This window comes from Dysgonomonas sp. PF1-14 (assembly GCF_029892965.1).
Lineage (GTDB): Bacteria > Bacteroidota > Bacteroidia > Bacteroidales > Dysgonomonadaceae > Dysgonomonas.
Genome location: NZ_JARXWN010000001.1, coordinates 173,014 through 403,699, shown reverse-complemented (window position 1 = coordinate 403,699; position 230,686 = coordinate 173,014). Strand labels below are relative to the sequence as shown.

At 40.2% G+C, this 230,686-nt stretch carries 221 protein-coding genes, 5 tRNA genes and 1 pseudogene (2 of these 227 running past the window's edge); 93 read left to right on the top strand and 134 right to left on the bottom strand.

Annotated features, from left to right (window positions below):
* The 11 genes from murC to hisS form a co-directional block, all read right to left on the bottom strand.
* On the bottom strand, positions 1 to 1,111 hold the 5' portion of the coding sequence (gene murC / locus M2448_RS01850; RefSeq protein WP_280644570.1) for a UDP-N-acetylmuramate--L-alanine ligase. 263 nt of this gene lie to the left of the window's left edge; 1,111 of the gene's 1,374 nt are visible here — the first part of the coding sequence; the start codon lies at positions 1,109 to 1,111; its stop codon lies beyond the left edge, outside the window.
* Positions 1,112 to 2,221, bottom strand: a complete 1,110-nt coding sequence (gene murG / locus M2448_RS01845) for an undecaprenyldiphospho-muramoylpentapeptide beta-N-acetylglucosaminyltransferase (RefSeq protein WP_280644569.1) — start codon at positions 2,219 to 2,221, stop codon at positions 1,112 to 1,114.
* A complete protein-coding gene (locus M2448_RS01840) occupies positions 2,208 to 3,464 on the bottom strand; it encodes an FtsW/RodA/SpoVE family cell cycle protein (protein WP_280644568.1) in 1,257 nt (418 codons plus the stop codon). The genes murG and M2448_RS01840 overlap by 14 nt, the downstream gene beginning before the upstream one ends.
* Before the next feature lie 66 nt (positions 3,465 to 3,530).
* On the bottom strand, positions 3,531 to 4,865 hold the full coding sequence (gene murD, locus M2448_RS01835; RefSeq protein ID WP_280644662.1) for a UDP-N-acetylmuramoyl-L-alanine--D-glutamate ligase: 1,335 nt from the start codon (positions 4,863 to 4,865) through the stop codon (positions 3,531 to 3,533).
* 122 nt (positions 4,866 to 4,987) lie between these two features.
* Entirely contained in the window at positions 4,988 to 6,250 is a 1,263-nt protein-coding gene (gene mraY, locus M2448_RS01830) for a phospho-N-acetylmuramoyl-pentapeptide-transferase (RefSeq protein ID WP_280644567.1), read from the bottom strand.
* A 19-nt stretch (positions 6,251 to 6,269) separates the two neighbouring features.
* Positions 6,270 to 7,721, bottom strand: coding sequence for a UDP-N-acetylmuramoyl-L-alanyl-D-glutamate--2,6-diaminopimelate ligase (locus M2448_RS01825; RefSeq protein ID WP_280644566.1), 1,452 nt, complete (start codon positions 7,719 to 7,721; stop codon positions 6,270 to 6,272).
* Positions 7,722 to 7,734: 13 nt separating this feature from the next.
* Entirely contained in the window at positions 7,735 to 9,942 is a 2,208-nt protein-coding gene (locus M2448_RS01820) for a penicillin-binding protein (protein ID WP_280644565.1), read from the bottom strand.
* 22 nt (positions 9,943 to 9,964) lie between these two features.
* On the bottom strand, positions 9,965 to 10,291 hold the full coding sequence (locus tag M2448_RS01815; protein ID WP_280644564.1) for an FtsL-like putative cell division protein: 327 nt from the start codon (positions 10,289 to 10,291) through the stop codon (positions 9,965 to 9,967).
* A 27-nt stretch (positions 10,292 to 10,318) separates the two neighbouring features.
* On the bottom strand, positions 10,319 to 11,230 hold the full coding sequence (rsmH, locus tag M2448_RS01810; protein ID WP_280644563.1) for a 16S rRNA (cytosine(1402)-N(4))-methyltransferase RsmH: 912 nt from the start codon (positions 11,228 to 11,230) through the stop codon (positions 10,319 to 10,321).
* 5 nt (positions 11,231 to 11,235) lie between these two features.
* Positions 11,236 to 11,697: a division/cell wall cluster transcriptional repressor MraZ gene (locus tag M2448_RS01805; protein WP_280644562.1), complete on the bottom strand. Its 462-nt coding sequence runs from the start codon at positions 11,695 to 11,697 to the stop codon at positions 11,236 to 11,238.
* Positions 11,698 to 11,944: 247 nt separating this feature from the next.
* Positions 11,945 to 13,309: a histidine--tRNA ligase gene (gene hisS / locus M2448_RS01800; RefSeq protein ID WP_280644561.1), complete on the bottom strand. Its 1,365-nt coding sequence runs from the start codon at positions 13,307 to 13,309 to the stop codon at positions 11,945 to 11,947.
* 490 nt (positions 13,310 to 13,799) lie between these two features.
* On the opposite strand from hisS, the gene M2448_RS01795 reads away from it, so the two are divergent.
* Positions 13,800 to 14,237: a GNAT family N-acetyltransferase gene (locus M2448_RS01795; RefSeq protein ID WP_280644560.1), complete on the top strand. Its 438-nt coding sequence runs from the start codon at positions 13,800 to 13,802 to the stop codon at positions 14,235 to 14,237.
* A 33-nt stretch (positions 14,238 to 14,270) separates the two neighbouring features.
* Entirely contained in the window at positions 14,271 to 15,083 is an 813-nt protein-coding gene (locus tag M2448_RS01790) for a hypothetical protein (protein WP_280644559.1), read from the top strand.
* On the opposite strand, the gene M2448_RS01785 is transcribed toward M2448_RS01790, so the two are convergent.
* From M2448_RS01785 to rplS, 5 genes are all read right to left on the bottom strand, one after another.
* Positions 15,084 to 15,773: a ComF family protein gene (locus tag M2448_RS01785; protein ID WP_280644558.1), complete on the bottom strand. Its 690-nt coding sequence runs from the start codon at positions 15,771 to 15,773 to the stop codon at positions 15,084 to 15,086. It lies immediately after the preceding gene.
* Positions 15,754 to 16,299 (bottom strand): regulatory protein RecX, encoded by a 546-nt coding sequence (locus M2448_RS01780; RefSeq protein ID WP_280644557.1) that lies wholly within the window; start codon positions 16,297 to 16,299, stop codon positions 15,754 to 15,756. The genes M2448_RS01785 and M2448_RS01780 overlap by 20 nt, the downstream gene beginning before the upstream one ends.
* 9 nt (positions 16,300 to 16,308) lie before the next feature.
* The gene (gene prmC / locus M2448_RS01775; protein ID WP_280644556.1) at positions 16,309 to 17,166 is read right to left on the bottom strand and encodes a peptide chain release factor N(5)-glutamine methyltransferase; all 858 of its coding nucleotides are present in this window, start codon (positions 17,164 to 17,166) and stop codon (positions 16,309 to 16,311) included.
* Positions 17,167 to 17,173: 7 nt separating this feature from the next.
* Positions 17,174 to 18,394, bottom strand: a complete 1,221-nt coding sequence (gene hflX, locus M2448_RS01770; protein ID WP_280644555.1) for a GTPase HflX — start codon at positions 18,392 to 18,394, stop codon at positions 17,174 to 17,176.
* Between the two features lie 255 nt (positions 18,395 to 18,649).
* Entirely contained in the window at positions 18,650 to 19,015 is a 366-nt protein-coding gene (gene rplS, locus M2448_RS01765) for a 50S ribosomal protein L19 (protein ID WP_280644554.1), read from the bottom strand.
* 312 nt (positions 19,016 to 19,327) lie between these two features.
* Between rplS and M2448_RS01760 the strand changes: the two genes are divergently transcribed.
* Both M2448_RS01760 and M2448_RS01755 read left to right on the top strand, forming a co-directional pair.
* Complete coding sequence (locus M2448_RS01760) at positions 19,328 to 22,381, top strand: glycoside hydrolase family 3 N-terminal domain-containing protein (protein ID WP_280644553.1); 3,054 nt, start codon at positions 19,328 to 19,330, stop codon at positions 22,379 to 22,381.
* Entirely contained in the window at positions 22,356 to 23,207 is an 852-nt protein-coding gene (locus M2448_RS01755) for a hypothetical protein (protein WP_280644552.1), read from the top strand. Before M2448_RS01760 ends, M2448_RS01755 begins: the two co-directional genes overlap by 26 nt.
* A 13-nt stretch (positions 23,208 to 23,220) precedes the next feature.
* Here M2448_RS01755 and M2448_RS01750 read toward each other — a convergent pair whose 3' ends face one another.
* The 8 genes from M2448_RS01750 to M2448_RS01715 all read right to left on the bottom strand — a co-directional run bounded on the left by M2448_RS01750 (position 23,221) and on the right by M2448_RS01715 (position 32,271).
* Positions 23,221 to 23,883: a hypothetical protein gene (locus tag M2448_RS01750; RefSeq protein WP_280644551.1), complete on the bottom strand. Its 663-nt coding sequence runs from the start codon at positions 23,881 to 23,883 to the stop codon at positions 23,221 to 23,223.
* 49 nt (positions 23,884 to 23,932) lie between these two features.
* The gene (locus tag M2448_RS01745) at positions 23,933 to 24,505 is read right to left on the bottom strand and encodes a hypothetical protein (RefSeq protein ID WP_280644550.1); all 573 of its coding nucleotides are present in this window, start codon (positions 24,503 to 24,505) and stop codon (positions 23,933 to 23,935) included.
* Between the two features lies 1 nt (position 24,506).
* Positions 24,507 to 25,151 (bottom strand): polymorphic toxin type 23 domain-containing protein, encoded by a 645-nt coding sequence (locus tag M2448_RS01740; RefSeq protein WP_280644549.1) that lies wholly within the window; start codon positions 25,149 to 25,151, stop codon positions 24,507 to 24,509.
* A gap of 192 nt (positions 25,152 to 25,343) precedes the next feature.
* Positions 25,344 to 26,447, bottom strand: coding sequence for a CapA family protein (locus M2448_RS01735; protein ID WP_280644548.1), 1,104 nt, complete (start codon positions 26,445 to 26,447; stop codon positions 25,344 to 25,346).
* Between the two features lie 16 nt (positions 26,448 to 26,463).
* Complete coding sequence (locus tag M2448_RS01730; protein WP_280644547.1) at positions 26,464 to 27,921, bottom strand: TrkH family potassium uptake protein; 1,458 nt, start codon at positions 27,919 to 27,921, stop codon at positions 26,464 to 26,466.
* A gap of 31 nt (positions 27,922 to 27,952) precedes the next feature.
* Positions 27,953 to 29,290 (bottom strand): Trk system potassium transporter TrkA, encoded by a 1,338-nt coding sequence (gene trkA, locus M2448_RS01725; RefSeq protein WP_280644546.1) that lies wholly within the window; start codon positions 29,288 to 29,290, stop codon positions 27,953 to 27,955.
* Between the two features lie 10 nt (positions 29,291 to 29,300).
* Entirely contained in the window at positions 29,301 to 31,244 is a 1,944-nt protein-coding gene (dxs, locus tag M2448_RS01720) for a 1-deoxy-D-xylulose-5-phosphate synthase (protein WP_280644545.1), read from the bottom strand.
* 199 nt (positions 31,245 to 31,443) lie between these two features.
* On the bottom strand, positions 31,444 to 32,271 hold the full coding sequence (locus tag M2448_RS01715; RefSeq protein WP_280644544.1) for an energy transducer TonB: 828 nt from the start codon (positions 32,269 to 32,271) through the stop codon (positions 31,444 to 31,446).
* Positions 32,272 to 33,259: 988 nt separating this feature from the next.
* Between M2448_RS01715 and M2448_RS01710 the strand changes: the two genes are divergently transcribed.
* Positions 33,260 to 33,523 (top strand): hypothetical protein, encoded by a 264-nt coding sequence (locus M2448_RS01710; protein WP_280644543.1) that lies wholly within the window; start codon positions 33,260 to 33,262, stop codon positions 33,521 to 33,523.
* A 286-nt stretch (positions 33,524 to 33,809) separates the two neighbouring features.
* Here M2448_RS01710 and M2448_RS01705 read toward each other — a convergent pair whose 3' ends face one another.
* On the bottom strand, positions 33,810 to 35,618 hold the full coding sequence (locus M2448_RS01705; protein ID WP_280644542.1) for a DEAD/DEAH box helicase: 1,809 nt from the start codon (positions 35,616 to 35,618) through the stop codon (positions 33,810 to 33,812).
* A 266-nt stretch (positions 35,619 to 35,884) separates the two neighbouring features.
* Between M2448_RS01705 and M2448_RS01700 the strand changes: the two genes are divergently transcribed.
* A complete protein-coding gene (locus tag M2448_RS01700) occupies positions 35,885 to 36,886 on the top strand; it encodes an FKBP-type peptidyl-prolyl cis-trans isomerase (RefSeq protein ID WP_280644541.1) in 1,002 nt (333 codons plus the stop codon).
* A gap of 69 nt (positions 36,887 to 36,955) precedes the next feature.
* Here the strand turns inward: M2448_RS01700 and M2448_RS01695 are convergent, their stop codons facing one another.
* The 3 genes from M2448_RS01695 to M2448_RS01685 form a co-directional block, all read right to left on the bottom strand.
* Positions 36,956 to 37,183 (bottom strand): winged helix-turn-helix domain-containing protein, encoded by a 228-nt coding sequence (locus tag M2448_RS01695; RefSeq protein WP_280644540.1) that lies wholly within the window; start codon positions 37,181 to 37,183, stop codon positions 36,956 to 36,958.
* A 302-nt stretch (positions 37,184 to 37,485) separates the two neighbouring features.
* On the bottom strand, positions 37,486 to 38,202 hold the full coding sequence (locus M2448_RS01690) for a hypothetical protein (RefSeq protein WP_280644539.1): 717 nt from the start codon (positions 38,200 to 38,202) through the stop codon (positions 37,486 to 37,488).
* 17 nt (positions 38,203 to 38,219) lie between these two features.
* Complete coding sequence (locus M2448_RS01685; protein WP_280644538.1) at positions 38,220 to 38,906, bottom strand: M15 family metallopeptidase; 687 nt, start codon at positions 38,904 to 38,906, stop codon at positions 38,220 to 38,222.
* A 452-nt stretch (positions 38,907 to 39,358) separates the two neighbouring features.
* On the opposite strand from M2448_RS01685, the gene M2448_RS01680 reads away from it, so the two are divergent.
* From M2448_RS01680 to M2448_RS01650, 7 genes are all read left to right on the top strand, one after another.
* On the top strand, positions 39,359 to 40,468 hold the full coding sequence (locus tag M2448_RS01680; protein WP_280644537.1) for a PepSY-associated TM helix domain-containing protein: 1,110 nt from the start codon (positions 39,359 to 39,361) through the stop codon (positions 40,466 to 40,468).
* Between the two features lie 293 nt (positions 40,469 to 40,761).
* Positions 40,762 to 41,592: a patatin-like phospholipase family protein gene (locus M2448_RS01675; protein ID WP_280644536.1), complete on the top strand. Its 831-nt coding sequence runs from the start codon at positions 40,762 to 40,764 to the stop codon at positions 41,590 to 41,592.
* 10 nt (positions 41,593 to 41,602) lie between these two features.
* A complete protein-coding gene (locus M2448_RS01670) occupies positions 41,603 to 43,294 on the top strand; it encodes an alpha-amylase family protein (RefSeq protein ID WP_280644535.1) in 1,692 nt (563 codons plus the stop codon).
* A gap of 84 nt (positions 43,295 to 43,378) precedes the next feature.
* Positions 43,379 to 44,317 carry a ribose-phosphate pyrophosphokinase gene (locus M2448_RS01665; RefSeq protein ID WP_280644534.1) on the top strand — a complete coding sequence of 313 codons (939 nt, stop codon included), beginning with the start codon at positions 43,379 to 43,381 and terminating at the stop codon, positions 44,315 to 44,317.
* A gap of 165 nt (positions 44,318 to 44,482) precedes the next feature.
* Positions 44,483 to 45,148 carry a phosphatidylserine decarboxylase family protein gene (locus M2448_RS01660; RefSeq protein ID WP_280644533.1) on the top strand — a complete coding sequence of 222 codons (666 nt, stop codon included), beginning with the start codon at positions 44,483 to 44,485 and terminating at the stop codon, positions 45,146 to 45,148.
* Between the two features lie 6 nt (positions 45,149 to 45,154).
* Complete coding sequence (pssA, locus tag M2448_RS01655) at positions 45,155 to 45,871, top strand: CDP-diacylglycerol--serine O-phosphatidyltransferase (protein ID WP_280644532.1); 717 nt, start codon at positions 45,155 to 45,157, stop codon at positions 45,869 to 45,871.
* A 104-nt stretch (positions 45,872 to 45,975) separates the two neighbouring features.
* A tRNA-Ile gene (locus M2448_RS01650) sits at positions 45,976 to 46,049 on the top strand.
* A gap of 195 nt (positions 46,050 to 46,244) precedes the next feature.
* Here M2448_RS01650 and M2448_RS01645 read toward each other — a convergent pair.
* The 3 genes from M2448_RS01645 to M2448_RS01635 form a co-directional block, all read right to left on the bottom strand.
* On the bottom strand, positions 46,245 to 48,221 hold the full coding sequence (locus M2448_RS01645; RefSeq protein WP_280644531.1) for a PriCT-2 domain-containing protein: 1,977 nt from the start codon (positions 48,219 to 48,221) through the stop codon (positions 46,245 to 46,247).
* On the bottom strand, positions 48,206 to 48,841 hold the full coding sequence (locus M2448_RS01640; protein WP_280644530.1) for a hypothetical protein: 636 nt from the start codon (positions 48,839 to 48,841) through the stop codon (positions 48,206 to 48,208). The genes M2448_RS01645 and M2448_RS01640 overlap by 16 nt, the downstream gene beginning before the upstream one ends.
* Positions 48,842 to 48,976: 135 nt before the next feature.
* A complete protein-coding gene (locus tag M2448_RS01635) occupies positions 48,977 to 49,099 on the bottom strand; it encodes a hypothetical protein (RefSeq protein ID WP_280644529.1) in 123 nt (40 codons plus the stop codon).
* 617 nt (positions 49,100 to 49,716) lie between these two features.
* Between M2448_RS01635 and M2448_RS01630 the strand changes: the two genes are divergently transcribed.
* On the top strand, positions 49,717 to 50,052 hold the full coding sequence (locus M2448_RS01630; protein WP_280644528.1) for a hypothetical protein: 336 nt from the start codon (positions 49,717 to 49,719) through the stop codon (positions 50,050 to 50,052).
* Between the two features lie 95 nt (positions 50,053 to 50,147).
* Entirely contained in the window at positions 50,148 to 50,693 is a 546-nt protein-coding gene (locus tag M2448_RS01625) for a hypothetical protein (protein ID WP_280644527.1), read from the top strand.
* Positions 50,694 to 50,740: 47 nt separating this feature from the next.
* Here the strand turns inward: M2448_RS01625 and M2448_RS01620 are convergent, their stop codons facing one another.
* The 14 genes from M2448_RS01620 to M2448_RS01555 form a co-directional block, all read right to left on the bottom strand.
* The gene (locus tag M2448_RS01620; protein WP_280644526.1) at positions 50,741 to 51,961 is read right to left on the bottom strand and encodes a WG repeat-containing protein; all 1,221 of its coding nucleotides are present in this window, start codon (positions 51,959 to 51,961) and stop codon (positions 50,741 to 50,743) included.
* A 184-nt stretch (positions 51,962 to 52,145) separates the two neighbouring features.
* Complete coding sequence (locus tag M2448_RS01615) at positions 52,146 to 52,946, bottom strand: hypothetical protein (RefSeq protein ID WP_280644525.1); 801 nt, start codon at positions 52,944 to 52,946, stop codon at positions 52,146 to 52,148.
* A complete protein-coding gene (locus M2448_RS01610; protein ID WP_280644524.1) occupies positions 52,943 to 53,479 on the bottom strand; it encodes a L,D-transpeptidase in 537 nt (178 codons plus the stop codon). Before M2448_RS01610 ends, M2448_RS01615 begins: the two co-directional genes overlap by 4 nt.
* On the bottom strand, positions 53,476 to 54,408 hold the full coding sequence (locus M2448_RS01605) for an SH3 domain-containing protein (protein WP_280644523.1): 933 nt from the start codon (positions 54,406 to 54,408) through the stop codon (positions 53,476 to 53,478). Before M2448_RS01605 ends, M2448_RS01610 begins: the two co-directional genes overlap by 4 nt.
* Positions 54,409 to 54,462: 54 nt before the next feature.
* A complete protein-coding gene (locus M2448_RS01600; protein WP_280644522.1) occupies positions 54,463 to 55,209 on the bottom strand; it encodes a hypothetical protein in 747 nt (248 codons plus the stop codon).
* Positions 55,210 to 55,229: 20 nt separating this feature from the next.
* A complete protein-coding gene (locus tag M2448_RS01595) occupies positions 55,230 to 55,721 on the bottom strand; it encodes a hypothetical protein (RefSeq protein ID WP_280644521.1) in 492 nt (163 codons plus the stop codon).
* Between the two features lie 20 nt (positions 55,722 to 55,741).
* The gene (locus M2448_RS01590; RefSeq protein WP_280644520.1) at positions 55,742 to 56,245 is read right to left on the bottom strand and encodes a hypothetical protein; all 504 of its coding nucleotides are present in this window, start codon (positions 56,243 to 56,245) and stop codon (positions 55,742 to 55,744) included.
* An 18-nt stretch (positions 56,246 to 56,263) separates the two neighbouring features.
* Positions 56,264 to 56,620, bottom strand: coding sequence for a hypothetical protein (locus M2448_RS01585; RefSeq protein ID WP_280644519.1), 357 nt, complete (start codon positions 56,618 to 56,620; stop codon positions 56,264 to 56,266).
* A 6-nt stretch (positions 56,621 to 56,626) separates the two neighbouring features.
* Positions 56,627 to 56,965, bottom strand: coding sequence for a hypothetical protein (locus M2448_RS01580; RefSeq protein WP_280644518.1), 339 nt, complete (start codon positions 56,963 to 56,965; stop codon positions 56,627 to 56,629).
* Positions 56,966 to 56,969: 4 nt separating this feature from the next.
* Positions 56,970 to 58,124 (bottom strand): SPFH domain-containing protein, encoded by a 1,155-nt coding sequence (locus M2448_RS01575; protein WP_280644517.1) that lies wholly within the window; start codon positions 58,122 to 58,124, stop codon positions 56,970 to 56,972.
* Between the two features lie 49 nt (positions 58,125 to 58,173).
* Complete coding sequence (locus tag M2448_RS01570) at positions 58,174 to 58,605, bottom strand: hypothetical protein (RefSeq protein WP_280644516.1); 432 nt, start codon at positions 58,603 to 58,605, stop codon at positions 58,174 to 58,176.
* A gap of 218 nt (positions 58,606 to 58,823) precedes the next feature.
* Entirely contained in the window at positions 58,824 to 59,075 is a 252-nt protein-coding gene (locus M2448_RS01565) for a hypothetical protein (protein ID WP_280644514.1), read from the bottom strand.
* Between the two features lie 22 nt (positions 59,076 to 59,097).
* A complete protein-coding gene (locus M2448_RS01560) occupies positions 59,098 to 59,457 on the bottom strand; it encodes a hypothetical protein (RefSeq protein WP_280644513.1) in 360 nt (119 codons plus the stop codon).
* Positions 59,458 to 59,778: 321 nt separating this feature from the next.
* Positions 59,779 to 60,174, bottom strand: a complete 396-nt coding sequence (locus M2448_RS01555) for a hypothetical protein (protein ID WP_280644512.1) — start codon at positions 60,172 to 60,174, stop codon at positions 59,779 to 59,781.
* A gap of 154 nt (positions 60,175 to 60,328) precedes the next feature.
* Between M2448_RS01555 and M2448_RS01550 the strand changes: the two genes are divergently transcribed.
* The 3 genes from M2448_RS01550 (at position 60,329) to M2448_RS01540 (ending at position 64,116) form a co-directional block, all read left to right on the top strand.
* Positions 60,329 to 60,877, top strand: a complete 549-nt coding sequence (locus tag M2448_RS01550) for a hypothetical protein (RefSeq protein ID WP_280644511.1) — start codon at positions 60,329 to 60,331, stop codon at positions 60,875 to 60,877.
* Positions 60,878 to 60,910: 33 nt separating this feature from the next.
* A complete protein-coding gene (locus M2448_RS01545; protein WP_280644510.1) occupies positions 60,911 to 62,581 on the top strand; it encodes a serine/threonine-protein kinase in 1,671 nt (556 codons plus the stop codon).
* A gap of 62 nt (positions 62,582 to 62,643) precedes the next feature.
* Positions 62,644 to 64,116 carry a DNA cytosine methyltransferase gene (locus tag M2448_RS01540; RefSeq protein WP_280644509.1) on the top strand — a complete coding sequence of 491 codons (1,473 nt, stop codon included), beginning with the start codon at positions 62,644 to 62,646 and terminating at the stop codon, positions 64,114 to 64,116.
* Positions 64,117 to 64,119: 3 nt separating this feature from the next.
* Here M2448_RS01540 and M2448_RS01535 read toward each other — a convergent pair whose 3' ends face one another.
* Entirely contained in the window at positions 64,120 to 64,362 is a 243-nt protein-coding gene (locus M2448_RS01535; protein WP_280644508.1) for a hypothetical protein, read from the bottom strand.
* A gap of 292 nt (positions 64,363 to 64,654) precedes the next feature.
* Between M2448_RS01535 and M2448_RS01530 the strand changes: the two genes are divergently transcribed.
* Together M2448_RS01530 and M2448_RS01525 are read left to right on the top strand one after the other, a co-directional pair.
* Complete coding sequence (locus M2448_RS01530) at positions 64,655 to 64,984, top strand: SH3 beta-barrel fold-containing protein (protein ID WP_280644507.1); 330 nt, start codon at positions 64,655 to 64,657, stop codon at positions 64,982 to 64,984.
* A 137-nt stretch (positions 64,985 to 65,121) separates the two neighbouring features.
* A complete protein-coding gene (locus tag M2448_RS01525) occupies positions 65,122 to 65,709 on the top strand; it encodes a tyrosine-type recombinase/integrase (protein ID WP_280644506.1) in 588 nt (195 codons plus the stop codon).
* 844 nt (positions 65,710 to 66,553) lie between these two features.
* On the opposite strand, the gene M2448_RS01520 is transcribed toward M2448_RS01525, so the two are convergent.
* The 4 genes from M2448_RS01520 to M2448_RS01505 form a co-directional block, all read right to left on the bottom strand.
* The gene (locus tag M2448_RS01520; protein WP_280644505.1) at positions 66,554 to 67,336 is read right to left on the bottom strand and encodes a hypothetical protein; all 783 of its coding nucleotides are present in this window, start codon (positions 67,334 to 67,336) and stop codon (positions 66,554 to 66,556) included.
* The gene (locus tag M2448_RS01515; protein ID WP_280644504.1) at positions 67,333 to 68,715 is read right to left on the bottom strand and encodes a phage integrase SAM-like domain-containing protein; all 1,383 of its coding nucleotides are present in this window, start codon (positions 68,713 to 68,715) and stop codon (positions 67,333 to 67,335) included. The genes M2448_RS01520 and M2448_RS01515 overlap by 4 nt, the downstream gene beginning before the upstream one ends.
* Positions 68,716 to 69,013: 298 nt before the next feature.
* Complete coding sequence (locus M2448_RS01510; RefSeq protein ID WP_280644503.1) at positions 69,014 to 69,241, bottom strand: (4Fe-4S)-binding protein; 228 nt, start codon at positions 69,239 to 69,241, stop codon at positions 69,014 to 69,016.
* A 42-nt stretch (positions 69,242 to 69,283) separates the two neighbouring features.
* Positions 69,284 to 69,586 carry a GNAT family N-acetyltransferase gene (locus M2448_RS01505; protein ID WP_280644502.1) on the bottom strand — a complete coding sequence of 101 codons (303 nt, stop codon included), beginning with the start codon at positions 69,584 to 69,586 and terminating at the stop codon, positions 69,284 to 69,286.
* A gap of 606 nt (positions 69,587 to 70,192) precedes the next feature.
* On the opposite strand from M2448_RS01505, the gene M2448_RS01500 reads away from it, so the two are divergent.
* From M2448_RS01500 to M2448_RS01445, 12 genes are all read left to right on the top strand, one after another.
* A complete protein-coding gene (locus M2448_RS01500; protein ID WP_280644501.1) occupies positions 70,193 to 72,958 on the top strand; it encodes a TonB-dependent receptor in 2,766 nt (921 codons plus the stop codon).
* A gap of 224 nt (positions 72,959 to 73,182) precedes the next feature.
* Entirely contained in the window at positions 73,183 to 75,567 is a 2,385-nt protein-coding gene (locus M2448_RS01495; protein WP_280644500.1) for a TonB-dependent receptor, read from the top strand.
* Positions 75,568 to 75,867: 300 nt separating this feature from the next.
* Positions 75,868 to 77,262, top strand: coding sequence for a S8 family serine peptidase (locus M2448_RS01490; RefSeq protein ID WP_280644499.1), 1,395 nt, complete (start codon positions 75,868 to 75,870; stop codon positions 77,260 to 77,262).
* Positions 77,263 to 78,630, top strand: a complete 1,368-nt coding sequence (gene xseA, locus M2448_RS01485; RefSeq protein ID WP_280644498.1) for an exodeoxyribonuclease VII large subunit — start codon at positions 77,263 to 77,265, stop codon at positions 78,628 to 78,630.
* 7 nt (positions 78,631 to 78,637) lie between these two features.
* Positions 78,638 to 79,699, top strand: coding sequence for a WG repeat-containing protein (locus M2448_RS01480; RefSeq protein WP_280644497.1), 1,062 nt, complete (start codon positions 78,638 to 78,640; stop codon positions 79,697 to 79,699).
* A gap of 16 nt (positions 79,700 to 79,715) precedes the next feature.
* Positions 79,716 to 79,913 (top strand): exodeoxyribonuclease VII small subunit, encoded by a 198-nt coding sequence (xseB, locus tag M2448_RS01475; protein ID WP_280644496.1) that lies wholly within the window; start codon positions 79,716 to 79,718, stop codon positions 79,911 to 79,913.
* Positions 79,910 to 80,569 (top strand): 2-C-methyl-D-erythritol 4-phosphate cytidylyltransferase, encoded by a 660-nt coding sequence (locus tag M2448_RS01470; RefSeq protein WP_280644495.1) that lies wholly within the window; start codon positions 79,910 to 79,912, stop codon positions 80,567 to 80,569. Before xseB ends, M2448_RS01470 begins: the two co-directional genes overlap by 4 nt.
* Before the next feature lie 47 nt (positions 80,570 to 80,616).
* The gene (locus M2448_RS01465; RefSeq protein WP_280644494.1) at positions 80,617 to 82,341 is read left to right on the top strand and encodes an ABC transporter ATP-binding protein; all 1,725 of its coding nucleotides are present in this window, start codon (positions 80,617 to 80,619) and stop codon (positions 82,339 to 82,341) included.
* Positions 82,342 to 82,344: 3 nt separating this feature from the next.
* The gene (locus M2448_RS01460; RefSeq protein ID WP_280644493.1) at positions 82,345 to 84,117 is read left to right on the top strand and encodes an ABC transporter ATP-binding protein; all 1,773 of its coding nucleotides are present in this window, start codon (positions 82,345 to 82,347) and stop codon (positions 84,115 to 84,117) included.
* Positions 84,117 to 84,743, top strand: a complete 627-nt coding sequence (locus M2448_RS01455) for a hypothetical protein (protein ID WP_280644492.1) — start codon at positions 84,117 to 84,119, stop codon at positions 84,741 to 84,743. Before M2448_RS01460 ends, M2448_RS01455 begins: the two co-directional genes overlap by 1 nt.
* Positions 84,744 to 84,940: 197 nt before the next feature.
* On the top strand, positions 84,941 to 85,213 hold the full coding sequence (locus M2448_RS01450) for a hypothetical protein (RefSeq protein ID WP_280644491.1): 273 nt from the start codon (positions 84,941 to 84,943) through the stop codon (positions 85,211 to 85,213).
* A gap of 90 nt (positions 85,214 to 85,303) precedes the next feature.
* Entirely contained in the window at positions 85,304 to 87,292 is a 1,989-nt protein-coding gene (locus M2448_RS01445) for a KUP/HAK/KT family potassium transporter (protein ID WP_280644490.1), read from the top strand.
* On the opposite strand, the gene M2448_RS01440 is transcribed toward M2448_RS01445, so the two are convergent.
* Positions 87,269 to 88,336: a M20 family metallo-hydrolase gene (locus M2448_RS01440; protein WP_280644489.1), complete on the bottom strand. Its 1,068-nt coding sequence runs from the start codon at positions 88,334 to 88,336 to the stop codon at positions 87,269 to 87,271. The two genes, M2448_RS01445 and M2448_RS01440, sit on opposite strands and share 24 nt — an antisense overlap.
* Before the next feature lie 102 nt (positions 88,337 to 88,438).
* A complete protein-coding gene (locus tag M2448_RS01435) occupies positions 88,439 to 89,053 on the bottom strand; it encodes a hypothetical protein (RefSeq protein ID WP_280644488.1) in 615 nt (204 codons plus the stop codon).
* Between the two features lie 436 nt (positions 89,054 to 89,489).
* On the opposite strand from M2448_RS01435, the gene M2448_RS01430 reads away from it, so the two are divergent.
* The 4 genes from M2448_RS01430 (at position 89,490) to M2448_RS01415 (ending at position 92,954) form a co-directional block, all read left to right on the top strand.
* A complete protein-coding gene (locus M2448_RS01430) occupies positions 89,490 to 89,996 on the top strand; it encodes a ferritin (RefSeq protein WP_280644487.1) in 507 nt (168 codons plus the stop codon).
* An 86-nt stretch (positions 89,997 to 90,082) separates the two neighbouring features.
* Positions 90,083 to 90,775 carry an ATP-binding cassette domain-containing protein gene (locus M2448_RS01425; protein ID WP_280644486.1) on the top strand — a complete coding sequence of 231 codons (693 nt, stop codon included), beginning with the start codon at positions 90,083 to 90,085 and terminating at the stop codon, positions 90,773 to 90,775.
* Positions 90,759 to 91,868, top strand: a complete 1,110-nt coding sequence (gene pdxB, locus M2448_RS01420) for a 4-phosphoerythronate dehydrogenase PdxB (RefSeq protein ID WP_280644485.1) — start codon at positions 90,759 to 90,761, stop codon at positions 91,866 to 91,868. The genes M2448_RS01425 and pdxB overlap by 17 nt, the downstream gene beginning before the upstream one ends.
* An 18-nt stretch (positions 91,869 to 91,886) precedes the next feature.
* The gene (locus M2448_RS01415) at positions 91,887 to 92,954 is read left to right on the top strand and encodes a hypothetical protein (protein WP_280644484.1); all 1,068 of its coding nucleotides are present in this window, start codon (positions 91,887 to 91,889) and stop codon (positions 92,952 to 92,954) included.
* Between the two features lie 306 nt (positions 92,955 to 93,260).
* Here the strand turns inward: M2448_RS01415 and M2448_RS01410 are convergent, their stop codons facing one another.
* From M2448_RS01410 to M2448_RS01305, 22 genes are all read right to left on the bottom strand, one after another.
* Positions 93,261 to 94,880: a RagB/SusD family nutrient uptake outer membrane protein gene (locus tag M2448_RS01410; RefSeq protein WP_280644483.1), complete on the bottom strand. Its 1,620-nt coding sequence runs from the start codon at positions 94,878 to 94,880 to the stop codon at positions 93,261 to 93,263.
* Between the two features lie 24 nt (positions 94,881 to 94,904).
* Positions 94,905 to 97,994: a TonB-dependent receptor gene (locus M2448_RS01405; protein WP_280644482.1), complete on the bottom strand. Its 3,090-nt coding sequence runs from the start codon at positions 97,992 to 97,994 to the stop codon at positions 94,905 to 94,907.
* Between the two features lie 361 nt (positions 97,995 to 98,355).
* A complete protein-coding gene (gene rpoC / locus M2448_RS01400; protein WP_280644481.1) occupies positions 98,356 to 102,639 on the bottom strand; it encodes a DNA-directed RNA polymerase subunit beta' in 4,284 nt (1,427 codons plus the stop codon).
* Positions 102,640 to 102,756: 117 nt separating this feature from the next.
* Positions 102,757 to 106,569 (bottom strand): DNA-directed RNA polymerase subunit beta, encoded by a 3,813-nt coding sequence (rpoB, locus tag M2448_RS01395; RefSeq protein ID WP_280644480.1) that lies wholly within the window; start codon positions 106,567 to 106,569, stop codon positions 102,757 to 102,759.
* A gap of 102 nt (positions 106,570 to 106,671) precedes the next feature.
* Complete coding sequence (rplL, locus tag M2448_RS01390; RefSeq protein ID WP_280644479.1) at positions 106,672 to 107,052, bottom strand: 50S ribosomal protein L7/L12; 381 nt, start codon at positions 107,050 to 107,052, stop codon at positions 106,672 to 106,674.
* Positions 107,053 to 107,099: 47 nt separating this feature from the next.
* Entirely contained in the window at positions 107,100 to 107,612 is a 513-nt protein-coding gene (rplJ, locus tag M2448_RS01385) for a 50S ribosomal protein L10 (protein WP_280644478.1), read from the bottom strand.
* A gap of 22 nt (positions 107,613 to 107,634) precedes the next feature.
* Entirely contained in the window at positions 107,635 to 108,330 is a 696-nt protein-coding gene (gene rplA, locus M2448_RS01380) for a 50S ribosomal protein L1 (RefSeq protein WP_280644477.1), read from the bottom strand.
* Between the two features lie 17 nt (positions 108,331 to 108,347).
* Entirely contained in the window at positions 108,348 to 108,791 is a 444-nt protein-coding gene (rplK, locus tag M2448_RS01375; protein WP_280644476.1) for a 50S ribosomal protein L11, read from the bottom strand.
* A 67-nt stretch (positions 108,792 to 108,858) separates the two neighbouring features.
* Complete coding sequence (gene nusG / locus M2448_RS01370; RefSeq protein ID WP_280644475.1) at positions 108,859 to 109,404, bottom strand: transcription termination/antitermination protein NusG; 546 nt, start codon at positions 109,402 to 109,404, stop codon at positions 108,859 to 108,861.
* A gap of 15 nt (positions 109,405 to 109,419) precedes the next feature.
* Positions 109,420 to 109,611 (bottom strand): preprotein translocase subunit SecE, encoded by a 192-nt coding sequence (gene secE / locus M2448_RS01365; RefSeq protein WP_280644474.1) that lies wholly within the window; start codon positions 109,609 to 109,611, stop codon positions 109,420 to 109,422.
* A 21-nt stretch (positions 109,612 to 109,632) separates the two neighbouring features.
* Positions 109,633 to 109,704, bottom strand: a tRNA-Trp gene (locus M2448_RS01360).
* 53 nt (positions 109,705 to 109,757) lie between these two features.
* A complete protein-coding gene (tuf, locus tag M2448_RS01355; RefSeq protein WP_280644473.1) occupies positions 109,758 to 110,945 on the bottom strand; it encodes an elongation factor Tu in 1,188 nt (395 codons plus the stop codon).
* An 83-nt stretch (positions 110,946 to 111,028) separates the two neighbouring features.
* A tRNA-Thr gene (locus M2448_RS01350) sits at positions 111,029 to 111,100 on the bottom strand.
* 138 nt (positions 111,101 to 111,238) lie between these two features.
* Positions 111,239 to 111,312 (bottom strand) — tRNA-Thr (locus M2448_RS01345).
* 165 nt (positions 111,313 to 111,477) lie between these two features.
* The gene (raiA, locus tag M2448_RS01340; protein ID WP_280644472.1) at positions 111,478 to 111,777 is read right to left on the bottom strand and encodes a ribosome-associated translation inhibitor RaiA; all 300 of its coding nucleotides are present in this window, start codon (positions 111,775 to 111,777) and stop codon (positions 111,478 to 111,480) included.
* 21 nt (positions 111,778 to 111,798) lie between these two features.
* Positions 111,799 to 112,680 carry a tyrosine recombinase XerC gene (locus M2448_RS01335; RefSeq protein ID WP_280644661.1) on the bottom strand — a complete coding sequence of 294 codons (882 nt, stop codon included), beginning with the start codon at positions 112,678 to 112,680 and terminating at the stop codon, positions 111,799 to 111,801.
* A gap of 70 nt (positions 112,681 to 112,750) precedes the next feature.
* Complete coding sequence (gene rpsU, locus M2448_RS01330; protein ID WP_006800211.1) at positions 112,751 to 112,942, bottom strand: 30S ribosomal protein S21; 192 nt, start codon at positions 112,940 to 112,942, stop codon at positions 112,751 to 112,753.
* Positions 112,943 to 113,175: 233 nt separating this feature from the next.
* Positions 113,176 to 113,628, bottom strand: coding sequence for a GNAT family N-acetyltransferase (locus M2448_RS01325; protein WP_280644471.1), 453 nt, complete (start codon positions 113,626 to 113,628; stop codon positions 113,176 to 113,178).
* A gap of 144 nt (positions 113,629 to 113,772) precedes the next feature.
* The gene (locus M2448_RS01320) at positions 113,773 to 114,855 is read right to left on the bottom strand and encodes a membrane dipeptidase (RefSeq protein WP_280644470.1); all 1,083 of its coding nucleotides are present in this window, start codon (positions 114,853 to 114,855) and stop codon (positions 113,773 to 113,775) included.
* A 42-nt stretch (positions 114,856 to 114,897) separates the two neighbouring features.
* The gene (locus M2448_RS01315) at positions 114,898 to 116,001 is read right to left on the bottom strand and encodes a D-TA family PLP-dependent enzyme (RefSeq protein WP_280644469.1); all 1,104 of its coding nucleotides are present in this window, start codon (positions 115,999 to 116,001) and stop codon (positions 114,898 to 114,900) included.
* A gap of 15 nt (positions 116,002 to 116,016) precedes the next feature.
* The gene (locus tag M2448_RS01310; RefSeq protein ID WP_280644468.1) at positions 116,017 to 116,487 is read right to left on the bottom strand and encodes a RidA family protein; all 471 of its coding nucleotides are present in this window, start codon (positions 116,485 to 116,487) and stop codon (positions 116,017 to 116,019) included.
* 27 nt (positions 116,488 to 116,514) lie between these two features.
* The gene (locus M2448_RS01305; protein ID WP_280644467.1) at positions 116,515 to 117,837 is read right to left on the bottom strand and encodes a gluconate:H+ symporter; all 1,323 of its coding nucleotides are present in this window, start codon (positions 117,835 to 117,837) and stop codon (positions 116,515 to 116,517) included.
* Between the two features lie 251 nt (positions 117,838 to 118,088).
* On the opposite strand from M2448_RS01305, the gene prfB reads away from it, so the two are divergent.
* The 3 genes from prfB to M2448_RS01290 all read left to right on the top strand — a co-directional run bounded on the left by prfB (position 118,089) and on the right by M2448_RS01290 (position 123,699).
* Positions 118,089 to 119,202 (top strand): peptide chain release factor 2 gene (gene prfB, locus M2448_RS01300; protein WP_280644466.1). Its coding sequence is split into 2 segments (ribosomal slippage): positions 118,089 to 118,151 and positions 118,153 to 119,202, totalling 1,113 coding nucleotides; the frame shifts between segments, so codons are not numbered across the junction.
* Between the two features lie 25 nt (positions 119,203 to 119,227).
* Complete coding sequence (locus tag M2448_RS01295; RefSeq protein ID WP_280644465.1) at positions 119,228 to 122,002, top strand: prolyl oligopeptidase family serine peptidase; 2,775 nt, start codon at positions 119,228 to 119,230, stop codon at positions 122,000 to 122,002.
* Between the two features lie 218 nt (positions 122,003 to 122,220).
* Positions 122,221 to 123,699: an FISUMP domain-containing protein gene (locus M2448_RS01290; protein ID WP_280644464.1), complete on the top strand. Its 1,479-nt coding sequence runs from the start codon at positions 122,221 to 122,223 to the stop codon at positions 123,697 to 123,699.
* Between the two features lie 26 nt (positions 123,700 to 123,725).
* Here the strand turns inward: M2448_RS01290 and M2448_RS01285 are convergent, their stop codons facing one another.
* Both M2448_RS01285 and M2448_RS01280 read right to left on the bottom strand, forming a co-directional pair.
* Positions 123,726 to 125,378 (bottom strand): AMP-binding protein, encoded by a 1,653-nt coding sequence (locus tag M2448_RS01285; protein WP_280644463.1) that lies wholly within the window; start codon positions 125,376 to 125,378, stop codon positions 123,726 to 123,728.
* 37 nt (positions 125,379 to 125,415) lie between these two features.
* Positions 125,416 to 125,994 (bottom strand): cupin domain-containing protein, encoded by a 579-nt coding sequence (locus M2448_RS01280; RefSeq protein WP_280644462.1) that lies wholly within the window; start codon positions 125,992 to 125,994, stop codon positions 125,416 to 125,418.
* Between the two features lie 975 nt (positions 125,995 to 126,969).
* Here M2448_RS01280 and M2448_RS01275 point away from each other — a divergent pair.
* The 3 genes from M2448_RS01275 (at position 126,970) to trxB (ending at position 131,331) form a co-directional block, all read left to right on the top strand.
* On the top strand, positions 126,970 to 129,462 hold the full coding sequence (locus M2448_RS01275) for a DNA translocase FtsK (RefSeq protein ID WP_280644461.1): 2,493 nt from the start codon (positions 126,970 to 126,972) through the stop codon (positions 129,460 to 129,462).
* 177 nt (positions 129,463 to 129,639) lie between these two features.
* A complete protein-coding gene (locus M2448_RS01270) occupies positions 129,640 to 130,278 on the top strand; it encodes a LolA-like putative outer membrane lipoprotein chaperone (protein WP_280644460.1) in 639 nt (212 codons plus the stop codon).
* A 111-nt stretch (positions 130,279 to 130,389) separates the two neighbouring features.
* Complete coding sequence (trxB, locus tag M2448_RS01265) at positions 130,390 to 131,331, top strand: thioredoxin-disulfide reductase (protein ID WP_280644459.1); 942 nt, start codon at positions 130,390 to 130,392, stop codon at positions 131,329 to 131,331.
* Positions 131,332 to 131,391: 60 nt separating this feature from the next.
* On the opposite strand, the gene M2448_RS01260 is transcribed toward trxB, so the two are convergent.
* The gene (locus tag M2448_RS01260; RefSeq protein ID WP_280644458.1) at positions 131,392 to 133,326 is read right to left on the bottom strand and encodes a PQQ-binding-like beta-propeller repeat protein; all 1,935 of its coding nucleotides are present in this window, start codon (positions 133,324 to 133,326) and stop codon (positions 131,392 to 131,394) included.
* A 108-nt stretch (positions 133,327 to 133,434) separates the two neighbouring features.
* On the opposite strand from M2448_RS01260, the gene M2448_RS01255 reads away from it, so the two are divergent.
* Positions 133,435 to 134,109: a helix-hairpin-helix domain-containing protein gene (locus M2448_RS01255; protein WP_280644457.1), complete on the top strand. Its 675-nt coding sequence runs from the start codon at positions 133,435 to 133,437 to the stop codon at positions 134,107 to 134,109.
* Here M2448_RS01255 and M2448_RS01250 read toward each other — a convergent pair.
* The 3 genes from M2448_RS01250 to M2448_RS01240 form a co-directional block, all read right to left on the bottom strand.
* A complete protein-coding gene (locus tag M2448_RS01250) occupies positions 134,106 to 134,756 on the bottom strand; it encodes a response regulator transcription factor (protein WP_280644456.1) in 651 nt (216 codons plus the stop codon). The genes M2448_RS01255 and M2448_RS01250 overlap by 4 nt on opposite strands.
* Positions 134,757 to 134,796: 40 nt before the next feature.
* The gene (locus tag M2448_RS01245; RefSeq protein WP_280644455.1) at positions 134,797 to 135,618 is read right to left on the bottom strand and encodes an alpha/beta hydrolase family protein; all 822 of its coding nucleotides are present in this window, start codon (positions 135,616 to 135,618) and stop codon (positions 134,797 to 134,799) included.
* Between the two features lie 457 nt (positions 135,619 to 136,075).
* The gene (locus M2448_RS01240) at positions 136,076 to 137,101 is read right to left on the bottom strand and encodes a lysylphosphatidylglycerol synthase transmembrane domain-containing protein (protein ID WP_280644454.1); all 1,026 of its coding nucleotides are present in this window, start codon (positions 137,099 to 137,101) and stop codon (positions 136,076 to 136,078) included.
* Between the two features lie 291 nt (positions 137,102 to 137,392).
* Here M2448_RS01240 and M2448_RS01235 point away from each other — a divergent pair, with 291 nt between their 5' ends.
* From M2448_RS01235 to pbpC, 4 genes are all read left to right on the top strand, one after another.
* Positions 137,393 to 138,298, top strand: a complete 906-nt coding sequence (locus M2448_RS01235; RefSeq protein ID WP_280644453.1) for a hypothetical protein — start codon at positions 137,393 to 137,395, stop codon at positions 138,296 to 138,298.
* Positions 138,291 to 138,806: a GNAT family N-acetyltransferase gene (locus M2448_RS01230; RefSeq protein ID WP_280644452.1), complete on the top strand. Its 516-nt coding sequence runs from the start codon at positions 138,291 to 138,293 to the stop codon at positions 138,804 to 138,806. Before M2448_RS01235 ends, M2448_RS01230 begins: the two co-directional genes overlap by 8 nt.
* A 9-nt stretch (positions 138,807 to 138,815) precedes the next feature.
* On the top strand, positions 138,816 to 139,322 hold the full coding sequence (locus tag M2448_RS01225; RefSeq protein ID WP_280644450.1) for a hypothetical protein: 507 nt from the start codon (positions 138,816 to 138,818) through the stop codon (positions 139,320 to 139,322).
* Positions 139,323 to 139,394: 72 nt separating this feature from the next.
* Positions 139,395 to 141,788, top strand: coding sequence for a penicillin-binding protein 1C (gene pbpC, locus M2448_RS01220; RefSeq protein WP_280644449.1), 2,394 nt, complete (start codon positions 139,395 to 139,397; stop codon positions 141,786 to 141,788).
* Between the two features lie 606 nt (positions 141,789 to 142,394).
* Here the strand turns inward: pbpC and rplQ are convergent.
* The 34 genes and pseudogenes from rplQ to M2448_RS01050 all read right to left on the bottom strand — a co-directional run.
* Positions 142,395 to 142,880 (bottom strand): annotated as a pseudogene (gene rplQ / locus M2448_RS01215) (50S ribosomal protein L17); the annotation flags it as partial.
* A gap of 8 nt (positions 142,881 to 142,888) precedes the next feature.
* Positions 142,889 to 143,881 carry a DNA-directed RNA polymerase subunit alpha gene (locus M2448_RS01210; protein ID WP_280644447.1) on the bottom strand — a complete coding sequence of 331 codons (993 nt, stop codon included), beginning with the start codon at positions 143,879 to 143,881 and terminating at the stop codon, positions 142,889 to 142,891.
* A gap of 8 nt (positions 143,882 to 143,889) precedes the next feature.
* Positions 143,890 to 144,498 carry a 30S ribosomal protein S4 gene (gene rpsD / locus M2448_RS01205; protein ID WP_280644445.1) on the bottom strand — a complete coding sequence of 203 codons (609 nt, stop codon included), beginning with the start codon at positions 144,496 to 144,498 and terminating at the stop codon, positions 143,890 to 143,892.
* 108 nt (positions 144,499 to 144,606) lie between these two features.
* On the bottom strand, positions 144,607 to 144,996 hold the full coding sequence (gene rpsK, locus M2448_RS01200; RefSeq protein ID WP_163307543.1) for a 30S ribosomal protein S11: 390 nt from the start codon (positions 144,994 to 144,996) through the stop codon (positions 144,607 to 144,609).
* A gap of 10 nt (positions 144,997 to 145,006) precedes the next feature.
* Complete coding sequence (gene rpsM / locus M2448_RS01195) at positions 145,007 to 145,387, bottom strand: 30S ribosomal protein S13 (protein ID WP_280644444.1); 381 nt, start codon at positions 145,385 to 145,387, stop codon at positions 145,007 to 145,009.
* A gap of 35 nt (positions 145,388 to 145,422) precedes the next feature.
* Positions 145,423 to 145,539, bottom strand: coding sequence for a type B 50S ribosomal protein L36 (ykgO, locus tag M2448_RS01190; protein WP_009433293.1), 117 nt, complete (start codon positions 145,537 to 145,539; stop codon positions 145,423 to 145,425).
* A gap of 15 nt (positions 145,540 to 145,554) precedes the next feature.
* Complete coding sequence (gene infA, locus M2448_RS01185; RefSeq protein ID WP_280644441.1) at positions 145,555 to 145,773, bottom strand: translation initiation factor IF-1; 219 nt, start codon at positions 145,771 to 145,773, stop codon at positions 145,555 to 145,557.
* A gap of 17 nt (positions 145,774 to 145,790) precedes the next feature.
* On the bottom strand, positions 145,791 to 146,573 hold the full coding sequence (gene map, locus M2448_RS01180) for a type I methionyl aminopeptidase (RefSeq protein WP_280644439.1): 783 nt from the start codon (positions 146,571 to 146,573) through the stop codon (positions 145,791 to 145,793).
* Between the two features lie 11 nt (positions 146,574 to 146,584).
* Positions 146,585 to 147,901 (bottom strand): preprotein translocase subunit SecY, encoded by a 1,317-nt coding sequence (gene secY, locus M2448_RS01175; protein ID WP_280644438.1) that lies wholly within the window; start codon positions 147,899 to 147,901, stop codon positions 146,585 to 146,587.
* A gap of 1 nt (position 147,902) precedes the next feature.
* A complete protein-coding gene (gene rplO / locus M2448_RS01170; protein ID WP_280644437.1) occupies positions 147,903 to 148,352 on the bottom strand; it encodes a 50S ribosomal protein L15 in 450 nt (149 codons plus the stop codon).
* Between the two features lie 32 nt (positions 148,353 to 148,384).
* Positions 148,385 to 148,561 carry a 50S ribosomal protein L30 gene (gene rpmD / locus M2448_RS01165; RefSeq protein ID WP_280644435.1) on the bottom strand — a complete coding sequence of 59 codons (177 nt, stop codon included), beginning with the start codon at positions 148,559 to 148,561 and terminating at the stop codon, positions 148,385 to 148,387.
* A 20-nt stretch (positions 148,562 to 148,581) separates the two neighbouring features.
* A complete protein-coding gene (rpsE, locus tag M2448_RS01160) occupies positions 148,582 to 149,100 on the bottom strand; it encodes a 30S ribosomal protein S5 (RefSeq protein ID WP_280644434.1) in 519 nt (172 codons plus the stop codon).
* Positions 149,101 to 149,105: 5 nt separating this feature from the next.
* On the bottom strand, positions 149,106 to 149,450 hold the full coding sequence (gene rplR / locus M2448_RS01155) for a 50S ribosomal protein L18 (protein WP_280644433.1): 345 nt from the start codon (positions 149,448 to 149,450) through the stop codon (positions 149,106 to 149,108).
* A 19-nt stretch (positions 149,451 to 149,469) separates the two neighbouring features.
* Complete coding sequence (gene rplF / locus M2448_RS01150; RefSeq protein ID WP_280644432.1) at positions 149,470 to 150,024, bottom strand: 50S ribosomal protein L6; 555 nt, start codon at positions 150,022 to 150,024, stop codon at positions 149,470 to 149,472.
* A 22-nt stretch (positions 150,025 to 150,046) separates the two neighbouring features.
* Positions 150,047 to 150,442, bottom strand: coding sequence for a 30S ribosomal protein S8 (gene rpsH, locus M2448_RS01145; RefSeq protein ID WP_280644431.1), 396 nt, complete (start codon positions 150,440 to 150,442; stop codon positions 150,047 to 150,049).
* A gap of 144 nt (positions 150,443 to 150,586) precedes the next feature.
* On the bottom strand, positions 150,587 to 150,865 hold the full coding sequence (gene rpsN / locus M2448_RS01140) for a 30S ribosomal protein S14 (protein WP_280644429.1): 279 nt from the start codon (positions 150,863 to 150,865) through the stop codon (positions 150,587 to 150,589).
* A gap of 6 nt (positions 150,866 to 150,871) precedes the next feature.
* Positions 150,872 to 151,429 carry a 50S ribosomal protein L5 gene (rplE, locus tag M2448_RS01135; protein WP_280644428.1) on the bottom strand — a complete coding sequence of 186 codons (558 nt, stop codon included), beginning with the start codon at positions 151,427 to 151,429 and terminating at the stop codon, positions 150,872 to 150,874.
* The gene (rplX, locus tag M2448_RS01130) at positions 151,429 to 151,746 is read right to left on the bottom strand and encodes a 50S ribosomal protein L24 (RefSeq protein ID WP_280644427.1); all 318 of its coding nucleotides are present in this window, start codon (positions 151,744 to 151,746) and stop codon (positions 151,429 to 151,431) included. The genes rplE and rplX overlap by 1 nt, the downstream gene beginning before the upstream one ends.
* A gap of 19 nt (positions 151,747 to 151,765) precedes the next feature.
* Positions 151,766 to 152,131: a 50S ribosomal protein L14 gene (gene rplN, locus M2448_RS01125; protein WP_280644426.1), complete on the bottom strand. Its 366-nt coding sequence runs from the start codon at positions 152,129 to 152,131 to the stop codon at positions 151,766 to 151,768.
* A gap of 2 nt (positions 152,132 to 152,133) precedes the next feature.
* Positions 152,134 to 152,391, bottom strand: a complete 258-nt coding sequence (rpsQ, locus tag M2448_RS01120) for a 30S ribosomal protein S17 (protein ID WP_280644425.1) — start codon at positions 152,389 to 152,391, stop codon at positions 152,134 to 152,136.
* A gap of 6 nt (positions 152,392 to 152,397) precedes the next feature.
* The gene (gene rpmC / locus M2448_RS01115; RefSeq protein ID WP_280644424.1) at positions 152,398 to 152,595 is read right to left on the bottom strand and encodes a 50S ribosomal protein L29; all 198 of its coding nucleotides are present in this window, start codon (positions 152,593 to 152,595) and stop codon (positions 152,398 to 152,400) included.
* 5 nt (positions 152,596 to 152,600) lie between these two features.
* The gene (gene rplP / locus M2448_RS01110) at positions 152,601 to 153,032 is read right to left on the bottom strand and encodes a 50S ribosomal protein L16 (protein WP_108821556.1); all 432 of its coding nucleotides are present in this window, start codon (positions 153,030 to 153,032) and stop codon (positions 152,601 to 152,603) included.
* 19 nt (positions 153,033 to 153,051) lie between these two features.
* Complete coding sequence (rpsC, locus tag M2448_RS01105) at positions 153,052 to 153,819, bottom strand: 30S ribosomal protein S3 (RefSeq protein ID WP_280644423.1); 768 nt, start codon at positions 153,817 to 153,819, stop codon at positions 153,052 to 153,054.
* Between the two features lie 7 nt (positions 153,820 to 153,826).
* On the bottom strand, positions 153,827 to 154,234 hold the full coding sequence (rplV, locus tag M2448_RS01100; protein ID WP_280644421.1) for a 50S ribosomal protein L22: 408 nt from the start codon (positions 154,232 to 154,234) through the stop codon (positions 153,827 to 153,829).
* 41 nt (positions 154,235 to 154,275) lie between these two features.
* Positions 154,276 to 154,545, bottom strand: coding sequence for a 30S ribosomal protein S19 (gene rpsS / locus M2448_RS01095; protein WP_050702002.1), 270 nt, complete (start codon positions 154,543 to 154,545; stop codon positions 154,276 to 154,278).
* A gap of 25 nt (positions 154,546 to 154,570) precedes the next feature.
* The gene (gene rplB / locus M2448_RS01090) at positions 154,571 to 155,395 is read right to left on the bottom strand and encodes a 50S ribosomal protein L2 (protein WP_280644419.1); all 825 of its coding nucleotides are present in this window, start codon (positions 155,393 to 155,395) and stop codon (positions 154,571 to 154,573) included.
* A gap of 8 nt (positions 155,396 to 155,403) precedes the next feature.
* Positions 155,404 to 155,697, bottom strand: coding sequence for a 50S ribosomal protein L23 (gene rplW / locus M2448_RS01085; protein WP_280644418.1), 294 nt, complete (start codon positions 155,695 to 155,697; stop codon positions 155,404 to 155,406).
* A gap of 10 nt (positions 155,698 to 155,707) precedes the next feature.
* Complete coding sequence (gene rplD, locus M2448_RS01080) at positions 155,708 to 156,337, bottom strand: 50S ribosomal protein L4 (protein ID WP_280644417.1); 630 nt, start codon at positions 156,335 to 156,337, stop codon at positions 155,708 to 155,710.
* The gene (rplC, locus tag M2448_RS01075; RefSeq protein WP_280644416.1) at positions 156,337 to 156,957 is read right to left on the bottom strand and encodes a 50S ribosomal protein L3; all 621 of its coding nucleotides are present in this window, start codon (positions 156,955 to 156,957) and stop codon (positions 156,337 to 156,339) included. Before rplC ends, rplD begins: the two co-directional genes overlap by 1 nt.
* Positions 156,958 to 156,995: 38 nt before the next feature.
* Complete coding sequence (rpsJ, locus tag M2448_RS01070) at positions 156,996 to 157,301, bottom strand: 30S ribosomal protein S10 (RefSeq protein ID WP_006841785.1); 306 nt, start codon at positions 157,299 to 157,301, stop codon at positions 156,996 to 156,998.
* A gap of 76 nt (positions 157,302 to 157,377) precedes the next feature.
* Positions 157,378 to 159,504 (bottom strand): elongation factor G, encoded by a 2,127-nt coding sequence (gene fusA, locus M2448_RS01065; RefSeq protein ID WP_280644415.1) that lies wholly within the window; start codon positions 159,502 to 159,504, stop codon positions 157,378 to 157,380.
* A 24-nt stretch (positions 159,505 to 159,528) separates the two neighbouring features.
* The gene (gene rpsG / locus M2448_RS01060) at positions 159,529 to 160,005 is read right to left on the bottom strand and encodes a 30S ribosomal protein S7 (protein WP_280644414.1); all 477 of its coding nucleotides are present in this window, start codon (positions 160,003 to 160,005) and stop codon (positions 159,529 to 159,531) included.
* 162 nt (positions 160,006 to 160,167) lie between these two features.
* On the bottom strand, positions 160,168 to 160,575 hold the full coding sequence (rpsL, locus tag M2448_RS01055; RefSeq protein ID WP_280644413.1) for a 30S ribosomal protein S12: 408 nt from the start codon (positions 160,573 to 160,575) through the stop codon (positions 160,168 to 160,170).
* Between the two features lie 267 nt (positions 160,576 to 160,842).
* Positions 160,843 to 162,273: an aromatic hydrocarbon degradation protein gene (locus M2448_RS01050; protein ID WP_280644412.1), complete on the bottom strand. Its 1,431-nt coding sequence runs from the start codon at positions 162,271 to 162,273 to the stop codon at positions 160,843 to 160,845.
* Positions 162,274 to 162,685: 412 nt separating this feature from the next.
* On the opposite strand from M2448_RS01050, the gene M2448_RS01045 reads away from it, so the two are divergent.
* Positions 162,686 to 163,921 carry an MFS transporter gene (locus tag M2448_RS01045; protein WP_280644410.1) on the top strand — a complete coding sequence of 412 codons (1,236 nt, stop codon included), beginning with the start codon at positions 162,686 to 162,688 and terminating at the stop codon, positions 163,919 to 163,921.
* A gap of 38 nt (positions 163,922 to 163,959) precedes the next feature.
* Here M2448_RS01045 and M2448_RS01040 read toward each other — a convergent pair whose 3' ends face one another.
* The 3 genes from M2448_RS01040 to M2448_RS01030 form a co-directional block, all read right to left on the bottom strand.
* The gene (locus M2448_RS01040) at positions 163,960 to 164,721 is read right to left on the bottom strand and encodes a hypothetical protein (protein WP_280644408.1); all 762 of its coding nucleotides are present in this window, start codon (positions 164,719 to 164,721) and stop codon (positions 163,960 to 163,962) included.
* 45 nt (positions 164,722 to 164,766) lie between these two features.
* Positions 164,767 to 166,707, bottom strand: coding sequence for an NAD(+) synthase (locus tag M2448_RS01035; protein WP_280644407.1), 1,941 nt, complete (start codon positions 166,705 to 166,707; stop codon positions 164,767 to 164,769).
* A gap of 131 nt (positions 166,708 to 166,838) precedes the next feature.
* Complete coding sequence (locus M2448_RS01030) at positions 166,839 to 167,540, bottom strand: hypothetical protein (protein ID WP_280644406.1); 702 nt, start codon at positions 167,538 to 167,540, stop codon at positions 166,839 to 166,841.
* Between the two features lie 281 nt (positions 167,541 to 167,821).
* Between M2448_RS01030 and M2448_RS01025 the strand changes: the two genes are divergently transcribed.
* Positions 167,822 to 168,424, top strand: coding sequence for a MarC family protein (locus tag M2448_RS01025; RefSeq protein WP_280644405.1), 603 nt, complete (start codon positions 167,822 to 167,824; stop codon positions 168,422 to 168,424).
* A gap of 76 nt (positions 168,425 to 168,500) precedes the next feature.
* Here M2448_RS01025 and M2448_RS01020 read toward each other — a convergent pair whose 3' ends face one another.
* Together M2448_RS01020 and M2448_RS01015 are read right to left on the bottom strand one after the other, a co-directional pair.
* A complete protein-coding gene (locus M2448_RS01020; protein WP_280644404.1) occupies positions 168,501 to 169,058 on the bottom strand; it encodes an FKBP-type peptidyl-prolyl cis-trans isomerase in 558 nt (185 codons plus the stop codon).
* 66 nt (positions 169,059 to 169,124) lie between these two features.
* Positions 169,125 to 170,666 carry a glycine--tRNA ligase gene (locus M2448_RS01015; protein ID WP_280644660.1) on the bottom strand — a complete coding sequence of 514 codons (1,542 nt, stop codon included), beginning with the start codon at positions 170,664 to 170,666 and terminating at the stop codon, positions 169,125 to 169,127.
* Between the two features lie 352 nt (positions 170,667 to 171,018).
* Between M2448_RS01015 and M2448_RS01010 the strand changes: the two genes are divergently transcribed.
* Entirely contained in the window at positions 171,019 to 173,730 is a 2,712-nt protein-coding gene (locus M2448_RS01010) for a TonB-dependent receptor (RefSeq protein WP_280644403.1), read from the top strand.
* 179 nt (positions 173,731 to 173,909) lie between these two features.
* The gene (locus M2448_RS01005; RefSeq protein WP_280644402.1) at positions 173,910 to 175,370 is read left to right on the top strand and encodes a tryptophanase; all 1,461 of its coding nucleotides are present in this window, start codon (positions 173,910 to 173,912) and stop codon (positions 175,368 to 175,370) included.
* A gap of 102 nt (positions 175,371 to 175,472) precedes the next feature.
* Here the strand turns inward: M2448_RS01005 and M2448_RS01000 are convergent, their stop codons facing one another.
* On the bottom strand, positions 175,473 to 175,862 hold the full coding sequence (locus M2448_RS01000) for a pyridoxamine 5'-phosphate oxidase family protein (protein ID WP_280644401.1): 390 nt from the start codon (positions 175,860 to 175,862) through the stop codon (positions 175,473 to 175,475).
* A gap of 86 nt (positions 175,863 to 175,948) precedes the next feature.
* Complete coding sequence (locus M2448_RS00995) at positions 175,949 to 176,524, bottom strand: Crp/Fnr family transcriptional regulator (RefSeq protein ID WP_280644400.1); 576 nt, start codon at positions 176,522 to 176,524, stop codon at positions 175,949 to 175,951.
* Positions 176,525 to 176,739: 215 nt separating this feature from the next.
* Between M2448_RS00995 and M2448_RS00990 the strand changes: the two genes are divergently transcribed.
* From M2448_RS00990 to M2448_RS00980, 3 genes are all read left to right on the top strand, one after another.
* Entirely contained in the window at positions 176,740 to 179,250 is a 2,511-nt protein-coding gene (locus M2448_RS00990) for a zinc-dependent metalloprotease (RefSeq protein WP_280644399.1), read from the top strand.
* Between the two features lie 8 nt (positions 179,251 to 179,258).
* Complete coding sequence (locus M2448_RS00985) at positions 179,259 to 180,386, top strand: glycoside hydrolase family 18 protein (protein WP_280644398.1); 1,128 nt, start codon at positions 179,259 to 179,261, stop codon at positions 180,384 to 180,386.
* A 128-nt stretch (positions 180,387 to 180,514) separates the two neighbouring features.
* On the top strand, positions 180,515 to 182,059 hold the full coding sequence (locus M2448_RS00980; protein WP_280644396.1) for a bifunctional response regulator/alkaline phosphatase family protein: 1,545 nt from the start codon (positions 180,515 to 180,517) through the stop codon (positions 182,057 to 182,059).
* Between the two features lie 9 nt (positions 182,060 to 182,068).
* Here M2448_RS00980 and M2448_RS00975 read toward each other — a convergent pair whose 3' ends face one another.
* From M2448_RS00975 to M2448_RS00960, 4 genes are all read right to left on the bottom strand, one after another.
* Complete coding sequence (locus M2448_RS00975) at positions 182,069 to 183,457, bottom strand: transporter substrate-binding domain-containing protein (RefSeq protein ID WP_280644395.1); 1,389 nt, start codon at positions 183,455 to 183,457, stop codon at positions 182,069 to 182,071.
* 6 nt (positions 183,458 to 183,463) lie between these two features.
* Positions 183,464 to 184,417, bottom strand: a complete 954-nt coding sequence (locus M2448_RS00970) for a nitronate monooxygenase (RefSeq protein WP_280644394.1) — start codon at positions 184,415 to 184,417, stop codon at positions 183,464 to 183,466.
* A 16-nt stretch (positions 184,418 to 184,433) separates the two neighbouring features.
* Positions 184,434 to 185,456, bottom strand: a complete 1,023-nt coding sequence (locus M2448_RS00965) for a hypothetical protein (RefSeq protein WP_280644393.1) — start codon at positions 185,454 to 185,456, stop codon at positions 184,434 to 184,436.
* A gap of 106 nt (positions 185,457 to 185,562) precedes the next feature.
* Entirely contained in the window at positions 185,563 to 186,690 is a 1,128-nt protein-coding gene (locus M2448_RS00960; protein ID WP_280644392.1) for a zinc ribbon domain-containing protein, read from the bottom strand.
* 201 nt (positions 186,691 to 186,891) lie between these two features.
* Between M2448_RS00960 and M2448_RS00955 the strand changes: the two genes are divergently transcribed.
* From M2448_RS00955 to M2448_RS00945, 3 genes are all read left to right on the top strand, one after another.
* The gene (locus M2448_RS00955) at positions 186,892 to 187,428 is read left to right on the top strand and encodes an HD domain-containing protein (RefSeq protein ID WP_280644391.1); all 537 of its coding nucleotides are present in this window, start codon (positions 186,892 to 186,894) and stop codon (positions 187,426 to 187,428) included.
* 95 nt (positions 187,429 to 187,523) lie between these two features.
* Positions 187,524 to 188,051, top strand: a complete 528-nt coding sequence (locus M2448_RS00950; protein WP_280644390.1) for an outer membrane beta-barrel protein — start codon at positions 187,524 to 187,526, stop codon at positions 188,049 to 188,051.
* Positions 188,052 to 188,162: 111 nt separating this feature from the next.
* Positions 188,163 to 188,750 carry a hypothetical protein gene (locus M2448_RS00945; RefSeq protein ID WP_280644388.1) on the top strand — a complete coding sequence of 196 codons (588 nt, stop codon included), beginning with the start codon at positions 188,163 to 188,165 and terminating at the stop codon, positions 188,748 to 188,750.
* Positions 188,751 to 188,759: 9 nt separating this feature from the next.
* On the opposite strand, the gene M2448_RS00940 is transcribed toward M2448_RS00945, so the two are convergent.
* The gene (locus M2448_RS00940) at positions 188,760 to 189,716 is read right to left on the bottom strand and encodes a hypothetical protein (protein WP_280644387.1); all 957 of its coding nucleotides are present in this window, start codon (positions 189,714 to 189,716) and stop codon (positions 188,760 to 188,762) included.
* A gap of 233 nt (positions 189,717 to 189,949) precedes the next feature.
* Positions 189,950 to 190,579 (bottom strand): biopolymer transporter ExbD, encoded by a 630-nt coding sequence (locus tag M2448_RS00935; RefSeq protein WP_280644385.1) that lies wholly within the window; start codon positions 190,577 to 190,579, stop codon positions 189,950 to 189,952.
* Positions 190,580 to 190,717: 138 nt separating this feature from the next.
* On the opposite strand from M2448_RS00935, the gene M2448_RS00930 reads away from it, so the two are divergent.
* Complete coding sequence (locus M2448_RS00930; RefSeq protein ID WP_280644384.1) at positions 190,718 to 192,538, top strand: alkaline phosphatase family protein; 1,821 nt, start codon at positions 190,718 to 190,720, stop codon at positions 192,536 to 192,538.
* A gap of 177 nt (positions 192,539 to 192,715) precedes the next feature.
* Here M2448_RS00930 and M2448_RS00925 read toward each other — a convergent pair whose 3' ends face one another.
* Together M2448_RS00925 and M2448_RS00920 are read right to left on the bottom strand one after the other, a co-directional pair.
* Positions 192,716 to 193,468, bottom strand: coding sequence for a LytTR family DNA-binding domain-containing protein (locus M2448_RS00925; RefSeq protein ID WP_280644382.1), 753 nt, complete (start codon positions 193,466 to 193,468; stop codon positions 192,716 to 192,718).
* Position 193,469: 1 nt separating this feature from the next.
* Complete coding sequence (locus M2448_RS00920; RefSeq protein ID WP_280644381.1) at positions 193,470 to 194,495, bottom strand: histidine kinase; 1,026 nt, start codon at positions 194,493 to 194,495, stop codon at positions 193,470 to 193,472.
* Between the two features lie 158 nt (positions 194,496 to 194,653).
* On the opposite strand from M2448_RS00920, the gene M2448_RS00915 reads away from it, so the two are divergent.
* A complete protein-coding gene (locus M2448_RS00915) occupies positions 194,654 to 195,298 on the top strand; it encodes a porin family protein (protein ID WP_280644380.1) in 645 nt (214 codons plus the stop codon).
* Positions 195,299 to 195,799: 501 nt separating this feature from the next.
* Here M2448_RS00915 and dacB read toward each other — a convergent pair.
* A complete protein-coding gene (dacB, locus tag M2448_RS00910; RefSeq protein ID WP_280644379.1) occupies positions 195,800 to 197,242 on the bottom strand; it encodes a D-alanyl-D-alanine carboxypeptidase/D-alanyl-D-alanine-endopeptidase in 1,443 nt (480 codons plus the stop codon).
* 84 nt (positions 197,243 to 197,326) lie between these two features.
* Here dacB and M2448_RS00905 point away from each other — a divergent pair, with 84 nt between their 5' ends.
* From M2448_RS00905 to purE, 12 genes are all read left to right on the top strand, one after another.
* Positions 197,327 to 198,466 (top strand): AI-2E family transporter, encoded by a 1,140-nt coding sequence (locus tag M2448_RS00905; RefSeq protein WP_280644378.1) that lies wholly within the window; start codon positions 197,327 to 197,329, stop codon positions 198,464 to 198,466.
* 173 nt (positions 198,467 to 198,639) lie between these two features.
* Positions 198,640 to 199,242, top strand: a complete 603-nt coding sequence (locus M2448_RS00900) for a DUF4923 family protein (protein ID WP_280644377.1) — start codon at positions 198,640 to 198,642, stop codon at positions 199,240 to 199,242.
* Between the two features lie 176 nt (positions 199,243 to 199,418).
* Entirely contained in the window at positions 199,419 to 199,787 is a 369-nt protein-coding gene (locus M2448_RS00895; protein ID WP_280644376.1) for a DUF3127 domain-containing protein, read from the top strand.
* 86 nt (positions 199,788 to 199,873) lie between these two features.
* Positions 199,874 to 200,143, top strand: coding sequence for a 30S ribosomal protein S15 (rpsO, locus tag M2448_RS00890; protein ID WP_280644375.1), 270 nt, complete (start codon positions 199,874 to 199,876; stop codon positions 200,141 to 200,143).
* An 86-nt stretch (positions 200,144 to 200,229) separates the two neighbouring features.
* The gene (gene argB / locus M2448_RS00885; RefSeq protein ID WP_280644374.1) at positions 200,230 to 201,000 is read left to right on the top strand and encodes an acetylglutamate kinase; all 771 of its coding nucleotides are present in this window, start codon (positions 200,230 to 200,232) and stop codon (positions 200,998 to 201,000) included.
* 169 nt (positions 201,001 to 201,169) lie between these two features.
* A complete protein-coding gene (locus M2448_RS00880; RefSeq protein ID WP_280644372.1) occupies positions 201,170 to 201,706 on the top strand; it encodes a hypothetical protein in 537 nt (178 codons plus the stop codon).
* Between the two features lie 144 nt (positions 201,707 to 201,850).
* Positions 201,851 to 202,567: a porin family protein gene (locus tag M2448_RS00875; RefSeq protein WP_280644371.1), complete on the top strand. Its 717-nt coding sequence runs from the start codon at positions 201,851 to 201,853 to the stop codon at positions 202,565 to 202,567.
* Positions 202,568 to 202,674: 107 nt separating this feature from the next.
* Positions 202,675 to 203,337, top strand: a complete 663-nt coding sequence (locus M2448_RS00870) for a porin family protein (protein WP_280644370.1) — start codon at positions 202,675 to 202,677, stop codon at positions 203,335 to 203,337.
* A 165-nt stretch (positions 203,338 to 203,502) separates the two neighbouring features.
* Positions 203,503 to 204,963: an RNA polymerase factor sigma-54 gene (rpoN, locus tag M2448_RS00865; RefSeq protein WP_280644368.1), complete on the top strand. Its 1,461-nt coding sequence runs from the start codon at positions 203,503 to 203,505 to the stop codon at positions 204,961 to 204,963.
* Positions 204,960 to 205,691 carry a phosphatase PAP2 family protein gene (locus M2448_RS00860; RefSeq protein ID WP_280644367.1) on the top strand — a complete coding sequence of 244 codons (732 nt, stop codon included), beginning with the start codon at positions 204,960 to 204,962 and terminating at the stop codon, positions 205,689 to 205,691. Before rpoN ends, M2448_RS00860 begins: the two co-directional genes overlap by 4 nt.
* Positions 205,692 to 205,717: 26 nt before the next feature.
* The gene (gene gcvH, locus M2448_RS00855) at positions 205,718 to 206,098 is read left to right on the top strand and encodes a glycine cleavage system protein GcvH (protein WP_280644366.1); all 381 of its coding nucleotides are present in this window, start codon (positions 205,718 to 205,720) and stop codon (positions 206,096 to 206,098) included.
* A gap of 9 nt (positions 206,099 to 206,107) precedes the next feature.
* Positions 206,108 to 206,614: a 5-(carboxyamino)imidazole ribonucleotide mutase gene (purE, locus tag M2448_RS00850; protein ID WP_280644365.1), complete on the top strand. Its 507-nt coding sequence runs from the start codon at positions 206,108 to 206,110 to the stop codon at positions 206,612 to 206,614.
* A 74-nt stretch (positions 206,615 to 206,688) separates the two neighbouring features.
* Here the strand turns inward: purE and M2448_RS00845 are convergent, their stop codons facing one another.
* Positions 206,689 to 207,525: a hypothetical protein gene (locus M2448_RS00845; protein ID WP_280644364.1), complete on the bottom strand. Its 837-nt coding sequence runs from the start codon at positions 207,523 to 207,525 to the stop codon at positions 206,689 to 206,691.
* Positions 207,526 to 208,052: 527 nt separating this feature from the next.
* Here M2448_RS00845 and M2448_RS00840 point away from each other — a divergent pair.
* Complete coding sequence (locus tag M2448_RS00840; RefSeq protein ID WP_280644362.1) at positions 208,053 to 208,658, top strand: SIS domain-containing protein; 606 nt, start codon at positions 208,053 to 208,055, stop codon at positions 208,656 to 208,658.
* Positions 208,659 to 208,762: 104 nt separating this feature from the next.
* Positions 208,763 to 210,058 carry a threonine synthase gene (gene thrC, locus M2448_RS00835; RefSeq protein ID WP_280644361.1) on the top strand — a complete coding sequence of 432 codons (1,296 nt, stop codon included), beginning with the start codon at positions 208,763 to 208,765 and terminating at the stop codon, positions 210,056 to 210,058.
* Here thrC and M2448_RS00830 read toward each other — a convergent pair.
* The 3 genes from M2448_RS00830 to M2448_RS00820 are packed head-to-tail and all read right to left on the bottom strand — an operon-like array spanning position 210,039 to position 213,713.
* Positions 210,039 to 210,539, bottom strand: coding sequence for a DNA-deoxyinosine glycosylase (locus M2448_RS00830; protein WP_280644360.1), 501 nt, complete (start codon positions 210,537 to 210,539; stop codon positions 210,039 to 210,041). The genes thrC and M2448_RS00830 overlap by 20 nt on opposite strands.
* Before the next feature lie 3 nt (positions 210,540 to 210,542).
* Complete coding sequence (locus M2448_RS00825) at positions 210,543 to 212,294, bottom strand: peptide MFS transporter (RefSeq protein ID WP_280644359.1); 1,752 nt, start codon at positions 212,292 to 212,294, stop codon at positions 210,543 to 210,545.
* A gap of 39 nt (positions 212,295 to 212,333) precedes the next feature.
* Positions 212,334 to 213,713: an MFS transporter gene (locus M2448_RS00820; protein WP_280644358.1), complete on the bottom strand. Its 1,380-nt coding sequence runs from the start codon at positions 213,711 to 213,713 to the stop codon at positions 212,334 to 212,336.
* 444 nt (positions 213,714 to 214,157) lie between these two features.
* Between M2448_RS00820 and M2448_RS00815 the strand changes: the two genes are divergently transcribed.
* From M2448_RS00815 to M2448_RS00720, 20 genes are all read left to right on the top strand, one after another.
* Positions 214,158 to 214,229 (top strand) — tRNA-Arg (locus M2448_RS00815).
* Positions 214,230 to 214,755: 526 nt separating this feature from the next.
* On the top strand, positions 214,756 to 215,172 hold the full coding sequence (locus tag M2448_RS00810) for a T9SS type A sorting domain-containing protein (protein ID WP_280644357.1): 417 nt from the start codon (positions 214,756 to 214,758) through the stop codon (positions 215,170 to 215,172).
* A gap of 24 nt (positions 215,173 to 215,196) precedes the next feature.
* A complete protein-coding gene (locus M2448_RS00805; RefSeq protein ID WP_280644356.1) occupies positions 215,197 to 221,397 on the top strand; it encodes an RHS repeat-associated core domain-containing protein in 6,201 nt (2,066 codons plus the stop codon).
* A 4-nt stretch (positions 221,398 to 221,401) separates the two neighbouring features.
* Positions 221,402 to 221,833 carry a hypothetical protein gene (locus M2448_RS00800; RefSeq protein ID WP_280644355.1) on the top strand — a complete coding sequence of 144 codons (432 nt, stop codon included), beginning with the start codon at positions 221,402 to 221,404 and terminating at the stop codon, positions 221,831 to 221,833.
* Positions 221,834 to 221,891: 58 nt separating this feature from the next.
* Entirely contained in the window at positions 221,892 to 222,311 is a 420-nt protein-coding gene (locus M2448_RS00795) for a hypothetical protein (RefSeq protein WP_280644354.1), read from the top strand.
* Between the two features lie 54 nt (positions 222,312 to 222,365).
* On the top strand, positions 222,366 to 223,052 hold the full coding sequence (locus tag M2448_RS00790; RefSeq protein WP_280648066.1) for a hypothetical protein: 687 nt from the start codon (positions 222,366 to 222,368) through the stop codon (positions 223,050 to 223,052).
* 22 nt (positions 223,053 to 223,074) lie between these two features.
* Positions 223,075 to 223,482: a hypothetical protein gene (locus tag M2448_RS00785; protein WP_280644352.1), complete on the top strand. Its 408-nt coding sequence runs from the start codon at positions 223,075 to 223,077 to the stop codon at positions 223,480 to 223,482.
* Positions 223,483 to 223,517: 35 nt separating this feature from the next.
* Complete coding sequence (locus M2448_RS00780; protein WP_280644351.1) at positions 223,518 to 224,126, top strand: hypothetical protein; 609 nt, start codon at positions 223,518 to 223,520, stop codon at positions 224,124 to 224,126.
* 32 nt (positions 224,127 to 224,158) lie between these two features.
* Positions 224,159 to 224,548 carry a hypothetical protein gene (locus M2448_RS00775; RefSeq protein WP_280644350.1) on the top strand — a complete coding sequence of 130 codons (390 nt, stop codon included), beginning with the start codon at positions 224,159 to 224,161 and terminating at the stop codon, positions 224,546 to 224,548.
* 53 nt (positions 224,549 to 224,601) lie between these two features.
* Positions 224,602 to 225,393 carry a hypothetical protein gene (locus M2448_RS00770; RefSeq protein WP_280644349.1) on the top strand — a complete coding sequence of 264 codons (792 nt, stop codon included), beginning with the start codon at positions 224,602 to 224,604 and terminating at the stop codon, positions 225,391 to 225,393.
* A gap of 147 nt (positions 225,394 to 225,540) precedes the next feature.
* Positions 225,541 to 225,825 carry a hypothetical protein gene (locus M2448_RS00765; protein ID WP_280644348.1) on the top strand — a complete coding sequence of 95 codons (285 nt, stop codon included), beginning with the start codon at positions 225,541 to 225,543 and terminating at the stop codon, positions 225,823 to 225,825.
* Between the two features lie 58 nt (positions 225,826 to 225,883).
* Positions 225,884 to 226,303, top strand: coding sequence for a hypothetical protein (locus tag M2448_RS00760; protein ID WP_280644347.1), 420 nt, complete (start codon positions 225,884 to 225,886; stop codon positions 226,301 to 226,303).
* 54 nt (positions 226,304 to 226,357) lie between these two features.
* Positions 226,358 to 227,041, top strand: a complete 684-nt coding sequence (locus tag M2448_RS00755; RefSeq protein ID WP_280697032.1) for a hypothetical protein — start codon at positions 226,358 to 226,360, stop codon at positions 227,039 to 227,041.
* Positions 227,042 to 227,067: 26 nt separating this feature from the next.
* Entirely contained in the window at positions 227,068 to 227,484 is a 417-nt protein-coding gene (locus M2448_RS00750) for a hypothetical protein (protein ID WP_280644345.1), read from the top strand.
* Between the two features lie 35 nt (positions 227,485 to 227,519).
* Complete coding sequence (locus M2448_RS00745; RefSeq protein WP_280644344.1) at positions 227,520 to 228,128, top strand: hypothetical protein; 609 nt, start codon at positions 227,520 to 227,522, stop codon at positions 228,126 to 228,128.
* Positions 228,129 to 228,164: 36 nt separating this feature from the next.
* A complete protein-coding gene (locus M2448_RS00740; RefSeq protein WP_280644343.1) occupies positions 228,165 to 228,575 on the top strand; it encodes a hypothetical protein in 411 nt (136 codons plus the stop codon).
* A 174-nt stretch (positions 228,576 to 228,749) separates the two neighbouring features.
* Positions 228,750 to 229,136, top strand: a complete 387-nt coding sequence (locus M2448_RS00735) for a hypothetical protein (RefSeq protein WP_280644342.1) — start codon at positions 228,750 to 228,752, stop codon at positions 229,134 to 229,136.
* A gap of 53 nt (positions 229,137 to 229,189) precedes the next feature.
* Positions 229,190 to 229,873 carry a hypothetical protein gene (locus tag M2448_RS00730; protein ID WP_280644340.1) on the top strand — a complete coding sequence of 228 codons (684 nt, stop codon included), beginning with the start codon at positions 229,190 to 229,192 and terminating at the stop codon, positions 229,871 to 229,873.
* Between the two features lie 22 nt (positions 229,874 to 229,895).
* A complete protein-coding gene (locus tag M2448_RS00725; RefSeq protein ID WP_280644338.1) occupies positions 229,896 to 230,312 on the top strand; it encodes a hypothetical protein in 417 nt (138 codons plus the stop codon).
* A 140-nt stretch (positions 230,313 to 230,452) separates the two neighbouring features.
* Positions 230,453 to 230,686 carry the 5' portion of a hypothetical protein gene (locus tag M2448_RS00720; RefSeq protein ID WP_280644337.1) on the top strand. It continues 198 nt past the right edge of the window, so 234 of the gene's 432 nt are visible here — the first part of the coding sequence; its start codon is at positions 230,453 to 230,455; its stop codon lies off the right edge, out of view.

Genomic DNA, 230,686 nt, shown 5'->3' with positions numbered 1-230,686 from the left:
GAGCGAAGTCTCTTGTCCTTGTATATAGGTGAGGCTGAAATATTCCCGTCACTTTCCGGTCAGGGTACAATTCTTTTACCGATGTAATGCTAGCTGCCAGTTCTTCGGGATGATGGGCATAGTCGTCTATCATCACTATCTTGTCCGTTTTCAACAGAAAATCGAATCTGCGCTTTGCTCCCTGAAAGGTAGCCATCCCATGACGCAGTTCATCGGCTGTAGCTCCATTGAGCCATGCCAGTGCCATAGAGCCAATTCCGTTCTCTATATTGATTTTTACAGGTACACCGAGTTGGATATTATCTATTTTTCCGGTCGGAGTAATAAAATCGAAACGGATTTCGCCATTACCTATTTTTATATTTTCGGCATGGAAATCGCCCTTGTCCATAGAGTAGGTATATACCCGCACGTCTTTGCCTGTTTTGGGCGAAAGCTTTGTATTGTGCTTCATTACCAACGCGCCGCCGGATTGAATGAGGGATGTAAAATGTTCGAAGCTTTTCAGGTATTCCTCTTCTGTGCCATAAATGTCCAGATGGTCGGGATCGACAGAGGTGATCAATGCCATGTATGGATGCAACCAATGGAACGAACGGTCATACTCGTCAGCTTCAATAACTGTAAACTCACTCTTGTCAGATAGCAGCAGATTGCTACTGTAATTCTTTAGTATGCCGCCGAGAAAAGCATTACAATCGAGATGCGACTGTTTCAGTATATGAGCCAGCATGCTCGATGTCGTGGTTTTTCCATGTGTGCCGGCACAGCAGAGGGCTTTACTCGATTTGGTGATTGTTCCTAATACCTGCGCCCGTTTCTGCATGGGAAAGCCATTTTCCCTGAAATACTTTACTTCCTCATTTTCGGACGGAACGGCGGGAGTATATACAATCAATGTACTGTTTTTATCTTTACAATAATCGGGGATAAGGCTCACATCGTCTGTGTAATGAATGTCTGCTCCTTCCTTAACGAGTTCTTTTGTTAATAGCGTTTCGGTACGGTCATAGCCGGCTACTTTCTTGCCTTTCGACATGAAGTAACGGGCAAGGTTACTCATACCTATACCACCTATTCCCAAAAAGTATATCGATTGTATATTGTCCATTTATTTTTCTTTTATCAGTTTTAGTGCTTCATCTACAATCCGGTTTGCCGAATCGGGGAGAGCCATTTTAGATATATTTTCCGACAGTGCTTGCAATTTGCTGTCATCATGGATTACTTCCAAAGCTGTAGTTACCAGATTGTCGGCTGCATCATCGTCCCTGATAAGGATAGCTGCATCTTTTTTCACAAGAGCCATTGCGTTCTTTGTCTGGTGGTCTTCCGATACATTCGGCGAAGGTACCAGTATAGTCGGCTTAGCCAGCAGGCTCAGTTCAGAGATAGAACTGGCTCCGGCTCTGGAAATTACCAGATCGGCAGCTTTGTATGCCAGATCCATGCGGGCAATGAACTCATGGACATGGATGTTATCAGGATTGCCTTTGCTCGCCATATCCATATTCAGTTCGAACGAATATATTTTGCCACATTGCCAGATCAGTTGTATATCGGATGATGCAATGGCGTCGATGGAGGTGAAAATGCTCTTATTCAATGTTCGTGAGCCCAGACTGCCTCCAATGAGCAAGATTGTTTTCTTATTCGGGTCGAGACTGAACTCCTTGTATGCTTCTTCCTTTGTTATGGTCGGCGAAAATAATTCTTGCCGAACCGGATTCCCCGTTAGTACGATTTTATCTTTCGGAAAAAATTTCTCCATGCCTTCGTATGCCACGCATATAGAGGCAGCTTTCTTCGACAGGAATTTATTTGTAATACCGGCATAAGAATTCTGCTCCTGAATAAGTGTAGGTATGCGCATACGGCTGGCCTGATAAAGTGTAGGGCCACTGGCATATCCTCCTACTCCGATCACTATATCGGGATTAAATTCCTTTATTATCCGTTTCACCTTTACTAGAGCTTTATTGAATTTCCATACTGTAGAAAAATTTTTGAACGGATTTTTTCTGTTGAGCCCTGAAATGTCGAGTCCGATAATCTCATAGCCGGCAGCAGGTACTTTGTCCATTTCCATACGACCTTCTGCTCCTACAAAAAGTATTTGAGAATCGGGATAACGCTCTTTTATTGTGTTTGCTATCGCTATAGCAGGAAACACATGACCACCGGTTCCGCCTCCACTTATTATTACCTTAAGCTGTTTCATTCTCTGTTGTATTATCGAACGTTTCAAAATCTACATTTGCAATACTCTCATCCACATCTTCATGGTCGGAGTCGTTTAGTTTTGAAGAACAAGCCAGAATTATACCAAAATAGGCGCACGTAATAATGGTGGATGTCCCTCCGCGGCTAACCAGAGGCAACGGCTGACCTGTAACCGGTATCAGATTTACGGCTACAGCCATATTCGCAAGAGCTTGTATAGTGAGTATAAGGCCTGCTCCCAGAATCAGGTAGCGCGGAAACTTCTTTTCGCACTTGGATGCAAGTGTTCCGCACCGGATCATAAGAACAACGTATAGCATGAGAGTAAACAGGCCTCCTAAGAGTCCCATTTCTTCGAGAATAATAGCAAAAATAAAGTCGGAATAGGCCTGTGGAAGAAAGTCGCGCTCAGTCCCGCTACCGGGCAGGCCGATAACGCCTCCGTTGGCGATGGCTATCTTGGCATGCGATACCTGATAGTTTTCATCTGTTATTTTGTAAGCAATAGAGCCATCTTCGTTGACATCGTTAATTGATATTTTTCCTTCTCCCGAATGCCTTTCTATACGGTTTTTCCAAGTGGCAAGGCGTCCGGGCAGATACTTGTCGGCAATGTCGTCGGGCAGCATGGTAAGACTACCGAGTAGAAGAACGATGGCGGCAATACCGGCTAATGCTACTGTTCCCAGTTTTTTGATGCTGACCTGTCCGATAAACATCATCAGAAAACATACACCGAACAACAGGCAGGCTGTCGACAGGTTTTCGGGGGCAATGAGCAGGCAAAGTACGGCTACACCTATGATAAGAGTTTTAAATATCCAACTTTCATTATCCGGCTTCATTTTACTGAGGAAGAAGGCGACAAAACCGATGGCTGATATTTTAGCAAATTCGGACGGTTGTATAGTGAATGCTCCTATGCCAAGCCAACGCTGAGCCCCATTTACGTCTTCGCCCATAAACATGGTGATGACCAGTAATATGGCCGATATGGGTAGTCCCAGTAATAATATGGAGAAGAAGCGGCTTGGTATGCGTTGCAGGAACATGACTACAGCAAATCCGATGAGCAGAAATGCCGAGTGCCTCAGGATGGGAGCCCAATGGTTCTGTTGGCGGTATGCAATTGTACTGGTGGCGCTGAAGACTTCGAGCAATGAGATGATACACAGTGCAATGAAAATGCACCATATCACCTTATCCCCCTTAAATGCTCGTCCTAAAAAATTGAATTCCATAATAGTATATAGTTACAAGTTCAAAGAATTTCATTCATAACTTATAATTTATAACTCATAATTCATTTATAACTTTCTTACACACTCTTTAAACTGAGTTCCCCTGTCCTCATAATTCCTGAACAGGTCGAAACTCGCACAGCATGGCGACAGTAAGACTGTATCGCCTTCTTCGGCAAGTGCATATGCTTTTTTTACGGCATCTTCCATAGAAGCGGTATCTTCTATTTTCTCTATTTTGCCATCGAAAAACTTATGCAACTTACTATTATCTACACCGAGAAATACCAGTGCGCGCACTTTCTCTTTAACGAGCTGTTCTATCTCGGTATAATCATTTCCCTTATCGGTTCCACCCAGTATCAACACTACTTTGGTTTTCATGCTTTGCAGGGCATACCAGCAAGAGTTTACGTTTGTGGCCTTCGAGTCGTTTATAAACTGTATGCCTCTTACTCTGGCCACTTTCTCTAAGCGGTGTTCTACTCCCTGAAAATCACTGAGCGACTGACGGAGATTATCATCTGTTATATCCAATAGCTTGGCTGCAATGCCCGAAGCCAGTGAGTTGTACAGATTGTGAGTTCCTTCTAATGCTAATAAATCCTGTTCCATACTAAACACAGATTTAGGAGTATTAATAATTATTTTATTGTTTTCCAGATACGCGATTGCGTTCCCTGTCTTGTATTCGGCAAAGCTGTATTGCTTTCCTTTCGATACGAGTTTCTTTATTTCTTTGCTCACTACCGGGTCTTCTTCCCAAAAGATAAATGCGTCTTTTTCTGTCTGATTCTGTACGATACGCATTTTGGCATCGATATACTTCTGCATATCATGGTCGTATCTGTCCAGATGGTCGGGCGTTATATTCAGCAATATAGCTATATCAGCCTTGAATGAATACATATTTTCAAGTTGGAAGCTGCTCAGTTCCAGTACATAATAGTCAAAGTTGTCTTCGGCTACCTGACGGGCAAAGCTTCGCCCTATATTTCCGCCTAATCCTACATTTAGTCCTGCCGATTTCAGTATATGATAGATAAGGCTGGTAGTGGTGGTTTTTCCGTTGCTGCCTGTTATACAAATCATCTTTGCAGATGTATAGCGCTTGGCAAATTCCATTTCCGACAGCACAGGAATACCTTTGTCTGTCGCTTTCTGAACAAGAGGCGCATAGTTGGGGATGCCGGGACTTTTTATAATCTCGGTGGCTGCCAGTACAAGATCTTCGGTATGGCCTTTTTCTTCGTAAGGAATGCCATATTGATCAAGTTCGGCTTTATACTTGTCCTGCAAAGCACCGTTGTCGGACAAAAAGACGTCAAACCCCTTTGCCTGTGCAAGTATAGCAGAACCAACTCCGCTTTCGCCTCCTCCAAGTATGATGATCTTATTCATAAAAAGCCCCTCCAACCTCCCCATAAGGGAGGCTATTTTTATAAATGATATTTATATGTTTATAATTCATATTTTTTTACCCCCTTTCATTCCTCCCCTTTGGGGAGGTTAGGTGGGGCCTTTTATCGCATTTTTAGTGTTGCCAGCGTTATTACAGCCAGAATAATTCCCACGAGCCAGAATCGTACCACAATCTTCGATTCGGGAATAGGAGCAATTGGCTTCTGTATCTTAGCCAGTATCCCTGCATTTCCTGCTTTCTGGAAATGGTGGTGCAGAGGCGTCATTTTAAATATACGGCGCCCTTCTCCGTATTTCTTTTTGGTATATTTGAAATAAAATACCTGCATCATTACCGATATGCTTTCTACAAAGAAGATACCGCAAAGTATAGGCAGTAAGAGTTCTTTGTGAATGACAACTGCAAATACACCGATGATGCCTCCCAGTGTAAGGCTTCCCGTATCACCCATAAATACCTGTGCGGGGAAAGCATTATACCAAAGGAATCCGACTGTTGCCCCTATGAAAGCAGAAGCAAATATCACCAGTTCCTGACTGCCGGGTATAAACATAATGTTGAGGTATGAGGCAAAGCCGATGTGCCCCGATACATACGCCAATATTCCGAGCGTGACGCCTATGATGGCGGAACTGCCCGCCGCCAACCCATCGAGCCCGTCGGTGAGGTTTGCTCCGTTAGATACGGCCGTTACAATGAAAATGACAAGGATGACGAACAATACCCATGCGGCAGGTTCGGCATAGTCGCCCATAAATGATACCAGACTTTCGTAATCAAGATTATTGTTCTTTACGAAAGGAATGGTAGTCTGGGTAGATTTTACCCCTTCTTCTATATAGCTGACGCGTTCTATTTCATTGTTCTGATTGCGATACTCTATATTCTCCCTGATAATAACATCGGGACTGAGGTATAATGTTAATCCTACAATCAGTCCCAGTCCGACCTGAGCAATGATTTTGAATTTACCATGCAGCCCTTCTTTGTCTTTCTTGAAAACCTTTATGTAGTCGTCCAAGAATCCGAGTGTGCCGAGCCATACGGTTGTAATGAGCATGAGTATGATGTATATATTATCTAGTCGAGCTAAGAGCAAAACCGGAACGAGTATGGCAAGGATGATGATAATACCCCCCATCGTTGGCGTTCCTTTTTTAGTCAACTGTCCTTCCAGTCCCAGATTGCGGACAATTTCGCCTATTTGTAGTTTTTGCAGTTTGTCGATAATGCGGCGTCCGAAGATAGTCGATATCAACAATGAAAGAATGAGGGCAAATGCCGAACGGAAAGATACGTATTTGAACATACCTGCTCCGGGAAAGTCTAACTGGTCTAAATAGTCGAAAAGATAATACAACATTATTTATATCATTTATTTTTTAGCTATTGAATATATTTCTTACTACTTCGCGGTCATCGAAGTGGTGCTTCACACCTTTTACGTCCTGATAATCTTCGTGTCCTTTTCCGGCAATGAGTATTACATCACCTTCTTTAGCCAGAGTGCAGGCTGTTTTTATTGCCTGCTCGCGTTCTACTATCAGTAGAGTCTTTTTCAGTTGCTGGCTGTTCAGACCATCGGCCATGTCGTTGATAATGGCTTGTGGTTCTTCCCAACGCGGATTGTCGGATGTAAGAATTACCTGATCGCTCAGACGGACGGCTTCGCGTGCCATAATCGGGCGTTTGGTCTTATCCCTGTTTCCTCCGCAACCAACTACTGTAATAACGCGGCCGTTACCATCCAATACCTCGTGTATAGCCTCTAGTACATTCGTCAGTGCATCGGGAGTGTGCGCATAATCTACAATAGCTGTATAATTTTCGGATGAGCGTATTGTTTCGAATCGTCCCGAAACCGGCTTGAGTGTACTCAGGGTGAGCAGTGCCTGATCGGAATCCTGTCCGAGCAGTACGGTAGCACCGTAGACTGCCAGCAGGTTATATACATTAAACACTCCTACAAATTGCACCTGCATCTCTTTCCCATTGATATCTATAGCTGTTCCGTCAAAATGCTTTTCGATGATTCTTGCTTTGAAGTCGGCAAGTGAATGGACGGAATAGGTATATTGTTTTGCTTTTGTATTCTGCATCATCACCATTCCGTTCTTATCATCGACATTCGTCAGGGCGAAAGCTGTTTCTGGCAGATTATCGAAGAATGCCTTTTTGGCTTTGAGGTATTCAGCCATCGTTCCATGATAGTCGAGGTGATCCTGTGTAAGATTGGTAAATACCCCTCCTTCAAATTTTAGTCCGCTAATGCGTTTTTGGTGGATAGCGTGTGAGCTTACTTCCATAAATGCAAATTCGCATCCGGCATCTACCATTTTAGCCAGCATCTCGTTGAGCGAAATAGGATCAGGAGTAGTGTGCGTAGCGTGGAAAGCCTTTCCGTCTACATAGTTGGCTACGGTAGATAGCAGTCCTGCCTTATATCCCAGCTTACGAAACATTTCGTATAGCAGGGTAGCAGTTGTTGTTTTGCCGTTTGTTCCGGTTACGCCTACCAGTCTGAGTTTCGACGATGGGTCTCCATACCAGTGAGTAGCCATTTTTCCGGCAGCATCGGCACTGTCTTTTACCTTTACATATATTATACCTTCTTTCGAAGTGTCTATCTTTTCCTGATAGATAACGACTTTTGCACCCAGATCGAGTGCATTGTCTATATATTGATGGCCGTCTACCTGTACGCCTTTCAGCGCGATAAATGCCGAGCCCTTAACTGCTTTGCGCGAGTCGGTAAAGATACCTGTTACTTCAGTATTCTCATCTCCCTTTATTTCTACTACGTCTACGCCTTTCAGCAAATCATGTAACTTCATATCCGTATTCTTTTTAGTTTAATTCTATGGTTATTGTAGCTCCCCTTATCAGCTGGCTTCCGGCCTGTATCGACTGTTTTCTGACTTTTCCGGCGCCTATCAGATTGACTTTGAGCCCTTCGTTTTCGAGCAGGTAGATAGCATCGCGTGCTCCCATACCTATAACATTCGGAACAAGTCCTTGTTTTACCGAAGAGTTATTTTCTATACGTATGCCGTTTGTCAGCGAGTCTGTTTTGGCTTTTATCCATTCCATATTTTTACCTGACGAGACAAATGACTGATCCAGTTTTTTTAACACCAGTTCAGTATTTTTTGCAGAACCGTTTTTCACTACCGGAATAAGTGAGTTGACTGTATCTTTCGGTGCTTTTATCGGAGTCGATACCAGATTGCGCGTATAAATTCCTTCTGCAATATTTTTGAATACCTGTCCCGGCATCAGTCCGCCCGAAGGAGATCCCTGTGGCCTGCGTATGCCTACAAAACATGTGTATTGCGGCTTATCGGCAGGGAAATATCCACAAAACGATACATAATATCCTTCGTATCCGCCTCTGGCTGCGATCATGGCAGTACCTGTTTTTCCGGCTATCGGGAATAGTTCCGAATTAACGGCCTTACCTGTTCCATCAGTAACTACTCCGCGCAATATTTCTTGTACTTCGCTGAGTGTTTTTTCGGAACACAGCATTGGGTTTATGATCTCTGTCTCAAATTCCTCCTCAATTTTACCATCTTTCATGAAGGCTTTGGTGAGGTATGGTTTTATCATCTTACCATTGTTGGCTATTCCGTTATAGAACATCAACATATAGATCGGAGGGACCTGTGTTTCGTATCCGAACGACATCCAAGGCAGGGTGGTTTTCGACCAAGGGTTGCCTTTATCGTCAGGAAAACGGATTACCGATGTCCCCTCTTTTCCCTTCAACGGTACATCCCAATCTATCTTTTTGGTTAAGCCCATATCGTGGATGTGTTGCACATATTTTCGCGGATTGTCTTCGTAGCCTTTCAATATCATTTTGGCGGCAACAGTGTTCAGCGATGAGTGCATTCCCTGAGCAACTGATACATAACTTCTGTCCTGTCCTTTGCGCCAGTCGTGGTCGCGCACTGTACGGCCTTTATACTCGAATAAGCCATTTCCCACATAAAACTGATCATCGGGGCGTACAACTCCGTCTTCGAGTGCTACCATCAGGGATACGATCTTGAAAGTTGATCCCGGTTCGGACATATACGAGAATGCGTTAGGATTCCCTTCAGCATACACTCCTTCCGATACTCTGTCGAGGTTGGTAATCGCTTTTATTTCGCCTGTGGATACTTCCATTACAATGGCTACACCCGATTCGGCCTTTGTTTCAGCAAGTTTGCTGTATAATGCTTTCTCGGCTAAGTCTTGTACATCTACGTTCAATGTGGTCTTTATATCCAATCCGTCGGTAGGTTCTTCGAGTACGATGTCTATCCATCTACCCTGTACGCGCTGACGGGTTTTAAGTCCGGGCACACCTTTCAGTATCGAATCGTATTTCAGTTCCAGACCGCTGGTTCCTCCTTCGTTGAAGTCTTTATAGATAGAACCGACCGTTCTTCCAGCCAGGCGTCCGAAAGGTTTCATACGCATTGTCTTTTCTTCGGTAAACAGCCCGCTACGGTTGCTGCGCTGGTTGAAGAAAGGAAAAGTCATCAACTCTTTCAGGTCTATATAGTTGATGTCGGGGCGTATTATGCGTACATAACGGCTGCGTACTTTTACTTTTTTGTTCGAACCGCTTTCTTTATTTCTTTTTATCTCGGCTAGTTCTTTACGGCTGAGATCCCATCCGTCGAGTATTACACGCTTGTATTGTGCGGCATTGCGGTCAGGGAATTTTTTTGCCAGAGCCTGCGACAGGGGAGTGACATACTTCATCAGTGTATCTTTCTTTATCCCTTCTGCCATGAAATCGACATACACTCCGTAAAGAGGTTCGCTTGTTGCCAGTAGTCTTCCGTCGTCGGCATATATATTTCCTCTGTTGGGGCGTATCTCCCTGTCTTTTTTTACAGTTTCGAGTTTTCCCAGTTCGCGCCATTTCGATCCTTCTGCATATTTGATCTTGAAAATGCAGACGATAACGGCAATAAAAATGAAAGATAAAAGAAAGACAATCCACCCGTAACGGCTGACTGCCACATTCTTCATTGCTCCTTCAGATTTTTTCGCCATATCTTGTAATATCCTTTTTCGTTTATTTTTTGATTTTGTATGTCGGGTCTTTGGTAAGTGCGATGTCTACACCGTTTTTCTGCACGAGGTCTTCTACTTTCGATTCGCGGCTCACACCCATCAGTTCGGCCGAAATGGTAAGCGATTCGTACTTGGCATCTTTGAGTTCGCGTTGCAGGGATTCTATTTTCGCCATCTTTTCGATACAGCTGTATCTGTTGCTGATATAGAATACGATAATAATGAAAACAGTAATGATAAAACGTGCATTCTTCCAGAAAAAGTCCTCAGTGAGAACTGTTCCTCCCAGAATGTACATTATTTTCTTTTTTATGTCTTTTGCTTTCATTCCCCGTTCTTATAAAATCAGATACCGTTAAATCTTTTCTGCAATCCTCAGTTTTGCGCTTCGTGAGCGCGGGTTTCTTTCTTCTTCTTCGGTAGAAGGAACGATGACTTTATTGTTTATCAACTTGAAGGGTGTTTCAAAATTTCCGAAGAAATCCTTCTCCACTTTTCCTTCAAAGTTCCCTGTCTTAAAAAAGTTCTTCACCAGTCTGTCTTCCAGTGAATGGTATGTTATAACCACCAGTCGTCCGCCCGGTTTTAATATTTCGAGTGCCTGTTGCAGCATTTCTTTCAACACTTCCATCTCTTCGTTGACTTCGATACGCAATGCCTGAAATGCCTGAGCCAGTATTTTCTTCTCTTTTTCGCCTCTTCCCAGAAATTGAGATAAGGTATTCAGCAGATCGCCTGTTGTTTTATATGGTTTTTCCTTTCTGGTTTTCACAATGGCTGATGCTATGCGTCTCGATTGTTTTAGTTCTCCGTACAGGTAAAACACATCGGCAAGCTGCTCTTCTGTATAGCTATTCAGTATTTGCGCTGCTGTTTTTCCACCTTTGCGGTTCATCCGCATATCGAGCTTGCTGTCTTCGAAACGGAAAGAGAATCCTCTTTCTTCGTCATCGAAATGGTGTGACGAAACGCCCAGATCGGCTAATATCGCATCTACTTTATCTACTTCGTGATATTTGATAAAGTTTTTCAGAAAACGGAAATTGCTGTGGATAAAGGTGAATTTGTCGTCAGGCTGTATGTTGTTAATAGCATCTTCATCCTGATCGAATGCGTACAGATGTCCCCGCCAGCCCAATCTTGCAAGTATCTCTTTAGAATGACCGCCTCCGCCGAACGTAACATCTACGCAAATGCTGTCGGGTCTGATATTCATCCCGTCTACACTTTCGCCCAGTAGTGCCGGTATGTGATATGCCTGATCCATAATGGTTAGTCGTTTTGTGAGTCGTTGTTCATCAGCGCCTGTATGCGGCTGCTGAAATCGTCAGCCGGAATGAGCGTTTGTTCCAAAGAGTCGTTAGTCCAAATTTCGATGGTGTTGTCCACCCCTAAAAACCGCACATCAGATGTGATACCTACCATCTGACAATAACGTTTCGGGATAAGTATGCGCCCGTTGGTATCCATATCCAAACGTTCTGCATCTACTACAAATTGCCTGAACAGTGCCTGTTGTTCTTTATCCCATCTGTTCAACCGCGAACGCAGTCTTGCCACTTCTTCTTCCCATACTTGTATAGGGTAGAGGATAAGGCAGTTCTGGAATATGTCTTTTCTGAGGATCAATGTATTCTGGTCGGAAGATTGTAGAATCTTACGAAAAGCTGCCGGCACAAAAATCCTTGCTTTTGCGTCGATCTTAGCTTCTATATTTCCCAGAAATTGCAACATTAATACTTTGTTTTTTAACACTATACAATTAGCGAGGGTAAAGTTATAAAAATTATACACTTTTCCCCACTTTTCCCCACTTAAAAATGAGTAAAAAGTTATGAACCGGCTGTTGATAAGTTATTAACAGCTGTAAATGACTGATATAGTGTTGCCTATGGAAAGTTATTAACAGCTTGTTAACAGGTAATGAAAAAGAGCCTAGAGGCTCTTTTTCAATCAGTTCACTGTTTTTGTATGATGGTGCTTATTCTTTAGCAAGTTTTTTGATGGATTCTTCCGGAGAAATGAGTACCTGTTCGCCTGTTTCCATGTTTTTGAGGGTGATCTTGTTCTCTTTCATCTCGTTTTCTCCGATGATGGCAACGAAAGGAATTTTATTGGAGTCAGCATATTTCATTTGCTTGTTCAGTTTTGCCGATTCGGGATATATTTCCACTGCAATATTTGCCTGACGCATTTTTGTCGCTATCGGTAAAATATGGGATTCTTCCCGGTCGCCAAAGTTTACAAACAATACCTGTGTGCCTTTTGTCGAATCTTTCGGGTACAGGCCTAGCTGATTGAGTACATCGAAAATGCGGTCGGCTCCGAACGAGATACCGATGCCCGATACATCTTTCAGTCCGAATATTCCGGTAAGGTTATCATACCGTCCTCCGCCTGTGATGCTTCCAATCTGTACATCGAGCGCTTTCACTTCTATGATCGCTCCTGTGTAGTAGCTTAGTCCGCGCGCCAGCGTGAGGTCGAGTTCGAGTTCGCAGCGAACTCCTGTGATCTTGAGTTTATTGAGGATAAATTCGAGTTCTTCAACTCCTTTAATTCCAGTTTCGGAGTCTTTAAGAATCGTTTTTAGTGTATTTAATTTTTCGTCATTCGTGCCTTTCAGCAGGATAATAGGCTGAAGTTGGTCGATTGCTTTTTGAGGGATGCCTTTCGAAGCCAGTTCTTCGTTCACCTTATCTAAGCCGATCTTGTCGAGTTTATCGATGGCAACGGTGATGTCGACTATCTTATCAGCTTCGCCGATTATTTCAGCAATACCCGAAAGTATTTTCCTGTTATTCAGTTTGATGCAGACACGTACACCGAAGCGGTTAAATACTTCATCGGTTATCTGAATGATCTCAACCTCATTCAACAATGAGTCGGAACCTACAATGTCGACGTCGCACTGGAAGAACTCGCGATAACGCCCTTTTTGCGGACGGTCGGCACGCCACACAGGCTGTATCTGGAAACGGCGAAACGGGAATGTGATCTCGTTGCGGTGCATTACTACATAGCGGGCAAAAGGTACGGTAAGGTCGTAACGCAGCCCTTTTTCGCTGATTTTGGTTGCCAGACGATTTACATTTCTTTCTGTTAGTTCTGCATCTGCAATGTCTTTCAGATAGTCTCCCGAGTTCAATATCTTGAAAAGCAGCTTATCACCTTCTTCGCCGTATTTGCCCATCAGGGTAGACAGGTTTTCCATTGCGGGAGTTTCTATCTGACGGAAGCCGTAAAGCTTGAATACTTCGCGGATGGTGTCGAAAATATAGTTGCGTTTCGCCATTTCTTCGGGCGAAAAATCTCTTGTTCCTTTAGGAATTGAAGGTTGTGACATAGCTTTCTTGTTCAAAAATATTATCAGGATGCAAAGGTAAAAATAAGTTGCGAGTTATGGGGTATCGATTATGGCTTTTCGCATATAACCTTTGAAAACGCAAAGAAGAATAAAGAAGTTTATCTATATGTCAGTTAACAGTAATCCGTTAACAACAGAAAGCGGTCTTTGAATTGGTGAACAGGTAATATAAAAAGTAACAGAAACTAAAAACAACAGGAAAACATTACCTTCGTTACTTTTTAGTTAAAAACCGAAGATGATGTAGGGGCAGACCTGTGTGTTTGCCCGAATAGAAAGAGCGGGCGAACACATTGATTCGCTCCTACAGGAAGAAAAGTAACAGATATAAAAAAACAGTGCAAAAACGTTACATTCGTTACTTTTTAGTTAAAATTGTTTTTACTAACTCTGTGTTTTTTTGCTGATAATACCAATAGGGAGGTAAGAATAAATCTCTATTTTTGTTTATTATAAAATTTGTTTGAATATGGATGGAATACGCGATGCGAGGATAAATGATACTCAGGAAATAGCTAATCTGCTGGAGCAACTGGGTTACGCAAAACCGATTGATTTTGTAGAAAAGCAATTGGCTAAAATGTTGTCCGACAATTCATATAAGGTCATTGTGTATGAACAGGATGGAAAAGCTATTGCCTTGATGACCATCCATTTCTATTGGCAGATAGGGTATGAAGGTGAGTTTGCAAACATCGGATTTTTTGTGGTAGATTCATCTGTGCGAAGTAAAGGAATCGGCAGGCTGATGGAAGAATACTGCACTGCTTTGGCTACGGAGAGAGCGTGTGCAATGATAGAATTATACAGTAATGAAAAACGCCTTGATGCACACCGCTTCTATGAAAGGCAGGGGTATAAATCGTATGAGAAATTTTTTGTAAAAGAAATCGATAAAACGGAATAAGTTTATCTATATTTATACATTAACACATTCGTTATGAATAAGCTGCTTCTGATAATATTTTTAGCTATATTACTTTTTTCTTGTAAAGAAAAGAATTCGACACAGATTAACCCTACTGAGGATGATACTGAGATCAACATTGATAGCATTTTTCTTATGAAGGCATTGGAAGATGCGATGAGTAAAATTGCTCTTGTGAAAGATAGAGACTTTTACTTAAACAAGTATAAGGTAAATGTAGAATGTCAAGAGCACATAGCTAGAGATGTGGATGTGGAAGTCGTTTATGGAAATTTGTTTTCGGATAAACATAAACATCTGTATGTGAAACGTATCCCATCGTGGGGGAGTTCATCTATACTTGATATTTATTTAGCTAAAAATGACCGGTTCGAAATGTTGTTCAGTCAAGAATTCGTGTTGGAATATATAGGAGATACAATACGTGATGTAAACGGAGACGGACTGAAAGATCTGGATGTATGGTGGTATCCGTCGTCTGGTTGCTGCCGTCGCAATGTACATGATATATACCTGAGCGATGCGGAAACCGGGCGGCTGTCTGATAAATACGAATTTATAAATCCGACATTTTATCCGAAAGAGAAAATAATACGCGGAGTGGGATATGGATATGAGGGAGTTTTGTACAAGTATAAATGGAATGGAACTGTAGTAGATACTATCGAGTATATATGGCAATATGCAGATTATGAGAAACCCGAATTAAAGCCGCAATATTTCAGAATATCAGCTAAAGGAGATACCGTAAAAATACCGGCTATACCTAAAGAGTATCTGACGGTGGATGATATTGACTGGCTAAGTGCAGTTTTGGAAAAATAATCACCCCGCCGTTCCCACAGCAAAGATGCTGATACTGCTGCCTTCGCTTTTGAGTATTTCTTTTGCCGAAGATTCCAGCGTGGAACCTGTAGTGATAACATCGTCTACCAGCAAGATATGCTTGTTGCGGAAGGCTTCATTATCGGTCAGGGCAAAAATGTCTTCAACATTCTTCCAACGGTCGAAACGTGAGTTTTTGGTCTGCGACTGATTGTTGACTGTACGCACAAGTGTTGTGCTATCTACGGGGACACCAGTGACTTTTGACATCCCTTTGCAAATCTCTAGCGATTGGTTATAGCCACGCTGTTTTTCCCTTTTAGGATGCAGGGGTACAGGCACGATGAGGTCGATAGCCGAAATGAAGTTGCTACCTTTTATGTTTTCGCCGCACAGCTCACCTATAAAGTTACCGATCTCAGGATTACGGTTATATTTCAGTTCGTGGATTATCTGTTGTATGCTGCCGCCTTTTACGAAGTAAGCGTAAGCGGCAATGTGGCGGAAAGGGATGCGTCCGGCAAAGAATTGCTCCAGTCGATTGTCGGGTTGCAGGTGAAAATTGGTTTTGGGCAGAAGCAGCAGGCAATCGGTGCAGATATGCTGTTCGCCTTCCGATAGTTTTTCGTTACACACTACACAAAGGTCGGGAAAGAAGAGGTTGAGGAAGTTACAAAAAAGCGTCTTCATAATCGCCACCCAGTAGTTTGTTTACGCATCGTATCGTCATATCCATCGAAAAGCCTCTGCCAAGAGCAAAGCGGATCAGTTTGGTTTTACGCTCGTATTCGGTTTTTCCTTTTACGCTTTTGGCTTTTACCGAGAGTATGTGTATCAGTTGCTCTTCAAACTGATCACCTGATAGCTCTTCCAGTATGGGACTGTAGATAGAAGCCGATATATTTCGCTTCTTCAGTTCAAAGATGATCTTTGTCTTGCCCCACTTGTTGAACTTCAGCTTATCGTTGACGAAGCTGCGGCAAAAGCGGGCATCATCCAGAAACTTTTCTTGCTTAAGCCGTTCTACGATCCGTTTCACCGCACTATCCTCCAACTCCCATGCAACGAGCTTTTTGCACACGTCTGATTCACACCGTTCGGCTCGCGAACAATATGCTGCAATGCGATTGAGGGCTTGGGGTTCGGAGAGTTTAGCCCCTCCTTGCCTCCCCGTAGGGGAGGAATTGTGTCTGTTATTTCTTTGCTCTTTTGTCATGTATCTATCTTATCCGCCTCCTGTGGAGGGGTTAGGGGAGGCCGCTTTTACCATTCTGTCGTTTTGGCTCAGGTCTTTGTGTAAAGATACGTTTCTGAACCCTTTGCTTTCGAGCATTTCTACAGTCTCATTTCCTTTAGCCTGATTGATCTCGAAATAGAGTTTTCCATTGGCGGAAAGTACCTGCAATGCAATGTCGGCTATACGTTCGTAAAACAGCAAAGGGCTACTGTCGGGTACAAACAGGGCTGAATGAGGCTCGTAGTCCAAAACATTCTTATCCATTGTGCTTTTCTCGTTTTCGAGAATATAAGGTGGATTGCTGACAATGATATCGTACTGCCTGTCTGTAGGGAAATCTTTGAGTACATCCACCAGCCTGAAAGATACATCCACCGAATTTATCTTAGAGTTGAATACAGCGATATCCAACACCTTATGGGAAAAATCCCATGCCGTTACTTCTGTATTCTTCAGGTGTTTGGCTAATGCGATGGCAATGGCGCCACTACCGGTGCCTATATCTAAGACTCTCAAACCGAATTCTTTATTTTCGTTGAGGATTAACTCTACAAGCTCTTCCGTTTCGGGACGGGGAATCAGTACATTCTTGTTGACGAAGAAAGGAAGACCCAAAAACTCGGTATCTTCTGTAATGTGCTGTATTGGCTCGTATGTTCTTAGCCGTTCGAGAATGCTCTCCAACTGTTTCTCCTGTTCGACCGAGAACGGCTTGTTATCAAGTAAATATCGAGTGTATGACTCTTTGGTTATATGTTCTACGATAATACGCGTAAACCCCGAAATTTCACTCTCGGGGTAATGCGCTTTTAATGATTCTTTTATGTGAGCTATTGCCTTTTGCATGATAGCATCACTCAGTTTCTTCGTCGTACTTCTGAAACAGAAAGTCGTTGTATGGATAGCGTTCTATATGGATTGCTTTTACACGCTCGTATAGCATTTCTTTCAGTTCGTCTACATTCGTCTTATTCTTAGCCGAAATGAAGATGCAATCGTTGTGCATTTTGTTCATCCACGATTTCTTCAACTCTTCCAGTGAGATATTCTCTTTAGTAGCCGGAGTCAGGTCGTCTTCTTCTTTCGGCTTATAGGTAAAGGCATCCACTTTGTTGAAGACAAGAATAGTGGGTTTTTCTTCCTTGTCTATGTCCAGCAAGGTGTTTTTCACCACTTCTATCTGTTCTTCAAAGTTAGGGTGTGAGATGTCTACAACATGCAATAACAGATCGGCTTCACGCACTTCGTCGAGTGTCGACTTAAATGATTCTACCAGATGGGTAGGCAATTTGCGGATAAATCCAACAGTGTCGGACAGCAGGAACGGCAGATTGTCGATAATCACCTTGCGGACAGTAGTGTCGAGCGTGGCAAAGAGTTTGTTTTCAGCAAACACTTCCGACTTGCTTAACAGGTTCATCAGCGTAGATTTTCCCACATTAGTATATCCCACAAGAGCTGCACGTACCATCTTACCTCTGTTTTTGCGCTGCGAAGCCATCTGGCGGTCTATATTCTTCAGTTCCTCTTTCAGGAAAGATATCTTGTTGAGGATAATACGACGGTCGGTCTCCAACTGGGTTTCCCCCACACCACGCATCATAACTCCCCCTCCGCGTTGACGGTCGAGGTGAGTCCACATACGTGTCAGTCGCGGAAGCAGATACTGGTATTGCGCCAGTTCCACCTGTGTTTTGGCATAAGCCGTTTGCGCACGCATAGCGAAAATGTCGAGGATAAGACTGGTGCGGTCGAGTATCTTTGTCTGTAATTCCTTTTCGATGTTACGCAATTGCTTGGGTGACAGTTCGTCGTCGAAGATAATAAGCCCGATCTCGTTATCCTCCATATATTGCTTTATCTCTTGTAGCTTACCTGTACCGACAAATGTCACCGGATTGGGCTTGTCGAGCTTCTGGGTAAAATTCCTGTCGGGAATAATGCCGGCTGTTTCGGCAAGGAAAGCCAGTTCGTCAAGGTATTCCTTTACCTGTTCTTCTGTTTGCTCCTGCGTGATAAGTCCCACAAGAACAGCCTGCTCATTTTTTGATTCGGATATTATAAAGTCTTTCATATATTGTTATCGAAATAATATGGATATTGTTGCAACGGGTCGAAAAGTGTCCTGTTACAAAAAATAAAGGTAGAAATAATTTGGTGAAATAACAGGAAATATACTCCCATACTTCCGGTTTTTATGGCAGGTGATTTGTAATTTTCATTGCTTCTTGTGTTTGTTTTTTAACCATCAATCATTTGCTATAAAAAAAGAGCCTGCTTAGGTAGCAGGCTCTTCCGATATCTTTTCGTGTCTAGTCCGGAAAAAGAATTAAGCTTGTTTAGTTGTAACAACTCTTTTTTCTTTGATTCTGGCTTTCTTACCTGTAAGATTACGAAGGTAATACAATTTAGCACGACGAACTTTACCTACTTTGTTTACGGTGATGCTGTCGATAAATGGAGACTCGATCGGGAAGATTCTTTCTACGCCGATATTGTCAGACATTTTACGAACTGTGAAACGTTTTTTGCTTCCATGTCCGCCGATCTTGATAACTACACCGCGATATAGCTGTACACGTTCTTTGTTACCTTCTTTAATACGGTAAGCAACAGTAACCGTGTCACCGCTCTTGAAACTAGGAAACTCTTTTCCTGTAGCGAATGCTTCTTCTGCAACTTTAATTAAGTCCATGATTATATGATGGTTTTGTTGTTAATATACGCAATATACACGAGCCTCTCTCGTCAGAGATTACGCAAAGCGGATGCAAAGATAAAAATATTTCGGAAATATACAAACACTTCTACCTGTTATATTATTGGAAATATAATTATTAGAGTCAATGATAGTTTTTGATTTTCATCTCTATGTTTTTCGTTCCGGCACCTTTCTGATGTTAATCTATGTTTATTAATCCGTTATTCTTTCCCTGCAAAATATATTCCGTTTATTTTTGTACGCGGGTAAATTGTTACCCGAAAATCCTTGACAAGAAATAACAGAATGAAAATAAAATATATAGCGGCAATCGCTGTCCTGTTTACAGCTTCATACCTGCATAGCACAGCCCTTGAAAACAAAAAAGTGATACCTGCCCTCGAAGAATCTGCCGATGAGCAAAAAGTAAGCCATTGGGTAGATTCCGTCTATAACCAACTGACTGTAGAGCAGCGTATCGGGCAGTTGTTCATGCCCGTAATAGCCGGTGATGTAACTGATGCTAACCGCAACAGGATGCTGAGTCTGGTAAATAACCAATATGTAGGCGGCTTACTGTTCTCGAAGGGTACGCCAGCCAATCAGGCAAGCCTGACTAATGCCGCGCAAAAAGCCGCGCAAGTGCCTCTGATGATTTCGCTCGATGGCGAATGGGGCTTATCAATGCGTTTGTCCAATACTACCCGCTTCCCGCGCAATATGATGCTGGGAGCTATACAAAACGATTCTCTTCTGTACTATTACGGCTTGGAGGTTGCACGTCAGTGCCGTTTGATGGGAATACATGTGAATTTTGCTCCTGCGCTGGACGTGAACAGTAATCCTGCCAATCCGGTTATTGGCACTCGTTCGTTCGGAGAAGATCCTGAGCGTGTAGCACGTCAGGGCATCATGTACTCCAAAGGTCTTGAGGCCGGAGGCGTGATGGCTGTCGCAAAACACTTTCCCGGTCATGGCGATACGTCTACCGATTCTCATAAGACATTGCCCGTTATAAATCACAGCAGGGGCAGGCTCGATGATGTAGAGTTAAGACCATTCAACGAATATATAAAAGCAGGATTGTCGGGAATGATGGTAGGACATCTGGATATTCCCGCTCTCGATACGAAAGGACAACCGAGTTCTCTTTCGGAAGCTATTGCGACAGACTTGTTGCAGAATGAGATGGGCTTCTCCGGACTGATATTTACAGATGGCTTGCAAATGAAGGGTGTATCTACCGAAGATAACTATTGTGTGCGGGCATTACTGGCCGGAAATGATATTCTGTTGGGACCGGTGAATCCTGTAAAAGAGTTTGAAGCAGTAAAAAAAGCTGTTGCTGACGGGGTATTGAGTGAATCTCAACTGGAGGCAAAATGCAAGAAGGTACTTACCTATAAATACATACTGGGGGTACACGAAACCAAACCGATAGACATCAAAAATCTTAACCAGAACCTGAATACATCATACGCCGAGTGGATCAACAGGGAACTGCACAAGGATGCAATAACATTGCTGAAAGACGATGAAAAGATAATTCCGCTAAAGGAACTGGACAAGCGCAAGATAGCTGCCATATCTGTCGGTGGGGGAGCAGATAATACATTCCATAACACGTTGAAACAATACGCAGACGTAACCTGCTTCAATGTGGCGGATAGCGATGGCATGATGAGAATCAAGAAGATTCTGGAGAAATACAATACTGTTATTTTTTCGGTACATAATAACCGTTCGAATGTGAATGCGGCGATACAAAGTCTGTCGCAGGGAAAAGAAACCATATTAGCCTTTTTCGTTGTACCTTATCGTATGAGTTCTTATACTGCCGCCATTAAAAAAGCGGATGGAGTAGTCCTTGCCTATGAAAACTCCGATCTGGCGCAGGACTATGCAGCTCAGGCTATCTTTGGCGGATATGCTGTTTCGGGAAAGATTCCGGTTACAGTAGACGATCTTTTTAAGGAAGGAAAGGGACTGAACACAAAAAAAGTACGCCTGAGCTATGAAGTACCCGAAGCTACAGGCATCGAAGCGGGCAGGTTGAATGGAATAGAGAATATAGTGCAGGAAGGAATAAAGGCACAGGCCTTTCCCGGATGTCAGGTATTGATAGCGAAAGACGGTGTAGTTATCTATAACCGTTCGTTCGGCTCATTTGTGTATAACGGTACGCGTAAGGTAAAGAACAGCGATATATACGATATTGCTTCCATGACTAAAGCTACGTCTACACTACCTGCTGTAATGAAGTTATATGACGAATCGAAGCTGAAACTCAGTTCACCACTCAGCACGTATGTTCCTGTGCTGAAAGGAACGGATAAGTCGCAGATTACCATAAGGGAAGCATTGTTGCACGAGACGGGTCTGACCTCTTTCATTCCCTATTATATGAATGCTATAAATAAGGACAGCTATCAGGGGAAGTTGTTTAACCGCACACGTACAGCCCTGTATTCGGCGAAGTTCGACGAAAGTACATGGGCGCGTACCGATTACCGGTATAAGGCAAATATGGTTTCTACTGTCCCTAAAGCTGGGTTTTTACCTTTGGCAGATAAAATGTATGTCAACAGATCGTACAATGATACCATCATAGCCACTATTGCTAAATCTACTTTGAGAAAAAGAAAAAGCTATCTGTACAGTTGTCTCAATTTTATGCTGTTGAAAGAAACTGTTGAGAAAATAGCGAAAGAAGACCTGAATACATTTGTTCAGGATAATTTCTTCAGCCGTCTGGGGTCTGTTACCACTACATACAATCCGTTGACTAAGTTTGATAAAAACAACATTGTGCCTACCGAGAAAGACGATTTTCTCCGCAAGCAACTCGTACAGGGATATGTACATGATGAAGGTGCGGCCTTTATGGGTGGAATATCGGGTAATGCCGGACTATTTTCTAATGCCAACGATCTGGCTAAACTTTACCAGATGTGGCTCAATGAGGGCACGTATGGCGGAGAAGAATATCTATCGGAAAAGACTGTCAAACTGTTTACAAGTACGAAGAGCTCTAGTTCGCGCAGGGGCTTGGGGTTCGACAAACCTGAAATGCGTACGAATAAATCGAGCCCGACTAGTCCGAGTACTCCGGCAAGCACATACGGACATACAGGATTTACGGGGACTTGTTTCTGGATAGACCCCGATAATAATTTAATTTATATATTTTTGTCGAACAGAGTGTATGATAAACGTACACACAAGGCGCTGATGAGTCTGGGAATACGCCAGCGGATACAGGAAGAAATATATAAGGCGATGCGTAAAGCGAAATCGACTGACCAAATAATAACCACTAATACGACAGAGGAAAATGACGAACAAACTGACACTGAATGATGAGCTGAAACCACTATTCGACACAGACGACAAACAACTATGGGAACTGATACTAGAAAACAAAACGGATGAATTGTTATCCTTGTTGCCTCGTGAAGACGGTGATATACTCGACGATATTTTAAAAGAGTTGTTCACCGAAGGAAAAAGCGACACACTCGGTCAATATGACTTCGTTACTCTAAAAGAAGGTAACGCTACACTTTTCAGAAACCTTATCCGTCTGATCTTTGCTTTGGATATAAACGGCAGCCATGAGGCTATTCGCCACCTTGTAACAGATAAGCTGTCGGATATGATTCCCGATATAGTCGAAAACATCCAGCAGGTGACAAAGGGTTACCCGATGCAGAAAGTCAGCGATGTAGTTATAACTGAAACGGCAATGATACGCGCTTCTCTGAATACCTTGTCTTACTATTACCGCCTCAAAGAAGATCTGGAAGCATTACACTTTGCGATTGTGCTGCGTACTAAAATTACGCTTGCCATTATGCGCAATTACAAGAATGTGCTGGGACACGATATGGTAGAGGCTGCAAAGGTAAAAGAGCAGATGGGAGATACCGAAGCTGCTCTCGGATTCTACAATGTGGTAAGAGATAATCTGAAAAACGAATTACACTGGTTTGTAGAAAGTCCCGAAATGGGGCCTAGCGAAGAAGATGTGGTCATGCTGCAATCGCTGAAAGAAGCTTATTCCTCTATCGACAGATTGAGCGCGATGTCACAGTTTGCAGAAACATGTCTGCTGATAGATGAAATTCTGGGCAGGGAGTATGTTGAATACGACTTCGATGCAGAGGATGACGAGGATGAAGATTAAATACTACCATATATCAGGTTGATAGGTCTACGTGATATGAAGGGCTGCCGATGGATAGTTTTATGCCGATGGTAAAGCCCTTTAGCCTTTTATCGTTGATAGATTTGAACCCAAAACTGTAACCTGTGTGTATCTTTATATAGTTTGCAAAGTTAAGTCCTACATACGGATTCACATGATATTGTGATGCTGCGATCCCGAGATCTAACAATCCCGCCCCTCCGGTAGAATAGGTGAGATTAAGTGTGGGGATTGCTTTTGTTTCCCCATTGAAACTGCCAATATAGATTCCCAATCCCAGAATTACCTGATCTACTCTCTTACCCGAATACGGATATTTTTGGTATGGGCTGAATCCCATATCTAATCCGATATAACCTAAAGAGACACGATTGTAGAGGTAGCCTCCGGTGAGGGCAAAACCAAATTCAGGGCTGAAATCGCGATGCTGGCTTTCTTGGGGTGCCATCACATACATAGATGAAGATTCCTGATCTGGTATATAAGAAGGGTATCCGGATGCTATTTTGTAATCAAGATTCGAAAGCATTATCTCTTTTTGTAGAGTCAAGCTAGGGGGGTTCATCCGGCTATGAGTATCTTCTTTTGGTTGGTATTGAGCTGATGAATACAGTGTGATTAAGAGAAAGAATGCGAGTAGTAGCTTTGGTTTCATAGTGTTGTGGTTTGAGAAAGTCAAATATAGTATTTTTTTGGAAAAACGACTATTTTGAAGTAAACCAACTTTTTCCTATAAATGGGCACTCTCTCTTATCGCGCTTTGCATCCATCGGAAAGAATCGGGCTTTTGTTTCACACGAATTATCCTTGAAAGAAGGGTAGTTTTCCATATAGCCCAGATTGATGTATTCAGGCTGCACATAGTCGCTTACGTTTATCAGACTACCATCAGGTAATATCCTGTAATCGCGGAAGATAACAAATCCACCGCCATCGGTGCGTATAGACTGCGTCTTTATCAGGTCGCCTTCTATCTTGTATAAGCCCCATAGTGGATAACGGCATATCTTGGAATTACCACCGTCTTTGAAGCAGGCGATCAGTTCGGGCGATATAGTAGAAGTCGTAGCTATGGTGAACAAGCCATCGGGATAAAACATGTACATGGAGTAGAATGTGCTATCACAACCATGCTGCGAGACATAGTACCCGTTCAGATCAATTCGTCCGGCTAATCCAGTGTCGGTTTGTTTATAACTATATGTGAAGTTCTTAGGTCGTGATGCACAGCCATATAATGTTATAATGATAGATAATGTAAATATGGTTTTCTTCATATCAGTACATTGTATATGGCTTATCTACACCGACTTGCATGAACTGTTCTTTGTATCCGCCGAAGTGAAAATCAGGGGTATTGAAGAAGGCTCTGTGCCATCCGTTCTGTCCGGCGAAGCCTCCCAGACTGCTGTTGAGCCCGTAGCGCAGGATAAGTCCGTTTGTGGCATAACCCACATAAAGGGGACTTGATATCTGTTTGCCTGTGAGGTACACGCCCCTGCTGTTGGAGAACGATAAATCGGTCACCCCATTGATATCGGTCGTATATACATTTGTGCCTATCATAAAGCCTTTGAAGCGGACTTCCAGAGCTGCCGTCCTGTAGCGGTCATAGATATTGAAGCCTGTAAACGGAGTAGCCAATATGTCATCTTCAAAGTTGATACGAAAGTCATCGAGGTGAAGGCTGACGATGCCTGACAGCTGTCTGTCACCTTGGTAGTATTTATTGACATAGTATGAGCCTCCATAACGCCCGTCATCGAAAGTGATGCCGGCAAACGAAGTTCCCATACCGAATTTTTGTCGTGCTTTGTACATATCCGATCCGAGCGAGAAAGTCCAGTTGTCTATGGTCTGAGACAGTGTTACGCCTGCACCCAATCTGAACCCGTTACGGTCGGCCGCTCCTGCCGTGAACATGGCAACAAGCGAAAGAGAAATGCGAAATCCATTCTGTCGCTCAGGGCCAAAAGTGAGGGTGGTTAAATGGTCATTATCATACCTGACCTATATTGAGGATAAGCTTGTGTAGCTATCAGGAATAAGAGCATAAGTAGTACCATAGTCTTTCGAATCCACCCTATATGCCTTATGCCTTTCAACCTCATCCTGTTATTGATTGGCGGTTGGTTGAGGTTCTTTTTTCCAAAGGCTTTCTACGGCGTTCTTGGCATTTTTGGCAAAGGTCTGCATCTTCAGGAACTCAGCTTCTCCGAGCTTTTCTTTTCCCTCCTCATTGTCGAAAGCTGCTACAGGTAACAGTTCAAAGAAGGTAGGAGTATCCTTGTCCTTCATCAGTTTGTTTACCCATACCAGCGAGTAGTTGCAGGAATCTATGGATATGGCACTGTTCTCGTCCTTGCTTATATCTATCTTCACCATCATGCCGCCTCTGGTGTTCACAGGCTTCATATTAGAGATCAGGTTGCCCATCGAATATACAACTATGTTGTTGATACCACAACTGTCTTTTTGTATGTCTATTGGCTGTACTACGTGTGGGTGCCCTCCTATCACAAGGCGTACACCGTTTTTGATGAGGTAGTCGGCTATGTCCTTCTGAGCCTTATTGTGTTTCAACACATACTCCACACCCCAGTGTATGTTGGCTATGATTATGTCCGCTTTCATCTGCTTAGCCATATCTATGTCCGCCTTCATCTGCTTTTTGTCAATGTAGTTCACTACATTGGGAGCTGTAGGTACAAAGTCGTTTGTGCCATATGTATAGTTGAGCATAGCTATGCGGATGCCGTTCTTTATCATCATCAGCGGATAGTAGATGTCCCGCTTCTCCTTATTGATGAAAACACCCGTATGCTTTACTTTCATTGAGTCGAGGATATAAATGGTACGTTCAAGCCCGTCTTTACCTTTATCGAGGATGTGGTTATTTGCTGTGAGGAAGACATCGAAACCGGCATCCTTCAACGCATAGGCATAAGTATCAGGAGAGCCGAAGAAAGGATATCCCGAATATTTCTTTCCGGGTAGGGTAGTTTCCAGATTGACTACGGCAATGTCTGCTTGTTTGATCTCGTCTTCTACATGCTGAAAGTAAGCTGAGTAATCGTAACCGTTCTCTGTTTTGGCTACATCGAGCTGAGCTTTATGCTGCATGGCATCTCCGGCAAAAAGGAAGCTTACCTTTTGCTCCTGAGCGTAGCTGTAGCTTATAACAAATAGGAATGTAAGAAGTGCGACCTGTGTTTTCATTATGTATATCAATGATTTATCTTTTCCAGAATGCCGGCATGAACAGGGATAATACAGTAAATAGCTCCAAGCGGCCTGTCAGCATCAGAAAGCAAAGATACCATTTAGATGCTACAGGTACATCGGAGAAGCTTCCTGTATGCCCTATCTCGGCCAGTCCTCCCCCTACATTGCCCAGACAAGAGATAGCAGCACCCAGTGAGTTTTCGAATCCCATGCCCGATAGGGATAGCAACAGGCAACTTAATATGAGGATAGCCAGATACAGAAATATAAAAGCCAGTACTTTGGTAACAACGTCCATTGAGATCACCCTGTCGTTGAGCCGTATAGCCAAAATCGCATTGGGGTGTACCTGACGCTTAAACTCATTCAGGGAGTTTTTGAACAGGATAATAATCCTTACTATCTTGATACCTCCGGCTGTAGATCCGGCACAGGCTCCACAAAGCATAAAGATGACGACAACAAATTGGTAGAAAGATCCCCAGTTCATAAAGTTATCGGTAGTGAAACACGTAGTCGTTATCATAGATACTACCTGAAACAAGGATGTACGGAATGCTTTCTCTACACCGTTTATCTTCCCTGACGAATAGAGCCCTATAGCAATGATGAGGACGAAGATAAGGATAATAGCTACATACCATTTAAACTCCTCATTCTTCAACAGCTTTTTAGGGCTACCCTGCATGAAGAAGTATATAAGGGTGAAGTTTATACCACCAATGAACATAAACAGGGTAATGACGTATTCTATATAGGCCGAATTCCAATAGGCGATACTATCCTGCTTCGTAGAGAATCCCGCTGTGGATATGGTCGTGAAAGCATGACAAATAGAATCGAACAGCCCCATCGGCCCTACCCATAGTAGCAGAATGAGAATACTTGTAAGAAGTACATATACCATCCAAAGCCGTTTGGCTATCTGGGATATACGCGGGCGAAAACGGTCGTAACCAATACCTGTGACTTCAGCATCGTACATTACAGAAGCATTACCCCCCATCGGCAGGATGGTAGCAACGAACAATACGATACCGAGACCTCCTATCCATTGGGTTATGCTTCTCCAGAAGAGTAATCCTCTCGGCATACTTTCCACATTGGTGAGAATGGTCGCGCCCGTAGCTGTCAGTCCCGAGATAGTTTCAAAGTAAGCATTGCTGATGCTTGGAATGGCATCGCTAAGATAGTATGGGAGCATACCGAATGCCGATAATACAATCCATGAGATAGCCACCATGAAGAAACTTTCGCGTTTGCCTATCGGTTTGGGGAAGTCCTCTGTTCCGGTAAGTCGCACAAATACTCCGGCAAAGAATGTTATGGCAGAACTTATCAGCATTGCATCACCTGCCGTTTCGCGCAGGTAGAAAGAGACAACAGTCGCTCCCATCATGAATAAGGATTCTATGATGAGCAGAAAGCCGATAGTCTTTAGTACAAACCGATAGTTAAAGTTATTCACAGTACGAGTTCTTTTATATATACAGGTCTCTTTAATGGAACAGTTTCTCGGCTTCGCGCAACGAATCTTCGAGACAAAATACAACTACATGGTCATACGGTTCTATAAGCGTATCTCCATCTATCATTATAGGCTCACCGTTCCTGATAAGGCCTCCCAGTGTCACATTTTTAGGGAAGATGATCTTCTTGACTTCCTTTTTGGTGATGCGGGAATTCGGACGGGCTATAATCTCAGCCACATCGGCATTGGCTATGGTCAGGGATTTCACATTCGAAACATCGGCGCTCAACAGGAATCTGTAGATATTGCCAACTGTTATCAGTTTCTTATTGATGATAGACCCTATATCGAGGTTTTCTGCCAATAGCATATAGTCCATATTCTCTACTTCGGCCACCGTTTTACGTACACCAAAACGTTTAGCAGCCATACAGGCCAGAATGTTGGCTTCGGAATTTCCCGTCACAGCCACAAAGGCATCTATTTCGTTTATCCCTTCCTGTAGCAGGAAATCGGCATTGCGCCCGTCATTATGATATACGGTTACATTCTTGGGAAGGCGCTCCAATAACTGGTACGACTTCTCTTTATCCGATTCCAATAGCTTTATATTTACATTATCCGGTAGGTATTGGCAGGTACGTATAGCTATACGACTACCTCCCATTATCATGACGTTCTTCACCTCGAAGCTGGCTTTACCTCCTATTTTGGGAAGCTCTTCCACATTATCTTTTGTTGCGGTGAAGAAGACTATATCTCCGGCCAGCACCTTATCTTTCCCTCCCGGTATGATGGTTATATTGTTTCGCTTGATGGCTACGATATGGAACTTCTTGTCCTCATGCCCCAACTCGTACAGATGTTTATCTACAAGCTCGGAGTTTTCCCTCACTTTCACGCCTACCAGGATAATAGCGCCACCGCATAGTTCTATCCACTGACGAGCCCAAGGGCGTCTGAGTGCCGAAACTATTTCTTTGGCGGCAAGCATTTCGGGATAGACCATAGAGCCAATTCCCAGCTTCTCAAAGAACTCTTTATTCTTAGGCAGAAGGTATTCGTAGTTGTCGATACGGGCAAAGGTCTTTTTTGCTCCCATGTTGGCTGCAAGCATACAGGCTGTGATATTTGTAGATTCGTCGGGAGTAACGGCAATGAAGAAGTCGGCCTCGTCTATATCTACCTCCATCAGGTCTTTCAGGGATGTGCACGATCCGGTCATAGTCATCATTTCCAGACTGGTACCCAGAAGGTTGAACTTCTCCTTATCAGTATCCATCAATACGATGTCCTGATTTTCGGTTGATAATAGTTTTGCTAAATGTGTCCCTACCGCTCCTGCGCCGGCAATAACAATTCTCATTTATATCACTTTAATTTGTTACTTTCTCCTGTTCGGGATGAGGTACATTCGTCTTGTCCAAAACACCTTGTATATGCTGTACTAATCCCGGAACATCAATTCCACAAAGCTTATTCAGTTCCTTAATAGAGCCATGAGTAACGAACTCATCCGGCAACCCTACACGGGTGACTTTTATATCATTATAGTTGTTTTCTGAGAAATATTCGAGGACGGCACTACCCAGACCGCCTTTCAATACACCATTCTCGATAGTCAGCACATTATCGTAATTTTCTGCTACTTCCTTCAATAAAGCTTCGTCTATCGGTTTCAGGAAGATCATATCGTAATGTGCGATGGAGAACCCCTGCTCTTCTACTTTAGAGATGGCATCGCGTGCGGCATTGCCGATAGGTCCTATAGAAAGTACAGCAAGGTCTTTTCCACTTTTCAGTTTGCGGCCTTTCCCTATTTCCAGAACCTTCATTTCACATTCCCAGTCTACAAGGACTCCTTGCCCTCTCGGATAACGAATGACAAATGGGCCTTCCTGTCCGTAAGTCGCTGTGTACATCAGATGACGCAGATAGTGTTCATTGAATGGTGAAGCAACAATAAGGTTCGGTATGCAGCGCATATAGGCCAAGTCGAATGCTCCATGATGTGTGGGTCCGTCTTCTCCGACCAATCCGGCACGGTCGAGACACATGATTACGTGCAGATTTTGCAGGGCCACGTCATGTATCACCTGATCGTAGGCACGCTGCATGAACGAAGAGTAGATATTACAGAACGGTATCAGCCCTTCTTTGGCCAGTCCGGCCGAATAGGTAACTGCATGGGCTTCTGCGATACCTACGTCGAATGCCCTGCCCGGAAACTCCTTCATCATGTACGACATGGATGATCCGGTAGGCATGGCAGGCGTAACACCTACTACGCGAGTGTCTTTTCCGGCCAATTCTACAAGGGTATGTCCAAATACGTCCTGAAACAGTTGAGGTTGGTCTTTCGATTTTGTAACAATCCGCTCTCCGGTCGTTTTGTCAAACTTGCCCGGAGCATGCCATACTGTTGCCGAAACCTCAGCAGGCTTGAATCCTTTTCCTTTTATGGTGTGGATATGCAGCATCTTAGGGCCTTTCATATCCTTGATGTTCTGTAAAATTCGGATAAGGCTGCGCAGGTCGTGCCCGTCTACCGGCCCGAAGTAACGTATATTGAAGCCTTCAAAAAGGTTTTGTTGCTTGGTCAGTAATGACTTGAGGCTATTGTTGAAGCGCAGTATAAAGTTCTTACCTTTGTCCGTAATAAGATTCCCTCTCTTAAATTTCTGATACACATCATTCCTTACACGATTATAAGCCGGAGATGTAGTCATTTTTACGAGGTAGTCGCGCATTCCGCCCACATTGTCGTCTATGGCCATGTCGTTATCATTGAGTATGATAAGCATGTCGTTAGGCTGCGAATTAGCATTGTTAAGCGCTTCGTATGCCAGCCCTCCCGTCATAGAACCGTCTCCGATAACAGCCACCACATGCCTATTTTCTTGTTTCAGTTCGGAGGCAACAGCCATTCCGAGTGCGGCCGATATGGAATTGGAAGCATGTCCTGCGATGAATGCGTCATAGTCGCTTTCGCTTGGATTGGGAAATCCGGCTAATCCTCCAAACTGGCGGTTTGTATGAAATCGGTCTTTTCTTCCTGTGAGGATTTTGTGACTGTAAGCCTGATGCCCGACATCCCATACAATGCGGTCGTAAGGTGTGTCGTAGACATAATGAAGAGCGACAGTAAGTTCCACAGTTCCCAGACTGGAGCCAAAATGCCCCGGATTGTTACTCAGCTGGTCTATAATAAAAGTGCGAAGATCGGTACAAAGTGTCTCCAACTCTTCTATGCTGAGATCTTTCAGGTCTGACGGATAATTTACTTTCTCTAAAATCGATATATTGTGTTGTTCGCTCATAACTTTTCTGTTATAGTAAAGAAAACCGTTACTGCCAAAGCAATAAACAAGCAAATATATAAAACAAAAACCAGTTATAAGGTCTTATAACTCTTAATTTACATGCTACACTTATAATATTAACACACCGATATGCCTCATGGGCTAGATCAGGTTACACTCTATAATATTAAACGGTTTAAGTCACTAAAGAGTTCGTTCACCTTTGTTTTAGCTTATTCGATCTGGAACCGGGTATATCCTGTATCATATCTTTTCTCAATCTGAAAACGATGGGTAAGGTAAAATGAACAGAAACGGGTTTCCCTTCGGTCATTCCGGGTTCCCAGTTTGGCATTCCTTTTACGACTCTTACTGCTTCGGTATTAAGAGAATAATCAATTCCTTTTACGACTTCTATATCTTTTAGTTCTCCTGTTTTATCAACAATAAAACGAACTATAACCCTTCCTTCCGCTTTTCTTTTCAGAGCTTCCTTCGGATACTTCAATTTGTTTGCAATATATAGTTGCATGACTTTCTCCCCACCTACAAACTGAGGTTTCTTATCCTCATATTCCTCCTTGATTTTTATTTTTGGAAAACGTAATCCATGAAAAACAACTGTCGATACATCTTTTTTGTCTTTTTTCCCGGGAACCATCTGAGGCATGGAAGAAATCAGACGAATAGCTTCCGCATCAAATTCCGGAGTCAATCCTTTAGCAACAAGAATATCTTCAGCGTTGCCTCGATCTGTTATTGTATACTTAAGAAAGACAGTTTTGCTTGCAAGAGAATCTGTATTTACTCCATCCGGATATCGCACATTTTCTTCTATGTATTCTTTCATTTTCTTTCCGTTTTCAAATACAGGAGGTTGATCCACCTTTATAACTACATGTCCGGACCGAACCAAAGAATCTAATATCTTATTTGTCTGTATCACATAGATAGTATCCTGAGCCTTTATATTCTCCGAAAAACTGATACAGATAAATATAATTACAAAATATTTAAGTAAAACATAACCGACTAGCCTCTTCATAGTAAATAGTTTGAGTTTTATTTCCTAAAAGCAAAGAAAGGATTAAGTTTTATATAAACAAAATAGCCATACTAATTATTTGTAGTCCCGATAAGAGTGTGTGGCTATTATTTGCCTGCCTTCGCCATTGTACAATTATATCGCGTAGCAATGCACCGCGCAATATAATTATGCGACAGTAGGTGAAGTTATTTTAACTAAAAAGTAACGAAAGTAATAGATTTACGCTATTTTCAATTCTTGTTACTTTTTGCCCTCATATACACTTTATTCCTGCAACTACCACTCTGATCGGAAGGAAGAGTCTCTTAAATCCCTACAGGCTTGCATCTCTTTCCTTTGCGTCTTTGCGAGAAAAATTTTTTAACTAAAATGTAACGAAAGTAACGGATTTGCACCGTTTTTATTTTCATTACTTTTTCTGATTTTCACGAATTAGCTCTGCTGATTTATCAATTAGCTCTGCTGAGTGTTATTTTAAAGATCGCTTTCCATTGTTAACTGATCACTGTTGACTGTTAACTGACATATAGATAAACCTTCTCGATTTTTATGCAGTTGTTATATAAAAAGAAAGCCTGACTATTCTCTAGTCAGGCTGTTTGTATATCAGATGTTTACTTACGGGAATTTCATAGCTATTGTGCGATTGTATAGAAATATCTTATTTTAGTATTAACAACGTTCGATATGTTGAATAACATCATCTTTAAATACTATTTTGATTTAATTTTTGCTTTATTTGTATTTAACAGTTTTTTTAGTTAAAAAAAACATTTCTATCCTTAGAGCATGGGTAAGATTTTTCGTTAGCCCTAAAGCAGCATTGATAGATGCAGCAGCACTACTAAGAGATGGCCTTTCGGGAAAACACTATCATGAAATAGAAAATGATGGAATCTCTGTGAACTCCAACGATTCAGGAATGAAAAACCCTGCGCAAGGACTACGAATTTATCAAAAATTTATACTTTAATAGTACATGAATATGATCGATTTATTAAAGGAGAGTGACTTCTTATTAGAAATAGGAATCGCAATTATAGCCTATATCCCGTTTGTGATTTATGTTATAAACAGGATTTTAAATAATAAAAACATATCTTCTACAAGAAAGAAAGTATATTTAGTTATTGCATGTATAAACCCACTTTTTGCTTTACTATTTTATAGTATAGAGGCAAATAGAAGACTAAAAGAAAAATATTCTTCTAAGTTGAAGGATGAAAATAGGCCTATGGCTGAATTATAACTTAGAGCCTGTTTAAATTTTACCAAAATATTTTATTATAGATTCTTTTTCATTCATTTTTAGGCTCTTTTGGGAATAAAAATCTGAATGAATGAAATTTAAACAGACTCTTAAACGATAGAAGTAAAATGAAAGTGATCCTGAAATAGGGTATTTATTTATATGTATGAACTTAGAAGAGCTCTGATTAATTTTGTGTTTCATATCCTTTCGTTTTAAATATATAGAGGCTATTCCTTTGTAAGAACAGCCCCTATTATTATATATTATCAAAATTCCTTACGAATTACGAAAACTTCGGTTTGCGACCTTTTCTGTGTCCTCCTTTATCAGAAGGTTTCGATGATTTGAAGTCTGAACCTCCTCTTTTTGCACCTCTGTCTCTGAAACCACCACGCTCGCGGTTGTTGCGGTCTCCGCCCGAACGATCCGAGCCTCCGCCACCCTGAGCAACTTCTACTGAAAGACGGCGTCCGTTTTGCTCTTGACGACTCATTGATTTGATCACCTTTTGTGCATCTTTTTCGGGAACTTCAAAGAATGAGAAGTTTTGCATTATGTCGATACGTCCTATATTGACCTTTTCCGGTACAAAGTCGTTTACCAGTCCCATAAGGGTAGCCGGATTCACATTGTCGGTGCGGCCTACATTGATAAACAGGCGTGAATAGCCTCTCTCTGCTGTGCGTCCTCCCGAAGAGCGGTCGTTACGATCGCGATCTTTCCGGCGTGGGTAAGATTTGTCGTCACGTGATGAAGAACGGTCTGATGGTGATTCTATTTCCTGTGCATCGCGGTAATAATCGATCAGGCGGTTGAACTCAAGAGCTACCACACGTTTGATGATATCTTCTTTTTCGAGCCAGTCGAGCTTTCTGTATACAGATGGAAGCAGATTAGATATCTCGTCTTCGTTTACCTTCACCTTTTCGATTCTGTCTACCAGACTGAAAAGTTGCTTCTCACAAATAGCCTCTCCCGATGGGATGGTGCCTTGCTCGAACTTCTTATTAATGATCTTCTCTATCTCTCTGATCTTTCCTTTCTCCTTTACATGGACAATGGCGATGGAAGTACCTGTTTTTCCGGCACGTCCTGTACGTCCGCTACGGTGTGTGTATGATTCTATATCGTCAGGCAAACCGTAATTGATCACATGTGTCAGGCTGTCTACGTCCAGACCTCTGGCAGCAACGTCTGTGGCTACGAGTAATTGTATATTATGTATACGGAATTTCTGCATTACATAGTCACGCTGAGCCTGAGATAGGTCGCCATGCAGAGCATCGGCATTGTAGCCGTCCTGAATCAGTTTGTCTGCTATCTCCTGTGTCTCGCGGCGAGTACGGCAGAAGATGATACCGTAAATGCTGGGATAATAGTCGGCAATGCGTTTCAGTGCCAGATATTTATCTTTTGCATGTACCATGTAGTAGACATGCTTCACATTGTTAGACCCCTCATTCTTACGACCGATCGTGATCTCTTTAGGGCTATTCATGTATTTCTTAGTGATCTTGGCTACCTCTTTTGGCATGGTTGCCGAAAAAAGAAGCATCAATCTGTCTTCTGGCACCCGCGCTAGTATTTCGTCTATACTATCGAGGAATCCCATATTCAGCATCTCGTCAGCTTCATCGAGTACTACGTTCTTTACATTGGCCAGATCCACAGTTTTGCGGTTTATCAGGTCGATCAGACGTCCCGGGGTGGCAACTATAATCTGCACTCCTCTTTTCAGTGATTTAATCTGACTCTCGATACTGGAACCGCCATATACAGGGAGAACACGTAAGTTCTCGATATATTTGGAGTAATCGGCCAAGTCACTTGCAATTTGCAAGCATAGTTCTCTGGTAGGACAAAGAATCAGTGCCTGAGGCACGTTTTCTTTTGTATTGGTCTTCTGTAGAAGTGGTAACCCGAAAGCGGCAGTTTTACCTGTTCCCGTCTGGGCTAATGCTATTACGTCGTTTGTTTCGCCAAGCAGGTATGGAATCACTTCTTCCTGCACAGGCATGGGATTCTCATATCCCATCTCTTCGATCGCCTTACGAATATTCGCGGCAACCCCTAGCTCTTCAAATGTTTTCATTAAAAATTTTCAAATATCTATGTGGTAATTAAAACCTTTATACGGTTAACTCCCACCCCAAAAATCATTCGACATAAGAGAGCTTTCCGATAAAAGCGGCTGCAAAGGTAGTGATTAGTTTTCACGTTTTTACAACATTTCACAATAAGTTTACTCTCCGTATCTAAATTAACAGAATAAAAATGCTATTTTTGCACCTTGAAAGATAAGGAGATACACAATACTTGGAAACTATATAGATTATCAATTATAAAAAGAATATCGAGATGAAGAAATACCTTATTTGCTCTTTGGTTGCCTGTGCTTTGCTCAGCCCATTAGCAGTTTCTGCACAAAAGAAAGTTGTGCAGCCGATACTGAAAACTGCAGAAGATTCCCTTTCTTATGCACTAGGGACAAACCTTGCTCAGAACGGTCTGATACCATACCTCACACAGCTAGGTGCGCTGACAGACACTGTGTCTGTCGCAGCTGAATATGACCAGAAGATAGCAGCTGAACAGGATGCAGCAAAAAAAGATAAGTTGAACAAAGAATTGAAGTTTAAAATCGACTCTATCAACAATGCAAATATTAAGAATATGGATCGGTTCCTTGCCGGATTCGAGCAGACAATCCGTCAGAAGAATGGCGATACGGCATTCAATACGGGTATATCTCTCGGCAGTCAGTTGGGGACGATGACCAAACAATTCTCGACAGATGTACTGGGGGGAGAAGACAAGTTTAATATGGATGCTTTTATCGGAGCCTTTGCAGGTAGCCTGAAAAATGAAACCCCACTGATCGATAATACCGATCAGTTGATACAGTCAGCATCGCAGAAAATGATGGAAGCCAAAGAAGCCAAAGAAGCCGAAGCTCTGAAAGGGCAATATGCTCAACAAATAGCGGAAGGTAATGCGTTTATGGAAAAGAACAAAACGGCAGAAGGTGTGGTTACATTACCTAGCGGACTCCAATATAAAGTTGTGATGCAAGGTTTTGGTGAAACACCGACAGCTTCTGATCGCGTGAAAGTACATTATAAGGGAACATTGCTTGATGGAACTGTATTCGATAACAGCTATGACAGGGGCGAACCTATTACGTTTGGTGTAACGCAGGTTATCAAAGGATGGACAGAAGCATTGCAACTGATGCCTGTAGGCTCGAAATGGATGCTGTATATTCCTTACGACCTGGCATACGGAAGCAGGGATCAGGGAACTATCAAACCGTTTTCAAACCTGATCTTCGAAGTAGAACTGATGGATATCGTTAAATAAGATCGATACAAAATATAATATACGGAAACTCCCGCTGAGCATAATATACTTAGCGGGAGTTTTTTTCTGTTAATAGTAAATCTCACTCAAACAGATATCCTTTGCCTCTACGCATAGCAATCCGTTCTTGTCCATAAAAATGACTTTATCCTCTCTTAGCAACCAGCCTAAGGCTATAAATATTGCTTTGTCCTTGTAGTGGGTGTAGTCTCCTATCTCACGAATAGACATTCTACCTTTGTCTGACAATAGGGTAAGGATGCTCCCTGCATTCATTCCAACATCGCTTTTAATCATGGCTTCACTATTTAAATTATTCAGATCCAGGTCCATTAAATCCGCGCATAACAGCGTCAATAAATAAAAAGAATAAAGTCTTCACAGGCTAAAATGCAAAGACCAAACCATAACCTTACATTGATTCTAAGGGCGTTCATCAATATAATACTCTCACGATGATATTCTTACGAAAATCTGATGTTCAATAATATTATAAAGGCAATATCATGGTCAGATATAAATTAAAGCATATATTACTTTTATTAGAACAACCGATAAGTCGATTTTGTTTAACTAATTTTAAAATATTTTTTTTAAAATCACTTCTCAGCCGGATCGAAGATATACACATTAGCAACACCTCTTGGAGACACAGCCCACAAGGCATTGTAGTAAGCGGCTGTTCCCCCGTTATTTGCAGAGATGTACACAATAGATTTATCGGCATTATAATATACAATCATGTTGTCTATTTCGGGGTCGAGTAAATGTTCATATACCCCTTTCGGGAAAACGATGTTATGTCCTTTTATCGTAACCGATATCGACTGATACTTCAGTTGGGGCGATTGCCCTCTGGCAACACCTTTTGCCGGTTTGTCGTTCACAATATATTCTCCTCTTGCATTCTTTTTTATAGCTGTATCTTTGGTTGTGACGGGCGATACGGCAATATTCACGCGCACGTCATCATTCTTGAACGAAATAGTACCATGCGATGAAAGGCGCTCCACTTCTATTATATCATAATCGTCGATACGCATTAGCTTGCGGTCGCCTATATAGCCACTCTTTGTACTGCGCGAAGGCAGATAGTAGTCTACATAGCGCCATGGCTCTGTTGCCGCGTCGGCAGGAAACATATAAAAAACGGAGTCGTTGGGAACGGTAATACTGTTGTTGAGATCGCCCAAGCGGGGGCAAAAATCAACACTTCCGCGTACCGTGTCCTGTGCTACGATAAACTGAGCCGAAGCTTCGGTGCTATAAAAGCTCAGAGCTAAAACTGTCAGAAAGGTTATGTAAATATGTTTCATTTATAATCTGTTTTTTGTTATTCTATCACTTTGTACTGGCGTCTAGCCTCAGTGAGTGAAACGGCATTGAAGTGCCACCATTCACCCCTTATAGTGAGGAATCCGGCGTGCGTCATCACCTTTCTCAGCAGTTCGCGGTTCTTCACCTGTTGCCGGGTGAGTACACCCTTTTGTACAAGTTCCGCCTCCCTGTTTATTCCGGCGGCAGCACCGAAGAAATCGAAAGGAGTACCCATATCCAACGGCTTACCGGCTGTATCGCAAATAGTAAGGTCTACAGCCATACCGTAATTGTGCAAACCTGTCCGCGACGGATTGGCTACATAGGCAGCATATTTTGTATTTTGCACCACGTTGTACATTTTGCGTTGTACACTGAGCGGGCGCACAGCATCATAGACCAACAGGCTAAGTTCGGGGTGAAGGGCTTTCAGATACTTCTGCGCTTCAATTAATTTGGTGGCAGCTAGTGGATGCAGATATATATTTAACAAGCTGTCGTAAAGAATTGTTTTGGTAAAATTGTCAGTAGTTGCATACTTCAGGTCGTAACAGATCGATTTATCCACTTGGCTGACATTAGTCAGCTTCTGCGTTTGCAAATAAGCTTCAAGCCCGTTTTCTCCTGACTGAGCAGACAATGATAAAGGTATCAGAAACAGGATTGTCAGGATAAAAATAGTAGGGTGTATTTTTATTTTCATAAATGTTTTATTCATATTTTAGAAAAGAACAAAGGTAATACTTTTTACAGTAAACACTTGGGGGGCATTTTCTTTCCTTCAAATACCCATTTCTTGTTATCAGCTTCTCCGAATTTCATTATTTGTTGCGATTGTCGGTAACAAAGATAATAAAGACCTTTGCTCCGATATTTTTTAAACGCCTGTGCATAAATAGGCGGTTGTATCCGGTCTGATAAATACTGAGACATAAAGCATAGATTTATGTCGTTTTGGGGAGGATCACTATTTATTGTTACCGGGAGCGTAAAATATCATTATTTCTTGCGATTGCCGGAGAAAATAATTACATCGATCTTTGTATCGATGATAGTTTAAGAATTACTTAACTTTGATGATAGTTGATTCCCGGTGTTTATGATAACTCATGAAACATCGGGTTTTCTTTTTGTGAGACAATTAAAGAAAAAATTATGCGTGTATTTTTAAAGAAGCTTCATAAGTGGTTATCCATTCCTGTGGGAATCATCATTACAATAGTTTGCCTTACAGGTGCAATACTTGTATTTCAGGACGAAATACTGGAAATATCAAACCCTTCGCATTATTTTATCGAATATGAAACAAGCAATCCACCTATTCTACTCGAAGAACTCATCCCGCTTGTTAATGCACAGCTAGATACCAATGCTGTCGCTTCCGTACAGATTTCGGACGATCCGGCAAGGACATATCGCATGACACTCGAAAAAGGATTTCGCCAGACTGCTTTTGTCAACCAATATACAGGGAGAGTGACTGGTTATTACAAATTTCAGGAAAGTCCGTTCTATACCATAATGAGACTCCACCGCTGGCTGTTGGACGGCACCCGCACATGGGGAAAATATACTGTAGGTATTTCTACGCTACTCTTTGTATTCATCCTCATCAGCGGTTTCATTGTATGGATGCCACGAAGAATGAATAAGAGCCGCTTCAAGATACAGCTTCGCAAAGGCAGGAAGCGATTGTTTTATGATTTACACAATGTATTGGGGGCTTATGCTTGTCTTGTCTTACTGATATGTGCCCTTACGGGGATGATGTGGTCGTTCGACTGGTATCGTAACACTGTTTTCAGGCTGTTCGGGGCTAAAGTAAAGCAAGAACAGGGACAGGAAAGAGGTCAGCGTGGAGACAAAGATAAAGGCGAGCAGAAAGAGGTTAATTATGCCTCATGGCAGACAGTATTCGGCGAATTGAAAACCTCCAATCCCGATTATGAATATATCCGCATACAGGACGGATCGGCTACGGTACACCAGAAGTCGTCCGTCACCTCGCGTGCCGCAGATCAGTATGCTTTCGACAAGAGAAGCGGAGAAATAACAAAAGCCACGCTGTTCAAAGATCAGGAAGGAACAGTGAAGGTATGGGCATGGGTGTACTCACTGCATGTAGGTAATTACTGGGGTGTCTGGTCTAAAATATTCACCTGCTTCTTCTCTTTGGCAGGAGCCAGCCTGCCTATTACAGGCTATTATATATTCTTTGTGAAACGCAAAGAAAGACAAAAGGTAAAAGATCGCAAAACTAAGTAACTGTTTAAATTTGATTGGCAATCTTATTTTGTATTATTTCAAATATATATTTTTCTTTTTACGCAGGTTTAGCGGGCTAAACCAAGAGTGGAAAGTAGAAAATAGAGAAGAAAGAATAAAAACAAGAGCCAAAGAATAATCTGAAACAGTTACATGAAATATTTTCGGCCAAATTTAAATAGTTACTAAATCATAAGATTTTCAGGTGTTTCCGTTTTTTGCATTGCCAACCTCCTCTATAACAAACATTATCATTACCTTTGCACGATAGTTCGTTAGCTCTTAAGAACAGAATGGACACAAATAGGAACATATACAAACTGGGAATAGCTCTCAGCGGAGGAGGAGCCAAAGGATTTGCCCATTTGGGCGTACTACAGGCACTGAACGAAAATGGCCTTTATCCCGAAATCATAGCGGGTACCAGTGCCGGAGCTTTTGCCGGAGTGCTCTATGCCGATGGGCACAGCCCTAAAGAAATACTCACTTTTTTCCAGAAGAAAGTATTCCGCGAATTCGCCGAGTTTACGATTCCGCATGGAGGGTTCTTCAAAAGTGAAGGATTTCAATCCTTTCTGAAAAAACACCTGAGGGCAAAAACATTCGAACACCTGAACATACCGTTACATGTAGTAGCCACAGATATAGAGTACGGAGAAAGCTATACCTTTACATCGGGGCCACTTATCCCTTCGGTTATTGCATCCTGTTCCGTTCCGATTATATTCAGGCCTGTGGAGATCAACAAGCATTACTATGTAGACGGCGGGCTGTTCAAGAACTTTCCGGTATCGACCATTCGACGCGAGTGTATGAAAATTATAGGTGTAAATGTCAGCCCTATTACTACAGCCGAGTTCAGGAGTTCTATAAAATATATTGCCGAGCGTTCATTCCATTATATGTCGGGATCGAATACATTACTCGACCGCAATCTGTGCGATTACCTGATAGAATCGGCATCACTGTCCAAATACTCGATGTTCGACCTCGATCATGTGGATGAAATATATCAGGCAGGATATGATCTTACAATGGACTTCATTAAGGAAAACAAAGAGTCGCTGCTAAAAGACTTTCCGGAAATGCAATTAAAGACAACAAACAACACAATACATCGATAACAAAATTGCGATGAAAGAAAAACTATTCATTTACCAAGTACTTCCCAGACTTTTCGGGAACAGCAAAAGCGTTAATAAAGAAAATGGAACATTGGAGGAGAACGGAACAGGAAAGTTTTCGGACTTTGACAACAAAGCTTTGAAAGAGATAAAAAAGATGGGCTTTACCCATATCTGGTACACAGGTGTGCTCGAGCATGCATCTAAGACCGATTACTCGGCACTGGGCATCCCTAGAGACCACCCCGATGTAGTGAAAGGCAATGCCGGATCGCCATACGCTATACGCGACTATTATGATGTATCGCCTGATTTGGCTAACGCTGTCGAAGACCGTATGAAAGAGTTTGAAGAGCTGGTAGACCGTACGCATAAGAATGGCATGAAGGTGATCATAGACTTTGTACCTAATCATGTTGCCCGTCAATACCATTCCGATGCAAAGCCTAAAAAGGTGAAAGACTTCGGGGAGGATGACAATACTACTGCTTCATTCGAACCGGACAATAATTTCTACTATATCCCGAATCAGCGGCTAGAACTACAGTTCCCTGTTCAGCAAGGAGAAAACGCATATATAGAATATCCGGCGAAAGCAACCGGAAACGATTGTTTTTCTAACAGGCCGTCAGTCAACGACTGGTACGAAACAGTAAAGCTCAATTATGGTGTAGACTATACCAACGGGCGTTCGAGCTGCTTCACCCCTACCCCTGACACATGGCTTAAGATGAAGGATATACTCCTATACTGGACGGCAAAGGGCGTGGATGGTTTTCGCTGCGACATGGCTGAAATGGTGCCTGTAGAATTCTGGAACTGGGTGATACCAAAGGTGAAGATGAAAAACAAATCATTGATCTTTATTGCCGAAGTGTATAATCCGTCTCTGTATCAGAACTATGTACACTGGGGACTCTTCGACTATCTGTACGACAAGGTAGACCTCTATGATACATTACGTGATATTACCTGCGGATATAAGCCGGCATCCGACATTACATTTTGCTGGCAACGTATCGGCGAGCTACAACCCAAGATGCTGAACTTCCTCGAAAACCACGATGAACAACGTATCGCATCCGATTTCTTTGCGGGAGATGCATTCAAAGCTATTCCGGCAATGATTGTTGCTGCTACCATGAACGTCAATCCTGTAATGATATATTTCGGACAGGAACTAGGAGAGAAAGGCATGGATAAAGAAGGTTTCAGCGGGCTCGACGGCCGCACTACCATTTTCGACTATTGGTCTGTAGAGAGTGTGCGCAACTGGCGTAACAATGGTGCATTCGGGAATTCGGCACTGAGTAAAGAACAGGCTGATCTTCGGAAATTCTATATACAACTGATCGCCATTGCCAAAGAGGAAGAAAGCATCAATTCGGGTAAATTCTTCGACCTGATGTACGCCAATTACGAGAATCCTGAATTTGACGCAACGAAACAATACATATTCCTGCGATCGGGCAAGAAAGATTTTACACTGGTGGTTGCCAATTTCGACAATGAGGCGCGCGAAATAGCCGTCCGTATCCCATCTGAAGCGTTCGACTACATGAATATTGATCCTCAGCGTATCAGGAGCGCTAAAGAGCTCTTTTCCAAGAAAAATTTCATACTGAGTTCGCGCTGGGACAAGGTGCTATATATACATATGGAAGCCTGTTCGGGAAAGATCATCAAATTTTCTACGACATAAGCACCCCAAGAGTGATTTGTTTTTTATAATTTTACAGTTTGTTAGAAACAATAACCAAACCTACCTTAAAGATTAATTGACAAAATGGAAAGTAACATTCCTTTCAAGATTTTTTCGGGAACAAAATCCCGGTATTTAGCAGAAAAGATTTGCGCAAGTTTAGGATGCCCTCTGGGGAAAATGAATATCGAGCGTTTTGCCGACGGCGAGTTCTCAGTATCTTATGAAGAATCTATCAGAGGAGCTCAGGTTTTTCTGGTGCAGTCTACGTTCCCGTCTTCCGACAATCTGATGGAATTACTACTGATGGTAGATGCTGCCAAAAGAGCATCGGCACACTCTATCGTGGCTGTGATACCTTACTTCGGATGGGCCAGACAGGACAGAAAAGATAAGCCGCGTGTATCTATCGGTGCGAAATTGATTGCCGACATGCTTAGTGCTGCGGGTATCAGTCGCCTGATCACGATGGACCTGCATGCCGACCAGATACAGGGATTCTTTGATGTTCCGGTAGACCACTTGTATGCTTCCGCCATTTTTGTCGATTATATCAGGTCTCTCGACAGAGACAATCTGGTAATTGCAACACCCGATGTGGGAGGAACAAAACGCGCCAGTTCTTATGCTAAGTATTTCGGCGCACCGATGGTTATTTGTTACAAACTGAGAAAGAAAGCAAACGAAATATCCGAGATGCAGATTATCGGGGATGTTGCCGGTATGGATGTGCTACTGGTAGACGATATTGTAGACACAGCCGGCACTATCACCAAAGCTGCCGACCTGATGATGGCCAGTGGAGCCCGTTCGGTGAGGGCGATAGCCAGCCATGCTGTGATGTCCGATCCGGCTTCGGAGCGCGTAGATCAATCGGGACTTACCGAAATGGTATTTACCGACAGTATCCCATATTCGAAGAAATGCGAGAAGGTTGTGGTACTTTCTGTTGCTGAAGTTTTTGCGAATGCTATACGCAGGGTTCTTTGCAATGAGTCTATCAGTTCGCTCTATGTATTATAAGCAGTATCGTTTTTATATCCGATACAATTAAAAATAAATAAAAAGGGGGATTTTAGTGAAATCTCCCTTTTTGTTTAACTCAAAAATCAGATAGCAAATTTGTATATATCACCAAATAAAGATACTTTTGCAAGTTACAAAGAATATGTTTTTCAAAATAGAATAATGAAAGTTCATCACGAAGGACGCGGCGTTTTAACGACATATCTTATCATTCTGATTCTGTTGAACGGAGCATTGTGGTATTTTTTTCACCATCATATCTTATCCTATACAATAGGAGCTGTTTCTTTGGTACTATTCCTCATAGTGCTTAATTTCTACCGAAGCCCTTACCGTCAATTCAAAGGAGACCCCGACGGAACGGTAGTAGCCTCTGCCGACGGTAAAATAGTTGCTATAGAAGAGGTATATGAAGGTGAATATTTTAAGGATAAACGCATTATAGTTTCCATTTTCATGTCACCATTCAATGTGCATGCCAACTGGTATCCCATAAACGGGAAAGTTCTAATATCACAGCACCACGACGGACGCTTTATGGCAGCATATCTGCCTAAATCGAGCACTGAAAATGAACGGTCGACAGTAGTTATGGAAACCGAAGACGGCAAACACCAACTACTGCTACGGCAGGTTGCCGGAGCCATGGCGCGCCGTATTGTCACTTATGCCCAAGCCGGTGACATAGGCCACATTGATGAACATCTCGGATTTATAAAACTAGGATCGCGGGTTGATGTGTACCTGCCTTTAGGTTCTGAAATATTGGTAGAAATGGATCAGAAGGTTACAGGGAATCAGACTATAATAGCGAAACTCAAATCATAAAAAAGAATGAAAAGACATATACCCAATTTTTTTACTTCCCTTAATCTTTTCTCGGGGTGTATTGCAACAGTAATGGCATTTCATGGAAATTTCTTTATGGTTGTTGTATGGGTTATTATCGCTGCCATATTCGATTTCTCCGACGGGTTCTCAGCACGCCTGTTAAAGGCATATTCGCCGATGGGTAAAGAACTGGATTCATTATCGGACATGGTTAGCTTCGGTGTTGCACCCAGTGTTGCTGTATTCACATTCCTGATAAAAAATCTGCCACTGATTACTCAGAACGAGCTGATACAACAATATCTGCCTTATATGGCATTCCTGTTAGCCATATTTTCGGCATTACGCCTTGCTAAGTTCAATGTAGACAAACGCCAGTCGGAAGCATTCATCGGGCTCAATACTCCGGCAAATGCCTTATTCTGGGTAAGTTTCTGCTACGGGCTTACACACAATGTGCACCTTACTCCCACCCTGATGTATATATTTCTGGTTGCCATTCTCGTATTCTCATCGTTGATGGTCTCCGAGATACCAATGTTTTCTCTCAAGGTAAAGAGTTTCAAACTGAAAGGGAATGAATACCGTTATTTTCTAATTGTAGCAGTCATTGTACTGGTTTCGGTTTTTAAGATACTCGGTATCGCCGCCGGCATATTATTATATATTACTTTAGCAATCATAGATAGCCGTAATCATCAGATACAACAAGCAGACTAAGAGGGTTCTAATATTTTTTTACTTCATTTTTTATCCAAAAGTTTGCTCGTTTCAGTAAAAAGCAGTAATATTGCAACCGATTTCGGAATAACCGCCGAAAATCAGGTCCTATAGCTCAGTTGGTTAGAGCACATGACTCATAATCATGGGGTCCCTGGTTCAAGCCCAGGTGGGACCACATTTTACAACAGAAAACCCATTGATAATTAATGATTTATCAGTGGGTTTTTCTTTTTGGGGTATATTGTGGGGTATATTTTTAATTCTACGTTTCCAATGTTAAAGAATTATTAGTGTCCCCTTTTGATATAGAATAAGGTTGCCCTTTCAGAGCAACCTCCACTTAACACTTAACTAATTGAATTTTAAAAATTCATTCTCTATACATATGATAATAATGATATAGCGTATTAATCGAATACGCCTCATATTCATTATCTACAATCCTGTCGAATTGGTCATCTGTACTGTCCCTGTCATATTTCGGATGCTGTTTGCTAATGCGGTGGTATAGCTCCCTGCCCTTTTCCTCAAATTCACAGTACAGGGCGCAACCAATTTCAAACCATTCCCGATAAGACGGGGCAATGTCTATGCGGTTAGCCTCTATATTAGTTATGAGTTTCTGTAATTCGGGGTCGTCAATATCGGTCTTTTCCATGTGTCGGTCTTTCACCTCTTTTTCTTTGGTGCTTGTGTACGGTATTGCATAAGGGTTGATATATGCGTTCCTGTCATAGCAGTATATACGCAGCCTCGACACATCTATACAGCTTTCATCTATCCGAATGCCCAACTTCATAAAGTCATCCTGCAACGCCCTGAAATGTTCCCTATGTCGGTCGGGCTGTGCAATCGGGATAATACAGGTATAACCTTTCCCGCTCAGGCTATGTCCTAAATAGGCGATATTGTTCATACCCTTCAATAAGGTCGGGACTTGCTGCAATACATCAGGGGAATTCCCTTTCGTGTCATTCTCGTCTTTCTTTTGGTCGATATCAATACAGATTAAGCCTGAATGAATGTAACTGTCGCTCATGCTTCGTTTATTATGAAACTGGGCCGATACAGTGATAGCAGGTAGTTTCTTCTTATCCTCTTTATATGTTGGGCTTGTCCTGATGGCTGCCATATCAATATCTTTCCTTTCAGTCGTCAGGAACTCCAACAGGTTTATATCTTTCGGCTTGGTATTTTCCACATTATCGAACAGGCTGACTGTCTTATCCAATACATTCGGGGTTACGACTGCTTTATGATATTTTACATTACCTCTTTTCAGTTCAGCCTCAAATAGCGTATTAAATTCTGTCGTGTCTGTTTCTGCATCAAACTCTATCATGTCTTTGTAAAAATCAAACTTTTCAGTATTCTCCCTGTCATTCGGATAGGAATTAAATATTTCTATCCTGTGGCTGTTTCTGATGATTTGTTTCATGGTTTCCATATTATCATTGCCTGTTCCTGTTAGCTCATTATTCGTTTTGGTATCAGGCGGGACAGGGCTGTCGTCATCCGTCTCCATATAATTCCCGCTTTTGATGTCATATTTTAGTCTGCAATCACCAATACATCCTAAATTCTTGAATTTCACTTTCTGAACATCTATGATAGTTTCGTTTGCAACAAAGTCTCTGTGAACCGCCAAACAATAGTCAGCTTTATTTGCGAAGTTGGCGGACCCGTTAATATCGTAATAGGTCGGTATCTCCATAACTCCGTCTTTATTCCTGTTCATCTTGCGGGGATGGGCTACCAACTGTATCAGGATATTATGCTGTTTTCCGAAGTTCCCCAACTTATCCAATAATTTACTGATATACTCTGTCTCTGTCAGGCTTGGCGGTCGCTGATGCTCTAAGCGGTTGAAAGGGTCTATAACCAATACTTTTATATCTTCCTTTACAATGTAATCTGTTGCTATACTCAATATATTATCAATCGTGCTGACAGCTTGGTAATCCATAAAGAAGAAGTTTGACACTATCTTATCAAAGACCATATGCAATTCTTCTTCTGATGTACATTTCCTGTTGAATGGTTTATACAATGTTTTTGATGCCAATTTCTCAAAGTGTTGGGAGACGGGATAGTTCTCAGGCGAGAAATATAATGTTCTCCATCCATATAGTTGGTTCAAGCGAAGGCAAACAAAGTCTAAAAATTCGCTTTTACCATAGTTCGGAACGCCTGTTATCACAGACAAGCGTCCTAATTCCCATCGTATCAGGTTATCCACTGAGGATAATCCTATATTGTTACCCTGTGGCAACCCGTTTTGCCATAAATCGAAGACACTGCTGAACAGTTCTTCCCTGCTATATACTTTATTTAAGCTATTTCCCATAATTTCGTTGTTTTATTCCTTGTTATTAATTTATTGCACGCACTCTGTATTTGTTTCTTCAATGGTTGGAATAGTGCGTTATATTCCATCTGTTCTATTTCGCCTTGGTCAAATCGCTTTTGAATTTCATTCAGTTCCCGAACCATCATGACTGATTTCGGAATATCTTTATCTTTGTTAGATTTATTTTTGGATTTTAGTAGGTAATCAGCCCCATTCTTTTTCGATACAGGCACATTGTCATCCCGAACCATAAGTTTACTTATAGCCTCTGTATTGATGAAATAATAGGTTGTATCATATCCTTTACCATTCGGGTTTTTATCCGCATGGCACTCAATAAGTCCTTTGGTTCTAAGGGATTTTAATGTCCTCCCAAGTGTAGAACGAGAGAATGACCTTAGCTCTTTGGTGTAGATTTCCTTCTGATTGTAGTAGTAATGATAGCGACTTATATTGTCTGTGTGATGAATGGTCAGGTCTGCATTAAAGCTATTGAGCTTATTTAGCAGATTGCCGATAACCAATACCTCATTGGTGTCTAAATTGTCGCTTAACTCGTGTACATATGGTGTATATGTGTAATCCGTATTCAAATACGGCTTGAACTGTTGTAACATGTAGTCTCATACCTTTTTTCTTTTATTATTTATCCCATACTCTTTAACAATAACTCTCTTGGACTAATAGAAAGGGAAGGCGGTATGAGATACCTTCCCTTTATCGGTAGCTAACCTATCTCTTAGTTTATTCTATCAATCGAACACTTCCATCGCTTCATCAAGTAATTTCCTGAATGTAGTATATTTTGGATGCCCGATTTCTTTTAAATGTCGTAATATTTCATCGTACATAACTTGTAATTCTTTTTTTGTCATAATCATACCTGTTTATATACAATAAATATCACTACACAAACAAATATCCTAATAATTGTTAAAATAAATAAGTTTAAAATGAACTATTTTGTGAAAGTTCACTATAAATTCAGCAAGTATATGGATAAGATTACCTGTTAAGGTAAAATTAGACATTATACCATAATCTTATTTATATAATCTTATGGTATATTCTTATTTATGGTGTGTCAGGTTGAAACATGGAGGATACTGACCAAGCCCCAAAGTGAGACACAGTTTCCCATATCTATGTATCAAAATGGAACAGGGTTACTCTCCTGAAATGAAAAATTTTTCAAAAAAAAATTATTTTGAAGGGAGAGACGGACAAGATAATCTACCCGTATATAAAAAAACGTTTTTCAAAATTTCTCAAAAGTAGGATACCGCCCTGTGGGTACGGCATAGGGGGTGTGTATAGGCTATATTGCAATATAATATTGGTTTGAGAGAATATTGGCAGAGGTGTCAAAGTGATGCTGAAAATGTATTGAAACAATGTCTTTTTTATAAGAAATAAGGTAATTTCATCTTTTACAATATTAGTTTTACACTAATTTTATATTTCTTTGAATTTTAATTTTACATATAGAATTATGGATGTTTTAGTGGATAAAATAAATGCTGAAATTAAGAAGAAATATCAAAAGGAAATGATACAACGATTAGCAAATAAGCTAAATAGATATGAAGAAATATTTGAATTCGACTGTGCTGATATTGTTATATTTACAGATGAACATAATTATGCTGTTGTTACTTCTATCAAGGTCTCCCGAAATAGCGTAATGGTAAATTACAGAGAAAAAGAAATAGATTTCAAGAAACCAAATATCATCAAGTTGGGTAAAAAAGAACACTCAATCAAATATAGAGACTTAGCACCTTCGTCTATGCTTCTTATATATGAATATGTAATGCTGTCGGATTGATTTTTAGAAAATTACCTAAGTAAAATATATCTTAATTATTAGTATTATTATAATCAGTTTTATTTTTATATTTGATTTTGTTAAATACTCTATACATGGATTGGCTAAAAGCAATAATTGAAAAAACAAAATTACAATACATTCTGATTTCAGTTTTAGTAACTGCAATATATTTTAAATTTATCAATACTGATACAGTGGTATTGATAATTGTATTTTGTGCAACTTACTTAATTGTAAATTCAATTCATCATTTATCAAATAGGTGGAGTGAGAATTCTCGTAAAGCAGCAGTAGAACGGGAAAATATGCAATACAATATGTCCAAATATGAACAACACAAAGAGGATGTTTGGCATATGTTTCTATCTTTAAATGACAGGGATTTACAGCTATTAACATCATTGTATAGAAATGAAAGTGCAGACCCGACAAATAAATATGTTCGGATTATTCCTAATCTTAAATATCATACTTATTCTATGTTAGAAGAAAAATTGCATATCCCGAAAGGTGACCGTAGTTATTATCCTTGCATTTTTTCTCAAAGATATGGAGAAAGTTATGTAATGAGATTTGAGGGTAATTTTTATGAGTTGGTTAAACATTATTGCGAAACGGGAAGAAAGGATAAGCAATAATCATCAAACACGACTTCATTCATACCCCTTCTATATATGCTTTATTCTCAGAAAATACAATTAGGCAACCGCTTCAAATATCTGTTTGCTATTTCCATATCTGCACTTACACCGATGCCATATTTATACGCATTGTAACATGCCGTTATAGCAAGGTCATTACCAAGTTCGGCTGCAAACAAATACCATTTTATAGCATTTCGGATATCTACATCATCTAATACATTTTTGGTACATGGCTGATATTGAGGATAACAAAGGTCGTGATAAAAAGACATACCTATACTAAGTAACACATCAAGGCGTAGTGAATAAACATCAACACAATTGCTGTCAAGCTCTTGACACTCATCCCATTCTATATTTAAGACCTTTTCGAAATTCATTACTTTCTGTGATTTATCACACACAGTTAAATAAATGTCATCAATGATATAGTTTATCCAATCATGGGAGCAAGGAAGAATCAATTTTCCATTAGTACTATACAAACCATATTTTTCTCCTGTTTTTACAATAAACGCTCTTCCATTATCTGCTATTTTCAGATTATCAACAATAATCTCATCATACAGGCATGGTACAATCTGCTTACCATATTCATTTGCAATACCTTTTCTATCATTTTCGTCTTTTAGAATATAATACCACCCTTGATGTGGTTGTATGTGTTGAAACAATTCAATGTCATTGGCGTTTTTTACAGAAGGCTGAATAATCCATTTGCCTTTTTGGGAAATCACACCCCATTTATTATTTGTTTTGACAGAAATACCTCTCTCTATTGTTAGTTCTCTTGTTGATGAATTTAATGGATTGAAGTACCGATAGTTTTGATATATTGTTAAATCAACATCCTGAAAGGGTATGTCTATAATGGGTTCTCCTTTGGTATTAAACAAATAATATCCTTCATTCAATTTACAAACAATGATTTTATAGTAAATTCTCGTATAATCGTATCGATATGGAATAATGCTCGTTCCATCAACACTATCAACACCATATCTACCATTACGAACAATCTCAAATATCTCAACTGTCCGATACTTCAAAGGCTCTTGAACTCCTTCATGAAAAAACAGGTTACCAACTTGATTTCCTTTCCTTACAACTGCAAAGCCTTGATAGATGTGGTAGAAGTCGAAAATGGGTGGAGAGATTTCTTTTTCTGATTTGTTTAGGAAACCAAATCTGCCATCTTCTTCTGTGATGTACAGTTGGTTATCAAAGTTGTATTCTTTGTTATTATATTTTTTTTCAATCATATATAAACCTCTCTAACGCCATTTAAACAAGAGTATAAATTTTCACGCATCTCAGATACTTCTAATGCCCTGATAATCAGAGCTCACGTCTCCAACAATATTATTAATAAGCTAATAAGCTAATAAGCTATATTACAATAGCTCTGTTATAATAGTTTTTGTTCTCACATTCATTTGTTGAAAATTATAATTTAAACTTCAAATAGTATTGAACTTGATAATAACTATTTAATAACCCATTATTATTTGTACTACCGACGTAAATGTAATTATCATTAAAAGATGGTTTATATAAATTCTCCCCTATTTTATAATAGGTATTTGCTTCATAAAGAAAAAGCTCATAATTATTGTTTTGAAGTTCTATTTTGACTTGTTTTGATGTCAAAGGGGGGAATATATTCTGATTTAATATATATTCCTTATTCGTCTTTAAAACCATTTCTTTTGAATTATAAACAATATCCTCAATAATCAAATTTGTATATTCGTCTTTATCAGTGAAAAACTTGATTTTGGCAGCAAATTTTCCATATATATTATGTTCTCCTGCATAAGTGATTCTAAAATTTTTATCTATAACACTATTATTCCTATTTAGAGGTATATACATAGTTTTAACTTTATATGAGAATGTCGGGTCGTTTACGCCTCCATTATCTATTATAACTTCATACTCATTTCTTATAGGTTTATCAAATGTCCACCTTTCACCTTTAACTATATCGCCCATAATTAAGGTAGTTGTACCTGATATTGCATAATTGGGCAGTGTTGTTATGGATTGTTTATCTTTAAATACTGAATCCACCATTTCATGATAACTTCCCACTTTTACATAAGCATAGACCTGTTCAAGTTTCATTGAGAATCCACCCTCAAACAGCTCATCCATATAAGAGTAATTGGGGTCCACATAATTATCTTCATCTTTCTCACATGAAATGAGAAAAGAAATAAATACCAATATAACTAATTTCCTCATTGTATATCTTCTTTTGATGGTATAATAACAACAGGAATACCAACTTTTACATATTCTATTAGTTTTAGGAGGTCGTTATTATTCAGCCTGATACATCCTTCTGTAACTCTTTTGCCAATAGAAGCACTGTCATGAGTGCCATGAATGCCAATCCCTTTGAAATTCGTCCCTAATCGAATGAAATGGCTACCATAAGCGCCATCAATATATCCTTTACCATCACCAAAATCATGCGTCCACTTTGAAGCATCTTGTATATCAACAATGGGAAAGATACCTTCAGGGGTTCTTAAATCGCCAATTTCTTCCTTATTACCTGCATTCTTTCCACATGCAATATTGAATATGCCAAGAGTATCACCATTATCATCGTATATGCTTAAAGTCATGGTATCTTTTGAAATTATAAGGAAGGCTGCCTTTGTTTTCGATATATCTGTGCAATACTTATAAGCAATATAAGAAACAATTAGAAAGTAGGGCAGTAGCAGAACTACCCATAAAAACACAGTCCTTCTTATTTTTACTTTCATTTGTATTCTATTTGGTATGTTGGTCCCAAAGTTCCATAAGGTGAAAATGTTTTTATATTGCTAATATCGCCTACATTTGGAGCTATGGTTTCATATATTAAAGATGGTGTCTCAGAATCGTCAAATGAAAAAATCAGACACCTTCTGCTATGAGATTCTTTGTTAGCAATAAGTATAGCAAAATCATTATATTTTTGATTCGGATTAGACAATTTACAATAATACACAGAATTATATTTTTCTTCTTTTGGCTTGGCAAATACTTGCCAAACATCCCTGTCGAGAATAATCAAATTAAATACATCCTTTGCAACTTTTACATCAATGTCTCCATATAATTTTTTAGACTTGAAATAATTCAGTAAAGCGAGCCTGCATTTTGCTTGCCCTATAACATCTTTACAGTTATTATCACCCCAAATACTATTTAGTCTGAAAAAATCTTGTTTACTGAGAATATATTCGCTTGCTATATAGCCGACTTCTTTATTCCATTTCGCTTTAGCCCATTGTCCTTCCTTCTCATAAATAATCAGTTCCGCCCCGTATGGAACTCGGCCAAGTATATTGTACTCAACTCCAACAACTTGCGAAGACCGAAGAAATGTTGAATTTGCATACGTGTAATATCTTGGAGCATCCCTGTCAATAGCATAAGGCTTATAAAATTGGCTATAAACAAGATACCCACCAAGGCTAAGCACAAGCAACAGTCCCGAAACGAATATCAGCCATGGGAATGGTTTTTTGTATTCTTCTTGTTTTTCCTCTTGGGGTGAACTAAATTCTATGGGTGCTGTTGTTTGTTCAAAGTGAATCGAATCATCTTCTTCTACAATATCAATATGCTGAATTTCAGCACCACATTCAGGGCATATATTTTCATCTCCTTTTAAGAGAAAACCACATGTTTGACAAAATTTACTCATGATTTATTTTATTAATTTTGAATCTAAATATTATTGTAATACTAAAGTCCCATTTTACTGATTAGCATGAATATTATTCAATTTGCCTTTATAATAATCGTCCAAATCTGAAATCCTTGAGAAAATATCTGACCCATGAACCAATATTTGTCTATCTCTATCAATTTGAATCCTATATTCTTTATAAGATGGAGCATCGGGGCAGTCACTATCGAGATAGCCATCAAGCACAATATATTCGCCAAATGTAGTATCTATTCTATATTTTCCTTCATAGCAAAAACACATACCGTCTGTATATATGGCTGTGTTTTCTCCAATATAGAGAGTTACTCCTCCATCAAATAGATAGTTTTTTGTTCCCCATACTCCAATCAACTTGAAATCAGAAGTTGCATCTTTGCTTGAGCTATACTCATCTTCATTATTCATTGTGACATCCTTTAATAATATCCAACCTTCCGATTTTATATTATTGCTGTTTGTGTATATAGCATAACCAAAATCTCCATTAAAAGATGTAAATACACCTTTATCTCCCTCAAGAATGTAAGCCTTTCGGACATCTTTGACATTAGGAGTAGAGTGGAAATATGTTTTCTTCTTCACCTGAAATTTAACGTACTCAGTCATTTGATTATCAGTGATAGGAGTATCAGGGGCTATTTCTACATTTTTGTTTTCAGGTGTATTTTGTAAAAGATTAGTGTGCTGTTTCCAAAAGTACCCGCCAATGGCTACAAATGCTAATACAATAGCTGAAAATGTACCAATTACTATATATAAATGTTTTTGCTGCATAGGTTAGATGTCTAATTATATCAGAAATAGCATTGTACAATATTTTTCTTTATCTCCTCCGACACATTTGGGTCTCTTGCAATGGATAATTTTCGTTCTTCAATAGCCTTGATTATCGACTTACGATTCCATGAGATTAAATCCATACTACCATTTCGAGACTTAATAGTGATTGAACCTAACCAACCTTTTGAATAATCTACAATATCTACTATTCTCAAATATTTTTTAGATAGATTTCCAAAGTTAAATCGATGCGGCTTAAAGAAAATTTCAGACGTTGATACCCATAAATGTCCACCCAAAGAATTTCCCGAATTTTCGATAAAGTTGGCAGCAAATTTAACATTGGGCTTTAGTAGACGAGGTTGAATACTTTCTCTATTTTCTATCTTCAAATAATCACTCACTAAATAGCTTTTACAATATGAACATGCCGAAATGTTTTGCTCAGGGTTAAACTCTATACTTGCTCCACAATTAGGACAATTCAGTGCTTTATAGTATTTCATTATAATAATTTATTGTGTTGTTAATTATCCATTCGTTCTACGTAATACAAGGGGATAACAAGGAGTATTATGTATATAATAATATCAAACCATAAAGGCTCTCCGTTTATCAAAATCGTAAAGATTGTGTCGATTATAGCAATAAGTAAGAATATGTAAATACCTTTCTTCTTCATATTCCAAATCAGGAAGTATGCGTATGCCTGTCCAAAAACAAGAAATCTTAAGTACTTGAACTCACTTGCTGTATATATCTCTACCTCATCAAGAAGGACATAACCAATAAACTCTAAAGCAAATAATATCCATGCTATAACGCATGTAACAGTAAGCACTGTTGGTCTTTCTGTTAGGAAATCGAAAGAATCGTCATGCATCTCCTGCATTACAGGAGTTTCTATAATTGGAATTGAAGGTGTAGGTTCTTCTTTTGTGTTTTGTGTCTTTATGGATGCACCACAAAAACCACAAGTGTACTTATTGCCACCTTCAAATGGTGCACCACAATGGCTACATGAGTTCATGAGTGTTTATTTTTATCATTAGTAAAATAATATCCAAGCTACCACAAAGCCTATAACCCCCGCAAGCATAGCTTGATTCCCCTTTTTATCATAACCATTGGATTTATAGTAAAAGAAAGAGCCAAGACCTGCCAATGGGAAAAGAATACAAAGTATCCACATACCAACGCCAAGAGGGTCATATTCCCTGTAATCGTTTTCTTGTGGTGCTTCTTCTCGCACATATACAACTTCTTTCTGAATAGGCATAGCTTCTTGAACTTCACTTAAAGTCTTTCGCACTCTAACTTTTTCACCACAAAATTCACAAACAAATTCTTCTGTATTGATTGAAGACATTGGAGCACCGCATCGAGGGCAAGATTTTGATTCCATATTTTTTTACTTTTTTGATATACTATAAACCACTACGCCAATAATACCTTGAATAAGAAAAGACAAAGCATATATGATGAATACAATATTATTAGCAAGTTCCTTATTGCAAATGATTGCCAATACTATCTGAATGAGCAAAAGGACAGAGTAGATACTTGTCAGACTTATCTTAAATGCGTTCTGTAATTCTGACGATGCAATCAAATAGCTGAATATTGCATTAATTGCAATAGTGGCTGTAACCAACCACATATTGAATGGCTCGTACTCTGTTAAGACAAGTCCAATGATTACATTGGCTATTATCAGTAATGCGTAGCTTATGACAATAATGTTCTTCATCGTTTTATGGATTATTTGTTGGAAATGGTGGTGGTAATGTATTTAATATTTGATTGAGTTCGGGAACATTGTTTGCTATATCCCATCCTTGCATACCTTGTTTCCATACATACACATTCCTATCCACCTGTTTATCTAAAATCATACTTTGCATATCTGAAATACTATATGGACCCGTTTGCACATTGTTTATATATAAAAAATATTGTACGGTTGATAGTGGCGGTGGTGGAGGCATTTGAGGTGCTTGCGATTGTGTTTGTTGCTGAGTTTGTATTTGTGGATTGGTATTTACCATTTGATTTGACATATTTCCTATTTGATTGCCGACCCCCATGCCAACGCCCATGCCTATGCCTGCACCAATGAAATTACTTGACATGCCTTCATTTTCGGCTGCTTTACCTAAAACGTCAAAACTCTTGTCCATTTGATAATTATCCCTGCCTATAATTTTTATTCTTGCTGCAAAATCTTTCGCTTCTTTCAACTTCTTTACACTACTATCATCCTCTGATGCGTTGATTGACATAAAGAAGAAGTTCACTACATCAATGCCATATTTCTTAAATTCAATAGAAAGTTTTTCTTGACAAAACGCAGACATTGAATCCAAATGTGCGTTAATCTCTAATATTGAGATGTTCTCAGATACTAATTTTTGAGAAACAAGACTTGTTAAGGATGACAATACCTTGCCCTTAAAGTATTCGAGGATTTTATCGGACGAATACGAATCCATATTCCCGACAAGGGTTTCCAAGAATATTTTTGGTCTGCATATTTTTATTCCATACTGCCCATAAGCCCTGACAGGTACTATCACACCATATTTGGGGTCTTCTAATTGTATTGGATTTAATGTACCCCATTTACAATCCAATTTATTAATCAGATTGATAAACCAAACTTCAGCTTTAAATGGAGTTTCACCTCCAAAAGGAATATTTATAACCTTGTTAAGCAGAGGAATATTGTTCGTTTTTAAGGTGTATGTACCAGGTGCAAATTGGTCATATATAACCCCTCCACGAACAAAAAAGGCAGTTTGAGAAGTGTTTACTACTAATTGAGACCCGATGTTGAGATTATCGTATGGGTATCTCCAAGCGAACTCTTTATCACTTCCTTGATACTTTATAACATTAAATATAGCCATTGTGTTATGTTTAAATATGAAATCTATTAACTTTTACAGAAAGCGACTGCTATGATGAGATTTTCTGATTTAGAGCATTTATCTCCACCAACATAGTGTACCTTAAATTATTGGCAATAGCTGCATTTTTTGCATTAAATGCGATTATTTGTAAAATAGAACCTAAGACTATAAATACAACAGCAGTCACCGCAGAAATTATTGTTTTCACTTCTCTATCAATAAACTCCAATTTATATTCATATTTATAACTTTCTTTTTCGATGCTATGAATATTCTTCAAATCATCCTTGTGGTTAAAATAGAAGACTATCGTGAACATTAGATATAGGATAAACATTGTAATAAATAACAATCCAATTCCATTGAATATCAACCCGATAACCTTACATTGCTTTATTCCACTGTCAGACCCATCAATTGTTGCTTTAGATATGTCTATTACTTGTACATTTACGCCTTGTGTTTGTTTTGATTCCATTGTTTATTTAGTTATTTTCTGTTATCGTTTCTTATATTTATTTATTGCAGATACGATTAAAGCTATTCCTACTCCAATTATTACTAAGATTACTATATCCATCTCTTTTTCTTCTATAAATCTACCCATCGGACTATGGGATACCCCTCCATCTGCCGCTTGTAACAGAATGAACCCATTTATGCCAATAAGTAAATAGTTGTTCAGAATCGTCATCTTTATTCAGTTATTATTTCCCATTTATAATTTGAGCCGTCATAGGTGACAAGAACGTCATATACAAAGGTCTCTTCATCTTCTTTTGTTGTCAGAGTTCCATTATAATAGTTCCCTTCCTCATACACTAATTGAAAATCTACTACTCTTATGGTTTTATCCAATTTAGATATTTCAGATACAATTTCTTTTTTTATATGCTCTTTCAGTCCTTCTGTTATCATTGATTGGCAAAAAAGAAATAGAAATATCATTAGTGTAAGATATGCTTTTTCATCATTGTTTTTTGAAAATACTTACAGCAGAAGATATAAGACAAATACCTCCTCCAATTACTAATATTACTCTCCATGTAGATATAGATTTATTTTTATCTGAAAAGAGAATAATGAGACCAAATATGAACATCAATACTCCTCCAATAAGTATGAGCCATGGTTTTATCGCATTGTTCGCTTTCTTTACATTGTCACTCACCTTATTAACAGCATTTTTTGCGCTTTCCGTATCAATCAATTGCACCGTGACCTTTTGTTCAATCACAGTTGGTTTCTCCGTGTTAGCTATAACTGCTCCACAGAACTCACACTTTGTTAAATTGGAAAACGATGCTCCGCAAGATTCACATTCAGGCATATTTAATCATAAAACCTTTCGCAGTACCAAAGAAAGTTTGAATTATAAAAAAAAAGTGCGGTACTGAAACCTAATCGAAGAATACAGGCTCTGACAAAGCCTCCAAGTATCGAAATAAGCAACAGTCCGCACCATATACGAGATATGATGTGGATAATGTTCGCCTATTCTCTACTTGTTATGAACTGTCAGATTCGTATTCTGAGAATTAAGCTACACTTTCCGTGTACAACAAAATATGTATGTGCCGAAGCACACCACAAATATATGAAATTTTGTTAATACACTCAGACTGTTGATATATAATAATGAAGAATACTCCTATTCTATGCGTTTGTATGTGTCCTGATAGTATTTCTCTTCTAAGATATCATAGAGTTCCACGACTAACTTGTCAGAAGTAACTGATACTATTTTTGCTTTCATCTCAATAGGAAATATATCAGCTATTATGCTAATATATCCATCTTTATATTTCCATGTTCCTTTGTTTACCGAATTATCACAATCCAAGTAATACTCATAACTTCCATCAGATTTATACCAAGTCCAACTTTTATAATCACATTCCTCATATAAATCAGGATTAGTAGAAGATATTAGCTGCCATTTCCCTGTAATTTCGGATTCCGAATTATTGGTATCATCATCACTACAAGAGATAAATGCAATGCTTAAAATCAAAGCAAATAGTGTCAATAGTAAATTCTTTTTCATAGATAAATAATTTTAGTTTGTAAAAAATATATCGAATCAAAAGTAATGTGCTTATTTCAAATAAGTTCAATCCAAATAATCCCTTTCATCCAATTCATCCAAAGTGAAAATTGATTATATTTTAGATTATCTTTGTACTCCAAAACCTCATATTATGCTGTCTCCTGTAATAAAGAAATTATTAGAAAATAAGTTGGGTAAGGATATTCGATATTCATCTGATATTGAACATCTTTCTTTCGACATAGAGAAACATACCAACCAACGTATAGGGGTTAATACAATAAAAAGGCTATTGGGACTAATAGAAGGGATTAAAGAACCACGCCTGTACACCCTTGATACAATAGCTCGTTACCTTGATTTTAAAAATTGGGATGAGATGTTAGATAGTCTTGATGAAAGAGGAAACTCAGATTTCTCTACTATTGAAGAAATAGATATACAAGCACTTAAAACAGGAGATAAAATCAGATTCACTTATTCTCCCGACAGAGTTGTAAGCATAGAATATATTGGTAACAATCGATTTATAGTTATTGGAAGTGAGAATAGCAAGCTATTACTCAATGATACTATTGAAGTAAATCATTTTGTTCTCAATTATCCTCTAATCATAACCAATGTGATTAGAAATGATGTATCTATGGGAAAATTCACAGCAGGAAAGATTTCGGGGATAACCTCACTATTCATTCTGTAAAACATTTATATCTTTGCCAAATAATCATTTAGCATGGATAGTTCTTCTTTCGACAATGAGATAAATAATCCTTTTGTGTTCACAGACATAGAGCCTATTCGGTCGAATGGTGCTACAAGTGATACATACAAGGTTCTTATTCATGGGAAATGGCATTTTCTGAAACGCCCGAAGAAAAATTATGCTGACAATCCCCTTTATTTATCAGCCTTTCAGAAGGAATTTGAGATAGGATATACCCTCGACCATCCGAATATTGTTCGCTATATATCTAAAAGTGAAGACCAAGATAGTTTATATATTCTGACTGATTATGTTGATGGTTTTACACTAACAGATTTCATAAAACTTAATCCTAACTATTTTAGCGATAAGAACAACGCTGACAAGCTGATAAAACAACTATTGTCAGCATTGGGTTACTTACACGAAAGGCAGATTTTACACTTAGACCTGAAACCTGATAATATACTTATTACAAGTGTCAATCATGATGTTAAGATTGTCGATTTTGGCTTTTCTTATACTGATTGTTACCAATCATTAAGTATTGGTAAAACTGAGTTATATGCTGCTCCCGAACAGTTAAATAGAGAAAGTCTTGACCAACGAACCGATATATATGGATTTGGAAAAGTTATTGAATATGTCCTCAGAAAGACATCTGACACAAAAATATATTCTCCACATAAAGAATTTATAAATAGATGTTTATCCAAAAACAAAGAAGATAGATTTAAAAGTGTCAGCGAGATACAAAGCTATCTTTCAACAAAGCCAAAATCAAAGAAAGGAATATTTATTCTTTCTCTAATTTCTTTGGTTATATTGGTTGTTAGTATTTATATCTATCAGTCATTTAATAAGATAGATGAAAGGCTAGATGCTACTTCACAGGCAAATGATAGCATATCCCATATTCAGGATACATTGCTACCTTCATCATCACAAAGCACAACCGTCACATATGAATCAAACGACAAACCACTTCAAAGGGATAGTAGTAATCTACTTAGTCGTAGAATATTCAACAATGAAAAGTATTATGGAAAATACTATGACCCAAAAGAATTATTAAGTGACACCATCTCTCAGGTTCTTTTTGAACAATATATAGAAAAATGTAAACAAGAATTTACTGCAACCTATACTGCTAATAGCAATCAGGAATATTCAAGAAATATGAGATTGAAGAAGATGGCTGAATGTGCCAAAATACGCAATAAGTATGGTGAACAAATGAAGTGGTCTCCACAAAGGACAGCCTTTAATCAGATAATAGCTATCGAGCAACGAAAGATTTCAGCAGATTACTGTCAGAAATCTCTTATTTCAGAACTAAACGAATATATTCGTAAAGAGATACCTTCAATCCAAACTAAAGAAAACGCACTTGATAGCATCTACAAGGTGTCAGCTCCCTATTGGTTAGCCTTTTATGAAAAGTATTCAATTATTAAAACTGAAAAAGGATGTGAAGATGCTGAAAAAATCTACCAAAAGGCATATCAAGTTTATATGCGAACTGCATCTGATATATATTCTCAATATCATTCTTTATTTTCCAAAGAGGAAGAATTATATTCAATGATGTTTAACGAAAAAGATTTGATAGGGCTTGGTGTACACGCTAATGATTTACTTTACATATTTAAACGATATAAAGATGTAAAGGGATATAAGTGGATTGATTATGTGGAATAATAAGTTTTGCAAATAGTCTCGTCAAAACATGAACTATACTTCATATTTTTTACATTTGTAAAATGAAGAAAAACATCACATTCGGTAGTGTTTGCTCAGGCATTGAAGTTGCAAGTTTAGCTCTTACTCCTCTTGGTTTTGCTCCTTTGTGGTTCTCCGAAATAGCAAAATTCCCATCAGCATTATTGAAATACCATTATCCCAATATTCCGAATCTTGGAGATATGAATTTATTGCCTCATTTGATTAGAGATAGAAAAATAGATGCCCCATTCTTATTATGCGGTGGCACTCCATGCAACTCATTTTCCACTGTTGGTTATCGTATGGGGCTTGATGATGATAGAGGTAAATTGTCGTTAAGTTTCACTGAAATAATTGATGCTATTGATGAAGTCAGGATTACAGAAGGTAAAGAAAGCTGCATTGCCTTATGGGAAAACGTAGAAGGCGTACTTAGTGACAAAAACAATGCTTTTGGTGTTTTTTTATCCCAATTAATTGGGAGCAATGAAGATATAAAAGTTAATAAATGGACTTCATCAGGTATTGCTGTTGGAGAAAAACGCACTGCTGTATGGCGAGCATTGGATGCTGTGAGTTTTGGGTTGCCACAACAACGAAAACGGCTTTATGTCTTGGCTTCTACTCATCATAATGTAGTAGATATGCTACTTGAAGCTGGAGAATATCAATTGCCTTTTTCTCAAAAACACAAGAAGAACTACAACTCAATCCAACTGACCAAAGATAATGTTACACTTGAAATATTCAACGAAAATAGCAATTGTCTAACAGCTTCTTATGGCGAAAAATGGAATGGAAATTCATCTGCTTACAATGGCTCTCTTTTTGTGGCTGAAAATGGGAAGTTGAGACGACTAACACCAACAGAATGTGAAAAATTAATGGGATTACCTGTTAATTACACAAAGCTGCCAAATATTAAAAGTGATTTACCTCGTTATCAGGTAATAGGTAACGCATGGGCTGCAAATGTTATTCATTGGATTGGAAATAGGATATCAATGTTCCCAAAATCCAATATATGTAAGGAATTGGAAATGCAGGATGTCGGAAATACAAAAATTTGCTTGTTGGGTAGAAATATGAAATTGAAGAATGGTATGTTTCTCAATTGTGGAACTACACCTTATAACAATCAGAAAAACTCAATCTTTGCTTTTCTTGAAACTAATGTTGATGAAAAATATTTTATCTCAACAAGAGCCTGTGAAGGCATTTTGAGACGAAAAGAACAAAGAGGTTTTAAAATAAATAAACGTCTTGAAACCTTGATGAAATCCTATATCAGCATTAAAAATAATTCTCAAAGTACATTAGCTCAGATAGGTGCAAATATTAAGAGGAGTAGAAAGCTAAACCGTATGACGCAAAAGGATTTAGCTCAAAGAACTAATCTTACATGTAAATATCTTATTGAATTAGAAAAAGGAAATCAAAATATATCTATACTGAATTTAGAAAAAATTGCGTTGGCATTGGGACTACATATAAAGGATTTGATTAGCTGAAGGCTATTCTGTCTTTCGTCCTCTATTTGTCGATTTAGCTAACAATATTCCTTTTCTAATTATACATTTCTTATTTTGATACGGATTGTCAGCCGATAGTCCATAATTCCGTAAACTACCGTAACTAATACCAATCGCATCTTTGTCAAAATATTCACAAAGATTGGCGATAGAGCCAAAATAATAATGCTTTCCATCCATTTCAAGATGAATGACAGTTCTTTCCTGCTTATTTTCATTTTCCATATTTTATGATTTTCTGCAAATATAGAAGAAATATGACAAATAATGAATAAATGTAATATTTTCTTTTGATTCTTGTTGCATATATTAAATATATGTCATATATTTGTGTTGTGATTAAATAATAAAACAATGAAACAGAATAGAAAATATAGTATAGCATGCAGTGGTTCAGGATGGGGAATTTGGGATTCGGAAGGACACAAAGTTTGTTCTTGCTGTACAAGATTTCACGCATTGGAAACTCTATATGAATTAATGGGTTGGAATAAACCTTCTAAATGGTATTAAATATATGAAAACAACTATGAACAACTTGGCTCTATTAAATAGAGCTACAAATATGGTTTTGAATGGCTATAATCTAAATCAATCACTTCAAAAATCAGCCATGATTGAAGCCCTACAATTTCAACTTGTAAATGGAACAGCACATTTCTTATACAGAAAGAAAGATGGTTCGATACGAGAGGCATTCGGCACATTACTTGAAAAAGTTGTAGACAGAAATATTAACGGTTTTGGTATGCCACGCAAATATTACAACTGTCAAGCCTACTTCGATATTGAGTTACAGACATGGAGAAGTTTCAAATATGAAAACCTAATTGCAATTTTGGACTAATCTAAAATGTTCACTTTTGTAATTTGTGAACATTATTTAGTAACACACTGTAAACGAGTTCTTTATTTTGCAATCGAAAATTCAATCAAAAAATCACAATCACTTTTGGGCTATAATCCATAAAACTGAATATTATTATGAGCAAAAAACTGTCAAATACAACTGCCGATTATCTTGAATGGGATAGCAACCTATTACTAATTTCAAAATTGCATCAAGACCAAAACTATAAACTCTCATTGTTAATTGCTCTTGGTTCATTTTGGGGATTGAGAATTTCAGACCTGTTAAAACTTCGGTGGTGTGATATTCTGAATGTGGAATTTCTCAATCTCGTGGAAAAGAAAACTCAAAAGAAACGTATGGTCAAGATTAATGACCAATTGAAGAAACATATTTCTGTATGTTACACACAGATACAACCTTCATCGGATGACAGTTTCATTTTTCTCAGCCAAAAGGGTTCTGTTTTTTCTATACAGCGAGTTAATGTGATTTTCAAAGAATTGAAAAAGAAATACAAACTGAACATCAAAAATTTCTCTACTCATACCATGCGTAAGACATTCGGCAGAGCAGTTTACAACAATGCAGGGGATAACTCTGAAATGGCTCTTGTGAAATTGTCTGAGCTGTTCAACCATTCGGATATTAAAACGACAAGAAAGTATCTTGGATTGAGAACTGAGGAATTGATGGAGACATATGATTTGTTAAGTTTTTAATCCAATATTATCAATATGTAAAGAGTATTTGCTTTGACACAGGTTGTAAGATTATATGAAAAGTATAATTTGAAGTAAATTATGTTATTCAACATTTTCTTAATTAAAATCTATATTATTATCAATAATAATATCAATAGTAAAACCACCTGTTCCACGTACTGTATCAAGGATAATTTCATTTTCATTAAAACGATTAGTGTTTAAACGATGTTTAAATAACGTTTAAATAGCGTTTAAACGTTTGGTGATTATAATCTTTCTTTATACATTTGCGTTATAATACTAACAGATAAATGAAAATTGTGCTGATAATTCGCACATCATATTTGTGTATTCTTGTGCTTTTGAATTGCTTATAAAAGCACGTTTGTAATTACAACGGTAATTAAAATTAAGATTCAACTATTGTTTGAAAATAAAAATAACCCCACTTAAAAAGTGAGGTTATTCAGAAGCAAATACTAAACTTCTACTAAAATTTTGAAGCATTTCCCATTGCGGGGATAAACGCGTTTTCCATTAATCGTAATCCAACGTCGGAAAATGTAACGTTTACCTAAAGGGGCTTCATCAAAAACTTTTTTCCTCATATGAAAATTGTTTTAGATGGTTAATATTTGCACAAATGGGTGTTGAAGGGTGAGATATTCAATGCCCTTTTGTACGTTAACTGATGTCTATACACTTATAGACACTACAAATATAATAAAACCCCTTTATTGCTACAAATCATTTAATAATATACATACGGAAATTGTTAATAGTTTTCCATTTCTAAATACAAAACACTGTTTATTAGATTGTTACATTTTTATGTATGTTGAAAAGTTTTCTATTTTGTTTATTTTACCATATATAATCTACCTTTTTGCTCAACATCTGTCAATCTATGAGGTAAAACGCCATTTTTAATTTTATTCATCACATCTTCTTTGGAGTACAATATTGGTCTTTTCCCTTCTTCCGATATTTGAATAAATTTACCTTGAATTTTCCATTTATCAATAGTTGGTCTTGTTATATCGAAAATAAATTCAAGGTCTTTATTTGTAAGCGTATCACTATCGGAGTATCTTGAAAAGTAATCATCCACATACGCAGAAAGAGAATTATTTTTTATAGATAGGTTTTTCTTTGATGTATCAGCAATCTTCTTTTCTCCATTGTAGTTGTTGAAAAGTTGTTGCAAATCATTAATGCCTTTCTCAATGAAATATACCTGTGTTCCTGACATTTCTTTAAAAAACTTAGCTGTATTATATTCATTTTTTGCTCCTTGATTACTTTTTATATTCTCACTATAATACTTTTCACAACTTACGATATAAGCATCCCAATCCATATAATTTTTTTCATTAAAATCAGATTTAATGCTATCAAATAATATGATTTTATCATTCAAATATATTAAAATGCTATTTTTATCACTGAATAATAGATTTTCAATATTTTCTCTTATATTCTCAAAATACTCATTATACAGTTTATCTAAGTGATTATAATAGGCTTCACAACCTTGTATTCCTAAAACTCCATTATATGTATGTTTCTCAAATGGTATTTTATCATTTGGTGTAGAAAATTCAACCTTTCTCAATTCTAATTCCAAACTATTGTTTTTCATTTTTTCTTATCTTTATTAAAGTTTTTAGCCATTGATACAGCATTATCCTCACTATCTATCTTTATGTAGTTTTTCAACATATCATTGCTGCTATGCCCTGTTATTTTCCGTACTTCATCGTAAGTATATCCTCTCAGTATTAAATTTGTAGCTCCACTTCTTCGAGCAGTATGGCTTGAAATTAAATTATATCGAGGCTCTTGAATTAGCTCAGTAATTCCACCTTTAGTTCTATGAAATTCTTCAATTTTGCTAATGCTTGCTCTTTGTGCTATGTTTTTAATATTTTCATTAAGGTCAGCACTGTTAATATAGGGTAAATTATAATTATACTTTTGTAGTATTTCTTTTAATTCATCCCAAAGTATTGGGATTACAGGTCTGTCTTTAGTTTTATGTGTTGCCTTTTCAATAACCTCTATAATCTCGCCATCACGAATAATTGTTTTAAAATTATTAGGTTTGATTGTCGAAAAGTCTGAGTATCTTAAACAAGTGTAAGCTCCAACTAAAAATAAATCTTTGGTAACTTCTTCTTTATTATTTAACGTTTTTGTTTCATATATTTTATTTAATTCATTCTCATTCAACGCTATTGCAAAGGAATCTTCTCGTGGTCGCACAAAATAGTCCTTGTCATATTCAGTGGAATTACTAACTCCTTCTTTTAGTGCACGCTTCATTATAAATTTAAGGTTCTTAATATGTTTTGAACCTATGGTATTTGCACCCAATGGTTCTTTCACATAATCCAACTTACCTTTATCATCAAATATTTCTTGTTCTTCAAGTAGGAATTTTACATATTCATCATACCATATATTATCTATATCTGCAAAGTATGTAGTTCTTTTATTTATTCTATCAAATTCTTGTAAGCATTTTAAACAAGTGGTATGACTGCTGATTGTACCCTGTTCGTATTTTTTACCATTCTTAGGCTGAACAAATGAGCCATCTTGCATTCCTTCAATTTTTTTCTGATAATAACTTATCAAACTTGGGTTCTCATCCTCTTGGATTTTACCTTTAATCTCTAATCTTTTATCTAATTCCTTTCTTAAATATTCGTTAGTTAATTCAATACCATTAAGCGAGGCGTTAGTTATTATATGTTTTATATTGGATTTGATTTTTCCGATTATGTTTTCAGTTAATTCTATATCTGCGGTGTAAATCTTATATTTTTGTTGAGATGGTTTTATTGGCTTCTGATTTTTATTATCCCAACACTTTGTTGGTATAGATATAGCTTTCTCTACATGGGGAGCAATAAGATAATATTTAAATGGTTTATATGGTTTGTGGTTAATCCATAGAAATATACAGGAAAAATCCTTTTTAGGGTACTTTAAGTAGAACTTACAATTTAAAGCCATATCTTTAGATTTAGTATTTGCAAATATAGTAAGCCTTTCTCATATTAGGGTATATTTTGGGGTATATTTTTAATGTAAAATTCTTTATATTTAGTGTAAAATGTTAAATTTAAAAATGCAAAATATTTACATTAAAGTCTATATATCATATAAATACATATAATATCAGTATGTAAGTGTAAAATATTTAACAGTCCAGGTGGGACCACGAAAGCCGAAGCCAAGATTCGGCCAAAATTAAGAAAAGCCTTCTAAATGTTTAACTTAGAGGGCTTTTTTAGTTTTTATACGCTTCTGATTAGTCACCTTTTTCATTGTTCATCCTGTAAGTCAATGCACCTGAAGGGCATTTACTTATTTGAACTATCAACTGCTCAGTAGTGGCATTTTCGGGTTTTACCCATGGCCTTTCTTTCGGATGATAAACCTCCGGCAGCATCTTAACACAGATACCTGCATGCTGACAAAGTTCAGGTTTCCAGATGACGGTAAGTTCGCCATTTGTGTATTCTACAATTTTCCCCATGATAATGATAGTTTTAGTTTTGATATAGTTGTCTTATAAATTTTAAACATTAACACCTTTCATTACAATACGCCTCCAGTCAGGATGCTTTTTTATATATCCGGCAATAAACGGACACAGAGGTATCAACCGGAGACCTTTTTTTTCGATGTCGGCAAGTACCTTTCCGGCAAGCAGACTGCCTATACCCTGTCCTTCGAGTGCTACGGGAACTTCGGTATGAGTGAGATAAATCTCGCCATTATTTGTTTTGATATATTCTATTTTGGCAAGGTGCTTGCCTACATGAAACTCATACTGATTTGCATCTGTATTATCTATCAACTCATAATTTTCCATTGTCATTCAAGTTTTGGTCTGTAAATATATTAATATAAACGCATCCCTCCTTATTTTGTTTAACGTGAGTTCGATATAATAACATTTAATCAATACGTTATACATTTTCTTTGTGTACTTGTATTTTTCATTCATTTTTAGGCTCTTTTGGGAGTAATTTATTGGAGATTAATTTATCTATAAGACGAGGGAAATCATAAGTTATGAGTTATGAATGCAGAACTGCCCCATGTGTTCACCGAATTGAAAGAAAGCGATCTTTGAAAGATTATATATTTAAAGAATTTAAAGTTTAAGAGTTTAAGGATTGGAATTTCTGTCAGGAATGTCAGGTTTTAGTTAAAAACTAGTGTACTAGATTATAGAGTTCTAATGTACTAAAAATAGGAAAAATCAAACTAGCAAGCTAATAGACTATAAACTAATAAACTTGTAACTATTGTGAGGTTTTAGTTAAAATATTCTGTCTCTGTTTGTCCTGAGAAGCTTATAAATCATTGCACAATAAGCATTAAATTATAATAAAAATGAAAATATGATTAAACCATTTGATGTTTCTCGAGTCATATCCTCGAAAAAGTATAGATTTTTACCGAAATTGATTAGGAAATAATGAAAAGGAATATTCCCCTGCTTGTGTTTTTTTGTCTGATTTTCAGTTTTAAAGCCCATGCGCAAACTACCAATATCACAGGGACTGTATATGATGATGTTACCAAAGAAGCCATTGAGATGGCGAGTATTCGTGTCTTAAATGCTACTGATAGCGCTTATGTTGCCGGTTCGGCTACCGACGCTAAAGGTAAATTCAACATTAATGTCAAACGTGGCACTTACATTGTTCAGGTGTCTTTTATGAGTTATATCAGCCAGTATTTTAAAGTAAATGCCCGTAACGGAATAGCTGTATTGGGAGATGTCTATCTGAAAGAGGATGCCGTGTTGCTGAACGAAGCAATTGTAGAAGCTAAAGCACCCGAAATAATAGTCAAAGGAGATACGGTAGAATATAATGCCGATGCCTACAAAGTGCAGGAAACAGCCGTTCTGGCCGACCTGATAAAGAAAATACCCGGTGCAGAAATAGATGCAGATGGAAAAATCACAGTAAACGGGAAGGATATATCAAAAATACTTGTAGATGGAAAAGAGTTTTTCAGCAATGATCCTAAAATAGCTTCTGAAAATCTGCCAGCCAAGATGATTGAAAAACTACAGGTCTTGGATCAGAAATCAGATATGGCGCGCCTCACAGGATTTGATGATGGCGAAGAACAGACTGTGATAAATCTGATAGCCCGTCCCGGTATGAAAGAGGGGATTATGGGCACTGTCGGTGGCGGGTATGGTAGCGAAGATCGCTACGAAGCTAATGGATTTCTGAATGTAGCCAAAAATAATAACAGGTTTTCTGCTTTGGGTAATTTCAACAATAATAACAATGCTGGCGGTGGCGGTGGCGGCCGTTGGGGTGGTAATCGCGGTGTAACCGAAACCACAATGGGAGGTATCAATATTGCGATGGAGCCTTCTAAAAAGCTGAAGTATGACGGAGATATACAGTATAATGGCAGAGATAATAATGTGGAAACAACCAGCAATACTGAATATACTGATGGCAGCATATCAGAAAAGAAGTCAAGTGTGCAAAATACCAATAATCAGAATTTTAATACCCGTCTTCGTTTTGAATGGACACCGGATAGCCTGACAAATATTATTTTCCGCCCCGACTTTTCATACAGCAGATCAACCTCCGCGGGTTTTAACGATGGGGAAAGAACAAGCACTAAAAGACCGGATTATGACTTTGTTTCGAATGGGCACTCTTCATCGAAGGGAAATACATTCAGACTTAACGGGAATTTATTAATAAACAGAAAACTGAACGATAAAGGACGTTCGTTCTCATTGGAGTTTTCAGGAGGTTTGTCAGATGGTAAGACAGAGGGAGACTCTTATTCCGAAAATGATTACTATAAAATAGATTCTCTGTATGTGCAGGATCAGATATATACGCAAAAGAATAATAGTTATAACTGGAGGGCTCGTGTTTCTTATCTCGAACCTGTCGGATATAATAATTTTCTCGAACTGGCCTATGATATAAGAAATACCCATTCCGAAACAGATAAGGTAACTTATGATAACGACGGTTCCGACAATTATACGGTATTAGCCGAAGATTATACCCGCAATACAAAAAATGATTTTCTCAATCAGCGTATATCTGCTAGTTTTCAGAGCCGTAGGGCAAAATACAACTATACAGCAGGCCTCGAATTGATGCCTTCGCGTTCAAGAACATCTGTAGTCAAACCAAAAGAAGGGGAAAGCAGAGATCAAGCCAAGAACTATTTGAATTTTGCACCCCGCCTCGAATTTAATTATTTATGGGACAGACGCCATAACCTGCGTATAAGATATAACGGACAAACAAGCCAGGCCTCTACCGATCAGTTGTTTGATGGTATCATATCTCAGAACGCTACTGATACAACCTGGGGAAATCCTGATCTGAAACCGAGTTTCTCTCATCGTCTGGAATTACGCTATCGTAAATATATTCCCGAAAAAGCATCATCCATTATGGCATTTCTCAATTTTAATTATGTTATGGATGATATCGTAAGCGTAACGCGTGCCGGAGTCGGTAATAGCATGAATACAACCTATGAGAATATGGATGGCAATATGAATGGACGTGCTATGTTTATGTATAATACTCCTCTGAAGAATAAAAGTTTCTCGATCAATAGCCGAACTTTTGTTAATTATAATCGGGACAATACCTACATCTATGAGGAAAATGAAAAAGAAACATATAAGAATACAGCGAATGTATATAGTATCAACGAAAATCTGGGCTTGAAATATAATTCGGATAAATTTCAATTTGATATTGGTGGAAACTTTTCTTTCGAAGAAAATATAAATTCATATCAGAAACGAAATGATAAAACTATATACAATTACGGGGGTATGGGTAGTTTTACGTGGTATCTGCCATATAGTTTTGTACTGGCCAGCAATTTGACTTATTCTTCCAACTCGGGATATGAGGCAGGCTATCAGCAAAATTCGTGGATATGGAATGCCGAATTGGCCAAAGAGTTTAATATTACACTCAAATCGGGAGAAAGCAAAACCTCATTACCGGCAACTGTTAAGTTCAGGATATATGATATATTGAAAGATCAGAGCAATATCTCTCGTTCAGCTAATGCGCAAAGGGTAACATATAGCACATACAATACCATCAGTAGCTACTTCATGGTAGGATTGACTATCCGCTTCCAGTCATTCAAAGGAATGAAGAGTACCGATATGGAAGGGCCTCGTATGCGTGGCATGGGAGGAGGACGCCGTCATATGTAATTCCTTATTATTAAGGTCAGTATATAGAAATCCGTAATTATCAAAATTGCGGATTTTTTTTATTGAGATAGTTGATCGGGTATCAATGATACCTATATATTGGTACAAAGTAGCGATGGAATACCTACATATTGCGATTGTTAAAATTTGGCAATTCATATAGCTTTGCAGCTCGTAAAAAGCAAACTATTGACTCACTCAAATGACTAACATAACTAACTCTGATGAAGAAGCAAATACTATTATTGTCCATCCTCATTCTTTCCTCCTTTTCGGCAAATGCCAACCTTGTTCGCACCGATGCAAATATATTCGGTCATGTCATAAATCGTAAGACAAAAGAGCATATCCCCTATATAAACATTGTTCTTAAGAACACGACAATAGGAATTGCCACCGATGCTACAGGTCATTATGCTCTGAAAAACCTTCCCGAAGGCAAATTCATGCTATGCGCCGAAGGTATCGGATTCAAGCCGCAAGAGATAGAAGTTGAGCTAAAAAGAGGCAAATCTGTAGAGATAAACTTCGAGATAGAAGAAGATGCCCTCAACCTCAACGAAGTAGTAGTCACCGCCGGACGTACCTCCCAGAAACGCACAGAAGCTCCGGTCATCGTAAATACCATATCTACCAAGATGCTCGAAACCACGCAGTCTGTCGTACTGGGTGAAGGGCTGAACTTCTGTACCGGGTTGCGTTATGAGAACGATTGTCAGAACTGTGGATTCTCTCAGATACGCATGAATGGTATGGAAGGTCCATATTCTCAGATACTGATAAACAGCCGCCCTATATTCAGCGGATTGGCAGGTGTATATGGATTGGAGCTGATTCCCGCCAATATGCTCGAACGCATAGAAGTAGTCAGAGGCGGAGGCTCGGTGCTTTATGGTTCGAATGCGATTGCAGGAACTATAAACCTGATATTGAAAGATCCCAAAGTAAATAGTTTCGAAGCAGGTTTCAATACATCGCTGATCGGCACAGGTGTAAGCGGTTCTAATGGCCCTGCTGCCGATTATAATGCTACATTCAATGCTACACTGGTAACCGATGATCACAAAACAGGCATCTCGGTATTTGGCAATATGCGCGACCGTAAGATGTTCGATGCCAATGAAGATAGTTTCTCAGAAATAGCCCCAATGAAGAATACGGTCATAGGCACACGCATATTTCACCGTCCTGCCTACAGAAGCAAATTGAGCCTTGATTTCTTCAATATAAGGGAGCAACGCAAAGGCGGAAACAAACAAGACTATCCCGACCACGAAAGAGACATCTCCGAGTCGGTAAAGCATGATATGGTTGCCGGAGCACTTACCTATGAGCAGTATCTGCGCGAAAGCGACTTGCTTACTGTATTTGCATCAGGACAATATCTCGACAGGGATTCCTACTATGGTGCGAAGCAATCGCTCAGCGACTACGGAAACACGAAAGATAAAACTTATAATATCGGAGTTCAATATAAACTATCTATCAACGAGCCTTCCTCACTGATCGGAGGCGTAGAGCATACCGGTTCACACCTGAAAGACAAGAAGCTGGGTTACCCCGAATATTCTGTCGATGAAAACGGCGAATTAGTCGAAACACATGTACCGAGTACCGTTGTTTCCGATCAATCGCTATCTACTACCGGAGCCTTTGCCCAATACGAAATCAAGGTTGATAAGTTTAAATTCCTTGCCGGAGCGCGTGTCGAACACTATTCGGTAGATGACAAGCAAGCCGATAGTGACAAATCGGGTACAGTATTCGTTCCGCGTGCCAGTGTGATGTACGATATATCCTCCTATTTGCAGACCCGTTTGGGATTCTCAAGAGGTTACCGTGCCCCTCAGATATTCGACGAAGACCTGCATATAGAAACATCCGGCTCGCGTCAGGTAATAAACAAAAACGATCCCGACCTGAAACAGGAAAACAGCACCAGCCTTACCCTCTCTTTCGATTTTAATAAACAGATCGGCGGAGTGAATACGAACATCCTGCTCGAAGGATTTTATAACAAGCTTCACAACCCTTTCCGTAACGAGATAGGAGAACCTGACGAGAACGGCACAGTTATCTATACGCGTGTTAACTCTAAAGACGGCGCAGTAGTACAGGGTTTCAATTTCGAACTGAAGCTGATGCCTTCCGATAAGCTGAATGTCACAGCCGGATTTACCCTACAATCGAGCAAGTATAAGACAGCAGAAGAAACTTTTGGTGAAAAGAAGTTCTTCCGCACCCCTAATACCTACGGCTTCTTTGCTCTGGATTGGGAGTTTGCCAAAAACTTCGGAGTGTCAGCTACCGGCAATTACACAGGCCGTATGCTCGTTCCTTATTTTGGAATCAATCTGGCAGAAGGAGCTGAACGCGATGCCGGCGAGCTACGCAAATCGAAAAGCTTTTTTGATGCCGGTCTGAAATTCCATTACGATATGCGTATATCAAAAAGCGTAACTGTAGAATGGTTTGCAGGAATGAAAAATATATTCAATTCTTATCAGAAAGACTTCGATAAAGGCATCGATCGCGACCCGTCATATATCTATGGCCCGAGTTTGCCTCGTACAGCGTTTTTCGGATTCAGAATAGGGAATCTGCTATAACTCAATCTTTCAAATAGTAATTTATTCGGGGCTTCTCAGTTGTGGGAAGCCTCGTTTTTAACTAAAACCTCACAAACCCGACAGAAATTCCAATCCTTAAACTCTTAAACTTTAAATTCTTTAAATATATAATTTTTCAAAGATCGCTTGTATTGTTAACTGTTGACTGATCACTGCTAACTGACATATAGATAAACTTTCCTGTTTTTCTTCATTGCACCTGTTTACCCTAAATTTTGTTATATGGGCAAACAATTAAAACTATTATCTTTACATTTGCGTAAAACATAGACAAAAGATATGAGAAAGATTACACTGCTGTTTAGCTTACTGATAACCGTTTCTGCCTTGTATTCGCAGGACTATAATTATAAATTCCGCTTGCTGCTGAAAGATAAGGGTAAGACTCCTTACTCTATAGATAAGCCTGAGGAATTCCTTTCTGCAAAAGCCATTGAAAGACGTGCTAAGCAAGGGATAGTCATTGATGCAACAGATTTACCCATTTCGGAAAAGTACATTAAAGAGATAGAGAAAGTAGGCGGCGTAGTCGTAGCCAAAAGTAAATGGCTGGAATCAGTAAGCGTACATTGTTCCGACAGTGGAATGGTCGAAAAATATAAAGCTCTCCCATTTGTATCCGATGCCGTTTTTGTATGGAAAGGAAAACCAAAGACCGAAGTAAAAAAAGACAGCATCCGGCAATATCCGTCAGTAGAAACCATCTCTTTTGGCAATCATTACGGAAAAGGAGCTGTTAACATTAAACTGAATAACGGACAAGTACTGCACGAAGCCGGATATAAAGGACAGGGCATGGAAATTGCCGTTATAGATGCCGGATTCAGTCATTTGCCGCAAATAGAGATGCTCGACAACCTTGATATTAAAGGAGTAAAAGGCTTTGTGTATGAGCACGAAGACCTCTATGATAATGCCAATCAGCATGGACTGAATGTATTGTCCTGCATAGGGACAAACAAGCCTATGCAGTTTGTAGGTACAGCTCCCGAAGCAAGTTTCTGGCTGTTTAGCACTGAAGATTCCCGCAGTGAATTTCCTATCGAAGAAGATTATTGGGCGACAGCCATAGAATATGCCGACAGTGTGGGTGTAGATGTTGTAAATACATCACTGGGATATAACAATTTTGATAGTCCTGCCAAGAGTTATAAATTTAAAGAAGTAGATGGCAGAACAGCATACATAACCCGCGCTGCAAACAAGGCTGTAGACAAAGGTATGCTTGTGGTTATAAGTGGAGGAAACTCCGGCGATTCGGAATGGAAAAAGATCACGCCACCTTCGGATGCTATAGACGTGCTGACAGTAGGAGCCGTAAAGCCCGATTCTATCATAGCATCATTCAGTTCGCGCGGTATGACAGCCGACCTGAGGGTGAAACCCGATGTAATGGCACTCGGCTTGTTTTCTACAGTAGTGGATGACAGAGGCAAGGTATCGAAAAAGGCGGGGACTTCATTCTCATCACCTATCATGTGCGGTATGGTTGCATGCCTGTGGCAGGCGTTTCCCACACTGACCAATAAAGAGATCGTAAATGTAGTACGACGCTCCTCTGACAATTATGAAACATTCGATGAGGACTATGGCTATGGTCTGCCCGATATGAAAAAAGCAATGGAACTTGCCCGAATAATTGCGGACAGAAAAGAAGCTAAGAAGACAAAATAAATGAACCATCAGGCAATCTCCCTCTACGAGCTGAATAACCTTATAAAGAACGTTTTGACGGAAACACTCCCCGAAACGTTTTGGATTCGTGTGGAGATGAGTGATGTACGCGTCAATCAGAACGGACATTGCTACCTTGAGTTCATCGAGAAAGACGGTAAAGGTAAAATCCTTGTAGCCAAAGCGCGTGGCATGATATGGGCAAATACCTTTTATATGCTCAAAGCCTATTTTGAGAATGCTACGAAGCAGCCTTTTGCCTCAGGATTGAAAGTATTAGTACAGGTGAGTGTCGAATTTCACGAACTGTATGGTTTCAGCCTTACTGTACACGATATAGATCCCAGCTATACACTGGGCGATCAGGCACTCAACAGAGCTGCTATACTCCGCCAGCTCGAAGAAGATGGTGTGCTTTCACTCAACAAGGAGCTCGAACTGTCTGTGCCACTCAATCGTATTGCTGTTATTTCATCGCCAACAGCTGCCGGTTACGAAGATTTTCTCGATCAGTTGCACAACAATGTTTTTGGTTTTGTCTTTTACACAAAACTGTTCCCTGCCATTATGCAGGGCGACCGATCCGAAGATTCCATTATTTCGGCTCTGGAACGCATATACGAATATCAGGATTGTTTCGATGCGGTAGTCATTATCAGGGGAGGAGGAGCTACCTCCGATCTCAGCAGTTTTGACTCTTACTTGCTGGCAGCCAGTTGTGCACAATTCCCCTTGCCTATAATCACAGGTATAGGACACGAGCGCGACGAGACTGTGCTTGATATTGTAGCACATACCCGGGCAAAAACGCCGACAGCGGTTGCCGAATTCCTGATAGATAACATGTCGGATGCAGCAGTAGAACTGAACGAACTGGCGCATAGCATTGTGCAATCGGTGCAACATCGTTTGCAGGATGAAACGCTGAAACTAAATACATTCGAAACACAGAATAACTTTGTGCTCAAAGCATGGTATAAAGAGCAGGAGGCAGTCCTTTCTTCCGCCCGGTTGGTGCTTACACGCGGTATGCAGCGTATAGCCAGAGATAACAAGGTTCAATTTGCACAAATGGAAGAAACCATAAAAAGAAAGCTGCAACAGAACGACAAGAATGCGAAAGAGAATCTTATACAGATAGGCGATTCGCTGAAAAAGATGACACGACAACTATACAAAGATGAAGCGGGGAAACTGGATATGTTCGAGAAGCATTTGCAGTTGTCTTCTCCCGAAAATATACTCAAGAAAGGATATACCCTGACCATGAAAGATGGTAAAGTAATAAAGCAAAAGGATTCGCTGAAAAGCGGTGACAAGATTACGACCACCTTCTACAACGGGGAAATAGAATCGATAGTAAAATAGAAACCTGATGAACGAAAACGACAAACCGATATCATACTTATTCGCTTTCGACTTTAGCAACGGAGCTGTACAGATAGCCCGCCAGTCGGGTATGGGCTTTGCCGACAAACGCGGTGAAATGACCGTACCCTGTGTCTATAAGACTGCCTATCCTTTTATGGACGACTGTGCTTATGTAGCAAAGAAGAATTACAGAGGTTATATAAACAAAGCAGGACAGGAAATACTATCCATACCATATGCAGAAGGAGACTTCTTCTCCGAAGGATTAGCCGCAGTAATGGATGATAACCGTAAATGGGGCTTTATAGATAAAACCGGAAAGCTGGTTATATCCTGCGAGTATGATGATGTAAACTGGTTTATAGACGGACTATGCGGCGTATTCAAAGCTGATAATGACGGCAATTTGAAAGGTGGCTTTATAGATCGCGACGGTAAAGTTGTTGTGTCGCTTATTTATGACGATATTGTTACTTACAGTGAAGGGTTGGCATCCGTTATAAAGGATGGTAAACATGGATGTATAGATAAAGCAGGCAATGAGGTCATCCCGTTTATATACGATGATCTGGGCGATTGCAAGGAAGGGTTGCTCTGCGCGCAGAAAGAAGAAAAGTGGGGCGTATTGGATAAAACGGGAAATGTAGTAATACCGTTTGTCTATGAAGATATGTCGCTGGCATTTTCAGATGGGTTACTCGTTGTGGAAAAAGACGGAAAAGACGGCTGTATAGATCGTGACGGCAATGTCGTTATTCCGTTCGAGTATGCCTCACTGAATGACTTTTCGTGTGGACTGGCTGCTGTAAAGATAGGGAAACTGTGGGGCTTCATCAATAAGGAAAACCGGATGGTAGTTGCACCCGAATACGAAAAAGTAGGACGTTTCTCGGAAGGATTGGCTTTTGTGAAACCAAAAGGACGCAGGGCTTACTATATTGATACCAACAATGTGGTAAACATTGTACTGCGGAAAGAATATACCATTATAGAGAAGATAAAGCTGGGAGTTTTTGCTGCCATTGCATTAGTAGCAATAGGCGTTCTGATAAAAGAATTGATATAAAATAGAGAATAAACCTATGGCAAAGAAAGAACAGACATACGGTGAAGCGATGCAGGAATTGCAGGAAATCATGTATCGCATAGAGAACGAAGATCTGGATGTGGACATTCTTCTCGAAGAAGTGAAGAAAGCCGCCAATCTTATAAAGTTCTGTAAAGATAAATTGCAGAAAACAAACGTTGAAATACAGAAGATACTGGATAAGATAGAATGAAGAACAATGTCATTATAGTAGCCGGAGGCAAGGGGCTGCGTATGGGTAGTGACCTGCCGAAGCAATTTATTCCCATTGGAGGTAAGCCGGTGTTGATGCGTACAGTTGAGGCTTTTTACAACTACGACAAGGCGATAAATATTATCCTCGTTTTGCCGCTTTCGCATCAGGACTACTGGAAGACACTCTGTGCGGAATATAACTTCGATATAGCTCATACAATTGCTACAGGTGGCGAAACCCGTTTCCATTCAGTAAAGAATGGTCTGGCAATCGTGGCGGAAGGCATTGTTGCTGTGCAGGACGGTGTGCGTCCATTTGCATCGGAGGGAATGATCGGAAGATGTTTCGATGCAGTTCGGGAGTATCAGGCAGTAATTCCGGTAATAGATTCTACCGATAGTCTGCGTGAAATGCTGGACGAAGCGCATAGCCGGATTATAGACCGTTCTAAAATCCGTTTGGTGCAAACGCCACAGGTCTTTGATGTGGATGTGTTGAAAAAAGCGTATGAAACGGAATACAAAGATACCTTTACAGACGATGCTTCAGTCGTTGAGGCTATGGGTATAAATATACATCTGGTGAAAGGAGAAGTGACGAACATAAAAATAACAACTCCACTGGATTTGAAGATAGGTGAATTACTCGTGTAATTTGATAGCGGTTCCCTTTTAACAATAATAGAGTCGACAAACCACAGATGAAAAAATACTGGCAAATACTGAAACGATACAAGGTTAGCCTGTTTATCAGTCCTTTCCTTGTCCTCATTACAGTATTGTGCGAAACCATACAACCATGGTTTATGGCCAAGATAGTAGACAATGGCGTGATGAACCGCGACCTGTCTGTAATCTCCGAAGTAGGAGCTTACATGGTGGGTGTTTCCATTTTGGGGCTGATCGTGAGCGTTGTCAATGTATATGTGTCGTCACAGGCTGCTATCGGGTTCGGTACAGATCTGAGGACTACACTTTTCAGGAAGATACAGGAATTGTCCTTTACAGAAATAGACCGATTTAATTCGGCATCACTGATTACGCGACTGACAAACGATATTACACGCATACAGCAGGTTGTGCTGATGGGGATGCGGCTTTTGCTGCGGTCGCCTATGATGCTTGTACTGGCAACCTTCTTTGTGATAGAGATAAATACAAGTCTTGCCATGATACTGATAGGGGCTATTCCTGTACTCGGTATAAGTGTTTATCTGATTCTCCGCAAAGGATTCCCGCTGTTTATGAAAGTTCAGCAGAAGATAGACAAGCTGAACGGTGTAGTAAGGGAGAATCTTATCAATATACGTGTTGTCAAGTCCTTTGTCCGCGAAGATTTTGAGTCGAAGAAGTTTGAACGCAGTAGCGAAGAACTTCGCGATATGGTTATCAATGCTTCCAATGTCGTTGTGTCTATATTTCCTGTTATGCAGCTCATTATGAATGTTTCTGTTATTATTATTCTATGGGTAGGTGGCGGAAAGGTTATTGAAGGGGAATTAAAGGTCGGAGAGCTTATATCCTTTGTCAATTATCTGATGCAGATACTGATGGCATTGATGTTGCTTTCTATGGTGATAATGAATATCTCCCGTGCATCGGCATCTTCCGAGCGTATTCTCGAAGTGCTGGATACCGAGCCATCGCTAGCGAATACTCCGGAGGGGCTACAAGGCAGACATAAGATAAACAAGGGTGAAGTAACTTTCCGCAATGTATATTTCCGTTACAGCGGTGGCGAAAACGATGTCCTCAAAGATATTAACTTTCATATTCATCAGGGTGAAACTATCGCTGTAGTAGGTGCTACCGGAGCAGCCAAAAGTTCAATGTTGCAACTTATCCCCCGATTGTATGATGTTACAGGAGGAGAAATACTGATAGACGGAGTAAACGTGAAAGACTACAATCTGGACGAACTGCATTCCGGTATAGGCATGGTCTTGCAGAAGAATGAACTCTTTACGGGTACTATTATCGACAATCTGCGCTGGGGTAAGCCCGATGCAAGTATGGAGGAGATAGAAGAAGCAGCAAGAGCGGCTCAGGCACACGACTTTATTCAGTCTTTTACCGATGGTTACAATACTATGCTGGGACGTGGCGGAATCAATGTATCGGGAGGGCAGAAACAACGTCTCTGCATCGCAAGGGCATTGCTGCGTAAGCCGAAGATATTGATTCTGGATGACAGTACCAGTGCTGTAGATTCGGATACGGAACAGAAGATCAGATATAACCTGAGCAAACTCCTGCATGATACTACGGTGTTTATCATTACACAGCGTATCAATACGATGCAATCATCCGACAGGGTTATCGTATTGGAAGATGGGGAGATAGATGCAATAGGGAAGCCTTCCGAACTCATCGAAAAGTCAGAAGTATATAAAGAAATATATAACTCACAGCAAATAGCTTTTTAAGATATGGCTCACGGAGATCAATATAAGCATGATGGTAAACCTACTGAGGGAAAAAAGACATTCCTCCGACTGGTTTCATATCTGGCATGCGATAAGAAGCTGCTGTTCGTTATCGGATTTCTGATAATTGTAAGCATTGTTTCCAGTTTGTTGGGTTCATATATGATCCGCCCTATTATCAACGACTATATTATACCCGGCGATTTCACAGGATTGGTTAAAATGCTGCTGATTCTGGCAGGCATCTATCTGGCGGGAGTAGTAGCTGTGTATATACAATACAGAATGCTGAACAAGATAGGACAGCGAACAGTCACTCGTATGCGTACCGACCTATTCGACAAGATGGAGCGTTTGCCTATCAAATATTTCGATACACATCAGCATGGAGATCTGATGAGCCGTTATACGAACGATATAGATCAAGTGAGTAATGCGTTGACCGACAGCTTGTCGGACATGTTGTCGAGTGCGCTGATGCTGATCGGCATTTTCGGTCTGATGATCTATATAAGTCCAATACTGACGCTGGTTACGCTGATTACGGTGCCTTTGATGTTCCTCAGTGCTAGGTCTATTGTTAAGCGCAGTCGTAAATACTTTAAGGCTCAACAGGAAACGTTGGGAGAAACGAACGGCTATATAGAGGAAATGATAAGCGGGCAAAAAGTCATTAAAGTATTCGGACACGAGAAGAAAGTGGAAGCTGACTTTGATGTGCTTAACCAAAGCCTGAAAGATAAAGCAGAGAAAGCACAGTTTTATTCGGGTATGATGATGCCTGTGATGCAAAACCTGAATACACTGAACTATGTGATCATTACCATTGTGGGTGGTTTGCTGGCTATCTTCAGAGGATTCGATGTGGGTGGTTTAGCCGCTTTTCTGCAATATTCGCGTCAGTTTGGACGTCCGATAAACGAGCTTGCCAGTTTATACAACAGCATACAGGCAGCCATTGCCGGAGCAGAGCGTATTTTTCAGGTGATAGACGAAGCGCCTGAGCCGGAAGATACATCCGATGCCGTTACTTTCGATAATGTGAAAGGTGATCTGGTAATGCAGGATGTTTTCTTTGGTTATAAGCCCGAAAAACTGATACTAAAAGGCGTATCGCTACACGCTGCACCCGGAACCAAGATAGCTTTAGTTGGAGAAACCGGAGCCGGTAAGACCACAATACTGAATATGCTTCCCCGCTTCTTTGACATCGAGTCGGGTGAAATATCTATCGATGGTGTACCTATTCAGAAGATAAAGCGTTCCGACCTTCGTAGGTCAATGGCTATAGTGTTGCAGGATACACACTTGTTTACAGGCACAGTGTGTGAGAATATCCGTTTCGGAAGGCTCGATGCTACTGACGAGGAAGTTGTACAAGCCGCGAAACTGACTGCCGCACATTCTTTTATCAAACGCTTGCCGCAAGGTTATCAGACGCAATTGGAGAATGATGGTGCAAACCTTAGTCAGGGACAACGACAACTTCTGAATATTGCTCGTGCCGCTGTAGCCGATCCTGCTATTCTGTTACTTGATGAAGCGACAAGCAATATTGACACGCGTAGTGAACTACTTATTCAGAAAGGACTCGATAAACTGATGGAAGGGCGGACAAGCCTTATTATAGCTCATCGGTTGTCCACTGTTCACAATGCAGATAAGATACTTGTACTCGATCATGGACAAATCATAGAACAGGGAACGCATCAGGAATTGCTGGAGCAGAAAGGGAAGTATTACTCATTGTATCAGGAACAGTTTGAAGAGTTTTGATGATAGGTCTGGAAAAAATATTCATTGGTATTGCCGGGAAACACACAGATAACTCTAGTTTGACACATCAGTTATGGCGTGAAATATCAGAATTTTATGCTTCTCCTGGTCGCTTCTATCATACACTCTCACATCTTGAGAAAATAATAATGGAACTGAAAGGAGTAGAAGAATATATTTCCGATTGGGATACAATCCTGTTTTCTACCTTCTACCATGATATTGTTTACAATGTGCAGAATGATAATAATGAAGAAGACAGTGCAGAATTGGCAGCAGAGAGACTAAATCAAATATCGTACCCACAGCATAAAGTAGAGCATTGTATCTCTCAGATACTGACTACAAAAGGACATGCTATAACAGAAGACTTAGATACTAACTTGTTTATAGATGCTGATCTCGCCATATTGGGACAAGAATGGGACGCGTATTATACTTACAGTGAGCAAGTCAGAAAAGAGTATGCTATCTATTCTGATGCACAATATAAAGCCGGAAGAAAGAAGGTTCTGGAATATATGTTATCCATGAAGCAACTGTATAAAACAGAGTGCTTCATTCAAAAATATGAAGAGAAAGCCCGAAAGAATATTCAGCATGAAATTCAGATATTGGAAAAATAAGGGAAACTAACAGTCACTGTATCAGGAACAGTTTGAAGAGTTCTAGAGGTTGTGTTAAGTATATAACAACGGCTTCGAGGCTTGCCGTAGGGGCGGATGATCATTCGCCCGAATGCAAGAGAAATGTTTCTAAAAGCAGGCGGATTATCATCCGCCCCTACAAGCGACTGACATTTCACTCTTAACATAACACTAGTATGAACAGGACACAAAAGAGACTGCTTAAGATAATAAATAAGGCGTTGTCGGATAATCAGGCTGATGAATTTGTCTATGAATGGGAGTGGGAAATGCAATTCATGCCTACCCAGACAATACGTATCAATGATAAGGCGATTCATCCCGATTATGACATCTATTTCGAGTGGGGGCAGGATGATCTGAAAGAATTGGAGAGATCAGGATATATAGAACAGATGGAGGTTTCCAAAACCGGAGATCAGCTCTTCATCAGATACCGGAAGCTGTAATGAAGTCAGAGTGATAAAAATTAACAGTGTATAGTATCTTCCTATTAAATAAACTTGTACTTTTGGGGCAATTTTCAATATGGAAATCGAATGAAAGGAAGTAACAAAGTCCCGTTTAGTGCCCTCGGGGTTGTACTGGCCATCGGAATAGTATTTGGCGACATAGGTACATCTCCGTTATATGTAATGAGGGCAATCCTGAATGCCCTGCCTGAAGGACAACTGACACGCCCCGAATACGTACTTGGCGCAGTATCCTGCGTTATCTGGACATTGACAATACAGACCACGCTCAAGTATGTTATAATAACCCTTCGTGCCGATAATAAAGGCGAAGGTGGTATCTTATCTCTCTATGCTCTTATTCGTCAGAAATACCGCTGGGCATATATTCTTGCCGGTATTGGGGCCGCTACGTTGCTTGCAGACGGTATTATCACTCCGGCCATGACGGTAATGTCGGCTGTAGAAGGATTGAACACCATTGCACCGCATATCCCCGTTATTCCGGTTACGATAGCCATTGTACTTATCTTGTTCTTGGTTCAGCCATTCGGAACAGGATCACTTGGGAAATATTTCGGCCCGCTGATGATCGCATGGTTTACCATGATGGCGGCAGTAGGAGTCAGTCAGGTGATAACAGATTTCAGCGTATTTCGTGCTTTCAATCCGATGTATGCCATCAACTTCCTGATAGAAGTGCCGCAAACAATGTTTATGCTCGGTGCCATATTCCTCTGTACCACAGGAGCGGAAGCCCTCTATTCTGATCTGGGACATTGCGGGCTTAAAAACATCCGTATATCGTGGATATATGTAAAATCTGCGCTTATCATCAACTATCTGGGACAGGCCGCATGGATAATGAACAGCCACCATGTGACCCCCGATGTCAATCCGTTCTTCGCTATGATGCCCGCATGGTTCAGCCTTGTAGGTGTTATCATGGCAACAATAGCTGCTATTATAGCCAGTCAGGCACTTATAAGCGGTTCGTTTACCGTTATCAGCGAAGCTATCTCTCTGAATATATGGCCAAACGTAAAGATACAATACCCTACTGACATCAAAGGACAGCTATATATTCCGTCTATAAACTATATGATGATGGTACTCTGTATTATTATCATACTCACCATGCAGTCGTCTATGAAACTGGAAGCTGCCTATGGTCTGGCGATAACCCTGAGCATGTTGATGACCAGTGTGTTGTTGTTCCTCTACTTTATGAAGAACAACAAACCATTATGGTTCAGCATACCGCTTACCCTGTTCTTCGTGGTTATCGAGTTCAGCTTCTTCATTGCCAATATGCAGAAGTTTGCACATGGCGGATTTGTGCCTATCATTATTGCCGGAGTATTGGTATTCCTGATGTATTCATGGTACAACGGACGAAGGATCAAACGACACTATACAATCTACGATCAGGTGGATGAGAAGTATATCAACCAGATAGCAAAGATCAGTGAAGATACCACTATCCCTAAGGCAGCTACCCATCTGGTGTATATCGTAAAGGCTAATAATAAGAACTTTCTGGAGAGCAAGATCGCTTATTCACTCTTCAAAAGAACACCTAAAAGAGCAGATACTTATTGGTTTGTCCGCATCAAGAGGACGGACGAGCCGTACGAGTTCAGCTACGAAACAACGGTATATGCCCCTAAAAAAATCTTCCGTATCAATATACGTGCCGGTTTCAAACTGGGCATCCACACCGATAAGTATGTAAACCTGATAGCCAACGAATTGGAGCGTCACGGATTAGTCGATCTGACTACACGTTACCCGTCTATGCAGGATGCTATAGACAAACGTGGCGACTTCAAATTTATAATAGTAGACCGCATCTTCCGCAATGTGCATATGAATCCGTCGCGGCAGATCACACTCGGGTGTTATAATCTGGTTAAGAAACTGACGACATCAGATACGCAGATGTATGACATAGACCCTTCTCTGGCTGTGGTTGAAACCGTACCGCTGAGGCAACTCGACCATACGGAAGATCAACTGAAGGAACTGTTGTTGCAAGCCGAAGAGGCTGCATCAGATACGCAGTCCATCGAGTAGTTTTACATACAGTTCTATCGCCTCTCGTATCTCTTCGGGCCTGATGTATTCGTCTGCCGTATGTGAGCGGGCTGAATCTCCCGGCCCCATCTTAACGGTAGGGAATGGCATCAGCGACTGATCCGATAGAGTCGGAGAACCGTATGGCTCCTTCCCTATCATTATGGCTCGCTGTACAAAAGGATTCTCCAGCGCTATTCGCGACGAATTGAGACGGAAGGATCGCGGAGAGACTTCACTCAGTGTGTGTTTGTCTATGATCTCAAATAGTTCCTCATTGCTATACAGTTCATTGCTGCGCACATCTACTGCAAAGGTACATTTGTCGGGTACAACATTGTGCTGAGTTCCTGCTTCGATCACAGTTACAGTCATTTTTACAGCCCCAAGCAGATCACTCTCTTTCGGAAACCTGAATGTTCTGAACCATTCTATATCTTTCATTGCTTTGTAGATAGCATTTTCGCCCTCGTTGCGCGCGGCATGCCCCGACTTTCCATGCGAAGTGCAATCCAGTACCATCAACCCTTTCTCAGCTATGGCGGGATTCATTCCTGTAGGTTCTCCCACTATGCCGAACTCTATAGCGGGCAGATCGGGCAGTACCAATTCTACACCGCCTTTTCCGGATACTTCCTCTTCGCACGAGGCAAGGAATATCAGGTTGTAGTCCTGTTTCCGCTCCGATAGGATGAAGAATACATGCAGAAGAGAAACAAGGCTGGCTCCGGCATCATTACTGCCCAGTCCGTAGAGCTTGTCGTCTTCTTCCAGTGGGGCAAATGGATCTCTTTGCCATCCGGCGACAGGCTTTACGGTGTCAATATGTGAGTTGAGCAGGATAGTCAGCTTCGACTCATCGAACCCTTTACTCTTTATCCACAGGTTGTTTCCTTTACGATTCGGCTCATAGCCCATTTTTGCCATATAGGTGGCTATCTTGTCGGCAACATGCTGTTCTTCCCTACTGAGAGAAGGGGTTGCTATCATTTCTTTCAGTAAGTCTATTGCGCTATAGTAAAGCGAATCGATATCTGTAATCATCGTACTCATATTTTTACAACTGTATAGCAAAGGTAATATTTTCAGTTGGCAGCTTGGTAAAAAGGTAACAAAAGTAACAGTATTGCACTGTTTTTCTCATAGTCACTTCTTCTGTTCTATAGCAAACCCTTGCATGAACTCGTTGAATTTCGCGATATTCTTATCGAATGTCTCTGATGTAGCAGTGAAATCTATCCATAAATATGCAGTAGGGCTTTCGACCAACACATATTCGCAATGGTAAAGTAATTTCCTCCATAACAGATAAACCTTATAAGTCGCTCCGATGTCCTTATAGTCTTCCAATTCTTTCTTTCCCATAAATGCATGTTGGTTACTCCACTTTACTGTTTCGCCCATACTGTAACCGGCTATATATTTCCTAAAGTCTTCGAAAGATTTATATTCTTCTTTGTCAAAAGCCTTTACTACGATAGCATTCTCTATACCTTCAACAGCGGGAAGAGTTCCACCCCAAATCCTTACATTACCCACAGTCATAGCATCGCGCATATTCAGCCAGTCGGGAACTTTTACACGATAACCGGAAACAGAATCTAAATAATAGAGATTGTCAATACCGGCTTCCACCTGTTTCTGACGAAGTTCTTCGTAGGTGTCGATTGTGTCTTTTACCTCTTTCTTGTCTTCCGGTGTCTGGCAGTAGATTGCTGTAACAAAAAGCAATCCGGATATAATCAGTAGAATCTTTTTCATATCGTATTTAATTTTTTAACTAAAAGCTGACAATAGTTACAAGTTTATTAGTTTATAGTCTATTAGCTTGCTAGTTTGATTTTTCCTATTTCTAGTACACTAGAACTCTATAATCTAGTACACTATTTTTTAACTAAAACCTCACATTCCTGACAGAAATTCCAATCTTTAAACTCTTAAACTTTAAATATATAATTTTTCAAAGATAGCTTCATTGGCACATCAACATATTCACCAATCGCACATTAAAAACTCTATAGATAAATATTTTTGTTTTCGATATAGTATATATAGTTTTAGTCAATGTCGTGTTCAAAGATATAAATATCTCTTTGCTGTAAGATATAAAATTCGTAATATTGTATCTGATATGTTAAACAACAAATCAAGGTTCCTTTTTGTTAGAAATAAATACTATCATCAAAATATCATCATTATGTTAAGTAAAAAATTAGAAGCTGCGCTGAATGCGCAAATCAATGCTGAACTTTGGTCGGCATACCTTTATTTGTCGATGTCTGCTTATTTTGCAGCAGACGGAAAACCCGGATTTGCCAACTGGTTTAAAATCCAATTTCAGGAAGAACAAGATCATGCAATGAAGTTTTTCAACTATATAGTTGAAAGAGGAGGCAAGGTAGAACTGAAACCGATAGCAAAAGTTGCTTTGGCTTGGAAATCTCCACTACACGCTTTTGAAGAAACATTGAAGCATGAAATCGTTGTAACCGGTCTTATAAATGACCTTGTGGCTTTGGCACAAGAGGAAAAAGACTATGCTACTGAAAGCATGCTGAAATGGTTTGTTGACGAACAGGTGGAAGAAGAATCTACAGCACAGGGATATATCGATGCCCTGAAAATGATCAAAGACAACGGCTTCGGTATCTATACACTGGATAAAGAATTGCAGTCACGTTCTTATACGCCGCTTGCCGATTAAAATCGGAAGTAAATGATTATATAATGAATCTCCTTGAATAGTTTCAGGGAGATTTGTTATTTTTACACTCTATAAAATAACAAGGATTGATACAGATAGACCACATATCGAAAAGCTACGGAGGACTGACAGCCTTGTCGGATATTAGTTTCTCTATGCAAAAGGGAGAAGTTACAGGACTGCTCGGTGTAAATGGAGCAGGAAAGTCTACCCTGATGAAGATACTGTCGGGGATACTATTGCCCGATACAGGGCAGGTTTCTTTCTTTGGAAAAAATTTACTGAGTGGCTCTTCGGATATAAAAAGGCAGATCGGCTATCTGTCGGAAGATAACCCCTTGTATGAAGATATGTATGTGCGCGAATACCTCGCTTATGTAGCCGGAATATATAGTTCGGGGAAAGGCAGTGTTGCAAAAGTGATAGAGCAGACGGGATTGAAGGGCGAATATAAGAAGAAGATAAAAGAATTGTCGAAGGGTAATCGCCAGCGTGTGGGTATTGCTCAGGCTTTGATCAACGATCCCGATTTCCTGATACTCGATGAGGCTACGTCCGGTCTCGATCCTAATCAACGCGATAGTCTCAACAAACTTTTTGTAGACCTGTCTGAAGATAAGATTATCCTATTCTCCACACATATCCTGCAAGAGGTAAAAGATATTTGTTCCCGATTTGTACTGTTGGATAAAGGCAAACTTGTAGCCGATTACCAAATTAACCAGATAGATTCGGTGGAAGATGCCTTCCACAAACTGACCAATGAAAATAATAGCTGATAAAAATATTCCTTATCTGAAAGGGATCGCCGAATATTTCGGTGAGGTTACCTATTTGGATGGATCTGCATTCTCGCATGAAACAATCAAGAACGCCGATACGCTTATTGTACGTACTGTTACCCGTTTCGATGAGGCGATACTGAAAGACACGCAGGTGAAACTTATCTGTTCGGCCACCATCGGTTACGATCATATAGATACGGCATATTGCGATGCACATGGCATTGTGTGGCATAATGCACCCGGATGTAACTCAGGCTCGGTAATGCAATACATTGTTTCGTCGCTGATCGTTATGGCACGAAAGAAAGGCTTTGATCTGAAAGATAAAACCATCGGTATTGTCGGTGTCGGGAATGTAGGTAAAAAAGTTGCCCGAGCCTGTGAAATTCTGGGCATGAAAGTCCTGCTGAACGATCCGCCACGAGAAAGAGCAGAAGGTAGCGGGCAATTTGTAAGTCTGGAAACGATTATGTGCGAATCGGACATTATTACTTTTCATACCCCATTGATAAAAGAGAGGACAGACAAAACATATCATTTGGCGGATAAAGCATTTTTCACCTCACTGGAGAAAAAGCCTATTATCATAAACTCGGCACGAGGTGGTATTGTTGATACCGAAGCTATAAAGGATGCGTTGAAGGAAGACGTGATCTCCGGAGCTGTTATAGACTGTTGGGAGAATGAACCTCTTATTGATATTGAGTATCTGCATATGGTAGATATTGCTACTCCGCATATTGCAGGTTATTCGGCAGACGGGAAAGCCAATGCTACCCGTATGTCACTGGAATCCGTTGCTGAGTTTTATAATCTGGATAAAAATCCTGTTTCTGAGATAAAAGTTCCCGAACCGGAAAATCCTGTTATCGACCTGAATACGTTTCCTGATTCCGATAACAGAATATACGATGCCATTCTGGAAACATATAATCCTTTGGGTGATTTTAACCGTTTACTAGCCTCTCCTGATACTTTTAAGCAGTTGCGCAATAATTACCCTTTGCGGAGAGAATGTTTCGCATACAGGGTTATAAATGCTTTGAAAGACGAGAGGAAGTTACTCGACTCTCTCGGTTTCATGTAATAATAAACTACAAACAGGATGATAAAGATATTCTTTATACTACTTCTCGCCACCATTCCTCTTTTGTCTGTGTGTGGACAAAGTGTAGCAGATAATAATATTGAGACATTCAAATCTTTATTTAATGAAGGATATATTAATAAAGATACTGTCACAGAAAATAAGAAAGAAATAGATAAAGAACTTTTTTATATGATTGCTCCTACATATTCCCGGCACAATTACCCGAAAGGAGAATCTTTTTTTGCACTCGGGGCTATAAAAGGGCTGAATGGGTTGGATCTGTATTTTGTAGAACGTATTGCGCCGGAAATATATAACCATCGGGAAAATAAATATGAAGATTTTCGGTCAACAATATTATCTATCGTTTTTCTTAAGGGGAAACCTATAGGAGGAAATAATCCGGGACCCGCAGAAATGCCCGATGAAGATATGATTGATAGTGATTATGGAATCCATTATTGGCAATACGATTACATTAAAAATGGAATAGGTAGAAAATTATCTTTCACTATCAATCCTGATACTACATTTACCTTGATGGGAGAGGTGAAAGAAATTAAAACATTAGGTAACAGAGGAAAGAGCTACAAGATGCCTCTCAATTCAAAGAGAGAAGTTCGCTGTTATATAAGTCCAGGTGGGTGGTTAAGGATTTCCGAATATAAACATTTCGAAATATCATCTCCATTATTTGATATTGATTTCATTAATAAAGAAAAAGAAACAAATCCGGAATTCGGGAATTATCCGACAAAGGACAACCCATATGCTCCTTTTGAGTTTCCACTATTCAGAATGGATATATCTCCTGTTCGTTTTTCCGGAATGGGAATGACACTGTATTATAAGGAAAGTGACAGCCATATATATCCTGTGTTAGAAGTCTATGATGAAACAAGAAGGACTCCTGCAAATCCAGAGGGGAGAAAATTTCTATATCGATATATAATTGGAAAAACAAAAGGGGCAGAAACAGAGGGTGTTAAACATTTCGAAAAATGCTCACCTCTGATAAAAACATCTGACGGATATATTGAATTATTGCCTGATGGCATGCTCGTGCCATATAAGAAGAATTAAATTGTTGGTGTAACAGATTTATATTAAGGCGTTTTAGAAGAGGTGAATGCCGAATTCACTTTGGTTGCTATTGTCCATCAAATATAAGAATCCAAAAGACAATATAACAAAAAAGAAGGTATCTCATTTTGAGATACCTTCCGGTTTTACAGATGCATCACTGCATTAATATATAGTGCTTGTACTGCCCTGCGGATGTTATTATTCGGGGATTCGTACAGGGCTAAAGTTTCCCCTTTAGGCTTTAAAAAAGCTCAGGATTGAAGCCTGAGCTTTTTCTTTATTATAGGATTAAGTGTTTGTCGATTAGTTACTCCATCCTGCATTTTGCTGAGCTGCCAGCGTAGGATTGCGTATCAAATCGTTTTCAGGGATAGGCCATAAGAAACGTTTGTCGGTATATGGTATAAACGCCCTGCTAACAGTAAACCAAGATGATTTGATTTCTCCGCCTACAACAAAGTTGTCTTTTCCTTTAGCACTGGAATAGTTGATCTTAGCAGGGATACCACCTGATGGCATAATATCATCGTTTGCCAATCGGTGTATATCTTCCCAACGACGGCCTTCGCCATGGAATTCGATACGTCTTTCCCACAAAATAGCAGTCAGGAATGCCTTCTTATCGGCAAAATCAGAAAGCTTATACGCCTGAGTAGCAGGGTTGGCAAGCGAGCGGTTACGCACAGCGTTTAACAACTCGAGTGCAGCTGCATCATTCCCTCCCTGGCGTAGCAGAGCTTCCGAATAGTTGAGGAGAACTTCGGCGTAACGGATAATCGGAGCATATTCTTCTCTTGTCTTCGGATTCTGATATTTGTCGGAAAAGTAATAGGCATATGTATCACTAAAGTGTAGTAACGATGTTCTACGTTTGTCATCTTCCAACCAGTAAGAAGTGTTATACAATGTAGGAGATGATGTGACAATGGCACGTCCTCCGTCGCGGGCCGACATCATAGCCGACATAGCACCGTTTACGTCTGCATTGTCAGAAGAACTGTTTTCGACAGAGAAGATAGACTCTACATTATTGCTATATGATACGAATGGTGTTTCCGGTGAGGCTTCGAGGGCATACCCTCCTATCGGACTAGTGAACGGAGCAGCAGTAGCTGTTGCTAGTTTTTTAGCCTCATTAATTACATTTTCCCAATCGCGTTTATGCAGGTACACGCGTGTCTTTAATGCTATTACAGCACCTTTGCTGGCACGCGAAATTCCATTAACACTATTTCTGTCGCCCGAAGAGAAACAACTTTCTGCATCATCAAGATCCTTTATTATCTGTGCATAGGTGTCAGAAACCGACGAACGCCCGATTTTTAGAGCTTCAGCTATCTCCTCTTGTGTATTGATAGGTGTCAGATAAAGCGGTAAACCATAATTGTTGTTCAGGTCTACGTTCACCGGATATGCAAAATGAAGCATTAGTGTATGGTATGTAAGAGCGCGCAGGAATAGGAGTTCTCCGCGATAAGCATTACCCTGCTCTTCGGTCAGCACCCCGTTTTTCAGTGCGCCGGTCACCCCTGTCAATACTGTATTGATGCGATTAATGGCAGCAAATGAGGTCTCCCAATAATACATATTATTAGCTGTTGACGGTGTATAGGTAGATGAATAAGTTATATCGTAGAAAACAGCTGTAAGGTTCATATCTTCTCCACGCATTTCACCTTGCACGATACTAGCGGCACCAAATGGGTATCCACGCTGGTATTGACCATTATACAATCCGCATTGTATAGCATCGTAAGCACCTATCATTGCCAGTTCACAACGTTCGGGTGTACCATAAGCAGTTGATCCCGAAAGGCTGTTGACCGGATCGAGATCGATCACATCCTTTTCACATGAAGTAAAAATCAAAGCCGTTACCAACAACAGGCTTATTTTCATTATATATATTTTGTTTCGTAACATAATTAATATCTTATTGGTCTGTAATTAGAAAGTAATATTTGCTCCAAAGCTAAGAACTCGTTGTTGAGGCATACCATCCCAGTCTGCACCCTGACGGGTAGAAGTTTCGGGATCGAGTCCGGAGTATCCGGTAATAGTAAACAGGTTTTGAGCTTGTACATAGAAGCGTATCTTAGTCATATCCAGTTTAGAGACAAGAGACTGAGGTAATGTATAACCCAACGATAAATTCGATAATTTCAGATAGCTGCCGTTCTCAACGAAGCGTGAATCTGCCGAACCCTGATTGAATAGTACCGATCCGTCACCATATCCTAGTTTAGGAATGATACCATCACCCGGATTTTCGGCGCTTTGCCATCTTCCCAGTATGATTTTTCCGTTGTTTGCAAAATCAGTGTTCAGTAAAGATTCCTGAGCAGAAGCATTCATAATCTTATTGCCACCCGAGAAACGGAAGAATACATTCAGATCGAAATTTTTGTAAGTAAATGTATTGTTAAACCCTCCATACCATTTAGGTAATGATGAGCCCAATATTTTGCGGTCTTCGGTGGTAGACAATGATGATGGTTGAGACACATCGGACGGATTAGCCGGATCATAGACAGCATAGTCGTAATTGCCGAATGTATCGAACTGCACCAGTGAACCGTCACCTTTTACCCATATAGGATTACCATTGCTTTTGTTTACACCGTAGAACTGGTATCCATAAATAGAAGCATACGATTTGCCTTCTTGTATGATTGTATAATCACCAATAATAGGGGCATGATCAACTAGCTCTAACACTTTATTGGATAAAATAGTGAAGTTCAGATCGGCTTGCCATGTAAATGCACCTACTACCGGTGTTCCCCCGAGTGTAAATTCCAAGCCTGAATTCTTTAGTTTACCACGATTGTCATAGTAACTGTTGTTAGGAATTCCTAATGCAGGTGCTGTCGGAACCTCAAGCACTAAGTCTTTTGTTTTCTTGTTGAAATATGCAATCTCAAAAGATAAGCGGTTATTCAACAAGCTTCCATCCAATCCTATGTCATATGTTGTAGTCGATTCCCACTTCAAATTGTCATTTCCCATATTAGTCCATGCTACACCACTCTGGCCTCCATAGTATTTAGCAGAGTATATTCCCATATAAGGAAAGTTGCTGCTCAGATTTGAGTTGCCGATGGTAGCAAAGCTTGCCCGTAAGCGTAGATCATCAAATATATTATTCATTGAAGAAGATGTCCAGAAATTTTCTCTTGACATACGCCAAGCCAGTGATCCTCCAAAGAATGTACCCCAACGTGTATCTTTCGGCAGTTTGGAAAGTCCGTCTCTACGAACCGATCCGCCTAAATAATATTTACTGTCATAGTTGTAATTTGCACGAAACATATAGGATGCTAGTCCGTTGTATGTTTTGTCTCCTCCAATATTCGGTATACCAAAGGTTTCAGATATAATGTGATCTGTAAAAAAATTCTCTGACAGTTGAGAGACACTTGCATCTACCCATTCATAATCGGAATGTGTATATTCCTGTACTGCGGTGAGGTTCAGGTTGTGCAATTTGTCAAATGTACGGTTAAATGTCAGAATGTTTTGCCAGTTCCAATTATAGAAAGTGGTTCTTAAATCTTCTAATACACCACCCGATCCGTATCCGTCACCAGACTCGGCATCCCATTTCATAAAGTCGGAAAGAGAAGTATAGTCAATACCTGCCTGTGTACGGAAAGTAAGTCCCTCCATAAAGGTTACTTCGGCAAATCCGCCACCGGTTACATGCAAACTTTGTGAACGGTTCACATTATTATCCATTGCCCATACGATATTCTGTATTCCGTTGTCTATATACGTTTCGTTTACTCCACGTCCTAAGGCTTTTCTGTTTGCGGCATCTATATTGTAGCCTGTCACATCATCCGGATTATATACAGGTACATTCGGCAACATACGTGTAGCAGCAAAACCTACACTTCCAAGTGAATTTTCTTCATTCATTACTCCTTCTAATTTTGATTTGGAAGCAGATATATTGACTCCTATTTTGAGCCATTTGTTCGCTGTCTGAGTCAGTTTTGCTGTAGCAGAATAGCGTTCCTGCTCGTTATTCCTGATAATACCGTTCTGGTCGGTATATCCCAGCGAAACGAAATACTGGCTCTTGTCAGTTCCGCCACTGGCAGAAAGGTTATGAGTCTGTTGGAAGCCTGTGCGATACACATAGTCATTCCAGTCAGTATCTACATTACCCAATACAGCAGGACCGGTTTCTCCCCAGTTTTCATATTTTTCATTTGCTATTTCAACAAATTCTTTGGCATTAAGTAGTTTATGCAATTTGGTAGCTTTTGCCCAACTTGTCTGCACATCGTATGTTACTTTTGTTTTTGATTTGCCACCCGACTTAGTTGTGATCAATATCACTCCGTTAGCAGCTCTGGATCCGTAAATGGCCGTTGCAGCCCCGTCTTTCAACACCTCATACGATTCTATATCGTTCGGGTTAATTTCAGCTAACGGATTATATCGTCCATACAATTGCTGTACCTCTCCTGATGTTACCGGTACTCCGTCAACAATGACTAATGGCTGAGTACCTGATGATATGGTACTGAATCCGCGGATATTAAATTTTGGAGCTTGTCCTAGCATAGCACTAGGAGTAGCAACCTGCACTCCCGCAGCGCGTCCGGCTAGTTGGGATTCGAAAGAAGGGGTCGCCAGATTGCTGATGTCATCCCCACTCACCCTTGATATTGCACTGGTTACATCTTTCTTTTTTTGTGTGCCATAACCGACAACCACAATCTCATCCATCATTTTTGCATCCTGTTCCATGATAACTTTCATGTCTGGTTTTGCAGTTTCTTCTTTGGTTTTCATTCCCATCAGGGTAAACACTAAGGTAGACCTACCCTGAGGTAAGCTGATTGAAAATAAACCGTTCGCATCTGTTACTGTACCTGTAGTGGTACCTTTGACTACAACGGATGCTCCTACAGCAGGCTCTCCCAGATCATCGACAACTATACCGGTGATCTTTGTTGTTTGCGCTGTAATATATCCTAAACTTAATAAAAGGAAGGATAGAATCAATAACAACTTTCTTTTCATACTTTAACACACTACTTTTTAATTAATACATCTTGATTTTAAGAAATGTTAGCCAATTACAATTTTGTGGAATAACATACACTATTGGGCTAATGTGTTATTTAAAATGTAATTATTAAGTCTAATTGTCTCTAAAAGTCAAATATCGTTACAAATATATAATTAAAATAATAAATGTTATTATTTTTTATATAAAAATAATCAATATTACATAAATGTGATATATATAATTTAAAATACAATCAAAATAACAAATATTCCTTTCTTTATGTCATCTTTATGTTGTGTGTTTTGCGTAAAACACGAAAGGGGAGTAGCATATTGCTACTCCCCTTTCTAACTATAATAAAAGAATAATTAATTATTCTACGGCGTCAAAGTCTACTACTGTCTTTCTGGTGGCAGCAATACGATCAAAATCTTCTTTTGTACCTACAACAAGCTTCTCAAACTCGCGTTGTCCTGTACCTGCAGGAAGCAAGTGCCCACAAATTACATTTTCTTTCAGGCCTTCGAGTTTATCGACTTTAGCGTTTATTGCAGCATCGTTCAGTACTTTTGTGGTTTCCTGGAACGAAGCGGCTGACATAAAGCTTTGAGTCTGCAACGCAGCACGTGTAATACCCTGAAGTATCTGGTTGGCAGTGGCAGGGATTGCGTCACGCACTTCTATCGGACGGAGGTCTTTACGCTTGAGCATAGAGTTCTCATCTCTCAGTTTGCGTGCAGTAACGATTTGTCCCGGCTCGAATGTTGTAGAATCTCCGGCATCGAGTACAACTTTTTTGCCCCAGATTCTGTCATTCTCTTCCATTACATCGTATTTGTCGATTACCTGTTGTTCGAGGAAGCGGGTATCTCCCGGATCGATCACTTCTACCTTGCGCATCATCTGACGCACAATTACTTCGAAGTGCTTATCATTAATCTTCACTCCTTGCAGACGATATACATCCTGTACTTCGTTTACAATATATTCCTGAACGGCAGTAGGTCCCATAATAGCCAGAATATCGGAAGGAGTAGTTGCTCCGTCAGACAATGGCATACCTGCGCGTACGAAGTCATTTTCCTGTACGAGTATCTGTTTCGATAGTGGAACCAGATATTTCTTCACTTCACCGAGTTTCGATGTAACGATGATCTCTCTGTTACCACGTTTGATCTTACCGAATGAGACTTCTCCGTCGATTTCAGACACTACGGCAGGGTTAGACGGGTTACGTGCTTCGAATAGCTCGGTAACACGCGGAAGACCTCCTGTGATGTCACCAGCCTTACCTACAGCACGAGGAATCTTAACCAGAACATCACCGGCTTTGATCGTATCATTATCGTCTTTCACGATGTGAGCACCTAATGGTAAACTATATGTTTTGATAGTATTTCCGCTCTCATCCAATACATGGGCTTCGGGAGCCTTAGTCTTGTCACGCGATTCGATGATGATCTTCTCTTTCAGTCCGGTTTGTTCGTCAGACTCAACCTTATAGGTAACTCCTTCTATAACATTCTCAAATTTGATGCGCCCGGTAGCTTCGGAAATGATAACCGCGTTGAATGGGTCCCATTCGCAGATCAGGTCATCTTTCTTCACCTTAGCGCCATCTTTGAAGTACAGTTTAGAACCGTAAGGAATATTATGTGTAAGCAATACGATTTTGGTATTTGGATCTACCAGACGAAGTTCAACCAGACGGCTAACTACGATCTGTGCTTTCTTACCCAATTCGTCTATTGCATCTACTGTACGCAGGTCATCTATTTCCAGTACACCGTCGTACTTGGCTACAACGCTACTTTCGGCAGCAATGTTGGATGCGATACCTCCGACGTGGAATGTACGAAGTGTAAGCTGTGTACCCGGTTCCCCGATAGACTGTGCAGCAATAACACCTACAGCCTCACCGCGCTGAACCATGCGGCCTGTGGCAAGGTTACGTCCGTAACATTTTCCACAAACACCTTTTTTAGATTCGCAGGTAAGTACCGAACGTATTTCCACACTTTCGATAGGTGAGTTTTGGATAATATTCGCTGTATCTTCGGTGATTTCTTCTCCGGACTTAACAATGATTTCTCCTGTCTGAGGATGCTGTATATCGTGAACCGATACACGTCCCAAGATACGTTCGTATAGCGATGCAACAACTTCTTCGTTGTTTTTCAGTTCGGTGCAGACAAGTCCGCGTAGTGTACCGCAGTCTTCTTCGTTGATGATCACGTCCTGAGAAACGTCTACCAGACGACGGGTCAGATAACCCGCATCGGCTGTTTTCAGAGCGGTATCGGCAAGACCTTTACGCGCACCGTGGGTAGAGATAAAGTACTCTAACACAGACAGTCCTTCTTTAAAGTTGGAAAGGATCGGGTTCTCAATAATCTGAGCACCTTCCGCACCACTCTTCTGAGGTTTAGCCATCAATCCACGCATACCTGACAGCTGACGAATCTGTTCTTTCGAACCACGGGCTCCCGAATCCAACATCATATATACTGAGTTGAATCCCTGATCGTCTTCCGAAAGCTGTTTCATCAGAATATTCGACAGTCTGGAGTTAACGTGTGTCCATGTATCGATGATCTGATTGTAACGCTCGTTGTATGTGATGAATCCCATATTATAGTTGCCTATAATCTGTTCTACTTCGTCATAACCTTGTTGAACAAGTGTTTCTTTTTCTGCCGGAATGATTACATCTTCGAGGTTGAACGACAATCCACCACGGAATGCCATCATATAACCCAGATCTTTGATATCGTCGAGGAATTGCGCTGTTTTGGCAACACCCGATATTTTGATTATGTTACCGATAATATCACGAAGCGATTTTTTAGAAAGCACTTCGTTGATATAACCTACTTCGTAAGGTACTATTTCATTGATCATAACACGTCCTACAGAAGTTTCACGCATCACATCAACAATGTTACCATTCTCATCAAGGTCTTTTACATATACCTTGATAGGAGCATGGATGTCTACTTTCCCTTCGTTGTAAGCGATAACAGCTTCTTCCGGTCCGTAGAATGTCAGTCCTTCACCTTTAGCACCTTTACGTATTTTTGTAATATAGTAAAGTCCCAAAACCATGTCCTGAGATGGTACGGTAATAGGTGCACCATTGGCAGGGTTGAGGATATTGTGTGATGCAAGCATCAACATTTGCGCTTCGAGGATAGCCTCGTTACCCAGCGGTAAGTGAACAGCCATCTGGTCGCCGTCGAAGTCGGCATTGAACGCCGTACACGATAGCGGGTGCAACTGGATCGCTTTACCTCCGATCATTTTCGGTTGGAATGCCTGAATACCCAAACGGTGAAGAGTAGGAGCACGGTTTAGCAATACAGGGTGTCCTTTCATTACATGTTCGAGGATATCCCATACTACAGGTTCCTTGCGGTCAACGATCTTTTTAGCAGACTTTACCGTTTTCACGATTCCGCGCTCTATCAGTTTACGGATGATAAACGGTTTGTATAATTCGGCGGCCATATCCTGAGGAATACCGCATTCGTGCATTTTAAGTTCCGGACCAACGACGATAACCGAACGTGCAGAATAATCGACACGTTTACCGAGCAAGTTCTGACGAAAACGTCCCTGCTTCCCTTTCAAACTGTCGGAAAGTGATTTCAACGGACGGTTGGCATCAGTCTTCACTGCACTTGATTTACGTGAGTTGTCGAACAATGAATCCACAGCTTCCTGAAGCATACGTTTTTCGTTACGTAAGATTACTTCCGGAGCTTTAATGTCGATCAGTCTTTTCAGACGGTTGTTACGTATAATCACACGACGATAAAGGTCGTTCAAATCCGAAGTCGCAAAACGTCCACCATCTAGTGGAACCAACGGACGAAGTTCAGGTGGAATAACCGGTACGATCTTAACGATCATCCATTCCGGCTTGTTCTTACCTTTCGATCCGCGAAATGCTTCTACAACCTGTAGTTGCTTTAGCGCTTCGTTTTTACGTTGCTGAGATGTATCTGTACTGGCTTTGTGACGCAGTGTATTTGCCAGAGAATCCAGATTGATTCTTGCGAGCATATCATACACAGCTTCTGCTCCCATTTTTGCAATAAACTTATTAGGATCGGTATCGTCCAATAGTTGATTTTCTTTCGGCAGTTTGTCCAGAATATTCAGGTATTCTTCTTCAGTCAACAGGTCTTTTTCTGCTATTCCTTCTTCTACTGCTATACCTGATTGTATTACTACATAACGTTCGTAGTAGATAATAGAATCGAGTTTCTTTGTAGGTATCCCGAGCAGATAACCCATCTTGTTAGGCAGTGAACGGAAATACCAGATATGTGCTACCGGAACCACAAGGTGGATGTGCCCTGTCCGTTCGCGGCGTACTTTCTTTTCTGTTACTTCAACCCCACAACGGTCGCAGACAATACCTTTGTAACGGATTCTTTTATATTTACCGCAATGACATTCGTAATCCTTTACAGGTCCGAATATACGTTCGCAGAATAGTCCGTCACGTTCCGGTTTGTAAGTACGGTAATTGATTGTTTCGGGTTTCAAAACTTCACCGCTCGATGCTTCCAGAATTTCTTCGGGAGAAGCAAGGCTTACAGTTATTTTTGAAAAACTACTCTTTACTTTATTTTCTTTTCTAAAAGCCATATACTTTCTTTCTTTTAAAGCTGTTAGCCATTAGCTGTTAGCTATTAGCTATTTTGTTAGAGTATTATTGAATCCGCTAGCTAAAGGCTAAAAGCAATTAGCTAACGGCTATTAATATTAATCAAGAGAAACGCTTAGTCCCAGTCCGCGCATTTCGTGAAGGAGTACGTTCAGTGACTCAGGAATACCCGGCTGTGGCATAGGTTCACCCTTAACGATGGCTTCATAAGCTTTAGAGCGTCCCACCACGTCATCAGACTTGATGGTAAGAATTTCTCTAAGGATATGAGTAGCACCAAATGCTTCAAGTGCCCAAACCTCCATCTCTCCGAAACGTTGTCCCCCGAATTGAGCTTTACCTCCAAGAGGCTGTTGCGTAATGAGTGAGTATGGTCCGATAGAACGGGCGTGCATCTTGTCTTCCACCATGTGCCCCAGTTTCAGCATATAGATGATACCTACTGTAGCATGTTGGTCAAACTGGTCTCCTGTACCTCCGTCGAAAAGGCGTACTTTTCCATATTGAGGAACGTTGGCTTTGTCAGTCCAAATATTCAGATCGTCAAGGCTTGCTCCGTCAAAGATCGGAGTCGCAAATTTGACACCGAGTTCTTTTCCTGCCCAACCCAGAACCGTTTCAAAAATCTGTCCCAAGTTCATACGTGAAGGCACACCCAGCGGATTCAATACGATATCTACCGGTGTTCCGTCCGGTAAGAACGGCATGTCTTCCTGGCGAACGATACGTGATACGATACCTTTATTACCGTGACGGCCGGCCATCTTATCACCTACCTGTACTTTACGTTTCTTAGCAACATACACTTTCGCTATCTGAATGATACCTGATGGTAATTCGTCTCCGATAGTCAGGTCGAAACGTTTGCGTTTCAGTTCGGCATCGAGTTCTTTATATTTACGCAGATAATTAACAATAACATCGCGGATCAGATCGTTTTTGTGAGCATCTGTTGTCCAGTTACTTACCTGTATCGATTCGTAGTCGATATTGTCCAGTGCGCTTTTTGTAAATTTAGAACCTTTGGCTATGATATCTACATTCAGATAGTCTTTTACTCCCTGAGATGTTTTGCCTTCGGTCAATATCAGTAGTTTGTCTACCAATACAGCTTTTACCTTCGCTATCTTTTCTTCATATTCTTCATCCAGTTTAGGAAGCAGTGCTTTACTCGAAAGTTTTGTTTTTCCTTTCTTCGAAGCTTTAGAGAACAGGTTTGTCCCTACTACTACTCCTTTGAGTGAAGGAGAAGCTTTTAGTGAGGCATCTTTCACATCTCCGGCTTTATCCCCAAAGATTGCACGAAGCAGTTTTTCTTCCGGCGACGGATCCGATTCTCCTTTCGGAGTAATCTTACCGATAAGGATATCGCCCGGATTAACACGCGCTCCGATACGGATAATTCCTCTTTCGTCCAGATCTTTTGTAGCTTCTTCGCTCACATTCGGTATATCGGAGGTTAGTTCTTCGACACCACGTTTTGTATCGCGCACTTCAAGTGCAAATTCTTCAACGTGAACTGAAGTGAATATATCTTCGCGTACAATACGTTCGTTCAATACGATTGCATCCTCGAAGTTATATCCTTTCCAAGGCATGAATGCTACTTTCAGGTTTTTACCGATAGCGAGTTCTCCTTGCTCTGTCGAATATCCTTCGGTAAGTATCTGATTGGCTACAACTCTGTCTCCTTTACGGCAAATAGGACGAAGGTCGATTGTTGTATTCTGGTTCGTTTTACGGAATTTAGGGATCACATATGTTTTAACAGCATCGTCGAAAGCTACAAAGTCTTCGTCTTGCGTACGGTCATATTTTATCTTAATGGTGTCAGCATCTACATATACCACTTCTCCTGCGCCTTCGGCTACAATCTGAGTACGTGAATCGCGGATCAACTGACCTTCGATTCCTGTACCTACGATAGGGGCTTCGGTACGCATCAGCGGAACTGCCTGACGCATCATATTCGATCCCATCAGTGCACGGTTGGCATCGTCATGCTCCAGGAACGGAATCAATGATGCTGCAATAGATGCAATCTGAGTAGGAGATACGTCCATTAGTTCTACCTCTTCGGGAGCTATTACCGGATAGTCTGCATCCTGACGTGCCTTTACGCGCGGGTTAATGAATCCGCCATCATCATTCAACGGCGCATTACCTTGTGCGATCAGTCTGTCTTCCTCTTCTTCGGCTGCTAGGTAGACGATTCCGTTATCCGAAAGGTCTACTTTTTTATCTGCTACTTTGCGATAAGGGGTTTCGATGAATCCCAGATCATTGATCTTTGCATATACACAAAGTGAAGAGATAAGACCAATGTTAGGCCCTTCCGGTGTTTCTATCGGACAAAGACGTCCGTAGTGGGTATAGTGAACGTCACGCACCTCGAAACCTGCTCTTTCGCGGGAAAGTCCGCCTGGCCCGAGTGCCGACATACGACGCTTGTGAGTGATCTCTGCCAACGGATTGGTTTGATCCATGAACTGAGACAATGCATTCGTTCCGAAGAATGTGTTAACAACAGAAGATATTGTTTTCGCGTTAATCAGGTCGATCGGCGTAAATACTTCATTGTCGCGAACGTTCATTCTTTCACGAATGATGCGTGCCATACGGTTTAGACCAACTCCAAACTGGTTGAAAAGCTGTTCGCCAACTGTACGTACACGACGGTTGCTCAAGTGGTCGATATCATCAACGATAGCTTTTGAGTTGATCAGTTCTATCAGGTACTTGATGATTTCTATAATGTCTTCTTTTGTCAGAACACGAATATCTGTACCGGTAGACAGCCCTAGTTTTTTGTTCAGTCTGTATCGTCCTACTTCTCCCAGATCGTAGCGTTTTTCTGAAAAGAACAAGTTGTTGATTACCTCGCGGGCACTGGTGTCGTCAGCAGGTTCTGCGCTGCGCAGCTGCCTGTAGATATGACGAACCGCATCTATTTCCGAGTTACTAGGGTCTTTCTGCAACGTGTTGTAGATAATGGCAAAGTCGGAAATGTTCTGAGATTCTTTGTGCAACAAAATAGTAGAAACACCCGAATCAGTGATCAGGTCGAGATGCTCTTTTTCAAGAACATTTTCACGTTCAAGGATTACTTCGTTACGTTCGATAGAAGTTACCTCACCGGTATCTTCATCTACGAAGTCTTCCATCCACGTTCTCAGGATTCTGGCGGCAAGCTTGCGTCCTAAGACTTTCTTTATATTTTGTTTTGTAACTTTTATTTCTTCTGCCAGATCGAAAATTTCGAGGATATCTCTATCACTCTCGAATCCGATGGCACGAAGGAGTGTTGTTACCGGCAATTTTTTCTTACGGTCGATGTATGCGTACATGACATTGTTGATGTCTGTAGCAAACTCGATCCATGAGCCTTTGAACGGAATGATACGCGCCGAATAAAGTTTAGTTCCATTGGCGTGCATTGTCTGTCCGAAGAATACGCCGGGCGAACGGTGCAATTGTGATACAACAACACGTTCGGCTCCGTTGATGACAAAGGTGCCTTTGTCGGTCATATATGGTATCAGTCCCAGATATACATCCTGGATAACTGTATCAAAATCTTCATGATCGGGGTCGGTGCAATAAAGCTTTAGTTTGGCTTTCAGAGGCACACTGTATGTCAAACCTCTTTCGATACATTCTTCGATGGTATAACGAGGAGGATCGATGAAGTAGTCTAGAAACTCTAATACAAAGTTGTTTCGTGTATCGGCTATAGGAAAGTTTTCAGCAAAAACTTTGTATAGTCCTTCGTTTTTCCTTTTTTCAGGAGGGGTATCAAGTTGTAAAAAGTCACGGAATGACTTTAACTGTACTTCAAGGAAATCCGGATAAGGAAGCGGATTCTTTATTGAAGCGAAATTGATTCTTTGATTTGTATTTGTTGAAGACATGGAGTTACCAATTTTATTGAACTAATTATTTTTGACGCAAAAAGGTTAAGAACCTCCTTCTGTGAAGGTTCCTAACCAAATATCCCTTTTACAGGACTATCTTTACTTAAGTTCAATTTCGGCTCCAGCTTCTTCTAATTGTTTTTTCAATGCGTCAGCTTCATCTTTAGTTACTCCTTTTTTCAATTCGCTAGGAGCAGCATCTACGATGTCTTTAGCCTCTTTCAAACCAAGTCCTGTAAGTTCTTTTACAGCTTTAACAACTTGCAATTTGTTAGCTCCGGCTGCTTTAAGAATTACATCGAAAGATGTTTTTTCTTCTGCAGCTTCAGCCGCACCACCTGCAGCAGGTCCTGCCGCAACAGCAACTGCAGCAGCAGCTGGTTCAATACCGTATTCAGTTTTTAGAATTTCAGCCAATTCGCTTACTTCTTTCACTGTCAAATTTACTAGTTGTTCTGCAATAGCTTTGATATCTGCCATTTTTGTATAAATTAAAATTGTTATTATTCTTTTTTGTTAAATGTGTATTATCTGTTCGATAATGTTTCTAATACGCCGTGAATAGTATTTCCACCTGATTGAAGGGCAGAGATAACATTCTTAGCCGGAGATTGAAGCAATCCGATAACGTCGCCGATAAGTTCGTTCTTGCTCTTAACGTTTTCGAGTGCTTTCAGGTTCTCAGCGCCTACATAGAAGCTTTCTTGTACATAAGCAGCTTTCAGTGCAGGGATTCCTTCCTTTTTATATTTTGCTATCAACTTAGCCGGTGCATTTGCCGAATTGGAGAACATGATAGCTGTGTTACCTTTCAGTACTTTGCTCAGTTCCGAATAGTCACCTTCAAGTGTATCCAATGCTTTTTGCAGCAATGTGTTTTTTACAACCATCAACTTGATTTCCTGCTTAGCACATTCTCTTCTTAGTTCGCTTGTTTTAGCAGAATTAAGAGTAGCTATGTCTGTAAGGTAGAAATGCTCGTATCCTTTGATTGTAGAGGCTATAGCTTCTATGATAGTCGTTTTATCTTCCTTTCTCATAATTTTTCAGTCAATTTTTCGATTAGTTTTCTACTGATTTAGGGTCTATTTTTACACCCGGACTCATAGTACTTGAAAGACAAACACTTTTCACATAAGTTCCTTTAGCCGCAGTCGGTTTCAGTTTGATAAGCGTAGCGATAAATTCTTTCGCGTTATCTCTGATCTGTTCCGGAGTAAATGATACTTTACCGATAGATGCGTGGATAATACCAGCTTTGTCTACTTTAAAGTCTATTTTACCGGCTTTAACTTCTGTCACAGCTTTAGCAACATCCATAGTTACGGTACCGCTCTTAGGGTTAGGCATCAGACCACGAGGTCCTAATACACGTCCCAGGGCACCGATCTTACCCATGATGGCAGGTTGTGTGATGATAACATCAATATCAGTCCAGCCACCTTTTATTTTTTCGATATACTCGTCCAAACCTACATAGTCGGCTCCTGCTTCTTTAGCAGCAGCTTCTGCGTCCGGAGAACATAACACCAAAACTCTCACTTGCTTTCCTGTTCCATGAGGAAGAGATACTACACCTCTTACCATCTGGTTAGCTTTACGAGGGTCTACGCCAAGACGAACATCTAAATCAACAGATGCATCGAATTTTGTAGTCGTAATCTCTTTTACAAGAGATGAAGCTTCGCTGAGTGTATATAATTTACCTGCCTCAATCTTACTGGAAGCTAACTTTTGATTTTTTGTAAGTTTACCCATTTTTAATTGAAGTTTAATTATTTAACATCAGGGAAAGCCCCTTTTACGGTGATACCCATACTTCTTGCTGTACCAGCAACCATTTTCATGGCCGATTCGATAGTAAAACAGTTCAGGTCCGCCATTTTATCTTCAGCGATAGCTTTTACTTGTTCCCAAGTAATTTCAGCTACCTTCTTACGATTTGGTTCGGCCGATCCGCTTTTTGTTTTAGAAGCCTCCAGTAATTGGATAGCTACCGGTGGTTGTTTTACTATAAAATCGAAAGACTTATCGGCATAGTAAGTAATTATTACTGGTAATATTTTACCTGCCTTGTCTTGAGTTCTGGCATTAAATTGCTTACAGAAATCCATGATATTGATCCCTTTCGAACCTAATGCAGGTCCTACGGGAGGAGATGGATTTGCTGCACCGCCTTTAATCTGTAATTTTAATTGTCCAGCAATTTCTTTAGCCATTTCTGTTTTTAATTTTTAGTTTTATTAAAACCTAAGATTGAACATCGGGGATTGCGTAACCAAAACCTTACTGTTCTTTTTCGACTTGTACGTAATTCAATTCGAGCGGAGTTTTCCGTCCGAATATTTTTACCATTACTTTCAGTTTCTTTTTCTCTGTGTTTACTTCTTCGATAACGCCGGAGAATCCAGAGAAAGGCCCATTGATCACTTTTACGTTCTCTCCAACAAAATATTGGATATCCATGCCTACTTCCTGCTCATCCAGTTCGTCCATAGTGCCTAGTATCCGGTTTACTTCGGACTGGCTCAGTGGCTGAGGGTTGGCTGTGTTGGGTAGAAAACCGGCAACGAAATTAATGTTGCGCAGCTCATGGATAACTTCTCCTATCAGAGCAGCCTCAATCAAAATATAACCGGGAAGATAAGCTCTTTCTTTCAGAACTTTCTTTCCGTTACGCATGATGTAAGTCTTCTCTGTGGGGATAAGAACTTGAGAAATGTATTTCCCTAAGTCAGATTTCTTTATCTCAGCTTCAAGATATTCTTTGACTTTATTTTCTTTTCCACTAACGGCACGCAGAACGTACCATTTCTTTTCGATTTCAGTCATAGCTTTTGATAAATATTACAGACCATAGAATACCTTCTTGATCAGATTTTCGAAAGCCGAATCAACCCCCCATACTACTAATGCCATAATAATGGAAGCGATCATGACAATAACAGCGCTGTTGGTTAATTCTGCCCGAGACGGCCAAGATACCTTATATACAAGTTCGTTATAAGAATCTTTGATATAGTTAATTATTTTTTTCATCACTCACCTGAGTTGTTTTAGCACGGGCGGAGAGATTCGAACTCCCGACATTTGGTTTTGGAGACCAACGCTCTACCACTGAACTACGCCCGTAGATTATAAAGTCGGTCATATTGCAAACCGACTTTATTATGATTGAATTTTTATTATCCTAGTACTTCTGTTATCTGACCAGCACCTACTGTACGTCCACCTTCGCGGATAGCGAAACGAAGACCTACATTACAAGCAACCGGGTAGATAAGATCTACTGTGATAGTCAAGTTGTCACCAGGCATAACCATGTCTGTTCCTTCAGGAAGAGTGATTTCACCAGTAACGTCAAGCGTACGCAGGTAGAACTGAGGACGATATTTGTTGTGGAATGGAGTGTGACGTCCACCTTCTTCTTTTTTCAGGATATACACCTCAGCTTTGATCTTAGTGTGAGGAGTGATTTTTCCCGGGTGAGTGATTACCATACCACGTTTGATTTCTTCTTTATCGATACCACGAAGGAGAAGACCTACGTTGTCACCGGCTTGTCCGTCGTCAAGAATCTTACGGAACATTTCTACTCCTGTAACAACTGATTTTTTAGCTTCAGCTCCAAGACCGATGATCTGAACTTCTTCACCAGTTTTGATTTTACCTGTCTCGATACGACCTGTTGCTACTGTACCACGACCTGTGATAGAGAACACGTCTTCAACTGGCATAAGGAATGGTTTATCAACGTCGCGCTCAGGAAGTGGAATCCATTCGTCTACATTCTTCATAAGCTCCATTACCTGGCTAACCCAAGGCTCAACACCGTTCAATGCCCCAAGAGCAGAACCGCGGATAACCGGAGTATTGTCGCCGTCGAATTCGTAGAATGAAAGAAGCTCACGCATTTCAAGTTCTACAAGTTCCAACATTTCTTCGTCTTCAACGATATCACATTTGTTCATGAAAACAACCAGTCTTGGTACGTTTACCTGACGAGCAAGAAGGATGTGCTCACGAGTTTGAGGCATCGGACCATCAGTAGCAGCAACTACGATGATAGCACCGTCCATCTGAGCAGCACCAGTAACCATGTTTTTTACGTAGTCCGCGTGACCAGGACAGTCAACGTGAGCGTAGTGACGGTTAGCTGTTTCGTATTCTACGTGAGAAGTATTGATTGTTATACCACGTTCTTTTTCTTCAGGAGCGTTGTCGATAGAGTCGAACGAACGTGCTTGAGAAAGTCCTGCGTCAGCTAATACTTTAGTGATAGCAGCAGTCAGAGTAGTTTTACCATGGTCAACGTGACCGATTGTACCGATATTTACGTGCGGTTTCGCCCGGTTAAAATGTTCTTTTGCCATAATTAATCTTCTATTATTTAGTTAATGTATAATATTTAATTCAATTCGAATAAAATCTTTCTAACATGTAAGTTAAAATACAGAGCCCATGACGGGATTTGAACCCGTGACCTCTTCCTTACCAAGGAAGTGCTCTACCACTGAGCTACATTGGCATAATCTTGTGTTTATCCTTTTTGGATATATGTTTTAATGAAAAACGTATATCTTAGAGAAATAAAAAAAGATCGAAGCCTGAATATTACAACCATTAGATTTATAGGCCATTCAGGACTTCTTGTTTCTTATACCTGAGCCTCTTGTCGGATTCGAACCAACGACCCCGAGATTACAAATCACGTGCTCTGGCCAACTGAGCTAAAGAGGCGTAAAAATCTAATTTTGCCGCTATTACCGCTTTTTTAATAGCGAAACGGCGACAAAATTAGAAATTATTTTTTAGAATAACAATACTTTACGTATTTATTTTTCTCTTGTTTTTTCTTTTGAGGCATAATCCTCTAATGTATATAGAGCAAAGGGTTTCTTGTTTTTATTTTGTTTGAGTTTTTTCTTTGGCTTTCAATACTTGTTTTTCAAGAGCCTCTATGCTTTGCACAACTGCTTCTTCGAATGTGTCTGCCACTTTGTTCGCGAATAATTCTCCGTTTTTGATGTTAAGTTTTACTGATGCTTCTTTGTTGTTTGATACTTCGGGTTTTACTACTTTCAGAATAACTTCTGCGTCTACAATCTGATCTGAGAATTTGTCCAGTTTTGACAATTTCTTTTCGATAAACTCTTTTAATTGAGTTGTTGCATCAAAATGCACTGACTGAATTGCAATATTCATAATATTTCCTCCTTTTTATTTTTAGGCTCTTGGGTGAGCCTTGTTATAGATTTTCTTTAATTCTTCGAATGAAGTGTGCGTATATATTTCTGTTGCAGCAAGGCTGGAGTGCCCCAGCAGTTCTTTTACCGCATTGATGTCGGCGCCATTGTTCAGCATGCCGGTGGCAAAGGTGTGGCGCAGGACATGTGGGCTGGTCTTCGATAGTGTAGGGATCTGTTTCAGCTTTTCTGTCACTATGCGGTGCGCCAGCATCGGGTAAAGTTGCTGTCCGTCTTTTTTAACAAACAAATAGCCCGACTGGTTTTCGGTTTCGCTATTTCTTGTTTCCAAGTATTGCTTTATCTGCGATAGTATATTGTCGCTGATGGGGATGACTCGTTGTTTGTTGCGTTTTCCGGTAACCAGTATGGTTTTGTTGCTGAAATCGATGTCGATGTCTTTTAATCCAATCAGTTCGGCACGCCGGATGCCTGTGGTGTAGAATAGTTCTATCATCAGATGGTCGCGTGCTGATTCGAACGAGTCGGATTCTTGCACCTCATCCAATATGCTGTCCATGTCGCCATTGCTTACAAAAGCGGGAAGCGGCTTGGTCGTTTTTGGGCCTGTTACCTTTTTTGCAGGATTAGCTGTTGTTTCGCCTATCCGTAGCAGATATCTGTAAAAAGATTTCAAAGAACTCAGTTTGCGATTCACCGAGCGTGGCGATATTTTGTTTTCCATAAGTGAGACTATCCACATGCGGATGATATCGCTGTCAACAGCTTGTATTTCTATATCAGGAAAATGCTCGGCGATGAAGCAGGCGAATTGACGGAGATCCTCAGAATAAGAAATCTCCGTATGTAAAGAATAATTCTTTTCATAACGGAGATACTTGATATATTTCTCAATTAACAGCATCATTCATCCGGGTTTTAATCCTGAATGACGAAGTTAATAATATTATGCGAAAAAGACAATTATTTTTTTATTCTTCCGAACGGTGCATTGCCTGTACATAAACAGCATGCAATCTTTGCTCTCTCTTTACTACAGACGGCTTGCGGAATTCCTGACGTCTTCTGAGCTCTTTTACTACACCTGTTTTTTCGTATTTTCTTTTAAATTTTTTTAGGGCTTTTTCGATGTTTTCGCCCTCTTTCAATGGAACAATGATCATAATTTGTTTTTGTATTATTTTTTTGTTGTTAAATTCATTTTTCAAGTGGGATTAGAATCCCTTTCGTATAAACATTTAAGTCAGCTGCTTTGTAATAATAAACGATCTTCCGAACATCACTTGCTGTGACATCCTATTCTTGTCGAATATGTTTTGTTCAAAAGATCATCAAACCTCCTCTCTGTTTTCGGGCTGCAAATTTATGATTTAAAATCTTAATCTCCAAGACTTTTTTATTCTTTTTTCATCTCTATATGTGGCAGCCCGTCTTCCAGATACATCTCACTTGTTTGCCTGAAGCCGTGACTTTCGTAGAATTTTTTCAGGTATTGCTGTGCCGAGATAGTGATTTTGGTTTCTCCCAATGCTGATTCTTCCAGTTCGATGGCTCTTCGCATCAAATCGTGCCCATATCCGTATTTGCGAAACTCTGTGGCAACGACTACGCGCCCAATGCAGGCTTGGCTAAAATAATCACCTGCTCTGAACAGACGGCAATATGCAACCAGCCTACCGTCTATATATCCGTGCAGGTGCAGAGCTTTCTGATCTTTATAGTCCATGTCGAGATATGGCGCATCCTGCTCCAATACGAATATTTTGCAGCGCAGATGCAGTATATCATATAGTTCTGTTGTTGTAAGCTCCTCGAAACGGCTTACCCTCCATGTTAATTCTTGCTTCATATTGTTTTCTGAAAAAGTGGAACAAAGGTAAATATTCCCTGAAGAAAAAGATATGTAAGTAATGTGAATTTTTAGATTCATCTTTTATGACAAAAAAAAGAAGGAGCAAAGCGCTGTTCCTTCTTTAATGTCTGATTTATTGGATTATAATGCTTTTCGCATAAAACGTATCCAGTTGCCATTGGCTATTTTCTCGATGTCTTCGTCGCTATAGCCTCTGTTTTTAAGTAACGATGGTACCTTTTGCAGGTCGGCTATTGTTTTCAGGTCGTAAGGGCATTGCTCTGTACCAAATGCACCATCAAGATCACTACCTATAGCGGCATGATCTGTATTGCCGGCAATCTGGCAAATATTGTCAATATTGTTTACCATAATTTCCAGATTGCAGTTCATGTCTTTCGCATTCGATACGCCACGCACCCAGTTGGGAACCATCATCCACGCGTCTAAAGCAATCCCGATAACAGCATCTCGTTCAATCAACGCTTTTATCATCTCATCGCTGAACTGGCGGTTGTGGTTTACAAATTTGCGGCAATTATTGTGACTTGCCCAGATGCTGCCTTTGTATATTTCAAGTGCATGCCAGAAAGCATCATCATTCAGATGAGTGGCGTCCAGTATCATACCAAGCCGATCCATTTCTTTCAGCAGGGCAACGCCCATATCGTTAAGCCTTCCTGACGAATCAGTACCGTTGGCATATCGTCCCGGACCGTAATGCGCAGGGCCGATAGCTCTTAGCCCATAGTTGTAGGCTATTTCTACATGGTCGAGAGTCACAATGGAGTCTGCGCCTTCGAGGCTTAATATATAGCCTACAGGCTTCTTGTCGTTTGGTTCTCCGTTAGCCCATAGCGCCAGATGTGTATCCAGTTCGGCGCGGTTCTTTATCATTACCATTTCGCCGAGCCGTTCCATTTCGCGGTACCATGCCAGTTGTCCCTGTGTCTGTGCCCATGCCTGTTCGGGAGAGTGCCATCCTGCACCCGGAAGCCCTTTGTTATCTCTCACTACACGTCCTATTTGTGTAGCTACGACCAGTCCGATGTTTCCTTTTCTTAGCTCGGGTAGGGTTGTGGTGGCATTGCCTCTGTCGGGCTTGTCGGTCATACCGGCTTCGCTTTCGTTTATTTCATCTACAGACCAGCGGAGGTCTCTGTTCCATTCCAAAGCATTCATGCTCAGGTCGAGATGTGCATCTATAATAAGTGGTTTAGACATTTTTAAGGTTTTTCGGTATTTGTGATTAATAAAGGGATGATGCTAATAGTTGATAGAACGGTTTCGGGCAACTATATTCCAGTATGTGATCTTGTTATTATTCATTATCACACAGGCTTTATCATATAGCGCCACAGTAGGGCAGATGTGTACCGGTACTCCGTAGAAGATATCACCTAAGTGATACTTACTGCTATCCGGCACTTCCACTACAAGATGCTCTTCGCTTTGTGCTATGGGTTTAGCCTCCGGCGCATTCAGGAAGTAGACGCGAGGCAAAGGGTTTTCCGCAGCAACGGACTTATGCCCTAAATCGATACAAATATGATGCTTGTCTATGATGGAGATAACGCGGGAGATGACAAGGGCAGCATACTCGAAAGGCATGTCCTTCAGCATATGTTTGTATCCCCAGTCCCAAAATATAAATGTGCCGGGGCTACATTCTACATTGTCTCTGTGTATATGTACCGGGAAGGTTGGTGTTCCTCCCATCACCATTGTTAAATGCTGAGGACACCATTCTGCTATTTCATCATAGACTTTCTTTGCTAGGGCGAATGACTTATCTCCGGCCTTCTTGCGCTCACCTATATTCTCATCATGTATGTGTCCGTCATAGCCATGTATTCCGGTCAGGTGGATGTTACCCAGAGCAAGGATCTTCCTTGCCAGCGAAAGCGCTCCTTCCGGCAAAATGCCTGTGCGGTTCATGCCGACATTAAGGTCGATATATACATTTAACTTTATTCTCTCCTTCTTGCAAAGCGAGTCGATCTGTTGCGCATTAGATTCGCTATCGACAAGACAGGAAAAGGTGCTGAGCGGATATGCTTTAACTAATGACAGTAAGCGTGATGTTTTAGGACCTACAGGTTGGTAAGCCAATAATATATCGGGTGCTCCGATGATAGCCAGCATTTCGGCTTCGGCAATAGTCGCACATTTAAACTTGGTAATGCCGGACTGTAGCATCATGTTGCAGACCTCACTCATCTTGTTTGTTTTCACATGAGGGCGGAGTTTGTCTACATCTTTAGCTATCTCAATGCAGAGGTCGATATTCTCTTGCACCCTGTCGGGATAGATAACTAATGCAGGAGAATCTATCTGCTCTTTGTTTTTGATCTTATACCATTCAGCCATAATCTTGGGGTAGGTTTAGTATAGTTCAAATAAAGCTTCTATTTCTACAGGAATATTGTCCGGTAATGAACCGAAGCCCACAGCACTTCTTGTGCCTACACCGTTCTCTTCACCCCATACTTCGGCAAATAGTTCACTACATCCATTGATGATGTATGGGTGATACTCAAACTCAGGTACACAGTTTACCATACCTAGAACCTTGATCACTCTTTTCACTTTATTGAGGCTGCCGAGATTTGTTTTGATGGTAGATAGCATGGTTAGTCCTACCTGTCGTGCGGCATGCTTGCCTTCTTCCTGAGTCAGTTCTCTGCCGATACGGCCGATAATCAAAGACTTGTCATCTTGTACTGGTCCATGTCCGGACAGATACAGATACTTGCCATCGATCAGGCATGGTTTATATACTCCTTTTGGTGCTGGGGCAGGGGGCAGTGATAGTCCCAGTTTAGCGAATTGTTCATCAGCATTGTACATACTCATAATGTTTATAGTTTAAGTTTATATAATTCATTTTACAATAAGGCTCAATAGCAAGACTCCCAATAGTCCCATTACGGAAACTATTGCCTCCATAACCGACCATGATCTGAGCGTGTCCTTCATACTCAGGTTGAAGTACTCTTTAAACATCCAGAAGCCCGCATCGTTCACATGAGAGAACATTAAGCTACCTGCACCCAGAGATAAAACCATCAGGCACGGGTTTACACCGCTTTGAGCAACAAGTGGCATAATAACACCTGCGGCAGTAAGGGCGGCAACGGTAGCAGAGCCTACGCAGCCTCTGATAATGGCAGCTATCAGCCATCCTAAGATAAGCGGATGTATAGGCAATTGTTTTAGTACATTGGCCAGCTCCTGACTAACTCCACTGTCTTCCATTATTTGTTTAAAGATTCCGGCTCCGGCAATAATAAGTAATATCATAGCAATGTCTTTTACTGCATCGCCATAAACCTCCATTATATCTTTCATCTTTCGTCCTTGACTTATGCCTAATGAATATGTGGCAACAATAACGGCAAGTAACATAACGATAGATGGTGCTCCAACGAATGATACGATAGATTTGGTTGTGTCACCCATCTTGGGAAAGCAGTAAGGGATGACAGTCACTATTATCAGCAGGAAAACAGGAAGTGTTGCGGTTATAAAACTGTTGAACTTTCCCGGAGTACCGTAATTGTTGTTTGTCTCTTTTTGTTCAAATAAGGTTACAGGCCCGGATTTGATATTCTTCAATGTTTTTGAGAAGACGGGACCGGCAAGTATAATGGAAGGAATAGCCACAGCTAAACCGTAGATGAGGGTAAGCCCCATGTCTGCCTCAAACATTGATACCAATGCTACAGGCGAAGGATGTGGTGGCAAAAAGCCATGTGTGACAGATAAAGCAGCTAACATTGGTAACCCGATATAGACAGCCGGAAGCTTATATTTGTATACAATGGAAAAGATAAGCGGAACTAGCAGTATAAACCCGATACCATAAAATAAAGGGATGCCGACAATAAATCCGGTTACCATCAATCCCCATTGGATATGTTTCGTGCCGAAAGCATTTACCATTACATCGGCGATCTTTTGTGCTGCACCACTTTCAGCGACCAACTTACCAAGCATTGCGCCCAATACGATAATAAGGGTGAGGTCTCCCATTATTGCCGCAATGCCATTATTTACAGATTTAGGCAGATTCTCTAATGGTATCCCCAATGCTATTCCGGCAAGGATAGATACAATGAGGAAAGACAAGAACGCATTGACCTTAAAACGGGAAATGAGCACAATAAGTAGTGCTAAGCTAAGGATAATGATGATAAAAGGCATCGACTTAAGGTTTTATGTGTTTGCTAATATGTAAGGACATCCTTTTGAGAATTACCTTATCGTGTTTTCTTGATGTTTCAAAATTAAGAAATAACTTCAATAAACAGCCTTTCAATATGTTAATTAACACCTGTCTATTCGTTGTATTTTTAAAGTAGTATATCCGCATATTTCACTATACAAAGATTGATAACTCTTTCTTTTTTCATACATTTGCAGCTTGATTTATTAACTAACTTAAAAGGTAACTTATGATTACATCAGACCAACTCAAAGAAGTGTTGGAACGCGAGGATGCGTTGAGGAGGCATCTTTGACGTCGATGCAAAGAAAATACAACTCGAAGAAGAGGAACTGAGAACTCAGGCTCCCGGATTCTGGGACGATAATAAAGCCGCCGAAGCTCAGATGAAGATCATACGCGGTCTGAAAGGGTGGATAGAAGGCTATACTGAAGTAAAAGCAGGAGTAGACGAACTGCAACTTGCCTACGATTTCCTGAAAGAAGGCGTAACTTCCGAAGAAGAAGTTGATGCTGCCTACAATGAAGCCCTTAAATTGGTAGAGAACCTCGAGCTTAAAAATATGCTTCGCCGCGAAGAGGATAAGCTTGGAGCCGTACTGAAAATAAATAGTGGCGCTGGCGGAACAGAAGGTCAGGACTGGGCATCCATGCTGTTTCGTATGTATCAGCGCTGGTGCGAAGATAAAGGATATAAAACGACTATTACCAACTGGCAGGACGGAGACGAGGCTGGTATTAAAACGGCTACATTACAGGTGGAAGGCGAATATGCTTATGGTTACCTCAAGTCGGAAAACGGTGTGCACCGCCTTGTACGCGTTTCACCCTATAATGCTCAGGGCAAGCGTATGACATCATTTGCTTCGGTGTTTATCGTGCCATTAGTGGACGACAGCATCGAAATAGATGTTAATCAGTCCGATATCACATGGGACACTTTCCGTTCCAGTGGAGCAGGAGGCCAGAATGTGAATAAGGTAGAAACAGGCGTTCGTTTGCACTACAAATACAAAGACCCTGAGACCGGTGAAGAAAAGGAGATTGTTATAGAGAATACAGAAAGCCGTTCCCAGTTTGGAAATAAAGACAATGCTATACGTTTGCTGAAGTCGCAACTCTACGAAATGGAGTTGGAAAGACGCAGTCGTGAGCAGTCGAAGATAGAAGCCGGCAAGAAGAAAATCGAATGGGGTTCGCAGATACGTAGTTATGTATTCGACGACCGCCGGGTGAAAGATCACCGCACCAATTATCAGACATCGAATGTAAATGCTGTGATGGATGGTGACCTCGATGATTTTATCAAAGCTTATTTAATGGAATACGGCGAAGAGGCGTAATCCTACATTATAAAACCTTATTGTTATGGCAGGAAAAACACATATCAAGAGTGTTATTCTCGGTTTGGCTATATTTACAGCCCTGCCGGGAATGGCACAAAAGAAAGTCTTGGATCATTCCGTCTACGATTCGTGGAAGAGTATATCCAATATCAGTGTAACCAACGACGGGAAGTATTCCGCCGCAGTAGTAAAAGAACAGGAGGGTGACGATTATCTATTGATACGTGATCTGAAAACCTTGCGGGAACTTGTTGTTCCGCGTGGTTCGACCTACTCTGTTGCTCCCGATCAGAAGCATATCATTGTACAGATCAAAGCACCTTTTGCAGTTACCCGTCAGGCGAAGATAAAGAAGACCGCCGATGAGAAGATGCCTAAAGATTCGCTGGCAATCGTAGTTCTCGATAAGTTTACCATAACCAAAATCCCGAATGTTAAAACCTATAAAACAGGTAAAGACTTCTCTGACTACATAGCCTATACATACGATGATACGCTAAAGGTAAAGGACAAGAAAGAAGTGAAGGCTTATTCGCTGATATTGCGCAATATCCTCACCTCGAAAGAAGATACGATAAAGAATGCGACCGAGTATGTTTTCAGCCGTAACGGCAAAGGCTTTGCAACTATCTTAAAGCCTGCGGCGAAAGATAGCGTTAACAAGCCGGGTGTATTGTATATAGATTTGGCTAACTATGCCAAACGAACAATCTCTACAGGGAAGACTACGTATAAAGGATTGGCTTTGTCCGAGTCGGGTAATAAATTGACCTTCCTCGCTACGGCAGATAGTCTGAAAAAGGAGGTGAAGGACTATAGTTTGTATTATTTCAATTCAACTTTAGATTCTGCAATGATAGTGGCAGATAAGGCTAAAGCAGGCATGCCTGATAAATGGAATGTAAGTGAGAACTACAATCCTGTATTCAGTAAGAATGAGAAACGTCTGCTACTTGGTATTGCGCCGATGCAGTTGCCGAAAGATACTACGATACCCGATTTTGAAAAGGCTCAACTCGATATATGGCATTGGAAAGAACCACTGATACAGCCGATGCAGCTTGTGCAGAAAGATAAGAAACTGAAGCAGACATACCTTTCATACATCGATCTGGATAACGGGAATAAGTTCTACCAGTTGGCAACAGAAGATATGCCGGAGGTAGTTATCTCCGATGAGAATAACGGACGTTATGCTGTAGGAACATCTAACCTAAACTATATCCTCGAGTCGCAGTGGGATGTATGGGCAGCTTCTACCAATGATGTCTGGTTGCTCAATCTGGATAATCATTCTCAGAAGCAGATCAAGAAAGGCTTGAAAGGGCGTCAGAACTTGTCACCTCAGGGAAATTATCTGGCATGGTATAATACGGAAGACCGCAGGTATTATGCCTATTCCATGAACACTGGAAAAGAGGTCTGTCTTACTGATGAGTTAGACGTTAACTTCTGGAATGAAAAGACAGATACCCCGATGCTGCCTTATCCATATGGCATTGCAGGATGGATGGAGAACGATGAGGCATTGTTAGTATATGATGCCTACGATATATGGAAGCTCGATCCGCAAGGAGTAAAAGCTCCCGAGAATCTGACGAAAGGAGAAGGGCGGGAAACGAAACGTACTTTGCGCTATATAAAGACAGATCCCGAGAGTCGGTTTATAAAGCCGGACGAAAAACTGCTGTTGTCTGCTTTCGATAATACGACTAAGGAAAACGGCTTCTATGAACTGGATGCTAAATCAAAACTGAGACAGCTTGCCATTGATAAATATACCTATAATTATCCGGTGAAGGCAAAAGAACAGGACATCTATTGTTATACCAAGAGTAACTTCAATACATCGCCCAATCTGTATGTGACCCCCGATCTTTGGAAGAAGGAAACTAAACTATCCGATATAAATCCTCAGATGAAGGATTACAACTGGGGTACAGCCGAACTGGTTTCGTGGACTACCTTCGATGGTAAGACTACACAGGGAATTGTATATAAGCCCGAAGATTTTGACCCGAATAAGAAATACCCTGTGATGATCTATTTCTATGAGCAGCATACCGATAACCTGTATCAGTACTTCCCGCCTGCACCGAGCCGATCCATCATAAACATACCATTCTATGTTAGTCGTGGATATATTGTATTTACGCCTGATATCATTTATACTACAGGACATCCGGGTAACGATGCTTATAACTGTGTCGTGTCAGGAGCTGAAATGATGGCAAAGAACGCTTGGGTAGACAAAGATAATATGGCTATACAGGGACAGAGCTGGGGTGGTTATCAGGTAGCTTATCTGGTTACACGTACCAATATGTTTAAGGCTGCCGGTTCCGGAGCTCCGGTATCTAATATGTTCAGTGCTTATGGCGGTATCCGTTGGGATACAGGCATGAGTCGTCAGTTCCAGTACGAGCAAACCCAGTCGCGTATAGGTGCTACTATGTGGGAAGCGCCGGAACTGTATAAGGAAAACTCACCTGTATTCTTTGCAGATAAAGTCCAGACCCCTTTGCTGATAATGCACAACGATAAAGACGGTGCAGTACCTTGGTATCAGGGTATAGAGTACTTTATGGCGTTACGCCGCTTAGGTAAACCGGTGTGGATGCTGCAATACAACAACGAGGCTCACAACCTGAAAGAGCGAAAGAATACTAAAGACTTGAGCATACGCCTGCAACAATTCTTCGACCACTACCTGAAAGGTGCACCCGAACCCGTATGGATGAAAACAGGTGTCCCTGCAGTCGATAAGGGCAGGACCTACGGTCTGGAGCTGGAATAACCGGAAGGTATATCGATCAATCTGTTATAATGGATATTTATAGCAGATTGATCGGTGTCTATCTGGTAAAGTGATGAATCTACTTTCACTTAGTATCTTTTTGCTCCCATTTTTGGGGGGGTATGAATTTTCTTTTACTTTTGTGACGTAATACTTTATGCCCAGACTTCAATAACACAAGAACTGCGTTTCAATTTTAATATTTAAATTGTACGCATATGAAAGTAACTGTTTTTAATGCCCTATTAATCTTATTCTTATTCGAGCCTGTTATACTATGCGATCTTCATGCTCAGGTTACCATTGGCTTAGGTGCTGCACCAAGCAAAACAGCCCTCCTGCAACTAAAAGATAAAGATCCGGACATCTATAATGAGACAAGTACCTCAGGTGGCTTGTTACTACCTCGTACCCAACTGGTAGATGAGCAAACATTAGAGCCATTTGCAAAAACAACCGATCCTTATTATCAAGATTACAAGAGGGAGAGTGTCGGATTACTTGTTTATAATGTGGGCGTAGCCCCGAACATGGATCCGGGACTTTATTTCTGGAATGGAGAAAGATGGATAAACGTTATGTCCAAGTCCGGTTCCAATCCAATACCTCCTATCAGACCTGATCCGGAGATCAGTGATCTGAATGACGTCAGAGCACTTTCTCTGCCCAACTCTTATATCCTACCACAAGCCCAAACACTGGAAATATCTGTAATAAAAGGCTATGCCGTATGGGCAAAGGAAATCCTTACTCCATTAAGCACTATGGAAATGCCAACAGTTGAACTCATATGGCAAAGCAAGCCTAACCTGATAGAAGAAGTATCTCTTGTACAGGGGACATCGCCTCATCAATCGAGAATAACAGTCAAAGCCAATGATATCGATGGTAATGCCATTGTAGGTATCAGAGTAGCCGGACAGATAAAATGGAGCTGGCATATATGGGTAACAAACTATAACCCCGAAGAAGAGAGCGGACAACGCAAAAATGGTTCCATTATATTCATGGACAGAAATCTTGGTGCCCTATATCTAAGCAGAGACAACATTAATGTCCTCAATCTGGGTATGTTATATCAATGGGGACGCAAAGACCCCTTCCCCGGGTCAGACGACTCTGACGATAACAATATAGAACGACCTGTTTACCTGATAGATAATAGCCAGACAGTTATAAAAAAGGAGGCTGTTCCTGCAAATTCAGCAGACAACAGGACTCTCACATTTACCAACCCATCTACATTCTACTATAACAAAAACAAGGACTGGTATAGCACGACCGGAGCATATAACGATTATCTGTGGGTAACCAACGAGGGAGGCAAGAAAGGTATCTACGACCCTTGTCCGCAGGGCTGGAAAGTGCCAAATCAGAATGCCTGGACCGGATTGCCTGTTTCAGGAGAATATACTTCTGTTACGAACGGACTGGACTGGAGCACGCCAGGGACACAATATACCGGCGGTCATTATCCATATTCAGGATATAGAGATTCGGAGTCCGGAAATATCGTTATGAAAAGCAAGAATAATCTGGTAGGCTATGTCTGGTGCAATTACAGCAATCCTTACATTGCTACAACTGCATACCGCCTCTTTTTCTACGACCATGACATTTCGTTACCCACAACTCAGACGCCTGCTCCCAAAGCTCAGGGGAATGCAGTGCGTTGTGTAAAAGAGGATACCCCTTAAATATTAAGGGATAGCGATAGAGGTGGCTATAACACCTCTATCCCGTCCCTTTTCAGAAGCTCCAACCCTATATCTTTTAGCTTGAACTTTTGTATCTTGCCGCTGCCTGTAAGCGGAAATTCATCTACAAAGAAGATATACTTAGGTATCTTGTGGCGGGCAATCTGTCCGCGACAGAAGTCTTTTACATCTTCGGGTTGTAAGGTCGCTCCGTCTTGCAAGATAATGAATGCCCCTACCTGTTCGCCATATTTGGGCGAAGGAATGCCGACAACCTGTATGTCTTTAATTCCTTGCAGGTGGTAAAGGAACTCTTCTATCTCGCGTGGATAGATGTTCTCTCCTCCGCGTATGATCATATCCTTTATACGTCCCGTAATACGGAAATAGCCATTCTCGTCTTTTACTCCCAGATCGCCCGAATGCAGCCAACCGTCTTTGTCGATCACTTCGGCCGTAGCCTGTGGGTTTTTGTAGTAGCCTTTCATTACCAGATAGCCGCGACAGCATACTTCGCCTTGTTCACCCACAGCACACTCTTCTCCGGTATCGGGATTCACTATCTTTACTTCGGTGAAAGGATACTCCTTGCCAACAGTTGTACAACGTGCCTCAAAGGAGTCCTCTATCGTAGAATGCGTCATGCCCGGAGACGATTCCGTCAGTCCGTAAACACTTGTTATATGCGTTATATGCAGTTTTTCCGTAACCTGCCGCATAAGTTCTATAGGGCACAATGCCCCAGCCATGATGCCTGTGCGTAGCGAACTGACATCGAACATACTGAACATCGGATGATTCAATTCGGCTATAAACATTGTCGGCACCCCATACAGTGCAGTACAACGCTCTTTGTGAACCGAAGCCAGTACGACCAGCGGATCGAAACGTTCTACCATCACCTGAGTAGAACCATGTGTAAGGCAGTTCATTGTGGCAAGCGTGATACCAAAGCAGTGGAATAACGGGACACAGATGCATAGCTTATCATCTTGGGTAAAGTTCATAGCTTCGCCTGTGAAGAAGCCGTTATTGGTTATATTGTGATGCGTCAACATTACGCCTTTGGGGAAGCCTGTCGTTCCCGACGTATATTGCATATTTACCACATCATGACAGTTAACTGAAGCCTTAGCCTCATTCAATGCATCAGACGAAACGTTCTTGCCTAATAGCAGTATCTCGGCTGTATTGTACATTCCCCTGTATTTTTCCTGTCCGATAAATACTACGTTTCTCAGACGAGGGAAACGAGGGCTTTTCAGATAACCGCGTTGTGTTGTTTTCAGTTCCGGTGCCATTTCATACACCATGTCTATATAGCTGCCATCGAAAACACCTTCGGTAATGCAGAGCGTGTCGATGTCTGCATTCTCGATTATATACTCCAGTTCGTGTTGCTTATAGTTCGTATTGATGGTAACCAGTACCACGCCTATCTTGGCTCCGGCATACAGGAATGTGAGCCAGTCGGGTACATTAGTCGCCCAGATGCCCATATGGTCGCCCGGTTTCAGTCCTATAGCCAATAGTCCTTTAGCCATATTGTCTACACGCTCGTTAAACTGTTTCCAAGTAAAACGAAGGTCTCTGTCAGAATATACGATGTATTCTTTATCGGGTGTTTTCTCCGCCCAGTATTCGAGCCATTGTCCCAGAGTGCGGTCTGTCAGTTGCATAAAAAGTTAAATATAAAGTTTAGAGTATGTCCGGTACTTATACCGGAGTGTAAATTACAGCCAGTACCTTAGCACCTTCTTCGCCTCCTGCATGTACATGATGATCTACAATAGAATCATAGTAGATGCTGTCTCCTTCTTCGAGCAGATAGGTCTCATTACCGTACTGGATTTCTACAATTCCTTCGAGACAGTAAATAAATTCTTCTCCCTCGTGTGTAGAAAGCACAAAATCTACACCTTCCAGCACAGGTTCTATCTGGATCACGAACGGTTCCATGTGTCTGCCCGATTTGGCAGCCGATAGCGAATAGTAGTCCATGTGTTTGTGCGAAGACGTGTCTTTCGTAGAGAAACTTATTGCCTTATCGAACTGCTCCTTTCGCGATACCACAGGTCCCAGTTCATCGTAGTCATCTAGGAAAGTTCCCAGTCTGACGCCCAGCACACGCGCTATCTTTATCAGCGGAGCCAGAGATGGCAGTATGCCTGTTTCCTCTATTGTCTCTATCTGCAATCCATCCAGGCCTGAGCGTTCTACCATTTCTGCGATGCTGATGGACTTAGCCTCGCGTAGCTGCTTTATGCGCTCTCCTATATTCATTTTTGTTTTCATTCCTAAGATTGATAGTTTAAAGTTATATTTTTCAATAATACAAAAATATGATATTTATTTATATATCATCTACCCATTGTGTTACAAAAGCCATCTAATAAGTTTTAATTTTCTTTTTAACTAAAGTCTTACAATAGTTACAAGTTACTTTGCCCTACGAGCAGTTACGAGTTACAAGTATTTTTCTTTGCGCCTTAGCATCTTTGACTCGCCTTCGCGTCGTCGATTTTCAATTGCGTGAGACTAATTTTAACTAAAACCTTACATTCCTTACAAGTTTATTAGTTTATTAGTTTATAGTCTACTAGCTTGCTAGCATTATTTTCTGTTTTTCGTAGGGTCTGAACCGCGTGTCTGCCCCTTATTTAATCTTCGGGCGAACACATGGGTTCGCCCCTACAAACTCGCTCCCTTTTGAGGCTTTGCACCCCCCTCTCACTTTGGAGAGGGTCGGGGTGAGGTGAATTTTAACTAAAACCTTACATTCCTGACAGGAATTCCAATCTTTAAACTTTAAATTCTTTAAATATATAATTTTTCAAAGATCGCTTTCTTTCAATTAAGTGAACACATGGGGCAGTTCTACATTCATAACTCATAACTTATGATTCCCATCATCTTATAGATAAACCCATTAGTGTCCACTAAGAATCGCACAAACATCTGTATTTAATTGATAATAAGTAATTTATTATTTATTTTAGAGTAAACGGATTTGAATTTACACTTAGTACTTAATTGTCAAAATTGAATATTTCAATTTTTTAAAATACTGAAAATCAATAGTACTCATAATTCCAATTCATTCAATTATTAAGAATCTGTTTTTTTAGTGGACACTAGTGAGATAAACCAATAAAAAAATAATAAAGATTTCGTACGTTCACACTGAGAACACCTTCATAAAAAAGCATTATATTTGTAGATTATATCATTTCTAAAAACAAGGACGAAGCTTTTGGCTTACTTCACCATATGGCAAAAAAAACTGTACAGAAAAAGAAACCTCAAAACAATAAGGCAACCTCATTCATTGAGATTATAAAGAAGGAGCGGACTAAGTTCCTGCTCGGAGTTTGCCTTGCTTTTATCGGAGCATATATACTATTGGGCGAAATATCGTTTTTCGTCACAGGTGCAGCCGATCAGAGCAAAGTTGAATTTATTTCCTTTTTTGATTTAATTTCAAAAAAACAACAGATAAGCAACTGGACAGGAGTACTTGGTGCATTCATCGCCGAACGACTGATTAACAAATGGTTCGGAATCTTTTCTCTATTGATCCCTGTATATTTTATCCTTATGGGATTGAAACTCATGCGAGTAATAAACATATCAGCAATACGCACATTTTTACTTACAGCTTTCGCCATGATCTGGGGTTCGATAACCTGTGCATTTATTTCACGCTTAGCAAATGACGGCAGCAGTGTATTTTGGGGAGGTGGTCATGGCATGGGTATTGAAAAATTTCTTGAAGCTGCTTTAGGTAAATCAGGAACAGTCATGGTAATCCTGCTTTTACTGATCATATTTCTTATCATTACCAAAAAGGCATCAATGGAATTCTTTCGGGGGCTATTCAGAAATCCACTTAAGAGGAATTCAGAAACAGAGTCCGATCCGGAATTAGACAACCTGTACGAGGATGAACAGGGCGAACCGGAAAAAGAATCGAAAAGCATTTTCAGTTTCTTTAAGAAGAAAGAGAAGCCCGAAGATGTTGCAGAAGAAGATGACTATATTACCGAGCCTATCGAACTATCTGTAAAAACACCTAAGCCGTTAAAAGAACCCAAACCGACATCTATGCAGGTAGATCAGGACTTCGAGATCGTTGTTCCTAAAGACGAAGAGTTTATACAACCTGTCAGCAAAAACGGGTTTTCTCCCGGGAACAATAATATCACACCAATTGAAGGGCTCGAAGACGACATACTTGACGAAGGTGAAGAAATGGAAGAGTACGATCCGACAAAAGACCTTTCTAATTTCCACTTCCCTTCTGCCGAACTGCTGAAAGTGTATGACACCACCGGAAAAGGTGTGGACATGGAAGAGCAGAATGCCAATAAGAGCAGGATTATAACTACCCTGCAAAACTATGGTATAGAGATCACGTCCATAAAAGCAACCGTAGGACCTACCATTACGCTGTACGAGATAGTACCGAAAGCGGGTGTACGCATATCGAAAATAAAAAATCTGGAAGACGACATTGCCCTCAGCTTATCTGCGTTGGGTATCCGCATTATCGCCCCGATGCCGGGCAAAGGTACAATCGGAATAGAAGTACCGAACAAAGACCCACAGATAGTATCTATGCAATCGGTAATTGCTTCGCGCAAGTTTCAGGAAAGCACGTTCGACCTACCTGTGGCACTGGGCAAGACCATAACCAACGAGATATTCATGTTCGACCTCTGCAAAATGCCGCACTTACTGGTAGCAGGAGCAACAGGACAGGGTAAATCGGTTGGACTTAATGCCATCATCACATCACTGCTTTACAAAAAGCATCCGGCCGAGATGAAAATGGTACTGGTAGACCCGAAGATGGTAGAGTTCAACATCTATTCGCGAATCGAAAAACATTATCTGGCAAAACTACCGGACGCCGAAAAAGCTATTATTACCGATGTATCGAAGGTAACGCAAACCCTGAACTCTCTGACCAAAGAGATGGACGACCGTTACGAACTACTGATGAATGCAGGGGTAAGAAATATAAAAGAGTATAACGAGAAATTCAGAAAACGCCGCCTGAACCCATTGAAAGGGCATCGTTTCCTGCCTTATCTGGTGATTATTATAGACGAGTTCGGCGACCTGATAATGACTGCCGGAAAAGAGATAGAAATGCCGATAGCACGTATTGCCCAGAAAGCGCGTGCCGTAGGTATGCATATGGTTATTGCTACACAGCGTCCGACAACAAACATCATCACAGGTACGATAAAGGCGAACTTCCCTGCCCGCATGGCTTTCCGCGTGACTTCGCAGATAGACTCGCGTACCATACTGGATATGTCGGGGGCAAACCAGCTCATCGGACGCGGAGATATGCTCTTCTCGCAAGGCAGCGATCTGGTGCGTATCCAGTGTGCCTTTGTTGATACGCCGGAAGTAGAGGGTATCGCCCAGTATATCGGCAGCCAGCAAGGATATGCCAATGCATTCGAGTTGCCTGAGTATGTAGGAGAAGCGGGAGAAGACAAAGTTGGAAGCATCGACCTCAACGACCGCGACCCATTGTTTGATGAAGCAGCACGCTTGATAGTGGTGCATCAACAGGGATCGACATCGCTCATACAACGCAAGTTCTCGATAGGCTATAACCGCGCAGGACGACTGATGGATCAGCTGGAAGCAGCAGGCATAGTAGGCCCTACACAGGGAAGTAAAGCCCGCGATGTACTGATAGCCGATGAATACAGTTTGGAGCAGAAGTTAAGTTCGTTTAATTAACCGGCTATGATAAAAGGGAAGAGCCTGCTTCTTATCTTTTTAATTCCTTTATTCGCTTTCTGTACAAAAGGATCTGGTTATTTTACTCTCTAGTTTTATCACCTATTTAGAAACCCTATTTTAAACTTTTCCCGTAATTAATTGTCTATATTTGTATACAAATAAGAATAAATAGATATGAAAACAAAACTATTCATTGCCTTACTGCTTATATCGTTTGTGTCCGCAGCATCTGCCCAAGACGCACGTTCGATACTGGATAAGGCTTCCGATGCTTATAATAAAGCCGGAGCCGTAACAGCAAAGTTTACGCTGGATGCCAAAGACACTAAAGCCAAGACTACATATAGCCAAAACGGTACGGCATATATGAAAGGGGATAAATTCAAAATAGAGGTTCCCGATGCCATCACATGGTTTGACGGCACTACCCAATGGGTATATGTAAAAGATACCGAAGAAGTCAATGTCAGCAGCCCCACCGGCGACGAATTGCAGGCAATAAGCCCTTCTGCTCTGTTTAACATCTACAAAAAAGGATTCGACCTGAAATATAAGGGAGAAAAAAGGGTAGCAGGCAGAACTGTTTACGAGGTAGAACTGACTCCTCAGAAAAAAGGCATGGAATTCACCAAAGTCATTGTCGAAGTGGATAAGGCAAACAACACATTTTCGAAGATCACAGCAATAGATAAATCCGGAATCGAGAACATACTCTCTATCAAGAGTTACCAAACCGGAACAAACATAGCTGATGCGGCATTCCAATTCAATAAAAAAGAATATCCGAGAGCCGAAATAGTAGACCTCAGATAGATAGATTCTGTTTATGTTTCTATAAAAAATAAGAAACACCTATGCTTTGACTCGATAAGTATTTTCTATATATTTGCACTAAATATAAACAAAACATATAAATCTTACGATATGAATGAAAAAGTACGCTGCCTGATCATCGGTTCAGGACCTGCCGGTTATACTGCCGCTATCTATGCGTCGCGGGCTAACCTTGCCCCTGTATTGTATGAAGGCATTCAGCCCGGAGGACAATTAACAACTACTACTGAGGTAGAAAACTTTCCCGGATATCCGGAAGGAATTACAGGAACCGAACTGATGGAAGACCTGAAAAAACAAGCTATCCGTTTCGGTGCTGATATCCGTTTCGGTATAGCCACTGCTGTCGACTTCACTGCTTATCCACGAAAGGTAGTGATCGACGGAGAAAAGACAATAGAGACCGATACGGTAATCATTGCCACCGGAGCCAGCGCCAAATATCTGGGACTGCCCGATGAAGCCAAATATGCAGGGATGGGGGTATCGGCCTGTGCTACCTGCGACGGATTCTTCTACCGCAAAAAGGTAGTAGCCGTAGTAGGAGGTGGAGACACAGCCTGCGAAGAAGCTATCTACTTGTCAGGACTGGCTGAGAAAGTATATCTGATCGTACGCAAGCCATACCTTCGTGCATCGAAAGTAATGCAGGACAGAGCAATGCAAAACCCTAAGATAGAGGTATTGTTTGAATGTAATGCTGTAGGCCTCTTCGGGGACAATGGTGTAGAAGGTGCACACATTGTAAAACACATGGGCGAACCGAACGAAGAAAAATTCGACATCAAGATAGACGGATTCTTCCTAGCCATAGGACATAGTCCGAATACCGATATATTCAAAGACCAACTGAACCTCGATTCGGTAGGTTATATCCTTACTACTCCGGGTACACCGAGAACATGTATAGAAGGTGTATTTGCAGCCGGAGACGTTGCCGACCCACATTATCGTCAGGCTATCACAGCAGCGGGAAGCGGTTGTCAGGCAGCTATAGAAGCCGAAAGATACCTGAGCGAAAAAGGATTGTAATTAATTCTTCTCTTATAATATAAAAAGAGCGGCTTTCGTATGAGAGCCGCTCTTTTACTATCATTTCTTGCTATATACCCACATTTCCTTTCCTTTCACATAATATACATTATCGGAAACAGGATCTACCTCATATATAGGCTTCTCATTATCTACAAGTATTTTATCAACTTCTTCACCATCATTCTTACGGACTTTAACCAGTTGCACTCCGCCACCTTCTGCTCTATCCATTACAAATGCGTACTCGTTATTCGCTTTGAGAGCTAAGAAACGTTGTTGATACTTATCCAATGCCGAATTGTTTACTATTCCTGCCATTGCACTGGCACCCCCTATTATAGCTTTATCGGCTGTAGACGGCCCCTGCCCCTTACCCATATTACCAAACATTTGCGTAGCTCTTGTTCCTGCAAGTGCAGTAGAACCCAGTGAGGCAACAGTTCGTCCTATCGCAAACATATTACGTTTCTTTGCTCCCGGATCTTTATAAATGCGGTGATACTTAGTCTCGCCATCAAAAGAAACGCCGATCACATCATTCTCTCCAACCAAGGAAACACCCCAATCGAACAGTTCGATATTCGACATAGTCTTGTCGTCTTTTATCTCTTTTAGCTTGGCAAAAGCTTCGGGTTTGTCTTCCGATTTTGCATTCGGGTCGAAACGGTAAAGCTTCTTATCGTTGTATGCCAGATAAACGTTCTTATTTTCGTCGTAACTGTATAGCAACGGACGTTTCTTATCGAACTCTATATTCTTCTTCCAGATTTTCTTTCCGGTAGTATAGTCCACCATATTACCATAAGTATCTGTCAGATAAAATACTCTGTTGTTATCAACTTTACCAAGGTAATATACTTCGTCCTCGTCATTATCGCAGATCTCAATAAACTTCTTCCATTTGTTAGCTCCATTTTTGTCAATAAGGTTCATTTCCTTATCTGCTACATACAGATAGTCGTCACCTACAGGTATCACCTGTTTGATCTTATTCCCTTTAGCATCCTTTTTCCAAACTTTCTTTCCATCTGCATACGAATAAAAGTTGAATCCGCTGGCATGTGCTACCAGCACCTTATCGCCTGCATCTTCGATATACGATATATATTTGGTAGTAATATCATCTTTCCACAGTTTATTTCCCGTATTTGCATCTAACAGGTTAAGGGCTACTTTAGATGAAAACAGGTTGCCTGATTTGCGCATTGTAATCACATTTGCCAGATTATCGGACAGGATAAAATCCGTTACTTTAAAGTCTGTCTGCCACAAAAGTTTTCCATCATTCTTCGCCAGATTATACAGCGTACCGTTTATAGATGCGAATATATTATTGTCTGTTGTAAAAACCTTATCCTGCGGATTATCGCTTTCTTTCCAGAAGGTAAGGAGGCTGCCCAGCGATTTCAGGAACGAATCCATAGATGCCAACTCAGTCATCCATTTCTGAGTACCCGATACCAGATCGTAATATACACAGCCATACTGATTTTTATTTACCACTGTCAGCAGGAAAGCCTTATCATATGGCATATATTCGGATTGCAGAAGGCTGTATCCAAGATTGCCCGAATTGAAGACAACCTTCCCGTCAGTAGAATTGATAATAATGTCTATTCCTTCAATATTCAGCGAAACAAAAGGAGAATTAGGAATGAATCTGATCTCGTCTTTCTTGCTTTCCAGCAACTTACTAAAATCCGCATTAGCCAGACTCAGCCCCAGATCGGCCATCTCTGCCACATCTGCGAATTTATCTACTTTTATCAGTTCGGCTTTTGTAATTCTCCATTCTATTTTATTCGATTCCGGATCGTAGCTCTGTACGGCATCTTTTTCCTTAACGATGACACTTCCGGTGAACGGGTTCAGAAGGATAGTTTCGATTGTTTGGTCAAAAGGAATAATCTGATCGGCTTTTCGTTGAGCCAAAAGTTGCATACTTTGCACACAAAGGCAAAATACAATAAGTAAAGTGAGTTTAGTCTTCATAGTACTGTAAAGTGTAAATTAATATTAACTTTGGCAAAAATAAATAAAATAATTACTTGATCACTCTATTATTCGGATTTATTTTCCAAGACCTACACTATAGATAAAATGAACTGGAAAAAATACTTCTATTTTCAGAAAGGGGATAAAATCGCCATCATACTGTTGCTCATCCTTATTGTCTTATCGGGAGGTATATATATCATTACCAAACCTGTAAAGACTAATGGTATGGCTGAGAAAAACAGCGAACTCGAAAAAGAATTTGCTGCATTTGAAGCCGAGTTGAAAGACAAAGCCGAAAAGCAACCAATAACACAGACCGACTACTATACAGAAAAAATAACATACACCAAATACCACTATCAGGAAAAGTTAAAAGCCGGAGAAACCATAGAGCTAAACAGCGCTGATACTTCCGCCTTGAAGAAGATTCCCAAAATAGGCAGCGGATATGCCAACAGGATCGTAAAGTACAGAGAGGCACTTGGCGGATATATAAGCATGGAGCAACTGAAAGAAGTATGGGGTATGGACGATTACCTATACAGCGACATTGTGCCATACATCACATTACAGCCCAAAGCAAAGAGGCTTAATGTTAACAATGCAGAATTTAAGGTACTTAATAGCCATCCTTATATCAATTATAAACAGGCACAAGTGATAGTGGATATACGCGAGCGTAAAGGAAATATAGAGTCTGTAAGCAGGCTGTCTCTTTTGGATGAGTTCACTGAAAAAGATCTGGTCAGGTTGAAACCCTATCTGTCATTCGACTAAATATAATAATCTGCCATATCGACCAGTCCGGCACGCATGGCGTACTTTGTAGCCTCATGCACATTGTTTACTTCCAGTTTGCGGAATATATTTTTTCGGTGTGTGATCACTGTATGAAAGCTCAGATTGCGATTGGCGGCAATTTCCTTTGTGGTATGTCCTAAAGCGATCTCTTTCAGTATTTCTTTTTCGGTAGCTGTCAATATATGATCGACCGTATCCGATACAGGCCTTTGTGATTGTAATAGCTGATTGGCTACCCTCCCACAGATAAAACGTTCGCCTCTGAATACATGTATCAGCCCCATATCTATCTCGTTCAGCTCACAGCTTTTCAGCACAATACTGAATGCTTCACTGCTATAGACAAGACGTCTCAGGAAATCGTGGCTCAATTCGTCAGAGAATAGTAGCCAACGCGATTCTGGGAAACGGTAACCGACATTCAGCAATTCGTCTACACTTGTAAAATCGGAGAGTGTATAGTCTAATACGATAACAGCAGCAGGAAAAGAAGCCAGCCGTTTTATCAGTTCCGACTTACTTTCAGTACGCTGGATAGAAGAGGCTTTCTTGGTATCCTGCAAGAGAGCCTCCATCCCTACCCGCGTTATATCTTGCTTATCGTATATTATTATATCGCTCATCCTTCCCTAACCTTTTGACACATATAGGAATCAAAGGTAGTTATTTTTGATTGAAAAACTTGGAGAAAAACAACATTTGATAATCTACTGCATTGTTCCAGTAATCATGTGTATGCCCTCCCGGACGGATGATATAATCGTGCGGAATATTACGGTAAAGCATTTCCTTGTGCAACTGCTCATTTACCTGAAAGAAGAAATCATCTTTTCCGCAGTCTATAATAATAGCCAACGTGTTAGGCTCTATCTTATCCAGCTGGGTAATAACTGTATGATCATCCCATACTTTGGTATTTTGCTTGTATGAGCCTAGCCATTTTTTCATTTCCCAGTTGTTGGGAAAAGGGCGTATATCTACACCTCCACTCATCGATCCACAGGCGCCGAATACATCGGGATTATTGATGCCCAGCCACAGACCGCCATGTCCACCCATGCTGAAACCTGTCACGGCACGTCCTTTAGGAGATGCTACAGTATTATAATGGCTGTCGATATAGCTTATAAGCTCAGAGCTTACATAGGTTTCGAACTGCATAGACGGCTCCACAGGACTATCCCAATACCAGCTATTCTGACCATCGGGGCAAACAAAAATCATCTGCAAACGGGTTGCATCCTGCGGTAGCGATTTCTTCGTACCCTTCACCCATGTATCGTATTTACCTCCATAACCATGCAGAAGATAAACAACAGGGTATTTCTTGTCGGATGCCTTGTCATAACCTTCCGGCAGAACAACCACATTCTTGATATTCCGGTTCATTTTCTTACTCAATACCGTTACGGTATCTACTCTTTGTGCCTGTAACCCCGATAATGACAAGGCTACCAACAGTAATAAACTTAAGTACTTTTTCATATCTTATTTAAATTAGATTTTTAACTAAAAGCTGACAAACATTACTAGTTTACTAGTTTTTTTAGTCTACTAGCTTGCTAGCATTATTTTCTGTTTTCGGGCGAACACATGGATTCGCCCCTACAAACTCGTTCCCTTTTGAGGCTTTGCAACCCCCTCTCACTTTGGAGAGGGTCGGGGTGAGGTGAATTTTAACTAAAACCTCACATTTCTTACAAGTTTATTAGTTTATAGTCTATTAGCTTGCTAGTTTGATTTTTCCTATTTCTAGTACACTAGAACTCTATAATCTAGTACACTAGTTTTTAACTAAAACCTCACAAACCCGACAGAAATTCCAATATTTAAACTTTAAATATATAATTTTTCAAAGATCACCTATATTGTTAACTGTTGACTGATCACTGCTAACTGACATATAGATAAACTTTCCTTCAATAAATTACAATCAGCCATTCTACTTCTTTCCGAACGATTTCTTTATCCAACGCGGAACGATCAGCGCACCTACAAACAGATAATTGTAATAGGTAAACAATCTCCACAATAATATGATCAATGGAACGACTCCCGCCAATGGTATAAACTCGCTCAGATATTGTTTAAATATAAATTCGCTGAACCCGCTTCCTCCCGGTGTAGGGCTCACTACCATTACAATCCACATCACAAACTGACGGGCAAATATCAGCAGATTGTCGTGTACTGTAAAGAAAGCCATAAACAAGGCGTTTACCACCAGATAGCGTGAACACCACGATAAGATGGTAGCAACGATCAGAGGCCACCAGAATGAAAACGTTTTCCCCCTTATCTCGCGCGAACTGACAACCAGATCGTCTCCCGCCTTCACTGCACTGCTGTGCCATCGCCTGAGAAACGGCAAACGGAATATCTTTATAATCAGCCACCGTATAGCCTGCGGGCGAAAGAACAGGCCGACAACCAGCAAGGTACACAAAAGCATCTTGATAATGTAGGCGACTATAAACAGTATAAGTACACTGGAGCCTAAAGCTGTAGTATCGGAGAATAAGGTATGGAACGGAATAAACAGTAATAGTATCGGAAAGGTGACTACAAAAAACATTTCATCGAGCAGCAAGGTTACAAAAACCATTGCCGTACTACGCCCCACCGTTATATTCTCCTTTGCCAGAAAGACGACAGCCATTGTAGACCCTCCCACCACCGAAGGCGTTATTGCCGTACCAAATTCAGCCAGTAATGTGATCTTGATACACTGCTTCCACGACAGTTGCTTTTCGGTGAGGTAGCGGTAGCGTATGATGAACCCTATATCGCGTCCCAGCATACAACAGAAGGCCACGAATATCCAGAAAACCGTCTGGTTGGTTACAGATATCTGTTTCAGGTCATCCACATTGAACTCACGGCTCATCATAAAGACAATTACCCCCAATCCGATAAAAGTGGGCAAGAGTATTTTCCAGATGCTAAATCCCTGAGATTCCTTTTCCATGACTGATAATTTGCAGTGTACAAAAATAAGAAAACATTTGGTCTTTTTTCGTACATTTAGAGTCTGTTTTAAATTTATTCGTTCAGATTTTCAGAACTATTTTTAGATTGATTTTTTCTTTCACGAAGTGATAGTAGCGGGCTACTTGAACTGAGAGAAAGGGAAAATCAGATAAAAAGAGACTAAAAATGAACGAAAACAAGTAAATAAATCACATAAGTAAATATTTGTATAAATTTTAAACAGGCTCTTACATAAACTGATATATTTGCATACGGATATTATACAAAAATGAAGCGCATAATCTATTTTCTCATAGCAATTTACTTTTTCTCTGCGGATTCCTACGCATCATCTTATGTGCGTAAATCTTTGAGCCAGGTTGTTTGCGAGAGTGATAAATACTATGTCTGCTCTGTTTCAAAAACGCTTGGCGACAGCGTCTTTTTCGAAATAGAGAACTCATCCGGAAGCAAAGCGAGTTCATCGCCATTATTAGTCGTAATGGACGAATTATCACACTTCGTCCCCGACACCACACAGTATTACCTTGTACTATCAAATAAAGATGGCCTTAATTACCAACTTTTCTCATTCGATAAAAACGAATCTACAAAGACCGACCTATTAAAAGCCTGCAAAAAAATAAAAGAAATAGAGGCTATAGAAAATATAGAAAAGCGGATAGAAGAATATAAGAAATGGACATTTGCACTTGGCAAAAGCAAACACGACTTACTTCAAAGAGAAGGGCTTTATGAATGGGTAATGGGTATTCAAAGATATGTGAACGCGTATGAGAGGGTAAACAACATACCCGATCGGGGGCTATCTTTTGATGAAAAAATTCCCGATTATGGAATAGTTTCGGAAAAAGATATACGAACCTTGTTCTCCTTATTCAAAAAAAGGAATTGTATCATTTACAATGAATGGAGATTGTGCGGTTACTATTTTCTCACCTTTTGTAAAGAAGAACTTTCCGATTTTATATACACCTACATAAACAGATACCTGAGAACCGAAAACAAATGCTATATCCCACTAAATGTATTTGGCTATCTGAGAAAAGCAGAAACCGACCAAACAGTTTTAAGTATGATCGACAAACTAGAGTCTAATGTTAGTAGTCGTAATAATACCGAAGCCCTAGAGAATATTCAAGAGATAAAAATTATAAGAAGAAACAATGAATGAAATCTCTATAAATTCCGAAAAGATTCTGTTACGCAATATACAGGAAACAGACATTGACGCTATATACCCATACCGCTCTCTGCCCGAAATCGCAAAGTATCAGTATTGGGAACCATTTACATTAGAGCGAACGACAGACTTTGTCAACCAATGTATCGAAGCATATTATAATAGTGTCGGCCAATGGATAGGTCTGGCAATAAAGTATAAAGGCAACCTTATAGGTGACTGTGCTTTCAATATCAGTGATGGCATTTTGGAAATCGGCTGTAACATTTCGCCGGATTATCAAGGGAAAGGATTTGCGAAAGGAGCGTTAAACCTCCTTATTAGTGATTGTTACAAACGATTTCATATAAATGAAATTATCGGAATTACCGATTCTCGGAATACGGCTTCCATCAGATTAATGGAATCGTTAGGTATGAATAGAGACAATGACTTTGAGAACCATATTATTTGCAAAGGAGAAGATTGCATTGAGTATAAATATTCGGGGAAGAGATGATAGTTTTCAATGAATAAAGTTATAATAATAGGAAACTGTGGTGCGGGGAAAACCACATTCGCAATACAAATTGCCCGTAAAATAGGTTTACCTTTAATCCATCTGGATAAGGAATATTATCAGCCCGGCTGGAAACGCCCCGAAAAAGATCAGTGGCAGAAAAAAGTAACAGAGCTGGTCTCCGAACCAAAATGGATATTGGATGGTAATTATATAAGTTCACTGGATATAAGACTAAAAGAAGCCGACACTATTATTTTTTTAGACATAAATAGATGGATTTGTATTCTCAGTGTCCTTAAACGTATTATGCAAGGCAATATACGTGATGACATGGCATTGGGCTGCAAAGAAAGATTCGATACGAAATTTCTTAAATATGTGTGGAGTTATAATAAACAAATAAGACCGCGTGTATATGATTTATTAAATGAATACAGAGAAACAGACTTGATCATTCTAAATAGCAGAAAAGAGATGAGGGAATACATTGATCATTTCCCTAAGAATGATTGAACTCCATTTCTTCGGATTTGCAATCCAATTAATTGCTTACTTTTATAGAGAGAAATATCTTATAATAAAGAAATGCTAAGGCAGTATATGGAAAAGATAAAAGCTTTTCTTTCTTTTCTCTGGGAGAAATATAGAAAGTCTAAAAAGAGATACCGAATAAGTATCCCCATCTGTCTGATCCTGCTTGTCTGGTACATATTCTGCCTGCCCTCTCCCCTCTTTCATGTACCATACAGTACAGTTGTTTCCGACAGGCACAACGAACTGCTAGGCGCACGCATCGCTACCGACCAGCAATGGCGTTTCCCGACTCCCGACTCCATACCCGACAAATACAAGACCTGCCTCATAGAATTCGAAGACAAGCATTTTCACCGCCACTGGGGAGTAAACCCTCTGGCTATAGGGCGAGCCATAAAACAAAATATAGATGGCGGCAAAATAGTCAGCGGAGCCAGTACCATCACCATGCAGGCCATCCGTCTGTCACGCAACGAGAGGCGCACATTCGGCGAGAAATTTATCGAAATGATACTTGCCACCCGTATGGAATTTTCATATTCCAAAGACGAAATACTAGCCCTGTATGCAGCTCATGCACCTATGGGTGGCAATGTGGTGGGTATAGAAGCCGCATCGTGGCGCTACTTCGGACATCGGGCTGCAACTCTGTCGTGGGCAGAAGCTGCGACACTAGCTGTACTCCCCAACTCCCCTTCACTTATGCACTTCGGACGCAACAGGGATAAATTGCTCAATAAGCGAAATAAGCTACTGAGAAAGTTGTATCAGCGGAATATACTGGACGAAGTAGATTACGAACTGGCTATTTCCGAACCTCTGCCATTCCAGCCGCAAGCCCTGCCGCAAATAGCTCCTCACCTTGTGGCAAGGCTTTACCGACAAAAGGCAGGTGAATACATTGTTTCTACTATAGACAGGCAACAACAGGAACGTACAGAGAATATACTTGCCAGATGGAATGCAGAGTTTGCACAGAATGGCATCAAAAATATCGCTGCCATAATATTCGATGTAGAAAAAAATGAGGTCGTTGCATATTGCGGAAATGTAGATTTCGAGCGGGATATTTCAGCCAATCAAGTGGATATCATACAGGCGCCGCGCAGTACGGGAAGCATTCTCAAGCCATTCCTGTATTGTGCTATGTTGCAGGAAGGACTACTCCTGCCCGATCAACTCCTGCCCGATGTACCGATCAACCTTAACGGATTTGCACCGAAGAACTTTAGCCTGCAATACGACGGAGCAGTACATGCATCGGATGCACTTGCACGCTCATTGAATGTACCATCTGTGGTGTCGCTACGCAAATACAGCGTGCCTAAATTCTACAACGTACTGCAAAGGGCAGGCATGACAACGCTGAACCGCTCCGCCGACAACTATGGCCTATCGCTCATTTTAGGGGGTGCAGAAGGCAAATTGTGGGACATAAGCTACATGTACCTGCAAATGGCTCAACAACTCAAGCTATTCAACGAAGAAGGACGATATTTTGAGATGAAACAACCATCCTATCTTCTGGCTGATAATAACAACGAAAAAGGCGACCGTAACCGCAATCCACTATTCTCAGCCGGAGCTATCTGGCAAACACTGGAAGCACTGACCAATGTAAACCGCCCCGAAGAAATAGACTGGCGTTCGATTCCCTCTATACAAAAAATCGCATGGAAGACAGGGACAAGTTTCGGATTTCGCGATGGGTGGTCTGTAGGTGTCAGTCCCAAATATGTGGTCGGTGTATGGGTAGGCAACTCCGACGGAGAAGGGCGTCCCGGACTTACAGGAGCACGCACTGCCGGAATGGTAATGTTCGACATATTCAACTCCCTGCCTCAAAGCCGTTGGTTCGAAAGACCGGAAAGTGATCTGGTCATAGCCGAGATATGCCACGAAAGCGGATTTCTGAAAGGCATGAATTGCCCCGAAACAGCTACAGATACAACATGGATAAGCAAGAAAGGACGCGATGCTGCCGTATGTCCTTATCATAAACTGGTACATCTGTCAGAAGATATGAAATATCAGGTATTCAATGACTGCGCAGGCAGTAGGGGGATCGTACACACGCCATGGTTTATACTCCCTCCCTCGTGGGAATGGTATTATAAAGAACAACACCCCGATTATCGCCCACTACCACCCTATTCTCCCGAATGTAGGGAGGACTCCGACATACGGTTGATGGAATTTATCTATCCTTTCCCCAATGCAATTATCAATCTGCCCAAACAACTCGATGGCTCTCCGGGTAAGTTGGTATTCGAAGTAGCGCATAGAAATCCCCAGAACCGTATCTTCTGGCATCTCGATGGACAATATATCGGAGACACACAATACTTCCATAAAAAGGAGTATAGCCCATCTAAAGGGGAACATTCTTTAACAGTAGTCGACGAAACAGGGGTTAGTATGGCGATAAAATTCTCTGTAAAATAACTTTCTATAGTTTTTTTGTCAAGAATATGCAATAAAAATGCATGCTGTAAATCAATAATTTAGATATAAAATTTAAGTTTCCGTTATTTTTTTTCGTTTTTTTTTAATTAACCATGCAACGTTTTATGTTTTCATACATCTTATATATAGAAAGTAAATAAAATATACATATTTGCTTGAAAGACTTCCCAACCTTGACACAAAACTTGCAAGAATTCATATGGGTGGTACAATCGCTACTTATGTACCCACATACCCATAGAATAGTCTTGAAAACTACTTATCAAGCAAAAAAGTATCCTAAGCCATTAGGATACTTTCTTTTTATATGCCCGCCTGTAAGCAAAAGAAAAAGGATATCCAATCGAATACCCTTTCCTTATTATCTTCCAAAAATCTGAATCTTTCTTATTCTTCAGTCTTCGGTTTTTCTTCTGCCGGAGTTTCAGCTTCCACTTCAGGAGCAGCAGCTTCTGCCTCTACTACAGGTAGAGATTCAGGAGCAACTTCCAAAGCTTCTACTTCCTGCTCTTTTTCCTTTTCTACCTTTTCTGCTTTAGCTTTTTTAGCTGTTTCTTTTGCTACCGGTTGAGCAGCAGTATCGTCTTTCTTCTTAGAACGACGTGTTCTACCCTTAGTAGCCGCAGCTTTCTTCTCTTTCAGCATATTTTCGTTGTAGTCAACCAATTCGATGAAGCACATCGAAGCATTATCACCTAAACGGTTTCCTGTTTTGATGATACGGGTATATCCACCCTGACGGTCGCCCACTTTCTGAGATATGTTCTGGAAAAGTTCAGCTATAACAAGTTTCTTTCTGTCCTGCGGTTTGTTAGCAACCTTTTGGTTAGGGTAGTTGTCTACACTACTTATTTTAAGGTCTCTGTAAACCAAACGTCTGGCGTGAGTAGAATCTTCTTTAGCCTTCGTAATTATCGGCTCGATAACTTTCTTCAAAGCTTTGGCCTTCGCCACAGTAGTGAAGATGCGTTTGTTAGGGCTCATCAGTAGAGACACACACATATTAGCCAGCATGGCATCTCTGTGCGCACTTTTACGCCCTAAGTGATTAAATTTTTTATTATGTCTCATGTCGCTTACTAATCTTTATCTAATTTATATTTAGAAATATCCATCCCGAAAGACAGGCTCAGGCTATCCAGTAGTTCGTCAAGCTCGGTAAGTGATTTCTTACCAAAGTTACGGAACTTGAGAAGGTCGTTCTTATTGAACTGTACCAATTCACCTAATGTCTCTACTTCAGCCGACTTCAAGCAGTTTAGAGCACGAACCGAAAGGTTCATATCTGCTAACTTGGTTTTCAGAAGCTGACGCATGTGCAGGATTTCTTCATCGAATTCCTCATTACCGTCCACTTCACTCTGTTCGAGAAGTATTTTCTCGTCAGAGAACAACATGAAGTGATGGATAAGGATTTTAGCTGCTTCTTTCAAAGCATCTTTCGGATGAATAGATCCGTCGGTTGCTATTTCTATCACAAGTTTCTCATAGTCCGTTTTCTGTTCTACACGATAGTTTTCGATCGCATATTTTACGTTGCGGATAGGAGTATAAATAGAGTCAATAGCTATAACGTTAACATCATCGGACAGATTGCGATTTTCATCGGCAGGTACATATCCACGCCCTTTGTTTATATTCAACTCTATCTGAAAGCTTGCATTCTTATCAAGATGACAAATTTCCAGATCAGGGTTCAATACCTCAAATCCTGACAGATGCTTTCCTATATCTCCAGCTTTGAATACTTCGGTACCTGAGATAGTAATGCTTACCTTCTCGTTTTCGATCTCTTCTACGATTTGCTTAAAACGAACTTGCTTTAAGTTGAGGATTATGTTCGTAACATCTTCTATAACCCCCGGTACTGTAGCAAATTCATGCTCCACACCATCGATTTTTATAGAAGTGATAGCAAAACCTTCAAGGGATGAAAGCAGAATACGGCGCAAGGCATTACCAATAGTAATACCATATCCGGGTTCTAAGGGACGAAATTCGAATTTTCCGAAGAAATCGTCCGCTTCTAACATCAATACTTTATCCGGTTTTTGAAATGCTAATATAGCCATGAATTTAATTAATTTTTAGAATACAACTCTACGATCAACTGCTCTTTAATGTTTTCAGGGATATCTGCTCTTTCAGGAATATGAAGATATTTTCCTGCCATAGTAGACTGATCCCACTCGATCCAAGGGTATTTGCTATGGTTAAAGCCTGACAATGCTTCGCTTACAACTTCAAGTGATTTCGATTTTTCACGAACACCGATAAGTTGTCCTGGTTTTACCGCGTATGATGGTATGTTTACCACTGATCCGTCTACTACAATGTGACGGTGCGAAACCAACTGACGGGCTGCTGCTCTTGTAGGAGCAATTCCAAGACGGAAAACTACGTTATCCAATCTTGATTCTAACATCTGAAGCAACACTTCACCTGTGATACCACGAGATGCCAGTGCTTTATCGAACATGTTACGGAATTGTTTTTCAAGAACACCATAGGTATATTTTGCTTTTTGCTTTTCGCGCAACTGAATACCGTACTCTGACGATTTTTTCTTTCTTCCGTTACCGTGTTGTCCCGGAGGATAGTTCTTTTTTGAAAGAACTTTGTCAGGTCCGAATATTGGCTCTCCGAATTTACGGGCGATTTTTGATTTTGGTCCAGTATATCTTGCCATTTTCTTACTAATTAATAATTGATGAAAGCTAAAATTGTGCAGCCGCGATTACAGAGAGGGTGATTGTAATCAAATTTCACAATTTCTAGTTCCAATTTTTAAATTTGATTAAACTCTTCTGTGTTTTGGAGGACGACATCCGTTGTGAGGAAGTGGAGTAACGTCAACGATTTCTGTCACTTCAATACCTGCTGCATGGATAGTACGGATAGCAGACTCACGTCCGTTGCCCGGTCCTTTTACAAATACTTTTACTTTTCTCAATCCCAGATCAAATGCTACTTTAGCGCAATCTGACGCTGCCATTTGAGCTGCATAAGGGGTGTTCTTTTTAGAACTTCTGAAACCCATCTTTCCTGCCGACGACCAGCTAATAACCTGACCATCGCTGTTTGTAAGCGATATAATGATATTGTTGAAAGAAGAATGCACATGAGCTTGTCCAATTGCATCCACTTTAACGTTCCTCTTCTTCGCTGCGACTGTTTTTTTTGCCATATCAAATTAATTATTTTGTAGCTTTTTTCTTGTTAGCAACAGTTTTCTTTCTACCCTTACGTGTACGGGCATTATTCTTAGTACCCTGACCTCTCAACGGTAAACCGATACGGTGACGGATACCTCTGTAGCAACCTATATCCATCAATCGCTTGATGTTAAGCTGCACTTCTGAACGCAAGTCTCCTTCTACTTTAAATTTTGTAGCGATGATTTCTCGCACTGCTCCGGCCTGGTCATCGTTCCAGTCCTTAACTTTGATATCTCTATCAATTCCTGCTTCTGCAAGAATTTTGTTAGCAGAGCTACGGCCGATTCCAAAAATGTATGTCAAAGCTATCTCGCCTCTCTTATTCTGTGGTAAATCGACACCAACTATTCTTATTGCCATATATGTTTTTTAATTAATTTGCAAAATTAATAAATTTATCCCTGACGTTGCTTGAACTTAGGATTTTTTTTGTTTATTACGTATAAGCGTCCTTTTCTTCTGACGATCTTGCAATCAGCTGTACGCTTCTTCAATGATGCTCTTACTTTCATATCTTTGTTTATTTTTTATTTGTATCTGAACGAAATCCGTCCCTTAGTCAAATCATAAGGCGACATTTCGACACGTACCTTATCTCCGGGAAGTATTTTGATATAGTGCATACGCATTTTTCCCGAAATGTGTGCCGTAATTTCATGTCCGTTTTCAAGTTCGACACGAAACATAGCATTCGATAGTGCCTCTATTATTACTCCGTCTTGTTCTATTGCTGCCTGTTTAGCCATAAATATAGATTAATGTTTTAAATTGCGTTATCTCCTAAAACAGCTTCTACAAATTCAAATGTCGATAATATATCTGCTTTTCCCTGACGAATAGCAACTGTATGTTCAAAGTGAGCCGAAGGTTTACGGTCTTTTGTTCTTACAGTCCATCCGTCGCTTTCAAATACTACATTCTTACTTCCCATATTGATCATCGGCTCGATCGCTATGCACATCCCTTTTTTTAACATAGGGCCTACACCGCGTCTGCCGTAATTGGGTACTTCGGGTGCTTCGTGCATCTTACGACCAATACCATGACCTACAAGCTCGCGCACTACCGAATAACCACGTTTTTCACAATATGTCTGAACGGCATCGCCTATATCTCCTACCCGATTGCCTTCAACGGCTTTTTCGATTCCGAGATAAAGAGCTTCCTTTGTTGTTCTGAGGAGTTTTTTCACATCTTCTGCTACTTCTCCTACACAGAATGTGTAAGCCGAATCGCCACAAAATCCGTTTTTCTCCGTACCACAATCAACAGAAATAATGTCACCGTCCTGTAAAACATATTCAGAAGGGAAGCCATGTACAACATTTTCATTCACAGAGATACATAGCGAATAAGGAAATCCGTTGTATCCTAAGAATGAGGGAACGGCTCCGTGATCACGGATAAATTCTTCTGCAATCTTATCCAGATACAAAGTGGTGATTCCCGGTTTGATGAGTTTGGCCAACTCTCCTTGTGTCATTCCCACAAGGCGATTAGCCTCACGCATCAATTCTATCTCTTCGTCTGTTTTTAGAAATATCATTCAAAACCTCCTTAATATGCTGCAATCGAACCGGAGCGTCCTTTGATTCTTCCGGATTTCAATAAACCATCGTAATGTCTCATCAACAGATGACTCTCTATTTGCTGTAATGTATCCAATACAACACCTACAAGGATCAGCAAAGATGTTCCTCCGAAGAACTGGGAAAATTCGCGGCTCACTCCGAAGTAGCTTGCAAAGGCAGGAAGTATAGCGACTAATGCGAGGAACAATGATCCCGGAAATGTAATACGGGACATGATCGAGTCGATATAGTCTGCTGTCTTCTTACCCGGCTTGATACCCGGTATGAATCCGTTGTTTCGTTTCAGTTCGTCAGCCATCTGAACAGGGTTGATGGTAACAGCTGTATAGAACCATGTGAAAGCAATGATAAGGAACGCAAACACAACATTATAGGCTACACTGGTGTGATCCATGAATGAACCCCAGAAGCCATCTCTGTCGGCAGAGAATCCTGCAATAGTGATAGGCACGAACATAATTGCCTGAGCAAAAATGATCGGCATCACATTGGCTGCATTTACTTTCAATGGTATATACTGACGTGCACCGCCATATTGTTTGTTACCAACTACTCTTTTAGCATATTGCACCGGAATACGGCGGGTACCTTGTACCAACAGGATTGCACCGCAAATGATAAGCAGTAGCAATACGATCTCGGCAAGGAACATTACCAATCCTCCGGCCGAACTGCTCAGGCGGGAAGTAAATTCTCCAATCAGAGCATGCGGCAAGCGTGCGATAATACCTACAAGGATGATGAAAGACACACCGTTTCCGATTCCTTTATCAGTGATACGTTCTCCCAGCCAAAGCACGAACATACTACCTCCTGCTAATATAATAGCAGCCGGGATAAAGAAATCCCAAGAAGAAGGCGCTGCGTCTCCTAAAGCTCCTCCCAAGTATGCCGGACCTTGAACCAAAAGGATAGCCACTGTCAGATAACGGGTATATTGATTCATCTTGGTACGACCGCTTTCTCCTTCTCTCTGCAGTTTCTGGAAATAAGGCACAGCCATTCCAAGCAGCTGCATCACGATGGATGCAGAGATGTATGGCATGATACCTAATGCAAAGATTGAGGCATTTGCAAAAGCACCTCCCGAGAACATATTCAGTATATCGAGTATACCTCCTGATGTTTTAGCCTGAAGGGCTTCTAATGCAGCTGGATCGACACCGGGCAATACAATATGAACTCCGATACGATAGATCACTACGAAAAAGAAAGTTGTCCACAGTCTTTTTCTAAGGTCTTCGATCTTCGATATATTCTTCAGTGTTTGTATAAATCCCATTTTACTTCAGTTTTGTTGCTGTTCCACCTGTTGCCTGTATAGCGGCTTCTGCCGATTTGGAAAATGCATGAGCTTCTACTTCCAATTTGGCTGTAAGTGCACCGTTTCCAAGTATTTTCACTAAATGCTTTGCTGAAATAAAACCTGCATCTATCAATGTCTGAACATCAATCTTTGTCAGATTTTTTGCATCAGCCAGATTTTGGAGTACATCCAGATTGATCGGTTTGTATTCAATTCTATTGATACTCTTGAAACCGAATTTAGGCAGACGGCGTTGAAGTGGCATCTGACCTCCTTCAAAACCGATCTTACGCGAATAACCAGATCTGGATTTTTGCCCTTTATGACCTTTTGTGGAAGTTCCACCTAAACCTGAACCCGTACCACGTCCGATTCTTTTTCTGGTTTTAGTTGAACCTGTTGCAGGTCTCAAATTTGATAAACTCATAATGTATATGTTTTTTTATCTTTTAAACTTAATTATTCTACAATGGTAACCAAGTGGCTAACTTTGTTGATCATTCCTCTGATAGCAGGTGTATCTTCATGTTCTTTAACACGATTCAGTTTGCTAAGACCAAGTGCATCTAATGTGCGCTTTTGGTCAATCGGACACTTGATCCTGCTTTTTACTTGTTTAATTTTAATTTTTGCCATAATAAATTTTCTTTGCAAAGTTAACCTTTAAACACTTTTTCCATAGACACTCCTCTGTTCTGAGCTACAGTGTAGGCATCTCTAAGTTCACCCAAAGCTTCGATTGTAGCTTTCACAAGGTTGTGAGGGTTTGATGAACCTTTCGACTTAGCCAATACGTCTGTTACTCCGACACTTTCTAGTACGGCACGCATCGCACCTCCTGCTTTTACCCCTGTACCGGGAGCAGCTGGTCTGATCATTACTTCTGATCCGCCAAAGCGAGCTATTTGTTCGTGAGGAACTGTTCCTTTCAGAATCGGAACCTTTATCAGGTTTTTCTTTGCAGCTTCAACTCCTTTAGCAATGGCTGTTGTTACTTCACCGGCCTTACCCAGTCCCCAGCCTATAATACCATCTTCGTTACCTACAACTACGATAGCGGCAAAGCTGAATGTACGGCCTCCCTTTGTTACTTTAGTAACGCGGTTGATAGCTACCAATCTATCTTTCAATTCGATATCATTGGTCGATTTTACTCTATTGTTAACTCCTGCCATTTCTATTAAAATTTAAGTCCACCTTTACGGGCAGCATCTGCCAATTCTTTAATTCTACCATGGTACAGGTAACCGTTACGGTCAAATACCACAGCTGTTACTCCAGCTTCCTGAGCACTTTTAGCAATCAGTTCGCCAACTTTTGCTGCTATTTCTTTTTTGGGAGCTTTGTCTGCTATCTTAAGAGACGAGGCTGCCGCCAAAGTTTTACCAGTCAGATCGTTGATAACTTGTGCATAGATTTGCTTATTGCTTCTGAATACTGTCAGACGCGGACGCTCGGCAGTTCCTGAGACCTTACCACGTACACGTAATTTTATTTTATTTCTTTTATCAGTCTTTGTTAGCATGATTTCAACAGTTTATGAATTATTTACCTGCGGCCTTGCCTGATTTACGACGGATTACTTCACCAACAAAGCGTATACCTTTACCTTTATACGGTTCAGGTTTACGGAATGAACGAATCTTAGCGCATACTTGGCCTATCAGCTGCTTATCACAAGATTCCAGTATAATCAGCGGGTTCTTGTTTCTTTCCGATTTGGTTTCCAGACTTACTTCTTTTGGCAACTGCATAAAGATGTTGTGTGTATAACCTAACGAAAGTTCAAGAAGTTGACCGGTGTTTGACGCACGGTAACCAACTCCTACCAATTCTAATTCTTTGTGATATCCTTCAGAAACTCCAACAACCATGTTGTTGATCAATGATCTGTATAATCCATGCAAAGAGCGGTGAGCTCTTTCGTCTGACGGACGTGTTACTGACAACGTACCATCTTCAACAGAGACTTTGATATCAGGATTTACTTCTTGCGATAGTTCTCCTTTGGGTCCTTTTACTGTAACTACGTTATCCTTACCAACAGTAATTGATACTCCTGCCGGAAGGCTTATGGGTAATTTTCCTATTCTTGACATAACTTTCTATCCTCTCTCTTAATTAATAAACATAACATAATACTTCACCGCCAACTTTAAGGTCGCGTGCTTCTTTGTCTGTCATCACTCCTTTCGAGGTAGATACTACAGCTACGCCGAGTCCGTTAAGGACGCGAGGCATTTCTTTATACCCTACATATTTACGAAGTCCCGGAGTAGATATACGGATCAGTTTCTTGATCGCGTTTACTTTATTTACAGGATCGTATTTCAAGGCTATTTTGATAGAGCCCTGAGGTCCTTCGTCTACAAACTTATAGTTAAGTATGTAGCCTTTTTCAAAGAGAATTTTTGTAATCTCTTTTTTCAAATTCGACGCTGGAATTTCTACAACTCTGTGTCCGGCCATGATGGCGTTTCTCACACGCGTCAAATAATCTGCTATTGGATCTGTCATGATTAAATAATTTAAATTAATCCCGCCTATCGGGACAATATTTAAAAATAGTTATGAATTATGAGTTATAAATTATGAATTGTAAATAGCATCAATTCAGCATTCATCACTTATAATTTATAATTCATAACTTATAATTTTATTTTACCAGCTTGCTTTTTTCACTCCCGGTATAAGTCCTTTGGATGCCATTTCGCGGAATTGGATACGCGAAATTCCGAACTGGCGGATATAGCCTTTCGGACGGCCTGTTATACTGCAACGGTTGTGCAGACGTACAGGTGAAGCATTCTTAGGCAGAGCTTGTAGAGCTTGCAGCGCTTCGTAACCGCCATCGGCTTTTAGTTGCGCTCTTTTAGCTGCATATTTAGCAACCAGTTTAGCTCTTTTTACCTCGCGAGCTTTCATTGATTCTTTTGCCATCTTATATCAATCTTTTTTTGCGTTCTTAAATGGAAGTCCGAACTCTTTCAACAGAGCATATCCTTCTTCATCTGTTTTTGCAGAAGTTACAAAGGTAATATTCATTCCCAGAATTTTAGTAATATTATCAATATTAATTTCAGGGAAGATGATCTGTTCTTCGATACCCAGTGTATAGTTTCCGCGTCCGTCAAGTTTGCTTTCGATACCTTTGAAGTCGCGGATACGAGGCAATGCCACGCGAACCAGTCTTTCTAGGAATTCGTACATTCTGTCGTGACGTAGTGTTACCATCACACCGATCGGCATTTTTTTACGAAGCTTAAAGTTCGAGATATCTTTTTTAGAGTACGTTGCTACTGCTTTTTGTCCTGTGATAGTTGTGATCTCGTTAACTGCTGTTTCGATAATTTTCTTATCGGCAACTGCTATACCAAGTCCTTGGTTGATAACGATCTTCTTCAACACAGGAACCTGCATTGTCGATTTATAACCGAATTCTTTCATCAAAGAAGATACAATACGGTCTTTATATTCGTTTCTAAGAGATGTTGTATTGCTCATTATTTAATTTCCTCCCCTGATTTTTTAGCGTAACGTACTAGCTTTCCATTCACTTCTTTACGGCCGATACGTGTTGGCTTTCCTGTTTTAGGATCTACCACGTTCAGATTGGAGATATGAATAGGAGCTTCTTTCTTTTCTCTTCCTCCTTGCGGACTTTTTGCATTAGGCTTAGTATGCTTGGTGATCATGTTCCAACCTTCCACTATTGCGCGTTGTTCTTCAACCAGCACTTTTAGTACACGTCCAGTTTCTCCTTTGTTCTTACCAGCATTAATGTATACTATATCGCCTTTTTTGATATGTAATTTACTCATTGCTTTTTAGTTTTATGGATTATAGTACCTCCGGTGCTAAAGAAACAATTTTCATGTTAGTTGCGCGAAGTTCGCGGGCAACTGGTCCGAAAATACGGCTTCCTCTGATTTCACCTGCTGCATTCAACAATACGCAAGCATTGTCATCGAAACGTATGTAAGAGCCATCTGCACGACGGATTTCTTTTTTTGTACGTACGATCATTGCTTTTGTCACAGCACCTTTTTTAATATCGCTCGAAGGGATCACATTTTTGATAGCAACCACAATCACATCCCCTACCGACGCATAGCGTCTTCTTGTTCCGCCAAGAACGCGGATACATAAGCATTCTCTAGCTCCACTGTTGTCAGTAACTACTAGTCTTGATTCTTGTTGTATCATAATTATTTAGCCCTCTCGATTATTTCTACCAATCTCCATCTTTTAGTTTTACTCAACGGACGAGTTTCCATAATGCGCACTGTGTCGCCTATTCCGCACTCGTTTTTTTCGTCGTGAGCATGATATTTCTTCGTTTTGTTAACGAATTTTCCGTACATAGGGTGTTTTTCTTTCCATTTTACAGCAACTGTAACGGTCTTATCCATTTTATTACTGAAAACGACCCCGATTCTTTCTTTTCTTAAATTTCTCGTTTCCATCAGCTCTTATTTGTTTTTTAGTTCTCTTTGGCGCAACTCTGTAAGGAAACGTGCTATATCGCGACGTTTTTCCTTGATCTTAGTCGGATTATCCAATGGAGATACACTGTGGTTTAACACCAGTTGGTTTAATGCTATTCTTTCAGCATCCAGTCTTTCTTTCAATTCTTTGTCCGAAAGTTCTCTTACTTCTGCAATTTTCATACTTCTTAAGCGTTTTGAGTTAAGTCATAATCTCTGCGTACTACAAATTTTGTAGTCACAGGAAGCTTTTGTGCTGCAAGGCGCAATGCTTCTTTTGCCACATCATAAGATACACCTTCGATTTCGAATAATATTCTTCCTGGTGTAACGGGTGCAACGAAACCTTCAGGAGATCCCTTACCTTTACCCATACGTACTTCGGCAGGTTTCTTTGTGATAGGTTTGTCAGGGAAAATTCTTACCCAAACTTGTCCTTGACGCTGCATGTAACGAGTTACTGCAATACGAGCCGCTTCAATCTGACGTCCGGTGATCCATTTGTTTTCAAGGGTCTTGATACCAAATGAACCGAAAGCCAGCTCATGCCCTCTTTGGGCATTTCCTTTCATACGACCTTTTTGCTGTCTTCTGAATTTTGTTTTCTTCGGTTGTAACATTTTACTTCAAACGTTTTAATTACTTTCTCTTATTTCTCTTGAAACCTTTATCCCTGTTGTCGCCTCTATCGTTACGACGATCTCCTCTGTTGGAGTGTCCGCTTTCTTTAGATGCTACAAACGAAGGTGCAAGGTCTTTCTTACCGTAAACTTCTCCACGGCAAATCCATACTTTGATTCCGATCAAGCCAACTTTTGTGAGGGCTTCGGCATGTGCATAGTCGATATCGGCACGGAATGTATGAAGCGGAGTACGTCCTTCTTTGTACATTTCCGAACGCGCCATTTCGGCTCCGTTAAGACGGCCTGATATCTGTATTTTTATACCTTCGGCACCCATTCTGATCGTTGAAGCAATAGCCATTTTGATAGCACGGCGGTAAGCGATTTTGCCTTCGACCTGACGGGCTACGTTGTTAGCTACAATAACTGCATCTAACTCCGGCTTCTTGATTTCAAAGATGTTGATCTGGATATCTTTATCTGTAATTTTCTTTAATTCTTCTTTCAGCTTGTCTACTTCTTGTCCGCCTTTACCGATGATGATACCGGGACGGGCTGTACAGACTGTAATAGTTACAAGCTTCAGTGTTCTTTCGATCACAATACGTGATACACTCGCTTTAGCCAGACGGGCATTAAGGTATTTACGGATTTGGCTGTCTTCTAACAGTGTTTCTGCAGCATAACGTCTGTTTTCTCCCTGACGTTTTCCTCCATACCAGTTAGAATCCCATCCTCTGATGATACCTAAACGATTTGCTATTGGATTTACTTTTTGTCCCATCTGCTAATTAATTTTGAATTTCTTTATTAAGTGTATCTACGTGAAGTGTTACGTGATTTGAACGTTTACGAATCCTGTAACCTCTTCCTTGTGGAGCCGGACGCATTCTTTTCAGCATTGCGCCTCCATCTACATTTATCAATGACACATACAGTTCACCGCTTTCTGCTTTACGCTCATTTTTAGCCTCCCAGTTTGCGATAGCTGAACGTAACAGTTTTTCTAATCTAGCAGCAGCTTCCTTGTTAGAGAATTTCAATACACCAAGTGCTCTGAATGCTTCCATTCCACGTATCATATCTGCCACAAGGCGCATTTTTCGTGGTGATGTCGGCACATCGTTCAACTTAGCAAAAGAAATGGTCTTTTGAGCTTCTTTTCTTGCTTCAGCTGCTATACGTTTTCTCTTACCCATTATTTTAATGTTTCTTTTTTAATTAATTACTGGTGCTTCAATTATTTTTTCTTGTTACCACCGTGTCCACGGAATGTACGTGTAAGCGCAAATTCTCCAAGTTTGTGACCTACCATATTTTCTGTCACATATACCGGAATAAATTTGTTTCCGTTGTGAACAGCAATAGTATGACCTACAAAATCGGGTGATATCATTGAAGCTCTTGCCCATGTCTTAACTACAGCTTTCTTCCCTGACTCATTCATAGCCAAGACTTTTTTCTCAAGCTTAACATTAATATACGGGCCTTTTTTTAACGAACGACTCATAATTTCTTATTGATTAATCAGGTTATTATTTTTTTCTTCTTTCAATTATGTACTTAGAAGAATGTTTCTTCGGTGCTCTTGTCTTAAGACCCTTAGCGTACAATCCTTTACGTGATCTTGGGTGACCTCCGGATGCGCGGCCTTCACCACCACCCATCGGGTGATCGACAGGGTTCATTACCACACCACGGTTGCGAGGACGACGACCAAGCCAACGAGAGCGTCCGGCTTTACCTGATTTTTCGAGTCCGTGATCTGAGTTACCTACGCTACCGATAGTAGCTTTGCAGGTAAGAAGGATCTTACGTGTTTCGCCTGAAGGCATTCTGATGATTGCATAGCCTCCTTCACGTGAAGTCAACTGTGCGAATCCGCCTGCCGAACGAACCATCTTAGCTCCCTGACCAGGACGAAGTTCGATGTTATGAATAACTGTACCGATTGGGATGTTTGCCAAAGGCATTGCATTTCCAACCTCAGGAGCAGCATCGGCTCCCGATATCACTGTCTGACCTACTACCAAGCCTTCTGGTGCAATAATATAAGTTTTTGCTCCATCTGCATAATACAACAAAGCGATACGTGCCGAACGGTTCGGATCGTATTCGATTGATTTTACAGAAGCCGGTACTCCGTCTTTTGTTCTCTTGAAGTCTATGAGCCTGTATTTTCTCTTATGACCGCCACCGAGATAACGCATGGTCATCTTACCAGTATTGTTACGGCCACCAGACGCCTTTTTACCGACTACAAGGGATTTTTCTGGTACACTTGCAGTGATTTCTTCGAATGTACCAATAATTTTGTGTCTCTGCCCCGGAGTTGTGGGCTTTAATTTACGTACTGCCATTTTTCTATTTAGATATTACTAAAAAAGTCTATACTTTCACCTTCTTTCAGGGTGATTATTGCTTTCTTGAAAGCGGGGGTTTTTCCACTGATAACTCCTGCTTTGGTATAGCGACTTTTGCGTTTTCCGGAATATTTCATCGTGTTTACCGAATCAACTTTCACTCCGTAAATTTCTTCTATCGCTTTTTTTATCTCCACTTTGTTTGCATTTGGAGCAACACGAAAACCATAGCGATTCGGAAATTTTTCTGAAATCGCAGTTTGCTTTTCTGTCAGTATTGGCTTAATAATTATTCCCATAGTATCCTCCTTATGCTTTTAAAAGGTTATCTATAATAGCTACTGAAGACTCAGCCATTACTAAACTTGTGCAGTTGAGTATTGTATAAGTATTTAGATCAGAAGCGCTTACAACTTTTACTCTTTGTAAATTACGAGCCGACAAATATACATTTTTATTTTGGTCTGGCAAAACTAGAAGTATCTTTTTATCAGCTACTTGCAAACTTTTGGTCAATGCTATGAAATCTTTTGTTTTCGGAGCATCGAAAGAAAAGTCTTCCACGATCAGTATCTGATTGTCTTTCGCTTTGGTAGAAAGGGCAGATTTACGTGCAAGTTGTTTTACTTTCTTATTCAGTTTGAAGCTATAGTCTCTTGGTTTTGGTCCAAATACACGTGCTCCACCAACTAATATCGGTGAATTGATATCACCACGACGGGCACCACCTCCACCTTTTTGACGGATCAACTTACGTGTACTACCTGACATCTCACTTCTTTCTTTAGATTTGTGAGTACCCTGACGTTGGTTTGCAAGGTATTGTTTCACATCTAACCAAAGAACGTGTTCGTTAGGCTCAATTCCATAAATAGCGTCATTCAGCGCTACTTTTTTACCGGTATCTTTACCGTTTTTATCTAATACACTCAGTTCCATTATCTTTCTATTCTAACGATTGAACCTTTACTACCCGGGATAGAACCTTTAATCAACAAAAGATTATGTTCCGGAATTATTTTTATGATCACAAGGTTTTGCACAGTAACTTGTTTGTTACCCATCTGTCCACCCATTCTTGTTCCTTTAAACACCTTTGCAGGGTATGAACAAGCTCCGATAGAACCCGGAGCACGAAGGCGGTTGTGCTGTCCCAGAGTAGCTTCACCGACTCCGCTAAAGTTGTGGCGTTTTACTACTCCTTGAAATCCTTTTCCTTTAGATACACCGGTCACGTCTATATAAGGATCGTCCATTGAGAACATTCCATCTACAGTGATAACGTCACCTAAATTGTACTTCTCTTCATACTTGAACTCGGCCAAGTGTCTTTGAGGTGCTACTCCAGCTTTTTTGAAGTGTCCGATCTGTGGCTTATTGGTGTGTTTGTCTTTCTTTTCGACAAAACCAATCTGCACAGCTTCGTAACCATCAGTATCTGCTGTTTTTACCTGAGTAACAACACAAGGACCCACTTCGATAACAGTGCATGGAATATTTTTTCCCTCGGCACTGAAAACGGATGTCATTCCGATTTTTTTTCCTAATAATCCTGGCATTTCTCTTAATTATTTATTTAAACTAATATTAAATTTCATCAAACTTTGATTTCAACTTCTACTCCGCTTGGCAACTCAAGTTTCATCAATGCGTCAACAGTTTTAGCTGTAGAGCTGTAGATATCGATCAGTCTTTTATAAGAAGACAGTTCGAACTGCTCACGAGATTTCTTGTTAACGAAAGTTGAACGGTTAACAGTAAAGATACGTTTGTGTGTTGGCAACGGAATTGGACCGCTTACTACTGCACCTGTTGCTTTTACTGTTTTCACGATCTTTTCGGCAGACTTGTCTACCAATGTGTAATCGTACGATTTCAGTTTAATTCTAATTTTTTGACTCATTACTTGGTTTTTAATTAATTGTACTTGTTATATAAAAGCTGTGGTTAAGAGTCATTCACTAACCACAGCTTGTTTTTTATTTGATCAAGTCTACGCGACCTTTTACTTCGGTCAGCACCTGACGTGCGATCGAAGGAGAAACTTCTTCGTAGTGAGAGAATGTCATCGCTGATGTTGCTCTACCCGAAGTGATAGTTCTCAATGAAGTCACATATCCGAACATTTCTGCCAACGGCACTTTTGCTTTCACAATACGTGCTCCCGAGCGGCTCGATTCCATACCTTCTACCTGACCACGACGTTTGTTAAGGTCAGAGATTACATCACCCATACTTTCTTCCGGAGTAACCACTTCGATTTTCATGATAGGTTCTTGCAATGCAGGGCCGGCTTTTTCACAAGCATTTTTGAATGCAAATTTAGCACAAAGCTCAAATGACAACTGGTCAGAGTCTACTGTATGGTATGAACCGTCTACAAGAACTACTTTCAGTTTATCCAAAGCATATCCTGCTAGTACACCATTTTTCATGGCTGTAGCAAATCCTTTCTGAACTGAAGGGATAAATTCTTTCGGAACGTTACCACCTTTTACTTCATCTATAAATTGCAATTCGCCTTCAAAGTCTGCATCGGCAGGGCCAACTTTAACGATAATATCGGCAAACTTACCGCGACCTCCGGATTGTTTCTTGTAAACTTCGCGAAGTTCGACAGTCTGAGTAATTGCTTCTTTATATGATACCTGAGGGCGTCCCTGGTTGCATTCTACTTTAAATTCACGTTTCAGACGTTCTATCAATACATCAAGGTGAAGCTCTCCCATACCTTCGATAATGGTCTGGCCGGAGTCTTCGTCTGTATGTACACGGAATGTTGGGTCTTCCTCAGCTAATTTAGCTAGTCCGTTAGCCAGTTTATCCACGTCTTTCTGAGTTTGAGGCTCGATAGCAATTCCGATAACCGGATCTGGGAAGTCCATTGCCTCAAGGGTAATAGGCGCATTCTCGTCACAAAGTGTGTCTCCAGTACGGATATCTTTAAAGCCTACTCCTGCACCGATATCACCGCAACCGATAACTTCTTTCGGATTTTGCTTATTAGAGTGCATCTGGAATAAACGGGAAATACGTTCTTTCTTTTCAGAGCGTGTATTGTAAACGTAAGACCCAGCATGCAATTCTCCCGAATATACACGGAAGAAACACAAGCGTCCTACGAATGGGTCTGTTGCAATTTTAAATGCCAAAGCACAAAACGGATCGCTTGGGCTTGGATGGCGAACTATTACTTTTTCAGGATTGCGAGGATCTACTCCTTCTATTGCAGGAGTGTCCAGCGGACTTGGCAAGTAAGAGCAAACTGCATCCAACAAAGGCTGCACACCTTTGTTTTTGAACGAAGAGCCGCACAGCATAGGGGTAATCTGCATAGATAGCGTTCCTTTACGGATGGCTACTAAGATTTCCTCTTCGGTGATTGTTGATGGATCATCAAAGAATTTCTCCATCAATACATCGTCACATTCGGCTATAGACTCAAGCATTTTTCCTCTCCACTCTTCTGCCTCAGCTAACAGGTCGGCCGGAATATCTTCTACATGGTAGTCGGCTCCCATTGTTTCATCGTGCCAGTACAGAGCTTTCATAGTTACAAGGTCTACGATACCTTTGAATGTTTCTTCAGCTCCTATTGGCACCTGAATAGGACAAGGGTTGGCTCCCAACATTTCACGCACCTGACGAACTACTTCAAAGAAGTTAGCTCCGGAACGGTCCATCTTGTTCACGTAGCATATACGCGGTACTTCGTATTTATCAGCCTGACGCCATACTGTTTCTGACTGAGGCTCAACACCTGCTACAGAGTCGAATGTCGCTATTGATCCATCCAGCACACGCAATGAACGTTCCACCTCTACGGTGAAGTCAACGTGTCCGGGAGTATCAATCAGGTTGATCTTATACATCTCATTGTCATACTTCCACTGAGTGGTAGTAGCCGCAGAGGTAATGGTGATACCACGCTCCTGCTCCTGATCCATCCAGTCCATAGTGGCTGTACCGTCATGGGTTTCTCCAATTTTGTGGGTAAGGCCTGTATAGAATAGGATACGTTCAGAAGTTGTGGTTTTACCGGCATCAATGTGAGCCATGATGCCTATATTTCTTGTATTTTTTAAATTATCAATATTTTTTGCCATCGTTTTTTAACTGTAACCTTTTTGTTAAAATCTGAAGTGAGCGAAGGCACGGTTAGCTTCAGCCATTCTGTGCATATCTTCTTTTCTTTTGAATGCTCCTCCTTGACTATTAAACGCATCTGTAATTTCAGCCGCTAATTTATCGGCCATAGTCTTTCCGCCTCTCTTGCGAGCGTACAGAATAAGATTTTTCATACAGATTGATTCTTTGCGGTCGGGACGGATTTCGGTAGGAACCTGAAATGTTGCACCACCTACACGGCGAGACTTCACTTCTACTTGTGGAGTTACATTATCCAATGCTGCTTTCCATATTTCCAAAGCGGACTTTTCTTCGTTTGGTAGTTTTTTCTTTACAGTTTCCAATGCACCATAGAATATATCGAAAGCTGTAGATTTTTTACCATCATACATCAAGTGGTTTACAAACTTTGTAACCTTTACATCACCGAAAACAGGATCCGGAAGGATCTGTCTTTTCTTTGGTTTTGCTTTTCTCATTTTTTTACTTCAAAAATTTTGTTTTTGTTTTTGGCTGCCAATTTTTAGCGTCTTCAACGATTCCGCCGAATCATTTACTCAACCTGTATATAGCCTATCCAATAAACTTAAACCGTTTTAATACTTTAATTAAAAATCTCGGTTAAGGGATTACTAACAGAATTATTTCTTCTTAGCTCCTGCAGCTGGTGCTGCTCCCGGTTTAGGACGTTTTGCTCCGTACTTCGAACGGCGCTGTGTACGACCATTCACTCCGGCTGTATCCAGTGTACCACGTACAATGTGATAACGAACTCCCGGAAGGTCTTTCACACGACCGCCCCTAACTAGTACAATAGAGTGCTCTTGCAGGTTATGTCCTTCTCCCGGAATATATGCATTCACCTCTTTTGTGTTTGTTAAACGCACACGTGCTACTTTACGCATCGCTGAATTAGGTTTTTTAGGAGTAGTTGTGTACACGCGAATACATACACCCCTGCGTTGAGGGCATGCATCCAGTGCACGAGATTTACTCTTTTCAACCAAAACAGTACGTCCTTTTCTTACTAATTGTTGAATTGTAGGCATCTTGTTTTAATCTTTAGAACTTTTAATTCATTTTTTATTATACATTCATTTCTTTAACGAACCAACACATAAACAGAAGCTATTTCAATGACAATCAGTTATTTGCCACCAAAACAAGCCTCTTTTCATGCTTTATTCGGGTTGCAAATGTAGACATTATCAATTAATTAGCCAAATATTTATAAAGAAAAATAAAGAAAAAGAGTAGCTGAAACCATTGGTTCAACTACTCTTTCTTATTTTTATTATAATAAGTTATCCTTTTTCTTAGAAAGAGAAATCAACTCCGGCTGCAAACACTTTATTCGTACGTGAGAATACATCTTTATTGGTAATTATTGATCCGATACCCCCTCCCGGCTCTTTTGTATAATCGGAATATGTAGTCCAAAAATAACCAACATTAATTTTTACATTTGGGGAAACATTTACAGCTCCACCAAATCCTATAGAGTAAGAATTACATGAAAAGCTCAAGTCTCTCTGGAAAGTGTCCCCCACTCCATATCGTGTTATTTGACCTCCTGCACTAACAAGAAACAACCTATTTATCTGATATTCCACACCTGCAAGAAATTCATTAGTTCCCCCTGCATATTTTTGCTTATCATCAGCCATTTTTGCATTAGAATCAAAGAAGTGATGATACCCGATACTTGCTTCAAGTTGTGGTAAGATTTTGTATGAAACTCCTACTGTAAATAAAGCTGGTATATCGTGTGCAGTATTAACACCGTCACTGTACAAGCCAGTATCATCTCTCTTTGTATTATTCTCTACATCTAAGGCTGTCTTAAATTCATATTTCATCCCAACATTCAGCCTATCTTTATAATTAAAATTGAATCCCAGAATAGGTGCTACCCCCCATCCCGACTGCTTGGATTCAAGTTGAGCACCTTCATCACTAGATGCTTTAACCAATATGCCGATCATTTGCCTGTCCTGATCTGTTACCGATGGGTTAGCTGCGATTGCTTCCAGAATCTGGTTTGCATAAGACATATGATTTCCATACCCTTCCGAACTTGTTGGAGTAAGGTTCATTTTCAAACCTCTCAAATGTCCTTCATACTTATTGCTAACTATATTTAATCTGAAACCTCCATAAACAGAAAACATATCATTGATTTGATAACTCCCCCCTAGCTGCCCTCCAAATATAAAATTCGAACCTTTCATACTTTGCTGAACCTGATATTGATTAGCTTTAAATCCTGTCAAAGCCTGAGCTTGATTAATCAAAGCGACACTGGCACCTGCTGCGGCTTCAAAAGAAGGTAATCCATTATCAAATGTAGCCTTTCCTCCACCTCCAGAAATAGCAAAACTACCAGACAATACCCACTTTCCTGTTTTATATGCTCCTTGTAAACTAGGGATAATAGGAGCAGAAGCCGTACCCTCAAATTCTCTGACATCACTTCCTCCATTCATCATGAATATGGGAGAGGTTGATGTTATCGTACGCGTCTGAAATGCGCTTTGATTAGTAAATGAGAAATGAAAGCCATCATTTAGCTTCACTAGTCCGGCTGGGTTTGTATATACAGCATCTATCTGTGTAGAAGCATCACGCGCAAGCATACGAGCAAAATGCGCACTCTGATTTGTATTGGTAAGTATGCCTCCGGCAAACGCCATAGAGGAACTGCATAAAGTGATTATGGCTAACGAAGCCAGTTTGATTTTATTCATTTTGCACAAAATTAGTTAAATGAGGTTGCAAAGATAAACCTAATATATTAGTTTCAAAAGAAACTATGTTAAAATTTAGGTTATTTATCTATCTGATAATCAAATATTTGTTGTCTATGCAACTAATAAAACCGATAATCACCTGTCTATCTTACATTTTAAATAATAGGTTCCACTATTTAACATTAGTCGAAATAAATATATAACTTTGTAGCCGCAAAAGCATAAAGTATGTTACTGTTAAACCTCTATTCCGCATTATTTCTCTGAGTAGGTATCACACCGGCTCCGGAAATCCTTAAATACACTTTAAGGCAAAATCAATTTTTATTCATATTTGTTTAATTAACATCAAACGGCACTCCGGATTGATTCGGGTCTTTTGCCCCTCTTACGTATAGATAATTTATTTATGAATAATACACATAACTGGAAAAAAACTTTCGCGATAATCTGGTCAGGGCAATTCTTCTCTACGCTCAGCAGTTCTATTGTCGGATTTGCCGTCGTATTCTGGCTGAGTACAGAAACAGGATCGGCCGAAGTACTGGCTTATGCCATGATCGCGGTACTACTACCATTTATCATACTTGGATTGTTCACCGGAGTATATGTCGACCGGTGGGATCGTAAGCGAACCATGATATTGGCCGACAGCTTTGTCGCCCTTTGCTCGGCAGCGTTAGGCATTCTGTTCTATCTGGATATTACCCCCCTGTGGCTTATATACATCTTGCTGGCATTAAGATCGGCAGGGAGTGCGTTTCATGTACCTGCTATGCAGGCATCTGTTCCGTTATTAGCACCCGAAAGTGAACTGATGCGAATCGCTGGAATCAATCAGATGATACAGTCTATCAGCAACATTGCAGGCCCCGCACTGGGAGCAATATTGATTTCGCTGCTGGATATGACTTATGTAATGATGCTGGATGTACTGGGGGCAATAATAGCCTGCACCTCGCTCCTCTTCGTAGTAATACCAAATCCTGAAAAGAAGGAAGATGTAGAGCCGGATGTATGGCTCGAGATTAAGGAGGGAATAAGGCACCTGTTTATGAATAAGGGAATAACCTACCTTATGCTGGCAGTTATAGGCATCACATTTTTCATTGTCCCTATTTCTGCCCTTTATCCGCTGATGACTACAAGCTATTTCGGCGGGAACGCCTATCAGATGGGGCTGGTAGAAACAGCATGGGGTATAGGTATGCTCGTGGGAGGTGCATTCCTCAGCCTCAAATTTATGAAGACGGCGAATAAGGTACTCAGCATGAATATTGTCGCCATCGGCTTAGGTATCACATACTGGATAATGGGTGTTTTACCCACATCGGGTTTTGTGCTATTCGTGCTACTCACAGCAATCAGTGGTATCGCAGGGTCGGTCTACTGGAGTTCGTTCACTGTAATTCTCCAAACAAAGATAGATCCGGCTGCACTCGGACGGGTATTCTCCATATATGATAGTGTCAGCTTACTGCCCACCATACCGGGATTGCTTGCCACAGGACTTATTGCCGAAAGGATCGGATTACTGAATGCTTTTATCATAGCGGGAGTTGCCACACTTATCATCGGCATTATTGCCTTGTTTGTTCCTGCTATACAAGAACTCGGACGGTCTACAAAAGGAAGTAAGGAATAAAGACAAAGGATGCTTAACTTTAAGCATCCTTTGTTATTTTATTTATAGTATTCTATCTCTCTCTTGGTTATATTAATCACAGAACCGTTTTCTATATTCGTGCGCATCACCCAGTTCTTCTGATCATCGAACATGAAGTATCTGTAGAAAATCTTCGACTGCTCTTCGTGAACAGGACTAAATGGCTTCAAAAACTCAGTCTCTACAATGAGTTTACGATAATCGAATGTATTTATAAACCAGATCGAGTATTTGGCATGCGCGTCTGACACCTGCTTATATTCGTTGAGCAACCCGTCCTCATTATACTTTTCCATATTTATTATACGTCCGTCCTTATCTTGTATTACAAGAGTTCTCCCCCCATCAGACTTTACCTGATACAGTGTGTCTGAGCGTATATCCCCACTTGCATTTCTCACTTGTTTCCATACATTTTGGCTTGCTGTGGAAGACATCAATTCGCGTGTAATTACAACAGGGGTATTCAGTTCATGGTAAGTTTCCGTCAGCTTTTGTAATTGCCCGCCCTTGTATTCGTATTCTATTCTGAATACCAATACATCCGAACCATTGTACATTTCCTTCTGAGTCAGGTTTCCCCTTTCATCGAAATTGCTGACAAATGAATTCAGGCGTTTTGTGTTTTTCTTCACAGCCGAAAGTACAGTTTCATCATATACAGTCTCCTTACAGCTTTTTACTTTCCCTTTCAGTCCCTGTTTTATGGCTGATGTCTGCGCATCGCCTTTCGTGATGGCAATACCCATCAACAATATAAGAAGTAATATTTTCTTCATAGTGTGTGTAAAGTGTTTATTCGTCTATGTTGTTTCTCTTTCTTATTAGTCTATGGCCTCTAATTCTTTTAACCACAGGCCTACAGCCGCATCGCTAGGCATCCGCCAGTCTCCTCTCGGCGACAGGTTTACCGATCCTACTTTAGGTCCATCAGGCATGCAGGAACGCTTAAACTGCTGTGAAAAGAAGCGGCGAAAAAACACCTTCAGCCATTTCAGTATCTCTTCTTTCTGATACTGTTCTGCGAATGCGTGTTGTGCCAGATAATATATCTTGACAGGAGAAAAGCCGAAACGAAGCACATAATACAAGAAGAAATCGTGCAAGACATATGGCCCTACCACATCTTCGGTCTTCTGCGCTATATTTCCGTCTTTATCGGCTGGCAGCAACTCCGGACTCACCGGTGTTTCTATCACATCATCTAATACGGTTTTCGATATATTATCCATGTGCATGCGCGATATCCATGCCACCAGTGTGCGCACCAGTGTTTTCGGAATACCTGTATTCACAGCATACATCGACATGTGATCGCCATTGTAGGTACACCAGCCGAGAGCCAGTTCAGACAGGTCGCCTGTACCTATAACCAATCCGTTCACTTTGTTGGCATAATCCATCAATATCTGTGTACGCTCGCGCGCCTGTGAGTTCTCGTATGTTATATCGTGTACATCGCTGTCGTGCTCTATATCCTTGAAGTGCTGTATAACCGCATCTTTTATTGATATCTCTTTAATAGTGACACCTAAAGACTGCATCAGCTTTATGGCATTAGTATATGTGCGGTCTGTTGTCCCGAATCCGGGCATTGTGATACCATATATATTCTTTCGGGAAAGATTCAATTTATCGAATGCTTTTACGAGTACCAGCAGAGCCAATGTAGAATCGAGACCACCCGATACTCCTATTACGGCAGATTGTATATTGGTATGCAGCAGGCGTTTTGCCAGACCTCCGACCTGTATCGAGAATATTTCATCGCAACGGTCGTTCAGCATATTATCATCAGCAGGTACAAATGGCATGGACGGGATACGTCGTTGAAGTTTAAATTCAGAATAGTTTACAGCCGCTTCTACATCAACATACTGTATCTGCATATCTTTCAGGAAGCTGTATTCCGATACAGAGAAGGACTTATTCTTCAGCCTGTCGTTGCGTAACCGCTCTATATCTATATCGGCAACAGTAAGCTTACTGTCGAACGTGAAACGTTCCCCTTCGGCAAGTACAGAGCCGTTTTCGGCAATCATACTGCTACCCGAAAACACGATATCTGTAGTAGATTCACCATTACCCGCAGCAGCATATACATAACCTGCTATACAGCGCGCCGATTGCTGGCTGACCAATACCTTGCGGTAACCCTGTTTCCCCGCAGTCTCATTACTTGCCGACAGGTTGAATATCACCTCTGCTCCGTTCAGTGAAGTGAGACATGACGGTGGAATCGGAGTCCACAGGTCTTCACATATATCTATCGCAAAATTGTAATCGGGAGTTTTAAAGATCAGGTTGATACCGACAGGTACTTTCTCTCCACAGATAATCGCCGATGTTTCTTTCAGCTCTCCGGATGAAGAGAACCATCTCATTTCGTAAAACTCGCTATAGTTAGGCAGAAATGTTTTAGGCACTGCTCCCAGAATGCGACCACCGCATATGGCCACAGCCATATTATAAAGCCTGCCCGATATTTGCAATGGAGCCCCTACAACAACTACTATAGAACGACCTTTCGTAGCATCTTTTATCTGACGAAGCGATCCTTCTGCTCCATCGAGAAGGGTGCGTTGCAGAAATAAATCTGCACAGGTATAGCCTGTTATGCACAATTCGGGAAAGACTATGGCCGATACATTCCGCGACTCGGCTTCATCTATGATTTTCAGTATTTCGCTTGTATTATAATCACAGTCTGCCACCCTCAGAGAAGGGCTAGCCGCAGCAAAGCGTACAAATCCGTAATTGTTCATAACATCAAATATTTTTGCAAACTTACAAAAGTTTTTTCTTTTGTAACTCTTTTAAGTTATCATGACTTTTAAGATGTAGAATATTAACTAAAACCTGACAAATGTGACAACAGTTTCAGTTTTATCTGAATCTATTCCAGTCCCCATGTTTCCTGTATAGCGATCAGTACATTATTATCTTTTCGCCATCTTACCCAACCCTCTATCTTATCCACATCATATGCAGTCGATTCCACATATATCCATTCTCCAACAACCTGTGTCGCATGACAATTAAGCGACAGTTTTTTGTGTATTACACTCCCTTTTATCTTATCATGAATAGATTGCCCACTCAATTTAATCATTAGCTTGGGCAACGACTGCCCACCCAGATATTCATCGTCTTTGATATAACGCCAGTTTTTACCCAAGAAATACTCCTCCCATGTCTGAAAACGTGTCCGTTCATCTCTTTTTACATAACAGGTAAGCCCTTCTTTTTCGTTAAAAACGATTTCCATCCAATTATTCGTACTGTTGATCACCCTAAAAGTGACATCAGTATAATTGTAAATCCCTTTACTTGACGAAAAATAAAATGGCGAACACAAGCTTGTAAAATCGTCGGGTGCCAGTACTATTTTATCCTCACCATCCGACTCACTTAAATAAAAAGTCGCAAATTTACTCTGCTCGTCAAACCGTGAGTACAACACAGTTGGTATATCTCTTGTCACTCCTATCCCAAATTTCTTTGTTCTTCCGAAGTGCTCATTAATCAGTTCTTTATTTTGTGCGCCCAATGCTGTAAAAATAGGAATAAACAGCAATAGAATAACCATCTTCTTCATAAAGCCGTGTTTTGATAAAAAACAAAAGTATGAAATTTATTGAATTATACTCCTTTATATTTTAACTAAAATCTGACATTCTTTACAAAAATTCCACTCTTTCAAAGATCGCTTATTGTTAACTATTGACTGCTCACTGTTAACTGAATCCTTCTTATAGATAAACTTTTCCGATTACATTTTGGTTAAATTTGAATGAAAAATATTTTTATGTTTTTTATCAGCTTTTTTGGTGACTCAAAAATATGTATCTTTACCAAATCTTAAAAAAAGCAAATATTATGGGTTTCGATATCAATTTAACACAGATATTAAGTGCGTTTGTAGTCCTGTTTGTATTAATAGACGTATCGGGATCGATCCCTATATTCCTAAGTTTCAAAGGAGAAGGAAGGGATGTAAACCCGTTGCAGGCTGCCATCTATTCATTTATCATTATGACAGCTTTCCTGTTTGTCGGTAAATGGATACTCAACATGTTTAATGTCGATGTTTCTTCATTTGCAGTAGCCGGAGCACTGGTTATCTTTATTATCTCCATCGAAATGATATTCGGTGTGGAGGTCTTCAAGAATGATGCGCCGGGTGGCTCGAAGACTCTTGTACCTATCGTTTTCCCATTGATAGCAGGGCCGGGAACATTTACCGTATTGTTGTCGATGCGTGCCGAGTATGACGTGTCGAATATCATAATAGCGCTGTTTCTCAACATGATTATCGTTTTTCTGGTACTTCGTTATCTGAACGTAGTGGAAAAACTGCTCGGAATAGGAGGTGTGTATGTTCTGCGTAAGTTCTTCGGTGTTATCGTCATGGCCATTGCCGTAAGATTGTTCACTGCAAACATCAATGCCTTACTGGATAGTCTGAAACAAATCCCTTAAAGGAATATAGGCAACTAAAACATAAAAAAGGAGTTCAGTATGTGCTGAACTCCTCTTCATTATATTATGATTCTTCCTATTTTCTGTTCGGATCGAGTGGTATTATTTTCAGCAGCTTCATTTTAAACCATAACGTAGTATAGCCCGGAATGCTATTATAAGCATATACTCCGTAACCCAACATGTAAGGCACACATATCTCTACCTGATCACCTTCTTTCATATTTTGCAGCATTGTTGCCCATCCGTCGATATTCGAACCTACTCTGGCCTTATACATCGTGCCATTATTTTCAGTACTATCGAAGGTATACTTAGTACCATCTTTGTAATAATACCAACCGGTATAGCGCACATGAACGCTATCTGTAAACTGAGGGTACAACTCTTTGTTATAATCTTCTTCACCTGTATCAGGAACAAAGTCAGTGATTTGTTTCCAGTACACTCTTCCGTTCCCACTACGGGATGTATAATATTTATATTCAGCCGTATTTGCAGCCGTCTTGTCCACTATGCTCTGTTGATAAGCCTTCCACTCTTCATCTATTCCGGTATCATCATCAGATGAACACGAGGCCAGAAAAGCCAAAGCAGCGAACAGCACTATTAATATAAACGGTTTTTTATTCATATTTAAGTCATTAGTTACAAGTTATAAAACAATTTTATTCATAACTTATAATTTATAATTCATAATTTACAACGTTGTTTTCAACAGGTTTTTCATACTTACTTTATCGGCAATAATATCAGCCAGCTTATCTATTGCCACACGCTCCTGCTCCATTGTATCGCGGTAACGGATAGTCACCGTATTGTCCTCAAGCGACTGATGATCTACTGTCACGCAGTATGGAGTCCCAATGGCATCCTGACGGCGGTAACGCTTACCGATACTGTCTTTCTCGTCATATTGACATTTGAAATCAAACTTCAGATTATCAATTATCTCGCGCGCCTTTTCCGGTAGTCCGTCTTTTTTTACCAGCGGCAATACCGCCAGTTTTATCGGAGCCAGAGCTGCCGGCAGCTTTAGTACTACACGACTTTCGCCACCTTCGAGTTCTTCTTCGCAGTATGCTGCCGACATAACGGACAGGAACATACGATCTACACCGATAGACGTTTCAATAACGTAAGGAGTATATGATTTATTGAGTTCAGGATCGAAATATTGTAATTTTTTACCCGAATATTCTTCATGGCTACTCAGGTCAAAGTCTGTACGGGAGTGGATACCCTCTACCTCCTTGAATCCGAACGGCATCTCAAATTCCACATCTGTAGCCGCATTCGCATAGTGTGCAAGCTTGTCATGATCGTGGAAACGGTATTTTTTATCTCCGAAGCCAAGTGCCTTGTGCCATTTCATACGAATATCTTTCCATTTGGCAAACCATTCCAGTTCTTCACCCGGACGAACAAAGAACTGCATTTCCATCTGTTCGAACTCACGCATACGGAATATGAACTGACGTGCTACTATCTCGTTACGGAAAGCCTTACCTATCTGAGCTATACCGAACGGTATTTTCATACGACCTGTTTTCTGCACATTCAGGAAGTTTACGAAAATTCCCTGTGCCGTTTCGGGACGCAGGTAAACTTTCGTTGCACCGTCGGCAGTAGAACCCATTTCTGTTGCAAACATAAGGTTAAACTGACGCACATCTGTCCAATTACGTGTACCGCTTATCGGGTCTACTATCTCGCAGTCGATGATGATCTGGCGAAGTTCTTCCAGATTGTTATCATTCAGTGCTTTTGCAAAACGAGCATGAACCTCATCACGTTTCTGTACATTTTCAAGTACTCGTGGGTTAGTTTGGCGAAACATAGCTTCGTCAAAGCTTTCTCCGAAACGTTTTGCAGCTTTTTCTACTTCTTTGTTTATTTTTTCGTCAATCTTCGCCATGTATTCTTCTATCAATACATCGGCACGATAACGTTTTTTACTGTCCTTGTTGTCGATCAACGGATCGTTAAAAGCATCTACGTGCCCCGAAGCCTTCCATATAGTAGGGTGCATAAATATAGCCGAGTCGATACCTACTACATTTTCATGTAGCAATACCATACTATCCCACCAATACTTCTTGATGTTGTTTTTCAGTTCCACACCCATCTGCCCGTAGTCGTACACAGCACTTAAACCATCGTATATCTCACTGGACTGAAATACAAAGCCATACTCTTTGCAATGCGAAACAATCTTCTTAAAAACATCTTCTGACATAATCCTTCGATCTTTTTTTACGTTCTATTTTATATGAATGGGAAACTACTTAAATTTTATTCGTTTTGATTTTTAGAATTGTTTTGGAGATAATTTTTGTTTCCGGGAAGCGATAGTAGCGGGCTACTTGAGCCGAGTGAAAGCAAAAATTAGCCGAAAACAGACTAAAAATGGACGAAAGAAGAGGAATAATAAAATAATATTCGCATAAAATTTAAACAGTTTCCAAATAAGTTGCACAAAGTAAGCATTTTTTTTTGATATAAAAGTTGTCGGTCTTTAACGAATTCTGACGATTTTATACTCTATAATAAAAAATGTTATCTTCGTTGTCTCTAAAACTGATTATATACTGATGAAATATCTATATATACTCTTATTGTCCGTCATAAGCCTTTCGGCCGTCGCACAGACAGCCGCAAAAGGCTCGAAGGGATATATACAGGGTACAGTATATGACGAAAATACAAAAGAAAGCATCCCCTTTGCCACTGTACGCCTGATGAATGTCAAAGACAGTACCGAATTACAGGCTGTAGCCACAAATGACAAGGGTAAATTCCGTCTGAGCGCAACGGGAGGAGAGTATATCCTTGAAGTATCGTTTATAGGATATAAAACTTTTTTACAAAACTTTAATACTTCCGCAAAAGAACCCGATTATTCGTTCGGCGACATCTTCCTGCAAGAGAATACCGTAGAACTTGGTGCAGCCGTCATAGAAGCCCAAGTACCCGACATTGTAGTCAAAGGAGATACCATAGAATACAATGCTGCTTCATACAGTTCGCAGGAAAGCGATATGCTACAGGATATGATACGCAAGATTCCGGGCATAGAAGTAGACGCAAACGGAAACATCACCGCGAACGGAAAACCCGTAAAAAAGATACTGGTGGACGGAAAAGAGTTTTTCGGAAACGACATACCGATGGCGCTTGCTAATCTTCCGGCCAATATGATAAAAAAACTGCAACTGTATAAAGAAGAATCCGAAACGGCCAAGATAACCGGATTCAGAGATAAAGACCCCGATCAGGTACTGAATCTGGTAGTCAAAGAAGAGTTGAAGCAAAGCATATTCGGAGATGTAAGAGCCGGATACGGAAGCGATGACAAGTATGCCAACAAAGCATTGGTGAACTATATGCGAAACGGTAATCAGATATCATTTGTCGGCGATATGAGCAATGTGAACGACAACGAGTATTCGATAGGAATGGACAATGGTATAGACAAGAACAAAAATGTCGGAGCAAGTGCACAGATAGAAGTATCGGAAAAATTCAAGATAGGCGGTAACATCAGATACTCAAACAATGAGAATCTGATGGAGACAAAAACGAATACACAGACATTCCTTTCGGAAGGTGACCGTTTTTCTAAACAAGATATGTCGTCCCTCAGCAAACGCAACAATACAAATCTGGGAATTAATCTACAATGGAAACCCGATTCGCTGACAACAGTATATGCGCGGTCGTATGTCAGTTTCAATAATAACAAAAGTGATAATAATTCGACCAACATATCTTATGTAGCTCAGTCAGACACCACTTCGGGGCAGTCGCTAAGCCATTCGCGCGGCAACGGTTATTCAGTGAACAGTTTTATCACTATGGGGCGGAAATTGAACGATAAGGGACGTACAATAAGCCTGACGCTCAACAACTCGTTCAGAAAAGATAACAGTAAGGGTACAAATTATTCTCTCACCCAATATTCGGGAGATACACCCGATAAGATAATCGATCAGCGCAACAATACTGATAATAAGACCAACAGCTACAACATCTCAATGTCGTATGTAGAACCGTTAGGCAAAGATTACAGATTGCAATTTTCATACTCGCTCAACAATAGCAAATCGGAACGCCTGCGTGATGTGCGCCGTATGGACGATGACGGCAACTATACCATCATCGATACGGCATACACCCGTAATACTGATAATGACTATATCAATCAGAATATCAGCCTCAACTTTCAGGCAACAAAAAAGAAATACAGATACACTGTCGGATTCAGTGTAGACCCGTCTTATTCTAAAAGTAAAATCACGCTGGGCGATTCTATTATTGAGAATCTGAAACAGAATGTAGTGAACTTTTCACCGAATCTCAATTTCTCATATACACCGAATGACAATTCCAGTCTCGACTTCAACTACTCCGGTTCTACCAGCCAGCCGGGTATCAGCCAGTTGTCTGCCGATACGGTTATAGTGAATGCCTTATCGAAGTATTATGGCAATCCGAACCTGAAACCGAGCTACAGCAACAATTTCAATATGTATTACCAGAAATCGAACTATGAGACAAGCCGCTTCCTGATGATCTCGGCAGGATTCAATTATACATTCAATAATATTGTCGACTACACACTGATTGACGGGCAGGGAAACAGTACAAATACATACCGCAATGTAAGCGGAAATATGGGTGCTAACCTCAACTTCATATTCGACACCCCGCTGAAAAACAAGAAGTTTAATGTCGGTAATAGTACTTATACCAATTACTATAAGAACATAGGTTATACAAACGGGGAAAAAGCAATAACACATAATGTTGTTTTGGGCGAACAGATTACCGGACGGTTCAGAAGTGATAAGTTTGAAACCAGCCTGCGTTTGGGCATTACATACAATATGACCCGCAACAACCTGAGCGAATCGCAGGACAGAAATACGACAAACTACAGCCTCAATCATACGGCATTACTGAAATTGCCTTACGATTTCTCGGTACAGAGCAACCTGAGCTACTCATACTATTCGGGTTATGGCGACGATTTCAAAACAAGCGAGGTACTCTGGAATGCTTCCATCTCAAAACTGTTCCTGAAAAAGAAAAGAGGAACACTCAAAGTACAGATGTACGACATACTCGACGACCGTAACACCATCTCACGACAAGTGAGCGGAAACTATATGTCCGATTCGCGTTCAAACTCGGTAAACCAGTATTTTATGGTGAGCTTTTCCTACAAGTTCAATATAATAATGGGTAAAGGGAAAAAAGCAGCCGATACGGGAGAGGAAATATACGAAGGAGGGTATTATTAGGTTACTCATTCTACACATAGTTATCCTTTCACACAAAATACAGCCCCAAAGCTCCAAAAAGACACCTTTGCTGCAAAATAAAGGTATTTTTATTTCTATTTCACTCAAAAATGTTTCTTATTGAAGAATTATTCATATATTGCACGACTTTAATTTAAACATATACTATAACTAATATCATGTCTGAAAATTCTTCTAAGATCAAGTTTTACAGCGGGGAAGATATTCCGCTGGAGTTGCACAAAGTACGTGTTGTACAAAAACTGCATTTAGTTCCCATCGAACGTCGCCTCGAAGCATTATATGAAGCCGGATTCAACACATTCAGGCTCGACACCAAAGACGTCTTCCTCGATATGCTTACCGACAGTGGCACCAATGCCATGAGTGACAGGCAAATGGGCGCGATGATGATAGCAGACGACGCCTATGCAGGCTCACAAAGTTTTGTACGATATCAGAAAGCTGTAGAAGACGTTTTAGGCAAGAAATACCTGCTGCCTGTGCATCAGGGACGCGCTGCCGAAAACATCATTTCAAACGCATATATCCGCAAGGGAAGCATTGTGCCGATGAACTATCACTTCACCACTGCAATGGCGCATATCACCCAATACGGCGGTAAGATAGAAGAGCTGCTGTATGACGAAGCGTATGTTATAAACAGCAAACATCCCTTCAAAGGGAACATGAATCTCGAAAAACTCGAGAAATGTATTAATAAACATGGTGCGGCAAACATCCCGTACATACGGATGGAAGCCTCTACCAACCTCATAGGCGGACAGCCATTCTCTATAGAGAATCTACGGGGAGTGCGCTCGATAGCCGACAAATACGGCATCCGTCTGGTACTCGACGCCAGCCTGCTCGGAGAAAACGCATGGTTGATAAAACAACGTGAAGAAGAATTTAAAGAAAGTTCGATGGCTGAGATCATACTCTGCATGACAGGACTTGCCGATCTGGTTTACTTCTCGGCACGTAAACTGAGTTCGTCACGTGGTGGTGGTATCTGCACCAACAATCTCGCCATCTTCAAAGAACTGGAACCACTGGTTCCGTTATTCGAAGGATTCCTTACTTATGGCGGTATGTCGGTACGCGAAATCGAAGCTATTGCAGTAGGGTTATACGAAACATTGGACGAGAGTATGATTTGTCAAAGCCCGCAATTTATAGAATATCTGGTAAATTCACTGGACAAAAAAGGGATTCCGATGGTAACCCCTCCGGGCGTATTGGGTGCACACGTAAATGCAATGGAGATCTGTGCACATATCCCTCAGACTGAGTATCCTGCCGGATCACTCGCAGCGGCATTCTTCCTCATATCGGGTATTCGCGGTATGGAACGTGGCTCAGTCTCTAATCAGCGTGACGAATACGGAAACGAGACTTATGCCGACATGGAGCTTCTGCGTCTTGCCATACCTCGCCGCGTATTCACCCTTTCACAAATCAAATATGTAGAAGACCGTATGACATGGCTCTACGAAAACCGCCATTTGATAGGTGGGTTGCGCTTTGTGTACGAGCCGCCCGTATTGCGCTTCTTCATGGGAGGGCTGGAACCTGTGAGCGACTGGCCGCAACAACTAATGGCTAAATTCAGGGAAGACTTCGGCGAAAGTTTGTAATTTATAATACCCTAATCAACAATGGCATGGATCAATGAAGATTCATGCCATTGTTGATTATATTACTACTTCTCCTGATTAAAAGAAGTAATGGTTGTCCTATTACAAAGTCTGCTTCGCTTTCACTACAGTAACCTCCAAAACCCTCGACAAGAATGAGAATTTCTTCTTCATCATATCGTATTCCTGTCCCGATTCTACATATCGGGCTGTACCGTCAACAAGGAATCCCGTCCCCTGATAATCCTTATATCCTAATACATCGCGGGTTCCTAAAGTAAGTTTTATGCGATTATTCTGATTTACATTCTTTTGAGTTTTCCGAAGCCCATAAGCGGGAATCAATATTCTTTCATCCTCAGTTACAACCATGTAAGAATTCCAAGTATTGGCTACATGAGCTTCTCCTTCTGCCCAAGACACGATTGCGACTACACCTTCATGCTTTAATACTTCATAAAATTTTTCCGATAACTTTTTTTCTTTATCCATATACTTTATATTTTTTATTATTAGTACAAAAGTATAAACGGCTAAAGAATTAAAAGTTAATCTGGATTAAGAAATGAGCCTTAGTATTACCTTACATGCTTTTTACGAAGTGTACTCAAGTACTCGGGGCTTAACCCCAGAAAGGATGCAAGCATATATTGTGGAACACGTTGTACAAACTCGGGAAAAGAATCTCTGAAATGCAGATATATATCTTCTTTAGACATGTCATAGATTTGCTTTAATCTGTATTGCGAAGCGCCCAAAGCTCGTTGTGCCATAATCCGGAAATAACGTTCAAGCGCAGGCACTTCCTCGAGCAAAGCGTCATATGCATGAAGGTTAATGGCCAATATTTCCGACTTCTCTATTGCCTGTATATTATGCTCTGATACAGTTTGTCTCATAAATCCTGCATAATCGGCTATCCACCAATTTTCTATTGCGAACTGGGTAATCTGCTCTACACCTGCTGCTGTATAGAAATGCATACGCAGACATCCTTTCGCCACAAAGTAGAGGCATCTACAGGTCTGACCCTCACGTAGCAAATAAGCTTTGTTTTGTAAAGACATCATTTCGAAGCTATTCTCAATCAGTCGCAAATCCGATTCCTGTAGCTGTACATAATCCTGTATATGGTTAATAAGTTTTGTATACATCAACTGTATTTTTATGCAAATATCGGCAATATTGATAAACCGGCAAGAGAAAAGGTGCTTTGAAAAGTTCAAACTAACCCTCATAATATTTATGAAAGAGAAAAATCCGAATAAAAAACGTTATATGCTGTGTGTAAAACCACTTCTTCAATTTTATTTTCTTAGTTTTGTAACAATGAAGTACTATTCAACAAACAAAACCCGAAGGAAATACAATGTCTAAAAAGAACCTGATTCTGGTATTGTTTCTTATTTTCGGCATAGCGGGAAGTAGTGCCCAAATAAGAAACCCCTTTAAAAAGAGAAAGAAAGAAGAGAAAAAAGAGGCTGTCGCCCCGGAGGCAAACAAGCCTGCCGCTTCACCTCTGAAAGCATACAAAGATGTGATAACAAAAGAAGCTAAGACCAACACAGGTTTCTTTACAGTACATAAAGTAAAAGATAAATACTACTTCGAACTACCCGACTCCATTATGGAACGCGATATACTTGTCGTAAACAGAATATCGAAAGCTCCGGTCAATCGTTACAAGTCTGCTGTAGGCTATCCCGGTGACCAGATAGGAGAAAATGTTATCCGGTTCGAGAAAGGGGGCAACAACAAAGTCTTCATCCGCAACATATCGTATATGGAACAGGCTAAAGACACATTGGGGATGTACCTTTCGGTGAAGAACTCGAATGTGCAACCGATAGTTGCCGCATTTCCTATACAGGCCATCGATAAGGATTCTGTTAAGGCAGAAAGCCTCGTTGTAGATGTTACTGACTTTATCAACTCCGACAACAATATCTTTTTCTTCGACACCAGAATGAAAAAGTACAGGGGTGTCGGTAATTTCTTTGCAGACAGAAGTTATATCGATACTATTAAGGCTTTTCCTATCAACATAGAGATAAAGACGGTAAAAACATACGCACAGACTGCGCCACAGGGTTATCCGCCACAGGCTGCATCTAACTTCCCTACCGACCCGATGACCTATGAGCTAAACAGTTCGTTAGTATTATTACCTAAAGTACCGATGAAACCGCGCTTGTACGATCCGCGTGTAGGATATTTTGCAGTAAGATATACCGACTTCGATTCCAATCCGCAAGGAATAGAATACAAGTCGAACATTACCCGTTGGCGACTGGAGCCGAAAGACGAAGACCTGCAAAAATATGTAAACGGTGAATTAGTAGAACCAAAGAAGCCGATCGTTTTCTATATAGACCCTGCCACTCCGCGCAAGTGGGTGCCTTATCTGATAGCCGGAGTAAACGACTGGCAGACAGCTTTCGAAAAAGCAGGATTCAAAAATGCAATCATCGGACTGGAAGCACCGAAAGATTCTACATGGAGCCTTGAAGATGCACGCCATTCGGCTATTGTCTACAAACCGTCTGACATACCAAATGCCAGTGGGCCGCATGTGCACGATCCGCGTAGCGGAGAAATTATAGAAACGCATATCAACTGGTACCACAACGTAATGTCGCTGCTCCGCAACTGGTATATGATACAGGCCGGCAATGTCGACAAACGTGCACAGCAGTTGCAATTCCCCGACGAACTGATGGGTGAACTTATACGTTTTGTTTCGTCACATGAGGTAGGTCATACACTAGGATTGCGCCACAACTTTGGCTCGTCTACAACCGTTCCTGTCGAGAATCTGAGAAACAAGGCTTGGGTAGAAGCCAACGGACACACGCCGTCTATTATGGACTATGCGCGATTCAACTATATAGCCCAGCCCGAAGATAATATCGGTGAAAAGGGATTATTTCCGCGTATAGGTATTTATGACGATTGGTCGATAGAATGGGGATACCGCTATCTGCCCGAATATGCTACGGCAGAAGATGAAGTGCCTTTCTCGAACAAGACTATAATAGAAAAACTACAGACTGACAAGCGCTACACCTTTGGTACGGAAATCGATCCGGACGACCCGCGCAACCAAAGCGAAGATCTTGGTGATGATGCCATGCTGGCAAGTACGTACGGCATCAAGAACCTGCAACGCATCGTTCCGCAGATACTTGCATGGACAAAAGAACCGAACAAAGGGTATGACAATGCACGCACTATATACAACGAAATCGCAGGACAGTATGCACGCTATATGGGACATGTGGCTAAAAATGTTGCGGGTATATACAGAACCCCTGTCGTGGTAGAACAGAGCGGAAACGCACAGGAATTTGTTCCTTCTGCCATACAGAAAGAAGCTGTTTCATTCCTCGACAAACAGTTATTTACAACTCCGGCGTGGCTGATAGACAAGCAACTGATCGAAAAAGCGAGTGTCGATCCTCTTTCTTCCATCGGGGGAGTACAAAAGCGGACTCTCGACCGTCTTATAAGTAAATATACGATTGACAAGATGCTGAGAAATGAAGCATACAATGGTACAAGTGCCTATACTACTACCGATATGTTCAGTGACCTGAAAAAGAGCATCTGGTCGGAACTGTCGAGCGGAAAGACAATAGACATCTACCGCAGGAATCTACAAAAGAACTATGTAGCTGCCCTCATTGGCATTGTCACCCCGCCTGCAACAAACACAAGTGCATCATGGCAAAGTTCGGATGCGGCAGCAATTGCGCGGACACAGCTGACAGACCTACGCCAGAGCATCAGAAGCGCAGCATCAGGCTCATCGGGGATCAAACGCAGCCATTTGCTCGACTTACTGGCTCAGATAGAAAAAGCATTAGATACTAACAAATAAATAAACAAATGAAGAACATCTTAATTTTAGTGGCACTACTCTCTGTAATTCTATCATCTTGCGGAGGTACGAAAAAGGAAGAAGAAAAATCATCGAAACCTGTGATCATTGCATACGTGGGAGGTTATAACGGGCTTGTGGATGCGGATAAAATCGCAGCTAACAAAATTACACATATCAACTACGCATTTGTTGATGTGCAAGGCGGAAAAGCATTCCTTACAAATGAAGCTACCGATACCGTTAACTTCAGAAAGCTGAACGAACTGAAACAGCAAAATCCCGATCTGAAAATACTGATCTCTGTAGGTGGCTGGTCTTGGAGCAGAAACTTCTCCGATGCCGTATTAACGCCTGAGGGACAAAATACATTCGCCAAATCGGCTGTTGATATTATGAAGAAATATGATCTGGATGGTGTAGATATCGACTGGGAATATCCTGCAATACCGGGTGATGATGGAAATGTTTACCGTCCGGAAGACAAGCAAAACTATACATTGATGTTTGCTGCTATCAAAGCCGAACTGGATGCACTAAGTAAAGAGACAAATAAGAAATACCTGCTGACTACTGCCGTAGGCGGACAACAGGAGTTTATCGACAATACAGAGATGGCTAAAGTACAGGAATATCTGGACTATGTAAACGTAATGACTTACGACTCGCAATCGAAAGAAAAAGCGATACATCACACAAACCTCGATCCGTCGGACAAGTATGAAAACAGCAGCAGTGCAAGTAAATCTATGCAGGCATATATAGCCGCAGGAGTTCCTGCCGATAAGCTTGTGATGGGCATTGCTTTCTACGGACGCATATACCAACTGAAAAAGGGATGGAACAAAGGTCTGGGCGATGCTGTTGATAAACAAATACAGGGAAAAGGATTCACCGTTATCAGGGATAGTCTGGTAAATCAGAACGAATATTTCAGATACTGGGACGATGCAGCCAAAGCGCCTTACCTGTTCAACTTCTACAAAGGAATCTTCGTAACCTATGACGATGAAGAATCGGTAAAAGCCAAATGCCGCTATGTACGCGACAATGGCATGGCTGGAGTAATGTTCTGGGAATACAGTTCAGACCCGAAAGGTTTCCTTCTGAATGCAATAGATCAGACGCTGAAATAATAAAATTTAACCATCACCGTTTCTATTATTGTACTAATGTCTGTACTTTTGAATACAGACTAAGGTGTAAAGAAATAACAAGCCACTTTATTCGATTGTAAAGTGGCTTGTGTTATAATAACTTATACATGAGGAAGAAACGAATACTCTGGGCAGACGACGAAATAGATATTTTAAGGGCGCACATCCTGTTCCTTACAGAAAAAGGATATGATGTAACCCCTGTCAACAGTGGACAGGATGCACTCGAAAGCTTTAAAAGCGAAACATTCGACATCGTCTTTCTGGATGAACATATGCCGGGACTCAGCGGGATAGAAACACTCGGACTGATAAAAGAAATAGACCCGAATATTCCGGTCATCATGATCACCAAAAGCGAAGATGAAGGCATTATGACTCATGCTATAGGCAAGAAGATAGCCGACTACCTGATAAAGCCGGTAAATCCAAACCAGATACTGCTTTCTCTAAAGAAAAACCTGCATAAAGACGATATCGTTTCCGAAGCTACATTGGAAGGATACAGAGAAGAGTTTAACAGAATAAGTTCACGCATAAACGACTCACTTAGCTATCAGGAATGGACTGACATCTACAAAAAGCTCGTATATTGGGAAATAGAACTTACTGCTGCGCAAAGCCCCCTACTCGACTTACTCAGAGCACAAAAGCAAGAGGCGAATAACGGTTTCTGTAAGTTTATAAAGAAAAATTATGAATCGTGGATAGCCGATCCGGAAAACAGACCGTTGATCAGCCCTGAACTATTCCCGAAAAAGATATTCCCGTTACTGGATAATGACGAGAAGGTATTCTTTATACTGATAGATAATTTCAGGCTCGATCAATGGTCGGAAATTAAAGACCTTTTATCTAACGATTTCACCATTTCCGAAGAAGAATTTTTCAGCATACTGCCCACAGCAACGCAGTATGCCCGCAATGCTATCTTCTCGGGACTGCTACCCTCACAAATCGTAAAAATGTATCCCGATCTGTGGATAGACGAGGATGAAGACGAGAGTAAGAATAATAACGAAGAAGCCCTGCTACGCACATTAGTAGACCGATATAGAAAAAAATACTCGTTTTCGTACAACAAACTGCTGACCTCCTCATTTGGTGAACGGTTTGTACAGAGTATGAATGAACTGAGTAATAAATCATTGAATGTAGTCGTTATCAACTTTGTGGATATGTTGTCACACGCCCGCACCGAATCGAAGATGATACGCGAACTGGCTTCGGATGAGGCTGCTTACCGCTCACTCACCCGTTCGTGGTTCAAACATTCGAGCACAATGGATATACTACGAAAAGCAAAGGACATGGGGTATAAGATCGTATTAACAACAGATCATGGTACTATCCGTGTAAAGAATCCACTAAAGGTAATTGCGGATAAGACAGTGAATACGAATATACGATATAAAACGGGGCGCAACCTTGAGTACGACCGCAAGAAGGTGTATGATATCCACAACCCTGAAAGGGCGGGGCTGCCTACACCCAATATCAGCACTAAGTATATTTTTGCCACAGGAGAAGATTTCTTTGCTTATCCTAACAATTATAATCACTATGTATCATATTACACCGATACATTCCAGCATGGCGGTATTTCGATGGAAGAAATGATAGTGCCGTTTATTACACTGACAGGGAAATAATATAAGAAATCAGTTTGATATCTTTTTAAAGCGTTCCATAGTAGATAATACGCTACCTACATACCTAAGCGTCTCCCCTCCCCTGAAATATCCGTTACGGCATACAGGATCGTTGTAATATTCGGGATTGCTCTTCAATGCAAGGTATTTCTCTACATTGTCTTCCCATACATAAGGGTTAGCACCATACTTTTCGGCAAGTGCCTGTGCATCGTTTATGTGACCGTTTCCGCCGTTATAGGCAGCAAGGATGAATTTCTCCCGTTCGCTCATATCTGATATTCTGCGGAATATTTTATTCAATCGGTCTAACAACTCTACTGCTGCACCAATACTCAGATCGGGGTTCATACGATCGTCTGCCGAAAGCCCTAACGAAGCGGCTGTACGCGGCATCAGCCCCATTATTCCGGCTGCTCCTGCCCACGATGTCAGATTGTTCTGAAAGCGTGATTCCTGATAACATATAGCCGCAAGGAACTGCCATTCGTACTGTGTGCCTGCTGCATGTTTCTTAAACAGATCGTCATATACAGAGATTGCTCCTTTCGGTAAATCGCGGGGAATTTCATAATCGCCCTCGAACAGTTGTTTACTCAACTCAAAGTATTTTTTAGTAATACTTCTGTAGACCGGTGTATTTCCATTCTCGGTAAACCAATCGTTGAGTGCTTTTGCCAGTTCGGGCGTATTTTTGCGAACAGCCCATGAAGAGCGCTGGTCAAAACTTATCGACAATGAGATATCTATATTGCGGTAATACGTCCTGTTCAGTCTGGCTACATATTCGTCAGCGATAGTATATTTTATCTTACCTATAGCAACCTCTTCTATGAGGTCTTCACTGGTAATGGTATCTTCACTTACTGTATGTATGCGGATACCTCCACCCATCTCGGCATCAAGGTTCAGCAGCCGCTGATGGTACTTTGTGCCGCTTTCTACATACACCTCTTTCCCGATGATGTCCGTCACGTCTTTCAATATCGTGTCACCCCTGTTTGCCTGCTGTACCAGCACCTGATGTGTGATCCGCTGCAATCCGCAATAAGCAACCGAATCTTTCAACTCATTCAGAACGGGTATGGTAAAGGCTACCAGATCGCCCTCACCCCTGTTGAGCATTTCTATCAATTTGGTGGTACTCTCGGCGACTTTCACATTCAGCTTGAGTCCATGATGCTCACAAAAGTCCTGAGCCAGATCGTAGTCGTAGCCCATCGGCTCCTCTTTGTAGATAAAGTATGAGGTGGAAGTATTGAGTGTAATAATCGTCAACTCTCCTTTATCCTTTATCTGCTGAAAGTCATAGACAGGCTCTTCCTGTTTTTTCTTGCATGAGAAGAAAAGACAGAGACTAAGGAGTATGCAGATATGACAGAACCGTTTGGTTTGCATAGAGGTTTAAAACAATGGTTTCTCCGAAATAAAATTCTCTAGTCTGATATTGTATTCGGCTATCACACTTCTTACTACATCTCCGGCACTCGGCAGATCGTCTATCAAAGAACTGATCTGTCCTATTTCGAGTTCTCCCTCAACGAGGTTGCCTTCAAATATCCCTTTCTTGGAGCGTCCGCGACCAAGCAGTTCACGCATTTCATCTGTCGATGCGCCTCTGTCTTCAGCTGTCTGTACCGAATTGTAAAACTCATTCTTTACAAGGCGGGTAGGACTCAGTTTTTTCAGCGAAAGCATTGTATCTCCCTCTTTCAGGTTAATACATAATTCTTTGAATTCGTTTGAAGCGGAGCTTTCCTGTGTAAGCGCAAAGCGCGTACCCATCTGAATACCTTCGGCACCCAAAGCAAAAGCAGCTAACATACCCTCTCCGGTAGCAATTCCTCCGGCAGCAATAAGCGGGATGGAAAGGCCTTTCCTTACTTGTGGTATCAGTACCATTGTGGAAGTTTCTTCGCGTCCATTGTGTCCGCCGGCTTCGAATCCTTCGGCTACGACTGCATTAACTCCTGCTTCTTCACATTTAAGGGCAAATTTAGAACTGGAAACCACATGAGCAACAATGATACCATTGTCCTGTAGTTTCTTTGTCCACAGTTTCGGGTTTCCTGCCGATGTGAATACAATCTTTACGCCTTCCGAAATTATAATATCCATGATGGTATCTATTTCGGGATACATCAATGGCACATTCACGCCGAAAGGCTTATCGGTGGCAGCCTTGCACTTTTGGATATGTTCGCGCAGCGTGTCGGGGTGCATCGACCCTGCACCTATCAGCCCCAGACCTCCTGCATTACTTACTGCAGAAGCCAGTCTCCACCCGCTACACCAAACCATACCTCCCGAAATAACAGGATATTTAATTCCAAATAAAGATGTTATTCTATTACTCATTTTCTGTATTTTATTTTTATTGTTTTAGTTTTTCCAATTGTTCTTTCGTGATAAAGATTTCTTTCTTTCCACGCATCTTGGCATCGCCTACTGCTGACTGCACTTCCGAATCCAGAAATTTTCCGTACGAATAGTATTCGACATCGCTGAGCGACACTCGCACTTTGTCTCCGGCATCTTCACTATCCGGTACCGGCTCTACAGGTCTCCCCTCTATCTTTATCTCTTCGTATGGAGGAGTTGACTCAAACGGGTCTTCTATTTTTATCTCCTGTCGTTCCGACTTTATTTCAGGTATTTCTTCTTTCACCTCTTCAATTATAACCGCAGGTATTTCAACAATTGGTATTTCTTCCGGTTCGGTCTTTATCTCTATTTCTTCTTTTTTCTCCGGAATCGATTCTACTATATCCAAAATGTTAGGAACAACCGGAACAGCCACAGGGGTTTCTTTTTTCTCCTGTATCTTTTTCTCTTGTTTATATGGCGGAGGTGTGGTAGTTGACTGAACTCCGTTCTCATCCATTATATCGGACAGAATATCGTCGATCTCATCTACTTGCGCGAGTTCCTGATCATAAACCTTATTCAGTTCCAGCGGCCGCCTTTGCCATTCGGGCAACTGAGGCAATACCTTTATTTTGCTGAAACATTCTATGGATATAAATGATTTTCCGGGCAGATATGTCTTCAGTTCAAGGGTAATCACAGCATCATTCCTTGTCTTTACCTCATAGCCTTTCAGATTAAAGAATACGACATTGATCTTTTCTCCTTTATCTTGTACAATGGAAAATTCCTTCTTATCCCAATCCACCATAAATGTGTAAAACCCGTAAGGACTTTCTATAACTTCTTTGTCTCCGTCATCGTCTTTAAAGTCATAGAATGATGTTTTTTTCACAGGTTGGGGTTGCGGCTGAACAGGCCGATTCCGGGAAGATGCCCATTCGTCCTGCTCTCCTTTATTCTTGTTAAGGTACTTAACTACCCTGAAAACGATAATTGAGATTATTATCAAATAAAAAAATGTTCCCATTCGAATGTGTTGTTTTAAAGTATAATGTATTCAGAACATCAACAAACTTACAAAAATAGGCTGTTAATTGAGCAGGGTAGAATGATTATTTTTAAAGTTTATGCGTCTACTTCGATCCGGCTTTGTACAAAACCTTTACCTGTTTCTTATCGTTCATCTCCATATTGATAGTGTATGAGGCGCGCTCTTTCTTTTTCTTCCGGTCGTTGAAGGTTATCTCTTCACTTACAGGTGCAGTGATGAAATATATTCCTTTGTTATCTTTGATTACTTCGATGGAATCGGGAATATAGGCATAAACAACAGTCTTTATTTTGTCCGACTTCCGGTGAGCTTTCAGTGAATCGATAATTGCCCGAGATGCCTTATTCTGTGAGGAATAAAATCGGTGGATAGAATCGCCTGTCACTTTTACCAAATCTTTTGCATCTGTCTCCGACAGGGATTTGAAGAGCTTTGTCAATACAGTTTTCACAGCAGTAAGGTCTTCCCCTTCCACCTTTTTCAGTTGGCTGAGATAATCATATTTTTGTTGTGCCAGTTCTTCATATTCTCCCGTATAGCGTCCCAGTTTCACATTTTCGATATAGGCAAGGTATGCTGCCGCCGTATTTTCTTTTGTGGTAGTTATCCAACTCAACGAGTCTATTGCGTGCCGTATTTCACGCGTATAAGGAGTCTCGGGATGATCGGTCATAAATCGGAACAGGGCGTCTACATTATTCGAGTTGCGGAGTTCCTCCCATTCTTTTCGTTCGTTTTCGCGCAGCACTCTGATTTTAGTTTCAGCTTCTACTACATATTTTCCGTCCGGATATTGCACCAGATATTTAGAATATGATAGTGGCGTATTTTCTTCAATACTCTTGTGCCAATAGGCTGTTTCGGTTTCATCAGCACTTTTTCGTTGTATAAAGTTATATGAACTGAATGCGCCGACAGCGATTAGCAACCCGATCCCAATACCCAGAAAAACAAGCCATTTTTTATTTGATTGGGAAAAGCTTTCCTGCTGAGGAGGATCAGCTACGGTAACCGCCTCAGACTCTTCGGATACTACTTCGACCAACTCCTCTCCCTCATCTTCGAGTATTTCATCTATTTCCTGACGGGTAAGCAATTCTTCGGGGTAAGCGTTCTGTGCTATCTCCTGACAGTCTTTACAGAAGTTATCGCCTTCTGCCGCCTGTTTCCCGCACAGTGGACATTTATTTTCATTATCGTTGTCTGCCATAGTCTTTATTTATTATCTGGTAGAACAAATATTTTAACACAATTGTTTCAGGATGCCATAAAACCATTTTTTTTGAACCAAAGTATATATATTTAAGGAGTGTAAAAGAAATAAACTTTTTACTGTTAACAACTGTTTTTATATTAAGAAGCTACACTACAAACTTACGTAATTTTTATATAAATTATAAGATCAAGTACAATGAATACATTAACTATCATCGAAAAATATTACAAGAAGGACTCTGAACTTTACAATATTCTTATAAATCATAGTACAGATGTCATGCACAAGGCACTTACAATAGCCGACAATCATCCCGAACTGGAAATCGACACTGAGTTTGTAGCTGAGGCAGCTATGTTACACGACATCGGCATCTTCCTCACCAACGCACCTTCGATAAAGTGCTTCGGCATAGCACCTTATATATGCCACGGCTATCTGGGCAGGGAAATACTCGACAATGAAGGCTACCCAAAGTACGGACTAGTATGTGAGCGACATACAGGTACAGGGATATCGCTGGAAGAAATAGTAGAGAACAATATGCCGCTACCCCACCGCGATATGCGTCCGGTAAGCATGGAAGAAAAACTGATCTGCTTTGCCGATTGCTTTTTCTCCAAAACACGCCCGGGGGAAGAAAGATCGGTAGAAAAGGTAAAACAAAGCCTTTCTAAATTTGGAGAAGACCCGGTACGCCAATTTGAGAAATGGGCGGCCATTTTTCTATGATCAACTGAAATTTCCGGACAGATTATATAGGATTTAGCATTTTTTTGTATCTTCGTTCAAAGCAATTGATTTTTTAACACGCAAAACTATCATTTATGAAGAAGTTAGTATTAGGATTTTTTATCTCTTTCTTATTTGTTTCTGCCATTTCGGCACAAGAAGATCAAACCGGAAAATTCTCACTGGCAGGTAATCTGAACTATGGTACTAAAATAGAATCGTTGGGTATCGGTCTGCGCGGACAGTATGGGTTTATGGAACGCCTCAGAGGATCACTGGAATATAAATATTATATAGACAGGCACAATACCAGTGCATGGGGGCTGAGTGCAGATGCTCATTACCTGTTCGGACTAGGTGAAACTTTTTCGATATATCCGCTTGCGGGTGTTACCTTTTCGAGATGGACTTACGATCTGGGCAGAAGCGGGCTAGGAGAGCTCATTGAAGAATTCACTGATGAAAAAACAAAAAACAGCAACAACCGTATTGGCCTCAATATCGGACTGGGAGGACAGATTGCTGTAGGAGAGAAAACATTTATACAGGTGGAACTGAAAGAGGCTCTTATCAAAAATTACACTCAGTTTGTAGCATCGGTAGGTTTTATGTATCAGTTCTAAGAAAAAATTACTATCAAATAGAATTTGTTGGCGCGGGTGAAAATCCGCGCTAATATTTTCTAATCATCCGACAATCAGGCTATCGAGAATACTATGTAATAGAAAGCAACGATGAAAGCACTAACCAGGCTCAAAGGGAAAAAGAGAACAGGGATAATTATCCTATTTTCAATATGGGGCTTTCTTTGCATAACCGCTTTAGCATTAGCACTAAGCGCATATTATTCATTTGGATATCACTTATACCACTTTACTGACAGTTCCAATGGCAACATAAAGCAGTTTGCTCAAAGAGTTTGCAATGGGGAAGAAAAGAATTTCAAGCTGTCTGAAATATTCGGAAATAACATTAAGAAAGCCTACTTCGTTCCTGCTAATAGTTATAACCTGAAACAAAACAATTTACCTTTTGCTATACCCGAATCCATTTTAGATTGCGAGATGTGTTCATATTTAATCATTTTGCAAGATGACGGAACCATACATTATGTATATGGAGCATGTAAGACAGACTTTATAGGTGAGAGGGATGGAATCAATGATATATTCATATATACAGCAGACGACTTACTTATAATCAAAGAACTGACTCCCGAGAGTTTAATCTCCATTAGTTATCAGGAAAGTGAAGCAAGGGTTATTATAAACATTCCGGATGGAAAAATACTTGAATTGGAGGCTGAAAGGTATGAATGGTAAGAGGGAATATTACAGCAACGCATCCACGACCTCGCGCTGAGTAGAAAAGTATTCGTTACGCTGCAACTCTCCCGAAATGGAGATCAATGTAGAGAAGCGCACAAGTGATTTTATCCATATCTTATGCCGTTCACATATCTGAGGGTTATCGCTGGACAGATGGTCTATACAGTAAACCCCTAACGAACAGGCTTTAATATCTGCCCCTTCGATGTAATTGTATGAACAATCAAACGATATCTGGGAAATATAGATATCCAGTTTTTTGCCATGCAGAGACAAGCCTGCAAAAGCACATCGTTCCAAATCATTCAGCATCAGATGGAGATCGCGTTTTATTTCGGCTATGGTTTTATCGGCAAGCATACCCAGTCCGTGAAAGTATCTTACAATCTCTATAAACTCTCTGAATACATGACGATCGAGAATCAGCATCCCTTCTATATCCTGCATTACCGAAGCAACCGCTTTCCGGTTTGTGTTCACATCGGCCGGTATTTCAATATCAATCAGCTTTTGAGGCGTAGTAAACATATATAGCTGATAGAACAGAATACGTATATACATTTGAGATAGTGAATCATACTTAAATACAAATTCGTGAGGCAAAGCCGTATATGCCCTGTACGAAATACTACCGGGAATATTTTTAAGATATTCTATCGTATCTACTATCTGACGCAGCATTTTATTGTAGCCGGACATCGGATCATCAGAAACAATAGCATTAGTATAGAAGCCATATACATCTGAGTTTTTCATACCGGCAAGTACATCCAGCGAGACATTAAGTTTCCGGCATATAGCCGCAGCCTCTTCCAGCGAGAATGGTATTTCGCCGCGAAGCCTGCGATATGCCGCTTCTTTCCCTATAGGGATTGTGTCCATCAATAGATTTACAGCCTGCCCTTTTTCCCGAGTTCTCTCTTTCAATAAATTTATCAGCTCCTTACTTATAGTACTCATACTTACGCTTTAAGCTACAGGAAAACAATCCCTGACTACGGTTTATTTGCTTGAATACCATAAAAGAACAGATTTAGATAACCAGAACCATTATTTCGATAAGGATGGATGTGTTAACCTAAAACTGTTCTTTTAAGTGACGATAAATATAATTGATTTTTTTTACTCTTGCCTAATCTTTAACTATTATAAATAATTTATAGAATTTTGTCTTTACTGTTTGTCCTACCTCATTACGGCCGTTTTGCCATTGCGGTCAAAGACCCTTTAGTATTATAATTCTCTAACAGGAAATAATCTCCGTCTGCAGGATCCATAATCGTATATTTATCCACTCCGCAAATCTGCATTTCGTCGAGCGCATCTACCAGATTCTTATAATTAGACTTGGCTGTCGGCTTCAACATGACCATGAGCGTATGGTCATCTTTCTTCAACTGGCTGAGTTGTGCTTTGAAATCAGACTCCGAAATTTGTTTCTTGTGACGTTTCAGTCTCAGATCATTAATCTTTGCTACCTGCACAGCGTTTCTCTCTAGCAACATTTTGCGCAAGCCCATTGTGTTGGTTTCTTTCAACGAAGTGTAGTCTTCATAGTCAGGAAATCCTTCGTAATAAAACACCTTATCATTTTCATCCAAAAGGACTGTTACCGATTTGGACTGAGGAACTGGTTGGTCACCTTCATTTGCAGGCATTGCTATATCCATTACCTGAGGGATGCTGAGTGTGGTACAGAACATGAAGAAAGTGATAAGTAACATATTCATATCTACCATCGGAGTAAAATCTACTCGCAAGATCTGACGTTTAGGTTTACCTTTTTTTCCGTCATTGCTACTGTTGGTGTCTATACTAGCCATAATATTGTTATTTTTAATGGTTAAACTTCTATGTTTTACTTAATAGAGATAAGTTTTGTTGAAATTCCATAAAAAATATGTAAATTTTTTCTATAACCTTTATCTTTGTTTTTTCAACAATAAAATCTAACCGCAACAATGAAGGAAAGGATACTACTCTTCGTCTCAATATTTTTCTATTTCATATTAATATTCCTTATCGGAAAAACAGCGTTTATGCTCATTCATTGCAGCATAGGAGGAGGGGTTACAGGAGGCGATATTGTTACTGTATTGTATCACGGACTACCACTCGACTTGTCGATGAGCGGATACCTGACAGTAATTCCAGCACTGGTACTGATTGTATCCATCTGGCTAAAGCCTAAATTCATAGCTAAAATATATAATGTATATTACGTAATCATACTTGCGGTAATTGCCATTATCACAGTATCAGATATTGTTGTTTACCCCTACTGGGGCTTTCATTTCGACTCCACTGTATTCCTGTATCTTCAGAACCCTAAAGAAAGTTTTGCCAGTGCATCGGCATTGGAAATTGCATTGGGAATAGTGAGTACAATCATTTTGGCGGTTATCCTTTTTGTCGGATATATATTCATAGTACGCAAACAGGTGCTGAATCTGCAAGTGCCTAAATCGATAGGTAAAACCTTTATTGCACTGATACTGCTGACCGGCGTACTTTTCTTACCTATCAGGGGAGGAGTTACGGTATCTACAATGAATATCGGGAAAGTGTATTTCAGCGAAAATATGTTTCTGAACCATGCTGCCATAAATCCTGAGTTTAACCTGATGGCATCATTCTTCAAATCGGATAATTTCGGCACACAGTACCAATTCTATGACAAGCAGGAGGCAGAAAATATATTTGCAACTCTCACCAAACAGCCTGCAACAGACAGTCTGCCGCAACTACTTAATACAGAAAAGCCGAATATCATCCTGTTCATTCTCGAAAGCTTTTCGAGCGATGCTGCAATGGACTCGATAGTAGCTCCCAATATGCACCAATTTGCCAAAGAGGGAATATTTTTCAGTAACTTCTATGCAAACAGCTTCCGCACCGACAGGGGGCTTGTCTCTATACTGAGTGGTTATCCGGCTCATCCTACTGTGGCGATTATGAAATATCCGCAAAAGACGGAATCGTTGCCTACCATATCCAGATCGTTGAAAAACAGCGGATATAAAAACCTCTCATTCTATTACGGAGGAGATGCAGACTTTGCCAATATGCGCTCTTACTTTGTAGGGGCTTGCGGAATAAGCGATGTTGTATCTGACAAAGATTTTCCGTTGAGCGAACGTATGACTAAATGGGGTGCACCCGACAAATTCGTCATCGACAGGGCGTATAACGATCTGACACACAACAAACAGGATACGCCTTTCCTGAAAACAATACTGACACTGAGCAGCCACGAGCCGTTCGATGTGCCTGTTACAAAATTTAAAGAGCCATTCCTCAATGCTGTAAATTATACGGACGAGTGTCTCGGGTCTTTTGTAAGACAGCTAAAGACAAAGGAGTTGTGGAACAATACGCTGATCATACTCATTGCCGACCATGCTATGCAAGGATATCCCAAAGGGCTGAGCAACAGTGACCCCGAACGATTCCGCATTCCGATGATATGGATGGGCGGAGCTGTGAAACAACCGGCAATAATAGAAGACTACGGTTCACAAAACGACTTGGCTGCAACCCTGTTGTCACAGCTAAATATAAAGCATGACGATTTCAGATTCAGTAAGGATATGCTGAACCCCGAAGGACGTAAGTTTGCATTCTATTCGTATGTCAATGGTTTCTGCATGACCGATTCTACCGGAACTGTTACTTATGACAATGACAAACAAAGTATAATCAACCAATCGGGTAATCCAGAACTGGGAAAACAGGCAAAAGCATTTTTTCAGAATATGTATATGGATTTAGGGAATAGGTGATAATAAATAGCAGCTCCTCCATACCTCCCCAAGGGGAGGCTACAAAGAGTATAATAAAAATTTGATTTTTAAGGCTTGTAAGTTTTTAGTTAAAATCAGCTTCAGGCCAATATGGGTATGCTACTTTTAGCGGCTTTATCTGTGTAATACTAACTCTCATCTTTTGTGCTTAACTAACTATTTACTTATCAATTTCTTTTGAACAACAGTTCTTAGCAGTTCTTCTTTACGGGAAGATGCAATAGGTAATTCTTTACCTCCAACCACTATCCGTCCTCCCGAAATTGTTTCGATATGAGATATATTGATAAGGAACGACCGGTGTATTCTGAAAAACTGATCATCAGGGAGCATTTCTTCCAGTGAGATCATTGTTTGATGAATGATCAATACTTCATCCTTAAAATAGAGCTTCAAATAGTTCTGCATACCTTCGACATACAAAATATCCTCCCTCAGTATTTTCCGAAAAGTATCGCCCTGACGAACATACAAATCGGATGTTGGCCTCCCTTCATCCTGCCTGAAAGAAATATTAGATTGGAAAGCACTTTGTGCCTTGATCACAGCCTGAAAGAAACGTTGAAAGGAAATGGGTTTCAGCAAATAGTCCACAACATTTAAGCGATATCCTTCCAAAGCATATTCCGAATAAGCCGTTGTTATAATAGTTAAAGGCGCTTTCTCTAACGATTCTAAAAAATCAAGCCCGGAAAGATGCGGCATATTAATATCAAGGAACATCAGGTCTATTTCTTTTTTCTCGATGATGGTTGCAGCCTGAAGCGCCGAGGTACAGGTATCTTCTACTTTCAGAAAATCTATCTTCTGTATGTAATTGACAATTCCCTTGATAGCAACAGATTCGTCATCAACTACTAAACATCTCAGTAGCAGTTCTTCCCTTTGTTTTGATACAATATCGACCATCTTATTGCACATTTAAAGTAAATTTTGAACAATATGTTTTCTCCGTCTCTTCTATCGAAAGCTCATATCTGTCGGGATATAAAATATCTAATCTTTGTCTGGTATTAGTCAGCCCCAATCCCGAATTTATCTTTTTGAGGGATGTAATGACAGATTTAGAATTTTCTACCTCTAAACGAATCGTATTTCCTTCCTGATGAAGGCTGATAGTAATGAAACCTCTTTCAAAATCATCGCGAGGGACGTGTTTAAATGCATTTTCGATAAAAGTGATTAAGAGCAACGGGGCTATCTTCTTCTCTTTATCTTCCATTTTCCACGAACAGCTTACATCTATGTTATCGTTCCAGCGCATCATTTCCACATCGATGAAGTTGTTCAGAAACTCAACTTCTTCCTTCAATGAGATAACTTCTACCTTTGCGCTATACAGTTGATAGCGCAATATATCCGAATATTTAATCAGCAACGAAGAAGACAACTCAACATCGCTTTGCATAAGCACATGGATATGGTTCAGTATGTTGAACATAAAGTGTGGGGTTATCTGTGCCTGAAGCGTATTTAGCTGCAACTCGATAAGTGCTTTCTGCTGTTTGAGATGTATTTCGTAAAACCGTAATCCGCAAAAGCCGAAATTGACAAAAATAATAACCAAAAAGGAATTCAAATATTCATACAGGAAAGAATCCTCATTGATAATCAATTCGGACGAACTGAATATGCCGCTCCTCTCCAAAAACAAAAAGCCATAGAGGATGAAAGGTATAAAGAATGCCATTAAGGCGGTAACTAAAAAAAACTGTCCGGTAAACAACAACATCTTCTTCCGTTTTATCGCCTTTTGCAGTAGATTCCGGCTCAGATATGTTGTAAAAGGATAGGCACTTCCTAAAACAGAGACAGCCAGGAAACCACCCTCTACTACAGATGACTGAATTATGTACAACATCCATATTACAATTCCGAAAAACACCCAAACCAGATTGATGAACCGGTCGTAGTTTTTAATATAATCGAACTTCATCGTGCAAAGTTAACGGATTCCTTTCAGACCGTTATACTCGTTCGTCATAAGCAAACGGGGGGTTGGTCAAAAAAATTTTCACCCTTATAGATTTGTTAAGACATTTACAGTTTCAAATGGCTTTAATTTTCATTTCAAAGAATAAAAATATCAGATTTATGAGAAGAATTATTTTCACTTGTAGTTTGCTAATATGTAGTACGCTAGCCTTGCACGTCAATGCTCAAACAAAAGCATCATTCGGATTAAAACTGAATGGAAATATGACAAATTTGAGATTGATAAAAATGAACGATAAGAACAATCGTTTTGAACTGGGCGCAAGCTTAGGCGGTTTTGTAAAAATAGAGTTCAGCAGAAACTTCGCTCTCCAACCGGAGCTAATGATGAGTTATACTGAAGGTAAAATCAAGATCGGGGGAGAAAAAGCAAAATATGAATATTCATCTGTAGAGGTTCCGGTATATGCAATAGGGCAATTTGAAGCAGGTAATGGAAAGTTTTTCTTCGGGTTAGCACCTATCGTTGGTTACGGATTTGATTCTAATGATGCGAAAGTGAAAATCGGGAATGGAGAATTACCCAGCCTCGATGATTTTTGGGAAGTAGATTCGGATAATTATATTAAACTCGGATTGAACCATTGGTATTACGGTGGAGCCATAATTGCCGGTTATGAACTCCAAAGTGGCTTAACATTCCATGCCGGATATCAGAGGACACATGACTTTCGATCGGATAGCAAAAAAAGATCCAAAATAGAGACACATACAATAAGTTTGGGTATAGGCTATAAGTTCTGATTTTCAACCTTGCTCCCCATGCTATTTGTCAATATCATTGACACTATATTGAAAGATGTTCGCGCCAGCAAGATGTTGTAGATGAACAGATGGCTGTTATCCGCTTTATTAATCTGAAAGAATTTTATCTTTAGTATTGAGAAAAGCGGTCTTTGAAGATATTAGATTTAAAAATTGAAAATTCTGTAATCTTTGTAAGGTTTTAGTTAAATTCACCTCACCCCGACCTTCTCCAAAGTGAGAGGGGGTTGCAAAACCTCAAAAGGGAACGAGTTTGTAGGGGCGAACCCATGTGTTCGCCTGAAAAACAGAAAATAATACTAGCAAGCTAGTAGACTATAAACTAATAAACTTGTAAGAAATGTGAGGTTTTAGTTAAAATTAGTCTCACGCAATTGAAAATCGACGGCGCGAAGGCGAGTCAAAAATTGATGGGATGAAATGTAGTCAAATGTGTTACCTTTGTTACCCTTCCAAAAATACACACTGATAATCAACAGATTAAAACAAAGACAACAGCAGATTATCTATCCCCTTTGTGATCTGGCTGCGTGAGCCTGTGAATTTGTTGACCATGATGGTGAAGGCATACTTTTTCTCGCCGTTTATATAATATCCGGCAAAGCATTGCACACCATTGATGCTTCCGCTTTTCATGTATACCTTACCTGCCAGCTTAGTGCCTCTGAGGCGATAGGCAACAGTGCCTTCCTTTCCTGCCTGAGGCAGCGACTCGAGAAAAGCCTTGGCATTCTTACTCTTTGCCTGCATATAGACTAACAGGTCACACATAAAGACAGGACTGACAGCATTGGACGGAGACAGTCCACTACCGTCGAACATCATAAGGGCAGTAGTATTCAGCCCTCGGGCCTTCCATAGTTCGTTAGTCTTATTTACACCCTCATCGAGTGCGGAAGAATAGATGTCAGGGTTCTTTACCCGTCCTACTGTGCGTATAAGATGCTCGGCATAATGGTTGTTGCTGCGCACATTCGTATCTCTGATGATATCGCTGAGCGGGTATGAACTGTGGGTGTAGAATATATCTTCATTGAAAGTGGTCTTAGCCTTTGAATACATCTGTGCAAAGTATCTGTCGTATGTGCTGCCTACTTGTCCGACATTACGCCCACTGGCTGATAGCTGCTTCGCCAAAGTCTCGCCCAGAAACAATCCGGGATTGGGAATATCGCCTTTGATACTGAAAGAAGCCTTTCCTGCAGGAATATTACCCGTCAACAGACGGTCTTGCGAAAATGGCAATCCTTGTATATAGCCGTTGTCCTGCCCCGAAGTATTCAGTGTCAATGTATTTCGGAAAGACAGGTTTATTTCGGGCTCGGTCTTCAATATAATGGGACAAGTGTCGCGCCTTGTGGTGTTGAAGTATAGCTGATATGTATTATCATAGACACTGATACCATAGGCAGCAGCAGCGTAATAGTTACCTAAGTCCTGATATATCCAGCGTTGCGATATACCGTCATAACCGAAATAGTCGTCGACCACCGTTATATCGAGAGGCTTTGCCGGATCAAAGCTTTCCTTTATCTGATCAACCCACTGAGACAAGAAGGCGTCAGATATATTATCGAGGTGCTTTGTGCCCAATGTAGGGTCACCATACCCATGAATCAACAGATGATTGGCTTTGTCTTTATCTTTTGCGAGGGTAGTTTTGTATTTATAGTCAGCTCCGAGAACTTCCAGTGCAGTAGCAGTAGTAACCACTTTCAGTATAGATGCAGGAGTGTATGCCTTTTCTGCATTGTACCCTGTGATCTGTTTTCCTGTGAGGTCTTTTACACAAACTCCTACCGAAGCGTGTTTTAGTCCGGGCAGGCCGAGGAATTGCTGAAGCCCCGTCTGGCGGGTCTGGGCTGTCAGCATGTAAGGCGCTAATATGAAGAGGAATAATAAATGTTTGATCTTTACTTTCATCGTGGACAAATTGTTTCTGAGAATCGGAAAAATAGAATATCTTTGTAAAGATATACTAAATAATTCAATCAATTATACTCTGATATGCCATTAGGACAACCATTTGAAAAGCCCTTTACTTTTGACAGGACTATCCGTATGCTGATCAGTGTACTGGCCATCGGAGCCGGCCTTTACTTTTTGTATATACTCAAAGATGTGCTTTTGCCATTTTTCATCGCATGGCTGTTGGCATATATGCTCAATCCGCTGGTAAGGTTTTATCAAAAGAGGCTGAGACTGGTGCATTCCCTTGCAGTCGTACTCACTCTACTATCGGTAGCGGGCGTATTAACTTTGCTGGGATTCATCCTTGTACCACTGATAGAAAATGAGATCTGGCAGATCAATGCTCTGGTGGCAAGCTACGACCTTACGTCTATCAGTAAAGACGGCATTCCGGTAAGTGTAGCCGATGCCATAGGCAGGTATATCGACTTTAAGGAAATTCAGGAGAGCCTGTCGAAAGACAATCTGGTGGAGATATTCCAGTTTCTGGGGCCTGCCGTAGAAGCGCTCTTCTCTAATACGGTCACTTTCCTACTCGGGCTGACTGTTGTATTCATAGTATTGCTCTATCTTATTTTTATCCTGCTCGATTACGATAAGATAAACGAATTATGGCGATTCCTCATCCCTCCTAAATACCGCCCGATAGTAGGACGCATCACACTGGATGTAGAGACCAGTATGAACAAGTATTTCCGTCATCAGGCATTCATCTGTATTATCCTTGCTATATTGTATGCTACCGGATTTTATATTATCGGTTTACCGCTGGCCATCATGTTCGGTATTATAGTCGGACTGGTACACATGATCCCTTATCTGCAAGTTATCACCTTTCCTCCGGCAATACTGCTATGTTGGTTGCGGGCTTCACAGACAGCCGACAGTTTCTGGGTGATGATAGGTCTTGTGGCACTGATATATGTGATCGTACAATGTATCATGGACTTGTTCCTTGTGCCCAGAATAATGGGAAAAGCAATGGGGCTGAATCCGGCTATTATATTATTATCGTTGTCAGTATGGGGCTCTCTGCTGGGAGTAGTGGGCATGATTATCGCCATACCTCTTACTACGCTGATACTTTCTTATTACAAAGAATTCATCGCAGCAGCAGAAAGGATGCAGGCTATAGAGAATGCTCAGCAGAATATACCTTTCGATGAAGAGGAATAAGGTCACAGATTATAGTGTGACATAAGCAGTATTTTCTCCTGTTTTCGGGCTATCTGTCTATCAGATTCCCGATTCTGTCGATTATGATTGGCTATCTCTGTTTCTCCTTTTACCTTTATACAAATTATCACAAACAACTGACAATAATTTGTAAGAACCAACATTTTTAACTTATGAAGAAGAATATTTTTATCTTGACCCTGTTCTTATTTGCATTAGTAAGCAATGGTCATGCTCAGTCTTTGAAGGATTTACTCAACAAAGAAACCATATCCAGTGTAGTATCTGCTGTTACAGGCTCTTCGAGCAGTACAGATACAGATATATCCGGCACATGGAGCTATACAGGCTCAGCTGTAGAACTCAAATCGGATAATATCTTGAAAAAAGCGGGCGGAAAACTGGCGACATCCAGCATCGAGAGTAAATTGAATTCCCAACTTAGCAAGGTTGGAATCAAAGAAGGTGCTACAACCTTTACTTTCAATTCAGACAGTACTTTCACTGTAGCGCTTAGCAGTAAAACCCAGAGTGGAACATACAGTATCGATAAATCTACAGAGAAAATAAACCTTGTGTTCTCAGAGTCGGCAACTATTGCTGCGAACTATTCTCAATCGGATAGCGAGATGACACTTACTTTCGATGCCGATAAGTTTATGTCTGTGATCTCTTATGTCAGCAGCTCCACAGGCAATTCTACTCTAGGTACACTAAACAGCCTTCTACAGGGTTATGATGGAATACAGATCGGCCTTACCTTAAAGAAGCAGTAACTGATCATTCAGATAAGAGAATCAGGGAAGCCTTCTGAATTTATATTCGGAAGGTTTTCTTATTTGATAAGCGTAAGGGGATATTTTCAGGTCTTTAACCTTTAAAATTGAAAATTCCTGATTTTTTTGTACTTTTATGCTCTGATTTAGAAAAATACAAACAAAATAAAGTTATAATGGAATTAACAGCTAAATTGATTCAGGTACTGCCAATACAAACAGGAATGGGGAAAAACGGCGAATGGCGTAAACAAAATATAATACTGGAAACAGATGGCATGTATCCCAAAAAGGTGTGTATCACACTATGGGGCGACAAGATAAATGAGTCTGTACTTCAGGTAGGCAGCATCCTGAATGTATCGTTCGATGCAGAAAGCCGCGAATATAACGGGAACTGGTACACTGATCTCAGAGCATGGAAAATAGAACCTGCCGGAGCAGCAGCACCAGCCGCCGCACCTGCATACGGAGCACCGAACCAAGCACCTCCTGCCGCACCGGTAGATTTCAGCGGAGACGATGGCGACGACCTTCCTTTTTAAGGAGACATTTATTCGCTAAATGTTTGTCTGTCACAAAATAAGTTTTATCTTTGCACCTCGTTAAATAAATTATAAATAATTACTTTATGTATTTAGACTCAGCTAAAAAGCAAGAACTCTTCGCAAAATACGGAAAGTCTAACACTGATACTGGCTCACCTGAAGCTCAGATAGCATTGTTTTCATACCGTATTTCGCATTTAACTGAACACTTGAAGTTAAATAAGAAGGACTATAACACAGAAAGATCATTGAGACGCCTTGTAGGTAAACGTCGTCGTTTACTGGATTATCTGGTAGCAAACGATATCGAAAGATACCGTGCTATCGTTAAGGAGCTTGGACTCAGAAAGTAATCTTTCGTGCGAAAATTTATCAAGAGATTGTTTCTTTATTGAGACAATCTCTTTTTCTTTGTTCCATATATAAATATCAACAGGCAATGGAGAAACTGACCATTATAAAAGTAGGAGGAAAAATTGTAGAGGAAGAAGAATCGCTAAAGCAGCTTTTGAATGATTTTTCCAAAATAGAAGGAAACAAAATTCTGGTTCATGGCGGAGGACGATCGGCGACAAAACTGGGCGAGCGTCTGGGCATAGAGAGCCGTATGATAAACGGCCGTCGAATCACCGATAAGGAAACCCTCAAAGTGGTGACTATGGTGTATGGCGGACTAGTAAACAAAAATATTGTTGCCGGATTACAGGCTTTGGGAATGAATGCCCTGGGACTGACAGGAGCCGACATGAATATTATCAGATCTGAAAAACGTCCTGTAAAAGACATCGATTATGGCTATGTAGGGGATGTAAAAGAAGTAAATGCAGATACCCTTTCTTTCCTCATTGCTCAGGGAGTAATACCCGTACTGGCTCCACTAACCCACGACAGGCAAGGGAATATACTGAATACCAATGCCGACACTATCGCAGGTGAAACAGCAAAGGCTTTAGCCCAAATATATGACGTCAGCCTTATATACTGCTTCGAAAAGAAAGGTGTCCTGATGGACGAAAATGATGACGACAGTGTTATACCCCATCTGAACAGAAGCGATTTTGACAAACTGGTCGAACAGCAAATCATACAAGGTGGAATGATTCCTAAACTGGAAAATGCCTTCGAATCCATTGAATCGGGAGTGAAAGAAGTTATTATAATGAGTGCCTCACAGATAGGGAATAACAACGGCACCACGATATCTATTTAAAAATATCCAGCGCATTTTGTTTAAGGAAAATACATGAATGTTTGTTTTTTTTATCATTTTTTGCTTCAGATTGTGAATTTTACGAAAAATAACATATATTTGCATCCATAGAGTTAAACAAAACAATCAAAAAGAACGAAGCACTTTAATAACTTAAATTATGATCGCTATGAAAAAAATGATTTTAGTCGTAGTTTTAGCTACAGTATGTTTATTTGCGAATGCTCAGGATGGTCTTAAAGGTACATGGTTTGCAGGAGGTGAAATCTCTTACTCTGATGTAAGTGATGTAAAATCAACAATGGTTCTACCGATAGCAGGAACTTTTGTTTCTCCTGATGTTGCTGTCGGACTAGGTGTAGGGTATATGAGCGTTAAAGAAAATGGTGTTACAGATGACGCATTTGTTGTTAAACCATTGGTTCGTAAATACTGGAATATTACAGGTCCTCTTTATTTGTTCGGACAAGCAGCTGCTCCAATGATTTTCGGAGACAATACTCAATTAGGACTTCAACTTTCCCCGGGTCTTGACTTTGTTGTAACAAGTTGGATGACTATCGAAACTTCATTTACTATTTTCGGTGTTAACTACATTGACTATGATGGAGGCGGTTCTGACTTTAGCATTGGCGCAAATCCTTTCAATTCTATTGCTGACAGAGAAGTAGGTAACCTTCAGGTAGGTGTTAAATTCTTATTTTAACCGATTAGGAATAAAAGATACATAAAACGAGGCTATCCATGATGGATAGCCTCGTTTTTATATAACAAAAAGATGCGAATTTCACAAAAACACATATATTTGTGCTTTCTTATTTTCAATTTTAACATCAATAAAACAATCACTATGAAAAAGTTATTCAAAACGATCTTCGTTACTATCACACTGTTTATCGGAATAAATGCAAGTGCACAGGATAAACCGATCACATTCGGAGTAAAGTCCGGATTAAACCTATCAAACTATTCCGGTGATGCGGAAAATTTAAAAGCTAAATTAGGATTCAACGTAGGTGTCACACTTGATTATAACTTCACTTCCAACCTATATTTAACTACAGGCTTAGAATTTACAACTAAAGGCGTAAAATATGATTTTGAAGAATCGATAACAGAAGAAGGTCAAACTTTTGATCTCTCGGCGAAAGCTAAAATAAATGCAATGTACCTGCAAATACCCATTCACATAGGATATAAAGTAGATGTAAATGAATCTACTAAGATTACATTCCATGCAGGACCATACATTGCTTATGGCGTGGGCGGAAAAGTTAAAATCGGCGATGAAATGAAAATAAAGAATGGCGCAACAACAGTAACAATAAATATGAAAGAACTAAAAAAAGAATTTGGTATCAGTGACGAAGAGCTACCTCTGGATATGGATACATTTGGAGATGAATCATTTAAGAGATTTGACTTTGGCGTAGGTCTAGGAGTTGGTGCCGAATTCGGAAAATTCTGTGTAGGACTCGGTTATGATTTTGGATTGGCTAATATATCAAGAGAAGGCAGCACCGCCCGCAATATGAACGCATATCTCACTGTAGGATATAAATTCTAGACCGAACGTTCATTTTTATTTAACATAATTAGTTATAACCAAAAAATGGGTATATATTTACGCCGATTTAGAGAACACTTTAATAAACTATTTAACTTAACAAATTTATGAGAACAATCCTTAAAACAAGTTTAGTAGCTATTGCTTTGCTTATCGGCGTGAGTGCAAGTGCACAGGATACCCCTATTACTTTCGGAGTAAAAGTGGGAGCAAATCTTTCTAACTTTAGCGGAGATGTAGAAGATACAAAAGCCAAATTCGGCTTCAATGCAGGAGTAACACTCGATTATGCTATTACACCAGACATATATTTATTAACTGGTCTGGAGTTCACAATGAAAGGAGCAAAAGCAGAATACGGTGAAGAGTATAATGGTGTATCTGTAGAAGTAACGGAAAAAGCCAATCCAATGTATTTACAACTTCCAGTTCACATCGGGTACAAATTAGCTATCGCTGATAATACAAAACTCGTATTTCATGCCGGACCATATGTTGCATATGGTATTGCAGGTAAAGCAAAAGTTGAATATAAAGGATCTGTGGCAGGCATAGACCTTTCGGGTAAAGCAGGAGAACATGATTTCTTCGGTAGCGAAGAAGATGGTGGTTACAAACGTTTTGACTTCGGATTAGGACTAGGCGTAGGCGCTGAATTCGGAAAAATCGGCGTAGGACTTGGCTACGACTTCGGTTTGCTGAATATGTCCAGAGGTGATGCTAAAGTACGCAACATGAATGCTTACCTTACTCTAGGATATAAATTCTAATCTTAGAATTAAGATATTGAAAAGCCCGGAGATTCCGGGCTTTTTTCGTTTATCTATCAGAACTAATAATATAATATGTTGTAAAGATACTCCCATCGGAGAACCATTACATATAAAATATTGTTTTTATTATTATCTTTGTCTTAACAGAATACAACAGTAAACATGGCTCTGAAACAACAGTTACAACTTAAGCAACAGCAAAAGCTTTCGCCTTTGCAGATGCAGGTTATTAAACTGACCGAACTGCCTGTGATCGAGCTCGAAGAACGTATAAAACAGGAACTAGAAGACAACCCTGCTCTCGAAGAAGGGCTGGAACCTGTGGATGACACATCGGAGTTCGATGACGATTATAGCTCCGAAGACGATACAAACATTTCGCAGGAAGACATCACGCTCGGCGACTACATGAACGAAGACGAGATACCCGATTATCAGCTTCGCGACAATAACAGACAAGCCACAGGCAAGCAGGAAGAAATACCTTTTTCTGTAGCATCTTCGCTACACGAATATCTGATAGAGCAGCTAAGCGAATGCCAGTTCGACAACAACGACGAAAAAGTAGCAGAATACATTATCGGAAGTATAGACGATAGCGGTTATCTCGACCGTTCCCTCTCTGCTATATCTGACGATCTTATTTTTCAGCAGAACATAGATGTACCTGTCTCCCATCTGGAAGAAATATTGACGGTCATTCAGGACTTCGAACCGGCAGGTATAGGAGCACGCACCTTACAGGAATGCCTCCTGCTACAACTGCAACGAAAAGACAAATCGGAAACGACAGATATAGCCATCCAGATTATTTCCAATTATTTCGAGGAATTTTCGAAAAGGCACTATGATAAAATAGTAAGGCAACTGGGTATTGACGAATCCCTGCTAAAAGTGGTAATACAAGAGATAACAACTCTCAACCCTAAACCCGGAAACAACTGGGGCGACTCAATGGAAACTACCCTCAGTACCATTGTTCCCGATTTCATCGTGGAATCTTATAACGGAGAATTGTTCCTCAGCCTCAACAACCGCAATGTACCCGACCTCAGAGTAAACCGCGAATACTCCGACCTGCTGAAGGGATATGCCGACAACAAAGAAAGTATGTCGTCCGACAGCAAAAATGCAGTCCTGTTTGTCAAGCAAAAGCTCGATTCGGCACGCTGGTTCATTGAGGCCATCAAGCAGCGGCAAGACACATTGCAACGCACTATGCAGGCAATCATCGACATGCAATACGATTTTTTCCTCACCGGAGACGAAGCACAACTGAAGCCGATGATACTGAAAGACATTGCACAACGTACCGGATACGATATTTCGACTATCTCGCGGGTCAGCAACAGTAAATATGTACAAACCAACTTTGGTGTATATTCGTTAAAATATTTCTTCTCAGAATCGATGCAGACTGATACAGGAGAAGAAATATCTTCGCGCGAAGTAAAGGCTATACTAAAAGAGTGCATAGAAAACGAGGATAAGAAGAAGCCCTTGACCGATGACCGCCTGTCGGAGATACTAAAAGAAAAGGGCTATATAATAGCCCGCCGCACAGTTGCCAAATACCGGGAACAGATGAACCTGCCTGTAGCCCGATTAAGAAAAGAAATATGATAGAAGAAAAGGAGAATCTGCCCCTGATAGGTGAAACAGTGGTGCGTAAGAAAGTACCGGCTTCGCCCGAACAGGCTACCGAAAAAGAACCATTGCTCCCACGTATAATATCCATTATACTGCATCCACTACTAATGGGAGCGTACGGAGTCGCACTTCTGTTTTTGTACACCGACTTCAATCTGCTTTTTGCCGGACAATTCTTCCGTTTCATGTCACCTGTCATATTCTTCACTTGCATTGTGCCTATCACAGGTATATATTTCCTGAAGAAAGCAGGACTTATCAATAGTTATAGATTAACTGAACGGCAAGACCGTCTCCTACCCTACATCATAACATTCTTTGCATATGCTTTGCTCATATATTATTTCTATGCAGCAAAACTATATATCTGGTTCTTATCTACACTGATAGCTCCACTCATATTGATCATTATTACTGCTATTATCAATGGATTTTGGAAAATAAGCGCACACATGGTGGGCATCGGAGGGCTGATTGGTTGCACTTTGTCAGTATGCTATAATGTAAAAGGGGTCAATCCGTTCTTTTTATTCATCATTTTGTTTATCTTAGCAGGATGTTTGGGAGTATCGCGCCTGATACTCGGCCGTCACACTCCCGCACAGGTATATGCCGGCTTTTTGCTCGGATTTGCAGTTTCATATATATGTGTATGGATAGGAGCCTATTGGGGTGTCCTTTTGTTTCTGAAAAATGTATAATGTATAATATATAAAAATAGAAAACTATGAACTTTCCTGAAAATCTAAAGTATTCAAAAGATCACGAGTGGATCAGAGTAGAAGGTGAAACGGCATTTGTTGGTATCACAGCATTTGCTCAGAGCGAACTTGGCGAAATAGTATATGTAGATGTGACTACAGAAGGTGAAACCATTGCCAAAGACAGCGTATTCGGTAGCGTAGAAGCTGTAAAAACAGTATCGGATCTGATGATGCCTGCTTCGGGAGAAGTACTCGAGGTAAATGCAGAGTTGGAAGACAAACCGGAACTGATCAACGAAGATCCTTACGGAAAAGGATGGATCATAAAAGTTGCCCTTAGCAATCCTTCAGAAGTAGACGGACTGTTGTCGGCTGCTGATTACAAAAACTTAATCGGGAAATAATACACTTATATGAATCCGGTCGTAAGTATTATAATGGGAAGTACATCAGACCTTCCCGTAATGGAAAAAGCCGCAAAGTTTTTCGATGAAATGGAAATCCCTTTCGAGATAAACGCCCTGTCGGCTCACCGCACTCCTGAGCGTGTCGAAGGCTTTGCAAAGGCTGCTCAACAAAGGGGAATAAAAGTAATAATAGCTGCTGCCGGTATGGCTGCACACTTGCCGGGTGTTATTGCATCGATGACTACCATACCTGTAATAGGTGTGCCTATAGATGCTTCACTCGACGGTATGGATGCCCTGTTGGCTATCGTACAGATGCCTCCGGGAATCCCTGTAGCCACTGTAGGAATAAACGGATCGCTGAACGCTGCTATCCTTGCTCTGCAAATGATCGCCACAGGTGACGAACATCTGCAAACAAAACTGGCTGCGTATAAAGACTCGCTGAAAAGCAAGATAGAAAAAGCGAACGAAGAACTGGCAAAAGTACAGTACAAGTACAAAACAAACTAACAGCCGGGATATGAAAACAAAAAACCATGATGAATATTCATCATGGTTTTTTATTTTTTAAGCCTTTCTTCTAATTATCTTGTTCCAAAAATGCCATTACCAAAGGTACTGTTAATTGTTTTTGAAGAAACTGATGATTTTGTGTTCTTTATAGATTTAAACTCCCATACATCCGTTGCGTCATCCTCATCTTCAAACACTTCTGTAATCTTCAAATAAGTCGCTGTCAGCTCATTTATTGTTGCAAAAGAACCTGCATAATCTCCTTCAAAAGAACCATTCCAAGTATATAGGAATTCAGTTTCGTTTGTATCCGGTTTCCATTTCCACTCAGCCAATCCACCCATATCATCACCACCATTGGGAGCAGTAACAAAGTATGTACCCGCTTTTGAGAATAATACGGTCATAGCATCAAACTCTGTTCCTACTGCACTCTCTCCATTATATTTCACTATTTCCCATGTCTGACACAGCATATCTGTTTTTGTTGTCGATGCCATTTCCGCCAACTTAACACCACGAAATATAATCGGGGTAGAACTTCCCGTTAGTGTAATTTCCATAGTTGCAGTATTGTTTATTATACTGCTCACTTTCACAGTTCCCAAACCAGACAGGCTGATAGTAGAAGCATCTTTTCTCGTATATGTACCAAAACGGATTTGTTGACCATTAGTCGACTTTGCCAATGTATTTTCTACTGCAATATAGTTGCCGCTACTATTAAACTCTAAAGAGAGAATTCTACTATCCGAACTAATAGATATCCATTTTGAATCATCTGTTACTACTTCTGCCAGAGTAGGATCTATAGTATCATCACCTTGATTATTATCATCGTCATTGCTACAAGAAAAGAGAAAAGCTGTAAATAAGAATAAGACTAGAATTTTTGATAAGTTTTTCATTTTAGTTTTGTTTATAATTTGTGATTTCGTTTAAGCGCTACAAAGATATAGAATCTATCATAAATTTGACAATAGCGAACCAACTCTTTGACACGAAATAATACATAAAGTTAAAGAAGAATAAGAGTCTGTTTAAATTTTATTCATTCAGATTTTTAGAGCTATTTTGGGAATAATTTATTCTTTTTTGAGGTGATAATAGCGGGCTATTTAAGCCGATGAAAGGGATAAATTAAACCAAAAGAGCCTAAAAATGAATGAAAAAGAATCTATAATAAAATATTTTGGTAAAATTTAAACAGACTCTAATATAATTTATCTATAGGGAGAAGCGATCTTTGAATTGAAAAATCGGCGTAATCAGTTAGTAAGCAGGAAAAGTAATAAAAAATAAAACAATGCAAAAACGTTACTTTTGTTACATTTTAGTTAAAATTATTTTCAAGAATTTATCCTCTATACTCCCAAAGCCTTTTTGTATAAATACCGGACAAAAATATTATCTTTGGCAAAAGAAAAGAAAGTACATGAAAACAGATGAAATACGCTCCATATTAGAGCAGGAGGCTTCAGCCATACTCAATATCCCGATCGGTGACGCATACGCCAGAGCGATAGACCTTATTGTAGAACAGGTGAATGTAAAAAAAGGAAAACTCGTTACCAGTGGAATGGGAAAAGCCGGACAGGTAGCACAGAATATTGCTACCACATTCAGTTCAACAGGAACACCATCTATTTTTCTGCATCCAAGTGAGGCGCAACATGGCGATCTGGGAATCTTACAAGAGAATGATATTGTACTGGCAATATCCAATTCGGGCAAAACGCGGGAGATTGTCGAACTGATCTCGTTAGCAAAGAATTTGATCCCCAATATTAAGTTCATCGTTATCACCAGTGATCCCGACAGTCTGCTGGCGCTGAAATCGGATGTATGCATTACTACCGGCCGGCCTGACGAAGTTTGTTGTCTTGGCCTCACTCCCACTACATCGACTACCGTAATGACCGTAATAGGCGATATACTGGTAGTAGGCACGATGAAAAGGATTGGATTCTCAGCTGCCGATTATGCAAAAAGGCATCATGGTGGCTATCTCGGAGACAAATCGCGGGAAATGAGTAAATAACACACCCTTCATACTATCTATTCGGGGTGATATAATGTAAGCGATATTGTATATGCAATATCATTTTACTACTTTTGTCATTTCTAATCAAGATTTTTGAAAAGATGAAATATTACAGCACTAACAAACAATCTCCAGAGGTCAGTCTACAGGAAGCGGTCGTAAAAGGGCTTGCTCCCGACAAAGGGCTTTACATGCCTGAGAATATAAAGGTTTTGCCACAATCGTTCTACGATAATATCGGCAACATGACCTTTCAGGAAATCGCCTATACCGTAGCCGATGCTTTTTTCGGGGAAGATGTGGAAGCAGATACATTGAAGCAGATTGTTTATGATACACTCAATTTCGATACGCCTGTGGTGCATGTAAACGATAACATTTACAGCCTCGAACTGTTTCATGGCCCTACCCTCGCATTCAAAGATGTAGGTGGGCGTTTCATGGCGCGTTTGTTAGGATATTTCATCAAAAAGCAGGGACAGACGGACGTGAAAGTTCTGGTTGCTACTTCAGGAGATACCGGAAGCGCCGTAGCAAACGGATTTCTGGGCGTCGAAGGTATTCACGTCTATGTACTTTATCCGAAAGGGAAGGTGAGTGCGATACAGGAGTGCCAGTTCACAACATTAGGGCAAAATATTACTGCTATAGAAGTAGACGGTACATTCGACGATTGTCAGGCATTAGTGAAAACGGCTTTCCTCGATGATGAACTGAATAAGAAACTGAATCTGACATCGGCTAACTCCATCAACGTAGCCCGCTTTCTCCCCCAAGCCTTTTATTATTTCCATGCTTATGCGCAATTAGCAAAACAAGGTAAGGCTGACAATGTAGTTTTCTGTGTACCTAGCGGCAACTTCGGGAATATCACTGCCGGACTAATCGCCAAACAAATGGGATTGCCTGTAAAACGGTTTATCGCAGCGAACAACAGTAACGATATTTTCTACCAATACCTGCAAACAGGAGAATATAAACCGCGTCCGTCGGTGCAGACTATTGCTAATGCAATGGATGTGGGCGACCCGAGCAATTTTGTGCGTGTACTCGATCTTTATGGCCATTCCTTAGATAAAATCAAAGTTGATATTTCGAGCGAATGGTACAATGATGATAACATCAGGAAAACCGTAAAACAAACATATACTGAAACCAGCTATCTTCTCGATCCTCATGGGGCATGTGGTTATCAGGCATTGAAAGATCAACTACAATCTGATGAAACGGGCGTTTTCCTGGAAACGGCTCACCCTGCTAAGTTCCTTGAAACAGTAGAATCTATCATCGGAGAAAAGATTGCTATACCTGAAAAGCTTCAGGCTTTTATGAAAGGAGAGAAGAAGAGCATCAGTATGGGTAAATCGTTCGATGAATTCAAGCATTTACTTCTCTGACGGCATCCAATAACAATTGCCATTTCTCCAGCTTTTGAGCAAAAGTCAGACGTGCATTTGCCGCGCTGGGCGAAGGTAGGGTGATATATGTCCTTACTCCGTCAAAGCCTACATATTTCCGGTAGAACTCTGCAGCTTTCGTCCCCGTAAAGAAGATATACTTTATCTGCGGATATTCTTTGAAGAGAGTTGTGAAATCGTTAGGCACTTCATTTTTCAGGTTACTGTCGAGGCTTCCTTTTCCCTCGGCGGAATGAAGCACATCCCATATAGCAATATTGTTTTCTGATAATATGGCATTCTTCTCTTCATAACTATCGGGCAATGGCTTTCCGAAGAGGGTAAAAATAAGTCGCCAGAACTGGTTGGTCTTATGTCCGTAACGTTCACGTTTACGCATCGACTCTTCGCTGGGCAACGTGCCAAGGATCAGTATGCGGCATTTCTCGTTAATGATCGGTTCAAAGCTTTCTTTTCTCATGCCTTACCTTATCCCATGCATCATTTTCAACAATCTGCGCGACAGGAAAAACAGTACAACAGAAGCAGCTCCTGCCATAAACACAAAGAGCATAAAGAAATCATACAAATTGGATATCTGATAACCCAAGAATGTTTTAGGATTCTCCATCTGCTTAGGCTCTAATTCCCTCTGTATCTCTTCTTTCAGGCTCTTGTCTTTTATTTCGGCAAAAGCAATTTTATCGAAAGGCATTACTTCAATGCCATCTTTTTCAGATACTGATTTCTCAAAATTTTCGGGTAATATCTTTAGTGTACTTTTTTCTGCTGCGGCTTTTACATCTGCCACTTCGATCAAAGGCTGGGGATAGTATCCGCTCAATGTTCCGGCGAATTTATTTGCCGTAGCTGTACTCAGATACCATATTGCCATTAATAGCGAAGCAAAACGCAGCGGCGCCAGTTTATTCACCATAGACAGACCAATAGGAGACAAGCACAATTCCCCGAACGTATGGATTACGTATAAGCTTACGAGCCACAGCATACTCACTTTAATGCCCGGCGCAAGCCCTTTTACTCCAAATGCAATAACAAGATAACCAATAGCCAAAAGAAATAAGCCTATCGATTGCTTTAATGGAGATGCAGGTTCTTTTCCTTTCCTTCCCAGTTTCGTCCAAAGGATAACGAACAACGGAGCAAAGACAATAATAGCCAGTGCATTTACCGATTGGAAATAAGAAGTAGGTATTGTCCAGTTGAACAGTTCTATATGACGGTCTATCTGTGCTTCTGCGAAATAAGTAAGCGAAGCTCCTGCCTGTTCGAATGCCGCCCAGAAGAAGATCACAAAAAAGGCAATGATATAAATAACCCAAATGCGTGAGCGTTCTATTTTAGTCAACGACGGATCAGAAATAATATATCCGGGTGCGACAACTGCCAGTGAATAGATAATTGCACCGAAAATGTCTGTATCAAGCACTGCAAAAAGCACGTAGAATAATACAATCCATATTGCGCCCCATATTGCTGTAATCTTTATCGGAAATTTTACGGATTGTTTCCCTGCATTTTCTTCTATAGTCTTTTTCGTCTCATCCTTACTATTTGGTATCACTCCGATAGATTCGCCTGTCGGGGTTTTCAGATATTTATCTTTGAACAGGATAAATACGACCAATCCTAACAGCATACCGATGCACGCTGCCAGAAATCCCCATTTAAAATCTTCGGGGTGCCCTGTATCACCAAAGAACCCGCAGATAAGCGGAGCGATAAAGGAACCTGTGTTCACTCCCATATAGAAAATCGTGTATGCAGAATCTTTGCGGCTATCGCCGGGAGCATATAATTGACCTACCATACTCGAAATATTCGGTTTGAAGAAGCCGTTTCCGAAAATAAGCAATCCCAGTCCCGAGAACATCAGCGTAGTAGCCAGACTCACGTCTTTGAAGAACCAACCTGACATAAACAACAAAAATTGTCCGGCTGCCATGAGTAATGCACCGACAATAATAGAACGACGGTTGCCCCAATAACGATCGGCGATATACCCTCCGATCAATGGTGTAAGATATACTAATCCTGTATAACTGCCATAAATACTGCTGCTATATTGAGCATCGAACAGCAAGGCTTTCAGCATATACAACGAGAACAGTGCCCGCATGCCGTAATAGCTGAAACGTTCCCACATTTCGGTAGCGAAAAGGAGATATATGCCTTTCGGGTGACCTTTTTGTACTGCGTTTATTCCGTCTTTCATCTTTTCATAAAAAAGTCCGGTTGCGCCGGACTTTGAGTTTTATTTCTTAATATTTGGTTGTTCGAGACCATAACCTTTTTTCTTGTCTTCGGCTTTAAGCATAAAGGCGATGACTAATGCAAGAATTCCAAAACAAGTGAATATTATCATTGGCAACTGGAAATCATATAATGCTGAGATCTTTCCTTTATCATCAATCTTTTCTCCTATTATACAATACTTATTCAGCACCCAGCCTATTAACAGCGGAACACCTCCAAGACCAATATTCTGTACCCAGAAGATAAGACCATAAGCCGTTCCCAGCTGATTCTGTGGAATTATTTTCGGTACGGAAGGCCACATTGCCGAAGGCACAAGTGAAAAAGCAATGCCTAAGAATATCATCAGTATAGTAGCAAACCACCATACGTTAAGCAAAGGCAACGAGAACAAGAAATGCACAACCGTTAACAATAATGCACCTATCATCATCAGTGTTACCCCTTTACCCAGCTTGTCGAATATGCCTCCGAAAAGAGGTGTAAGAAATATAGCCCCGATAGGTAGCATGGCAGGTATTGATCCTGCAAATTCAGGTTCGACATTGTATTTATTAGTCATCAGAGGAACTGCATATTTCAGGAACGGATATACTGCCGAATAAAACAGGACACACATGAAGGCTAATAACCAGAACCCTTTGTTTTTAATAACAAGCAGGATGTTTTTTGCCTGAAAAGCTTCTTCACCCGAGCTTTCTTCATCCGCTTCGTCCAACGATTTCTCCAACTTCTTATCCATCACACAAAATACAAGGTAACTAACCAGTCCGATACTCAGCCCAACAAGACCCAGCAGAATCGGAGTGGACAAACTGTTGAAATATTTAGCCAACGGAAGAGCTGCCGAAAGCGCCAATGCCGTACCAATACGTGCAACAGCAACTTGCAGGCCCATAGCCAGCGCCATTTCGTGCCCTTTGAACCAACGGGCGATTGCTTTAGTTACGGTAATACCTGCCATCTCGAGCCCCATCGCAAAAATAGCATAGCCGATACAAGATACAAACAACTGTGTCTTCAATCCCAGTGTAGTGCCTGTAAACATTTCGGGGTTTGCAACAGCATAATATTTTATGAAGCAGCCTATAAGCATGGTGGCACAAGAGAGAACTCCCGTTATGCGGACTCCTATTTTATCAAGTATTATTCCTCCAATAATAAGCATGAAGAAAAAGACGTTTATCCACATGTAGGAGAAATTGAACATACCAAAGTCACTGGCACTCCAGTCAAATTCTTTCCCCAACTCTTCCATTAATGGAGCCATTACATCTGTTACGAAGTAAGCACAGAACATGGTAAAGGCGACAACAGCCAGCACAGTCCATCGTGCTGCTTTGGAGTCGTTAAGTTTTTGTCTTAGTATTTCGGTCATAGTTTCAATGTATATTTGGGATATAAATTATCAGCTTAATTTTTTGCTATGCAAATGTATAGAAAAGAATTCTAAAATCTCCCCTGATCAATCGAAACATGGATAAATGATAGTATAAATATATTTAATCAGATACTGTTATCAGTTTGAGGGAAGTTTATCTATATGTCAGAATTAATTATAAGTTATGAACCAACGGTCACAGGAGCGTACGTATGTAATTGCGAAGTAATCGGCAGGGTCAATGTAAGGGCGTACCCTTGTGGTCGCCTGATTGGAGAAGGCGGTCTTTGAGTATATTAGATTAAAATTTCAGAACTGTAGACCGCCTACATGCTATAGGTATATCTTTTCAGTTCTCACAACCCATCTTTTGATTTATCCCAGTTTTATATCGCGAAAATATAATAGTTGAGAATAATTTTATATTTTTGTGTCGCCTACGGCTCTGTAGTTTAATGGATAAAATGGAGGATTCCGGTTCCTTTGATATGGGTTCGATTCCCGTCAGGGTCACAGAGATTGCCAAAATGAGGCTAAATATCAACGCGATAAGAGATCTATTTTATCTCGGGGGAGGTTATTCTAAAATCCCGTTATCAAATACACCAGATCAGCATTTAAAAAATAAAATTTGCAAAAATTATTTAAAAAGAGGGGAAAGACTGTTGCTAAATACTCTTTCCCTTTGCTTATTTATGATTATAGGTATCGCCAGTACTTCCCCCTCCCTCTAAGATATATAATATTACTAAGTGCCTCCGCTAAAATGGGTAAGGTAGTGATGCCTAGATAAGGACAAAATGTTGAATAGAAGAAATAATAACCAATTCACTATAGAGAATACCACAATTAAAAAGTCATATTAAAAAGTCATTAAAACACTATCAATGTGATCATTGGCAATTATGTATTATTTAAAAAGTCATATCTGTTTTGACAGTTAGATTGTAATTGAAATATTTGATTAATTTTAATCATATATCTGTTTTTGAAGGATATTATATTTGTTCTTGCCGTTAACTATCTAAAATCGAACTACATGAAAAAAATAATTTTTATCGCTATCTTATCGATGAGTGTATTACTTATCAGGGCTCAGTCAAAAATTTCGTTTAATTATGATTCTTCTGGTAATCGGACGGAAAGAGTAATTGCGTTAACTAAATCTGCGGTTACAACACAGGAATTGATAACAGAGAATGTGAATGAACAGTATGAGTTGAAAATATACCCAAATCCTACTAAGGGACAGATAAAACTGGAAATATCAAATTCAGATAAAATCAAATCCTGCACAATTACAATTAATGCAATGTCAAATGGTAAGCTTGTACTAAGAAAGAAAGCGACACTACCTGTTACTGATATTGATATCAGTAATCAACTAAATGGATTTTATATTATGGTTATCGAAATTGACGGTAATTACTCTTCATGGAAAATTTTGAAGAAATAAACTCAACCTTAATTAGTCAATAATATGAAAAAATATATACTAGTATCAATTATTAGCATGCTTTCATGCTATCAATTGAATTCACAAGTAGTCGTAGGTAAAGATTCAATAAGTCTAAATATTAATTCAGATGAGTTTACTACTGTAATCAGTCGAAACGACACCATCTATCAGCGTATACCACGCTATAGCGAAACAGTCGAGCCGATCCATAATACTGGGCGTCAACTCAAATCGGGACAAACAGATACCCATTCAGCTCCAATGGCATTATCAGGAATTCCTACTTCTGGTAGTATCGACCCGACAAAAGAGGTTGGCGAAATTACGATTGAATCTAATGTTGCAAATGGTGCTCTTACCTACAATGTGCCTATAAATATTTATCAAGGCAAGAATGGTTTCCAACCCGATCTGGCATTAATGTACAATAGTATGAATGGCAACAACATTGCCGGATACGGTTGGAATATAGGCGGATTATCTCTTATCAGTATAGCTCATTCGAATTACTACTACGACGGAGCAAATTCAAAGGCGGCGACAAATGATAAAAACTCTGCTCTTACCCTTGATGGTATGCGCCTGATCAAGTTATCTGAAACAACATCACAGATAAATTATCAAAGTGAACAAGGGAATATTAAAGTAATATTTTATGCACCATCCGGAAAGTATTATTTTGATGTTCTTTATCCGGACGGAACAAAAGCCGTTTTTGGATACGAGACAAACACGACTTCAAAAACAAGCTATCCGATAACTAAAAAGACGGATTTGATCGGAAATTACATAAATTACACCTACTCCTTGTCAAATAATGTCTACTACATCTCAGAAATTAAATATGGGAGTACAGCAGCCGTAAATGGTACTGTGAAATTCACATATAAGACCCGGACAGATGTAAATAATTCTTACATTGCAGGTATACTCCATAAAGAAGATAAATTACTGTCACAGATAGATTCATATTATCAGACATCAACCCTGTTGTATACTTATGGTCTTACACATGAGTTAAATGTATATAATTTCCTATCCAAACTAAGTTTAAAAGCGGATGCTAAAGAACTAAATCCGTTGACATTCTATTATGGGGGGGACAATTATACTGCAAGCTATGTTAAGAGTGATTTTTTTCTAAAAAGATATTTTCCAAATTCAAAAGCTCCTGATTTAATTATAAAGAAAGGAAAATTTAATAATCAAAAAAAGAATGATGGACTAATAGGTTATCCTAAGTTTGAACCATACACTATTATCGGTCAAGATAATAGTGGAAACTGTTTATATGGAAGTAATTATTCCGAAACTCAAAAAATATTCATCTACAGAGATTTAAGGATTGGAGACTGTATCCCCGATTCTGTTCTGACAGGTAAAGGCTTTACCGATTTTTTTGCTGTTGATTACAATGGGGATGGGGATGATGAATTAGTTCGTGTAAATTACTGGTTCCAAAGTGATATGGGCAGAGTCGACCTTACCACTTACGACAAAAATATGAATGCCTCAAATTTCTACTTTTTAATAGAAGGAGCATTTGCACAAGGTAGTAGAAGGAGCCCTGTGCCTCGCACATTCCTTACCGGCGATTTCAGGGGCATCGGCAAAAGTGATCTGGTTGCTGTATCCAGCTATGTCCTTCCCAAAAATGTTACCCGTCCAAGCTCGAGAACTAATATTATCGATCTGGCAAATAAATCAATGGTATATAACAATACACCTTTTAAATATGATTATTTCAAAGACGTTCTTTTTGCCGTTGATTATGACGGGGATGGTAAAACGGATATCTGCCTTATCAATGCTGCCGGAATATACATCTACTCGTATATAAACAATACGTTCCAACAGATAGCTTATTCAAGTGCATTAACTAACTATGCTTTTTCATCGAGGATGAAGAAGCAACTGTTTGTTGGCGATATTAACGGGGACGGAATTATTGATTTTCTGGTTAGCCCTAGAGAAAATGACTATACTACATCATCAATAGAAACTCCATGTGGAATGTGTGATGGCTGTAGAGGCGGCGGTGGTAGTATTTTACAGCCATTAGCTACAGATATGGATGATAACTTAATCTTATTCCCTATTGAGGGTGCATGCCGGAATCCTATGTTTACATATGAGAAGACATACAATTCTACTTATAGGACATGGACTATTCTATCGGGTACCGGAACAGGTTTCAGTCCTTCTACATTTGCTTTTCAACCTATAGAATCCGAATGGAATTATAAATTTATCCTGCATGATATTAACGGTGATAAACTTCCGGATATTTTAGTGAAATCCGGAACATCTGCATCCGTTTACCTGAATAAAAACGGAGCATTCAATCTGGCAGCCGAACAAGCCAAATTAACATTGGAAAGCAATTCTCATTTTATAACAGGGAGTGTAAGTGATGGCTATGGTTTTTATTCCTCGCGTACTAGCCAGTTACTAAGTATTACTGATGCGCATGTAGTAGGTATTTCTTACACGAAGAACGATGCCCAAGAAAGAATGCTCACAGGAATGGTAAATAGTTTCGGTGTTGTACAAAAAACGAATTATGCAAATATGATGAATAGCAGCATGTATCGGCAAACGTCCTATACACCCACTCTCCCATATACAAAGCTATTTATGGATATAAATCTTGTCAATAGCACATCTGTTTATAGTAATGACCACCAAATTTCATCCACATATTATTATTATAATGATGCTGTATATCACAAGCAAGGGCTTGGATTCAGAGGGTTTCAAAAAATAACAGCCTCCGATGGGATTAAAAATACTTCCACTGTACAGACCTTCGACCCGCAACGCTTTGGTGTGTTAACCTCAATTGATGGCCCGACAACACAGGCAAACCTGACCTATAACGTTTCTGTAGCTACCAATAAGATAGCCACAATAAACTTGTCGAACAAAGTAGAAAAAGATAAACTTAAGAACATCTCCATTTCATCAGGCTATACCTATGATTCGTATGGAAACATTACACAGGAAGTAACAACCTATGAGACCGGTATAAAAAAAACCACTGTAAACTCATACAATAACTATACCGGGACGCTCTACAAGATAGGAGAGCTTTATAATCAGGTAGTCACACAGGAAAGAAATGGACAGACATGGACGGACAGAATGTATATTCCGGTTTTCGATAGCCAGACCCGGCTTCCTATTGTTATTGCGAAATTTGCGAATGGCAATCAGACTTTGGCAATAACTTACACATACACATCGGGATTGCCAACAAAAGAAAGCATACAGGAATTTACAGGCTCTTTACTTGCTACCCATTTCACATACGATTCTTTCGGACGAAAGGTATCGATGACCAATTCAGTGGGATTAACAAAGACTTATGCCTATAATGCAAAAGGTCTATTGAGCTCACAGAAGAACCATAAAGGGCATGAAACGAAGTATGAGTATAACAGTTGGGGACAAAATATTAAGACAACCTATCCGGATGCAGTCGTAGAGTCAAATATTTTTGCGTGGGCAACAACCCCTACTAGCGCACTATTCTCTAGTACTGCAACCAAAACCGGAAGTCCTACATCTCAGACTTTCTATGACAGATTAGGCAGAGAGGTCCGGACAGGTAAAATACGCTTCGACGGGAAATATATCTATACAGATAAGGTTTATGATAACAAAGGGCGTATACAAAAAGTTTCAATGCCATTCAAAGGCACTTCTCCTACGCAGTGGAATACATATACCTATGACTCGTACGACAGGCTTACAGTCCTGAACTATGCTTCAGGGAAGGCAGACACATGTTCTTATGCAAGCAATAACGTGACCAGCGTAATTGATGATGTATCAAAGACAGTCGCTTATAATTCAATCGGGGATATCATCTCTATAACAGATACTGCCGGTACGATAAAGTACAACCTCAGACCCGATGGTAAGCCCTCCTCGATCGTTGCACCCGGAAATGTCACTACTACTATGGAATACGACACCTATGGCAGGCAGACAAAGCTCATAGACCCGAGCAGCGGCACAAAAACATATACCTATAACGCCAATGGAAAGATAAGCCAGGAAACTGATGCCAGAGGTAATACAACCAAGCTTACCTATGATGCTTACAACAGGCTAACTAAAAAAGAAATAGCCGGGCAAACGATTACCTACGTATATAATGCAGACAATCTACCGGCCTCAGAAACAAGCTCTAACGGCACGTCAAAGGTATATACTTACGATGCCCTGTTGCGCCTGTCGGCAGTGAAAGAAACCGCAGTAGACGGCAAATGGCTGCAAAAAACCTATACTTACTCCGGCGGTCGCATTGCATCAACAGCCTATTCAGCAAACACAGGCAGTATAGTTACCGAAAACTATACCTATATGAATGGTACAAATACCGAAATAAAGCTGAACAATACCACTTCGATATGGAAACTCACTGCCGAAAATGATTTCGGATATGCCACCGAAGGTGCTACCGGAAGCCTTGTGCGCACATATACCTATAACGCATACGGAATGCCGACAGCAAGAACCATAAAGAAAGACGGCACCGTACTGATGAATTTCGGATATAATATAAATGCCAGAACCGGAAACCTTACATGGCGGAAAGATAATACACGAAACTTTCAGGAAAACTTCGCCTACGACAACCTGAACCGCCTGACAGCCTTTGCCGGAAAAACAGCCACATATGATACCAAGGGGAATATTACAGCTATTTCGGGAGTGGGCACATTTGAATACGGCAATACTTCGAAACCATATATGCTGACAGGAGTAACGCCTTATGGTACGGAGATACCACTGAGGGCACAGCTTGTAACCTACAATGCACAGCAACGGCCGGCGACGATTACCGAAAACGGATATGTAGCCACATTTACCTACAACGGCGATGGCAGCCGGGTGAAGATGAACCTTAAAAATAACGGTGCAGACAACCTGACCCGCTATTACATCGGCGATGTGTACGAAAGCGATGCAGGTATTGCAGGAAACAAGGAAAGATTATATCTTGGCGGTAACGCATATTCGGCAGCGGCCGTCTATGTAAAAGAAGGAACCGGTGCATGGACGCTCTACTTTATAGGGCGCGACTATCTGGGCAGTATCACCCATGTATTCACTTCGGCAGGTGTGCTGAAGCAGGAACTGAGCTACGATGCCTGGGGCAGGCTGCGCAACCCGGCCAATCAGGCTCTTTATGCCGTTGGCAGTGAACCTGCACTGTTTTTGGGAAGGGGATATACGGGACATGAGCATCTGACCGTATTCGGCCTGATAAATATGAATGCACGCCTGTACGATCCGGCACTGGGACGCTTCCTGTCGCCCGACCCATATGTTCAAGACCCGAACCAGAGCCAGAATTATAATCGGTACTCGTATTGTTTGAACAATCCGTTGAGATATACCGATGAGAGTGGGGAGATATTTGGTTTCATAGGAGGTTTGTTTAAAGGAGGATTTAACCTCATTACAGGACTGGGTAAATGGGCTTTTGGCGGCGGTAGTTTCAGTAGGGATGTCCTTCAGGCAACATGGAAGCCTGTTTGGAACGGAATGAAAATCGATGCCGGTATGTTTGTAGGAAACCCACTACAAACATTATCCCGATGGACATGGGAACTTCCTCAGTCGTTGATTGGCTATACAGTTTCAGCCCTCCATAACACTTATGGTGGCGTCAAACATGTAAGCTATTATGGTGGTGCGACTGTTATAGAGTCCTATTCAAGAAACGGGGCAATACCATTGTTTGGTGGCGGAAGAGGAGTCACAATGGGAAGTTATATTATCGGAGAGAGAGGAATAAAAGCAGATCCAACAAATGAACTGTTTCAACATGAGTATGGACATTACCTGCAAAGTCAGGCATACGGATGGACTTTTATGCCTAAATTTGGAATTCCAAGTGCAATAAGTGCAGGGAAAAAAGATGGTAAACATAAAGACCGTGCTTTTGAACAGGATGCGAATGCAAGGGCTTTGGAATATTTCACGCAGAATGAAGATGAATATTTCGCTTCCAAGTATTGGTTATTTAACGAAAATCCAATAAAAGGTTATGACACCAAATATGATTTCTATAGTGATGTCAATAAAACCGCCATAAAAAATGCTAGAATCAGCTTTAATCTTCTTGACTTAGCTTCGTGGGTCCCTGTCTTCTGGCCGACAGGATTTATATATAATAATCAGTATGAAAAGAAATTTAAAAAATAACAAAATGAAAACTGTTATAAAAATAATATTCATTTTAATTCTTTTTCCGTTTCTAATATCAGGTAGTTGTAACTCGGCTGATGAATCAGAAAACTGTCACAGGAGGTATACCTTTATCAATAACTCCGACAGGACAATACGGCTTACAGTATCTGTTAGCTATCCTGATTCTACTTTGTTAGATGGAATAGGTGGAACTAGTGGTATTACACCTGCTGGAGAGAAAAAGGATTTTAAAACAAATGGGTGTTATGAGTACGAATTTGAGTCAGGCCTCATAAACAAACATGGAGTTATTATGATTTTCCTTTTTGACGAAGACATTTTTAAGGAATATACTTTTGATGAAATTCGGAAAAATCGTATGTGGCTCAAAAAGTACGATATGGGGTTTGAGGATTTTCAACGAATGAACTGGACTATAACCTATCCATAAATGGATAATAGAGTAGGGATAGCTAAACAAGCATATCCCTACTTATTGTTATAAAATTATGAAAAAATATATATTTATTTTATTGATCCTCCCTTTTCTATTGGCTGCGAACTGTAATGGAGATGATTCGGAAGATTGCCATCTTCGGGTTACTATAGTGAATAATTGGGATAAAGATATCTCTATATATGCTTCAGCTGATTATCCTGATTCAATAAGCAATCTGGGATACGCAATTATTGATAGAGATATTGAAGCCAATTCGACAAAGAAAGTTAGGTTTGAATATATAGATTGTTTAGAAACAACAATTAATTATCAAAATAAGGATGGCATAATGATGGTCTATTTTTATGATAAAGAGGTAATAGATTCATATCCGAGAGATACTATAATTAAATACCGTATGTATTTAAAAAAAATAGATCTGACAATAGACGATTTGCAAAACAGTGATTGGACGTTGACGTATCCGTAAAATTGATACTGAGGGGTGTTAAAGCCCCTCAGTTATTTACCCTATTTCATTGACTTGAATGGAAAAGCATTACCTGTTTGGAACAGCTTAAATCTCATTACAGGACTGGGTAAATGGGCTTTTGGCGGCGGTAGTTTCAGCAGGGATGTCCTTCAGGCAACATGGAAGCCTGTTTGGAACGGAATGAAAATCGATGCCGGTATGTTTGTTTTTGATAATCCCTTCCAGGCTTTTTCCAGATGGACATGGGAGCTCCCTCAATCGTTGATCGGCAATGCGTGGTCTTCTGCCCGTAATGTTGCCGGCTATGTAGATCAGATAAAATATTACAGAGGAGCTACCTTTATTATTCATGATAATTCCAGTAAACATAGAGGAATAACTCTGGGCAATTATATAAATATGGATATCGATTATGAATATACAAAAGAGAGGTTTGAACCTAAATGGAATGACAATAAATTTACTCCAATAGCGGATAATATGATGATGCACGAATACGGGCACTTCTTACAAAGTCAGAGGATCGGCTTCTTCTATCTGTCGGCAGTGGGAATTCCTAGCTTGATAAACAGACTAGGATGGATTGGTGGTGATAAAGATCGTTTCTACACAGAAAAGTGGGCTAACAATTTAGCGTACGATTTTTTTGTTGGTAAGGAGCATGGAGGTAGTAATGGATGGGATTTTGGAAAATATCCTATAGACAATCAAGGGGAAAAAGAACCTTGGGTTAGATAAGTAATAATTTAAAGTTATATATATGAAAAATCTATTTTTTTCAATGACAGGGATTATTCTAATAATATTATTTACTGGATGTCCTGATGCTGACTTTGATAATATTTGGCTAAAGAACAATAGCAATCGTAATGTTGTTGTCTATATTGGAGAGGAAGGATTAGGAGAACCTGTTTATCCGGACACTTTATTACCCAGTATAAATCGGACTAAACCTGTATATAAAGCTATTAGTCAATATCTTTTCACAAAAGATATTAAGAATAGTAAAGTCTGTATATTTTTTCTTGATCAGGATACTATAACAAAATATGGTTGGGATAAGATTAGGGATGATTATATGATTCTTAAAAGGTATGATGCAGATGAAAACTATCTAAGGCAAATAGACAGAACTATTATTTATGAAGACCCTAAAGAGGGAGAATGATATGGGAGCCTTTTTAGCAGGCATGAATAGCTATCATGCCTGCAATACTAACTCGGAAGAGTTTTACCCATGCTGTGAAAATTGATCTTGGTCTGTTCAAAGGAGAATTTGTTCAGGTATTGAGCCGCTTCACATGGGAACTACCCCAAACGGTCATAGGTAATATATACTCACATTACCGGAATATAAAATGGACTGTAGATAAAGTTCGGTACTTTGATGGTGCTACCTTCCTGATCAATGAAAGATCGAAGAAAGATGATGGTGTCACTTTGGGTAATTATATAAATATCAATATAAAAGATTCCTATGACAGGAGCATTTATGAGCCGGATTGGAACGGAGGAAGGTTTACTATTATAGGCGGAGACCCGATATTTATGCACGAATATGGACACTATATACAAAGCCAACAATATGGTTTGGGATATTTATTTTCAATAGGCCTGAGAAGTATAAAGAGCGCTGCAAACTCTACAGTTGAAAGTACATTATATGACGCTAATGGCAATTTCATAGCAAACAGAACAACTCACAGCTTATATTGGACAGAAACCAGTGCCAACAAAAAAGCAGCAAAATATTTTGGCATATGGTATAGAGTTAATTGGGCTGGAGATAGGTTTTATCAATATCCTTTATAATCATGTATAAATTCTAAATAAAGTATATGAATATGAAATATTTACAATATTTATTTTTCTTCTCGTTAGTACTGTTTATGTTAACAGGATGTCCGGATAAAGCTGATGACAACATCAGTATAAGAATTAAAAATCAAACCGATAAAGATATCCTGTTTGTACGAGGCGGCAATAAGTATACAGAGTGTACGGATGATTCTTTACCTGACATAAATATTGGAACAATAGTTAAAGCTAATACATCTGTATATAATAATCTTGTGCTTAATAAGTGTAATACATATCTGTACATTCTAAGTATAGATACTGTTAATAAGTATTCTTGGGAAGATATTAGAAAGAATGATAGATATATGAAAAAGTATATTATAAGTAGCGAAAGTGATCTGAAAAAGATAGATTATACAATAACCTATCCTTAAACTGATATTGAGGGGTATAAAAGCCCCTCAGTTATTTACCCTATTTCATTGACTTGAATGGAAAAGCATTACCTGTTTGGAACAGCTTAAATCTCATTACAGGACTGGGTAAATGGGCTTTTGGCGGCGGTAGTTTCAGTAGGGATGTCCTTCAGGCAACATGGAAGCCTGTTTGGAACGGAATGAAAATCGATGCCGGTATGTTTGTAGGAAACCCACTACAAACATTATCCCGATGGACATGGGAACTTCCTCAGTCGTTGATTGGCTATACAGTTTCAGCCCTCCATAACACTTATGGTGGCGTCAAACATGTAAGCTATTATGGTGGTGCGACTGTTATAGAGTCCTATTCAAGAAACGGGGCAATACCATTGTTTGGTGGCGGAAGAGGAGTCACAATGGGAAGTTATATTATCGGAGAGAGAGGAATAAAAGCAGATCCAACAAATGAACTGTTCCAACATGAGTATGGACATTACCTGCAAAGTCAGGCATACGGATGGACTTTTATGCCTAAATTTGGAATTCCAAGTGCAATAAGTGCAGCAAAAAAAGATGGAAATCATAATAACCGAGCATTTGAGCAGGATGCAAATGCTCGGGCTCTAAGCTATTTTGTTGATGAATATGGAGAAACTTTTGCCAAAGAAATTTGGGATCATGTGATTCATCCAATAATTGGCTATAGCTATCTTGATTCATTTTATAGCGATATAAATAAGAATGCTATCAATAATGCAAAAATCAAGTTTCATGGGCTAGATCTAATTTCTTGGAATCCTGCTTTCTGGGGAACAGGACTATTATATAATAACCAGTATGAAAAGAACTTAAAAAAATGATATATGAAAACAATTATAAAAATTATTTTTATCTTGCTTCTTACCCTTTTGTTTTTAGGGAGTGATTGCAAGGGTCAAAAGGAATCGGAGAACTGCCATAATTACTATACTTTTATTAATAATTCGGATAAGACTATACGATTAATAATGTCTTCTAATTATCCTGATTCTACGAATATTGGACTGGGTAAAACAAGTCATATTACACTTCCGGGTGAAAACATTAAAGTTAAAATAGACGGATGCTATGAGATTGACTTCGAGCTAGGCTTAATATACAAACAAGGAGTAGCAATGATTTTCCTTTTCGATGAAGAGATTTTTAAGGAATATACTTTTGATGAAATTCGAAAAAATCGTATGTGGCTCAAGAAGTACGATATGCGTTTAGAGGACTTTCAACGAATGAACTGGACTATAACCTATCCATAAATGTATAATAGAGTAGGGATAGCTAAACAAGCATATCCCTACTTATTGTTATAAAATTATGAAAAAATATATATTTATTTTATTGATCCTCCCTTTTCTGTTGGCTGCGAACTGTAATGGAGAAGATTCGGAAGATTGCCATCTTCGGGTTACTATAGTGAATAATTGGGATAAAGATATCTCTATATATCGTTCTTTCCTATATCCTGACTCATTAGGAATTATTGGAGATGCGATTATTGATAGGGATATTGAAGCGAATTCAACAAAGAAAGTTAGGTTTGAATATATAGATTGTTTAGAAACAACAATTAATTATCAAAATAAGGATGGCATAATGATGGTCTATTTTTATGATAAAGAGGTAATAGATTCATATCCGAGAGATACTATAATTAAATATCGTATGTATTTAAAAAAAATGGATCTGACAGTAGACGATTTGCAAAACAGTGATTGGACGTTGACGTATCCATAAAATTGATACTGAGGGGTGTTAAAGCCCCTCAGTTATTTACCCTATTTCATTGACTTGAATGGAAAAGCATTACCTGTTTGGAACAGCTTAAATCTCATTACAGGACTGGGTAAATGGGCTTTTGGCGGCGGTAGTTTCAGCAGGGATGTCCTTCAGGCAACATGGAAGCCTGTTTGGAACGGAATGAAAATCGATGCCGGTATGTTTGTTTTTGATAATCCCTTCCAGGCTTTTTCCCGATGGACATGGGAGCTCCCTCAATCGTTGATCGGCAATGCGTGGTCTTCTGCCCGTAATGTTGCCGGCTATGCAGATCAGATAAAATATTACAGAGGAGCTACTTTTATTATTCATGATAATTCTAGTAAGTATGATGGTGTTACTTTAGGTAATTATATAAATATGAATATACGAGATCCATATGACAAAACGAAGTATGAACCTTCATGGAATGACAATAAATTTACTCCAATAGCGGATAATATGATGATGCACGAATACGGGCACTTCTTACAAAGTCAGAGGATCGGCTTCTTCTATCTGTCAGTAGTGGGAATTCCAAGTTTGGTGAACAGATTGGGATGGATCGGTGGAGACAAAGATCACTTCTACACTGAAAAATGGGCTAACAATTTAGCATACAATTTTTTTGTTGGTAAGAAACATTGGGGAAATGGATGGAACTTTTATAAATATCCTATCGACAATCAGAAAAAAAAAGAACCTTGGGTTAAATAAGTAAGTAATAAATTAAAGTTAGATATATGAAAAAGATTTTTCTCTTAATGGCGGGGATTATTCTGTTAGCAATAACATTTACCTCATGTCCTGATGATGATTATAATGCTATATGGTTAAAGAATGGAAGTAAACGTAACGTAGTTGTTTATATTGGAGGAGAAGGGCTAGGTGAGCCGGTTTATCCAGACACGTTATTACCTAGTATAAATCGGACTGAACCTATATTTAAAAATTCTACAAATTTTGGTTTTACTAAAGATATAAAAAACAGCAAAGTCTGTGTGTTTTTTCTAGATCAGGATACTATAATCAAATACGGTTGGGATAAGGTTAGAGATGATTATATGATTCTTAAAAGATATGATATAGATGAAGCCTATCTAAGGCAACCAAATGTCGCTTGGACTATTGTCTATGAAGATCCTAAAGAGGGAGAATGATATGGGAGCCTTTTTAGCAGGCATGAATAGCTATCATGCCTGCAATACTAACTCGGAAGAGTTTTACCCATGCTGTGAAAATTGACCTTGGTCTGTTCAAAGGAGATCTAAAACAAATTGCCAGTCGTTTTACATGGGAATTGCCACAAACAGTTATAGGAAGCCAGTATTCCCACTATCGGAATATCAAGTGGACGGTAGATAAAGTAAGGTATTTTGATGGTGCTACTTTCCTTATTAATGAGAATTCGAAAAAACATGATGGTGTTACTTTGGGTAGCTATATAAATATGAATATACAAGAACCTTATGACAAAAATGTTTATGAACCGGAGTGGAACAAAGGAAAGTTCACAATCATAGATGGCGATCCGATGTTTATGCACGAATATGGTCATTATATTCAAAGCCAGCAATATGGTTGGGGATATCTATTCTCGATAGGGATTAACAGTATCTCAAGTGCGAAGCATTCAAAATATTTATCACATGTAGTAGATACAGATGGAACTTATTATACAAGATCTACTCACAGTTTATATTGGACAGAAACTAGTGCTAACAAAAAGGCTGCTGAATATTTCGGGAAGAAGCCGTATTATGTTAATTGGATAGGTAATAGATTTTATGGTTATCCTCTTTAAGATATTATTCGTAAATTATTAAACAGAACAACAAATATGAAAAAAATATTATTTATCATTTTATTGGTATATTTTATTAGTTGCGAACCACCACAATATCAATATCAGTTCTATATCACGAATGATTTAGAGAATGATACGATTGTCATTTATAATGAACAGATTGAAGATACTGATGAGAAAGTGCCATCATTTATTATATTACCAAAGAAGACTATTCTTTTTGCAGATATGTTATTTGAAAACCCTTTACTCTCTGACAATAAGCCTAATGATGTTTTTGATGATAGAGTTATGATGGATTTCTCATATAATACATTTTATATCAATGATGTGAAATTAGAAAAGAATCTATGGCTAAGAAAATATTGGAATTTTTCAACTAGCAATAAAGGAAATGCGCAATATAACCTTGTTGTAAATTCAGATTTATTGAAAGGGGATTAATCTCGGAGTTTATTTTTCATATCCGTAAATTTAGTTATATTGGACAGAAACTAGTGCTAATCGGAAAGCTGAGGAATATTTCGGGAAGAAACCATATTCGGTTAACTGGACTGGGGATAGATTTTATAAATACCCACTATAATATTGAATAAATTACAAATAAATTATACTATTATGAAATCCTTAAAATATTTATTTTTCTTGCCAATACTGATTTTACTATTAGGTTGCCCTTCCGTAGATGATGGTAACTCAAGTATATATATTAAAAATAATTCGGAGAACGACATACTATTTGTTCAAACTGGTGATAGGTACACTGAATGTACTGAAGACTCTATACCTAATAAAAATACAGGGAGAGTAATTGAAGCAAATAAAACTGTATATGACAATCTTGTACTTACACACTGTACTACATATCTATATCTTCTAAGCATGGATACCGTTAATAAATATTCGTGGGATGATATAAGAAAAAATTATAGATATATGAAAAAGTATATTATAAATAATAAGAGTGATCTTAAAAAGATAGATTATACAATAACCTATCCTTAAACTGATATTGAGGGGTATAAAAGCCCCTCAGTTATTTACCCTATTTCATTGACTTGAATGGAAAAGCATTACCTGTTTGGAACAGCTTAAATCTCATTACAGGACTGGGTAAATGGGCTTTTGGCGGCGGTAGTTTCAGTAGGGATGTCCTTCAGGCAACATGGAAGCCTGTTTGGAACGGAATGAAAATCGATGCCGGTATGTTTGTTTTTGATAATCCCTTCCAGGCTTTTTCCCGATGGACATGGGAGCTCCCTCAATCGTTGATCGGCAATGCGTGGTCTTCTGCCCGTAATGTTGCCGGCTATGCAGATCAGATAAAATATTACAGAGGAGCTACTTTTATTATTCATGATAATTCTAGTAAGTATGATGGTGTTACTTTAGGTAATTATATAAATATGAATATACGAGATCCATATGACAAAACGAAGTATGAACCTTCATGGAATGACAATAAATTTACTCCAATAGCGGATAATATGATGATGCACGAATACGGGCACTTCTTACAAAGTCAGAGGATCGGCTTCTTCTATCTGTCGGCAGTGGGAATTCCTAGCTTGATAAACAGACTAGGATGGATTGGTGGTGATAAAGATCGTTTCTACACCGAAAAATGGGCTAATAATTTGGCTTATCATTTTTTTGTTGGTAAAGAGCATGGAGGTAATGGATGGGATTTTGGAAAATATCCTATAGACAATCAAGGGGGGAAAGAACCTTGGGTTAGATAAGTAATAATTTGAAGTTAGATATATGAAAAATCTATTTTTTTTAATGGCAGGGATTATTCTGTTAGCAATAACACTCACCTCATGCCCTGATGATGATTATAATGGCATATGGTTAAAGAATGGAAGTAGCCGTAATGTCGTGGTCTATATTGGAGAGGAAGGTTTAGGTGAACCAGTTTATCCAGACACTTTATTACCCAGTATAAATAGGACTAATCCTATATCTGAAAATTTCACAAAAATTGGTTTTACTAAAGATATAAAAAACAGCAAAGTCTGTGTGTTTTTTCTAGATCAGGATACTATAATCAAATACGGTTGGGATAAGGTTAGAGATGATTATATGATTCTTAAAAGATATGATGTAGATGAAGCCTATCTAAGGCAACCAAATGTCGCTTGGACCATTGTCTATGAAGATATTGAAGAGAAAGAATGACAGCACGCTTATCTGTAGATATTTGTAAACAAGCAAGAATTAGCTTTAATCTTCTTGATTTAGCTTCGTGGGTTCCTGTCTTTTGGCCGACAGGACTATTATATAATAACCAGTATGAAAAGAAATTAAAAAAATGATATATGAAAACAATTATAAAAATTATTTTTATCTTGCTTCTTACCCTTTTGTTTTTAGGGAGTGATTGTAATGGTAAAAAGGAATCGGAGAACTGCCATAATTACTATACTTTTATTAACAATTCGGATAAAAAAATCAGATTATCTGTATCTGTTAGTTATCCAGATTCCACAATTTTGGATGGAATTGGAGGAACTTCTGATATAGTCGCTTCAAATAGTCGAAAAAAAATAAAA

Bases quoted from the DNA above. Each gene is read 5' to 3' on its own strand.
- murG (WP_280644569.1), bottom strand. From the start codon at position 2,221: ATGAAACAGCTTAAGGTAATAATAAGTGGAGGCGGAACCGGTGGTCAT.
- M2448_RS01840 (WP_280644568.1), bottom strand. From the start codon at position 3,464: ATGGAATTCAATTTTTTAGGACGAGCATTTAAGGGGGATAAGGTGATA.
- murD (WP_280644662.1), bottom strand. From the start codon at position 4,865: ATGAATAAGATCATCATACTTGGAGGAGGCGAAAGCGGAGTTGGTTCT.
- mraY (WP_280644567.1), bottom strand. From the start codon at position 6,250: ATGTTGTATTATCTTTTCGACTATTTAGACCAGTTAGACTTTCCCGGA.
- M2448_RS01825 (WP_280644566.1), bottom strand. From the start codon at position 7,721: ATGAAGTTACATGATTTGCTGAAAGGCGTAGACGTAGTAGAAATAAAG.
- M2448_RS01820 (WP_280644565.1), bottom strand. From the start codon at position 9,942: ATGGCGAAAAAATCTGAAGGAGCAATGAAGAATGTGGCAGTCAGCCGT.
- M2448_RS01815 (WP_280644564.1), bottom strand. From the start codon at position 10,291: ATGAAAGCAAAAGACATAAAAAAGAAAATAATGTACATTCTGGGAGGA.
- rsmH (WP_280644563.1), bottom strand. From the start codon at position 11,230: ATGGATCAGGCATATCACATACCGGCACTACTGGGCGAAAGTGTAGAC.
- M2448_RS01805 (WP_280644562.1), bottom strand. From the start codon at position 11,697: ATGTTGCAATTTCTGGGAAATATAGAAGCTAAGATCGACGCAAAAGCA.
- hisS (WP_280644561.1), bottom strand. From the start codon at position 13,309: ATGTCACAACCTTCAATTCCTAAAGGAACAAGAGATTTTTCGCCCGAA.
- M2448_RS01795 (WP_280644560.1), top strand. From the start codon at position 13,800: ATGGATGGAATACGCGATGCGAGGATAAATGATACTCAGGAAATAGCT.
- M2448_RS01790 (WP_280644559.1), top strand. From the start codon at position 14,271: ATGAATAAGCTGCTTCTGATAATATTTTTAGCTATATTACTTTTTTCT.
- M2448_RS01785 (WP_280644558.1), bottom strand. From the start codon at position 15,773: ATGAAGACGCTTTTTTGTAACTTCCTCAACCTCTTCTTTCCCGACCTT.
- M2448_RS01780 (WP_280644557.1), bottom strand. From the start codon at position 16,299: ATGACAAAAGAGCAAAGAAATAACAGACACAATTCCTCCCCTACGGGG.
- prmC (WP_280644556.1), bottom strand. From the start codon at position 17,166: ATGCAAAAGGCAATAGCTCACATAAAAGAATCATTAAAAGCGCATTAC.
- hflX (WP_280644555.1), bottom strand. From the start codon at position 18,394: ATGAAAGACTTTATAATATCCGAATCAAAAAATGAGCAGGCTGTTCTT.
- rplS (WP_280644554.1), bottom strand. From the start codon at position 19,015: ATGGACTTAATTAAAGTTGCAGAAGAAGCATTCGCTACAGGAAAAGAG.
- M2448_RS01760 (WP_280644553.1), top strand. From the start codon at position 19,328: ATGAAAATAAAATATATAGCGGCAATCGCTGTCCTGTTTACAGCTTCA.
- M2448_RS01755 (WP_280644552.1), top strand. From the start codon at position 22,356: ATGACGAACAAACTGACACTGAATGATGAGCTGAAACCACTATTCGAC.
- M2448_RS01750 (WP_280644551.1), bottom strand. From the start codon at position 23,883: ATGAAACCAAAGCTACTACTCGCATTCTTTCTCTTAATCACACTGTAT.
- M2448_RS01745 (WP_280644550.1), bottom strand. From the start codon at position 24,505: ATGAAGAAAACCATATTTACATTATCTATCATTATAACATTATATGGC.
- M2448_RS01740 (WP_280644549.1), bottom strand. From the start codon at position 25,151: ATGTTCACGGCAGGAGCGGCCGACCGTAACGGGTTCAGATTGGGTGCA.
- M2448_RS01735 (WP_280644548.1), bottom strand. From the start codon at position 26,447: ATGAAAACACAGGTCGCACTTCTTACATTCCTATTTGTTATAAGCTAC.
- trkA (WP_280644546.1), bottom strand. From the start codon at position 29,290: ATGAGAATTGTTATTGCCGGCGCAGGAGCGGTAGGGACACATTTAGCA.
- dxs (WP_280644545.1), bottom strand. From the start codon at position 31,244: ATGAGCGAACAACACAATATATCGATTTTAGAGAAAGTAAATTATCCG.
- M2448_RS01715 (WP_280644544.1), bottom strand. From the start codon at position 32,271: ATGAAGAGGCTAGTCGGTTATGTTTTACTTAAATATTTTGTAATTATA.
- M2448_RS01710 (WP_280644543.1), top strand. From the start codon at position 33,260: ATGATCGATTTATTAAAGGAGAGTGACTTCTTATTAGAAATAGGAATC.
- M2448_RS01705 (WP_280644542.1), bottom strand. From the start codon at position 35,618: ATGAAAACATTTGAAGAGCTAGGGGTTGCCGCGAATATTCGTAAGGCG.
- M2448_RS01700 (WP_280644541.1), top strand. From the start codon at position 35,885: ATGAAGAAATACCTTATTTGCTCTTTGGTTGCCTGTGCTTTGCTCAGC.
- M2448_RS01695 (WP_280644540.1), bottom strand. From the start codon at position 37,183: ATGATTAAAAGCGATGTTGGAATGAATGCAGGGAGCATCCTTACCCTA.
- M2448_RS01690 (WP_280644539.1), bottom strand. From the start codon at position 38,202: ATGAAACATATTTACATAACCTTTCTGACAGTTTTAGCTCTGAGCTTT.
- M2448_RS01685 (WP_280644538.1), bottom strand. From the start codon at position 38,906: ATGAAAATAAAAATACACCCTACTATTTTTATCCTGACAATCCTGTTT.
- M2448_RS01680 (WP_280644537.1), top strand. From the start codon at position 39,359: ATGCGTGTATTTTTAAAGAAGCTTCATAAGTGGTTATCCATTCCTGTG.
- M2448_RS01675 (WP_280644536.1), top strand. From the start codon at position 40,762: ATGGACACAAATAGGAACATATACAAACTGGGAATAGCTCTCAGCGGA.
- M2448_RS01670 (WP_280644535.1), top strand. From the start codon at position 41,603: ATGAAAGAAAAACTATTCATTTACCAAGTACTTCCCAGACTTTTCGGG.
- M2448_RS01665 (WP_280644534.1), top strand. From the start codon at position 43,379: ATGGAAAGTAACATTCCTTTCAAGATTTTTTCGGGAACAAAATCCCGG.
- M2448_RS01660 (WP_280644533.1), top strand. From the start codon at position 44,483: ATGAAAGTTCATCACGAAGGACGCGGCGTTTTAACGACATATCTTATC.
- pssA (WP_280644532.1), top strand. From the start codon at position 45,155: ATGAAAAGACATATACCCAATTTTTTTACTTCCCTTAATCTTTTCTCG.
- M2448_RS01645 (WP_280644531.1), bottom strand. From the start codon at position 48,221: ATGGGAAATAGCTTAAATAAAGTATATAGCAGGGAAGAACTGTTCAGC.
- M2448_RS01640 (WP_280644530.1), bottom strand. From the start codon at position 48,841: ATGTTACAACAGTTCAAGCCGTATTTGAATACGGATTACACATATACA.
- M2448_RS01635 (WP_280644529.1), bottom strand. From the start codon at position 49,099: ATGACAAAAAAAGAATTACAAGTTATGTACGATGAAATATTACGACAT.
- M2448_RS01630 (WP_280644528.1), top strand. From the start codon at position 49,717: ATGGATGTTTTAGTGGATAAAATAAATGCTGAAATTAAGAAGAAATAT.
- M2448_RS01625 (WP_280644527.1), top strand. From the start codon at position 50,148: ATGGATTGGCTAAAAGCAATAATTGAAAAAACAAAATTACAATACATT.
- M2448_RS01620 (WP_280644526.1), bottom strand. From the start codon at position 51,961: ATGATTGAAAAAAAATATAATAACAAAGAATACAACTTTGATAACCAA.
- M2448_RS01615 (WP_280644525.1), bottom strand. From the start codon at position 52,946: ATGAGGAAATTAGTTATATTGGTATTTATTTCTTTTCTCATTTCATGT.
- M2448_RS01610 (WP_280644524.1), bottom strand. From the start codon at position 53,479: ATGAAAGTAAAAATAAGAAGGACTGTGTTTTTATGGGTAGTTCTGCTA.
- M2448_RS01605 (WP_280644523.1), bottom strand. From the start codon at position 54,408: ATGAGTAAATTTTGTCAAACATGTGGTTTTCTCTTAAAAGGAGATGAA.
- M2448_RS01600 (WP_280644522.1), bottom strand. From the start codon at position 55,209: ATGCAGCAAAAACATTTATATATAGTAATTGGTACATTTTCAGCTATT.
- M2448_RS01595 (WP_280644521.1), bottom strand. From the start codon at position 55,721: ATGAAATACTATAAAGCACTGAATTGTCCTAATTGTGGAGCAAGTATA.
- M2448_RS01590 (WP_280644520.1), bottom strand. From the start codon at position 56,245: ATGAACTCATGTAGCCATTGTGGTGCACCATTTGAAGGTGGCAATAAG.
- M2448_RS01585 (WP_280644519.1), bottom strand. From the start codon at position 56,620: ATGGAATCAAAATCTTGCCCTCGATGCGGTGCTCCAATGTCTTCAATC.
- M2448_RS01580 (WP_280644518.1), bottom strand. From the start codon at position 56,965: ATGAAGAACATTATTGTCATAAGCTACGCATTACTGATAATAGCCAAT.
- M2448_RS01575 (WP_280644517.1), bottom strand. From the start codon at position 58,124: ATGGCTATATTTAATGTTATAAAGTATCAAGGAAGTGATAAAGAGTTC.
- M2448_RS01570 (WP_280644516.1), bottom strand. From the start codon at position 58,605: ATGGAATCAAAACAAACACAAGGCGTAAATGTACAAGTAATAGACATA.
- M2448_RS01565 (WP_280644514.1), bottom strand. From the start codon at position 59,075: ATGATATTTCTATTTCTTTTTTGCCAATCAATGATAACAGAAGGACTG.
- M2448_RS01560 (WP_280644513.1), bottom strand. From the start codon at position 59,457: ATGCCTGAATGTGAATCTTGCGGAGCATCGTTTTCCAATTTAACAAAG.
- M2448_RS01555 (WP_280644512.1), bottom strand. From the start codon at position 60,174: ATGAAAAAGAATTTACTATTGACACTATTTGCTTTGATTTTAAGCATT.
- M2448_RS01550 (WP_280644511.1), top strand. From the start codon at position 60,329: ATGCTGTCTCCTGTAATAAAGAAATTATTAGAAAATAAGTTGGGTAAG.
- M2448_RS01545 (WP_280644510.1), top strand. From the start codon at position 60,911: ATGGATAGTTCTTCTTTCGACAATGAGATAAATAATCCTTTTGTGTTC.
- M2448_RS01540 (WP_280644509.1), top strand. From the start codon at position 62,644: ATGAAGAAAAACATCACATTCGGTAGTGTTTGCTCAGGCATTGAAGTT.
- M2448_RS01535 (WP_280644508.1), bottom strand. From the start codon at position 64,362: ATGGAAAATGAAAATAAGCAGGAAAGAACTGTCATTCATCTTGAAATG.
- M2448_RS01530 (WP_280644507.1), top strand. From the start codon at position 64,655: ATGAAAACAACTATGAACAACTTGGCTCTATTAAATAGAGCTACAAAT.
- M2448_RS01525 (WP_280644506.1), top strand. From the start codon at position 65,122: ATGAGCAAAAAACTGTCAAATACAACTGCCGATTATCTTGAATGGGAT.
- M2448_RS01520 (WP_280644505.1), bottom strand. From the start codon at position 67,336: ATGAAAAACAATAGTTTGGAATTAGAATTGAGAAAGGTTGAATTTTCT.
- M2448_RS01515 (WP_280644504.1), bottom strand. From the start codon at position 68,715: ATGGCTTTAAATTGTAAGTTCTACTTAAAGTACCCTAAAAAGGATTTT.
- M2448_RS01510 (WP_280644503.1), bottom strand. From the start codon at position 69,241: ATGGGGAAAATTGTAGAATACACAAATGGCGAACTTACCGTCATCTGG.
- M2448_RS01505 (WP_280644502.1), bottom strand. From the start codon at position 69,586: ATGACAATGGAAAATTATGAGTTGATAGATAATACAGATGCAAATCAG.
- M2448_RS01500 (WP_280644501.1), top strand. From the start codon at position 70,193: ATGAAAAGGAATATTCCCCTGCTTGTGTTTTTTTGTCTGATTTTCAGT.
- M2448_RS01495 (WP_280644500.1), top strand. From the start codon at position 73,183: ATGAAGAAGCAAATACTATTATTGTCCATCCTCATTCTTTCCTCCTTT.
- M2448_RS01490 (WP_280644499.1), top strand. From the start codon at position 75,868: ATGAGAAAGATTACACTGCTGTTTAGCTTACTGATAACCGTTTCTGCC.
- xseA (WP_280644498.1), top strand. From the start codon at position 77,263: ATGAACCATCAGGCAATCTCCCTCTACGAGCTGAATAACCTTATAAAG.
- M2448_RS01480 (WP_280644497.1), top strand. From the start codon at position 78,638: ATGAACGAAAACGACAAACCGATATCATACTTATTCGCTTTCGACTTT.
- xseB (WP_280644496.1), top strand. From the start codon at position 79,716: ATGGCAAAGAAAGAACAGACATACGGTGAAGCGATGCAGGAATTGCAG.
- M2448_RS01470 (WP_280644495.1), top strand. From the start codon at position 79,910: ATGAAGAACAATGTCATTATAGTAGCCGGAGGCAAGGGGCTGCGTATG.
- M2448_RS01465 (WP_280644494.1), top strand. From the start codon at position 80,617: ATGAAAAAATACTGGCAAATACTGAAACGATACAAGGTTAGCCTGTTT.
- M2448_RS01460 (WP_280644493.1), top strand. From the start codon at position 82,345: ATGGCTCACGGAGATCAATATAAGCATGATGGTAAACCTACTGAGGGA.
- M2448_RS01455 (WP_280644492.1), top strand. From the start codon at position 84,117: ATGATAGGTCTGGAAAAAATATTCATTGGTATTGCCGGGAAACACACA.
- M2448_RS01450 (WP_280644491.1), top strand. From the start codon at position 84,941: ATGAACAGGACACAAAAGAGACTGCTTAAGATAATAAATAAGGCGTTG.
- M2448_RS01445 (WP_280644490.1), top strand. From the start codon at position 85,304: ATGAAAGGAAGTAACAAAGTCCCGTTTAGTGCCCTCGGGGTTGTACTG.
- M2448_RS01440 (WP_280644489.1), bottom strand. From the start codon at position 88,336: ATGATTACAGATATCGATTCGCTTTACTATAGCGCAATAGACTTACTG.
- M2448_RS01435 (WP_280644488.1), bottom strand. From the start codon at position 89,053: ATGAAAAAGATTCTACTGATTATATCCGGATTGCTTTTTGTTACAGCA.
- M2448_RS01430 (WP_280644487.1), top strand. From the start codon at position 89,490: ATGTTAAGTAAAAAATTAGAAGCTGCGCTGAATGCGCAAATCAATGCT.
- pdxB (WP_280644485.1), top strand. From the start codon at position 90,759: ATGAAAATAATAGCTGATAAAAATATTCCTTATCTGAAAGGGATCGCC.
- M2448_RS01415 (WP_280644484.1), top strand. From the start codon at position 91,887: ATGATAAAGATATTCTTTATACTACTTCTCGCCACCATTCCTCTTTTG.
- M2448_RS01410 (WP_280644483.1), bottom strand. From the start codon at position 94,880: ATGTTACGAAACAAAATATATATAATGAAAATAAGCCTGTTGTTGGTA.
- M2448_RS01405 (WP_280644482.1), bottom strand. From the start codon at position 97,994: ATGAAAAGAAAGTTGTTATTGATTCTATCCTTCCTTTTATTAAGTTTA.
- rpoC (WP_280644481.1), bottom strand. From the start codon at position 102,639: ATGGCTTTTAGAAAAGAAAATAAAGTAAAGAGTAGTTTTTCAAAAATA.
- rpoB (WP_280644480.1), bottom strand. From the start codon at position 106,569: ATGTCTTCAACAAATACAAATCAAAGAATCAATTTCGCTTCAATAAAG.
- rplL (WP_280644479.1), bottom strand. From the start codon at position 107,052: ATGGCAGATATCAAAGCTATTGCAGAACAACTAGTAAATTTGACAGTG.
- rplJ (WP_280644478.1), bottom strand. From the start codon at position 107,612: ATGAGAAAGGAAGATAAAACGACTATCATAGAAGCTATAGCCTCTACA.
- rplA (WP_280644477.1), bottom strand. From the start codon at position 108,330: ATGGGTAAACTTACAAAAAATCAAAAGTTAGCTTCCAGTAAGATTGAG.
- rplK (WP_280644476.1), bottom strand. From the start codon at position 108,791: ATGGCTAAAGAAATTGCTGGACAATTAAAATTACAGATTAAAGGCGGT.
- nusG (WP_280644475.1), bottom strand. From the start codon at position 109,404: ATGACTGAAATCGAAAAGAAATGGTACGTTCTGCGTGCCGTTAGTGGA.
- secE (WP_280644474.1), bottom strand. From the start codon at position 109,611: ATGAAAAAAATAATTAACTATATCAAAGATTCTTATAACGAACTTGTA.
- tuf (WP_280644473.1), bottom strand. From the start codon at position 110,945: ATGGCAAAAGAACATTTTAACCGGGCGAAACCGCACGTAAATATCGGT.
- raiA (WP_280644472.1), bottom strand. From the start codon at position 111,777: ATGAATATTGCAATTCAGTCAGTGCATTTTGATGCAACAACTCAATTA.
- rpsU (WP_006800211.1), bottom strand. From the start codon at position 112,942: ATGATCATTGTTCCATTGAAAGAGGGCGAAAACATCGAAAAAGCCCTA.
- M2448_RS01325 (WP_280644471.1), bottom strand. From the start codon at position 113,628: ATGAAGCAAGAATTAACATGGAGGGTAAGCCGTTTCGAGGAGCTTACA.
- M2448_RS01320 (WP_280644470.1), bottom strand. From the start codon at position 114,855: ATGTCTAAACCACTTATTATAGATGCACATCTCGACCTGAGCATGAAT.
- M2448_RS01315 (WP_280644469.1), bottom strand. From the start codon at position 116,001: ATGGCTGAATGGTATAAGATCAAAAACAAAGAGCAGATAGATTCTCCT.
- M2448_RS01310 (WP_280644468.1), bottom strand. From the start codon at position 116,487: ATGAGTATGTACAATGCTGATGAACAATTCGCTAAACTGGGACTATCA.
- M2448_RS01305 (WP_280644467.1), bottom strand. From the start codon at position 117,837: ATGCCTTTTATCATCATTATCCTTAGCTTAGCACTACTTATTGTGCTC.
- M2448_RS01295 (WP_280644465.1), top strand. From the start codon at position 119,228: ATGGCAGGAAAAACACATATCAAGAGTGTTATTCTCGGTTTGGCTATA.
- M2448_RS01290 (WP_280644464.1), top strand. From the start codon at position 122,221: ATGAAAGTAACTGTTTTTAATGCCCTATTAATCTTATTCTTATTCGAG.
- M2448_RS01285 (WP_280644463.1), bottom strand. From the start codon at position 125,378: ATGCAACTGACAGACCGCACTCTGGGACAATGGCTCGAATACTGGGCG.
- M2448_RS01280 (WP_280644462.1), bottom strand. From the start codon at position 125,994: ATGAAAACAAAAATGAATATAGGAGAGCGCATAAAGCAGCTACGCGAG.
- M2448_RS01275 (WP_280644461.1), top strand. From the start codon at position 126,970: ATGGCAAAAAAAACTGTACAGAAAAAGAAACCTCAAAACAATAAGGCA.
- M2448_RS01270 (WP_280644460.1), top strand. From the start codon at position 129,640: ATGAAAACAAAACTATTCATTGCCTTACTGCTTATATCGTTTGTGTCC.
- trxB (WP_280644459.1), top strand. From the start codon at position 130,390: ATGAATGAAAAAGTACGCTGCCTGATCATCGGTTCAGGACCTGCCGGT.
- M2448_RS01260 (WP_280644458.1), bottom strand. From the start codon at position 133,326: ATGAAGACTAAACTCACTTTACTTATTGTATTTTGCCTTTGTGTGCAA.
- M2448_RS01255 (WP_280644457.1), top strand. From the start codon at position 133,435: ATGAACTGGAAAAAATACTTCTATTTTCAGAAAGGGGATAAAATCGCC.
- M2448_RS01250 (WP_280644456.1), bottom strand. From the start codon at position 134,756: ATGAGCGATATAATAATATACGATAAGCAAGATATAACGCGGGTAGGG.
- M2448_RS01245 (WP_280644455.1), bottom strand. From the start codon at position 135,618: ATGAAAAAGTACTTAAGTTTATTACTGTTGGTAGCCTTGTCATTATCG.
- M2448_RS01240 (WP_280644454.1), bottom strand. From the start codon at position 137,101: ATGGAAAAGGAATCTCAGGGATTTAGCATCTGGAAAATACTCTTGCCC.
- M2448_RS01235 (WP_280644453.1), top strand. From the start codon at position 137,393: ATGAAGCGCATAATCTATTTTCTCATAGCAATTTACTTTTTCTCTGCG.
- M2448_RS01230 (WP_280644452.1), top strand. From the start codon at position 138,291: ATGAATGAAATCTCTATAAATTCCGAAAAGATTCTGTTACGCAATATA.
- M2448_RS01225 (WP_280644450.1), top strand. From the start codon at position 138,816: ATGAATAAAGTTATAATAATAGGAAACTGTGGTGCGGGGAAAACCACA.
- pbpC (WP_280644449.1), top strand. From the start codon at position 139,395: ATGCTAAGGCAGTATATGGAAAAGATAAAAGCTTTTCTTTCTTTTCTC.
- M2448_RS01210 (WP_280644447.1), bottom strand. From the start codon at position 143,881: ATGGCTATATTAGCATTTCAAAAACCGGATAAAGTATTGATGTTAGAA.
- rpsD (WP_280644445.1), bottom strand. From the start codon at position 144,498: ATGGCAAGATATACTGGACCAAAATCAAAAATCGCCCGTAAATTCGGA.
- rpsK (WP_163307543.1), bottom strand. From the start codon at position 144,996: ATGGCAAAAAAAACAGTCGCAGCGAAGAAGAGGAACGTTAAAGTGGAT.
- rpsM (WP_280644444.1), bottom strand. From the start codon at position 145,387: ATGGCAATAAGAATAGTTGGTGTCGATTTACCACAGAATAAGAGAGGC.
- ykgO (WP_009433293.1), bottom strand. From the start codon at position 145,539: ATGAAAGTAAGAGCATCATTGAAGAAGCGTACAGCTGATTGCAAGATC.
- infA (WP_280644441.1), bottom strand. From the start codon at position 145,773: ATGGCTAAACAGGCAGCAATAGAACAAGACGGAGTAATAATAGAGGCA.
- map (WP_280644439.1), bottom strand. From the start codon at position 146,573: ATGATATTTCTAAAAACAGACGAAGAGATAGAATTGATGCGTGAGGCT.
- secY (WP_280644438.1), bottom strand. From the start codon at position 147,901: ATGGGATTTATACAAACACTGAAGAATATATCGAAGATCGAAGACCTT.
- rplO (WP_280644437.1), bottom strand. From the start codon at position 148,352: ATGAGTTTATCAAATTTGAGACCTGCAACAGGTTCAACTAAAACCAGA.
- rpmD (WP_280644435.1), bottom strand. From the start codon at position 148,561: ATGGCAAAAATTAAAATTAAACAAGTAAAAAGCAGGATCAAGTGTCCG.
- rpsE (WP_280644434.1), bottom strand. From the start codon at position 149,100: ATGGCAGGAGTTAACAATAGAGTAAAATCGACCAATGATATCGAATTG.
- rplR (WP_280644433.1), bottom strand. From the start codon at position 149,450: ATGCTAACAAAGACTGATAAAAGAAATAAAATAAAATTACGTGTACGT.
- rplF (WP_280644432.1), bottom strand. From the start codon at position 150,024: ATGTCAAGAATAGGAAAATTACCCATAAGCCTTCCGGCAGGAGTATCA.
- rpsH (WP_280644431.1), bottom strand. From the start codon at position 150,442: ATGACAGATCCAATAGCAGATTATTTGACGCGTGTGAGAAACGCCATC.
- rpsN (WP_280644429.1), bottom strand. From the start codon at position 150,865: ATGGCAAAAGAATCAATGAAAGCTCGCGAGGTAAAAAGAGCTAAACTG.
- rplE (WP_280644428.1), bottom strand. From the start codon at position 151,429: ATGAGCAATACAACATCTCTTAGAAACGAATATAAAGACCGTATTGTA.
- rplX (WP_280644427.1), bottom strand. From the start codon at position 151,746: ATGAGTAAATTACATATCAAAAAAGGCGATATAGTATACATTAATGCT.
- rplN (WP_280644426.1), bottom strand. From the start codon at position 152,131: ATGATACAACAAGAATCAAGACTAGTAGTTACTGACAACAGTGGAGCT.
- rpsQ (WP_280644425.1), bottom strand. From the start codon at position 152,391: ATGGAAACGAGAAATTTAAGAAAAGAAAGAATCGGGGTCGTTTTCAGT.
- rpmC (WP_280644424.1), bottom strand. From the start codon at position 152,595: ATGAAAATTGCAGAAGTAAGAGAACTTTCGGACAAAGAATTGAAAGAA.
- rplP (WP_108821556.1), bottom strand. From the start codon at position 153,032: ATGTTACAACCGAAGAAAACAAAATTCAGAAGACAGCAAAAAGGTCGT.
- rpsC (WP_280644423.1), bottom strand. From the start codon at position 153,819: ATGGGACAAAAAGTAAATCCAATAGCAAATCGTTTAGGTATCATCAGA.
- rplV (WP_280644421.1), bottom strand. From the start codon at position 154,234: ATGGGTAAGAGAAAACGTATAGCAGCTGAAGCAAGAAAAGAAGCTCAA.
- rpsS (WP_050702002.1), bottom strand. From the start codon at position 154,545: ATGAGTCGTTCGTTAAAAAAAGGCCCGTATATTAATGTTAAGCTTGAG.
- rplB (WP_280644419.1), bottom strand. From the start codon at position 155,395: ATGGCAGTACGTAAATTAAAGCCCACAACTCCGGGGCAGAGACACAAA.
- rplW (WP_280644418.1), bottom strand. From the start codon at position 155,697: ATGGGAATAATTATTAAGCCAATACTGACAGAAAAGCAAACTGCGATT.
- rplD (WP_280644417.1), bottom strand. From the start codon at position 156,337: ATGGAACTGAGTGTATTAGATAAAAACGGTAAAGATACCGGTAAAAAA.
- rplC (WP_280644416.1), bottom strand. From the start codon at position 156,957: ATGCCAGGATTATTAGGAAAAAAAATCGGAATGACATCCGTTTTCAGT.
- rpsJ (WP_006841785.1), bottom strand. From the start codon at position 157,301: ATGAGTCAAAAAATTAGAATTAAACTGAAATCGTACGATTACACATTG.
- fusA (WP_280644415.1), bottom strand. From the start codon at position 159,504: ATGGCAAAAAATATTGATAATTTAAAAAATACAAGAAATATAGGCATC.
- rpsG (WP_280644414.1), bottom strand. From the start codon at position 160,005: ATGAGAAAAGCAAAACCAAAGAAAAGACAGATCCTTCCGGATCCTGTT.
- rpsL (WP_280644413.1), bottom strand. From the start codon at position 160,575: ATGCCTACAATTCAACAATTAGTAAGAAAAGGACGTACTGTTTTGGTT.
- M2448_RS01050 (WP_280644412.1), bottom strand. From the start codon at position 162,273: ATGAATAAAATCAAACTGGCTTCGTTAGCCATAATCACTTTATGCAGT.
- M2448_RS01045 (WP_280644410.1), top strand. From the start codon at position 162,686: ATGAATAATACACATAACTGGAAAAAAACTTTCGCGATAATCTGGTCA.
- M2448_RS01040 (WP_280644408.1), bottom strand. From the start codon at position 164,721: ATGAAGAAAATATTACTTCTTATATTGTTGATGGGTATTGCCATCACG.
- M2448_RS01035 (WP_280644407.1), bottom strand. From the start codon at position 166,707: ATGAACAATTACGGATTTGTACGCTTTGCTGCGGCTAGCCCTTCTCTG.
- M2448_RS01030 (WP_280644406.1), bottom strand. From the start codon at position 167,540: ATGAAGAAGATGGTTATTCTATTGCTGTTTATTCCTATTTTTACAGCA.
- M2448_RS01025 (WP_280644405.1), top strand. From the start codon at position 167,822: ATGGGTTTCGATATCAATTTAACACAGATATTAAGTGCGTTTGTAGTC.
- M2448_RS01020 (WP_280644404.1), bottom strand. From the start codon at position 169,058: ATGAATAAAAAACCGTTTATATTAATAGTGCTGTTCGCTGCTTTGGCT.
- M2448_RS01010 (WP_280644403.1), top strand. From the start codon at position 171,019: ATGAAATATCTATATATACTCTTATTGTCCGTCATAAGCCTTTCGGCC.
- M2448_RS01005 (WP_280644402.1), top strand. From the start codon at position 173,910: ATGTCTGAAAATTCTTCTAAGATCAAGTTTTACAGCGGGGAAGATATT.
- M2448_RS01000 (WP_280644401.1), bottom strand. From the start codon at position 175,862: ATGGATAAAGAAAAAAAGTTATCGGAAAAATTTTATGAAGTATTAAAG.
- M2448_RS00995 (WP_280644400.1), bottom strand. From the start codon at position 176,524: ATGTATACAAAACTTATTAACCATATACAGGATTATGTACAGCTACAG.
- M2448_RS00990 (WP_280644399.1), top strand. From the start codon at position 176,740: ATGTCTAAAAAGAACCTGATTCTGGTATTGTTTCTTATTTTCGGCATA.
- M2448_RS00985 (WP_280644398.1), top strand. From the start codon at position 179,259: ATGAAGAACATCTTAATTTTAGTGGCACTACTCTCTGTAATTCTATCA.
- M2448_RS00980 (WP_280644396.1), top strand. From the start codon at position 180,515: ATGAGGAAGAAACGAATACTCTGGGCAGACGACGAAATAGATATTTTA.
- M2448_RS00975 (WP_280644395.1), bottom strand. From the start codon at position 183,457: ATGCAAACCAAACGGTTCTGTCATATCTGCATACTCCTTAGTCTCTGT.
- M2448_RS00970 (WP_280644394.1), bottom strand. From the start codon at position 184,417: ATGAGTAATAGAATAACATCTTTATTTGGAATTAAATATCCTGTTATT.
- M2448_RS00965 (WP_280644393.1), bottom strand. From the start codon at position 185,456: ATGGGAACATTTTTTTATTTGATAATAATCTCAATTATCGTTTTCAGG.
- M2448_RS00960 (WP_280644392.1), bottom strand. From the start codon at position 186,690: ATGGCAGACAACGATAATGAAAATAAATGTCCACTGTGCGGGAAACAG.
- M2448_RS00955 (WP_280644391.1), top strand. From the start codon at position 186,892: ATGAATACATTAACTATCATCGAAAAATATTACAAGAAGGACTCTGAA.
- M2448_RS00950 (WP_280644390.1), top strand. From the start codon at position 187,524: ATGAAGAAGTTAGTATTAGGATTTTTTATCTCTTTCTTATTTGTTTCT.
- M2448_RS00945 (WP_280644388.1), top strand. From the start codon at position 188,163: ATGAAAGCACTAACCAGGCTCAAAGGGAAAAAGAGAACAGGGATAATT.
- M2448_RS00940 (WP_280644387.1), bottom strand. From the start codon at position 189,716: ATGAGTACTATAAGTAAGGAGCTGATAAATTTATTGAAAGAGAGAACT.
- M2448_RS00935 (WP_280644385.1), bottom strand. From the start codon at position 190,579: ATGGCTAGTATAGACACCAACAGTAGCAATGACGGAAAAAAAGGTAAA.
- M2448_RS00930 (WP_280644384.1), top strand. From the start codon at position 190,718: ATGAAGGAAAGGATACTACTCTTCGTCTCAATATTTTTCTATTTCATA.
- M2448_RS00925 (WP_280644382.1), bottom strand. From the start codon at position 193,468: ATGGTCGATATTGTATCAAAACAAAGGGAAGAACTGCTACTGAGATGT.
- M2448_RS00920 (WP_280644381.1), bottom strand. From the start codon at position 194,495: ATGAAGTTCGATTATATTAAAAACTACGACCGGTTCATCAATCTGGTT.
- M2448_RS00915 (WP_280644380.1), top strand. From the start codon at position 194,654: ATGAGAAGAATTATTTTCACTTGTAGTTTGCTAATATGTAGTACGCTA.
- dacB (WP_280644379.1), bottom strand. From the start codon at position 197,242: ATGAAAGTAAAGATCAAACATTTATTATTCCTCTTCATATTAGCGCCT.
- M2448_RS00905 (WP_280644378.1), top strand. From the start codon at position 197,327: ATGCCATTAGGACAACCATTTGAAAAGCCCTTTACTTTTGACAGGACT.
- M2448_RS00900 (WP_280644377.1), top strand. From the start codon at position 198,640: ATGAAGAAGAATATTTTTATCTTGACCCTGTTCTTATTTGCATTAGTA.
- M2448_RS00895 (WP_280644376.1), top strand. From the start codon at position 199,419: ATGGAATTAACAGCTAAATTGATTCAGGTACTGCCAATACAAACAGGA.
- rpsO (WP_280644375.1), top strand. From the start codon at position 199,874: ATGTATTTAGACTCAGCTAAAAAGCAAGAACTCTTCGCAAAATACGGA.
- argB (WP_280644374.1), top strand. From the start codon at position 200,230: ATGGAGAAACTGACCATTATAAAAGTAGGAGGAAAAATTGTAGAGGAA.
- M2448_RS00880 (WP_280644372.1), top strand. From the start codon at position 201,170: ATGAAAAAAATGATTTTAGTCGTAGTTTTAGCTACAGTATGTTTATTT.
- M2448_RS00875 (WP_280644371.1), top strand. From the start codon at position 201,851: ATGAAAAAGTTATTCAAAACGATCTTCGTTACTATCACACTGTTTATC.
- M2448_RS00870 (WP_280644370.1), top strand. From the start codon at position 202,675: ATGAGAACAATCCTTAAAACAAGTTTAGTAGCTATTGCTTTGCTTATC.
- rpoN (WP_280644368.1), top strand. From the start codon at position 203,503: ATGGCTCTGAAACAACAGTTACAACTTAAGCAACAGCAAAAGCTTTCG.
- M2448_RS00860 (WP_280644367.1), top strand. From the start codon at position 204,960: ATGATAGAAGAAAAGGAGAATCTGCCCCTGATAGGTGAAACAGTGGTG.
- gcvH (WP_280644366.1), top strand. From the start codon at position 205,718: ATGAACTTTCCTGAAAATCTAAAGTATTCAAAAGATCACGAGTGGATC.
- purE (WP_280644365.1), top strand. From the start codon at position 206,108: ATGAATCCGGTCGTAAGTATTATAATGGGAAGTACATCAGACCTTCCC.
- M2448_RS00845 (WP_280644364.1), bottom strand. From the start codon at position 207,525: ATGAAAAACTTATCAAAAATTCTAGTCTTATTCTTATTTACAGCTTTT.
- M2448_RS00840 (WP_280644362.1), top strand. From the start codon at position 208,053: ATGAAAACAGATGAAATACGCTCCATATTAGAGCAGGAGGCTTCAGCC.
- thrC (WP_280644361.1), top strand. From the start codon at position 208,763: ATGAAATATTACAGCACTAACAAACAATCTCCAGAGGTCAGTCTACAG.
- M2448_RS00830 (WP_280644360.1), bottom strand. From the start codon at position 210,539: ATGAGAAAAGAAAGCTTTGAACCGATCATTAACGAGAAATGCCGCATA.
- M2448_RS00825 (WP_280644359.1), bottom strand. From the start codon at position 212,294: ATGAAAGACGGAATAAACGCAGTACAAAAAGGTCACCCGAAAGGCATA.
- M2448_RS00820 (WP_280644358.1), bottom strand. From the start codon at position 213,713: ATGACCGAAATACTAAGACAAAAACTTAACGACTCCAAAGCAGCACGA.
- M2448_RS00810 (WP_280644357.1), top strand. From the start codon at position 214,756: ATGAAAAAAATAATTTTTATCGCTATCTTATCGATGAGTGTATTACTT.
- M2448_RS00805 (WP_280644356.1), top strand. From the start codon at position 215,197: ATGAAAAAATATATACTAGTATCAATTATTAGCATGCTTTCATGCTAT.
- M2448_RS00800 (WP_280644355.1), top strand. From the start codon at position 221,402: ATGAAAACTGTTATAAAAATAATATTCATTTTAATTCTTTTTCCGTTT.
- M2448_RS00795 (WP_280644354.1), top strand. From the start codon at position 221,892: ATGAAAAAATATATATTTATTTTATTGATCCTCCCTTTTCTATTGGCT.
- M2448_RS00785 (WP_280644352.1), top strand. From the start codon at position 223,075: ATGAAAAATCTATTTTTTTCAATGACAGGGATTATTCTAATAATATTA.
- M2448_RS00780 (WP_280644351.1), top strand. From the start codon at position 223,518: ATGCCTGCAATACTAACTCGGAAGAGTTTTACCCATGCTGTGAAAATT.
- M2448_RS00775 (WP_280644350.1), top strand. From the start codon at position 224,159: ATGAAATATTTACAATATTTATTTTTCTTCTCGTTAGTACTGTTTATG.
- M2448_RS00765 (WP_280644348.1), top strand. From the start codon at position 225,541: ATGTCTTCTAATTATCCTGATTCTACGAATATTGGACTGGGTAAAACA.
- M2448_RS00760 (WP_280644347.1), top strand. From the start codon at position 225,884: ATGAAAAAATATATATTTATTTTATTGATCCTCCCTTTTCTGTTGGCT.
- M2448_RS00750 (WP_280644345.1), top strand. From the start codon at position 227,068: ATGAAAAAGATTTTTCTCTTAATGGCGGGGATTATTCTGTTAGCAATA.
- M2448_RS00745 (WP_280644344.1), top strand. From the start codon at position 227,520: ATGCCTGCAATACTAACTCGGAAGAGTTTTACCCATGCTGTGAAAATT.
- M2448_RS00740 (WP_280644343.1), top strand. From the start codon at position 228,165: ATGAAAAAAATATTATTTATCATTTTATTGGTATATTTTATTAGTTGC.
- M2448_RS00735 (WP_280644342.1), top strand. From the start codon at position 228,750: ATGAAATCCTTAAAATATTTATTTTTCTTGCCAATACTGATTTTACTA.
- M2448_RS00725 (WP_280644338.1), top strand. From the start codon at position 229,896: ATGAAAAATCTATTTTTTTTAATGGCAGGGATTATTCTGTTAGCAATA.